Source organism: Chitinophaga japonensis, from assembly GCF_007830125.1.
Taxonomy (GTDB): domain Bacteria; phylum Bacteroidota; class Bacteroidia; order Chitinophagales; family Chitinophagaceae; genus Chitinophaga; species Chitinophaga japonensis.
Genome location: NZ_VLLG01000003.1, coordinates 1,562,786 through 1,793,471 on the forward strand (window position 1 = coordinate 1,562,786; position 230,686 = coordinate 1,793,471).

Here is a 230,686-nt window from a genome sequence, read left to right on the forward strand (position 1 = left end):
GCTGCTTTGCAGGAAGGAGCGGTCCAGCACTACGTGCACGCCCTGGCTGGGCTTCACCAGGCGGCGTGCGCCGGGGTTGTCCAGTTGCAGAATCTCGTCCACGAATACGCCGGTGGCGTTGATCACGGTTTTTGCAGGCAGGGTATAGGTAAGGCCGGTTTCCAGGTCCTTTGCCACCACGCCGCTTAGTTGGCCGTCCGGGTGTTTTTCCAGCCCGGTCACTTTGAAATAGTTCAGCAGCATGGCCCCGTTCTCTGCAGCGGTCTGCGCTATGTTCACCGCCAGCCGGGCATCGTCAAACTGCCCGTCGTGGTACACAATACCGCCTTTCAATCCCTGGCGGCGGATGGTGGGCAGCTTTTCCTGCACTTCGCGGCTGCCGATGTGCCGGGAACGCCCCAGGCTGAGGCGGCCGGAAAGCAGGTCGTACAGCTTCAGCCCGATGGTGTAAAACGGGCCCTGCCACCAGGTATATTGCGGGATGATAAAATCCTGGTTATGCGCCAGGTGCGGGGCATTGGCCAGCAAAAGCCCTCTTTCGTACAGGGCTTCCCGTACCAGGGCCACGTCGCCCTGCGCCAGGTAGCGCACACCGCCGTGCACCAGCTTGGTGCTGCGGCTGGAAGTGCCTTTGGCAAAGTCCGCCTGCTCCAGCAGCAGGGTTTTGTAACCCCTGGTAGCGGCGTCCATGGCAATACCCAGGCCGGTAGCGCCGCCCCCGATAATGATCATGTCCCATACCTGGTCAGGCGCGTTGGAAATAGTTGCGATGTATGCGCTTCTGTTCATTTGACGGTCTTGTGGCTTTTGAATGCTTTCAATTTGTTTATTTTCGCTACAAATATAAAAGTAAAGCCAATAAATAGAAACCAAAGTATAAAATAATATGAAAAAGTAAAAATATTTTGTTTCAGCGGGATGAAGCAACCCTGTATATTTTCAATAAATTGAAATTCAATTATTTGTATTTTTGCCGCGATGGAAATATTTACATTGCCGGTTTCAGATGTATTTCTTTTCCCGGGATACGGGGTGTCCTGCTGAAGGAAAATGAAAGCAAGTGCAGGGATATAATGGCAAGTGAAAATTTCTCTTGCCAACAGGTTGTAATACGTTAATTTTATGCAATATGTCTATGATCAATATCGCAGAACGCCATAAGTTCATCCTGGATAAACTGCAGGAAAAGGGCTACGTGAGCGTGGTGGACCTGTGCCGCGACCTGGATGTGTCCGGCGTGACCATCCGCAAGGACCTGAAACTGCTGGAGGACCGGGCGCTGTTGTTCCGCTCCCATGGCGGCGCCACGCTCAACAATCCTTATACCAACGACAAGCCCGTCAACGAGAAGGAGAAGATCCGTCGTGATGAGAAGAACAGCATCGGGCAGGCGGCTGCCGCGCTGATAGCGCCCAATGACGCCATCATCATTGCTTCCGGCACCACCGTGCTGGCGCTGGCGCGAAGCATTCATCCCAAAGGGCACCTGACCGTTATTACCGCTGCGCTGAACGTAGCGCTGGAACTGCTGCGCTACCCGGAAATAGAAGTGATACAACTGGGGGGCCTGCTCCGCAACAGTTCTTCTTCCGTAACCGGGCCTTACGCGGAAAAGATACTGGAAGACTTTTCCTGCAGCAAGCTGTTCCTGGGCGTGGACGGTATTGACCTGGAGTTTGGCCTGACCACCACCAATATCATGGAAGCCCACCTGAACCAGAAAATGATCGCCACTGTGCAAAAGACCATCGTGCTGGCAGACGCCAGCAAATTCGGCAAAAGAGGTTTCGGCCGCATTTGCGGGCTGGAAGAGGTGGACGAGGTGATCACGGACAAAGGCATTTCCGATCACACTGTAAAAGCGATGGAGGAGATGGGGATCAAGGTGACGATCGTATAAGCGCTACTCCGCGCGTTTCACTTTCATCTGCAGCGTATACACGGCTTTGGAGGCGGTAATGAACAGCGTATGGCCGTCCTTTCCGCCAAAGCATACATTGGCCGTCCAGTCCGGCGACACCGGGATATTTCCCAGCTTATTGCCGGCAGGGTCATAGATCGTGACGCCGCGGCCGGTAAGGTACAGGTTGCCTTCATTGTCCAGCGTCATCCCATCGGAGCCCTGGGATACGAACAATTGCCGCTCACCGAGGCGGCCATCCGCCTGTATGCGGTATTTATAGGTTTTGTCGCCCTGGATATCCGCCACATACAGGTACCGGCCGTCCGGCGTACCTACGATGCCGTTAGGCTTTTCCAGTTGGTCCTCCACAATGATCGCTTCCTTTGCTCCTTTTGGCAGGTAGTACACCCGCTGTTCCTTAATTTCCGGTTCGGTACGGTCCCAGTAGTCGCGCTGGTAGTAGGGATCGGTAAAGTAAATGCCGCCTTTGGCATCTATCCACAGGTCATTGGGGCCGTTGAGACGGCGGCCCTGGAAGTCGCGCAGCAGCACGGTCACTTTTTTGTCCGGGCTGATGGACCATAGCTCATCCTTCTCATCTGCGCAGCTCACCAGGTTGCCTTCAGGATCAAAATACATCCCGTTGGAGCGGCCTGAAGGCTCCATGTACAGGGAAAGCTGTCCCTGCGTATCAAACTTCCATATCCTGTTATTGGGCTGATCGGTAAAATAGATATTCCCGGCTTTATCGGCGGCCGGCCCTTCCGTGAAGGCAAACCGGCGGGATACTTCGTGCAGGGTGGCGCCCGGCGCCACTGCAGCAATGGCGCTAAGTTCCGTGGTATTATGTTCCTGGCTGAAAGCGTGCATGGATATTGTTAAAAAGGTGATCAACAGTAACCCGGCATAGCGGTATTTGTTCATGTAGCGGAATTTTAGGTCAGTGGTCTGTATGCGCAAATATAGTTCCAACCCGCAGATATTTGTGGAAAATAGGCATTCTATGTGAGTTATTAGCTACATTTGTAATTTGTTTGGCATTGTCACACTCAATCTTATTTAATCAACGCATGTACGATATTTGTTGTGTAGGGCATATCACGCTTGACAAGGTGGTGACCACCCGGTCTACTGTGCATATGGCGGGAGGCACCTCCTTTTATTTTTCCAACGCCATCCGTAAGATGGATGTAAGCTATGCGCTGGTGACCGCCCTCGGCGCCGGCGAAATGCACGTAGTGGACGAGCTGCGTGCCAATGGTATTGCCGTGAAAGCGCTGCCCAGCGCCCATACCGTTTATTTCGAGAACATTTATTCGGAGAACCAGGACCACCGTACGCAGCGGGTGCTGCAGGAGGCGGACCCTTTTACCGCAGCGCAACTGCAGGACGTAGCTGCTAAAATCTATCACCTGGGCCCCTTGCTGGCCGGCGATATACCGGTAGAGTTGATCCGTGCGCTGGCGGCCAAAGGCCGGGTATCCCTGGATGTGCAGGGCTACCTGCGCAAGGTGGAAAACAGGCAGGTGCGCGCCATTGACTGGCCTGCCAAGCAGGAGGCCCTGCAGTACGTGGACATCCTGAAGGCCAATGAGTCTGAAATGGAAGTGCTTACCGGCCACCGGGATGTGCGCAAGGGTGCGCAGGAGCTGTTTGACCGGGGCGTAAAGGAAGTGGTGATCACCCTGGGCAGCATGGGCTCCGTGATCTACAACGGCCGTACATTTTATAATATCCCTGCCTATGTGCCTGCGGCTGTGATAGATGCTACCGGCTGCGGCGATACTTATATGGCCGGCTACCTGTACCGGCGCATTAAAGGCGATTCGCTGCAGGCTGCGGCGGAGTTTGCGGCTGCCATGGCTACGCTCAAGATCGGCGCTTCCGGGCCGTTCACCGGCGCCCAGGCAGATGTAATGGCCCTGCTGGCCGACAGCGAAAAACAGATGGTGCTGCCGGAATAACCCGCCTCTTACTAATTTAGCAGTTGTAAAAGCGCCTTTATGCTGGACCAGACCAAACTGCTGGATAGTTTAAAACAACATCATCATTTATCCATACGGGTAACGGTAAACTGCAATGTCCAGGTGCCTGCCAACATCTACCGGCAGCTCCTGACGCCGCACCGCAGCCTGCACTATGTGTTCATACTGGTAATGCAGGGGAAGTCTGTGCATACCGTAGATATGGAGACTGTTACCGTACATGCAGGACAATTGCTTTTTGTGCTGCCGCACCAGGCCCACCTGGTAGCGCCCAGGGAAAGCAGCATCAGCTATTTTACACTCAATTTTGATGAGCGCTGCCTGTCATTGTTGCCCAAACCTTTCCAGTTCCTTTTAAATCCACTGCATAACCAACTCCTTACCTTTGATGAAAGCACCCTGCAAAGGGTGCGCGCGCATTTTGAAATGCTGTCGCAACTGCTGGCGGAGCCGGACATGGATACGGACCTGGTGCTGGCTAACCTGAATACCCTGCTTACAGAATTGAACCGCACCTACGTAGCCAACCACAAAAAAGGGAAGGATGCGGACGGCCACCTGTCCAAATTCATTGCATTCAAAATGCTGGTGGAAGCCGAGTTCATGGAGCAGCCGGCCATACAGGCCATCGCCATCCGGCTGTCGCTTACCACTAACAGCCTTTACAGTATTGTGAAACACTACTCGGGCCTGTCTCCCAAAGCGTTCATCATTCAGCGCCTGATGGTGGAAGCGCAGCGCCGCCTGTACTATTCAGAAACATCCGCCAAAACCCTGGCCTATGAGCTGGGCTTCAGCGATCCCGGCTACTTCTCCCGCCTGTTCAGGAAAAGCACCGGCAAAAGCATTACGCATTTTGTAAAGGAAGTGCAGGATTTGTCTGGCAATTAAAGTGATTTGTCCCACCCCTTCAGATGGCCGTTGATGAATTTTGTGGTCACCAACAAATTCATCATCATATGCAAAAAGTATTGATCACCGGCGCCAACAAAGGCATCGGTTTTGCAACGGCCAGGCATTTATTGGAAAAAGGTTATTTCGTGTACCTGGGCTGCAGGAACGCCGCCCTGGGCGCTGCGGCGTTCAGCCGGCTGCAGGAGCAGGGACTGGTGCATTGCGAAGTGCTGGAAATAGATGTAACGGACCAGTCGTCCGTAGACCGCGCAGTGGCTGCGCTTGCCGAAAAGGCGGGCGTGCTGGATGTGCTGATCAACAATGCCGGCATACTGGGCGCTTTCCCGGCTCCGGGAGGCGCCGCTGGCGTAGAGAATGCGCAGCAGGTGTTTAACACCAACTACTTTGGAGTGATCCGCGTTACCACCGCCATGCTGCCGCTGCTGCAAAGGGCGGAGCAGCCGCGGATCGTGAACGTGTCCAGCGAAACGGCCTCCCTGTCCCTGCACCAGGACCCTTCCTGGGCGTATTATCCCATGAAGGACACTGCATACGTGCCTTCTAAAACAGCGCTGAACTTTTACACCATGGCGCTGGCGTATCAATTAAAGGATACTTCTTTTAAAGTCACCAGCGTATGTCCCGGTTATACAGCTACGGATATGAACAATTTTGCCGGCAGCGGAAAAGCCGGAGACGCGGCCGCCACCATTGCAAAATATGTCATACCTGGCACCGATACGCCCAGCGGAAAATTTTATAATGCCGCCGGGGAATTACCCTGGTAGCTGCTGCAGTTGTACCAGCGGTGCGGGCCGGGTATTTTATCCGGCCCGTTTTCTTTGTACCCCAAAAAGTAGCATAATCCATCATTTTAAAAGGTTTATCTATTTCCTGTTAGTCCCGTTACGGATACTTTTATCACAGGTTAGCAACCGACCTGTGGAATGCAAACGTTATGAAGCAGGCTCCCGGTGATGCTCTCATACCGGGACCAGTCTTCCATGTTTTGAAAAATAAAACTTACAAAAATGTATGTATCATGCCAGCGTAGCTTACTGCATACGCATTGTTCCGACTTTTCCCGGTTATTGAAAAAAAGAGGCCGGCTTGCAGCGGCGCTCATCGTATGGCTGCTGCAATTTTCTACCGGTGCGCATGCACAGTCCATTACTGTAAAGGGCCAGGTAACAGGCGATGGCGCGCCCCTGCCCGGCGCTGTTGTAAGGGTAGTGGGCGGCAACACCGGCGCAAGTGCGGACGCCGACGGCTTTTTTTCGATCGCTGCGGCGGCCGGCGACTCACTGATCTTTACTTCTTACGGCTATAAACCGCAAACCGTAGCCGTAAACAACCGTACAGCCATTAACGTGGCGATGGAGGCAGACCCGAAATCGCTGGAAGAAGTGGTAGTGGTGGGTTATGGTACCCAGAAGAAAGTAAACCTTACCGGCGCAGTAGCTACTGTGAGCGGGGACGACATGCTGAAACGCCCCGTCACCAATCCTTCCGCCATGCTGCAAGGTACCATGCCCGGCGTGCAGATCACGCAGGGAACAGGTGAGCCGGGGAATGAAAACCTCTCCATCCGGATCAGGGGCACTGGTACTTTCAGCGGCGCGGGTTCCGATCCGCTGGTGCTGATAGACGGGGTGGAGGGCAAGCTGTCCGACCTGAACCCGAACAATATTGAAAGCGTGTCCGTACTGAAGGATGCGGCTTCCGCCGCTATTTATGGTGCGCGTGCGGCCAATGGCGTAATACTGGTCACCACCAGGCAGGGCGCCGAAGGCAAGCTGCAGGTGCAGTATGATTTCAACTATGGCATCTACAAGCCTACCAAGCTGTTTGACCTCATCACCAATTCTGCGGAGTACATGGAGCTGTTCAACGAAGCCCGCATCAATTCCGGGCTGAACTCCGGCCTGTACACACAGGAGCAGATAGACCAGTACCGCAATGCCACGGATCGCAGGCTGTATCCGAATACGGACTGGCTCAGCCTCATTTTCCAGACCGCGCCTGTGCAGAACCATAACCTGAACTTCAGCGGGGGACGCAATGGCACCACCTTCAATGCATCCATTGGCTATGTAAACCAGGAAGGCATTATGAAAGGCTTTAACTACAAAAAGTACAATGCCCGCCTCAATATTGCTTCCCGTATGAACAAGCGTATCCGCTTCGGGGCTAACATTGCGTTGAAGGCCGGCAGGCGGGAAGCGCCGGTGTTCGGCTCCGAAGATATGTTCCTGTCCGCCATGGCCCAGGCGCCCACCTATGCGCCCGTACTGGCGGATGGCAGTGGCCACTACACCTATAAAGCCTACGATTTCGAGTATAACAACAAGAATCCCATTGCGCTGCTGGACGGCAAGATCAACCGCAACACGGACGACTATTCCGTAATGGCGCAGGGATGGGTAGAAGTGGCGCTGCTTAAAAACCTGACCTGGTATACCAAGGGCGCCGTGAATGCTTTCTTTGACAAGTACAAGGATTTTCGTCCGCCCCTGGAGCTGTATAACTTCCGGACCAACCAGCTAATGACCATCCTGGACCTGGGCGGCGGGCTGGAAGTGCAGGACCAGCAGAACATATACACGAACATTTATTCCTACCTGAACTACGAACGCACCTTTGATGGTGGTCATGGATTGAAAGCGCAAGCCGGCTACAGCACCGAGAAAAGTACTTACCAGTATCTCAAGGCATCCCGCAAGCAGTTCTCCACAGACCTGCTGCGGGAGTTGGATGCCGGCAGTCCCGCCATACAATATGCCAATGGTACGCAGAACAGTTGGGCCCTGGTATCGTTCTTCGGCCGGCTGAATTATAATTACAAAGAACGGTACCTCCTGGAGGCCAACATGCGCTATGACGGCTCTTCCCGCCTCAACCCGGACGGGCGCTGGGGCGTGTTCCCTTCTTTTTCTGCCGGCTGGCGGCTCACGGAGGAGCCGTTCATCCAAAACCTGCACCTGTCCTGGCTGAACAACTTCAAGCTGCGGGGCTCCTGGGGACAACTGGGCAACCAGAACATCGGGAACTATCCTTACCAGGCCATCCTGGACTATACCGGCAATTATTCCTTTGATGATGCTTCCCTTACTTCCGGCGTGGCCCAGCAAAGCCTGTCCAACACCAATATAAAATGGGAAACCACTACCATTACAGATGTTGGCCTGGACCTGACCATCCTGCAGGGCCTGAACCTTACTGCAGACTGGTACAGGAAGCGCACCTCCGATATTTTAAGGATCTCGCAGATCACCGGTGCTGTAGGCCTGGCCGCTCCTTACATTAACGATGGTACGCTGGACAATACCGGCATTGAGCTGGGCCTCTCCTACAATCACCTGGTAAGGGAAGGCGCATTGAAAGGAATGAGCTACACGATAGGCGGCAACCTGGAGCATTACAGGAACAAGGTGGTGAAATTCGGGCAGCGGGAAATAGACGGCTACCGCATCCGCCAGGAAGGAGAGGAGTGGAACGCTTACTATATGCTGGAGATGACCGGCATCTTCCAGACGGAAGATGAAGTGCAGCGCGCTCCCAAACAGTTCGGCGATGCTACCGTACCCGGTGATATTAAGTATAAAGACCAGAACGGCGATGGCGTGATCAACAATGATGACCGCGTGATCATGCGCGGCAATTATCCCAATTTGAATTATTCCTTCAACGTTTCCGCGCAATGGAAAGGCTTTGACCTGTATGCCATGGCCCAGGGTGTGGACGGCGCCCGGTTCTTTGTAAGCGAATGGGGCACCATTCCTTTTGTGCAGGGCGCGCCCCCCACTACAGACTGGCGCAACCGCTGGACGCCGGAGCATCCTTCCGCCACCATGCCGCGCATTTACTGGGGCTGGGGCGCGCCGGAGCGGGTGAGGCGCCCGTCCTCCTACTACCTGCAGGACGCTTCCTACCTGCGCCTCAAGAACCTGACCATCGGGTATACCATACCGGTAAGCATTACACAGCGTATCGGCATTAACAGCGTACGGGTGTACTTCTCCGGCGACAACCTGGTTACGCTCACCGACTATCCCGGCCTGGACCCGGAGCGGGGCGGCAGCGGCAATTTTGTCCAGTACCCGCAGAACAAGATCTATTCCTTTGGTTTAAATGTTAAGTTCTAATTCCATGCAAATGAAAAAACATATTCTCTGCATATGCCTGCTGCTGGCGATGATCCTGGCAGCCTGCACCAAGTCCCTGGACCAGGATCCGCAGGACAAGATATCCTCTGCCAATTTCTGGAAGTCAAAGGGCGATTTTGACCAGGCGCTGGCTGCCTGCTACGCCTCCATGCAGGAGGCGGAATGGGCGGTGGAAATGCCCGTATGGGACTGCCTCACGGATAACGGTTACGCACAGCATAATTCCGGCGGCGCCAAGGAGATCGTATCCGGCAGCATCAGTCCTTCCTCCGGCGGGCTGATCACGGAGTTGTATGCGGACAGCTACCGGGGCATTGCCCGTATAAACCTGTTCCTGCAACACCTGCAACAATATACCGGCGCTGATCTGCCTGAAGCGGACAAGCAGCATTATGAAGGAGAGGTACGTTTCCTGCGCGCCTTCTTCTATTTCCAGCTATATTACCGCTATGGCGCGGTACCGCTGGTGCTGGAGCCGCTGAACCTGGAAACACAGCAGCAGCCCAAAACGGTGGCCGCAGACATCCTGCAGCAAGTGCTTACAGACCTGGATTACAGCATCGCCCACCTGAACGAGACGCCTTATTTTGAGAACGGCGGACATGCCAGCCGCTCGTCTGCCCGGGCGCTGAAGGCGCGTGTGCTGCTCTTTGCCGCCTATGGCGATAACGGCGTGCCGGACCCCGGTATGCTTGCAGAGGTAAGGGACCTTACGCAGCAGGTGCAGGCGCAATACAGCCTCAGCCCAAAGTTCGAGGATATATTCCGTGATGCCTCCCAGCGAGGCAACCCCGAGATCATCTTTTCGATCAACTTCCTGGCGCCGAACAACACGGCTCCCTGGGATATGTACTACGGCGACTGGCTGGTGGCCAGCCCCCTGCAGAACTTCGTAGATGCGTTTGAGTGTATTGACGGGCTGCCTTACGGCGAGTCACCGCTTACTGATCCCAATGCGCCTTTCGAGAACAGGGACCCGCGTTTGAAAAAGACCGTGTTCGTGGATCATCCTGATTTCGGGGATGGCAAGGTGCATACGCCCTCCAACAGCCGCCCCACCGGTTATGGTGTTATGAAATTCCTGGTGCCGGAAAATATTCCCTACGGGTTCTCTACCTTAAGCCAGCAGAATGCCGTAGTATTAAGACTGGGCGAGGTGCTGCTGATGTACGCAGAGGCGCAGAACGAGCTGGCCGGGCCGGATGCCTCTGTATATAAAGCCATGACGGACCTCCGCGCCCGCGTGGGCATGCCGCCTTATCCTGCCGGCCTGACCAAAGAACAGATGCGTGCGCGTATACGTCATGAAAGAAGGATAGAGCTGGCTTTTGAAGGGCTGCGCTTCTTTGACCTGATGCGCTGGCACAATGCGGGCGAGGTGCTGAACAGCGTACCAGACGGCCTGCAGCCCTACCATTTCGAGGACAGGTTCTACAAATGGCCGCTGCCGCAGCCGGAGATCGACAAAAGCGGCGGCGTGCTGGAGCAGAACCCGGATTATAAATAACAGTCAATCTTTTAACTACAGCATATTTAACGATGACCGTAAGCAAGCATTTAACCTTCATTGTAATAACTGGTATTATACTTTTCCTGTCCCTGCCGGCTTTTACCCAACAAGCGCCCTTGCGCCTCTGGTATGAGCAGCCGGCGGCCGTATGGGAAGAAACCCTGCCGCTGGGCAATGGCCGCCTGGGCATGATGCCGGACGGCGGCGTAAGCACGGAGCAGATCGTGCTGAATGACATTACCCTGTGGTCCGGTGCGCCGCAGGACGCCAACAATTACGGCGCTTACAAACAACTGCCGCAGATCCGCCGCTTGCTGGCCGAAGGCCGTAACGACGAAGCCCAGGCCATCATGAACCAATCCTTTGTATGTACCGGTAAAGGCTCTACGGATGTGCCTTTCGGCTGCTTCCAGGTGCTGGGTAGCCTGCAGTTGCAGTTTGACTACAAGGGTGTAGCGGGCAAGCCTGCGCCCTTTGAGGATTATGAAAGGGAACTGTCTTTGCGCACCGCCATTGCCCGCGCTACCTACAAAGTGAACGGGGTGGCCTATACGCGGGAATACTTTACCGGCTTTGGCGACGATGTGGGCCTGATCCGCCTGACCGCTGACAAGCCTGGACAACTGAACCTGCGCCTTACCATGAGCCGGCCGGAAAGGTTTACCACCCGTACCGAGGGAAAGGAGCTGCAAATGTACGGGCAGTTGGAAAGCGGCGCCGATACACCCGGCATGCGCTATATGGCCCGGGTGCAGGCCCGTCTGAACGGCGGCAGCCTAAGCACGGAAAACGATGCGCTGCTGATAAAGGACGCTACCGAAGTGATCCTGTATGTGTCCATGGGAACGGATTTCAGGAATCCCGGCTTTAGAGAAAGCACCGCGCAGTTGCTGGCCGCTGCCATGAAAAAGTCCTGGGCCGCTCACAAGCAGCAGCATACAGGCAATTATCAAAAACTGTTTAACCGCCTCAGCCTGCAGTTGGGCGCCACACATGCGGAACAGCTACCTACGGACAAGCGGCTTATCGCCTTTGCGGAGCGCCCGCAGTCGGATGATGCACTGGCGGCCCTGTTCTTCCAGTTTGGCCGCTACCTCAGCATCAGCAGCACGCGTGTAGGCCTGCTGCCACCCAACCTGCAGGGCCTGTGGGCCAACCAGGTGCAAACGCCCTGGAATGGCGACTACCACCTGGATGTGAACGTGCAGATGAACCACTGGCCGCTGGAGGTGAGCAACCTTTCCGAGCTGAACCTGCCGCTGGCGGAGCTGGTAAAAGGACTGGTAAAGCCCGGTGAAAGGACCGCCAGGGCCTACTATAACGCAGACGGCTGGGTGGCGCACGTGATCACTAATGTATGGGGCTTTACCGAGCCGGGGGAGAGCGCTTCCTGGGGCATTACCAAAGCAGGTTCCGGCTGGGTGTGCAATAACCTGTGGGAGCACTATGCTTTTACCAACGATAAAAAATACCTGGCGGATATTTATCCCGTTCTGAAAGGCGCCGCAGAATTTTACAGCAGCCAGTTGGTGGAGGACGCCAAAACCGGCTGGCTGGTCACTTCGCCGTCCTCCTCGCCGGAGAACTGGTTTTACCTGCCCAACGGTAAAACCGCCAGTGTATGCAATGGCCCTACCATCGATAACCAGATCGTGCGGGAGCTGTTCGGCAACATGATCACTGCTGCTAAAATACTAAACAGGGATGCGGATCTCCGCCGAAAACTGCAGGGGCAACTGCAAAAGGCGGCGCCTGTTGGCGTAGTGGCCAAAGACGACGGCCGCCTGCAGGAATGGCTGGAGGACTACAAGGAACCGGAGCCGCAGCACCGGCATATCTCGCATTTATACGGCCTGTTCCCCGCTGCGCTCATCACGCCAGCGGCCACGCCGGAACTGGCGGAGGCCTGCAGGAAAACGCTGGAGCGGAGAGGAGACGACGGTCCCAGTTGGTCCATTGCCTACAAGCTGCTATTCCGGGCGCGGCTCCACGATGGCAACCGCGCATACAAATTGTTTACCGACCTGCTGCGCCCTACCTTAAAGACCAACATTAACTACGGCGCCGGCGGCGGTACTTATCCCAACCTGTTCACCGCCGGACCGCCTTTCCAGATAGACGGCAACTTCGGCGGGCAGGCCGGTCTGGCGGAAATGCTGCTGCAAAGCCATGAAGGATACATTCACCTGCTGCCCGCCCTGCCGGACCAGTGGAAAACGTCCGGCAGCATCCGGGGCTTTAAAGCCCGCGGCAACTTTACCGTGGACATGAGCTGGAAGGACGGACGTGTAGTGAGCTACCGCATTGCATCGCCGCAGCCGCGCAAGGTAAAGGTGAAAGTGAACGGGGAACTGAAGGAGGTAATGGCGGAAAGGATATAGAAAATTGATCATCATGTTATAAATTAGGCAGCTTAAACTATTCGGAATGAAATATATCACCCTGTCCACGTTATTTTTCGGCGTCAGCTTCTGTTTGCATACCGTCAACGCACAAAACATTGTCATCCCGGTGCAGACCGCTCACCATGCGCAGGTATTGCAGGTAAGTGATAACAAGGACCTGAGCACGATCTGGTTTGGCGAAAAGCTGGCAAACGCCGGGGAATACGGCCAGGCGCCGGGCGTGTATAAAATGTCTGATTACACGGGGCAGCTCAACGCTGCCTACACCCCGGCAGGTTCCCGCAACCTGGCGGAGCCGGCCATTACGGTGACTCATGCGGACGGCAACAATTCCCTGGACCTGAAATATGTGCGCCACGAAGTGAAGCGGATAGACGATAACGTGTCCCTGCTCACCATCCGGCTCAAAGATCCCGTATATGATCTTGAAGTGACCTTATACTACAAAACCTATTTCAATGAAGATGTAGTGGAGCAGTGGAGCGAGATCCGGCATCATGAAAAAGGGAATGTGGTGCTGCATAAATTCGCCTCTGCCAACCTGTACCTGCAGGCCGGCGCTTTCTGGCTCAACCAGTACCACGGCGACTGGGCAAAGGAAATGCAGCCCGAAGAATCCCGGCTGACGCATGGCATTAAAACGCTGGACAGCAAGCTGGGTACCCGCGCCAACCTGTTCCAGCCATCCGTGTTCATGGTATCCCTGGACAGGCCCGCCACGGAAGATGAAGGCAGCGTTATGTACGGCGCACTGGAATATAGCGGCAATTTCCGTGTGGACCTGGAACTGGACCCGGAAGACAACCTGCGCATTATGGCGGGTATCAACAACTACGCCTCCGACTATACGCTGGCCCCGGGAGAAACATTTACCACGCCCGCTTTCCTGTACACCTTTTCCGGCGAGGGCAAAGGAGCCGCCAGCCGCAACCTGCACCGCTGGGCCAGGAACTACAAGCTGCTGGACGGCAAAGGCACGCGGCTAACCCTGTTGAACAACTGGGAATCCACCTACTTTGATTTTAATGAACAAAAGCTGTTTGCCTTGCTGAAAGAAACGAAATCCCTGGGTGTGGACCTTTTCCTGCTGGATGATGGCTGGTTTGCCAACAAGTATCCCCGCAATGACGATCATGCAGGGCTGGGCGACTGGCAGGAGAATAAAAGCAAGCTGCCGAACGGCATTGCCTCACTGGTGAAAGAAGCGCAAAAAGAGGGAGTAAAGTTCGGCATATGGGTAGAGCCGGAAATGGTGAACCCTAAAAGCGAACTGTATGAAAAGCATAAGGACTGGGTGATACGGCAGCCCAAACGGGATGAATACTATTTCCGCAACCAGTTGGTGCTGGACCTCGGCAATCCCGAAGTGCAGGATTTTGTGTACGGGGTGGTGGATGATCTCTTTACTGAAAATCCCGGTCTCGCCTATATCAAATGGGACTGCAACGCTGTCATCTATAACGCCTATTCCGCCCACCTGGAGAACCAGTCGCACTTTTACATTGAATACATGCGCGGGTTGTACAAGGTGCTGGAAAGATTGCGGAAAAAGTATCCCAAAGTGCCCATGATGCTTTGCTCCGGTGGAGGCGGCCGCGTGGACTATGCGGCCCTGCAGTATTTCACGGAGTTCTGGCCCAGTGACAATACCGATCCGCTGGAACGCATCTTCATGCAGTGGGAGTACTCCTATTTTTATCCCGCCATCAGCAGCGCCAACCATGTAACGGACTGGGGCAAGCAGCCGCTGAAGTTCCGCACGGACGTAGCGATGATGGGCAAGCTGGGATTTGATATTGTAGTAAGCCGGCTTAATGACCAGGACCTGCAGTTCTGCCGGCAGGCGGTAAAGACCTACGACAGCGTGAAGGCCATCATCTGGCAGGGCAACCAGTACCGGCTGGCGAACCCGCGGGAGGGTAGCGTAGCGTCTATGCTGTATTTGAATGAACAGCAGTCCTCCGGCGTCCTGTTCAATTACCTGGTGAACAACCGCTACGGTGCAGGCAGCATCCGGCCTATCCGCCTGAAAGGACTGAAGCCGGCAGCAAAATACAGGATACGCGAAGTGAACCTGTATCCCGGCGCCCGATCTACCATTGATGCCAACAAAACCTATTCCGGCGATTTCCTGATGAAAGCAGGCTTCAATCCTGACGTGAATGCAGGCAGGGCCAGCGTAGTATTGCGGATCGATGAAATTTAGTAGATATGAAGCGGATCATTTTCCTGGCCTGCTGTATGGCAGGCTGTATTCAACTGGATGCTCAAAAAGCGCATGCCGTAAAGGAGCCGCTGAAAAGCGAAAGTTACATCAGCCGCTATGGCAACCTGGATAATGCCCTGTACCATATTAAAGGGCAGCGCAAGGCTACCATCGCCTTTTTAGGCGGTTCCATCACCCACATGAAGGGCTGGCGCGACAGGGTAGGGAATTACCTGGTATCCGCTTATCCCGGCACTGCCTTTACATTCCTGAACGCAGGCATCCCTTCGTTGGGTAGCCTGCCGCATGCGTTCCGCCTGCAGCGGGACGTGCTGAACCGGGTACAGCCCGATCTGCTGTTCATAGAATCCGCGGTGAATGACCAGGTGAACGGCACCCCCGTTGAAATCCAGCGCCGCGCGCTGGAAGGCATTGTAAGGCATGTGCTGAAGAGCAGCCCCGGTACCAACATCGTGCTGATGGCGTTTGCAGATGAAAGCAAGGTGGCGGATTACCGTGCCGGCAAGATACCGGCGGAAGTGCAGGTGCATGAGGCAATAGCAAAATATTATCACCTGCCCTTTATTAATCTCGCCAGGGAAGTGACGGACCGCATAGCCGCCGGTGAATTTAGCTGGGAAGATGATTTTAAGGACCTGCATCCTGCGCCCTTCGGACAACGCCTGTATGCGCGTACCATCCGGCAATTGCTGGAAGGGGCCTGGAAAGGGAAACCTGTTCCGCAGCACGTGGCGAACGCCGTGCTGCCCCCACCGGCTGACAGCTTTAACTATGAAAAAGGCCGCTACCTGGATATTCATCATGCCATCAATAAAAAAGGTTTTCACATAGCTGCCTCCTGGCAGCCTGCGGACAGCATTAATACGCGACCCGGTTTTGTACGGGTGCCCATGCTGGTGTCCGGCGGTGGCGAAGCCTCGCTGGAGCTGCCCTTCACAGGCCGTGCTATCGGCATTGCGGTAGTGTCCGGGCCGGATGCTGGTGAGATCCGCTACAGCATTGACGGGCGGCCCATGCAGACGGCAGATCTGCACACGGAATGGAGCCACCTGCTGTACCTGCCCTGGTATTTGCTCCTGGGTGACGGATTACAGCCGGAAAAACATATTTTGCGCTTACAAACGGGGGCGCAGCACCGGGGATCAGCCAAAAATATATGCAGGATCGTGTATTTCCTGGTGAATGAGTGAACGGCCCGCCGCCACGTCACGAACATATGGGAACGAACAAGCGCAGGGACGGATTTGAAGGCCAAAAGCTGATCAGTTTGCCGGAAGCAGTATGCCAGAACCATGCACGGAAGCATGCTGCCACCAGCCAGGTGTATATTACCCATATCGGGTATTTTCCCAAAGCCTTTGCGCACTACCGGCTGCGGAAGAACGGCTGTAAAGACGATATCCTGTTCTACTGCCTGCGGGGCAGGGGCTGGTACCGCATCGGCAGCCGCTTCTTTACGGTAGGGCCTAACCAGTACGTGATCATACCGGCTACCACTAAATATCTTTGCTATGGCGCAGATGAGGAAGACCCCTGGACCATTTACTGGGTACATTTCAGCGGCGCGGATATGGAGGGGTTCAACAGGTCCCTGCACATCGGCGAATTTGACGGCCCCCGCGATATTCCTGTAAATGAAAAGGGGGTGCAGATCTGGGAGAACATGTATCGCAGCCTGGAAATGGGCTACAGCACCGAAAATCTTACCAATGCCAATTTTGGCCTGTACCATTTCATCACCACTTTCATATATCCTGACAAACACCAGCCACGAAAACACCCCGCAGAAGAGAACTATATTACTCAGACCATCCATTACATGCGCAGCCACCTGCACGAAAAGCTGACCGTAGAAGATATAGCGGCCACGCATCAACTGTCGGCCTCCTATTTTTCAACCCTGTTCCGTAAGGCCACCGGTATGCCACCTATCGATTATTTTATCCACCTGAAGATACAGAAGGCCTGCCAGTTGCTGTTCCGGGACAACCTGAAGGTAAAGGATGTGGCGGAGGCCATAGGGTACGACGATCCCTATCATTTTTCCCGCCTGTTCAAAAAGCATATGAACGTATCGCCGGAGCAATACAGGGCCAGCAGCCGCAAGGGCGGCTAATGGCTACCGGGACAACAATCGGATAATTCATCATAATGAAAGGATAAACCATTTTGCGGACCTCGTTAACAGGTTAATTTCACGCTGCTAATATAGATTCCATGATCAGTGACTTTGCCACATTTGACGCCCGTTTTCCACTGGGGGCGGGCGCCGGCAGCGACGCCATACACCGTAACCCGGTATATTCCTACGCAGTTACCCAATTAAAGGATGACGGCGGCCATACCGGCACCGGCCTGGCCTTTACCCTGGGCCAGGGCAATGAGCTGGTATGCCGGGCCGCGGCATTTTACGCGGAGCAGTTGAAAGGCCATGATATCGAGGAGCTGATGGCGGATTTTGGCAGCACTTTCCAACGCCTGTCCAACGAACAGCAGTTCCGCTGGCTGGGGCCTCATAAGGGCGTGGTGCATCTGGCGCTGGCCTCCGTAACCAACGCCTGCTATGACCTGTGGGCAAAGAAAAGGGGCGTGCCGCTCTGGAAACTGCTCACAGATCTTTCGCCTGAAGCGGTGCTCAATACGCTGGACCTTTCCTACCTGGAAGATGTGCTCAACAGGGAACAGGCCCTGCGTTTGCTGCAGGCCTGCCACGGCAGCGCACATACGCGCAGCGGCATACTGCAGCAGGGATATCCGGGATATGATACGTCCATCGGCTGGTTTAACTATACAGATGAGCAGGTACGGGAAAATACCCGCAGGGCTGTAGGGGAAGGGTTTACCGCCATGAAGCTGAAAGTAGGCGCTGCAGACCCGCTGCGGGACATCCGCCGGGCGCACCTGGTACGGGAAGCGGCCGGAGAAGGCGTGAAGGTAATGCTGGACGCCAACCAGCAGTGGACCTTGCCACAGGCCCTGGAAATATGTGAACAATTAAAGGGTATGCAGCCCTACTGGATCGAAGAGCCTACCCATCCCGATGATGTGCTGGCCCATCAAACGCTGGCAGCCGCCATTGCGCCGTTGCGGCTGGCGCTGGGGGAGCATGTGCCGAACCGCGTTGTCTTTAAGAACTACCTGCAGACCGGTTGTGCCGGTTTTATACAGGTGGATGCCGTGCGTGTGGGCGGCGTCAGCGAGTTTATCACTATCAGCCTGTTATGCCGCCAATACGGTGTACCGGTGGTGCCGCATGTAGGAGATATGGGGCAGCTACACCAGCACCTGGTGCTGTACAATCATATTGCGTTGGACCATCCGGCCTTGTTCCTGGAACATATTCCGCACCTGCAACCGCATTTCGTATACCCGGCGCAGGTAGCCGGCGGAATATACCGCACGCCCCTGGAGCCGGGCAGCAGTTGTGACCTTAAAATGTACGCACGTTCATGATACAGCCGCTGGATCTTGCTATTTGCGCTTTATATGTGACCGGTATTGTAACTATCGGGTTATGGTCCGGCATCCGGCACCGGAAAAAGCATGCTGGCGGCAATACGGCCGGGGAGTATTTCCTGGCAGGTAAAACGTTGAAATGGCCGATGATAGGGCTGGCGCTGTTTGCCACCAATATTTCCTGTGTGCACCTGGTAAGTCTGGCCCAAAGCGGGTTTGACACTGGCCTGCTGAACGGGAACTTTGAGTGGATGGCCGCTTTTACGCTGGTGCTGCTGGCGCTGTTCTTTGCGCCTTTCTATATCCGCTCCGGCGTGACCACCCTGCCCGATTTCCTGGAGCAACGTTATGACCGCGCCTGTCGCGACTGGCTGGCGATCGTATCCGTTGTATCCGCCATCATCATACACATCGCTTTTTCGCTGCTGGCAGGCGGCATTGTGCTGCATACCCTGTTTGGTGTGGATATGTATACCAGCGTAATCGTGATCTCCCTGCTGACAGCGGTATACACGATTGTAGGCGGGCTTACGGCCGTGGTGGTCACCGAGTCTGTGCAGACCATTGTATTGCTGGCCGGGGCTATCATTATCAGTATAGCCGCCTGGAACAGGATGGGCGGCTGGGCGCCCATGGTGCAGGTGCTGGAAGCGCAGCACGCGCTGGATAAGCTTTCCATGCTGCGCCCGGCGGGCGACGGCAGTGGCATGCCCTGGTACGCGGTGTTCCTGGGATACCCGGTGCTGGGCATCTGGTACTGGTGTGCCGACCAGACCATTGTACAGCGTGTGCTGGGCGCAAAGGATGAAGACCATGCCAGGGTAGGCGCCCTGTTCTGCGGGTTCATCAAGATACTGCCCGTGTTCATTTTCGTACTACCGGGCCTGTTTGCCTATACCCTGTCCAAAGCCGGTCTGCTGGATATCAGCGCGTTGCGTATGGTAGATGCTGCCGGCAGGGAGGTGGTGAACAGCAAGGGCATTTACACCGTGATGATCACCCAGTTGCTGCCCGGCGGGCTGACAGGTATTGTGGCGGCGGCCCTGCTATCAGGTCTTATGAGCCAGGTGTCCGGCGCGCTGAATGCCATTGCCACGCTTTGCAGCTACGATATTTATAAGCGCTACCGCCCCTATGCATCTGGCACAAAACTGGTAAAGGCGGGCAGGGTATCGGCAACTGCAGCCCTGTTGTTGTCCCTTGCGCTGATGCCACTGCTCAATAGCTATGAAAGCATCTTCAACGGGCTGAACGATGTGATCGCACACATAGCGCCGCCTATTACCTGCGTGTTCCTGCTGGGCATATTCTGGAAGAAGGCATCTGCCAGGTCGGCCCGGCTCACTTTGTGGATCGGCTCTGCGCTGGGAACGGTAGTATTCGCCGTGAACAAATTGTTCCCGCATACCCCTGCCGGGCATATTCCTTTTATGATGATGGCTTTTTACCTGTTCTGCACCTGCATAGCGCTGCAGGTGATCTTTACTATTTGTTACCCGGACCCACCGGCGGCCGGCAGAAAAGTACTGTACTGGGCTTCTCCCCGCGAACCGTTGCAATCGCCCGGCTGGAAAGGGATCGGTAATTATAAATTGCTGTCCCTGGTACTGCTGGCCGTAATGGCGCTGTTATTCTGGTGGTTCCATTAAAAAAGCTTTTTTATGTTGTTATCGGATAAGGTTATTTTTCTGACAGGCGGGTCTATGGGCATCGGCTTCGAATGTGCGCGCAAGTACGCAGAAGCCGGCGCCAGGGTAATAGTGGTGGCCAATGATGCCGCATCGCTGGACGCCACGGCACGGCAACTGGGGCCGGCGCATGAAGGCATACTATGCGACGTATCAACCCCGGCGGATGTGGAAGCAGCTATACAACAGGCGTTGGACCGCTACGGCCGGATAGACGCCATTCACAACAATGCAGGTATTGCCACGCCTTCCAAACCCTTGCACCTGACCACGGAGGATGAATGGCAGCGCCTGTTTGATGTAAACCTCAAAGGCATATACCTCACTACCCGGTACGGGCTGGCCGCGCTGCAGGCCTCCCGTGGCTGTATCCTGAACACCAGTAGCCTGGTAGGGGAGATAGGGCAGGAGAACCATGCCGCGTATACAGCTACCAAGGGCGCGGTGAACAGCCTTACCAAGTCCATGGCGCTGGATTATGCGCCTTTTCATATCCGGGTGAATGCCGTAGCGCCTGCGGCCGTATGGACGCCCATGCTCCGGCAATGGAACAGCGAGCAGGAGCACGCCGCCGCCATGGAAGCTTACCTGCAGCACATACACCCGCTGGGCTACTGCCCGGAAGGCGATGTAATTGCCGATGCCGGCGTTTTCCTGCTGTCGGAAAAGGCGCGCTTCATTACCGGTTGTATACTGCAGGTAAGCGGCGGTGCAGAGCTGGGATACCGGAGCGTACTGAAATACCAATGATGTCATTTGCAGATTGAGCTACAGGTTATGAACATTATTATCTTTGGGAGATCGTATAGGGAAAATAATTTGCAACAATGTTGCATTTATTGAAATAATCCTATCTTTGCGTGACCAGGTGCCAGGAAAACTTATGGCAGGAGGGAACTTATAAAAACAAGAACCAATGACAAACAGCAACCACTTTGACGTAATCATCATAGGCGGCAGCTATGCAGGACTTTCAGCCGGCATGTCGCTGGGCCGGGCCTTACGGAATGTACTGATCATTGACAGCGGCAAGCCCTGTAACCGGCAGACGCCGCATTCACATAATTTCCTGACCCAGGACGGGCAAACGCCGCAGGCTATTTCCACGTTGGCCAGGGAGCAGGTGGCAAAGTACAGCACGGTGCAATTCCTGGATGGCCTGGCCACCAGCGGGGTAAAGAAGGAAAAGGGCTTTGAGATAGGTACGCAGGCAGGCGACCTGTTTACAGCGAAGAAACTGGTCTTTGCCACCGGCGTGAGGGATGTGATGCCCGATATTAAAGGGTTTGCCGGGTGCTGGGGAATTTCTGTTATCCATTGCCCCTATTGTCACGGTTACGAAGTACGGCATGAAAAAACAGGGATATTGGCTAACGGCGATATCGGCTTCGAGTTCGCCAGGCTGATCAGCAACTGGACCAGGGAGCTGACCCTTTTCACCAACGGCCCGTCCACCCTCACAGAAGAGCAGCGGGACCAGCTCTTCGGGCACCAGATCGGCATTATTGAAACGGAGATTGATCACCTGGAGCATCAGCAGGGCTACCTGCAGCACGTGGCATTAAAGGATAACAGGAACATTGCGCTGAAAGCGATGTATGCCAGGCCCGTTATGCTGCAGCATTGCGACATTCCTGCCGCCCTGGGCTGCGAGCTGAACGAACAGGGGCTGATCAAGGTGGATATGTTCCAGAAAACAACCGTGCCCGGCGTGTATGCCTGCGGCGATAGTTGCCAGCCCGCAAGAGCGGTTGCCACGGCGGTATCAACCGGTACTTTTGCCGGTGCGTCTTTGAACAGGGAGTTGATAGAGGAGCGGTTTTGAGGAAGGGGGCCTGTTAATGAAAGGATATTAGGTTAGTAGTTTTTGTAAGGCGAACTCACATATTACTATTTCAGTTGTATTGCTTAAATAGGCTACTATATATTTTTACGGAAATTCGCACATCTGAAATTTAACCGTTGCCACGGCAAATATTTACAAGAACGATGAACTACCTGTTCATCTGCTAATTTCCCGAAAAATTCAAAGGCTTGATCAACAAACTTTTTGGCAGTTTCCGGTAATCCTTCACTTTCAATATAAAAAGCAATCTTTGAAACAGCTTCTACAGCAGGCTCAAGAATAGTTACTTTTCTTTGGCCCATTTATCTATTAATTTATATGCAAGCTTTTTGCCTTGGTTGAGAGACATTTTTTTTGCAGGAGTTGTTTTTTGGGCCGCTTTAGTCAGTAAGTTTTCATATTCCTTTTTAGGAACAACAACATATGATTTATTATCAATTTTAATGGTATTCATGATCCGTCTCGTTTGAGTCAAATTTACATTTTTTTGTATTCGACCCATTAAGTGGTGTAGGAAGCCCTGTTCCTCCTTCTATACTCCTTCGGTGATATCCCCATCAGCTTCGAGAACATCCTCGAAAAATAATACGGATCGTCCATGCCCAGCTTTTGCGCAATGGCTTTAATGGTCATATCCGGCAGCAGCAGGTACTGGCAGGCCTGCTGTATCTTCAGGTGGTTGAAGTACTCCACCGGGGCATACCCGGTCCTTTCCCGGAAGATGGTGGAGAAATAGGAAACGGACAGGTTGGCAAAGGCGGCAAATTCATTCAGCGTAATACGGGTGTGTACCTTTTCCTGCATCAGGTCCAGCGTAGTAGCGATCACATCGCGGTTGTCGCTTTGCTGCACGTAGTTGAACTTGTCCTCGTACAGCAGGGAGGACAGGAAGTGATAGAAGATCATGTTTACATACCGCAGGTTGTCTGCCGTATATCCTCTTTCCAGGTGGAAGTAAATATCCTCGAACAGCTTTATGCGGTTTTCATTATACGGCAGGTACGGTTTATAGTCTTTGGCATGCTGTAATATCAGCTCCACGATGTAGGCGGCCAGTTCCCCCTTGAAATGTATCCAGTAGATAGTCCATGGATCGTCTTCGTTGGCGGAGTAGGTATGGGGCGTGTTCATCGGGATGGTGATGAACTGGGAGGGCTGTATCTCCACCCGCTTCCGGTTGATCTCTATCCAGCCGCTGCCTTCCACGCAATAAATGATAATATGCTGCCCGATACCCGCCGTGCGCTTCATATAATGTCCCCTGGCTTTAGGGTAGTAGCCAATATCCGTGATGTACACCTGCCGGGTGACCGGGTCCTGGGTCAGGAAGTCATTGCTGATCTTTTTCGGCAGCACGATCAGGCGCTGCCCCTCAAACCCTTCCCGTCTTTTCGCTGCTTTCTCTTTCATGTTCATTCCTAAAGATATATTTTATCCGGTTTTCCGAAACCGAATAAAAATCCATCATTATAGAAAAAACCGCTATTCCTATTCTTGGCGCCAACTGCGAATTTTGAACCAGTTCATTTTCCACGGGGGAACAATTCTATACCTGTCATGCTTGCTCACAGGCTAAAAACACATGTTATGAAAAAACACTTTACACGCTTGTATTTATTGCTGTGGCTGTCCACAGGCATTTGCCTGCAGGCGGCCGCACAAACCAGAACACTGCAGGGGAGGGTGCTGGACGCCACCACCCAAAAGCGGCTGCCTTTTGTTACCATCACCAATATGGCCAACAAAAAAGCATCTGCGAAGACGGATGCCGACGGTCATTTTTCCATCCAGCTCAATGGCCATACCACGCTTGCTTTCAGCTATGTGGGCTACAAAACCGGGATGGTCAGCGTATCACCGGCTGATACCGGCATTACCGTATCACTGGAGCAGGATATTTCCGGGCTCAATGAAGTTGTGGTGATCGGCTACGGCTCGCAGCAGAAAAAGGACCTCACCAGCGCCGTCGCCAGCATTTCCGGCAAGGAGCTGAGCGAGCTGCCTGTTACCACCATCAACAGCGCTCTGCAGGCCAGGGTGCCCGGCGTGCAGATCACCAGCGGCGGCTACCAGCCCGGCGCGGGCACCAATATCAGGATCAGGGGCATCAATACCATCAACCCGGATGGCGCAGGTCCTACCTACGTGGTGGATGGGGTGATACTGACCGGCGATATCCGGGAGCTGAACCCTTATGATATTGAATCCATTGATGTGCTGAAAGATGCTTCGGCCGCCGCCATCTACGGCGCCAGGGCTGCACAGGGCGTGATCATCATCACTACCAAAAAAGCAAAGGCAGGCCGGTCCGGCATTGACTATAACGGCTATTACGGCGTACAGCAGATCTACCGGAGCTACGATTTTGTCGGCGCACAGGATTATGCCAATATCCGCCGCATTGCGCTCAGCGATGAGGATCCCGTGGCCTGGCCACTCAATGACCCGGAAACGGATAAGCAGGTGTTCAGCCCTACCGAGCTGAAAAGCCTGGCGGAAGGCCGGTCCTACAACTGGCCCGACGCCGTGACCCGGGCTGCGCCCATGCAAAGCCATACCCTCAGCATATCCAACGGTATCGGCCGCAACAAGATCTACCTGAGCGGCAACTACCTGGACCAGGACGGGATCATTGTCGGCTCCAATATGAAACGCTATTCCATCAAGGGCAACATGGAATCGTCCGTAACGGACAAGCTCACCATGGGGCTGAACAGCAACTATTCACATATTGACAACCACTTTGTGAGCAACAATGTGTACTACAATGCCGTGTCCATGAGCCCCCTGCGCCCTATTTACGATTCGGCGGGCAACCCGGTGGTGGAGGTGGACCCCAACACGGGCAATATTACGGTCAACAACCCGGTGGTGCAGGCCACCGACGCCATCAATCATAAAGTGGACGACCGCCTCATTGCCAACCTGTTCCTGGAATACCAGGTGCTGTCTGCGCTGCGCTTCCGTTCCAGCCTGGGCGCGGACATCTACAAGAACCAGACCTTTGAGTACTACCCGCGCACCACCAGCGACGGCTACCTGCAGAGAGGCGTGGCCAAAGTGCAGAACTTCGGCTACCGCGACTGGGTATGGGAGAATACCCTCACCTACGATTATAATCCCTCCGAACAGCATTCCTTCAATGTGCTGGGCGGCTTCACTTTCCAGAAAAGAAGGCAGGAGTGGAACTTTGAGCAGGCTTCCGGCTTTCCTACTGACGAGCTCTCGTACAAGAACATGAGCCTGGCCAACCGGCGCGATTATATTCTGAGCGATTACTACAACTGGGCGGTCAATTCTTACCTGGGCCGCGTGATCTACAAATTCAGGCAGCGGTACATCTTCAATGTCACGGCGCGCTATGATGGCTCTTCCCGCTTTGGCGCAGAGAACCGTTATGGCTTTTTCCCGTCCGTAAGCGCTGCCTGGCGTTTGATAGACGAGCCTTTCATCGGCTTTAAGCTGAAATCCCATGTGAATGACGCCAAGATCAGGATCAGCTACGGCGTGATCGGGAACCAGGATATTAATTACGACAAAATCTACGCCCGTATGAATGCCGCCAGCTATCCCTTTAACGGCAATACGCAGGCTACCGGTTACCAACTGGGCGGCAGTGAAGGCAATGCGGCGCTGAAATGGGAGAGCCAGCACCAGTTCAATGCCGGCTTTGACCTGGCCCTGTTTAATTCCAGGATACAGGCCACCTTCGATTTCTATAACAAGGACATCCGCAACCTGCTGCTGGACCAGACCCTGGCGCCCTCACAGGGCTTTGACGCCAAGACCATTAACGTAGCGGCCATGAATACCCGCGGTATGGACATTGGCCTGAAGCTCTGGCCGGTAAAGACCAACAATTTTGACTGGCAGGTGAACCTGAACTGGTCCCGGTACCGCTCAAAAGTCACCTCCCTGCTGCCGGGCCGCGACTCACTCAGCCCCTATCTCAAAGTAGGCGAAGCGCCCAACAGCCTGATCGTGGATTATGTGTTTGATGGTATCTACCAGGAAGGAGACGACTTCAAGCTGAACCCGACGGGCCGCCCGGGTGATATCCGCGTGAAGGACATTAACAACGATGGCGTGATCAACCAGTATGACCGCGCTATTGTGGGCCGCACTACGCCCAATGCCTGGGGCGGCGTCTGGAACTATTTCCGTTACAAGCGCATATCCATGACCATATTTGCCAGCTACATGTACGGGCACGATATTTATAACAAGGCCTACACCGACTACCTGTACGTGGGTGCAGGCCGTAATGTAATACTGAAAGAGGGACTGAATTACTGGTCGCCTACCAATACCGATACGGATATTCCGCGGCCCAACGCCTTTGGCAGCGCCCTGCGCATGTTGCCCTCCGGTTCATCCAGCTATGCGGTGGAGAAAGGCGATTTTATCCGCATCCGCGATATTTCGCTGGCCTATGATTTTTCGCCGGACCTGCTGAGCCGTATCAAAATTCGTTCACTGCGTGCATACGTACAGGTAATGGAGCCTTTCCTGTTCACCGGTTTCCGTGGCATCGACCCGGAGATCAACGGTCCCGGTTCGGGGGATATTTACCCGCGCTACCGCACCTTTTTATTCGGGGTAAACCTGGGCTTATAACCTAAAAAACTGCGATCATGTTATTGTCACTATATAAACATTCCAACCCGGGCAGGTTCACCGTGATCTGCTCAATGATAGCCCTGCTGCTATTCTCCGGCTGCGCCAAACAGTTGGATATAAAACCGGAGGTTTTCGTATCGCCGGAGGAGCTGTACAAGGACGAAGCCGGCGTAAGGTCCGGTATCGTGGGCATTTACCGGCAATTGCTGGTGTTAAAGCGCTCCGACTATGTCATTGTCGGCATGGTGGGAACGGATGAAGGTAAGACCACTTTGTTTGTGCCTACCTGGGGCACCTACTGGCAAAACTTTTCGGCGGTGAATAGTTATTCACCCCTGATGACCGGGCAGAATGATGTGATACAGAATTTCTGGGCGGTTTCCTACAAGGGCATTAACAATGCCAATGTAGCCATCAAATACATCGGGCTGGCGCCGGTAGATGATGCGGTGAAAGCCCGCGCCATTGGCGAAGCCAGGTTCCTGCGGGCCCTGTTCTATTTCTACCTGGTGCAGCTCTACGGCGGCGTGCCTTTGCCCACGGAGGCCGATAACCCGGAAGCGGATGCAAAGGGCGGCTATCCCCGGAGCAGCCCGGATGAAGTATACCAGTTGATCATAGCGGACCTGCAATACGCTATGGATAACCTGGGGGGCAAAGGAGAGGAGGGGCAGGACCCGGGCCGCGCCACTAAAGAGGCTGCCCGCGCTTTGCTGGGCAAGGTGTACCTGACCCGTAAGGATTACGATAACGCAATGACCACCCTGCAGCCGCTGCTCAGCGCTTCCAACGTGGCGTTGATGCCCGGCTATGCCGACCTGTATGTAGAGGCGAATGAAAATAATATTGAGTCGCTGTTCGAGATACAGTTCTCCAATGAGCAGGATAATACCAGCAACCTGGCGGCCAACCTGGGCTGCTGGCAGATCAACTCTCCTGATCTGCCCGGCGCCGGCGGGCACGTGATCATTCCCACGGATTATTATTATGAAAGCTTTGAGGATGGAGATCTGCGCAAGGAAGCATCCTTCCGCACGCTCTTTTATGACAAGGACGGCAACCCGGTGGACTACTCCTGGTGGTCCGATGTAGGCAAGCCGCACATGAAGAAGTTCGATATTACAAAAGGAGTTTCCGTCAGCGGCTCTCTCTCGTCCCGCAACCTGTACTACCTGCGCCTGGCGGACGTGATCCTGATGTGTGCGGAAGCGCAGAATGAAACCGGTGATGTAAGCGGCGCTTTACAGCAACTGAACAAAATACGCCGGCGTGCCGGGCTGGAAAATTATGAAACGGTGCATGGCATGCCCGCACAGGACCAGTTGCGCAGGGAACTGATGACGGAACGCATGCGGGAGCTGGGCTTCGAAGGCTGGCGCTGGTTTGACCTGAAGCGTACCGGCACCCTGCTGACCGAAGTGAAGGCCCACAACCCGGACGCTGCAGAGAACATCCAGGAAAAGCACCTGCTATACCCGATACCGGCAAAAGAGTTTGAGAACAATACGGCCCTGCAGCCTTCGGATCAGAACCCGGGGTATTAGGGCTTAGAATGTAAAATATAAAATGAGAAATGTAAAATGTAAAAGGAAATGCAACGGTATCGTATATACGCAAATATTGGTGGGCTGCGCTTTATTTGCCATCCCGCTGCATGCACAGGAGCATAACGATACCCTGCAGTTTGCCGGCCAACAGGCGCAAGTGACGATCAGCCGCAGTTCCGGTAAGGTGAGCTATTATTTTGAGAGTGGCGTGCAACTGCGCAATACCGTAGCTTATGTGGAGGATGTGCATGCCGGCTACCAGGTAAGCGCCGCTTTCAGCAGGCACCGGGTTACCGCCAGTCCGGTGCGCGATTCTTTCGGCGCCGGTACGCATGTACAGGTAACGCATGAAGGGGAGCGGGCGCCGCTCCGGTTGATCCAGCATATTACCCTGTACGAAAACCAGCCCTTTTTGCTGGTCAGCGTGGAAGCCGTCCGGGCAAACGCTTCCGGCGCTTTGCCGGAAACCAGCAACCTGTCGCCCCTGGCCGTGTTGCCGGCGCAGCAGGGCAGGGTGACCGTGCCGGGCAGCGAGCCCCGCATACTGGACGTGCCGTTTGATAACGACAACTGGGTAAAGGCGCTGGCCCGGCCATGGCCGGACACGCCGGCTCATACCGTTAGCGGTATCAGTTACGAGCTGGCTGCCCTGTATGACCGCAACAAGCTGGCCGGGCTGGTGACCGGCAGTATCACGCACGATTGCTGGAAAACCGGTATTGCCTACCGTACCGGCGCTGCCAGGGGAATGCTGGACTCTTTCCTGGTGTACGGCGGCGCCGCCACGGAAGATAATAAGGCGCTACCTGCGGCCTATGGAGGACTGGACGGCACGCATGATCATGCCCCGCATGGCGCCGTCAGCGGAATATCGGTACGGTCGCCGGTGATATACCTGGCGGGCAGCCACGATATGCGGCAGGACTTTACAGCTTACGGCCATGCCAATGCGACCCGGAACGGCCGCCTGCACTGGAAAGGTTATGCGCCTTTTTACTGGAACAGTTTTGGCGTGGAAGGTGTGCTGGGCTACACGAAAAAAATGATGCCACCCGGCGTGGCGAAGATATCCGACTTCCTGCATTCCCTGGATCATTTCAATCAATACGCAGCGCCGGTGCTGAGCATCGACTCCTATGACCAAAGCATCTATACCACTGACCTGCTGGCTTCCCTGGGCCGCTACGGCAGGAAGCGCGGGCAGCAACTGGGCTTCTACTTCATTCCTTTTGCCGTGTGGACCTGGAAGAATACGGTGGAGCAGACAAAGCTGGGCGATACCAATATCTCGCTTGGCGAGGTGGTGTTGAAGGATAAGCACCGGCAACCCATTGCTTACAAGGACGGCGATTGGGGTGCTTACGCCATCGACCCTACGCACCCGGCAGTGCGGGCGCATATTATCAGCCAATTGAAAAAAGCGAAGGCCATTCAGGCTACCTTCCTGAAAATAGATTTCCTGACAGCCGGCTCCCTGGAGTCCGTGGTGCGCTATGACAAGCGCGTGCGCACCGGCATGCAGGCATATGACCAGGGCATGAAAATGCTGAAGCACCTGGTGGACTCCATCCTGGGGCCGGATGTGTTCATTACCCAGGCCATATCGCCTATGTTCCCGCACCAGTATGCACATACGCGGTTTATATCCACGGATGTGTACTCTCACCTGCGGGACGATCAACCCGGCTTTCCCGCCTGGGGCAGCACGGAAGCATCACTGGCTACCGGCTCCTTTATGTGGTGGATGCAGGGCACCCTGTGGCCGTATACCAACCTGGACGTGGCCGTAATGCAGCATTTCCAGGAAAACCCGGAGCTTACGGAGCAGGAAGTGAAAGTGAGGCTCTACGCCATGATGGCGATGGGCAGTATACTGGGCGACGGCTCCGACTTCCGGGAGAATCTGGCTACGGATAGGGCCAAACGATTTTTGAACAACCCGGAACTATGCGCTTTCTTCAGCCAGCCGCGCGCCTTTACGCCGCTGCGCATGGCAGATGGCGACACGCCGGACCAGCAGTTGTCCTTTTACCTGGAGGGAGACACCACTATGCTGGCGCTGTTCAATTTTGCCGCAACAACAACATTCACGGAAACCATACCCGTTAAGGATATTGGCCTGGAGGACGGGCGGTATGCGATAACGGAACTGTTAACCGGCCGCTCATTGGGAACAGTTGCACCCGGGCAATCATCCATTTCACTGACCGTACCGGTGAAGGATGCCTTGCTGGTAAAGCTTATTCCGGCCAATGACCTGTCTTTAAAATAACCATCTTGAACACCCGGCAAGCATTATCTGTAGCCAGCCGGCCCTGTGGGCACCTGCACGGGGCGCCGCTGCACCTCGTGACGCTGCAGAACGAAACCATATCCGTGCACATCACCAACCTGGGATGCGCGGTGATGGCCATTTACACACCGGACCGCCATGGCCGGGTAAAGAACATTGTAGCGGGCCTGGCCCGGCCGCTGGACTATGCACATAATCCCTGGTACCTGGGCAGCGTGGTGGGCCGCTATGCCAACCGCATTGCCGCCGGCCGTTTTATGCTGGACGGGCAGGCGGTACAATTGACAGTAAACAACGATCACAACCATTTGCACGGCGGCTTTGCCGGTTTTCATACAAAGGTGTGGACGCTTGTTTCCCTGGTACGGGAAGAAGCGCATACGGGCGTTGAATTTACCTGCTTTAGCGAGGATGGGGAGGAAGGCTATCCCGGCAACCTGGAGGTAAAGGTGCGCTACCTGCTGAACCACCGGCACCAGTTAGTGATGGAGTACCGGGCAGTAACCGATAAAAGAACGCCCGTCAGCATCACTAACCACAGCTACTTTAACCTCTCCGGTTTTGAGCAGGCGGTAGTGCAGGACCACCTGCTGCATATTAACGCGCAGCACTATACGGAGAAGAATGAAAGGAACCTGCCCACCGGCCGTATACTGCCGTTAAAGGGCACGCCGGCGGATTTTACAGTTCCTGCCAGGCTGGGCGACCGCCTGCACCTGTTCCCGCAGGACTGTGGCCTGGATCATAATTACGTGCTCCGGCGGCATCAACCGGGAGCAATGGTACCCGCAGCTACGCTGACAGACATGGATACCGGCCGGCGGCTGCGGGTATTTACGGACCAGCATGGCATGCAGGTATATACCGCCAACTTCTGGGATGGCAGCATTACCGGGCAGCAGGGCAGGCCTTATGTACAACATGGCGCCATTGCGCTGGAAACGCAGGCGTTCCCGGACAGCCCCAACCATGCCCATTTCCCGGGCGCCATCCTGGAGCCGGGCGAGGAGTACCGGACCATTACGGTGTATGAATTCGGCCTGAATGTTTAACTTGGAAGGCAAACAATACTGCCGTTCATGCGACAACATATTGCCCACGTAGCCCTGGTTGTGGATGATTACGATGATGCCATTGCTTTTTATACGCAGCAGCTCAATTTTACCCTGGTAGAAGATACTGCGCTGAGCGATGCCAAACGCTGGGTGCTGGTAGCCCCGCCGGGAGCGCAGGAATGCTGCCTGCTGCTGGCAAAAGCCGCCGGTGGGGAACAACAAAGCCGGGTAGGGAACCAGACCGGCGGACGGGTTTTCCTGTTCCTGTACACCGATAACTTTGAAAGGGATTATCAAAACATGCGGGCAAAGGGGATCACCTTTGTGCGGGAGCCGGTAAAGGAAACATACGGAACAGTAGCCGTATTCCGGGACCTGTACGGCAATTTGTGGGACCTGCTGGAGCCGGCAGGTGAATAATATTACTTCACTTCACCGCCACCACCCGCCATATCCGGTTATTCACATCATCCGTCACCAGCATGCTGCCGTCCGGCAATACTGTGACCCCTACCGGGCGCCCGTATACTTCATTACCGCCTTGTTGTGCGGGCCGGAATCCCGTCAGGAAATCCTCCGGCGGCCCGGCGGGCTTCCCGTTCTTGAAGGGCACAAATACCACTTTATAGCCTGCCAGTTCCGAGCGGTTCCAGGAGCCGTGCTGGGCTATAAATGCGCCGCCCCGGTATTTGGAGGGGAAAGCGGTATGGGTGTAAAAGGCCAGTCCCAGTGAGGCCGAATGCGACTTCAGCGGCACATCCGGCACAATGGCTTTGGCCACCAGGTCGGGCCGGGGCGCTTCAATACGCGGGTCTTCATGCTGCCCGAAGTAGGAGTAGGGCCAGCCGTAGAAGCCACCTTCCTGTACGCCGGTCAGGTAATCCGGCACCAGGTTGTCGCCCAGCCCGTCGCGTTCGTTAACGGTAACCCATAGCGTTTGGGTGCCGGGCGCCCAGTCCATGCCTACGGGATTGCGCAGGCCGGAAGCGTATACCCGCTCCCCGCTGCCGTCCGGGTTGATCTCCAGGATACAGGCCCTGCGCGGGTTTACGTCTTTTCCTTTATTGCCCATATTGTCCGCAGAGCCTACTGCGATGTATATTTTAGAGCTGTCGGCATTGGTGATGATGTTCCTGGTCCAATGCTGATTGGGCGCTTCGGCCGGCAGGTCCAGTATCTTTTCGCCGGCGGCCTCCATTTTCATCAGGCCGGGCTGGTAGGGAAAGCGGAGCAGCCCGTCGGTGTTGGCTACATACAATTGCTTGTTGATGATGAGCATGCCAAAGGGCTGATTCAGGTCTTGCAGGAATACTTCCCTGATATCAGGATGCCCGTCCCCGCTGGTATCGCGCAGGATGCTGATGCGGTTCGCGCTTTTTTGCATGTTTTCCGCCTTGGCGGCGCCCAGCACTACAGCCCCTACCTGCATCAGTGTGTTCTTGATCGTGTTGGACTCCGCCACCAGTACGTCGCCATTGGGCGTAACGTAGGTCCAGCGCGGATTCTCCAGTCCGTCGGCATATAAAGTAACAATAAACCCCTCGGGAGCCGATGGCACTTGTCCTGCTTTCCAGCCGATGACCTTGCTGAAGTGCTTTACGGATTTGGTAGCGAACGGCGCAGGCAGCGTATCCGTGGCGCTGCCGCCGCTTTGCGCCTGGCTTTCCAGGGAGAGCAGCAGTGCCCATATGATCAGTTGTACCTTCATAAGAACGGTATTATAAACAGTGCCTGCACAAAAGACATGCCCATAAGAGAAATATTCATTACCTTTGGTTACTTTTATTCACTTCCTCACCTGCTTTTGTAGCGCCAATCTTCAAAAAATAGTGCAGGCTTTGAGTAAGGCAGGTAAAGTATCAGCCCTGTTTTGATAGCCTTACCGCACTTAATTTTATTAGATCATTTAAAATTGAACGTATTGTCATTTGAACAATTACAGCTTATTGCTCCTGTACTGGAGGCTTTAAGCAATGAAGGATATACGAATCCTACGCCCATCCAGCAACAGTCCATTCCCATTATCCTGCAGCAGCAGGACCTGCTGGGATGCGCCCAGACAGGCACCGGTAAAACTGCCGCATTTGCCATTCCCCTGTTACAGCTCCTGCACCAGCAAGGCCAGGGTATTCCGCCCAGGGGGCAGCGTAACATCCGGGCACTGGTACTAACGCCTACGCGTGAACTGGCTATCCAGATAGGAGAGAGCTTTGCCGCTTACGGGAAATACCTGCCGCTGAGGCACCTGGTTATTTTTGGCGGAGTATCGCAGCATGCGCAGGTGGAAGCGTTGAGAAAAGGCGTAGACATACTGGTGGCCACACCCGGCCGCCTGCTGGACCTGATCAACCAACGGTATATATCCCTGCAGCACCTGCAGTTCTTTGTGCTGGATGAAGCGGACCGTATGCTGGATATGGGGTTTGTGCATGATGTAAAACGCATTATCACCAAGCTGCCTGCAAAGCGGCAATCCCTTTTCTTTTCTGCCACCATGCCGCCCGAGATACAACAGCTCGCAAACGCTATCCTGAACAATCCCGCCAAAGTGGAAGTAACGCCGGTATCATCCACCGCCGAAACCATTACGCAGTCCATGTACTTTGTGAGCAAACCGGACAAGCGCCGCCTGCTGCTGCACCTGCTGGAAGACAAATCTATCCGCACGGTGCTGGTATTCACACGTACCAAGCATGGGGCGGACCGGGTGGCCAAAGATCTGAACAAAGCCGGCATTACAGCAGAGGCCATACACGGCAATAAATCCCAGAATGCCCGTCAGCGTGCTTTGAACAATTTCAAATCCCGTCAAACCAGGGTGCTGGTAGCAACGGACATCGCCGCCCGGGGGATCGATATTGACGACCTGACGCATGTGATCAATTTTGAGCTGCCTAATGTGCCCGAAACGTATGTGCACCGTATAGGCCGTACCGGCCGGGCCGGCGCTAACGGCATTGCCTTCTCCTTCTGTGATGGAGAAGAAAGGGCCTACCTCCGCGATATCCATAAGCTGATAGCGCGCCAGATACCGGTAGTGGAATCACATCCTTACCATGATAATGGCGCTACTGTTCCCGTGCAGCAGCCGCAACAGTCCGCGAAGAACCGCCCCGGCGGCAACGGCGGCGGCCATCACCAGCGCCAGCGTGCTGCCGGTAACGGTCATCATGGACGTAACGGCAACCACCGCTCCCGCAACCGGCAATCCGCCCGGTAAAGGCATTTTCCAATGATATGGACCAGGCCTCCCCCAATCGGGGGAGGCCTGTCGTTTATGGCTGCCTGTCAATTAACACCGGGAGCTAAAATGTGTAACTTATTGGAAGGTTAACAAATGATTAACTATTTATTCGATAACCATAAAACCAATAAGTCATGTCCAAAGAACTGCAACACCAAACCTCAGCCATTTTAGAAAAGGTGCAGCAAGCGTACAGCACCCTTACCGGGGCAGCGCCTGTTTTTTCCCTCCAGGAGCTATTCAACTTTGAAGGTTTCCGGCTGGATGAATATTGCAAGGTATTCAGCCCGCACCCACAGATCCATCAACTGCTGGCAGACGCCCGGGCCTTTGGTGAACGTTTCGGCATCTGGCTGCCGAATGCGGAGCATTATATCAGTTGCGCCATTTACCTGTTTCCGAATGCGGGGGTGGACAGGATGAAGGCGATTGTTCGGAACCTGGCCATTGACTATTTTCTGAATGATACGATGGGGCGTGATATTTTTCCCCGTCTCGCACCTGCAGAACAGGAAGCCGCTAGCCGTGTAAAGGAGCGGATGTTCAATATGGCAGCAGACCTTTTCATCGAGGAAGCAGATGCCACGCCCGTGGAGCTGGCCAATGTAAAAGTACTGGCTTTTATGAGGGACACATCGCCCTTCAGTTGGTTCCTCGAATTTTTGCGCTTGTATTCCTATCATATTTATGTCGCGCACAAGGACTGCAATATAAACGCAGCGGGCCGTATAGCCAGTATCGACGAATATATTGACAGCCGTTGCCACCTGTCCGGCATGCATCATGTCATCTCCCTGGTGGAGTACAGTGAAGGATTGTTCCTGGACTGGGAGTGGCTGAAGGAAACAGGTATTGACAAGCAATTGCAACGACTGCACTATACTACTGCCGCTATAGGCGGGCTGATGAACGACCTGTTCTCTTTTGAAAAGGAAGTGATTGATAACCAGGCAGACTCCAACCTGGTGATGATCATCCTGCATAACAAGCCCCGCTTATCACTCGAGGGGGCTATACGAAATGCTGCTGCTATAGTCCGCAGCCAGTTGATAGAATTTGTCGGATTACTGGATTATATCAAAGGCGAGGTGCAGCAGTATACCGCCGTATATCCCGAAAAGGCGGCGGTAATGGAGGCACACTTTAGGGGATTGGAGCGTTGCGTACAAGCCTCCTGGATATGGCAGGTATATACCAAACGGTACAAATCCGAATATTCTATATTCCGGGAGACGAGGTTAGACAGCATGCTGGTTGCCGGATAGTTGGTCCTGGGGTAAACCGTTGCTGATTGCACTGATCCGGGGTAAATGCTGACTGATCACTTTGAGCAGGGATTTTTGATCAACGGGTTTTACAATAATGGCGCTGGCGCCCGCTGCTACTAGCTTTTCCTGGGACTCAAAACTGCCGGTGCAGATAATGACCGGTATATGACGCAGGTGAAGAGTTTTCTTCAGGTGAGCGAGTGTGGCGGCGCCATCCATTTCCGGCATCTGGTGGTCCAGCAATATCACATCGGGCAAATGTTTCCCTTTTCCCAGCTTATCAAGCGCTTCCCTTCCATTGGAAGCTGTGGTGATCTCACAACCGCACATACTCAGGTATTTGGAGAAGAGCATGTTATTCATTTCATTATCATCGGCTAACAGTATGCGTACATTGCTAAGGTCAATATCTTCTTTATTTTCTTCCTCCTGTACGTCCTCTATTTTGCCGGCTTGTAGTTTCATCTTTACTGTAAAGGTAGTATCGTTTCCTGGCTGGCTTTCTGCACTGATATCCCCCCCTAGCGCTCTCACCATGTTTTTTACGATGTATAGACCCAGGCCGGTACCTTCCGTGTACCGGTTTTGTTTATTGGTCACAAACTGGTCAAATATCACCGTCAGTTTTTCTTTGGCTATCCCCAGTCCCTTATTGGTCACCTGTATATTCCAGGTATGCTCATCGCATTTATTTATGCTCAAAGAAATGGTGCTGTTCCTGTCTGCATATTTTACTGCATTGCTTAGCAGGTTTGCTGCTACCTGGCCCAATTTAAAGCTGTCACAAACAACGACGAGCGGTAGCCGTTCATCAACCAGCAATTTGAGCTGTATATTCCGGGCTTTGGCTGTTACGGTATGTACGGACATTAACCTTTCAAAAAATGGTTTGATCTCCAAGGCTTCTTCCTGGATGTCTTCCATTTTGCCGGCCTCTATTTTGGACATATCCAATACATTGTTGATGATGTTTCGTGTGTTGTCAACTGTTGTAAATAATAGGTCTATATAGGGCTCCATTTTTTTTAGATCCGTATCCAATTTGGTTTCCCGTTTCATTAATTGTGCGGTGTAGTAAACAGCATTCAATTGGGTTCTCAATTCATGGGTGATCTGGTAAATGAATATCCTTTTGAAGTGATTGGCTTTATACAATGCATCCTTACTGCGTACATAGGGTCTGCCTACTATAATGATCAGCAATAGTACGCCCCCTACGGATAATGCTTTAAATATGACGGTTAGATTATGGCTTAAGGGTATCTGTTTGACAAAATTGTAGTAATAATTGGCTTCAATGATCAAAAGAATAATAATTGCGGTAGTAAGACAAAGCATTCTTATATCGTCATTCTTAAAAAGCAGGAAAGTGATCAGGAACAGGAAAATGATCATAGCCTGTAACTCAATTACATTGCCTAACAGCAAGCCAAAGTAAACGGAAGCTGCGCATTGCACAAAATAAGTTACCAGCGCTGCCGCTTCATATTTCTTATGATAATTCAGGAATAACGCGGAACCCGCCAGCAGGCATTCAATACTGGCCGGAATAAAAATTGACAATTTGCCCGATAATGCATAATAAATGCTGCCGACTACCACTACCAGGCAGCTAAGCGTGAAGCTAAGTGAGTTAACCAGTCTGATCCTATGCGTCATTTCTTCATCAACCGTATCTGTTATACCGGTATCACGTATCGCATGCCAGGTCTCAAGCATCTTCATAAACAGTTAGTTTGTAGGCGTTTGTTCTTGGGTAATGATTATTTCAAGTTTTGCTGTAACAGGTACAGTTCGGTATTTACCGGTGCTAACCCTGGTAGTGACAGTTGCAGGTTGCTTCGTCTTATAGCCTTATTATCATCATCTTATACTGAAAGCCGGGGCGCTGGTAAATTGTATTGCTGCCCCAATTTACAGAAATTATAATTACAACGCGCAAGCCATCTCCCCGGAGGCTAAACAATACTTTTTGCTGTATAGTGACCTCATGTCAAAAAATAATTGCGTTTTCCGGAAATAACCTATATTTGTACTGTAATAAATTAAATTACAGTTTAAATATTCTAAAACCATCATCATGAAAGTAGCACTGATCGGCGCATCCGGCTTTGTCGGGTCACACATGCTCCGGGAATTACTGGACCGCGGTCACCAGGCAACCGCTATTGTAAGGAATCCTGACAAGATTGCCGTACAGCATCCCAACCTCGTTGTCGAAAAAGGGGATGTGTATAATGAAGCGGAAGTAACCGCATTGGTAAAAGGCCTGGATGCCGTGATCAGCGCCTTCAACCCCGGCTGGACCAATCCAAACATCTATAACGATTTCCTGGCAGGCTCCCGGTCTATTCAGCAGGGCGTAAAAAAGGCCGGCGTAAAAAGACTGATCGTAATAGGAGGGGCCGGCAGCCTGGAAGTAGCGCCCGGCGTACAACTCATTGATACCCCCCAGTTCCCGGCGGAGTACAGGGAAGGTGCTTCCGGCGCCCGCGATTACCTGGATGTGCTGAAACAGGAGCAGGAGCTGGACTGGACCTTCATCAGCCCCGCTATTGAAATGCACCAGGGTACAGCGGGCGTTCGCAAAGGCACCTACCGCACCGCACTCGATAATCCCGTATTTGACGAGAACGGCCGCAGCGTGCTTTCCGTAGAGGACCTGGCAGTGGCGACCGTAGACGAGCTGGAGCAGCCAAAGCACATCCGCCGGCGTTTCACCGCAGCATATTAACTATTATTGCTGTATGATCTTTCCCGTTTATCTGTTATATTAGCACGTATAACAGATAAACCTCCACTTATGTTCGTAAGGAAACTCGTGCTTTGCTGCTGTTTTGCTTTGGTCTTATTAAATAGCGACATGCCCGCGGTTGCCCAGGCGGGCCGGCCGCTGCTGAAGCAGCACCCCGGCGTAGTGTCTTATACTTACCGGAAATATTTTGAAAAAGATATGCCCGGCACCCTGGATATGGTGAAGCAGAACGGCTTTACCGATATTGAGTTTTCCAACCTTTTCGGGCAAACGGCACAGGATATCCGTAGAATGATAGACGAAAGAGGTATCCGCTGCTCTTCCTTTGGCGTGAGCTATGAAGCGCTTACAACCCAAACGGACGAGGTGGCCAAAAATGCCAGGATACTGGGCGCTAAATTTGTGCGCATAGCCGGCTTCCCGCACAGCAAGAGCGGCCTCACCCTCGAAGAAGCCCGGCACGCAGTACAGGAGTTTAACCGCGTCGGCAAAATACTGAAAGACACCTATGGCCTTACCCTGGTATACCATAACCACGGCTTTGAGTTCCAGCCCTATGGGAAAGGCACCTTGTTCGACTATATTGTGCAGCACACCAATCCACGTTATGTAAGCCTGGAAATGGACATCCTGTGGGTGCATTTCCCCGGCCAGGACCCGGTGGCCCTGCTTAAAAAATATGGGGACCGCTTCCGGCTGATGCATGTGAAGGACCTGAAGAAAGGCGTAAAAGGCAACCTTTCCGGCAGCACCGATCCCGAAAATGATGTAACGCTGGGCACCGGCCAGATCGATATTCCGGCCATCCTGAAAGCAGCCAGGAGATCAGCTATCCAGCATTATTATATTGAGGACGAAAGCAGCAATGTGGAAACCCAGGTACCGCAAAGCGTGCAATACTTGTTAAGCCTGACGGAATAATTATTAATTCAAAATTTAACCTCCTCCACTTTCACTTCCAGGCCCTTCCGGTCTGTTGCTACATGACAGGCGTAGTCCCGGAAGGCATTTATTTCCTGTACATGCCAGTGGCGGCCGTTCAGGGTCACCGTGTTCTTCTTTGCCACTTCCAGCGAGGTAAGGGGTGTATGCAGGCCGCTGCCGTCCGCTTTCAGCACGGCTTCCTTGCAGGTCCAGCAGGCATAGAAGGCTTTCAGTGGGTCTGCAGCGCTGTTGATGCTGTCCCATTCTTTTTCCGAAAACTGCCCTTTGAAATCCTCAAAGGGGATAGGCCGGATGGCTTCCACATCGATGCCCACCCGTGCCTGCGGGCTTACAATGCAAGCCACCATACGGCCGGCGTGTGAAATGTTGAAATCAATACCGCCTTCCAGGAAAGGCCGCCCGAACCCGCTGTAGCGCAACTGGTCCAGGGCGCCGGGATGGCCGCAGGCCTTCAGCGCGGCCAGGAGTAGGTGCTTGCCCAGCAGGCCGGCATGGGCGTCTTCCCATCTTCTGAACTGTCCGATCTTTTTTTGCATGTAAACAGGTAAGGGTGCCAGCAGCGCCTGGAATGTGGCGGTGGGTAATGGCATAGGATAGGTGGCATAATAGATGGTCAGCGCCATGCAGTACAATAATTGAGCTTTGAAATAGTGAATATTTGTCTTCGCCTGCAATTTTAGAAAAATCCCAGGGAAAATAGAAAAATTATAAGTGCTTATAATATTGCGTGGAAGTTAAATATACATCGCTGCAATATGTTATGTAACAGGTGCCGCAATATTTGTTGGTTGCCGGCTCCTGTAATGCTTTGCTGTAGCTTGTTTCAGTAGATTTTACAGTTAAACCCAACAGCTATAATTTAAAACTGTTGGGTTTTGTTTGGCAGCGTTATTTTTTGCAACTTTCAAACCACAAGCGGATGCCGAAAAGCTTTTTGAACAGAGTAGGCGCTAACATTAACCTATTAAAAAATTGAACTATGAGAACCATCCCGATGGAAAATCTGACTGAGCTTTCACATGAAGAATTAACGGAAGTACAAGGTGGCGGCATACTGACCAGTGCGCTGACCGCTGTAGCCAACCTGGTACAAGGCCTGCCTAACGTGGTAAGCGGTGTGGGCGGCACCCTCAAGAACCTGATAGACTTCCTGGTGTAGGCCCCGCAGCATTTTCTTTCTCCGGTAACGGACTGCATTGTTGCAAGCGGCCGCCGAAAAGCTTTGACAGAGTAGGCATTATTTGTTGTAATCGGAAAAATTTTAACCATGAAACATCTCTCCACGGAAGGTTTTACTCCCCTTTCTTCCGAACAATTGCTGGAAGTAGAGGGCGGTGGCCTCCTGACTAACCTGACGAGCAGGCTGTCAACGGGCCTGGCTGAAGTTGTAGACGTTGCAAAAGACGTAGCAACTGTCACAGGCTCTTTCCTGAAGACCTTAGTTGACATCCTTGTATAGTCACTGAACTTTGTGCTACGCACAGCTTAGCAGACAAAGGGTATAAAGCGTCCCGGTCCCCCAGCGCATGGAGCCGGGGCGCTTTGCTGTGTTTTGCAGAAAATGGCCGCCAGGGACGCTTCCCGGGGAAAATACCGGAAAAAATAGCGCGCCCTGCAATCCGGACAGCGCATTTACCCGTTAGTATCTTATGATACAACGAATACCCTATTAATACAATTATGCGTTGATATGGAAGGTAGAAAACTGAGATGCACCCAACAGGTCGTAATCATGATCCGGCATCTGCGCAGGAAAAAAGAGTATTCCCAGGAATACATGGCCGCCCACCTGGACATATCCCAGAATGCTTACAGCAAGCTGGAAACCGGCAAAATACCTATGACCATAGACCGTCTTTGTGAAGTAGCACGCATCCTGGACATTGCCCCCACAGAACTGCTGGCGGAAGTAAAGCTCCTGGAAAATAATGTATAAAAAGCTGCCATGCCACAATTGTTTCCCATAGAGGTCATGCAGCATTCTGCCTATACCTGGCTGCCCAGGGTAAAGGTAAGGACGCAGGTGATCTATATTACTGTACTGCTGGCCGTCATCCTGGCGCTGGCGGCATTACCCTTTATTAAAGTAGATGTTTCGGTAAAATCGGCCGGGCTGGTACGCCCTGTTACTGAAAAACATGAGCTGCGCAACCTGGTGGCCGGCACCATTGCCGAAGTGCTGGTGACAGACGGGGCCAAAGTGCAAAAAGGCCAGGAAATACTGCGCCTGCAGCAGGTGATCAGCAACAGCAAGCTGGAACAGAACTCCTGGGAGCTGGACCAGCGGGAAAAATATATGCACGACCTCACCATTCTGGCGGCCGGCGGCGGCGGGGGGCTGCAGTCGCCCCTGTACCAGCAGCAGTACCAGCGCTTCCAGGCCGCCATGAACGAACAACTGGCCACGGTAAACAAGCTGAAAGCCGATATGGTGATGTATGAAAAACTGTATACCGAAAAGGTCATCGCCAAAAAGGAATATAACGACCGCCAATATGAATATGTGAAAGCCCAGGCCGCGTACCAGAGCAGCGTACAGCAGCAGCGCAGCGCCTGGCAGGAGGAGCTGAGCCGCCTCCGCGAAGAAAGCACCCGCCTGCAGGCCGATACCCGGCAACTGCAGCAGGAAAAGCAGTGGAATGTGATCAAGGCGCCGGTAAGCGGCACCCTGCAGCAGTTTACCGGCAAGTACGCCGGCGGCTACCTGCAGGCAGGGGAGCTGCTGGGCATTATCTCCCCGGACTCCAACCTGGTGGCGGAATGCTATGTATCTCCCAAGGATATCGGCTACCTGGAAACCGGCATGCCGGTGCGCTTCCAGGTAGACGCATTTAACTATAATGAATGGGGTATGATAGACGGCGTAGTGCAGTCTGTTGACAACGACTTTATATTAATGAACGACCAGCCCGTGTTCAGGGTGAAGTGCCGTTTTGCCAGCACGGAGGTGCATACCCGTAAAGGCATCAAAGGCAGCCTGAAAAAGGGGATGACCCTGCAGGCCCGCTTTATACTGACCAAACGCACCCTTTTCCAGTTGCTGTATGACAAGGCGGATGACTGGATGAACCCTAACCGGAAAAGCATGGCGAAAACCTGAGGCATCGTAAGATATGACGAACCAATCTGCAAATTTAAAACGTAGCGCCAGGGTAAAGCAGCGCGATATCAGCGATTGCGGAGCTGCCTGCCTGGCGTCTGTGGCTGCCTACTATAATTTGCAGTTGCCGGTAGCCCGTATCCGGCAGTATGCCGGTACAGACCGGAAAGGCACCAATGTGCTGGGCATGATAGAAGCCGCGCAAAAGCTCGGCTTCCAGGCAAAGGGCGTAAAAGGCCCGCTGGAAGCCCTGGCCAACGTGCCCAAGCCCGTCATTGCGCATGTAGTGATCAAAGGTGTTCTGCAGCATTTCGTGGTGATCTACCAGGTCACCAGCAAGCACGTGGTGATCATGGATCCCATGGATGGAGAATTTCACCGCCAAACCCACGAAGAGTTTAAAAAAGTGTGGACCAACGTGCTGGTGCTGCTGCTGCCCGAAGAGAACTTTAAGCCCGGTAATGAGAAGGTAGGCCACATGCAGCGTTTCTGGTACCTGCTGCGCCCGCACCGCACGGTGCTTACGCAATCATTGTTCGGAGCCATTGTTTATACGGTACTGGGGCTTTCCACTTCCATTTATGTGCAGAAGATAGTGGACAATGTGCTGGTGGAGGGCAACCGCAACCTGCTGAACCTCCTCGGCGTGATCATGCTGCTGATACTGGTGCTGCAGCTTTTTGTAGGCAACCTCAAAAGCATATTCGCCATAAAGACCGGGCAGCAACTGGATGCGCAGTTGATACTCGGGTACTACAAGCACCTGCTTAAACTGCCGCAGCAGTTCTTCGATACCATGCGCGTGGGCGAGATCACGTCCCGTATCAACGATGCCGTGAAGATACGGGTGTTCATCAACGACGTGGCGCTCACCCTGGTGGTGAACGTCTTTATCGTGGTCTTCTCCTTTGCACTTATGTTCACCTATTACTGGAAGCTGGCCCTGATCATGCTGTGCATCATCCCGGTATACCTCGTCATTTACCAGCTCAGCAACCGGATCAATAAAAGATTACAGCGCAAGCTGATGGAAGATAATGCGGAGCTGGGCAGCCAGTTGGTGGAGTCCCTCAACTCCGTGTCCACCATCAAGCGGTTCGGGCTGGAGGATTATTCCAACATGAAAACGGAGAACCGCTTCATCCGCCTGCTGCAGACCATTTACCGTTCCACCATCAGTAACCTGTACATCGGCAGCGCCGCCAATGTAATGACCAGCGCTTTTGTGATCGTGATGCTGTGGATAGGCTCCATCTTTGTGATAGACCGGGAGCTGAGCCCCGGGGAGCTGCTGTCCTTTTACGCGCTGGTGGGATATTTTACCGGGCCGGCCATGAGCCTGATCGGCGCCAACAAAAGCATGCAGGACGCGCTGATAGCTGCGGACCGCCTCTTCGAGATCATGGACCTGGAGCAGGAAGAGTCCACCCAGAAAGTAGTGCTGCAGCCTAACATGATAGGGGATATTGTTTTCAGCAATGTATCCTTCAGCTATGGCACCCGTGTGGAAGTGTTCCGGCAATTCAACCTGCTGCTGATGAAGGGCCGCATTTCCGCCATCGTAGGGGAGAGCGGCTCCGGCAAGTCCACCCTGATGTCGCTGCTGCAGAATATCTACCCGCTGAAGGAAGGTACCATTGCCATCGGCAATACGGATATCCGCTATATACAGCATGAAAGCCTGCGCCGGCAGGTAAGCGTAGTGCCGCAGCAGATAGACCTGTTTGCCGGCACCGTGGCGGACAATATTGCAGTAGGGGAGTTTGAGCCCGATATGCAGAAAGTGCTGACCATCGCCCAGCAACTGGGTATCCTGGAATTTATTGAAAAACTGCCGGACGGCTTTAACACCCTGCTGGGCGAGCATGGCGTGAACCTTTCCGGCGGGCAGCGTCAGCGCATTGCCATTGCCCGTGCGCTGTACCGCGACCCGGAGATACTGATACTGGATGAAGCCACTTCCTCACTGGACCCGGTATCCGACCTGTATGTGCAAAACGTCATGCAGGAGCTGCGGGATGCCGGTAAAACCATTATTGTAATTGCCCACCGTTTAAGCACGGTGGTGAATGCAGATAAGATCGTAGTACTGCAGGACGGCGCGCTGGCCGAAGAGGGCACCCATGCCCAGTTGCTGGCCCGGAATACGGTATACGCAAAGCTATGGAGCCACCACCAGGGAATGCTCTCCGTCTGAACCGGAAACCTTGTTGAGAAACCTGTTGAAAAACCTTATTGAAAAACCTTTGTTACCCGCATGTGTAGCATCAAACCATGCTTTTTTAACCAAACACATATCTACTATGAAAACAAACCTTGATCAAATGCAGTTGTCAGACTATGGTCTGACGGAAATGAACAGCCAGGAAATGAAAGCGGCCAATGGCGGTGGCATCATTGACGGCGTTTGGTGGGCTCTGTGGGGCGCCGTACTGGACCTGGTGGAAGTGATTGCACCCGGTGTACCTTTCCTGCCCAACCTGATAAAGGCCATTGTAGGAACGCCTCCCGGCAGGTAAGCCGGACGAAAAAGGCAAAACGCTGAATGCTTAATGCCGAACGCTGAACGTAGATTGCGTTTAGCCTTAAGCGTTAAGCGTTCAGCGTATATTAAGATCAGTGTGGTAGTTTGTCGCGCAGCGCGCCGTAGATCCAGGTGCCTGCTATCGCACTGGCGATCATGACCACCGCTGTAAAAACACCGGTGCCGATCTCCGCGAACAGCGGCCCCGGGCAGGCCCCGGTAAGCGCCCATCCTAACCCGAAAATAAGCCCTCCTATGATCTGGCCCTTATTGAATTTCTTTTGATGGAAATCGATCTTTTCCCCGTAAACGGTGCGGATATTGAACCGCTTGATCAGCCATATGGAAAGCGCGCTCACCGCAATGGCCGAACCGATCACCCCGTACATATGAAAGCTTTGCAGCCGGAACATTTCCTGTATGCGGAACCAGGAGATGATCTCCGCTTTTACAAATACAATGCCCAGGACCATGCCTGCCGCCGTGTATTTAAGCAGGTACCACCACGGGTGCTGCAGCCCGGATTCATTGACACAGATGCTGTCCAGCGACCGCACTTCGAAGTCCGTATTTTTTATCGTTGTTGTTGTTTGTACATCTGGCATAGCTTTACAATTGAAGGATAAAGGGAAGTAATACATTCGCCATCAGGAAACCGCCCGCCATGAAACAGCAGGTAGCCACCAGCGAAGGCCATTGCAGGCTGGACAAGCCCATGATGGCGTGCCCGGAAGTGCAGCCGCCGGCATACCGGGAGCCGAAGCCCACCAGGAACCCGCCACCTGTCATGATCACCAGTCCGCGCAGGCTGAGCAGGGAGGAAAAGGTAAAGATGTCCTGCGGCACGATATGGCTGTAGTTGCGGATGCCATATTGCCCCAGTTCCTCCGCCAGGGCCGGATGCACCGCTATCGGAGCGGGATTGCCCAGCCACTGGGATGCCAGCAGGGCGCCGCCGATAATGCCGGCCGCAAAGAAGAAGTTCCAGCGTTCCTTTTTCCAGTCGTATTGAAAGAAGGGTATTTTAGCCGGCAGGCATGCCGCGCACGCATGCCGGAAATTGGCGGATAAACCGAAGTGTTTGTTGCCCAGCAACAGCAGCGCAGGCACTATCAGCCCGATCAGCGGGCCTGCTACGTACCAGGGCCAGGGTTGCTTTAGTATTTCAATCATGCTGTATGTCTTTTTTATGGTTATCGTATGTTGCAGCTTTCGCCCAGGCAGCCCCTTGGGCGGAAAAAGCCGGTAATGATCAGCGCCCCGCCAAAAACCAGCGCCGGCCATGCGCCTTCAAATCCGCCGCCCGCCCATATAATGGCAATGCCCATGCCCCAGCGCACCAGCCGTGTGATCCATATAAAGGTACGGGTGCCTTTTGTGTCTTTTTGTGTGATCATAAAATAAGAATAATATCAGGTCATTTATAATAACGTTGTAGGGCAAACGTAGTCGCTGATGGAGAACAGCCCGCTGTCTTTGATAGCCTTGAACCCGCCGCTGACGTCCACCAGGTGGCGGTAGCCCCTGGCCCGCAGGATGGAGTTAAAGATCATGGAGCGGTAGCCGCCGGCGCAGTGCACGTAGTAAGTGGTATCCTTGTCCAGTTGCGGCATGCTGTCATTAATATAGTCCAGGGGTACGTTCTCCGCGTCTATCACATGCTCGCTGCCGTACTCGCTCTGCTTGCGCACATCCAGCAGGTGCACTGTTTGCTTCGCCGTTAGGCGGGCCAGCTCAAAGGCGCTTACCACGGGGATGTGGTCCGTTTCCCGGCCTTCTTTTTTCCAGGCTGCAAAACCACCTGCCAGGTAACCCAGGGTGTGGTCGTAGCCTACCCGGGCCAGCCGGGTGATCACTTCTTCTTCCCGTCCTTCATCGGCAATAATGAGGATGGGCTGGCGGATGTCCGGTACCAGCGCACCGATCCAGGGTGCAAAGTTCCCGTCAATACCAATGTTGATGGCATTGGGAATAAATCCTGCCGCAAAGGTCTGCGGGTCGCGGGTATCCAGTATCAGCGCATTGGTCTCGTTGGCGGCTGCTTCAAAAGCAGCGGGACTGAGAGCCTGCCGGCCTCTTGCCAGCACCTTGTCAATGCTCTCATAACCTTCCCTGTTCAACATTACGTTTAACGGGAAATAAGCCGGGGGCGGCATCAGGCCGGTAGTTACCTCCTGTATGAATTCCGCCCTGCTCATATCGGCGCGGAGCGCGTAGTTGCTGGCCTTCTGGTGCCCCAGCGTATCGGAGGTGGCGGTGCTCATGTTCTTTCCGCAGGCGCTGCCGGCGCCATGAGCGGGGTATACGATGATGTCATCCGCCAGCGGCATGATCTTGCTGCGCAGTGAGTCGTACAGCAGGCCGGCCAGTTCTTCCTGCGTCATATGCGCAGCCTTTTGCGCCAGGTCCGGGCGGCCTACGTCCTCGATAAAGAGGGTATCGCCGGAGAACAGCGCGGTGGCCTTGCCGTTTTCATCCAGCAGCAGGTAGCAGGCGCTTTCCAGCGTATGCCCGGGTGTATGCAGCACCTGGATGCCGGCCTTGCCGATCCGGAACACTTCACCGTCCCTGGCAATATGTGCCGCAAAGGAAGGTTGCGCACCCGGACCGTATACGATCTCCGCGCCTGTTTTTTGCGCCAGGTCCAGGTGACCGGAAACAAAATCGGCATGGAAGTGCGTTTCAAAAACATATTTTATCTGCGCATTGTTCCTTTCAGCCCGCGTAACGTAGGGCTGCACCTCGCGGAGCGGATCAATGACCGCGGCTTCGCCTTCGCTCTCAATATAGTAGGCGCCCTGTGCCAGGCAACCGGTATATATCTGTTCTATTTTCATGGTGATGTGTTTTTGTAGTTTGTATGCTACAAAGTTAGCGCCGGCAAGCGGCTCAGAACGTGACTAAAGTCATGCGCCAAAGCATTTCCCGGACCGATAGGGAAACTGTAAAACCGATCAGGGATTTGACCGTGATGATCCGGAAGCCGCCGGTCCGGCTTCAGGCGTGATATGGGTTACGTCAGCAGCTTGTCCAGGTCAACGATCTCGATGTATTGCTTATGCAGCCGGACCAGTCCTTTATCGGACAGCTTTTTCATCAGCCGGGAGATCACTTCCCGGGAGGAGTTCAGCTCCTGGGCTATCTGGGTGAAGGAAATAGGGATCTTGTTGGTCTGCAGGGTTTGCTGGTGTTGTTTCAGGTAAAAAACAATGCGTTCGTCCATGTTGCGGAACGCGATCTGGTCGATGGTGAGCAGCATTTCTTCCAGCCGGTTCCGGTAAGACTCCAGCACAAAGTAATACCAGCTTTTATACCGGGTCATCCAGGCATCCATGTGTTCCAGCGGAATGCTGATAACGGTGGTGTCCGCCACGGTTTTGGCCATGATCTCACTGGCTTCATGCTTTACAGCGCATATCATGGACAGGGCGCATGCCTGGCCGGGTTGCAGGTGGTACATGAAGAATTCGTTGCCCTCCTCGTCTTCCCGGTACACTTTCACCAGCCCTTCTACGATGAGCATGGTAGAGCGGAAATACTGTCCCGTTTTCATCAGGATCTCTCCTGCGGGAAACTGCCGCAACTGCCCTGCGCTGGCCAGCTCTTCCACCAGGGCCGGCTCAAAGGAAGGAAAATGTTGTTGGATCAATGCTTTCATCTGCGTAAAGTATGCAAGGTAGTATAAAGGAGCGACGGCGTGCGTGATAAAAGTTACGGTTTTTAAATATTCTCCCCCCGCTAGGCCCCCTCCATCTCCCGCTTTTTCTTCTGGTAATACTTCTTCGACTTTTCAATGCTGCCGCAGGAAACGGGGTTGCACCAGCGCCGTTTGTTGTTTTTGGTCTGGTCCAGGAAGATCCAGCCGCAGGCCGGGCATTCCTTGATCCGCACGGAGTCTTCCTGCGCCAGTATATCATAGGCCGATTTCATGACGATCCATAAAGGCGCCAGCAGGTCGGTGGGCGCATGGCTCCAGCCCTGTTCCAGGGTGGTCCCTTTTGCCGCAAACCGGATGTGCGATAGTCCTTTAGTGATTGCCGCGTTGAATTGCTGCAGCAGCGTTTCGGAAAGCTGCTGCGGCCGGCCGGCTGCCACGGCGGCAAAACAATGATACAATACAGCCCGCACCTGTTTTATTTTTTCCAGCGCCTTGGCGGCTTCTCCCGGATGGCTGGCCGCATGCTGCTGCAATAGTTTTCTTTGTTTGGTGGAAAGGATGCCGACTTTGGCGCACCATTGTACCAGGCTGCCATAGTCGCCCAGGTATTCGTGCAGGTTAACGCCCCGCCAGGCATGAACGGTATTGATGAAATCAAAACAGAGGGCGCCGCCATCCAGCGGCAGGGTAGTGATATTTCTCTCTTTGCTCATAATTTACCGCTGTAAAGTTATGGAAATTTTCACCGGTAAAATCATTTTTGCTGGTAATAAAAAGTTTTGTAGGTTTACACCAGCAAAAGTTCTTTTGCCGGTAATATAACTTTCGTATATATGACATCCAATAATCCTCCACGGTGGCTGGTAGTGCTGGCTTTCCTGGCCATTTACATTGTATGGGGCACTACTTACCTGGCGATCGCCGTAGGGCTGCAGGGCTTCCCGCCGTTTGTGCTGACTGCCATGAGATGCGTAGTGGCCGGCTTGCTGCTGCTGGCCTGGTGCCTGGCCCGTGGGGAAAAGCTGCCGGGGCGCGGTACTATCGGCAACAGTGCGGTAAGCGGCATACTGATGCTGGTGGGCGGCACCGGCCTGGTTTCCTGGGCGGAGCAATATGTCAATTCGGGATACGCCGCCATTATCATGGCCACAGAGCCTTTCTTTTTTGTGCTGCTGGATAAGAAGCAATGGAGCAGCTATTTCTCCAATAAGTGGGTGTTGCTGGGGCTGCTCATTGGGTTTGCCGGTATCGTGCTGTTCTTTCATTACACCGGGGAGCAGCGCCCGGAGGTATCCATGGATACTACCATGGTGCTGACCGGCAACGGGGTGCTGCTGCTGGGGGCCATCCTGTGGGTGGTAGGCTCTTTATATGCCCGTAACAAGCTGGATCACAGCCATTCTAATACCCTGACAACCGGCCTGCAGCTATTGGCTGCGGGCCTTTTCAGCGCATTAACTGCCGCAGCCACCGGTGAGTGGGGACGCTTTTCCTTTGCACAGGTGCCGGCAGCCGCCTGGGGCGGTTTCCTGTACCTGGTGGTGATGGGATCGCTGGTAGCTTATATGGCATTCACCTGGCTGATCACCATCCGCCCGCCGGCCCTGGTCAGCACGCATACCTATGTAAACCCGGTGGTGGCAGTATTGATGGGATGGGCCTTTGCCGGTGAGCACATTTCTTTGCTGCAGGTACTGGCCCTGCTGGTCATACTGCTGGGCGTACTGTTTACCAATGTGCCCAACTATAAGTTGATGAAAGCCGTATAAAAAATAAAAGGCAGTGTCTATGCACTGCCTTTCCGGAGGAAAATACCTTTTACACTTTGGCTACAGGTACCGTCTATAGGTTACTTACTGTTGCTGAGTGGTGTCTTTCTTTGGTTTGTCGGCATCCTTCACCCCTTTGTTTTTGTGTTTAGCTTTCTTGGTGCCGGTAGTGTCTACCTGGCGGGTAACTGTAGTGTCGCGGATAACGGCTGTGTCGCGCATTACAGTAGTGTCTTTTGAAAAGGCGGTGTCCCTTACAAAGGAAGCGGTGTCCCTTACAAAAGCGGTGTCACGCATGGCTGCGGTGTCCATCCTGAAGGAAAATGCGGTGTCTTTTGCAAAGGCAGTATCCTTTTTGAAATTAAAGGCAGTATCCATTGCAAAGGAAGCGGTGTCCTTGAAGAATGCAGTGTCAGGAGCAGCAGCGGTGTCCAGTGCAAAAGCAGCCGTATCTTTTGCAAAGGCGGTGTCAACGGCAAATGCAGCCGTGTCTGCAGCGAAAGCGGCAGTATCAACTGCAAAGGCGGTGTCTACTGCAAAAGCCGCAGTATCTTTCAGAAAAGCGGTGTCTCCTTTCAGAAAGGCAGTGTCAGTAGCAACGGATGCAGTGTCGCCATAGTTGTTTGTTGCACCGTTCGCATTTACCTGTGTGAGCAGCAGTGCACCTACGCCTGCTAAAAGTCCGAATCTCAACATTTGTTTTCTCATAGTCTTTCAATTTTATGGTTAACTGATAAGTTTTAAAGTGTGAACCATATTTTTTTAATTCAGTTACCAGAAGTGCAAAAACCCTGCGGAAATTGAAAAAGAATTGTTAAAACGCTGCGATCCCCGCAAATACAGGGCATTTCAGGGGACGCCTGTTCCGGGCGCCATTTTTTTAACAAACCTATTTTGTAGACGCAGCACCCAACAGAAAGTGTGATCTGTTGACTAAGTCCACACGTTTTTATCAGTGTATGGCAGCACGTTGGATCAGCCGGGGCCCCTATATTTGCGGCATGGACCGGCACATTCAGCTTACGGCAGACGGGTCGCATACCATTGCCGTCCCGGGTATGGGAGTAACCTATCACAGTACGCGCGGCGCGCTGCAGGAAAGCCTGCACGTGTTCATAGCGGCGGGGCTGCGGCCTTTGCTGGGGCGCCATCCCGTGCTGCGCATCTTTGAAGCGGGACTGGGTACCGGGCTGAACGCCCTGCTTACCCTGCAGGAGGCCGGGCCGCAAGCGGTGTATTATGAGGCGGTGGAGCCATATCCCTTGTCCGCAGCAGAGGCGCAGGCCCTGAACTATAATGAAATGTTAAATAACAGCCCGTCCGCCGGCAGCCTGCAGGCGCTGCATGCCGCGCCCTGGGAGCAGCCGGTAGCGCTGTCTCCCGGCTTTACGCTCTGTAAAAGACAGTCCTCCCTGCAGCAGTACCTGGCTCAGTCACTGCCGCCGCCCTTCCACCTGGTTTATTTTGATGCCTTTGACCCGGTAGCGCAGCCGGAGCTTTGGTCACAGGAGGTATTTGAGCAATTATTCGCGCGCCTGGATACCGGTGGCGTGCTGGTTACTTATTGCAGTAAAGGAGCCGTGCGGAGGGCCATGCAGGCAGCCGGTTTTAAAGTAGAAAAACTGCCCGGCCCACCTGGTAAGCGGGAAATAATCCGGGCCGGGAAAGAGGTTTAATTACTGTAATCAGTATATTTATCCCATATCCCTTTACCAAAAAATTACCTATGCGATACACCCTTTTTCTCCCGTTTCTTTTGCTGCTGCAAAATGTGCAGGCGCAAACGTCTTCAAAAAACAGCGGAGCCATTGACCAGGTGGTTGTGTTCCTGCAGGGCGCGCAGGTGACCCGCAGCATGCCGTATACTTTAACGCCGGGCAACAACCGGGTCGTTTTTTCCGGCATATCGCCTGATATTGATGAGAAGAGCATACAGGTAAAGGTGCCTGCCGATGCCACCTTAATGTCCATCGCGCACCAGCCTGATTTTATCCGGGAACAATCGCAGCGGGAGGAGATCGTCCGGTTGGAAAAGCAGCGGGAAGCACTGCAGGCGCAACTGGACCGTGAAAAGAACCACCTGCAGGTATACACCCAGGAAGAAGCCCTGCTGACGAAGAACCAGGATATCGGGGGCGACAATAACGGCGTGACAGCCGCCGCGCTGAAAGAGGTGCTGGACCTGCATCGCCAGCGCCTGGCAGAAGTGCTGGAAAAGCAGCTCCTCATTAAACAGCAGGTACACACGCTGGAAATCGAACTGAAAAAAAATGCCAGCCAGTTGCTGGTGCTGCGCCAGCAAAAGGAAACACCTACCAGCGATATTATCCTGGACGTACTGTCCAAAAGCAGCGTTAGCGGCAAATTCACCGTCAGCTACCTGGTAAAGCATGCCGGCTGGCTGCCTGCCTATGATATCCGCGTAAAAGATATTACACACCCGCTGGACATTACATTTAAAGCGAAAGTATTCCAGCAGTGCGGTGAAGTATGGAAGCAGGTAAAGCTGCAACTGAGCACCGGCAACCCGGCCGATAATAATGTAAAACCCGTGCTGCATCCCTGGTACCTGCGCACCTACCGCAGCTACGAGGAGATGAACCGGGTACGGCAGTTGCAGCGCTCACTGGGCAATAACGAGATAAAGGGCCGGGTGCTGGACCATGATGGCAACCCGCTTCCCTACGCCACGGTGCAGGTAAAAGGCAAAACATTAGGTACTACTACCGATGATAAGGGCTATTTCAGCCTGCAGTCACCAGGAGGGGAACAGACGCTGCAATTTTCATCCGTCGGCTACCAGCGGCTGGAGCTGCCGGCGCGTAGCGGGTTTATGCAGGTGACCATGCAGGCGGACACAAGGGCGCTGGAAGAAGTGGTGGTAACAGGCTATGCATTGCAAGGCAAGGTAACGGGCGTATCTGTACAACAGGAAAAACGCGTGGTACGCAAGGAGTCCTCCAGTGTTATATCCGGCGTAACCGAAGCATATGTTGCCACTACCTTCTACTATGATATTCCCATCCCATATACCATTGAGCCGGACGGCAAGCCGTACACGGTAGGGGTGAAGGAGCTGGAAGTGCCTGCCAGCTATGAATATTATGCCGTGCCTAAACTGGATAAGGCAGCGTTCCTCGTAGCGGGTATTACGGGCTGGGAATCGCTGAACCTGCTGGAAGGAGAAGCCAGTATTTATTACGAAGATACCTACCTGGGCAAATCCCTGCTGGACCTGCAATCTTCCAGCGATACCCTGCTGGTGTCACTGGGGCGCGATAAAGGGGTAGTGGTATCCCGTACGCTGGAAAAAGATTACAGCCGCAAGCGCTTTATCGGCCGCAACATTACCATGTCACGCTCCTGGCAGCTAGGCATTAGGAATAACAAACCGGTGCCGGTGCAGGTGATCCTGCAGGACCAGTTGCCTATTCCCGGCAATACGGACATAACCTTATCAGGCGTTAGCTACAGCGATGCTGTGCTGGATGAGCCTTCCAACCTGCTTACCTGGAAGATGACCCTGGCGCCGGGAACAGAGCAGCAGCAGCAGTTGAAGTACAGCGTCTCTTTTCCCAAAACAGCTATCGTGAATATTGACTGATGCAGGATCAGTGCTCCACGCTCTGGAAGTAACTGTTCACATAGTCGCTGGGCGACTGGCCGGTAACGCTTTTGAATACCCGGTTAAAATTGGTGATGCTGTTGAAGCCGCAGGTGTACGCCACGGTGGCTATATTATCATAGGTGCCATCTGTCAGTTTTTTACAGGCCTCGTTAATGCGCACTTCGTTCAGGAAGGATACAAAAGTATGCAGCGTGTGTTTCTTGAAGAACCGGCAAAAGGCCTGGGGCGTCATGTGCGCCTGCCGGGCCGCGTCTTCCAGGGTGATGGGCTTGTCGTATTGCTGCATAATGTAATTGTAGATATTGCCGATGCGGATGCCTTCGTGCTCGCTGAACCTGGGCGTCTGATTGCCCGCGCTCAGCGGGATCAGGCCCTGGTAGCTGCTGAGCAGCTTTAGCAGGTGCACAAAATGCAGGAGTTGGTCTGCCCCGCTGCTTTGCGCAATGCGCATCATTTTGCCGGACACTTCCGTTACATATTGCGGCGGCAGCTTGAATCCGCACTGGTGCTGCTGTACAAAGTTCTTCAGCAGCTTCAGCTCCGGCAGGTTGAAGAATGCGGATAGCTGCCCGTCCGGGTTGAAGAAGAACATCCAGGCCACGATCTTCTTCTTGCTTTTGAGTGAAAAGTAAGACGGATCGCTTTTGAAAATATGCGGTTGGTTGGCCCCCAGCCAGTAGATCTCGTTGGAGCGGAAAGCGTGCATGTTATTATCTGCTACCAGGGTGCCGTCACCCTTCTGTATCCAGGTAAGCTGTATCTCCTGGTGCCGGTGCAGATGCTGGTAAAAGTAAGGAAGCACATCTTTCTGAACGATGATGGATTTATCCAATGGCACAGGAATCGTGAACTGTAGTACCTTCATAGTATGAAATAAGAAGTAAGATGTAAGAAATATGATGTAGGATACATCCTACTGCACCAATATTACAAATTTTACCCCATCCTTTGCAAAAACAGGTTAATATAAGGTAATAATTGATTACAATCAGGCATGTGCCCCTGTGCCGTTTAAGATATTTTTGAAAAAAATTTGTGTTATATGTCAATCGAATGGAAAGGGATATTTCCTGCAATCACCACCAAGTTCACCCCCAATGAAGAATTGGACCTTCCGCTGTTTGATAAGAATTTACAGGCGCAGTTGGATGCCGGTATAGACGGCATTATCCTGGGTGGTTCCCTGGGAGAGGCCAGCACGCTGACCAATGCTGAAAAAGAAGCACTGGTAAAACATACCGTGGAACAGGTGGCAGGCAAAATACCCGTAGTGCTGAATATTGCCGAGGGCGCCACACAGGAAGCCATCAAACAGGCGGCGCTGGCAAAAGCCTGGGGCGCCAAAGGATTGATGGTGCTGCCGCCCATGCGGTATAAAAGCGACGAGCGCGAAACAGCCGCCTATTTCAAAGCCGTGGCCGCTTCCACGGACCTGCCGGTGATGATCTACAATAACCCGGTAGACTACAAGGTAGAGGTGACCCTGGATATTTTCGAGGAGCTGGCTGCCTATGACAATGTGCAGGCGGTAAAGGAATCTACCCGCGACGTGTCCAATGTGACCCGGATGATCAACCGCTTTGGCGATCGCTTCAAAATACTGTGCGGCGTGGATACCCTGGCCCTGGAGGAAATGGTGCTGGGCGCCACCGGTTGGGTAGGGGGGCTGGTATGCGCTTTCCCGGCGGAAACAGTAGCTATTTACCGGCTGGTAAAAGCAGGCCGCATGAAAGAGGCCCTGGCCATTTACCGCTGGTTCCTGCCCCTGCTGGAGCTGGACCTGCATCCCAAGCTGGTGCAATATATCAAGCTGGCGGAAACACGCGCCGGGCTGGGCAGCGAATATGTAAGAGCGCCCCGGCTTACCCTGGAAGGAGCGGAGCGCGAGCGCATCCTGTCTGTTATTGACACGGCGCTGGCCAACCGGCCAGAGCTGCCGGACTACCTGGCTGCGGGTAAGCTGGAGAAAGCGGGAATGTAAAATGCTAAATACTAAATGTAAAATGTAAAAGTTATATCCCACCAACTTTTACATTTTACATTTAACATTTTATATTTTACATTCTTAAAAAATTAACCCATGATAAACGTTGATACCGTAATGCAGCAGTCGGCTGCCGCATTTGAACAGTATAAGAAAGTGCCGGCCGCCGGGCGCGCGGTTTTCCTGGAAACCATCGCTGATGAGCTGGAAACCCTGCGGGAATCCCTGGTAGTTATTGCCGGCCGGGAAACGAACCTGCCGCCTGCCCGCCTGAACGGGGAGCTGACCAGGACCACCAACCAACTGAAGCTGTTTGCCCGCCTGATCCGGGAAGGTAGCTGGGTGGAGGCCGTGATAGACAGCGCCAATCCCGCCAGTACGCCGCCCCGGCCGGATATCCGGAAAATGCTGATGCCGGTAGGCCCGGTAGTGGTGTTTGGCGCCAGCAATTTTCCTTTTGCTTTTTCCACCGCAGGCGGCGATACCGCCAGCGTGCTGGCTGCCGGTGCTACGGCAGTAATAAAGGGGCATCCCGCACATGCGGAAACATCCTTGCAGGTGTTTGGCGCGATAGAAGCCGCCATCCGAAAAACCAATATGCCGGCGCACACCGTACAGCACGTGGCGCAGCCCGGCAATACCATAGGAAAAGAGCTGGTCATGCATCCCCTAACCACGGGGGTGGGCTTTACCGGTTCATTCCAGGGCGGCAGGGCATTGCTCGGCTATGCCAATCAAAGAGAGAACCCGATCCCTGTTTTCGCTGAAATGAGCAGCGTAAACCCGGTGGTATTCCTGCCGGATACATTAGAGAAGAATGCGGCATCGCTGGCGCAGACCTTCGGCGGCTCAGTAACGCTGGGCATGGGCCAGTTCTGCACCAATCCCGGCCTGCTGCTGGGCATCCGCAGCGCGGCGCTGGACCATTTCGCACAGTTGCTGGGCGAAGCCATTGCACAGTGCGCGCCGCAGAAAATGCTGCATGCCGGCATTCACGAAGCGTATGAGAAAGGCCGCAGCCAGTTGCTGTCGCAGCAGGGCGTGGCCGTGGTAAACCAGGGGGCTGCCGCGCCTGCGGAGCTGGAAGCGCACCCGGTGCTGGCCCGCGTGGATGCAAAGGACTTCCTGGCTAATCACCTGCTGCAGGAGGAAGTGTTCGGCCCGTCTTCCCTGCTGATCGTTTGCGGGGACAAGGAGGAGCTGAAAACAGTGCTCAAAAGCCTGAAAGGCCAGTTGACCACTACCGTGGCGGGCACGGAAGCGGACATTGCAGCTTATATGGATGTGGTGGAGCTGCAAACCACCCTGGCCGGCCGCGTGATCCTGAATGCGCCGCCCACCGGCGTGGAAGTATGTGCTGCCATGGTGCATGGCGGTCCTTACCCGGCCACTACGGATGCGCGTTTTACCTCCGTAGGCACCAGCGCTATTAAACGCTGGGTGCGGCCGGTATGTTTCCAGGGCTTTGCAGACAATATGCTGCCGGACGCATTGAAACAGGATAATCCCCTGGGGATCTGGCGACTGGTAGATAACGAATATAGGAAGTAAGATGTAGGAAGTTTGAGATAAGAAGTAAGAGGTGGGTACCATACTTCCTGCTTCTTACTTCTCAACACTATTAAAAAGAACACATGTCAACACCTCAGACTTTCAAGCGCTCCTTCGGCCTGCTGGACGCCACCATGATCGTGGCCGGCTCCATGATCGGTTCCGGCATTTTTATCGTAAGCGCGGACATTGTGCGCAATGTAAGCTCCGCAGGCTGGCTGGTGCTGGTGTGGGTGTTGGCGGGTGTATTGACCCTTATTGCAGCGCTCAGCTATGGAGAGCTGAGCGCCATGTTCCCCAGGGCAGGAGGGCAGTACGTGTACCTGAAAGAAGCCTTTAACCCTTTGCTGGGTTTCCTGTATGGCTGGAGTTTTTTCACTGTAATACAAACGGGCACCATTGCGGCGGTGGGCGTGGCTTTTGCCAAGTTCACCGCCTACATATTTCCCGCATTGGGAGAGCAGAACATTATTGCGGACCTGGGATTTATGAAGGTAACGGCTGCGCAGCTCACTGCCATATGCGTGGTGGTGCTGCTCACCTATATCAATACGCTGGGCGTAAAAGAAGGTAAGTTGATACAGACCACCTTTACGCTCACCAAGATCGCTGCGCTGTTTGGCCTGATCATCTTCGGGCTGCTGCTGGCCGCCCGTAAGGACGTGTGGCAGGCCAACTGGCAGTCTGCCTTTACCTTGCAGCGGCTGGAGCCCGGCGGGCTGCTGCCTTATGCAGGGCTGGCGGCGCTGGGAGCCGTAGCCGGCAGTATGGTGGGCACCCTGTTCAGCAGCGACTCCTGGCATAATGTGACCTTCATTGCCGGCGAGATCAAACGGCCGGAAAGGAATATTGGCCTCAGCCTTTTCCTGGGCACTTTGCTGGTAACGGTCATTTATGTATCCACCAACCTGATGTTCCTGGGCGTAATGCCCCTGCAGGAAATTGCATTCGCGGAAAGCGACCGGGTAGGGGTGGCGGCCTCCGTGCATATCTTCGGCAGCATGGGCACCTATATTATCGCCGCCCTCATCATGGTATCCACTTTCGGCTGTAACAACGGCCTGATCCTGGCCGGCGCAAGGGTATACTATACCATGGCAAACGATGGCCTGTTCTTCAAACAACTGGCGGTGCTCAACAAGAACGCCGTGCCCGCCAAAGCCCTGTGGCTGCAATGTATCTGGGCCAGCCTGCTTTGCCTGAGTGGCAAATACGGGCAGTTGCTGGACTATGTGATCTTCGTGGTGCTTATCTTCTACATACTCACTATCACGGGTATATTCCGCCTGCGCAAAACGCGCCCCCAAATGCCGAGGCCTTATAAAGCCTTCGGCTATCCCGTATTGCCTTTGTGCTATATTATCGCCGCCACCACCATCTGCCTGGCATTGCTGGCCTACAAACCCATGTTCACCTGGCCCGGCCTGGGCCTTGTACTGCTGGGCATCCCCGTGTATTACCTGGTGTGGGGCCGGCAGCGCACTGCAGTTGCGCAGCAGCAAGCCCCTGCTGTTCCCGAGCCTGCAGAAGACGATATGAAGTAGCGGTTAAAATCCGGTAGCAAGCAGGTAAAATTGATGTGCCCCTATCTTTCCGTGTCTCTTAATTTTAAGTGTACTGTTAACAGTTAATTACTAATTGCCCCCGCTCATTCCCTCATTGAAAACCTTTAAACGCACATCTTATGAAAACAATGCTACTTACCCTGGCATCGCTCGTATTGTCGGGCTACCTCCTTGCACAAAAAAACGTGTTCATTCCCGCAGAGTTCAGTACCAGTCCCCTGAATACCTGGTCCTGGAGCAAGTCCTACCAGTCCGCCAATTTTGTGGTGTTCTGGGGCAACGTAGTGGGAACAGACCCTGCCAATTACGCTGATCCCAATCTCCGCTTCAATCCCCAGGCCATTTGCGACACCCTGGAGAAGATCTATACGAAATTCGTGACGGAACTGCACTTCTGCTCCGATGCGCCCGGCACCAACCTGGGCCAGTACAAGATCATCATCGTCATGAACGACACCTGGGGCAGCGGCGGCCCTTCCGGCTGGGCCTTTGGAGGCACCTATGGCAATACCATCGGCGCCATGTGGGTGCATCCCAATTCCACCCGCGACGGGGCCGTGCTGAGCCACGAGCTTACACATTCCCTGCAGGGCATGATCAGCATACAGGAAAATAATGTGGGCGGCGGCTACGTAGGCTGGGAGCCGGCCGGCTTTTTCTGGGAAGCCCATGCCAACTACATGCGCACCCAGATGTACCCCCGCTTTGCCGGTGACGACCTGCCCCGCTGGTGGGGCACGCAGATGTTCCACCTCAGCTCTACCCGTCACCACTACGGCACCTTCAAATGGCTGTACCGCATTGAGGACACGGACGGCTTTACTATGGTGAACCGTTTGTGGAAGGAATCGTTGGCCAATGAGCACCCGGTGATTACGTACCGCCGGCTCAAAGGCTGGAACCAAAGCCAGCTCAATAATTTCATGTATGACTACGCCAAACGGGAAGTGACCTATGACTATGCGGCCAACGGCTTTGGTGCCATCATGCGGGCGGAGCATAACCGCATCCGGGTGCAGGAACCGCATTACCTTTGGCGCCGGTTTACGGTGCTGAAACAGGTCAACGCCGCTACCGGACGCTATATAGTGCCCGATGCCTTTGCCCCGCAGGACTACGGGTATAACATCATTCCCCTGTATCCTACCTGCAGCAGCGGGCAGGTAGTGGTAAAGTTCAAGGGTCATACGGAAGTGAACGGCAGCGCGGGCTGGCGCTACGGCTTTGTAGCCGTCAGGGCCGATGGTACGGTGTCCCGCTACAGCGCTACTTATTCCGCGAACGACAGCCAGGTGAGCTTCCAGTTGAATGCAGATGAAGCCGCGTTGTATTTTGTAGTGACCGGCGCGCCCACCACGCACACTTCCTATGTATGGGAGCCCGGCTGGCCGAAGATCAAACGTTACCCTTATGAGCTGCGTATTGGCAATGCCGTACCGGAAGGCTACCAGCCCGGCTTCCGGTCCATGTACAAAACCAACGGGCATACGCATGCCAACGGCGGCGGCTGGGTGGCCAACAGTGCTACGGTGGCGGCTACCGCTTATGTGGGGCCTTCCGCTATTGTGCTGGGCAGCTCCAATGTTTCCGGCAATGCCCGTATTGAAGGACATGCCTGGGTGGAGAACGCTACCGTGCAGCAGAACGTGGTGATCGGCGGTAATGCATCCGTATGGGGCGGCACTTACTCCGGCAGCGCACAGGTAACGGAGAACGCGGTACTGAGCAATTGCAACGTGTCCGGTTCCGCTGTGATCAAAGGCGATGCGCTGGAATGGGGCGTTACTTTCGGCAGTACCGTTACAGTAGGCGGCGACGCGGAGATCAGCAGTTGCAGCACCCCGGGCGTGTACCTGCAGGTGCCGCACCCGAACAACGGCCGCTCCAACTGCGACGGCAAAGGCGCCGGCGATGCTTCCAATACGGATGTGAACGCCGCCTATACGCCATTCACCGATGCGCAGATGGCCTTCTCCGGCACGGTGAGCTGCCCGGCAGCATTCCCGTTGGTAAAGCTGGAAGCCGCCGGCAATCCTGCAAACAGCGGCATGCTGCTGTACCCGAACCCTGTTCGCTCCGTGTTCTACGTGTCCTTACCGGGTTTTTCCAGGGAGGAAGCAGTAGTGCTTACCATTTATGACAACCAGGGCCGCCAGGTGTACAGCCGGCACCTGCAGCAGGAGCGTACCATCAGCCTGGACGCGGCCGCCCTGCAACTGGAAGCAGGCCCCTGCTATATCAGGGCCGTGGGCAGGCAGCAGGTGTATACCAGGAAAATGATCGTCACGAAATAGGCGCTGGAGAATGTAAAAGGGGAAAAGGGAAAAGGGAGAAAGGAGAAAGCTGCGAAAGGAGAAACAGACCCGCACCCCTTCTCCCTTCTCCCTTTTCCCTTCTCCCTTTTCCCCTTTTACATTTGAAATTTTCCCTTTTACATTCTTTAATCCCATTTCCACCCAAAATCCCGGGATTTATGTTAATTTTTGCAAACCTTTGATCAATACCTGTAACGGTACGTTCAATGCTTCTGGATATTTTTGTTAAAAGCCGGCAACGGCGTTCATGCTAATTCTAACAAGCGACAGTGGGAAAGAAGACTTTTTTTTGTATCGACGCACATACCTGTGGTAATCCCGTAAGACTGGTAGCCGGCGGGGGACCGGTGCTGCAAGGCAGCAATATGAGCGAAAAGCGCAATCACTTCCTGCGCGAATTTGACTGGATCAGGAAAGGACTGATGTTCGAGCCGCGCGGCCACGACATGATGAGCGGCAGTATCCTGTACCCGCCGCATGATCCTGCCAACGATGTAGCGGTGCTGTTCATCGAAACCAGCGGTTGCCTGCCCATGTGCGGGCATGGCACCATCGGCACCATTACCATAGCCGTGGAGGAAGGGCTGATCACGCCCAAAACGCCGGGCGTGGTAAGAATGGAAACACCGGCCGGCCTGGTCATTGTTACCTATGTACAGGAAGGCAACAAGGTAAAAAGCGTAAAGCTCACCAATGTGCCGGCTTACCTGGCCGCTACGGCCCTGGAAGTAGAATGCCCGGAGTTGGGCCTGCTGAAAGTGGACGTATCCTACGGCGGCAACTTTTACGCCATTGTGGATGTGCAGGAAAATTTCAGGGGGCTGGAGCACTATTCCGCTTCCCAACTGATTGAATGGGCCAGGGAAATGCGCCGGCGCATTAATGAAAAGCACACCTTCGTACACCCGGACAACCCGCATATCAATGGCTGCTCCCACATCCTGTGGACCGGCGCGGTGCTGGACAGCAGCTCCACTGCCCGCAATGCCGTTTTCTACGGTGACAAGGCCATCGACCGCTCTCCCTGCGGTACCGGCACCTCCGCCCGCATGGCGCAGTGGTACACGAAAGGCCAATTGAAAAAAGGAGACGAGTTCATTCACGAAAGCATTATCGGTTCCAGGTTCACCGGCCGTATAGAAGAGGAGACCTCCGTAGGCGGCAGGCCCGCCATCCGGCCCAGTATTGAAGGTTGGGCCAGGATATATGGATACAATACCATTACCATTGATCCGGAAGATGATCCGTATGCATATGGGTTGCAGGTAATTTAGATGAAAACCCAAATTCCAAATCCCAAATTCCAAAATGGGCAGGAGTAACGGTAGTAACGGTTGTCATCTCTTTGGAATTTGGATACTGAAATTTGGATTTTGGATCTTGGAATTTGGATTTTGGAATTTTTTATATGGAAAAGGTTATAATAATCGGCGGCGGGATCATTGGGCTGAGCAGCGCATTTTACCTGCAGGAAGCAGGATATGCGGTAACGGTCATAGACAGCACGGATATGCAGCAGGGCTGCTCTTACGGTAATGCAGGCTATGTATGTCCCAGCCATTTTGTGCCGCTGGCTACACCCGGCATTGTAAAGCAGGGACTGAAGTGGATGCTGAACGCCAAAAGCCCCTTTTATGTGCAGCCGCGGCTGAACGGGGACCTGATCTCCTGGGGGCTGAAGTTTATGAAAAGCGCTACCCGGGAGCATGTGGAACGGTCTGCCGTGCCGCTGCGGGATATTGCCCTGCTGAGCAAGCAGCTTTATGAAACCTGGTCACGGCAGCACGGGATGGATTTCTCCTACGAGCCCAAGGGCATGCTGGAGCTTTTTAAAACAGACGGGAGCCTGCATCATGCGGAGGAAACGCTTACAGAAGCCCGTCGCCTGGGCCTGGACGCCCGCCTTTTGAACAGGGAGGAGCTGCAGGCCATGGAGCCCGGGGCGGGAATAGATGCGCTGGGCGCGCTGTTCTTTGCCTGTGATGCGCAATTGTATCCCAATAAGCTGATGAGCAGCCTGCTGACCTGGTTACAGCAGCATGGCGTGCAGTTGGAAGTGAACCAGGAGGTGACCGGTTTTGTGACAGAAGGCGGCAGGATCAGGGGCGTAAAGGCTGGTGTGCGGCATTACCCGGCAGATCATGTGGTGCTGGCGGCAGGCGTATGGAGCAGCGGGGTGGCGAAGCAATTGGGATTGCGTATTCCCATGGTGGGCGGCAGGGGCTACAGCGTTACGTTTGAGAACGCGCCCTACAAGCTGCATCATTCCATCATATTAAGCGAAGCCAGGGTAGCCATCTCACCGATGGACGGCAACAAGATCCGCTTTGGCGGCACCATGGAGATCACCGCGCTGAACGCGCCGCCCCGCATGCAGCGGGTGCAGGGCATACTGGAATCCGTGAAACGTTACTTCCCCGCATATGATATCCCGGTGCCGGCAGCAGATAAGGTATGGTATGGTTACCGCCCCTGCAGCGCAGACGGCCTGCCGTATATAGGTAACACTCAACAATACACGAACCTGACACTCGCTACCGGGCATTCTATGCTGGGCATCAGCCTGGGCGCCGGTACAGGCAAGCTGGTAAGCGAGCTGGTGCAGGGCGTGCCACCCTCCATGGATGTAACGCCATTCAGCGTAGGAAGGGGGTAGTAGGAGGTAGGAAGTAAGATGTAGGAAGTAGGAGGTAGGAAGGTTGAAGTATGGAATATGATATGAAGTATAAAATAGCCAATAAACAACAAATACTCATGAAGAATATCTTGCGTCTTACATCTTACATCTTACGTCCTACCTCCTACTTCCTACATCTTACTTCCTACCTCCTACTTCTTACATCATCCACTGCCTTTGCGCAACAACAGTCACCGCTACTGTACCTGCAAACCAGTGAAGTGAACGACCTGATGGTGCATTACCAGGCGGATAAGGGCAGCATAAGCCGTTTCTATTTCGTGAACAACTCGCCGGAGCGCCGGCAGCAGGTGGAAAAGCTGGACAAACAATACCTGCAGCAACTGGAGGAACTGGATTTTAACACCCTGCCTGTTGGCTCCCGGGTGGACTATCTCCTTTTCCGGGAAAAACTGCAGCAGGAGCTGCATGGGTTGCAGGAGGAAGCCACACAGTACCAGCAGCTAAACGGCTGGTTCCCCTTTGCAGAAAAATTATACGCCATAGAAAAGCTGCGCCGCCGCGGCACGGAACAAAATGCGCAGCAGTTGGCCGCCAGCTTTCATGATATGGCTTCGCAAATAAATAAGAAAGCCAAAGCGTTGGAGCAGCAGCAGGAGATAAACATTGATCTCGTGCTGCGGGCGGAAGGGATCGTAAAAGGATTACAGAACGCCCTGCAAAGCGTGCACAAATTTTACAATGGCTATGACCCGCAGTATACCTGGTGGGCGGCCGCTCCCTACAAGGAGCTGGACAGCGCACTGAACCTTTATGCGCGGGTATGGAAAGAGCATGAGAAAACGGCGCCGGGCAGCAGTCGTGACAGCAGCGGCATTATCGGTTACCCGGTAGGCAGAACGGAGCTGATACGGCAGTTGCAGGAGGAAATGATCCCTTACACGCCGGAAGACCTGATCGCCATTGCCAACAAGGAATTTGCCTGGTGCGATGCGGAAATGCTTAAAGCCTCCCGGGAAATGGGTTTTGGCGACGACTGGAAAAAAGCGCTGGAGAAAGTAAAGAACACTTACGTGCCGCCCGGAAAACAGCCGGAGGCCATTATGGACCTGTATAATCAATCGATAGATTTCCTGCAAAAGCATGACCTGGTCACCATCCCGCCGCTGGCAGCGGAAACCTGGCGCATGATCATGATGACGCCGGAACGGCAGCGCGTGAATCCTTTCTTTACCGGCGGGGAAGTGCTCAGCATTTCCTATCCTACGGACGACATGAGCGAGGAGGACAAGCTGATGAGCATGCGGGGCAATAACCCGCACTTTTCCCGGGCTACCGTGCATCACGAGCTGATAGCCGGCCATCACCTGCAGATGTACATGTGCAGGCGCTACAAGACCTACCGCGATTTCAGAACACCGTTCTGGATAGAAGGATGGGCCCTGTACTGGGAAATGCTGCTGTGGGACCAGCAGTTTCCCCGCTCCCCGGAAGACCGGGTAGGCATGCTCTTCTGGCGCATGCACCGTTGCGCCCGTATCATTTTCTCGCTCAATTTTCACCTGGGAAAATGGACGCCGCAACAATGCATCGACTTCCTGGTGGACCGGGTAGGGCATGAAAGGGCCAATGCAGAAGGGGAGGTGCGCCGTTCCTTCGTGAGCGGGCTGGGATACAGCCCCCTGTATCAACTGGCTTATATGATTGGCGGGCTGCAGTTCTATGCCCTGAAAAAGGAGCTGGTGGACAGCGGGAAAATGACGCTCAAACAGTACCACGATGCCGTGCTGCAACAGAATATGATGCCCGTGGAAATGGTAAGGGCCATCCTGACGAACCAACGGCTCCCGGAAGATTTTAAGACCAACTGGAAGTTTTACTCCCTGAAATAATTTATTCGCTTACGAACCAATAACCCGTAGTTTATGAAGAAGATATTTCTTTGCTCCCTGCTCTTACAGGTTTGTTATTGCGCAGTACAGGCGCAGTCCTACGTGCCGGAACGGCAGCAGAAGAAAATGAAGGTGACCGCGCAGGTGCCGGTGCAGGCCTACAGCTTTAACCTGGAAGACGTGCAGTTGCTGGACGGCCCCTTCAAAAAAGCGATGGAAGCAGACGTGGCCTACCTCCTGCTGCTGGAGCCGGACCGGCTGCTGGCCGATTTCCGTGAGCATGCCGGGTTAAAGGCAAAAGCCAAACGCTACGGCGGCTGGGAATCGTCCGGGCTGGCCGGGCATACGCTGGGCCACTACCTGTCTGCCTGCGCCATGCACTATGCCGCCAGTGGCGACCAGCGTTTCCTGGATAAGGTGAACTACGTAGTGAGCGAGCTGGTGGAATGCCAGCAGCACCGCAAAACCGGCTACCTGGGCGCTATTCCCAACGAGGACAGCATGTGGGCGGAAGTGGCTGCCGGCCATATCCGTTCCCGTGGCTTTGACCTGAACGGCGCCTGGTCGCCCTGGTACACCGTGCACAAGATCATGGCCGGTCTGCTGGACGCCTACCTGTATTGTAATAACCAGCAGGCCCTGGCCGTGGAAAAAGGCATGGCCGACTGGACCGGCGATATTCTCAAAGACCTGCCGGACTCCCTGGTGCAGAAAATGCTGCTCTGCGAATACGGCGGCATGAACGAAACACTGGTCAATACTTATGCGCTTACCGGCGAAAAAAAGTACCTGGATCTTTCCTACAAGTTCCATGACCGCCGCATACTGGATTCCCTGGCGCTGCAGCATGATATACTGCCTGGCAAGCATTCCAACACCCAGATACCGAAAGTGATCGGCTGCATACGCCGTTTCCAGCTTACGGGCGCGGATAAGGACAGCATTACCGCCCGCTTTTTCTGGAACACGGTCACGCAGCATCATTCTTATGCGCCCGGCGGCAACAGCAACTACGAATATCTCAGCACGCCGGATCAACTCAATGACAAGCTCACGGATAACACGATGGAGACCTGTAATACCTACAACATGCTGAAGCTGACCCGGCACCTGTTTGCATTACAGCCCAGCGCCAACCTGATGGATTTTTATGAGCGGGCCTTGTACAATCACATACTCGCTTCCCAGAACCACGAGGATGGCATGATGTGCTATTTCGTGCCGCTCCGCATGGGCACCCGCAAGGAGTTCAGCGACTCTTTCCACACCTTTACCTGCTGCGTGGGCTCCGGCATGGAGAACCACGTGAAGTACGGGGAAAGCATCTATTTTGAAGGCGCGGACGGCAGCCTGTATGTCAACCTGTTCATTCCTTCCCGCCTCAAATGGCAGCAGAAGGGCGTAACGGTGCAGCAAACCACCCAACTGCCCGCCGGCAATACCGTGGAACTGCAGGTACAGGCGCAAAAAAACGCCGCTTTCCCCCTGCGCATCCGCAAACCGCGCTGGGTACAGGAGGGCATGCAGGTAACGGTGAACGGGAAGGCGCAAACGAATATCACGCCGGATGCCGATGGCTATATTACCCTGGACCGCACCTGGCGTAACGGCGACAAGGTGGGGCTGGTACTGCCCATGGACCTGTATACGGAAGCCATGCCGGACAATCCCAACCGCATCGCGTTGTTCTACGGGCCGGTGGTGCTGGCCGGGCAGTTGGGCGATAAGGAGCCGGACCCCATCAAGGGCATACCCGTGCTGGTAACGGCCGAACAGGACCCCAACAAATGGATAAAAAGGGAAAGCCCGCAGTCCCTGGTGTTCCACACCAGCCATGTAGGCGCGCCCAGTGATATTACCCTGGCGCCGTTCAATACCATCCAGCGGGAGTACTACAGCGTATACTGGGATGCCTTTACTCCCGCGGAGTGGAAGGTGCAGCAGGCCAAATATGAAGCCGGGAAGAAAGTCCGGCAGGAAATGGAAGCCCGCACCGTGGATGCCATGCGCATAGGCGAAATGCAGCCGGAGCGCGATCACGAGCTGACCACCAGCGAAAAGACCCTTACCGGCGAAGAGCATGGCCAGAAATGGAGATCGGTAGCAGATGGCGGTTACCTGTCATTCACCATGAAAGTAAGCCCGGACCAGGCCAACAGCCTGCTGTGCACCTACTGGGGCATGGATAACCGCTACCGTATTTTCGACATCCTGGTGGATGGGGAGAAAATAGCTACGGAAGACCTGAATAAATACAAGGCCAGCAAGTTCTACGAGATCGTGTACCCCATTCCTGCCGCGCTCACCGAAGGCAAGGAAAAGGTAACGGTGAAACTGCAGGCCAAAGGCGGGAATAATAACGTGGGCCCGGTGTATGGCACCGTGAGGATGATGAAAGAGTAAGGGTGTCCATATTTGAACAGCGCTTTTACCAATACCGGACATATTATTTGCATGTATATGTATTAATAGCTGGCTGTATGCTTTCAAGAGGAAAGGCATTATCTTGGCGTAGCTCCTTCATCAATATGTTGCTATGCTCAAGAACTATCTCAAAATTGCCTGGCGTAACCTGTGGCGCAACAAGGCATTTTCCGCTATCAATATCATTGGTCTTGCTTTAGGCCTGGCCTGCAGCCTGCTGATCCTGCTGTGGATGCAGGACGAGCGCAGCATGGATAGTTTCCATCTCCATAAAGACCGCCTGTACGCTGTGTACGAGCGGGAATACGCAGAAGGAACAACAGGGGCTACCTACGCCACACCGGGTTTGCTGGGAGAAGAGCTGAAAAAAGTGATACCTGAAGTGCAGTATGGATTGAGCTATGCGTTTGATGCCGGCATTTTTCGTACGGGCGGGAAAGTATTACGGGAGGAGGGAATGTACGCGGGCAATGATCTGTTCCATATGTTCAGTTTCCCGCTGCTGCAGGGCAGTGCGGACAAGGCCTTATCTGCACCCGGTAATATCGCCATTTCCAATAAGATGGCAACGGCGCTTTTCGGCAGCCCTGCCGCTGCCATGGGTAAAACAGTATCGTATAACAACCGGCAGCATTTCCTGGTGACGGCCGTATTTGCCGACGTACCGAATCATTCCTCCCTGAAATTTGATTACCTCCTGAACTGGGACACATTCCTGGCCACGCGTCCGCATGCCAGGCTATGGAGCGGCCAGGGACCACGCACCGCCATCATGCTGAGAAAGGACGCCCATCCTGCACGGGTCAGCGCCAGGCTGCTGAAATTCCTCGACAACTACTACAGGAGCCAGGGGCCGGGGCTGCGCAAGGAGCTGGGCATGCAGCGTTTTGATGAACAGTACCTCCATGGCAATTTTGAGAACGGGCAGGTAAGCGGTGGCCGTATTGAATATGTAAGATTGTTCAGCATTATAGCGGTATTCATCCTGCTGATCGCCTGCATTAATTTCATGAACCTTACTACTGCGCGCGCCGCAAAACGGGCCAGGGAAATAGGGGTGCGGAAGGTAGCCGGGGCCATGCGCCTTTCACTGGTGCAGCAGTTCATCAGCGAAGCCATGCTGCTGGTCCTGGTGGCTACCGGCATTGCGCTGTTGCTGGTGCAGTCGTCATTGCCGCTGTTCAATGACATTACCGGCAAAAGGATGGAGCTGCCATTCTCCCAGCCGGGCTTCTGGCTGCAATTAACTTTATTGGGACTGTTGACGGGATGCATGGCGGGCAGCTACCCGGCCTTTTTCCTGTCTTCCTTTCAACCGGTAAAAGTGCTGAAGGGCGTGCTGCAATCCGGGAAGGAAACGGCAAGGTTCCGGAAAGGGCTGGTGGTGTTCCAGTTTGTGTTGTCCATTCTCCTGGTGATAAGTGTTATTACTGTTTCCAGGCAGGTGAATTATATACAGACCAAGCAGTTGGGATACGACCGGGAGAACCTGCTCTATGTTCCCCTGGAGGGCCATCTCTCACAGCAGTATGCCTTTTTTAAACAGGAAGCATTAAAGCAGCCTGGTATCAAAATGGTCACGCAAATGGGCGGCGCGCCAACCGGTGTGCATAGTTACCAGGACAGTGTTAGCTGGGAAGGGCGGTCGCCGGATTACCGGCCCACTTTTGCCATAGCCGCAGTGGGGCGCGACTTTATTGAAACAGTAGGCGCTCACCTGGTAAAGGGTCGTGATTTTTCCCCTGCATTTTCAACGGATACCCTGAACTTCCTGGTCAACGAAGCCGCCGCCGCAAAGCTCGGCTTTAAAGATCCCATAGGCCAGGCGCTTACCCTCGAAGACGGGCACCGGGGTATTATTATCGGCATTGTGCAGGGCTTTCATACCAGTTCCCTGCATGACCCCATAGAACCGGTCATTTTTAAGTTTGATGAAAGCAGCGGGGGGAATGCGCTGATCCGGACAAGCGCCGGTAAAACCACGCAGGCGCTCGCCGCCCTGCAGCAGCTATGCCGGCAACTGAACCCGGCATTCCCGTTCCGGTACCAGTTTGCAGACGACGCTTACCAGCGGATGTACAAAAGCGAGCAGGTGATCAGCCGCCTGGGATACTGGTTTGCCGCCCTGGCCATTGTTATTTCCTGTATGGGCCTGTTAGGGCTGGCCCTGTTTTCCGCAGAGCAGCGCACAAAGGAAGTCGGCATCCGGAAGGTATTGGGGGCCAGCGTAACGCAGTTGCTGGTGTTATTGTCGCGCGAATTCCTGTTGCTGTTGCTGTTGGCCTTTGCCATTGCCGTGCCGCTGGGTTGGTACGCCATGCACAAATGGCTGGAAGGCTATGCTTATCATACCGGGATTGCCTGGTGGATATTCCTGCTGGCCGGGGCGCTGTCGCTGTTGGTAGCGTTGGGCACCGTAAGCGTGCAGGCGGTAAGAGCAGCGCTGGTAAACCCGGTTAGAAGTTTGCGGGCGGAGTGAAATGCAGGTGAAGCAGCCCTTCAATTTTTCAGCTCGCTGGGCAGTATGCCGAATTTCTTTTTGAAAGCCACTGTAAAGTGATGCGGATGCTTATAGCCTATTTTTTCGGCTACTTCATTCACGTACATCTTTTCATCGAGCAGCAGTTGTTTGGCCTTCTGCATCCGCAGGTGGCTCAGGTAGCCAAAAACCGTGGTGCCAAATAATGCCTTGAAACCTCTTTTCAGCTTCATCTGGTTAATGCCGGCTTTGCGCGCCAGGTCAATGATGGAACAGGCCGTATCATAATGCAGCTCAATGTAGTTCTTGACTTCATACAGGCGCTCAATATCCTGTTGTTTCAGGCGGGCATGGCCGCTGCGCGCCTGCTGATCAAATTCCTTTACCTGCGCCAGGAACAGCTCCGTTACTTTGGCTTCCAGGTAAAGGGATTTGAAATGGCCGGTATAGGGGGCGAGCAGCATTTCCTGTATCAGCGCCGTCATTTCGGGTTTGATGCCGGCCAGGTAAGCGCCCCATGCCTCTTTGCCACCTGCTACCTGTTCCATAAAACCGGCCATGAAGGGACTTTCTTCTGTATAAAAATGATCGAAGAGGGTAGTGGATATCTCCATTTCAAAAATGGTACCCTCTTTGCCGGGGGTAGGCGCCAGGCGATGATGGTAATCCCTGGCCCGCTGGTAAAACAGGCCGTATTGTTTCTCTGCAATATCCCAGCCTTTTACGCCATTGGTCCTGGACAAGCCCGAAAAGCGGAAATGCGCCACGATGGAATCGCTTTCCGGCCGCACAATGAGCGCTTGCTCCTGTTGCGCCACGTAATTGGCCCATATCAGGCGGATATTGCTGAGCGTTACTTCATTCAGCTTCATACAGAACCCGTTGTCCTGTTGTATCTGCCGGCTTTTCTCCACGATGCCGGTCATGCCCGGCACCGGTGTGCTGGTCCTGTATACGGGCGTGTTGGTGGTAGATGGTATTCTCTCCTGCATATTAATAGCTGCTGGTCATTACAAAAATAACGGAGTTGCCGGGATGCGGCTACTCGAAAACGGAATTTAAGCCGCGGAAATAGTTCCTTTTGCATGGATCATAGTTCCTTTTGCGTTCCCGGCAACCCGCCAGATCTTGTCATTTTTGCAGTATGAACTACCAGCAACCGCATTTCGTGATACTGTTATTTGGCAAAGGTGAAAACTGGAAGGAGCAGGGGAATGACCTGGCTGCGCATGCGGCTTATTATCACCGGCTGCGGGAGGAAGGAAAAATGATCTTTTCCGGGAAACTGATGAGCCGCCCGGAAAAGATCATGATGGTACGGGTAGATTCGGATACAGAACTGGAGGCGATGATCACCAACGATCCCGGGGTGCGGGAACAGGTGCTGGAGGTAGTGGAGGCGATCCCGTTTAAGTTTTTGCCTAAGGGGCTGTATGAGGAGTAGGGAACTTATTTTCTGCCTGTAAATGTTCGCAGATGATTTTTTATTAATATTACCATGAATATTTAAGAGGCAGTGGGATGAGATGACAAGAAGGTGAGTGAGCCTGCATCCCTAAATGCTGACGGTAAACAAATTAATAATATTAGAATAGAAGCACCTATGCCTGCAAATAAAAGATGGCTATGTAAAAGGAAAGCGTTATTATTTATCGTCGTGCTGGGGATGTTGCAAAGTAGTTGTACCCGGTACAGAGATATTGATCAGATCATAAGCCAATATGATTCCACTGATTTCAGTAGTTTGAGGGACAGGACTGTGCTTTTCAGAAGCCGGGGACTTACACGAGCGTCATCAATTTATTTTGTTGGTACTTATGAAACTTCTTGTTCGCCTTATATTGTGGAGGTTAATGATAGTGAAGGTAACATAACTGAAATTAGAAATCATTTGGTCATTGAGAGTTGTGGAAAAGATTATCTCAGTAAGAAAGAGATTGAATTAGTGGTAAAACGATATCTGATGTTTAACCTATGTTCTATTCAGGTTGATGCAGAGGGAAATGTTTATATCAACCCTTATGAACAGGAATTACCAATTTTGTTACGCAGGTCTTCTGGTGCTGGTCCACGGGATTTAAGCAGGTTTAGTTGGTACAAAGGAAACTGGTATGTCCGTAAATAAGGGGGTGTGGAATTTTAAGCAAGCTTTGATTAAGAGTATTGAATAAGTAGAATGATAAAGGGAAGTAACGGTAAAAGCACCGCAGTTTGTTGTTTAGCTATGATATTTTCAGTTCAGCTAACTTTATCTTGTAGGGATAGCATTAGTGAAAGATATCAAGCGGAATGCATTGTAACGGACAACGGATTTACTAAGGTGGATTTGGTGAAGGGTATTCCTACTGCGTATAAGCGTTTCTCCGGTGACGACTTTTGGGGTGAAAAGGTAGAGTTTGATGACAGTGGCCTATCCCGCTACTATTTCCTGATTGATACCATTCAAGCTTCTTTTATTAAGGTGTATGCTTCTTATCCGAAAAGTGTCTGGTTCGAGCAAGGAACTCCACTAGCTTATAATACAGCTAAAACTGATTTGAATAAAGGAGTTGTTAATTTTGTTTCCGTTTTTGCAGGGACAACGTTTGATTCTTTGAATATTCTCATATCCAGTGACGGTCAAAAATATATTCCCTGTGTATTAGAGAGAGAAGATACAGCATTTAATGGATATCCTGTCGTACGATATAAGGCAGCTTATGTAAAGGGAAGTATAGTGCATTTCTATTTTAAAATAGAAGCAAGAGACAAATTTGACAAAAGAACAAGAACCTATTTTGACACGATTAATTATTCAATATTTAAATAGTGAGAGCTGGTTATACTTTCAGAGCCATGAAGATAGAGAAGGGCTAAAAAAATATGAAATAAAAAGATGTTTTAGGTGAAATAGTTTATCTGCCAGTAACTAACAGCGTACATATTAATGCACATTACACAATAGGAGTAACAAAAGCCGCCACAAGAATATAAGAAGCTCAAATCCGGTAGCTGTATGTTATTACCAAGTTAGGGGTGATCTTTTCCGAGGCGCTGATGAGCCGCCCGGAAAAGAGTATGGTTGTACAGGTTTACTTGAGTGTGGAGTTGGCCGTCATGCCATTTAAAATATTACTGCCTTAAAACGTCGGCGGCGGTGCATCCAGGTCGGCGTCCAGGAAATCAGTGATCATGGGGATCAGCCAATCCGCCCGCAGCATCATACCGATATGCGTAGTGCCGGGTATAATGGCCAGGCGCGATTTGGGCAGCCCGTGGATGTCTCCCATTTTTCCACCGCCTTTGGCACGGAACAGTTCCAGGGCATGCTCATACCGTATACCGTCCGCGTCGCCAATAGCCATGAATACCGGGGCCTGTATATTTTTTACCTCCCTGGTCCACTCATAGGGCTTTAAGTCTATACTCATCACCTTCTTCACATATTCCGGGAAACGGGCCGGATCGTTCCCGAGGCTGTCGTATTGCTTTTGTATCGCGGTGCCCCTGAACATGTCTGCGTTCATGGTAGCAAAGCTGGCCTCCACATCGGGCCACCACCCGTCATGCGCATAAGTGCCTGACAGCACTACCAGCCTGCGCACCTGCTCGGGATGGCGCACGGCTACCTGGAAGGCTACCCCGCCGCCCATGCTATATCCCAGTATGTCTGCACTGTCTATTTTAAGGTGTTTGAGCAGGCCGGATACATCGTCCGCCATGCCTTTATAGCTAAGCGCGCGGGGGATGTCCCGTGTGCGGCCATGGCCCTGCATTTCCGCTACGATCACTTTCCGGTCTTTGGCCAACCGGGGTAGGATGTGCGCCCAGTTCAGGGGAATATTCATAAAAGAGCCGTGCAGCAGTACGATGGGCTTACCTGCTCCATGCACCTCGTAGTACATTTTTAGCCCGTTTATGTCGGCATAGCCGCTGTCAGTTAGCTGTGCCTGCTGGTTGGCCAGCGAGTCTTCGTGTGCAGTGGAGGCATTTGGACCTTCTTTACCGGCCGGTTGGCAGGATGCTGCTATCATCACAACGATAGCAAGGGAAAGCCTGTTCAGGAGATGTTTGTTCATATAGATTGCCGTTTAATGATGATACAAATCTCGGCAACAATATGGTCTTGCCGGCAGTGCGTATGCGACAATTAGCGGGTGAAAAGTGACATTACGGGGAGGGGGAAATGTTCTTTTTGAAATTTTAATATTTTAACTTCGCGGATCATAAACCCTATACCATGAAGTTAAAATTTACCGCTCTTTTACTGCTATTAGCCTCCATGTATGTTATATCCTCCTGTAGCAAGGATGAAAGCCAGCCTCCCGGCGGGGAATCTACGAACCTTTTTGTCCGGATGCAGCAGGGATTGATACCGGGAGATGATACCGTTTATCTGATCAGCTACGATGCAGACAACCGGGTTAAAAGTATAATAGACAGCGCCTATGATAATACATGGAAACCTGTTTATGACAACGCAGGCAATCTTATCTCGATTACTGAAAGCGGTTGGAATATTAGTTTCAGTTATAATGCAGATAATCAACTGACACAAATCGACTACCAGGCTGGCGGCATTCCTGCAAGATATACATTTGAGTACGTCAATGGCGTTGTTTCAAAGAAAAGCTATTATACCTATACTGATCTCCAGGTGCCGGAGCTACGCCTGTGGAGATATTTCACCTATGAAGTAACGGATGGTAACATTACCGGTATGAAGCAGTACGATAGTGGAGATAACCTGGTGAATGAAAGAAAGTTTACGTATAACGGTGAGCCGAATGTCTTCAAACCGATCTCTTTGTTCAACTTCCTGAATAATCTTGGTACAAACGATATTGCCAACTTTGAAACATTCTTCAACAAGAACCTGATTACAAGCACCTCCATAATTAATAACGGGCAAGCGCCATATGTGGCTACTTATGCCTATACTTACAACGATAACAAGCAGCTTACAAAGATTGTGGTAAGCTGGCCCTCTGATACGTTTACATGGCAGTTATCCTACTAAATATATAAAGAAGGGACAGCCTGTTAGCGCTGTCTCTTTTCTTTATATCCCATTGCTTTGCTCCCGATACCGCGCCATATATCCGCTGTCACCTCCCTTTCACCCTCTGTCAGGTGGCGCTATCCATCTGTACGCTGTCACTATCCATCTGTCATGTGACGAAGTCCACCTCTGATCTGTCACGCTACATATGTCATGTTTCACGATCCATCTGTCAGGTGGCGGGTCCGTTTAACAAGTGGCGGCATCCATTAAAGGATTGACCGCCTCTTTTAAAGCATTGGCGAGGTCCGTTAAACAACTGTCGCAGCCGGATAAACCGGTTCCATTGTCTTTTAAAGGCCTGTTGCGTTCCCTTGCGGCCGGGAACGGCGGTTTTAAAGGGCCGGTCTGCCATTTTTAGTACCTGCTTTTACATTATGTATTTAACTATATGTGCTTTTTACTGCACTTTCATTGAAAAATCGCATAAATTTTCCCAAAAAATGCCTTTTAATTAGTTTTTATCTTGAAATTACTTACGTATTTTGTGCGAAAGACCAAAATCTAGTACTTAAGTATTTTATTAAAACTAATTTCGCTATGAAGATGTACTATTTACTCCTTACTTCCTTTTTACTGGCCGTAAACGGGACCTATGCCGGGGAAAAGGCGTCTGCAGGGCCATCCGGACCGGGAATGCCGCTGGCGGACACGGCCGGCATGACGCCCCCGGAAGATACGGCCGTTCATACCGCCGGGGACCACAACCTGCTGCTGGATATACCCGGTTTTCCGGAAGTACGTAAGTACTCGTGGCTGGGGATGAACCGGAAGCCTATAGTAAATAGGGAGGAAGTCCCTTTCAGGCCTTCGGTACAGGTAGGGGCTATTGTTCATATGTTCGCCTTTACGGAACAGGACGGCTATACGGCTCCCCATACCGCCACTGACCCATCTTCCTGGAAAAAAGGTTTTTCCCTGTACCGCGCCCGTGTGCTGGTAGGCGGCCAGCTCACCCGCAAGGGCAGCTTCTTTATAGAAACGGAACTGCCTTCCATTATCGGCGGTCCCAATGCGGACAGTACCAAGAATGTAAAAGTGGCGCCCGTCATCCTGGACGCCCAGTTCCAGTACAATTTCTCCAACGCCTTCCAGGTCATTGCCGGGCAGCAGCTCGTATCCAACAACCGGAACGGCCTGCAGGGCGCAGCCGCTTTGATGGCCAATGATTTTTCCTATTTCCAGTACCCTTACAATCTTTTTGAGAACAGCCCCCTGCAGGGCAATTTCGGGAGAGACCTCGGCGTGAACTTCCGTGGCTTCCTCCTGCACGATAAATTTGAATACCGCCTGGGCGTATTCACCGGCCGCAATGTGGACGGTAAAGGCCCGCTTCGCTTCACCAGCCGTTTTGCCTATAATTTCCTCGACACGGAGAAAGACTACTACTATGCCGGCACCAACCTGGGTAAAGGTCAGACCTTTACCTGGGGCGCGGGCTTCGACACCCAGGGCTCTTACTACAACCTGAGCACCGATGTGTTCTTTGATTATCCCGTGGCCGCCAATGGCTCCCTTACATTGAACGGGGCCTTCCAGTATATGACCGGCGGCACCAACCCGGATGACAAATACTCCTTCGCTTCCCTGATCCCGGCGCAAACCGTGCAGTTCCTGGAGCTGGGCTACTATTTCAAGAAGGCAAAGCTGCAGCCCTGGGTAAAGTTTGAGAACCAGCACATCACCGCCAGGGCCGAACAAACAAAAGGCAGCGATGTGGAAGCCTTCAACAAGCTGAACTCCGGCTCCGTGTACGGCGGCGGCCTCAATTACTTTTTCAATGAGCTGGGTACCAACCTGCGCCTGTCCTATATCTCCCGGGCCTACAATGTAGCGGCGGAAACGGACTACGACAAGAAAGCCTACGGGCAGGTATGGCTGCAATTACAGTTCTTCATTTTCTGATACCGTTTTATCAACTCATAAAAATTATTATCATGATTCCTGTACGCACTGTTTACCTTAAAAGAATACTGTTCCTGCCGCTGGCGATCCTGCTGTTGTTCACCGCCTGCCAGTCCGGCGGTAATGCCGGCGGAAGCAGCAATGACAGTACCGCCGAAGGCACCGTGAAGATCGGGGTGCTGCATTCGCTGAGCGGCACCATGGCTATTTCCGAAGTGTCACTAAGAGATGCCGTGCAGATGGCGGTAGACGAGATCAATGCCGCCGGCGGTGTGCTGGGCAAAAAGATAGAACCGGTGGTGGTAGACCCGGCTTCCGACTGGGACCTGTTTGCCGAAAAATCCAAGGAGCTGCTCATGGACAAAAAAGTAGCGGCGGTGTTCGGCTGCTGGACCTCCGTATCCCGTAAGTCCGTGCTGCCCGTTTTTGAAGAGCACAACGGACTGCTGTTCTACCCGGTACAGTATGAAGGAGAGGAAAGCTCCGAGAACGTGGTGTATTCCGGCGCTACGCCCAACCAGCAGCTTATTCCGGCTGCGGACTACCTGATGAGCGCAGAAGGCGGCGGCTACAAAAGGTTCTACCTGCTGGGCACCGATTACGTGTTTCCCAGAACGGCCAATAAGATACTGAAGGCCTACCTGCTTTCCAAAGGCATTGCGGAAGCGGATATCATTGAAGAATATACGCCCTTCCACCACCAGGATTACCAGACCATCGTTTCCAAGATCAAGAAGTTTGCCGTAGGCGGTAAAGCCTGCGTGCTGTCTACCATCAACGGCGATTCCAACATTCCTTTTTATAAAGAGTTTGCCAACCAGGGCCTTACCGCGGCCACCTGTCCCATTATGGCCTTTTCCGTAGCGGAAGACGAGCTGCGCGCCATGGATACCGAATTCCTGGTAGGCCACCTGGCAGCCTGGAACTATTACCAGTCCGTGGACCTGCCGGAGAACAAAAAATTCGTGGAGAACTTCAAAGCTTACTGTCAAAAGCATAACCTGCCCGGCGGTGCAGACCGTGTAACGGATGATCCTATCTGCTGGGCTTATACAGACGTATACCTCTGGGCCAAGGCGGCAGAAAAGGCCGGCTCCTTTGAAGTGGACAAGGTGCGCGCCGCGTTGCATGGCCTGAGCTTCGACGCGCCGGCCGGCACCGTGAAAATGGACGACAAGATCAACCACCTCGCCAAATCCGCCATGATCGGGGAGATCAAGCCCGACGGGCAGTTTAGCGTGATCTGGAAATCACAGGGACTGATCGATCCGCAGCCCTTCTTTACACTGGAGAACAACAAAAATTAAAAATGCAGAAAACAGAAAGCGTAAAGCCCAAGGCAGAAAGCGTAAAGCTGAAAGCAGAAAGCGTAAAGCAAAAAGCTATCAGAGCGGATATAAATACTCGCGTTAATAGCTTTCTGCTTTTAGCTTTCAGCGTTACGCTTTTAGCTTTTAGCGTAAAAACTGCCGCACAGGATAGCACGGCGCTGTACATACAGCAGGTGCTGCACCCGCAGGAAGCAGAGATGCGGACGCAGGCGCTGGCCCGGCTGGCGGCCCTACAACCGCCGGCAGCCTTCCCTTTCCTGGCAGCGGTGAGCAGCAGCAGTTTGTACCTGCTGGATGGCAGGGCGGTGACCACCGGCAGCAGGAGCGCCGGGCAGGACGACCGTTTTCCCATATACGAAGTATACCCCGGCCAGCGGCAGTTGAAGGACGAAAAGGGGCGGCCGCTGCTGCTCCCGCTCTCCGCGCTGCAGCCGGTAACGGCGAGCCGCCCGCAAAGGCTGCAACTGGCGCCGCTGGCCGCAGTGCTGGATATGTTCAGCGCCGATGCGCAAAAGCGCGCCATGGCCTACAGCCAGCAGGGCGCAAAGGGCGCCGCGCATGCGGATGCATTGCGGCTGGCGCTGCAAACGGAAACAGATCCCCTTGCGCTGCGCGCGGGCAGGGAAGCGATGTACGCCGTGCGCCTGCAGCGCGCCACGGATGCTGCCGCTGCCCGGTTGCTGATCGATTCCCTGTACCAGCACAACGGCGATAACGCTACCGGCATCCTGCGCAACTGGGCTAAAAAGCCCGGCGTGCCGCAGGAAGCAGCCGCTTATGCCCTGCAGCAGGCGCAGCGCCTGGACAGCCACTATGCCTGGATGCAGCGCATACAGAACCTGTTCAGCGGCGTGAGCCTGGGCAGCATTCTCATACTGGTGTCGCTGGGATTGGCCATTGTATACGGCCTGGCGGGCATTATCAACATGGCGCACGGCGAGTTCCTGATGATCGGGGCATATACGACCTATTGTATGGAGCTGCTGTTCACCAACGTGCTGCAGGTGCAGGATGCCAACTGGTTTTTCATCGCAGCGCTGCCGGCATCGTTTGTAACGGCCGGCCTGGCGGGCCTGCTGCTGGAGAGGCTGGTGATCCGCCACCTGTACGCCCGTCCGCTGGAAAGCCTGCTGGCTACCTGGGGCATCAGCCTGATCCTGATACAGGCGGCGCGCACGCTTTTCGGCGACCTGACGGCGGTGAAGCTGCCCGGTATGCTGGCGGGCGGCTGGCAGGTAACGCCGCACCTGGTACTGCCCTGGAACCGCCTGTTCATTATCCTGCTCACCATCGTGGTGGTCATTGCATTGTACGGCCTCTTGTTCCGCTCCCGGCTGGGCATGCAGATAAGGGCCGTTACGCAGAACCGCAACATGGCGGCCTGCCTGGGCATCAATACCAAAAGGGTGGATGCCGTTACCTTTTTCATCGGCTCTGGACTGGCAGGCCTGGCGGGTTGCGCCATGACGCTGATCGGCAACGTAGTGCCGGACATGGGCCAGACCTATATCGTAGATTCATTCCTGGTAGTGGTCACCGGCGGGGTAGGCAAGTTGATGGGCACCATTGCGGCGGGGCTCGGCATTGGTATCTTTTCCAAAGTACTGGAAGCCTTTTTCCAGGCGGTATACGGGAAGGTGCTCATCCTCCTGGGCATTATGATCTTTATGCAGTTCAGGCCCAGGGGCCTGTTCCCCGACAAGGGAAGGATCGCGGAAAATTAATCACTAAATGCAAACGCTAAAAGCCAAATGCTAAAAGCTAAAAGCTCATCCAAACTGGCCACCCTGCTTTTTGTGCTGTTCTTTGCGGTGGCGTTGCCGGCCGGCCACTGGCTGGGCATTGTTTCCGTCAACACCATTTCGCTGTGGGGCCGGTATTTCTGTTTTGCCATTGCCGCATTGGGCATAGACCTGGTGTGGGGATACACTGGCATCATGTCCATGTGCCAGGCTTTCTTCTTTTGCCTGGGCGGTTACTGCATGGGCATGCACCTGCTGCTGAAAGCCACGGCCCTGCAGGGGCAGGAGCTGCCGGCCTTTATGGTATGGAACAACATTACGGAGCTGCCCTTTTTCTGGCAGCCTTTTAACGGTTTTGTGCCGGCCCTGTTACTCAGCCTGCTGGTGCCCGCCGTCGTGGCTTTCGTGATCGGCTATTTCGTGTTTAAAAGCCGCATCAAGGGCGTGTACATGGCTATTATCACGCAGGCGCTGGCCCTGGCCATGTACCTGCTGTTCCTCCGTAATGAAACAAAGCTGGGCGGCACCAATGGCCTCACCAATTTCAAGACCCTGCTGGGCCTGGACCTGTATGCGCCGGGGGTAAAGGTGGGGCTGTACTTCGTGGCCTTTGGCATGCTTTGCCTCGCGTATGTAGCGTGCCGTAAAATAGTAGGCTCCAAGTTCGGGAAGATACTGCAGGCCATCCGGGACAGCGAGCCGCGCGTGGGCTATACGGCTTACCGCGTGCTGCATTACAAGCTGGCCGTGTTCGTGGCGGCGGCCGTGCTGGCAGGCGTTGCCGGTATGCTGTACGTGCCGCAGACCGGCATCATAACGCCCGGCCGCATGGATGTAAAAGCCTCCGTGGAAATGCTGATGTGGGTGGCGCTGGGCGGCCGCGGCAGGCTCAAGGGCGCCATTATCGGCGCATTGCTGGTCAACTGCCTGTACAGCTTCTGCACCAGCCTGTTCCCGGAAGGGTGGCTGTTCATACTCGGGCTGCTGTATGTGCTCACGGTATTGTATTTCGACAAGGGTTTCCTCGGGTTGCTGGAGCTGCTGTTTAAAGCAAAGCGCCTGAAAATAGCGGAAAGCATAAAGCAAAAAGCAAAAAGCCATCAGGGCGGATATAAATACTCGCGCCAATAGCTTCGTTGCTTTATGCTTTCCGCTTTATGCTAAAAATTAAAACTATGTTGCTTGAAGTAAATGATCTCGCAGTAGCCTTTGGCGGGGTACAGGCGCTGGACCTGGAATATTTTTCCCTGGAGGATAAAGAGCTGCGCGTGGTGATCGGTCCCAACGGCGCGGGCAAGTCCACCTTCATGGACATACTCTGCGGCAAGACCCAACCGGACAGGGGCACGGTGCGGTTCAGGGAGCACAGCATCACCGGCCTCACGGAAGTGCAGATCGCGGAGCTGGGCATCGGCCGCAAGTTCCAGCAGCCTTCCGTATTTCCCGGCCTTACCGTGTTTGACAACATGGTGCTGGCCGCCCGCATGAAAAAGGACGTTTTTTCCTCCCTGTTCTTTAAAATGACAGGCGAGTTCAAGGATAAGGTGCATGCCATGGCGGAAAGGGTAGGGCTGGAAAATGTGCTGCAGCAGCCCGCCGGCGCGCTCTCCCACGGCCAGAAGCAGTGGCTGGAGATCGCCATCGTGGTGCTGCAGGACCCGCAACTGCTGCTGATAGATGAACCGGCCGCCGGCATGTCGGACCGGGAAACGGAAAAGACCGGCGAGCTGCTCCTGGGCCTGGCGGAACAGCACGGCGTGATCGTGATAGAGCATGACATGCATTTTGTAAAGCAGATCGCCAACCGCCTGGTGAGCGTGCTGGTGAACGGTAAGCTATTAATGGAAGGCTCTTTTGAGGAGGTGCGCAACGATCAGCGCGTGATCGACTGTTACCTTGGCAGGGCCAATGCCCAACTTGAAAAAGTATAACGCTATGAATGAAGTTATTCTATCCGTCAGTGATGTAAAAGCAGCCTATGGTCAAAGCACCGTCCTCTGGGGCGCCAGTCTTATGGCCAGGAAAGGGGCCATTACGACCGTGATGGGCCGCAACGGCGTGGGAAAGACCACCCTGCTCAAAACCATCATGGGCCTGGTAAAGACCACGGCCGGGGAGGTGCGGCTCAATGGCCGCAATATCACCAATCTCCAGCCTTACCGGGTTACCCGGGCCGGTATCGGCTATGTGCCGCAGGGCCGCGAGATCTTCCCGAAGCTCAGCGTGCAGGAGAACCTGAAAATGGGCCTGGAAGCCGCGCCGGGCTACAAGGCACGCATCCCGGAAGAGGAGATCTATGCGTTGTTCCCGGTACTGAAAGAGTTCCGCCGCCGCCTGGGCGGTAACCTGAGCGGCGGGCAGCAGCAGCAACTGGCCATTGCCCGTGCGCTGATCAGCGGTCCCTCCCTGTTGCTGCTCGACGAGCCTACCGAAGGCATACAGCCGTCCATCGCTATCGAGATCGGCAACATTCTCCGGCGCCTGGCGGAAGAGAAAGGCATATCCGTATTGCTGGTAGAGCAGAAGATCGATTTTGCCAGGCACGTAACGGACTATTTCTACTTTATGGACCGGGGCCGCATGACGCGCGAAGGCGCTGCGGGCGTGCTGGATTTCCGGGAGCTGCAGGAGCATATAGCCGTGTAGGGGGCCTGCTTTCTTTTCGACCTTTAAATGATTATTTTTAGCGCATGAACCAAAATCTGGGGATCATATCGGAAGATCGCAGGCTTTTCAGGCACTTCACGATCCGGTATGGCATCGCGCTTACTTTTATTGCCGTATTGTCCATCGTCAGCCAGGTAAGGATACAGCAGCACCTGAACCGCTCCATGGATGATTCCCATGTCATTAACTTTGCCGCCCGCCTCCGCACTTACAGCCAGATACTGTGCAAATCCGCCCTGCAACTGGAAAACGGGCACGATGTGGAGATCAACGGCAAAGAGTTCGTAAACACCCTGCGCCAGTGGGAAAAGGCGCAGGAAGGGTTGCAGGCCGGCAGCAAGTTCCTCAACCTGCCCACGGAAAACATGGAGGAGATCAACGAGATGTTTGAGCTGATCAGCCATCCCCGCCAGGAGATGATGGCGGCAGCAGAGCATATCGTGACCATCCTGGATACCACGAAGCCTTTTCAGCCGCAACTCATACGCCCCTACGTAAAGACCATCCTGGACTATGAGCAGTCCTACCTCCTGGGCATGGACCTGATCGTATTTGACTATGACCGCTTTTCCAAGGAGCGTATCCGGCAGCTCAAGCAGATAGATTACCTCATGCTGGCCATGGTGCTGGCCACCCTCCTGCTGGAAGCCGCCTTTATCTTTTACCCGCTGGCCCTGCATATCAAGAAGACCGTTGTGGGGCTGGTATCCTCCGAAGAAAAAGCCCGCAAGCTCACGGAAGACCTGCGTGTGGCCAGCGACCGGATGGAACGCTCCTACAACGAGCTGAAAAAGAAAGAGCGGGAGAACCGCCAGCTCACGGAAGAAAAGATACGCCGCGAAGGCATAGAGCAGAAGATCCGCTCCTACGCCATCATCAACGGCCAGGAAAAAGAACGGAAAAGGATCGCCGCCGAAGTGCATGACGGCATCGGGCAGATGCTCACCAGCCTGCGCATGAAGCTGGAACAGATAGAGGATCGCGCAGAAGCGCCGGACCCCGAAGTAGCAACGGTCAACAATATGCTGGCCCGGCTGATCACCGAGACCCGCCGCATCTGCTCCGACCTGCTGCCCAGCGTGCTGGAAGACTTTGGCCTGCTGTCCGCCATCGAGGACCTGGTAAAGACCTGCAAGGACGCCGACCGCCGGCTGGAATTTTTCCTGGACGCCAATATCCGCAAAGAGCAACTGTCCCGGGAGCTGGAGATCAGCGTGTACCGTATCATACAGGAAGGGCTGAACAACGTGGTGAAGCATGCCGCCGCCACCAAAGTGGAAATATACCTGGATACCTCCGGCGGCTGCCTGGAGCTGATGATCCGCGACAATGGCAAGGGCTTCTACTTTGATCACCGGCAACTGCACCTGAAGAACATGGCGAAGAAGATGAACGGCATACGCGGCATGAAGGAACGGGCGGAGCTGCTGAACGGTACTTTCAACATCAGTACCGAACCGGGGAAAGGCACCATTATTCAACTAGAAATACCCTTGTGAACATGAACGCAAAGATGAAGGTCTTCCTGGTGGACGACCATGAAATATTCAGGAACGGGCTGAAGCAACTGATAGACAGCGAGCCGGACATGGAAGTGATAGGGGAGGCCGGCGATGGCGAGACCGCCCTGCACCTGCTGTCCACCCTTTCTTCCGACGTAGTGATCATGGACATCCGTATGCCCGGCATCAACGGCATTGAGACCAGTGAAGCCATTCTCAAACAGCAGCCGCAAAGCCGCATCCTGTTTTTCAGCCTCTATGATAACCCGGACTACGTGGCCCGGGCGCTGGAAATGGGCGCCAGTGGCTACATTCTCAAGGATACCAGCAACAAGATATTCCTGCATGCCATCCGCACCGTATACAGCGGCCGGTTCTATTTTATCGGCGATGTGACCGACGTGCTGGTCAAGAAATACCTGGACATCCAGAAAACTTCCGGCGGCAAATCCGCGGTGAACGCAGATATTTCCCTGTCCAGGCGCGAAGAGCAGATCCTGCGCCTGATCCGCAATAACCTGAGCAACAAGGAAATATCCAACTCGCTGAATGTCAGCATCCGCACCATAGAAGCGCACCGCCTGAACATTCTCCGCAAGTTCCAGTTGAACAGCATGGAAGAGGTGCTGGCGTATTGCCAGGAAGCGGGGCTGATCTGAGCGGTATAATTCCCCCGGATGTATTAAATTTATGATCTCATAAACGTCATGACAATGTTCTGGATCATCCTCTCTTTCCTGTTCGCCGCCGGTCTCGTTACCTGGATCATTACCAGCATCAACCGCCGTTCCCGCCAGTGGAGCGCCTGGGATGACTGATATACCTTATCTTTAGCGCATGGCAAAAACAATCAAGCAGGCGCTGGGCGAAGGCGCCTTCCGGGTCAACGGCAAGCTGTGGATCGAAAGCAATGGCAAGCGCTTCTTCGGTCCCGGTCCCGTAGAGCTGTTGGAGCTGATAGACCAGACCGGCTCCATTAACCAGGCCGCCAAAAAAATGAAGCTTTCCTATAAAAAGGCCTGGGAAATTGTTAACAACCTCAACACTATGGCCGCGCAACCGCTGGTGATCACCTCCACCGGCGGCGAAAAGGGCGGCGGTTCCACCATCTCAGAGGAAGCCCGTCAGTTGATCAGCTATCACCGTTCCCTCCGCGAAAGGTTCCAGGCTTTCCTGGACAAAGAATCCGCTAAGCTCGGGTAAGCTGGTAAGACCTGTCAGGTTTTAGGAAACCTAACAGGTCTGTAGAAAAATCCGCGGCAATCGTTATATATTTATGGGTATAACGAAAATCCAATAACCATGCAATACTACCGTACCTGTATACCGCTCGTCCTCCTGTTCCTGTTTGCCATGCGCGCCGCCGCGCAGGACAAGGCCGCCGCGCCTTCCGTCCGGGTGAGTGGGGAAGTAATGCGGCCGCTGACCCTTTATGCCGCCGACCTGGCTAAAATGCCCCGTACCACCGCTACCCTGCAGGACCGCGGCGGTAAAGCGCACACCTATATAGGCGTACCCATACAACGCATACTGGAGCGGGCCGGCGTAACGACGGGCACGCAGCTACGTGGAGAAAACCTGGTCAAATACCTCCTGGTGAAATGCGCGGACGGCTATGAAGTACTGTTTTCCCTTGCGGAGCTGGACAGCAGCTTTACCAGCCGCACCGTGATTCTGGCCGATGAGCTGGACGGGCAGCCCCTGCCCGCGGCCAAAGGCCCTTTCCGGCTGGTAGTGCCGGGAGAGCAAAAGCCGGCGCGCAGTTGTTTCCAGGTGACGGAACTGGAGATTGGCTACCCCCGCTTGCATCCCTCCGATTAATGTTGTATTTTCTGCCCTTCAGGAAATCGCACCACGTATGAAAGATCTGCTCGCCTGGATATTGCTGTGCTTTGTCTGCAGCGCCGCCAGCCCGCTTCCCGGTCCGCCGGTCAACTGGAAAAAGGTTCGTGTGCTCGTGTATACAAAGAACGGGAAAGGCTATGTGCACAAGAACATTCCCGCCGCGGTGGCCGGTATCCGCCACCTGGGGCAGCAGTACGGTTTCCGGGTGGATGTATCCGATACGCCGGCTGACTTTACCGATGCGAACCTCCGTCAATACAACGCCATCATTTTTGCCAATACCAATAACGACGTTTTTAATACCGACGCACAGAAAGTGGCGCTGATGCGCTTTGTGCAGGCCGGCGGCGGTATCGTGGGTATTCACTCCGCCGTAGGCACGGAGCGGCGCTGGCCCTGGTTCAAACGGATGATGGGCGCTACGTTTGTAAGGCACCCGCCTTTTCAGCCCCTGAAGGAGATCATTGTGGATGCCACCCATCCTTCCACCTCCTTTTTGCCCAAAGTATGGCGGTGCGAAGATGAGTGCTACTTTGTAACAGAAATGAATCCCGACCTGCATGTGCTGGTAGTGCATGACCTTTCCGGCATACAGGATAACAAGGAGACGCCGGATTTTTACGGCAAAGTGTTTCCCTCCGTATGGTGCCATGAATTTGACGGCGGCCGGCAATGGTACACCGCCCTGGGCCATGAGGGAAAGGTATATGCCGATCCCGTTTTTCAGAAACATATTCTCGGCGGCCTGCAATGGGTGCTGGAAAAGAAAGATAAACCTGATTACACGAAAGCAAGGGCGCTGCATCCTGGCGATCCCTTGCCCTATTGATACATTTAATTCACACTGTATGAAAAAACTGAATAACCCGGGTTCCTCCAGGAGGGACTTTCTTAAAAACTCCGTGAAAGGGGCTGCCGGCGCCCTGGTACTATCGGGGTTCCCCACCATTGTGCCGGCCCATGTTTTAGGCAAAGACGCTCCCAGCAACCGCATTAACGTAGGCGCTATCGGCAATGGCCGCATTTCCCGGGGCCATGATATGCCCGGCGTCTGGAAACATGATCATGCGCGCATCATCGCCGTATGCGATGTGGACCGTAAGCGCCTGCAGGCGGCCAGGCAACTGGTCAATGACCATTACAGCAAAGCCGCCGGCAAGCCGTATGACGGCGTGAAAGCATATGAAGACTACCAGGAATTGCTGGCCAACAAGGATATTGACGCCGTGATCATCAGCACGCCGGACCACTGGCATGTGCTGCCCGCCATTCATGCCGTGCGGGCCGGTAAGGATGTATACATGCAGAAACCGGCCTCGCTCACCATTGCAGAGGGACGGATGCTAAGTGATGAAGTGCACCGCAGCGGCCGTATCCTGCAGATAGGCAGCCAGCAGCGTTCCATGCCCCAGTTCAAAAAAGCCTGCGAGCTGGTGCGCAATGGCCGTATCGGCAAACTGCACACGATCTACGTGGGCCTGCCCATTGACGACCCGAAGGAAAGCACCGCGGAGCAGCCCATGTCAATACCCGCCAACCTGGATTATGAAAAATGGCTGGGCGAAACGCCTTACGTGCCTTACACGGAAAAGCGCGTGCACCCGCAGGCGGACTTTTCCCGTCCCGGCTGGCTGCGCTGCGGGCAGTTTGGCGCAGGCATGATCACCGGCTGGGGCGCGCATCATTTTGATATCGTGAACTGGGGCATGGACACGGAATACACCGGCCCGGTGGAAATAAGCGCTACGGCGGAATTCCCGCCGGCCGGCACCCTGTGGGACGTGCATGGCCCTTTTAAATCGGAAACGGTATTTGCCAATGGCGTAAAAGTGCTGGCCAGCAACGATTATCCCAACGGGGTAAAGTTTGTGGGCTCGGACGGATGGATATTTGTGACCCGGGGCAACTATGCCGCTACCGCCAGCGACCCGGTGGCGAAGGACAAGCAAAGCAAGGCGCTGGACGCCAGCGATCCGCGTATACTCGATTCCGTGATACCGGGCGACGGGGTGCACCTGGTGGAAAGCAAAGATCATCATGGCAACTGGCTGGAGAGCATCCTGTCCCGCCGCCCGCCTATTGCGCCCATAGAAGTGGGGCACCGCGCCTGTACCGTTTGCCTGCTTAACCATGCCGCCATGAAGCTGCAGCGCAAGCTGTACTGGGACCCGGTGAGGGAACGGTTTAAAAATGACGACGAAGCCAATGCCATGCTGTCGCGCCCGCAGCGCTGGCCCTATATGCTCTGATGCTGATAAAAACACAATTCATCATAATGAACACAAGCAAACTTTTTACATCTTTATTCCTGATCGGAACCATGAATTATGCATGCAATACCGGTGCAGAAAAGCAGGCCGCCGGCGATGAAATCAGGCTGATCACCCTGGACCCCGGCCACTTTCATGCGGCCCTGGTGCAGAAATCCATGTATCCCGGCATAGACTCCGTAGTGCATGTATATGCGCCGGATGGCCCGGAGCTGCAGGAGCAGCTACGTTTTATACAGCAATACAACACCCGCGCCGAAGCGCCCACGCACTGGCGGGAAGAAGTGTACAAAGGACCGGACTTCCTGGAAAAAATGGTGGAGGAAAAGCAGGGCAACGTGGTGGTGATGGCCGGCAATAACCAGCGCAAGACCGAATACATCCGAAAAGCCGTAGCTGCCGGGATGCATGTGCTGGCGGACAAGCCGATGGCAATCAGCACAGAGGACTTCAACCTCCTGCAGCAGACCTTCCGGGAGGCCGCGACAAAAAAGGTGCTGTTATATGATATCATGACGGAGCGCTCGGAGATCACTAATATCCTGCAGGGCGAGCTGTCGCGCATAAAAGAAGTGTTCGGGGAGCAGGAGAAAGGCACGGCGCAGCAGCCGGGCGTGGTGATGGAAAGCGTACACCACTTCTATAAATACGTATCCGGCAAAGCCCTCAAAAGGCCGGCCTGGTTCTTTGACCCGCAGCAGCAGGGAGACGCCATCGTGGATGTAGGCACCCACCTGGTAGACCTGGTGCAGTGGGAATGCTTTCCCGGCGTATCCCTGGATTACCAGGCGGATATACAATTGCAGTCATCCACGCGCTGGACCACGCCGGTTACCCTGTCACAGTTCACCACCATCACGGGACTGGACAGCTTCCCGGCATTCCTGCAGCCTTATGTAAAAGATACGGTGCTCAATGTGCATGCCAACGGCGAAGCCAGCTACACCCTGAAGGGCGTGCATGTAAAGGTAGGCGCGCTGTGGAACTATGCCGCACCGGAGGGCAGCGGCGATACGCATTACTCCCTGCTGCGCGGCACCAAAAGCCACCTGGTGATCCGCCAGGGAAAAGAAGATGGATATGAGCCTACCTTGTATGTGGAGCCGCTGGGTGATAATAATACGCCGGCCTTTGAGCAGGCATTGCAGGCCGCCCTGCAGCAACTGGCAGGGGAGTACCCCGGCCTGGCAACGGAAAAAAGCGCAAAAGGCTGGAAAATAGTTATCCCTGCTAAATACAAGGTGGGCCATGAAGCGCATTTTGCACAGGTAATGGAGCGCTATCTGCAATACCTGCAGCAGGGGTGCCTGCCGGAATGGGAAGTGCCGGGCATGCTGGCCAGGTATTATACCACTACCAAAGCCCTGGAAATGGCGGTAGAAAAATAATGATGTGGAGCATTCCGCGCGCTAACGGATCGCTATCCCGATCCCGAGCTGGATCTGGTTGGTATTCCACTTGTAACGGTCGTCTACATCATTTACATTGGAAAGGCCCATCACATAACGGCCGTAGAACCGTACCTGCGATACCTGCAGTGTAAGGCCCGCCGCCACGCCCAGGTCGCTGCCGGCGAAAGCATCGCGGTTGTTCTGCAGCAGGCTTTCGCTGCTATACAACAGCAGGCTGTATTGCGGCCCGGCATGTACGCTGAAAACATCATTGATCTTGTACTGCAGCAGCAATGGGATGCTCAGGTAGCCCAGGTTGATGTTCCCGTTGCTGCTGCTGTTACCGGAATTGACATAGTATTTCAGGAAATCTTCGCTTTTGTTGTTAAACAGCGTGAACAGCAGTTCGGGCTGCAGTCCCCATTTTTTACCCAGGCTGTATTCGGTAAATATGCCTGCATTTACGCCGGGCCGGAAACTGCCGCTCATTCCTTTGCCGTTAATGTTGGTAAAAAGCAGGTCCGCCTTCAGGCCGTAATGAAAGGATTGGCCGTGGCCGGCCGTGGCCAGCAGCAGCAAACCCGCAACGGTTGCCAGTAGTTTGTTAGTCATAGATACGTTGATATTGATGCGTCAATATATAGCGGTACAAATATGGCAATCGCCCTGCTACCATGTAGCGGCTAATAGATGATCCGGCTGATTATAGCGGTAATACGGGGATATTTATGGATGATCACGGGTCCAGCGGGTCCCTGGGGTCTTCGTGCAGGCTTTCCGGTACCGGCAGGTACTCCACCTGGTTATCGTTCAGCTTGCGGGGCTCCTTCAGCGGTATATAGCCCAGGTCACGGCGGCATACCTGCTCATAGAAGATGCTGGTGAGGTATACCAGGTGCGAGGGGCTGCTGGTGCAAAGTACTTTTTTATCCATGGGGAACCCGTTACGGTACAGGATGCGGTTGGCATTGCGCACATTGGTGGTGGTATGCCGGGCATGCGGCTCCACGATGATGGCGCCGGCCGGTATGCCGCAACTGTCGGCCAGGAACTTTTTCATTTCTATGGCTTCGCTGTAGGGGGTGCCAAAGGGATGCACATACCCGCCGGACACGATGATGAACGGGGCCTTGTTTTCGCGGAAAATGACCGCGCCGGTACGGCAGCGCGCCTTGCAGGCGGGGCTGATCGGCTGATCGTCCGCAGGGCCGGCGCCCAGCACCAGGATGGCGGAATACGGGAAGCGCTCCCACGGTATGCGGGGCGCCTGTTTATACGCTGCTGCATTGGTGGCGGCCAGCGGCTCATGCCTGCCGGCGTGGTCTTTTTTATTGAGCGCCAGCAGGTCCATGGCAAAGTGCAGGGTAGGCGCAAAGAACAGGCCGTCCGCCTCCGCCGCTTCCTGTCCTGTCAGCAGGGCTTTTACACGCGCCGCGTAAGCGGGGCTTTTCACATAGTAGGCAGCAGAGTCTATCCTGGGATAACGGAAACCGGTATTCTGCGTATAAGCGTTCAGTATATAGTTCAGTCCTTCCGCTTCTTCCTTCCAGCGCTGCGCCAGCATTTCCGCTTCCGGCAGGGAGGCGTGGCGCATAAAAGCCCCGCTGGGCTTCAGGTGCGGCTGCAGGGCGGCACGGAATGCGGGTTGACTGCTGTAGAGCTTTTCCAGTGTGCCGGCAACAGCGTCCACCATCTTTTCATCCAGCAGTAGCGCCGAGGCATAGCAGGCGGCGCTGGCGCAATGGGAGGGGATGGCAAGGACCTGTTGCCGGAACTGGCGATAATATTTTTTCAGCGTGCTGTTTTGCGCCAGCGCCTGTTGCAGCGCAGGCTCCTGCTCAAACAGCGTGAGCAGGTAAAAGTTCTTGTCCTGCACATAATTGCCGCTTTGCACAAACTGGTAAGCAGGGTCAAAGGACGGCTGGTTTTGCGCCCGCAGCAGTACGGGCAGCAGGCCTAACAGGCAGCATAAGTATAAACGGTGGATCATATGCGCCAAAATAATAAAAATAGCTATTTCATCAGCTTATAAACCACCGGTGTCACCACCCGCGAAAGCAGGGTGGAGCTGATCAGGCCACCGATCAGCACAATGGCCAGCGGCGCGATCAGCGGGTTGCTGGATATGGCGATCGGGATCAGGCCGCCAATGGCGGTCAGGGAGGTCAGCACGATCGGCAGGAAGCGCACTTCCCCGGCCTCCCGGATGGCGGCGTCCAGCGATTTTCCCTGTTGCCGTAGCTGGTTGGTAAAGTCCACCAGCAGGATGGTGTTCTTTACCTCGATGCCGGCCAGCGCTATCATGCCGATAATGGCCACAAAGGAAAGCGAGTTGCCCGTTATCCATAGCGCGATGGCGGCGCCCACTACGCCCAGCGGTATAACAGACAGTACGATCAGCGTGCTTTTGAAGGTGCCGAATTCCAGTATCAGCACTGCCACAAAAAGGAAAACCGTGACGATGATGATGCTCATAAACCCGCCGAAGGAGTTTTCCCGGGACTCCACTTCTCCGCCCATCTCGTAGCTGTAACCGGCCGGCAGCGCTACCTGGTCCATCTTCCCGGTCACATCGCTGATCACCCGGTCTACCAGGAATCCTTTCTGCACAAAAGCCTTCACGGATACCACGCGCCTTTTCTCCTGGTGGTTGATGTTCACCGGCGATGCCTCCAGCTTCAGCTCTGCCACCTGTCCCAGGGGATAGGCTTTGCCCTGCGTATTGTTCACATACAGGTTGCGGAACACGTCCAGGGTGGGGCGCTCATTCCTGGTACGGGTCAGCAGGATATCATAGTCATTGTCGTTATCGTCTGTATACTGCCCCAGGTTCAAACCGGCTACGGCCAGCCGCACGGTACGGTCTATGTTGATGGAGGGGATGCCCAGCAGTTGCGCTTTTTCCCGGTGTATGGCTACGCGGATATCGCTCTTCAGCAGGCTCACGGGATTGTCCACGTACATGGTGCCGGGCGTGCGTTGCAGCATGCCTTCCACATGGGCGGCCAGGGCGCGCAGGGTGTCCAGGTTATCGCCGAACAGGCGCACTTCCACCGGCGCCACTACGGGCGGTCCCTGCTCAAAGTTCTTTACTTCCACTTTGGCGCCGGGAAAAGGCGTCCAGCGTTGCCGCAGCTTTTCTATCAGCGCCAGCTTTTCTTCCGGGTTGGTATGCTCGTCCAGTTGCACGAATATCTCTGCAAAATCGGTATGCTCGTTTTCCTGCACCACGTTGTAGTAGATGCGCGGGTTGCCCTTGCCTACATTGGTAGCATAGTATTTCACGGCGGGCTCGTTTTGCAGCACCGCCTCTATGCTGCGGGCTACCTGGTTGGTATATTGCAGGTTGGACTGCGGGGGCGCGGTAATATTGACCAGGAACTGCGGCTTCTCTGAAGCGGGGAACAGGCTGAAGCCCACTACGCCAAACAGCATGAGCGACGCGCCGAATATGATCACAGTGGCGATGATGGTGAGCACGGGATGTTTCAGCGCTTTATCCAGCAGGGGCGCATAGCTCTTGTGGATACCGCGTTTCAGGCCCCGCATGAAGATGTTGCCCTCCGGGTGCCCGGTATGGCTGCGCAGCAGTTTGCTGGACAGGAAGGGGATGATGGTGAGCGATACCAGCATGGAGGCCAGCACGCAGAGGATCACGGCCAGCGGCAGGCTGCGGATGAAATCCCCGGAGCCTTCCGGGAGGAACACCAGCGGCATGAAAGCGATGATGAGCGTGATCGTACAGCCTATAACGGCCATGCCTATCTGTTGCGTGGCTTTTAAGGTGGCCTGCAGGGCGCTGTGCCCTTCCAGTATCCAGCGCTCAATGTTCTCTACCACCACGATGCTGTCGTCTACCAGCAGGCCCAGCGCCACTACCAGCCCCACAATGCTCAGTTGGTTAAGGTTGTAGCCGAACAGTTGCAGCAGGATAATACCAATGGCCAGCGACAGGGGAATGGAGATCATTACGATCATGGCCGGCCGGAAACCGAGCGGCAGCAGGGTCACCGCCACCAGCAGTATGGCGATGAGGAAATCCGTACCCAGGCTGCCCAGGCGCCGGTTCACATTGTCTGCCTGGTCAAAATGCTGCACCAGGTCAATGTTGGGCGGCAGCGTTTTTTTGAACTGTTCGATCACCGGTTTGTACAGTTGCTGCGTTTTGCTGATGTTCTCACCTTCTTTCTGTGCCGCCGCTACAAATATGCAACGGTAGCCGTTCAGCCGGGTGAGGTAGGTGGCGTCCTCGTAACCGTAGTATACTTTGGCGATGTCCTTCAGGAAAAGATTGCGCCCGTTGTTCGTGTATACGATGGTGTTCTTTACCTCTTCCAGTGAATGATAGTTGCCACTGGTCTTGATATTGAAAGTGCGGTTCCCGGCTTCAATGCTGCCGCCGGGAATGTTGGTGGTCTCATTCTGCAGGCTGCTGATCACGTTACCTGCCGGCAGTCCCAGTTGGGCCAGCTTTTCCAGCTCCAGCTCTATACGTACCTGTTGTTCGGGCAGGCCGTGTATCTCCACGTTCTTCAGCGGGGCCAGCTTCTCCAGCTCGTCCTGCAGCTTCTCCGCGTAGTATTTCAGCTTGTCCCGCGGCGCGTTCTCGGATATCAGCGCTATCTGCATGATGTTCACGTCGGAGGGCTGCACCTTCTGGATATCGATGCTCAGGTTGGTCTGCGGCAGATCCCGGCGTTTATTGTTCACCGTGCGTACAATTTCCTGGTACTTGTCGTCTACGTTGCTGCTGTACTTGTATTCCACGCGCAGCACGGCCAGCCCGTCGCTCATGGTGGTGCGGATACGCTTGATATCCTCCAGGCTGTATATCTCTTTTTCCAGCGGGTCTACTACCAGCTCCTCCATATCTTTAGGACTGGTGCCGGGGTATACCACCACCACGGTATAGGAGGGCGCATGCATCTCCGGGTCTTCGGATCGTGGCATGTTCAGCAGCGTAGTAATGCCCAGTACAATGATCATGATAAAGATCACCAGGGTGAACTGGTAGTTCTTTACTGCGTAATCTGATATTTTCATCCGTTAATGTTTGATTGTTTACGGGTCGGATGGAACCTCGCATGAATATGTTCCTGTGAAAAAGCAGGGGCTGTTATGCTCGGTTTCATCCGTTAATGTTTTGAAAGGGTGTCTGCCACTACGGTTATCTTACTGCTGTCCGTCAGGTAAGCGCTGCCGGAAATAATGAGCTGGCGCGCGCCTTCCAGTCCTTTGCTGATGATCACCTGGTCTTTTTCCATGCCGGCAATGCTCACCTTTATTTTATGCGCGGTGCGTTTGTCGTTGGTAACAAATACATAGCCGGTGCTGCCATCACCGTCCAGCAAAGCATCGTAGGGAATGGCCCAGGGGCCGGCTGTGTTGCCGGCGGCAGGGGCGCCGCTGGCGTGTATCACCGCCTTGCCAAACATGCCATAGGCAATAGCATCCGGCTTTTTACCGGTCAGACGGATGTCTATCATGAAAGAGCCGGTAACAGGGTCCACGCCTTCGGCCCGGCGGGAAACAATGCCCGCGAAGGTTTTGCCGGGCACGGACTCCACTTCCACGCGGGCGCTGTCCTGCAGGTGGATGGCGGCCCATTCCTTGTTGCTCACCGCCACGCGCAGCATCCAGTTGCCGGACAGGGCGCCGTTGGTCTCTATCACCGCGGCGCCGGATTTTACCTGCTGCCCCTCACTGGCCAGCTTACGCAGCACATAACCGTTGCGCGGCGCCGTGATCACGGAATGGCTGCGGTTGAACTGCGCGGTGCGCAATTGTTGCCGGGCTATGTCCAGTGCAGTTTGGGCATTCTGCAGTTGCTCCAGGGTGGCCACGCTGTCCTTATATAGGTTATTGGTGCGCTGGTGATCGCGCTGCGCCTTTTCATAGGACAGTTGCGCCTGTTTTACCTGGGCGTCTATTTCAGTGGGGTCCAGGATGGCTACGGTCTGTCCCCGGCGGATGGCGTCGCCTTCCTTCACCAGTATGCGCTGTATGATGCCGTCTGTTTTAAAGGACAGCAATACTTCATCATCTGTAGTGAATTGCCCGGATACGGGTATGGTGATGTCTCTTGCTTCCGCGTCCAGTGGCTGCAACTGCACCGGGATGGCCGTATGTTGCGGTATTTCGGAAGCAGCAGAGTGGCTGCCGCAGGCCTGCAGCGCCGCCGTACCGGCGGCCAGCAGCAATATTGCATAGATCGGTTTCATCTTTGAATTAATAATTAATAATTAATAATTAACAATCATTGCGGTACATCAGCACATTATAACGGGTAACCCGCTTCCGCTCTTTCTATCTCCGCCTGTGCTACCTGTACCTGCGCATAAGCCTGCAGCAGCTCCAGCCTTGCATTGGTGAGCTGTTGCTGGGCGTCCAGCAGCTCTATGTACAGGAGCTGTCCTTCCTTGTACACCTTCAATTGGTCGCGGTAGTATTTTTCCGCCAGTTGCAGTTGTGTTTGCGCGCTGTGATAGTTGCTGTGCGCGGTCTGGTAATTATTATCCGCCCTGTCGAGCTCCAGTTTCAGCGCCTGTTCCGTTTCATCGTAAGCTGCCTGGGCGGTGGCCGCATCGGTGGCTGCCTGCCGGGCGCGGCTGCGCCGCTGGCCGCCGGAAAAGATGTCCCACTGCAGGTTCAGGCCCCAGAGGTAGTAGCGTGATTTATCGTTGAAGTCCCAGTTGTAGGCTTGTGATCCCAGGTCGAGGAAAGTGCTCAGCTTGGGAATAAAGGCGGACCGTTGCAGCTTTTCCTGCAGCAGCGCCATTTGTTTGGTTTTTTCCAGTTGCACCAGCTCTTCGCGGCCGCTGATACCTGATAGCGTGTCTGCCGGGGCGGTTTGCACCACGGCCAGCGCTGCGCTGTCCGCCAGGATGCTGTCTGTGAGCGGGCGGTTCAGCAGGAAATTGAAGTAGGAGCGGGCGTTCTGCTGGTCGTTCCTGGCCGCGGTAATGGCGGCCAGCGTGCGTTGCTCCTCCGTTTGTGCGCGGGTCAGGGAGGTGCTGTTGCGTATCCCGTTGCGCAGCATGCTCTGGTTCACGCGGATGTTCTCCCGCACCAGCAGCAGCGCGTTATTGTAGATGTCCACTGCACGCACCGCCTGGAAGTACTGGTAGTAGGCGGTTTTAACGTCCTTCACCAACTGTCGTTTGTACACGTTTACGGCTGCCTGCTGCCGGCTGATGTCTTCCCGGCGTATTTTCTGCGCATACCATATTTCCGTATTGATGAGCGGGAGGGAGGTGCGCACTTTGGCGTCGTAGAAATTGTCCGGGTTCAGCAGGAAAGACTGGTTGCTGACGGGCGTGAACTTGTCACTGTTGGTCAATTGGTTCAGCGTGGCATACACAGGGTTCATCAGGTCGCCGATCGGTACATCAATGGTGCGTCCGCCGCTGGTGCGCGTGTAGGTGCCCATGAGGCTTACCTGTGGCAGGAAAAGGCCCCGTGCTTCCTGCAGGGCGTACATGGCTTTTTCCAACCGGAAGGTTCTTTGCTGCAATGCCTGGTTGCGGGCAAACGCTTCCCCGATGTATTGCTCCAGCGCGCCGGTCTGGGCAGTGGCCGGTGTGGCGGCGCTGATAATCAGCATTATTAATATGAATGTAAATAAGTTATTAACCTTCGTTGACATAATGAACACTGTTTAGTTTACGGGCAAAAAAAATCGCGTCTCCGCAATTCCTTTTTTTCAGTTCTTTATCATTTTCAGATAATCTTCTATCGCAGTATCAATGGCATGGCGCACGCCGTCCTCTTCCATTTTCATTACCTTGAAACGGCAGCGCACGTTCAGCGCCACCAGGCCATGCACCATGGACCATATGGATAAGGCGGCTACCATTTTATCCCGGAAGCGCAGCAATTTCTGTGCGGTACAGTCCTCCAGGCAGTCCAGCAGGAACTGGAAACAACCCTCGCCGTTCAGCCAGGCCTCCTCTTTTTCTACCTTGTTCATGGGAGCGCGGATAATGAACATCAGGTCGTACAGGTCCGGGTGCTCCAGCCCGAACTGCACATATGCCTTGCTGATCTGTTCGAGCTTTTTCAGCGGGCTTTTGCTGACGGCCTTTTCCCGGAAGGTGCGGAGCAACTGCTCAAACGCCTGCCCCTGTACATCATACAGCAGGTCGTCCTTGTCCTTGTAATACAGGTAGATGGTAGCCGGGCTGTACTCTATTTTGTCCGCAATATTGCGGATGGAGGTTTTTTCGTAACCTTCTTCCACGAACATGCGCATAGCCGCCTCCATAATGAGGCGCTTCATTTCCAGCTTTTCCCTTTCTTTTCTGTCAGCGATGCCCATGTTATTTTGTTTACGATGCAAACTTACTGAACAGTGTTTAGTAAACCAAATATTATTTTGAACAATATTTTCTATTTTGTTTCGTCTGTTAACTACTAAACACTCATTCTATGAGACATACTATCCTTGGCGCAGGCGGCATCATTGCCAAAGAGCTTACAAAAGTATTGCTGCAGCATCAGCAGCCGGTGAAGCTGGTCAGCCGTCAGCCCAAAGCAATGTCGGCGGATACAGATATTGCCGCTGCCGACCTGACCAATTATGAACAGACCAAAGCGGCGGTCAGCGGGTCAGACGTAGTGTATCTCTGCGCCGGCCTCACCTATGACCGGAAAATATGGGCCGCCTCCTGGCCCAGGATCATGGAGAACGCGATTGATGCCTGTAAAGCCGCCAATGCCCGGCTGATCTTTTTTGACAACGTGTATATGTACGGGTTAGTGAAGGGGCCTATGACGGAAGATACGCCCTATCACCCTATCAGCAGGAAAGGGGAGATCCGGGCGCGCATCGCCACCCGGTTGATGGAGGAGGCAAAGGCGGGTAATATCAGGGCCAGCATTGCCCGCTCGGCGGACTTTTATGGCCCCGGGGCAGACTCTACCAGCGTGCTGAACCTGTTAGTGATCAACAAGCTGGCCAAAGGCCGGAAAGCCATGTGGCTGGGCCGCGACGATGTAGTGCACAGCTATACCTATACGCCGGATGCCGGCAGGGCCATGTACCAGCTGGGCCAGGACCCCGCTACGGACAACCAGGTATGGCACATGCCTACTTTTAACCCCGCGCTTACCGGCAAAGAATACATAGCACTGATCGCGGAGCAACTGCAGGTAAAGCCCGCCTATTCCAAAATGGGAGGATTTATGGTCAAGCTGGCCGGCCTTTTCAGCACCACGATCGGCGAGCTGCATGAAATGCTGTACCAGAATACGGAGCCATACATCTTCGACTCTGCCAAATTTGACCGGTATTTTGATTTTCAACCCTGCACTTACGGGAAAGGCATCGCAGCTACCATCGCCGCTTTAAAACAATAAGTGGATTTTGGTTCTTTTTGTGGAGAACTAACTGTATCTTCGCAGGAGCGCTGACAGAAAGTTACCTGCGAATGAAAAAGCACGAGGACAAAGTAGAGCAGTACGGACTGCTACTGGAAAAGAACGGTATGTCCCCGGTGGCGGCCAGGCTCACCGTGTACCTGATGTTGCACCCGGAGGGGGCTGCTACCTTCGGGGAAATGGTGGCGTATTTCAAGGTCAGCAAAAGCGCCGTGTCCAACGCCCTCAGGATGCTGGGCGATATAGGAATGGTAGATTATGAAATGAAGACAGGCTCCCGCAAACGCTACTTCTACCTCAATATGGATAAATGGTTCTCCCTGGACAATGTGATGCAGAAGTATGCCATGATGCAGGACATGTTTGAGGACCTGGCGCGCTCCCGCAAAGGCCGGGACAAATTGTCCGGCCAGTTGAAGGAAGCAGCCGGCTTCTTTAAAATGCTGCAGTTGGAATATCCTTTGTTGCATAAAAAATGGCAGAAAATGAGGCAGCCGTAACCGGCCTTTTTTTTGCTCAGTTTGGTTCTTTCAGATCAGAACTAAAAGAACTAATAGTCAATCCCTTAAGCATTACACATGCTACAGAAACTTACAACGGTGCTTATACTGGCCCTGGCTCCCTTTGCAGCGGCCGCCCAATGGTCGCTGGATAGTTGCCTGCAGTACGCCTTGCGGCACAATCACCAATTGCTGGCCGCCCTGGAAAGTAACCAGGCGGCGGCGCGGGAAGAGCGCGCCGCCCGCGCGGCGCTCCTGCCCACGATCAACGCTACCGGGCAGATGGACTATAACTATAAGATACCCATCCAGGTATTTCCCGGCGAGCTAGTGGGGCAGCCTCCCGGCACTTACATACCGGTGCGCATCAGCACGCCCTGGCTGGCCAATTACGGGCTGGAAGCCGGGGTCAGCCTGGTGGACGCCGGCTCCTGGCAATCTGTGAAGCTGGGTGTGCTGCAAAGCCAGCAGCAGGCTGCGCAAACGGCTTCGTTTAAAGTGCTGCTGGAGCGCAATGTGCGGCAGTCGTTCTATGATATGCAGGTCAGGCGGCAAAAGTTGCATATCACGCAGGAGCAGGCGCGCAGCTATGCGCACATGCACCGGCTGATCGCCGCGCAGTTTGGCAAGGGGCTGATCGACAAGATTGCGCTTAACCAGTCGCAAACATTGCTCACCAACCGGCAGGAGGCCGCGCAACAGGCGCAAACGGCGCTGCAGGTGGCGCGCCTTACCCTGAAGGGCTGGATGGGATATCCCTTCCGCGACAGCCTGCAGATCGTAACAGATACATCGCTGGAAGCGCCGCAGGCACCGGTATTTGACCCGCAGTACCTGCCCGGCTTTGAAGCGGAGCAACTGAAAACACAGGTAGCGGAAAGGGAATGGAAAGTAGCGCGTTCCCGCTGGTGGCCGGTGCTCTCTGCCAGCGCCAGCTACAGCCGCCTGGCCTTTGGCAGCTCCTTCGATTTCTGGCAGCAGGGCGACTGGTATGATGTGGGCACGGTAGGGCTACGCCTGCGCATTCCCCTGCTCTCGGCCCGCGAGCTGTTCCATGAGCCGGCCCGGCGAAAACTGCTATGGCAGCGCTCCCTGCAGGAGTTTGCCCATTACCGGCAAACGCAGGAGCAAAGCTACCGGCAGGAAAAGCTGCAATTGCAGGATGCCTGGCAATCCGTACAGGCGGCCAGGGAAAAGATCATGCTGGCGGAGCAGAATGTGCAACTGTCCCTGCATAAGCTGGAGAAAGGACTGGTCAATATGATCGAGATCCGGCAGGTAACGGAAGACCTGTACCAGGCCCACCAGGATCACCTGCAGGCAAAGCTGGGCTACTGGCAGCATTACACCACATTACATTATCTACAAAATCGACCCTGATATGCAACTTCACACGGCCATATTCGCAGCGGCCCTGCTGCTGGCAGCCTGTAAACGGCAGGAACAGGCCTATACTGTACAAACAAAAATGCTCAACGAAGCCGTATATGCTTCCGGATCGCTGATGCCTGCGGAATATTATTTCCTGGGCGCCAATGATTACGACCGGGTGCTCCGGGTTAACGTGGAGGATGGCGACAGTGTGCAGGCAGGGGCCGTGCTGGCGGTGCTGGGCACGCCCGGCCAGCGCACCCTGCTGCAATTGTCCTCCCGGCAGGCAGCGCTGGCAAGGCAGCACGCGGGCAGCGCTTCTCCGGCCCTGAAAGAGCTGGAAACCCAAATAGCCCTGTCCCGCCAGGAGTATAAAAAGGACTCCGTAAATGCGCAGCGCTACCTGGACCTGCTGCCGGAGAGAGCGGTATCCGTGCGGGATGCGGAGGAGGCGCGCCTGCAGATGGAGGCCAGCCAGGCCAGGTACCTGGAGCTGCAGCAGCAGTATGACAGCCGGCGCAACAGCCTGCTGCGGGAGGCCCTGCAGGCAGACCAGGAGGCCGCCCGGCAGCGCCAGACCCAGGAAGGACGCACACTGGAAAGCCCTATGGACGGTAAGGTGTACAAATCGTATTATAAGCAAGGCGATGCGGTGCAACCCGGCCAGCCGCTTTTCCTGGTAGGCTCCCCCGCATCGTTCCGCCTGGAGCTGCTGGTGGATGAGCGTGATATGGCGAAAATTCAACTGGGCCAGGAGGTGGATTTCCAGACGGATATGTACGGGGAAACCGTTTTTGCGGCCCGCATCAACAAGATAGACCCGGTGCTGCAACCGGAAACCCGGAGCTTTAAAGTGGAAGCGGAAGTATTATCCAGCAAGCCTTTCCTGCCGCAATCCTCCGTGGAGGCCAACATCGTGATACGCCGCAAACAGCCGGTGCTGATGGTGCCGCAGGATTACCTGCTGCCGGGCGATACGGTGCTGCTGCAAAAGGACAAAGGCCCGCAAAGGATCAAAGTGCAGCGCGGTATATCATCCGGCAACGAAATAGAAATAAAGCAGGGATTGCGGGAAGGAGATATCGTCATTAAACCGGAACAGTCATGAACCGCCTGCAGTTTTATATTGCCTTTACGCATATGCGCAGCAAGCTGAAGCAGACCATTGTGGCTACGGCTGGTGTTGCCTTTGGTATTGCCGTTTTCATCTTCATGGTCAGCTTCATCGTGGGAGTAGGGGAGTACACCTGGGCAGTGTCCATGTCGCAAACACCCGATGTGCGCCTGTATAACGAAGTAAGCGCCAACGAGGTCAGCATCCTGCAGCAGCAATACCCGGCGGACGTGAACATCGTGCATCACGTAAAGCCCAAAGAAGAAATGCTGAACCTGAAGGACGGCCGCCAGGCGGTAAAGCAATTGTCGCAGGACCCGCGCGTACAGGCGGTGGCGGCCTCCCTCAGCACACAGGTATTTTATCACCTGGGCGCCGTGAACATCAACGGCCGCATACTGGGCATAGATGTGGAAGCGGAAGACCGCTTATTTAACCTGTCGGACAAGATCATTACAGGCAGCCTGGAACAGTTGTCCACCCGCCCCAACAGCCTGGTGATGGGCGCCGGGCTGGCCCGGAAGCTGAACGTAAGCACCGGCGACCATCTGACCGTTACCACCAACCGGGGCGGCAGCTTCCTGGTAACGGTAACGGGTATATTTAAGACCGGCCTTACCGCCATCGATGATGAACAGAGCTATGCGAGCCTGAATACCGTGCAGCGCCTGCTGGGCGTGCCGGCCTCCTATATTACCGACATCAAGGTGCGGCTGCATGATAATGAGCAGGCGCCGGAGCTGGCGGCTGCATGGGCCAGGCGCTTTGATTACAGCGCTTCTGACTGGCAGCAGGACAATGCCACCCTGCTGGCCTCGGAAAGGTTGCGCAGCCTCATTGTGTACGGGGTGGCGGTTACCATACTGATGGTTGCGGGTTTTGGCATCTTCAATATTCTCACGATGATGATCTATGAAAAGATGAAGGACATCGCCATCCTGAAAGCCATGGGCTTTTCCGACCGCGATGTGCGCTGGATATTCCTTGCGCAGGCGCTCACCATTGGCGTGGCGGGTGCCCTGGCAGGCCTGTGCTTTGGCTTTTTAATGGCCTGGGGCATCTCCAAAGTGCCGTATAAGAGTGATATCATGATATCGCTGGACCACCTGCCCGTGAGCTTTGACATCATTTACTACGTGACCGCGTTCTGTTTCGGGCTTATTACCACCACGCTGGCAGGCTTCCTGCCTTCGCGCAAGGCCGCAAAACTGGACCCTATCAACATTATAAGAGGATAATCATGGAAGACAAGGTACTGGAAATAGCAGGCGTCAATAAATACTTCTACAATCCGCAGCAGATGCAGGTGCTGAAGGATATCAGCTTCAGCATAACAGCCGGCACTTTTGCGGCGCTGACGGGCAAGTCCGGCAGCGGCAAATCCACCCTGCTGTACCTGCTCTCCACCATGGATACGGATTTTGAAGGCAGCATCCGCATACACGGGGAAGAGGTACGCGGGAAGCCCGGCCCCTGGCTGGCCCGTTTCCGCAATGAGCACATCGGTTTTGTGTTCCAGTTCCACTACCTGCTGCCGGAATTCACAGCGCTGGACAACGTTAAATTACCCGCCCTGAAGCGGGGCCGCTTGTCCGGTGAAGCAGCCACGCAAAAAGCCTGCGACCTGCTGGAGCTACTGGGTGTGAAAGACCAGGCCGGCAAGCGCACCGCTTTACTGTCCGGCGGGCAGCAGCAGCGGGTGGCCATAGCACGGGCGCTGATCAATGATCCTTTGATCATTATGGGCGATGAGCCTACCGGCAACCTGGACAGCTATAACGCCGGGCTGGTATTCGACCTGTTTAAAAAGATATCCTCGGAAAACGGGCAGACCATCCTGATGGTGACGCACGATGAGGATTTTGCCCGCAGAACGGACCGGATGATCCACCTGGTGGATGGGAAGATCGCATAAGAAAACCGCCCAGGAATGGGCGGTTCGACAACTTTGCCTAGAATTTACACTACAATTTGTCAGTAGCAACATTACGACTGTTGAAAGGAATAAGACATTAATCAGATGTTAACGCAAACACAAATACAATGTTAACACCCACTGCTCACTTCGCACTTACCCGGCCTGCAGCTTTAAAAAGCGGGGGGAAAAGGCTAACTTCGAAGGTCTGAATCCTAATACACTCGCTTATGAACCTACGCCGCTATTTACCGCTGCTCCTGCTTTGCTGCGTTTGCAGCGCTTATGCCCGGCAACAGCCTCCTGCAAAAAAATTACCCAGGTTCCTGGTGCTCAGGAACATTACGCTGATAGACGGCACCGGCGCCGCGCCTAAAAAGAAGGTGAGCCTGGCCATAGAAAAAGGCCTGATCACAAAGGTATTGCCTGCCGGCGCTCCCATGCCGGCCGATGCCCGCATCGTGGACGGCATGGGTAAAACTGTAATGCCTACACTGGTTGCTGCACATGCGCACCTGGGCTTGCTGAAAGGCAACGAGTCTTCCCCTGCCAATTATACTTTCAGCAATGTTGTGAGCCAGTTGAAAAAATATGAATCCTTTGGCGTTACCCAGGTGCTGAGCCTGGGCATGGACCAGCCGTCGGTGTTCCAGTTGCGCGATGCCTCACAGCAGGAACGCCTGCCCGGCGCTACCTTCTACACGGCCGGTTATGGCATAGGCGCCAAAGAAGGGCCGCCGCCCGCCAGCCTGGCCAGCAAAGTGCTGCGCCCCGAAACGCCGGAAGAAGCGGTAAAGGCCATTCGCCAACTGGCGGAGCTGAAAGTGGATTTCGTGAAGATCTGGGTGGATGGTACGGATGAGCGTACCAAACTGCCGCCCGCCGTTTATGAAGCGGCTATCGCGGAAGCTCATCGTAACAAGCTGCGAGTAGCCGCCCATGTATACTACCAGGAGGATGCCCGGCGCCTGGTGAATGCGGGTGTGGATGTGCTGGCCCACAGCATACGCGACCAGGAAGTGGACGATGCGCTGATTACCGCCATGAAGGAAAAAGGTACCGCGTATATTCCCACCCTTTCACTGGACGAATACAATTTCGTATATGCAGGGCAACCTGAATGGCTAAACGATCCTTTCTTTAAAGCATCCCTGGAGCCGGGCGTGTGGGAAATGCTGATCAGCGACACCTACAAGCAGCAGCAGCAAAAGGACCCTGCGCGGGAAAAGAAGATGCAGGCGTTCCTCATGGCCCAGCGCAACCTGCACAAGCTGGACAGCGCCGGCGTGAAGATCATCATGGGCACGGACTCCGGCGCCTTTCCCGTGCGCGCCCAGGGCTTTTCCGAGCACCTGGAGCTGCAGCTCATGACAGAAGCCGGCATGACGCCCCTGGAAGCGATCACCGCCGCCACCCGCAATGGTGCGGAAATGCTGCACATCGATCAATTGTATGGGACTTTGCAGCCGGGCAAAAAAGCGGACTTTATGGTGCTGGACGGTGATCCTACCCTGGATATACGGAACACCCGGAAGATACTGGAAGTGTGGAGAAGTGGAAAGAAAGTAAAGTGAGAAATTTCAAATTCCAAATACCAAATACCAAAACGGAAAATAGGCACCAGCCTGAATAGCCATCTGCAAATAGTACAGGCGGCTTGTACTCAATTTTGGAATTTGGTATTTGGTATTTGAGATTTGGGTTTTACCAGGCGGGCGACCATCATAGCCGATACATTATCCCCGGTAGCGTTCAGCAAGGTGGCCATCGGGTCTACCAGCGTGCCGATGATCATGGCGGCGGGCAATGCTTCCGGCGGAAAACCGTATACGGAGATCATGAGCAGTTCGCCGATGTAAGCCCCGTTGGGCACGCCACCTTCTACCATGCTTACAATAACGGTAATGCCCAGTGCCAGCAGCACCGTATCCACCCCTGTCAGCGACTTGCCGAACATGGTGAACACCACCGCTATTTTTACGATGGAAGAAATGCTGGACCCGTCTTTATGAAGGGTGGCCCCCAGCGGGATCACGATATTGCTGATATGCCCCGGCACCTGCATCCTGGCCGTGGCTTCCAGGTTGGCCGGGATGGTGGCAATGCTGCTGCAGGTGCCCACCGCCGTCAGCGAGGGTACGATGTTATTTTTCCAGAACAGCCGGATGCCCGGTATGCCGCCTGCAATGAAGGCGTATACCGTGAACAGCACTACGAAATAAAACAAGCCGAACCCGTAATACACAGCCATGGAGCGTGCGTAGATGCCGAACAACTGCGGTCCCAGTATGCCTACCTGGTAGGCGAAATAAGCGCCCAGCCCAACAGGCCCCAGCTTCATGATCACGATGATCAGGCTTTTCATTACTTCGTTGCCGGAATGAAGGAAACGGCGAAAAGGCTCCCCGGCAGCGCCGGTCTTCAACACCGCGAATCCTGTGAGCACGGAGAAGATGATCAGGGGCAGCATGGCCCGGCGTGATAGCAGCAGGTAGAATTCGTTGGCGGTAAGCAGCTCTGTGATCTGCTGCCCCGCGGTTATATTTTCCACATGCTCTGTGAATCCCGGCTGGGGCGTAAGCTGCTCATGGATCGGGAAGATCCAGATCGTTACAACGGTGAGGAAAGCGGATACCAGCACAGTGCCCAGGAATACCAGCACCATTATGGACATAATGCGCCCCAGCTTTTGCGTGGCATCTACATTGGCAATGGCCGAAGCAATGGCAAAGAACACCAGGGGGATCACCGCCGTAAACAACAGGTTCAGGAATATATCCCCCACCGGTTTCAGTACCGCAACGCGGTCGCCTAACACCAATCCCAGTACGCTGCCGGCAATAATACCGCATAGCAACCATATCATATTGCCGTAGTTCTTCAGGAAAGTACCGTTCATGGCTTTTGTTTTGATAAAAATAAGAACTATTGTATTTTGATGGGTGAATAAAAAAACACAGCATAATGATTCCACAAACTGATCGCAGAAAATTTTTGAAGAAAGCGGCCGCAGGCGGCATCATGGCCCTGGGCATGCCGCAGATCGTATCCGCAGCTTTAGCAAAAGAGCCGGCCGGGAAAGCGCCGAAAATAACGCTGAAGAAAGATGCGGTGGTGCTTTTCCAGGGCGATTCCATTACCGATGCAGGCCGCAAGCGCAGTGAAATGGAGCCCAATAACACCGGTGCACTGGGACATGGCTACGCTTTCCTGGCCGCCGCCTCCCTGCTGGAGCAGCATGCGGGCAAAAACCTGAAGATCTATAATAAAGGCATCAGCGGCAACAAGGTATACCAGCTGGCGGAGCGCTGGGACGCGGACTGCCTGGACCTGAAGCCCGATGTGCTGAGCATACTGATAGGCGTGAACGATTTCTGGCACAAGCTGAACGGCAATTACGACGGCACCATACAGAAGTACCGGGATGATTTCAAAGCCCTGCTTACCCGTACCAAAGAAAAACTGCCCAATGTACAGTTGATCATAGGCGAGCCCTTTGCCGTAACCGGCGTGAAGGCCGTGGATGACCGCTGGTATCCGGATTTCAACGAGTACCGGCAGGCAGCGCGTGAGATCGCCGCCAGCTTCAACGCGGTGTTCATCCCTTACCAAAGCGTATTTGACAAAGCGCAGAAAACTGCCCCCGGTGCATACTGGACCGGTGACGGCGTGCACCCCAGCATTGCCGGCGCCGCCTTAATGGCGGAGGCCTGGAAGCAGGGGGTGAAGTAAGAAATAAAAAATAAAAAGTAAAAAAGTAAAAAGCTACTTTTTCTTTTTTACTTTTTATTTTTGCATTGTGCGTCGTGCTATCGGCATATGGTTACTGGTGCTTCACCTTTGTAATGCAACGCAGTGTAACGAGTTGCTGAGGATTCCTATTTTCTTTGCGCACCTGCACGAGCACCGCCAGGAAAACCCCGGCATCTCCCTGGAACGCTTTGTGATATTACATTATTTCAGCGGCGACGTACGTGATAAGGATTATGAGCGCGATATGGAACTGCCTTTTAAGTCCCATGAGCCGGCCGCTTATTTCAGCCCGGTGCCCCTGCCGCCGCTGCAGCCGCAGCTTACCATTGTTACGCACCGGCAGGTAGCGGTTGTCTACCCTGACTATATCAACAAATTACACCCCTTCATTTATCACCCGGACATTTTTGAGCCGCCACGCCCTGTGGTGTGCTGATATGCTAATATGCTGATGTGCTGATGCAGGAATATGCGTTGCATGCTCCTTCATTTGTAATACATTCCATTCTATTAGTATATCCGCCCGCAAATGCTACAGATATCAGCACATCAGCATATCAGGTCATTAGCACATTATAAGGAATGCTTAATCATATCATACGTTTTTCGATCCGTAACAAACTGGTCGTGGCCCTTTGCATGCTGGGACTGATCGCTTACGGCACATATGAGATAACCCGCTTGCCGATAGATGCGGTGCCGGACATTACAGAGAACCAGGTGCAGATCATCACGGTGAGCCCTTCCCTGGGCGCGCCGGACGTGGAGCGGTTGATCTCTTTCCCGGTGGAGCTGGTTTGCAGTAATATACCCGGGCTGAAGAAGATACGCAGCTTTTCCAGGTTCGGGCTGTCTGTAGTAACCGTAGTATTTGAGGACGATGTGGATATTTACTGGGTGCGGCAGCAGGTAGCGGAGCGCCTGCAGGAAGTACAGTCACAGGTACCCGCCGGTGTAGGTATTCCCCGGCTGGCGCCGGTAACTACCGGCCTGGGCGAAATTTACCAGTATACGGTAAGGCCGGCCAAAGGTTATGAGGGCAAATATACGCCCATGGAGCTGCGCACTATACAGGACTGGATCATACGGCGGCAACTGCTGGGCGTAAAGGGCGTGGCGGACGTGAGCAGCTTCGGCGGTTATCTCAAACAGTACGAAATAGCCGTGGTGCCCGAGAAATTGAGCGCTTACGGTATTACCATCGGCGATGTATTCACCGCCCTGGAAAGCAATAACCAGAATACAGGCGGTGCTTATATTGAAAAGGGGCCGGTAGCCCTGTTTATCCGGAGCGAGGGCCTGGTAGGCAGCCCGGAAGATATCGGCAACATTGTTATAAAGAACACCGCCGCCGGTTCGCCGCTGCTGGTAAGGGATGTGGCCGATGTAGAGGAGGGCTATGCCACCCGTTACGGCGCCATGACCTACAACGGGGAAAGGGAAGTAGCCGGGGCGGTGGTCATGATGCTGAAGGGCGCCAACAGCAACGAGGTGATCCATAATATCAAGGACAGGATACAGCAGATACAGCAAACATTGCCTGAAGGCGTGATCATAGACCCCTTCCTGGACCGTACCAAAATGGTGAACAACGCCATCGGCACCGTGGAGCGCAACCTGCTGGAAGGCGCATTGATAGTGGTATTTGTGCTGGTGTTGTTCCTGGGCAACCTGCGCGCGGGGTTGCTGGTAGCTTCCGTGATCCCCCTGTCTATGCTGGTGGCCGTGATATTGATGAACATTTTTAATGTCAGCGGCAACCTGATGAGCCTGGGTGCGCTGGATTTCGGGCTGATCGTGGACGGCACCCTGATCATCGTGGAAGGCTGCATGTACCGCCTGCACCATTCTTCCCGGGCCCGCCTTTCGCAGGCAGAAATGGACGGACTGGTGAAGGAAACATCCGGCCGGATGCTGAACGCGGCCGTTTTCGGAGAACTGATCATCCTGGTGGTGTACCTGCCCATTTTCGCACTGTCCGGCATTGAGGGGAAAATGTTTAAACCAATGGCGCAAACAGTGGCATTTGCCCTGTTCGGCGCTTTCCTCCTGTCACTTACATACGTACCGATGATGAGCGCCCTCTTCCTGAGCAAAAAAATACCGCAGAAAGCCAACTGGTCTGACAGGATGATGGACCGGCTGGGCAGCCGCTACCAGCGGGTGCTGGACAAAGTGTTATATCATCCCAGGATCATGATCCTGTCGGCTTTTGCCCTGCTGCTGGTGGCCGTCTTTGTACTGAGCCGGCTGGGCGGCGAGTTCATACCGCAACTGGAAGAAGGGGATTTTGCCGTGGAAACGCGGGTGATGACGGGCAGCAGCCTCAAAGCTTCTGTCGCGGCGGTGTCCCGGGGGAGTAAGATATTATTGGAAAAATTCCCGGAAGTAATAAAAGTGGTAGGCAAGACCGGCAGCAGTGAAATACCTACCGACCCGATGCCGCTGGAGGCCAGTGATATGATGGTGATATTGAAAGATAAGGATGAATGGACCTCTGCCGCCACTTTCAACGAGCTGGCCGAAAAAATGGGCAAAGCCCTGGAAGATGTGCCGGGTGTGACTTTTGGCTTTCAGTACCCGGTACAGATGCGCTTTAATGAGCTGATGACCGGCGCCCGCCAGGATGTGGTTTGCAAGATCTATGGTGAGGACCTGGACACGCTGGCCGCATTGGCCGGCCGGCTGGGCGAGATCGTACGTACCATCCGCGGGGCCAGCGACCTCTATGTAGAGCATATCACGGGCATGCCGCAGATCGTGATCCGTTATAACCGTGCCGCCATTGCCCAGTATGGGTTGAATATCAGCAATATCAATAAAACGGTGAATGCCGCCTTCGCCGGCCAGAGCAGCGGGCTGGTATATGAAGGGGAGCGGCGTTTTGACCTGGTGGTGCGCGTAAGCGGCGCCCGGCGGCAGGACCTGTCCGACGTACAGCAGTTGCTCATACCAACACCGGCTGGCCCGCAGATACCTTTATACCAGGTGGCGGACGTCAATATTGAAGAGGGGCCCGCCCAGATACAACGGGAGGATGCGAAACGCAGGGTGATCGTTGGCTTTAATGTGCGCGGCCGCGATGTGCAAAGCATCGTACAGGAGCTCCGGCAAAAGCAGCAGCAGCGTATCAAGCTGCCACCCGGTTACCAGGTGGCTTATGGCGGCGCATTCGAGAACCTGGAGGCGGCCCGGCAGCGGCTGGGCATTGCCGTGCCGGTAGCCTTGCTGCTGATACTCCTGATGCTGTACTTTGCTTTTCATTCCGTGAAGCAGGGCCTGCTGATCTATTCCGCCATTCCCTTATCCGCTATCGGCGGCATCTTTGCCCTGGCTTTGCGGGGCATGCCGTTCAGTATTTCCGCCGGCGTAGGTTTTATCGCACTGTTTGGCGTGGCCGTATTGAACGGCATCGTGCTGATCGCGGAATTCAACCGCCTGAAGGCGGCCGGGCAGGCCGATGTCCGGCAGATCATACTGGAAGGTACTAAAGTGCGGCTGCGGCCGGTGCTGATGACGGCCTCCGTGGCGTCACTGGGCTTTTTGCCCATGGCACTCAGCCAGGGCGCCGGGGCGGAAGTGCAACGCCCCCTGGCCACGGTGGTGATCGGTGGCCTGCTGGTGGCTACCTTTCTCACTTTATTTATACTGCCCGCGCTGTACCTGATCTTTGAAAAAAGCGGGCATCGGCGGCCGCCTAAAGCAGCAGCCGTAACCGCGCTGCTGGTGATCCTGTTCCTGTTGCCGCTGTCTAACGTAAACGCGCAAACGCCTATATCTTTACAGGCAGCCATTGACACGGCGCTGCGGCACAATCTTTCGCTCCAAAACGACAAGCTGTACGCCGCTTACCTGCAAAAGCTGAAAGGCAGCGGATGGAATGTAGGGCAAACCATGATCACCGGCGATTACGGGCAGATCAACAGCGCTTATAACGATACAAAGTTCTCCTTTGCGCAAAGCATGCAGTTTCCCACTATTTATGCCCGGCAGCAGGCGCTGCTGGCGGAGGAATGGAAAGGCGGCCAGCTAAATGTGGCGGTCAATGAAACCGCCCTGCGCAAGCAGGTCACCACGGTATATTACCAGCTACTGTACCTGCGGTATAAGAAACACCTGCTGGAATATACGGACAGCCTGTATGCAACCTTCCTGGAAAAAGCAGCCCTGCGGTTTGAAAAGGGGGAAACCAATATCGTGGAGAAGGCTACGGCCGCCACGCAACGCGGGCAGGCGGGCCAGCAGCTTAAACAGTTGCTGCAGGACTATGACATCCTGCGATCCCGGCTGAAATGGCTGCTGCATACCGATGCAGACGTGGAGCCGGACAGCACTGCCTTGAAAATGGCCCTGCCCCCGGTGGCAGATACCGCTGCTTTATCGCAACATCCTTACCTGCGCCTCCTGTCACAGCAGCAGCAGATCAGCGCTCAGCAATACCGCGTGGAAAAAGCCCGGCTGCTGCCCGACCTGTTCGTGGCCTATAACAATACCAGCATCCGGGGCATGGGAGCGGACGACCGGTATTACTCCTCCTCGGACCGTTTCCAGTCCGTACAGGTAGGCGTGGGCATTCCCCTGTTCTTCCAGGCGCAGAAGGCCCGGATCAATGCCGGCAGGATCAACCAGGCCCTGGCGCAGCAAAAGTATGAAGCCGGCCTGGAGCAAATGCAGGCGGAGTACCGGCAGGCCCTTATACAATACGATAAAACATTACAAGCCGTGCACTATTATGAATCCTCTGCGCTGCAGCAGGCAGATACCATGATCCGGGGGGCTAACGAACAGTACCTGAACGGGGAGATCAATTACCTGGAATGGGTGTTGCTGACCAACCAGGCCGTTAATATCCGCAATGAATACATAGACGCAGTGCACAACCTGAACACTGCCATTATTAACATTCAAAACCTTACAGGTTTTTGAAACCTGTAAGGTTTTATAAACATAAACAGATCATGCATATGCAATTATATACAGCTATAGCTGCCTTATTGATACTGGCGGCTTGCGGTCAGCCGCAGCCGGCCGAAAAGGAAGCACCGGCGCAGGCAAACGAAAGCCTGGTGCAGCTCAGCGATGCCCAGATGAAGAATGCGGGCATCGTTACCGCCCGCCCGGAAAAGCGCCATATGGCCGCGGAACTGAAAGTGAGCGGGAGGATAGACGTGCCCCCGCAAAACATCGTGAGCATCAGCTTCCCGCTGGGGGGCTATTTAAAGTCCACCAACCTGCTGCCCGGCATGCATGTCAGCAAAGGCAGCGTGATCGGCGTAATGGAGGACCAGCAGTACATACAGTTGCAGCAGGACTATCTCACGGCCAAAACCCGCCTGGGTTTCCTGGAGAAGGAATACGAGCGGCAGCAGGCCCTGAACCAGAGTAAGGCCAGCAGTGACAAAATGTTGCAGCAAACGGCGGCTGATTTCAAAAGCCAGCAGATACTTGTAAGAGCACTGGCGGAAAAGCTGCAACTGATAGGAGTGAGCGCCACCCGGCTGGATGAGCGCTCCATTTCCCGCAGCGTAAACGTGTATGCGCCCATCAATGGTTTTGTGACAAAGGTGAACGTCAATATCGGCAAATATGTGAACCCGACGGATGTCCTGTTCGAGATCGTGAACCCGGACGATATACACCTGGGGCTCACCGTATTTGAAAAGGATGTGACCAGGCTGGCCATCGGGCAAAAGGTGCTGGCCTATACGAACGGGAACCCGTCTAAAAAATATGAATGTGAGATCATACTGATCGGGCAGGACCTGGAGCCGGACAGGAGCGTGCAGGTACATTGCCACTTCGAGGCTTATGACAGGACCCTGATACCCGGCACCTTTATGAATGCCCTGATCGAAACCGCAGCAGACACCGTATGGGCGTTACCGGAGGAGGCGATAGTACGCTACCAGGACCAGCAATATGCTTTTGTGCAGCGGGATAACAAAGTGTTCGAAATGATAGCGCTGAAAACAGGAGAACGCAGCAACGGCTATGTGGCGGTGATGGCGGATGAGGGAGACGCCATTGCGAACCATTTGTTCGTCATACAGGGCGCCTACTCCCTCCTGATGAAGCTGAAGAACACGGAGGAGTAAATTTTTTCTTTTTACTTTTATTGCATGAACGCATTTATTTTCGATCTCAACGGGACCATGATCAATGATATGGCCTATCATGTAGACGCCTGGTATCATATGCTGACCGGCGACCTGGGCGCTTCCCTGGACCGCGAAGCGGTAAAGAAGGAAATGTACGGCAAGAACGAGGAAGTGCTGGTACGGATCTTCGGGAACGGGCGCTTTTCACAGGCAGAGATGGCCGATATTTCCATTGAAAAGGAGAAGCGTTACCAGCAGGCCTACCTACCGCACCTGCAGTTGATAGCCGGCCTGCCGCAATTCCTGGAATCAGCGCATAGCCAGGGCATTCCCATGGCCATCGGCTCCGCCGCCATTACCTTCAACATTGACTTTGTGCTGGACAACCTGCACATCCGGCATTACTTCAAGGCCATTGTAAGCGCCGATAATGTAAAGCACAGCAAGCCCGACCCGGAAACCTACCTGAAAGCAGCGGCCCTGCTGAATATGGACCCGGAACAATGTATCGTGTTCGAGGATGCGCCCAAAGGCGTGGAAGCAGCCGCCAACGCGGGCATGCATTGCGTGGTGCTTACCACCATGCATACACGGGAGGAATTTGCCGCCTACAGCAATATCATTGACTTTGTGGACGACTATACGGCGCCGGTACTGGACCGGCTGATCCATTCCTGAAAAAAATAATTGTATAATCGACATTTATTTTTATATCTTGCATAAGAAATGAAAAGAAGTGTGCGGCAGGCAGTTATGCAGCAATGGAAAGCTGTCGCCGGCTGCAGACCACCGCCGGGCCATCCGGCAACTTTTTAGCAGGTTCTTTATATAAATGTCAATCAGGTGACATATATTAGCGTAAACTAAAACACCTGGGTGTATGACACGTTATTCCCGGCAAACAAGAATGCTGGTAGCTATTGATTGCATTATTTTTGGATTTGACGGGCAGGATCTTAAACTGTTAGTGATAAAGCGGGGATTTGAGCCGGAGAAAGGCAAATGGAGCCTGATGGGCGGGTTCGTACAGCCGGATGAGGGGTTTGAGCAGGCCGCTTCCCGTATCCTGAAAGTGCTGACAGGACTGGAAGGTGTATACATGGAACAGTTGTTCGCCTTTGGCAACCCCGGCCGCGACCCCATGGAACGTACCATTTCCGCAGCTTATTTTGCATTGATAGACATCAATGACTATAAGCAGCAACTGAGCGATGAGTACAGGGCGGAATGGATATCGCTCAAGAAACTGCCCCGGCTGATATTCGACCATGCGGAAATGGTGTCCATGGCACAGGCCAGGCTGCGGTACAAGGCCGCTATTCATCCGATATTGTTTGAGCTGTTGCCCCAGAAATTTACGATTCCACAGTTACAGATCTTATATGAGGCAGTGTATGATACCGTGTTCGATAAGCGTAACTTTAGCAGGAAGGTATTGTCTACCGGGTTGCTAATAAAGCAGAAGGACAAGGAAAGAGCCAGTTCAAAACGAGGTGCGTTCTATTACAAGCTGGATAAAAGAAAGTACAGCGCCAAATTCCACGCCTTCCTCAACTTTGTGGCCGATCCGGGCAATCTGAAATAACAATAACGTAAAGGGGAGTTGCACGTCACAGCGAAACCCTGACCGTATATTTTTTTACTTATTTGAATAAATGTCACTGCGACAATAAAAATCAGCAGCTTAGCAGCAGCGTTATGAAGACAGATGCTTTTGTAATAGGAGTGGACTTCGGTACAGACTCCGTCCGGGCGCTGGTGGTGAATGCCGCCACCGGGCAGGAAGCCGGCAGTGCCGTATATTATTACCCCCGCTGGAAACAGGGCCTGTATTGCGATGCCGCCCGGCAGCAGTACCGGCAGCACCCGCTGGATTACCTGGAAGGACTGGAGCAGAGCATCAAAGGCGCCCTGCAGCAGTGCCCCGCCGGCACCGCCGCCCTGGTAAGAGGCATATCCGTGGATACCACGGGTTCTACCCCGGTGGCTGTAGACGAGCAGGGAACGCCGCTGGCCCTGCTGCCCGGTTTTGAGGAGAATCCCAATGCCATGTTCGTGCTCTGGAAAGACCATACTTCCAACGAAGAGGCGGCAAGGATCAATGAAGTAGCCCACAGCAACGATACCGATTATACCAAGTACTGCGGCGGCATTTACAGCAGCGAATGGTTCTGGGCCAAAATATTGCACATTGTAAAAACAGATGCCGCTGTGCAGGAAAAGGCCGCTTCCTGGGTGGAGCATTGCGACTGGATACCGGCTGTACTGACCGGCAACAGGCAACTGTCCACGCTGATGCGGGGGCGCTGTTCCGCCGGGCATAAAGCCATGTGGCATGCCGGCTGGGGAGGATTGCCCCCGGCGGATTTCCTGGAGAAATTACATCCCAGCCTGCGCAAATACGATAAAATGTTTACAGATACGGTGGTGGCCACCGAACCGGCCGGCCCCATCAGCCCGGAATGGGCCGCCAAACTGGGCATCCCGGGAGATACCGTGATCGGTACCGGGGCCTTTGATGCGCACATGGGCGCCGTAGGAGCCGGTATACAGCCTTATGTGCTGTGCAGGGTGATCGGCACCAGTACCTGCGATATCACGATGGGCCCCCTGGAAGAGGTAGGCCACCTGTTTGTAAAGGGCATCTGCGGGCAGGTAGACGGTTCCGTAGTGCCCGGCATGCTGGGCCTGGAAGCGGGCCAGTCCGCCTACGGCGACGTATATGCCTGGCTGCGGCGCCTGATCATGCAGCCCTTATATGCCCTGATGAAGGACGATACGGAGAAGCTGGCGGAAGTGGAGCACAAACTGCTGGGTTATCTTGCAGAACAGGCGCAGCAGTTGCCGCTGAAAGAGCAGGACCCGCTGGTGCTGGACTGGTTCAATGGCCGCCGCACACCGGATGCCAATCACACCTTGAAAAGCGCCATACTGGGCCTGCACCTGGGCATAGACGCCGTGCAGTTGTTCCGCGCCCTGGTAGAAGCTACGGCCTTCGGAGCCCGGAGCATCGTAGAGCGCTTCGTGAGCGAGGGCGTGCCCATTCATGAAGTGCTGGCGCTGGGCGGTGTAGCCAGGAAATCCGGCTACGCCATGCAGGTGCTGGCCGATGTGCTGGACCGGCCCATCAAGATCGTGCGCAGCGAGCATGCCTGCGCGTTGGGCGCCGCCATGTTTGCCGCCGTATGCGCCGGTATTTACCCGGACATAGCGGCTGCGCAGCAGGCCATGTCATCCGGCTTTGACGCCACCTGGCATCCCCGGCCGGAGAACGTGCCTTATTATGCAAAGCGCTACCAGCAGTTCCTGGAGCTGGGCGCATTTACAGAAAAAACATTATCCGCATGAGCCGGTATCAATCTATAAAAGAACAGGCTTACGAAGCAAATATGCAGTTGCCCAAGCTGGGACTGGTGCTGTTCACCTTCGGCAATGTAAGCGTAGTGGACCGCAGCGCCGGCGTATTTGCCATCAAGCCCAGCGGCGTGCCTTATGAGCAGCTAAAGCCTGACCAGATAGTGGTGGTGGACTTCGACGCCAAAATAGTGGAAGGCAGCAACCGGCCTTCGTCCGACACTAAAACGCATGCGGTGCTGTACCGGCACTGGGAGCACATAGGCGGCATCGTGCATACGCACTCCACTTATGCCACGGCATGGGCGCAGGCCCAGCGGGATATTCCCATCTTTGGCACCACCCACGCGGATCACCTCACCACGGATGTGCCCTGCGCGCCGCCCATGAGCGACGAGATGATCCGGGGCGATTACGAGCACGAGACCGGTTTCCAGATCATCAACTGCTTCAGGGAAAGGAAGCTCTCCTGCGAGGAAGTGGAGATGGTGCTGGTAGGCAACCATGCGCCCTTTACCTGGGGCAGGGATGCCGCCAAAGCCGTGTACAATGCCGCCGTGCTGGAGGAAGTGGCCAGGATGGCCCTGCTCACGGAACAGATCAACCCGCAGGCCCCCCGCCTGAAGGAAACACTGATAAAAAAACATTTTGAACGCAAGCATGGTCCCGGCGCATACTACGGGCAGGGATGCTGAAATAAAAACACGTAACTGATGATACAATTGAAGACACTAGAAGCATGGTTCATTACCGGCAGCCAGCATCTCTACGGAGAGGAAACCCTGCAGCAGGTAGCTGCGCATGCGCAAACCATTGCCGCATCGCTGGACGCCGCATCCAATATCCCCGTGCGCATTGTATGGAAGCCGGTGGTGAAAACACCGGAAGAGATATACCGCGTTTGCCAGGAAGCCAATACAACACCCGGCTGTATCGGCATCATTGCCTGGATGCACACCTTCTCGCCCGCCAAAATGTGGATAGGCGGCTTAAAAGTATTGCAGCGCCCCCTGTTGCACCTGCACACACAGTTTAACCGCGACATTCCCTGGGGCGATATAGATATGGATTTCATGAACCTGAACCAGTCCGCCCATGGCGACCGTGAATTTGGTTTCATGCAATCCCGTATGCGGATGAACCGCAGGGTAGTGGTAGGCCACTGGCAGGAGCAGGACTTGCAGCAGGAGCTGGAAACCTGGCTGCGCGCGGCTGCCGGCTGGCATGACTGGCAGGGCGCCCGCTTTGCCCGCATCGGGGACAACATGCGGCAGGTGGCGGTAACCGAAGGCGATAAAGTGGAAGCAGAGCTGAAATTCGGCTACTCCGTAAACGGCTACGGCATTGGTGATGTGGTGGCCAAAGTGAATGCAGTGAGCGACGAGGCCATCGGCCGTCTGGTACAGGAATATGAACAGGCCTACCAGGTGGCCGCGCCTTTACGCAAGGGCGGCGACCGGCATGACTCCCTGAGAACCGCCGCCCGCATAGAGCTGGGCCTGCGGGCTTTCCTGGAAGAGGGCAATTTCAAAGGCTTTACAGATACTTTCGAGGACCTGCATGGCCTGGACCAGTTGCCCGGCATTGCCGTGCAGCGCCTGATGGCGGACGGTTACGGCTTTGGCGGTGAAGGCGACTGGAAAACGGCCGCGCTGGTACGCGCCATGAAAGTAATGGGCAGCGGCCTGCCGGGCGGCAGCTCCTTTATGGAAGATTATACCTATCATTTTGACCCGGAGAACCGCCTGGTGCTGGGGGCGCACATGCTGGAGATCTGCGCCTCCATTGCAGACGGCAAAGCTTCCTGCGAAGTGCATCCCCTGGGCATTGGCGGTAAGGCAGACCCGGTAAGGCTGGTGTTCAATGTGACGGACGGCCCGGCTATCAACGCTTCCGTGATCGATATGGGCAACCGTTTCCGCCTGCTGGTCAATAATGTGCAGGCCGTAAAACCGCAGCACGAGCTGCCAAAGCTGCCCGTAGCGCGCGTGCTGTGGAAGCCGCTGCCGGATATGCGCACCGCCTGCGCAGCCTGGATACAGGCCGGCGGCGCGCACCATACCTGCTACAGCCAGCACCTCACGGCCGCGCATATGCAGGACTTTGCGGACATGGCGGGCATTGAATGTGTGCATATAGACGAGGACACCAAACTGCAGCAGTTCCGTAATGAGCTGCGCTGGAATGAAGCTTATTATCTATTGAACAATAGGTAATTGATAAATAATTAAAAACTGTTGCTGATTAATCAGCCATTGATGACGTGGAATAACAAAAGGCCGGATTCTTCCGGCCTTTTTTACATAACACTAACACTAAACCTACTGGTGCATCGTCACTGTTTCCCTCTCGTTCTATCCAGTTCAATTCCTGCAGCCAGGTAATCGTATACGGCTTCCAGGTAGTTCAGTTGCGCAGTGGTAAGCGCCAGCTCGGCATCGGTCAGCTCCAGCCGCGAGGCTACCCCTTTCTGGTAGCGGTACTGTATAATATCGTAACTCAGTTTAGCCGTTTCCTTTACCTGCGTTTGCGTTTGCACTCTCTCAAAGGTTTCCTGCAGGTTGGCGATCACCTGCCGTACTTCCGTCCTCAGTTGCTCATAGGCATCCGTCAGCTCAATGCCGGCCTGCTCATGCGTGAGCCGGGCCTGTTGTATGCGGGCTTTGTTGCTGCTCCCGCTGAACAGCGGCAGCGTTACCTGCGCGCCGGCAAAGGAAGCGCCGGGCCAGGAGGCGTCAAAGAACCTGAAGCTGCGTGCCTGGCTTTGCAACTGGTACTGGCCTACCAGCGATACCACGGGCAGCCGCCGGGCTTTTGCCAGGGCAATGCCCTGCTCCCTGATCTCCTGCTGCAGGCGCAGTTGCTGCAGGTCCGGCCGGTTGGCGCGGGCTTCCGTGTACACGGTCGCTGCTGCGGGAATGCTGGCGGCCGCAGGGTGGGCAAGGGAATCGGTCAGCATAATATCCTGCAGGGAATCCAGCCCCATGAGGGTTGTCAGTTGCAGCTTGCCCACCTCGATGGCCTTGGTGAGCTTCAGGATATCCGGCTGCAGGTTCTTGACGGAGGTGTACGCGCGCAGCGTATCCACCCGCAGGGCCCTGCCCTGTGCCAGCAGGGATCGTGCGTCCTGCAGGGCTTTCTCATTTCTTTGCAGGCTCTCGTGCTGCAGTTGCAGCCGTTTGTTCAGTACCAGGATGCCCAGGTAGGTGCGTTTTACAGCGGCCGTGAGGTCCACCGTTTTATCCAGGTACAGGGTGCGGCTGGCCTTTTCCTGCAGGGCCGCTTCCCGCTGCGCCGGTTTGGCGGAGGGATTGTACAGCGGCTGTGCTACGGAGAGGGCGGCGCTGAACTGGTCCCTGCCGCCAAACCGGCTGTAGGCAACCTTGTCCGGGTCCCCGTTGGTTTCGCCGATCCCGAAGAATACGGGCAGCTCAAAATAATGGGCATATTGCGCGCCCAGGCTTGCGCTGGGTAAGGAAAGGCTGCGGGCCACGCGCCGCTGCTCCTGCGCCACGGCAATATCTATACCGGACGCTTTTAAAGTACGGTTATGTTTTGCTGCCAGCGATACCACTTCCTGCAGGGAAAGGCGGAGCGTTTGCCCCTGGGCGCCGGCCCCGTACAGGAACAGGGCGGCGGCCAGTAAGCTGCTGTATGCGATAGATCTTTCATGTATCATAGTGCTTCGTTTGATGCGACCGCTACAGGATGCGCCGGGGTGGCGCCTGTGGCAGTGCCGTTAATAGCCGGGTGCTGCCTGCGCGCGGCCCGGGAGAAATAAGAGTATACGGCAGGTATCACGTACAGGGTGAGGATACCGGCAAATATAAGACCGCCTACCACCACGATACCCAGCGAGGTACGGCTACCGGAAGAGTTGCCCAGCGAGAGGGCGATGGGCAGCGCACCGAAGATCATGGCCAGGGTGGTCATCAATATGGGACGGAACCTGGACACGGCGGCGGATACTACGGCATCGGCTACACTCAATCCTTCTTTTTTCCGGTGGTTGGCAAACTCCACGATCAGGATACCGTTCTTGGTGATCAACCCGATCAGCATGATGATGCCTATTTCACTGAAAATGTTGATGGACTGCCCGGTGAACCACAGGCTCAGCAATGCGCCGGTAACGGCCATGGGCACGGTAAGCAGGATGATGAAAGGATCGATCAGGCTTTCAAACTGTGCGGCCAGCACCAGGTAGATGAGTATGATGGCGAAGATGAAGGCAAACACCAGGCTGGAGCTGCTTTCCGCATAGTCGCGGCTCTGCCCGGCCAGCTCGGTGTTAAAGCCTTTAGGCAGCACTTTGGCCGTGATCTTGTCCAGCTCCTTGATGGCCTCGCCCAGGCTTACGCCGGGCGGCGGCGTAGCGGAGATGGTAACGCTGTATGCCTGGTTGTAACGGTAGATGGCTGGCGGGCTGATGCCTTCCTTCAGGGATACCAGGTTGTCCAGCGATACCATTTCATTGCTGGCCGTTTTTACGAACAGGGAGCGCAGGTTTTCCGGTGCAGATCTTTCCTCGCGGTCCAGTTGCCCGATCACTTCATACTGCCGGTCATTGTAGATGAAGTAGCCGTAACGGCGGCCGCTCAGCGCCAGTTGTAGCGTGCGGCCGATCTCGCGGGTGGAGATGCCCAGTTGCGCTGCGCGCTGCCGGTCAATGGAGATGCTGATCTCCGGGCGGTTCACCTTAAAATCCGGGTCCTGGAAGCTGAGCTTGTTGCTTTTATATACTTCGCCCATCAGCTTCGGCATCACATCGATCAACTGCTGCAGGTCCGGCGCCTGTATCACGTACTGCACCGGCTGCGTGGTGGCAAAGCCGCCAATGGTGGGTATCTGTATGGGAATGCAGATCACGTCGCGGAAACGCCCCACCGCGCCCATCAGCTTTTGATATACTTCCGCCTGCGACAGCCCGCTTTTGCGGTCCTCCGGGTTTTCCAGGAAGATCCACTGGAAGCCGCCGTTCACGGGCTGCACCAGCGTGCCCACGGTAGCGGCTATACCGGCGTAGGTGCGGTTGCCGTTCAGGTCCGGGATGGAGTCTGCCACGTAATTGGCAATCTCTTTCATGGTAGCCTCCATGCTTTCATAAGAGGTGCCTTCCGGCGCAATCACGGCCAGGCCTATCATGGAGCGGTCTTCCAGCGGGGCCAGCTCGGAGGGCAGTTTGGGGGCCAGTAGCCAGGCGATGCCGAAGGAGACCAGCAGCAGCACAAACCCCAGCCAGCGCACTTTAAAGAACGCTTTCAGCGAGCGTGCATAGGCGTTGTTCAGCGCCTCGAACCAGGGCTCCGTTTTGCGGTACAGCCAGCCATGCGTGGCGCCAGCTTTCAGCAGGTAGGCGCTCATCATAGGCGACAACGTGAGGGCCACAAAGGCGGATACCAGCACGGAACCGGCCACCACGATGGCAAACTCCTTGAAGAGCCTGCCCGTGATACCGCCCAGGAACAAAATGGGCAGGAACACCGCGGCCAGCGTAACGGTGGTGGAGATCACGGCAAAATAGATCTCGCTGGAGCCTTTACGCGCGGCTTCCAGCGGGTGCATGCCCTGCTCCACCTTGCTGTAGATATTTTCCAGCACCACGATGGCGTCGTCCACCACCAGCCCGATGGCCAGCACCAGCCCCAGCAGCGTCAATACATTGATGGAGAAATTCCCAATGTACATGATGAAGAAGGCCGAGATAATAGACACCGGGATGGCTACAATGGGGATCAGCGTACTGCGCCAGTCGCGGAGGAAGATGAAAATGATGAGCGTTACCAGCCCGAAGGCGATGATCAGCGTTTCCTCCACCTCGGACAGCGAGTTGCGCACCGGCACGGTAAAGTCCTTGCCCAGCGAGATGGTGTATTCCTTGGGCGCCGTGCGCACGATCTCCTCGAAGCGTTGCTTGAACTCATCCACGATAGCAAGGGAATTGGCGCCGCGCTGCGGTTGCACACCGGTGCCCACGCTGTACAGCGCCGTAGCGCCCTCCACTTCTATCATGGCCGTTCGCTCGTTCTGGGAGGACATCACAGCCGTTCCTACGTCTTTGAACCTTACGATGGCGCCATCCTGCTGGCTGACGATCATGTTATTGAAATCATCTTCCGTCACCAGCCGCCCCTGTGTGCGGAGGGTTACTTCGGTGCTTTGTCCTTCTATACGGCCGCTGGGCAGGTCCACGTTCTCCCGCTGCAGCGCATTTTGTATATCCGTAGGCGTTAGACCGTAGGCGGCCAGCTTTACCGGGTCCATACGCAGCCGCATGGCGCGTTTACGGCCGGCGTAGGAATCCACCAGGCGCACGCCGGGGATGGATTGCAGGCGTTCTTTGATGTTGATGTTCACAAAATCGGTGATGTCCTCCAGGCTTTTGGTGCTGCTTTTTACGGTAAGGAACACCAGGAATTCCGGCGGACCGGATTTTTCCACGATGGTAGGCTCAATATCGGTGGGCAGTTGCTGCCTGGACTTGGACACTTTGTCGCGCACATCATTGGCGGCGGCTTCCAGGTCGGCATCCAGGTTAAACTCTACGGTGATCAGGCTTACCTGTTCGCGTGAAACGGAGGACATGGCGCGGATGCCGTTGGCTTCCGCAATGGCTTCCTCCAGCGGCTTGGTGACCTGCGAGGCGATGATATCCGCGCTGGCCCCCGGGTACACCGTGGTAACAGTCACGATCGGCGAATCCGTTACCGGGTATTCCCGCGTGCCCAGGAAGGTATATCCTACGATGCCGAAAAGGATCAGCAGGACAGACATCACCCCGGCCAATACGGGCCTGGAGATGCTCATTTGAGAAATAGCACTCATAAAATGGGAGAATTGTGATGTGAATACGTTAGAGAGAATGTAAAATGTAAATTTTACATTTTAGATTTTGCATTCTCTCTCATTTAACTGTAACAAGTTCAACCGCCGCTCCCGGCGTAAGGCGCAGCAGGTTGCTGGTGATCACGGTATCGCCTGCCGCCAGCCCTTTCAGTATCTGCACGTCGTTGGTGCCGCGCTGGCCTATCTGCACGGGCGTAAGCGCTACGGTCCTGTTCTTTGCCAGGTATACGGCATACCCGCTGGAAGACGGCATGAGCGCCTGGCTGGGAATTTTCAGCGCATTGTCCGCCGTGCGCAGGGACAGGTTCAGGCGGGCGCTTTGCCCGGGTACCAGGGTGCGCTGTGCATTCGGCGTAATGGCGCGGATCAGCAGGGTGCGGGTCTGCTCATTCATCCGGGACTCTTTGGCGATCACGGTGGCGCGGTACAGCGTGGTGTCGGATGCTACGGTAAAGCGCTGTTCCTCGTTCCGGGTGATCAGGTGCGCGTACTTTTCCGGCACGGAGAACTCCACCTTGATGCGGCTGTCGTCCACGATATTGGTAAGCACCGTATTGGCGGACACCAGCGCGCCCGGGTAGGCGTGAATGATACCGATGCGGCCGTCAAAGGGAGCGCGGATGCGCGTTTTGCCGATGGTGACCTGCAACTGGCGGATCTCCGCCTGCAGCACTCTCAGGTTGGTGATGGCCTGGTCGTAATCCTGCTGTATGGCGGCGTCGTGCTCGATCAGGTCTTTCATGCGGGCCTCATTGAGCGCGGCCAGTTGCTCCTGCTGGCGCAGCCTTTCCAGTTGCGCCTGCAGGTCGGCATCGTCCAGTTGGAACAGGAGGGCGCCGGCTTTCACGATGTTGCCTTCCTGTACATGCACGCGCACCACTTTACGCGGCAGCTCGCTCACAATGTTCACCTCCTGGTTGGCTACCAGGGAGCCGGTGATCTCCAGCTCGTCGCTGAAGGCGCTGGTTTTCACAATATGGCCGTCTGCAGGAATGGCGGCCACGGCGGCCGTGCTTCCGGCGGGTTCCTTTTCACTGGCCCTGCTGGCGCATGCCTGTAGTATGATGATGAACAGGGAATACAGCAGCAACTGGTTTGTACCGGAACGGAGTAATGATGATGATCGTTGCATAAGGGTACTTTTTATTGAATTATAGAAATATTTCGATTAATGGAAACCCGATGAACCCGAATAGTTTAACCGGAGCACAAAGGTAAGGGAAAAACAATTGAATTATAGAAATGTTTCGATGTGTTAAATGTAAAAAAAGGGTCAGCTTTTCAACCCCTGTAAAAATTCCACATACTGGTCGATCATTTTCGCATTCAGCTTATACTTTACATAACGGCCTTCTTTTACGGGTATAACCAGCTCTGCGTCAGACAATTGCTTGAGGTGGTGCGATATGGAGGGCTGCGTAAGGTCCACAAATTCGTACACATCGGAGCAATACAGGCAATCCTGGTTCTTTCTCAGCTCTTTCAGGATCAGCAACCGGTTCGGGTCTGCCAGGGCCTTGGATATCCTTTCTGCTTTCTTTGCGTCCATCATGGTGTAGTTTAAAACTCGAATATGCAAAATTACGGGATTAAAACAAGTTATCAAGCATTACAGCGTATGCCAGTCCAGCAGCAGCTCTTTCAGCAGCTTTTGCCCTTCCGGCCATTCGCCTAGCCCGGAATCTGCATTGATATGCCCTTTGGGGCCGGCATTCACAAAGCGGCTGTCCCAGGCGTCGGCAAAGAAACGGGTGCGTTCCAGCGTAGTATAGCTATCATTGGTGCTGGCCACCACGATGCTTTTAAAGAGGAGGGGTTGCAGGGGAATGGGCGCAAAGCCTTTGGCTTCCGGTGGGAAAGCCGGCCGTTCCGCGTCCGCCGGCGCCACCAGCAGCGCCCCGCGTATCCGCAGTTTGGTTTGTGCGGCCCAGTGCACCAGCGCAATGCAGGCCAGGCTATGGGCCACTACTACTACCTGCGGCCCTGCTGCGGCTACGGCGGCCTCTATTTGCGCCACCCAGTCCGCGCACACCGGTGCATGCCAGTTTCGTTGTTCTATACGTATGATGCCAGGTTCCTGTTCCCAGATAGATTGCCAGTGCAGCGGGCCGGAACTGCCCAGTCCCGGGGCAGTCAATACTCTTGTCTCCATGAAATACCTCCCTTTTTGAAAACGGATATACAATGTACTAAAAAAACATGCGGAAAAAGAAAGGCCGAAGGAATTCGGCCTTTTTAATGCTAAAATTCCACGTTATGGCACTCAGGTCCATAAGATCTTTAGCAAAATATGTTCAGTTATGCATAATATAGTTAAGCAGGAAATTTGGAGTATTTGCCGGACTGCAGGTATAGTTTAGACAAATGTAACATATTAGCTGATAAACTTCAAATTGCGTTGGATGCCCCTGAATTTCGTTCTTTTCAGGGGGGAATGGCGGAATATTTCCCGGAAAGCGTCTTCCGTCAGCGTTTCCCATTCGCGGGTGCTGAAGTTCAGTATTTCGGGGATGGGCCTGAATTCCGGGGTGGAATGAGGTTTGGAAAAGCGGTTCCAGGGGCAAACGTCCTGGCAGGTGTCGCAGCCGAACATCCATTGCTCAAAGCGGCCCTGCATGGTATCGGGGATCAGCATTTCCTTCAGCTCAATGGTGTAATAGGATATGCAGCGGCTGCCGTCCACCACGCCGGGCTGCACCAGCGCACCGGTAGGGCAGGCGTCCAGGCAGCGGGTGCAGTTGCCGCAGTAGTCGCCGGCCGGGGAGTCGTATTCCAGCGGCAGATCCGTGATCAGGGTGGCAATGAAAAAGAAGGAGCCGGCCTGCTTGTGTATCAGGTTGCCGTTCTTGCCTATCCAGCCCAGGCCGCTGCGCTGCGCCCAACTGCGCTCCAGCACGGGGGCGGAGTCTACAAAGCCGCGGCCGTGCACCGCGCCGATGGTTTCCTGCATGCGCAGCAGCAGGGTGTTCAGTTTGGCCCGGATCACTTCATGATAATCCTGTCCGTAGGCGTATTTGGCAATGCGCGGCGCATCGGGGCGCTGCTCCTGCTCCGGGTAGTAGTTGAGCAGCAGGGTGATCACGGATTGGGCGTCGTCCACCAGCTTCCGCGGGTCGATACGCTTGTCAAAATAATTCTCCATATAGCGCATGGTGCCGTGCATACCCTTGTGCAGCCACTGTTCCAGCCGCCGTGCATCGTCGTCCAACTGCACAGCGCGGGCAATGCCGCAGTGGTCAAACCCCAGCGCAGCGGCCTGCTGCTTGATGAAAATGGTATTTTTTTCCGTAGGCGTCATGCAATGGGGCAAAGGTACGTATTTGGTCTTTTTGTGTCATGTGGGATTATGGGAAATGTCCTACTTTCGCGCTGTATTATTTATCCCTATATGCAAATCAAAACTGTAGTGGCCCCCATCCTGGCCGGTTGTTTGTTAACTGTTTTGTCAACCGCTGCACAGGAGAAACACAAGATCAAGTTCGGGAAGGTAAGTTCCGAGGATTTCAGCCAGACCCGCAATGACCTGGATACAGGCGCGCATGCCATTGTATTGTCGGACATCGGCTCCTCCGATTTTGAGGCGGAGCAGGACGGTCTGCGCCTGGTGTACAAAAGGCACCGCCGCGTGAAGATACTGGACAAGACCGGCTACGAGGCCGCCACAGAACAGGTGTACCTCTATAAAAGCGGCCACGAGGAAGAAAAGATGACCAACCTGAAAGCCGTTACCTACAACCTGGAGAACGGCAAGGTAGTGGAAACAAAGATGGACAGCAAAAGCGTGTTCTCCGAAGAGCTGGACAAGCACCATGAGCGGAAGAAATTTACCCTGCCTGCCGTGAAGGAAGGCTCCATTATTGAATATGCCTATACGGTATATTCCCCTTTTACATTCAACCTGCAGCCCTGGAGCTTCCAGGGAGAATACCCCTGCCTGTGGAGCGAATACTCGGTTGGCATACCGGAGTGGTATGACTACATTTTCATAGGCCAGGGCTACCATAAGTTTGAATCCAAGACCCGGGAAGACCAGCGGAAAAGCTTTCCCTTCCGGTTTGAGAAAGAAGGGGCTTATGGCACCAAGACCGGGCAAACGGAATTTGTGACGGTAAGCGGCAACGTGAGCTACTACCGCTGGGTGGCCACCAATGTACCGCAACTGAAGGAGGAGAACTTTACCACCAGCCTGGCCAACCACGTTACCCGCATAGAGTTCCAGTTGTCTGCCACCAAGTATCCCGGGCAGGCGGTAAAGCCTGTGATGGGCACCTGGGCCAAGCTGGTGGAAGACCTGATGAAACATGAGTCCTACGGGGTGGCGCTGGACAAGAACAACGGCTTCCTGGGTAAGGAAGTGGAAACCCTCACGGACGGCGCAACATCCGACCGGGAGAAGGCCAAAAGGATCTATTGCTATGTGCGCAATAATTTCACCTGTACAGACCATTCCCGGCTGTTTACAGAAAAGCCGCTGCGCAGCATATTTACGAGTAAGAGCGGGAATGTAACGGAGCTGAACCTGCTGCTGGTAGCCATGCTGCGCAAGGCCGGGCTGGAAGCGTACCCCGTGATACTCAGCACCCGCGATCACGGCTTTACCAACCCGCTTTACCCGATGGTGAGCCGTTTCAATTATACCATCGCGGAGGTGACCATGGGGAACAAGCCCTGCTTCCTGGATGCTTCCTATAACCTGGGCTTCGGCAAGCTGCATACCTCCTGCTATAACGGCCACGCACGTATGCTGAACCCCGAAGCTACCGCCATACGCTTTGACCCGGACTCCCTGCTGGAGCAAAAAATGACCTCCGTGTATATCCGGAACGAGAACGGTGTGCTGAAAGGCACTTGGCAGCAGCGGCCCACGTATTTTGAGTCCTACGAGCTGCGCGGGCTGGTGCACAGCAAAGGCCGGGAGGAATATTTCAAGCCGGTGGGCAAGTTGTTTGAGAAAGTGAGCAATACCGCCATCGAAGAGCTGGACAGCCTGGAGCGGCCCGTGATGGTGAAATATGACTTTGTATGGCAACCTGACGGCGGGGACATGGTGTACCTGAACCCCATGTTCAGTGAAGCGACCAAAACCAATCCCTTTAAGTCGCAGGAGCGGAAGTACCCGGTGGAAATGCCTTATGCCGTGGATGAAATATACTCGCTCAATATGGAAGTGCCGCCGGGATATGCGGTGGAGGAATTGCCGAAATCCACGATCGTAAAATTCAATGGAGATGAAGGCGTATTCCAGTATATGATCGCGCAAACGGGCAATGCGATCCAGTTCCGTTCCCGCATTAAGCTGAACAGGGCCTACTTTGATCCGGAGGAGTACAATGCGCTCCGGGACTTTTTTGATATGATCGTGAAGAAACAGGCGGAGCAGATTGTATTGAAGAAAATATAAAGCATGATGCCCAAACTACTGCATATCTTCTGTACGGCTGGCCTGCTGGCATGGGCCGTGCCGGTGCTGGCCGGCGATCCTGCCTACCCGGCCGCTGCCATTCCGGCAGAGCTGAAGGAGAAAGCCCATACCGTGAAACGCCGGGAGGAGATCCGTTTCAGGATGACCGGCCTGGGAGAGGCGCGCCTCACCAGGCATTACGTGATCACCGTGCTGGACCCCGCCGGCAGTGAGGATGCCGGTATGCTGGAAGTATATGACCGGCTGCGGGAGATACGCTCCATCAGGGGCGTGCTGTACGACGCGGGGGGCAAGACCATAAAAAGGCTGAAGCAATCCGATATAGAGGACCTGGGAGGACTGGATAATATGTCGCTGGCCTCTGATGACCGCCTGAAAAAACACATCTTTTACCATAACGTTTATCCCTATACGGTGGAATATGAAATAGAGATGCGGTTCAACTGCACCTTCATATTCCCCTCCTGGATGCCGCAAAGCCGCCGTAATATGGCAGTGGAACAGAGTCGCCTGGTAGTGAGCGTGCCGGAAAGCTACAAGCTCCGTTACCGCCAGTTCCATTACGGGGGCGCGCCGCAGGTGACCACCGGGAAAGGGGAAAGCACCTATACCTGGGAAGCCAAACAACTGAAGGTGCACACAGCCGAGACGCTGGCGCCTGCCTGGTGGCGCTGTGTGACCTCTGTATGGCTCTCGCCCAGCGAATTTGAAATGGAGCGGTACAAGGGCAGCATGAACACCTGGGAGGAGTTTGGCAAATTCATGTACACGCTGAACGAGGGAAGGGACCGGCTTCCGCCCGATGTGCAGCAGACCGTGCATGCGCTGACGGACGGCCTGGCCGACCCGGCGGAGAAAATCAAGCGCCTGTACCGCTACCTGCAGGAGCATACCCGTTATGTGAGCATACAACTGGGTATCGGCGGCTGGCAGACCTTTGACGCGGCTTATGTGGCCGGTAAGGGGTACGGCGACTGCAAGGCCCTGTCCAACTACATGCATGCCCTGCTGAAAGAGGCCGGCGTGCCTTCCTACTGCGCGCTGATAAGTGCGGGAAGAGGGGACACGGATTTTGAGCCGGATTTTCCTTCCAACCAGTTCAACCATATGATCCTGTGCGTGCCCGCAGGCAGGGATACTACCTGGCTGGAATGCACCAGCGCTTTCCTGCCGGCAGGGTATCTAAGCGGCTTTACCTCCAACCGGCCGGCCCTGCTGGTTATGGAGCAGGGCGGAAAGCTGGTGCGCACGCCGGTATATGGAGTGGAGCAAAGCCGCCAGGCGCGCCGCATGGACGCGCAGGTAACGCCGGAAGGGCATGTGCAGGCGCGGGTAAGCACGTATTATACCGGCGAACGGCAGGACGAGCTGGGGCAACGGCTGCATGTACAGTCCCGGGAAAAGATCATGGAGTGGATCCGCACTTCGCTGTCGCTGCCCAGCTATGACGTGGAGCAATATAATTGCGTGGAGCAGCCCGGCGCAGTGCCCGCCATCCGGGAGGAGCTGGCGCTCACCGCCCGTAATTATGCCAGCATCAGCGGGAAGCGCATGTTCCTGGCGCCCAATTTTCTGAACAAAAGCAGCCTGCGGGTAGATGCCGCCACACAGCGCCGCTTCGCCATCCATTTACCGGTGGCCTATACGGAAACAGACACCGTACGCATCGCCATTCCCGCCGGGTATACGCCGGAATCGCTGCCCGCCCCGGTAGCCCTGCAAAGCCCTTTCGGCAGCTATACCGCATCGGTGAAAGTGCAGGACGGCACCCTTACCTATATCCGCACCATGCAGCACCGGGAAGGCACCTTTCCGGCCAGCGCCTTCAGCGAGCTGGAAAAGTTCTCCGAGGCCGTGTACAAGGCAGACAGGAGCAGGATCGTGTTGCGGAAGGAATAGCCTATTTTTCCCTCACACTGATGGATATACGCCGGTCCTTTTTCCTTTCTTCATCCGGTGCGCCGGCCGGGGCTTTGGCAAATTGTGCGCCATAGCCTTCTGCGCCCAGTAGCTGGTCCGCATCCACCTGCATGCCCTGCAGGGAGCTTAGCACGGCATCGGCACGGGCCCGGGAGAGCTGCACATTGGCCAGGCTGTCGCCGGTACGGTCCGTGTACCCGCCAATCTTTATTTTGGCTTTAGGGAAAGCTTTCAGGATGGCGGCAATATGCTGTACCTGCTCGCGGCTGTCTTCCGTCAGTTCCGAGCCGCCGCTTTTGAAGTTCAGGTTATCAAAGTCAAACCATACATCTTTCCCGGCCGGCCGGCTGTCATCTTTCAGGAACTGCACCAACTGGTCCTCGATGCCGCCTTTATAGGCGTTCAGCGTAACGCCGTCCGGCAGGGTCACCTTAATGCTTTCGCGGGGGATGGCAACTTCGGCATTATCCACCGGGGCAATGAGCGGGTCCACCGCGTTGGGGCTGGCGGCGGCAATGCTGTCGGTAGCCACGTCGTCCGTGATGTTACCGCCTCCGCAGCCCCTGGCCAGGTACCAGAGCAGCACAATAGCCACCAGGATCAGCAGCAGGGACCATATCCAGCGGTTGCTGCCGGCTACCTGCCGGGTGGTTTCCACCGGGGAGCCCTGCACCCTGGCGCCGATGTTATCCGCCATGCCGGACAGCTTTTTGCCCAGCTCGCCCAGGCTGCCCAGTCCTAACAGGCCGGCCAGGTTAAAGCCGGGAGGCACGGCAGACAGGATGTTGTCCTGCTGGGTGTTCAAAAAAGTGAGGAAACCGGCCGCATTCAGGCCCTGGTCTGCTGCATGCTCGCCGGCTACGCCCAGGGCGGCAGGCGTGGCCGCGTTCAGCAGGGTGCCGGCAGAAGAGGCTTTAATACCCGCAAAGGAGGCCACGGCAGTGGTAACGGCAGCCACTTTGTTGCCAAACAGGCCCTGCAGCCATTCCGTGCCCTTGTTCAGCCAGCCGTTGGCATTCTGCTGCAGGGCACCGCTGATCACGGAAGGCGTATTGGCCCCCACGGCTTCCCGCGCCATGGCCAGCGCGCTGGTAGCATCGCCCTGCGGGCCGGCTTTGTGCAAAAGCCCGGTGAGAATGGTGGGAACAATGCTGCTGATGGCTTTTTGAATACCCGTTTCGCTTTCGCCCAGCCGGGCCGCCGCCTGGGACACCACATCCCCGGTAAAAAGTCCTTTCACTGCGGATAAGAGATCGAAAGACATTTGGTGCAAGTTTAGAAGTGAACAAATACATACAACATTCACTGATCCTATTTGTTTAAAACAAACACCGGTCCATATAGTAAGAGGTAGGAAGTAGGAGGTAGGAGGTAGGAAGTCCTACTTCCTACTTCTTATTTCCTACTTCCTTTATGTGAGCGTTATCCCGTTTGTCCCCCTGAAAAATTAACAGTCCATTCCGTAAAAAGCTGCAAAAAGAGCAGAAAACCAGGGTGATATATGCCAAAATTACTGATATTTTATGCTGGATCAGGTTTTGCTGGGTAGAGGGCACGGCGCCCCGGTTACCGCGAAAAAGTGAATGCGCCCCCTGATGTAAGACAAGCGGCCGGGAGGCGACCGAAACACACAAAAGGAGCAAAACAATGAACCTGAACAATTTTACCATCAAATCGCAGGAGACCCTGCAACAGGCCCAGCAACTGGCATTCAACGACCAGCACCAGGCCATAGAAACAGGGCACCTGCTGGAGGCGCTGCTGAAGGACGACGATAATGCCATAGAATACCTGCTCAAAAAGAATGACGTAAACACCGGCTTTATTACCGGCAAACTGGAAGAGCAGGTGAAGAAATACCCGAAAGTAAGCGGCACGGAGCCCGGGCAAACCCTGAGCCGCGAGGCCAACAATGCCCTGCTGCGCGCCGGCGCCAGTATCAAGGAGTTCAAGGATGAATTCGTGAGCGTGGAGCACCTGTTGCTGGGCATCCTGGGTGGCAGCGACGATACCGCCAAGCTGCTGAAAGATGCGGGCCTGACGGAAAAAGGCCTGAAAGCAGCCATTAAGGAGCTGCGCAAAGGCAGCACCGTTACTTCCCAGACGGCGGAGACCCAGTATAATTCCCTGCAGAAATACGCCAAGAACCTGAACGAGCTGGCCAGGGCCGGCAAGCTGGATCCCGTAATAGGCCGGGATGAAGAAATACGCAGAACCCTGCACATCCTGTCCCGCCGCTCCAAGAACAACCCCATCCTGGTGGGGGAGCCGGGCGTGGGTAAAACGGCGATCGTGGAAGGGCTGGCGCACCGCATCATCAACGGCGATGTGCCGGACAACCTGCGCACCAAGATCATTTATGCGCTGGACATGGGCGCACTGATGGCAGGGGCCAAGTACCGCGGTGAGTTTGAAGAAAGGCTGAAGGCCGTAGTGAAGGAAGTGTCCGAAAGCGACGGGCAGATCATCCTGTTCATAGACGAGATACATACCCTGATAGGGGCCGGCGCCATGGAAGGCGCCATGGATGCGGCCAATATACTGAAGCCCGCCCTGGCCCGCGGTGAACTGCGTGCCATAGGCGCCACCACCCTGAACGAGTACCAGAAATACTTTGAAAAAGATAAAGCCCTGGAGCGCCGTTTCCAGAAAGTGCTGGTAGACGAGCCTAGCGCAGAAGACGCCATCTCCATACTGCGTGGCCTGAAGGAGCGCTATGAGAGCCATCACCATGTACGTATTAAGGACGAGGCTATCATTGCCGCCGTGGAATTATCGCAACGCTATATATCCGACCGTTTCCTGCCGGACAAGGCCATAGACCTGATAGATGAAAGCGCGGCCAAGCTGCGCCTGGAAATGAACTCCATGCCGGAAGAGCTGGATGAGCTGGAGAGAAGGATACGGCAACTGGAAATAGAACGGGAAGCCATCAAGCGGGAAGACGATGAAGAGAAGCTGCGGGAGCTGAACGCGGAGATTGCCCGCCTGGGCGAAGAAAGGAACACTTTCAAAGCCAAATGGCAGGAAGAAAAGGAGATCGTAGACAGGATACAGAACGCGAAAGCCGCCATTGAGAACCTGAAGCAGGAAGCCGAGCAGGCGGAACGTAACGGCGATTATGGCAAGGTAGCGGAGATCCGCTACGGCAAGATCAAAGAACAGGAAGGGCTGGTAACGCAGTTTACCACCGAGCTGAACGCGCTCTCCGATAACCACAAACGCCTGCTGAAAGAAGAAGTAGATGCGGAAGATATTGCCGAAAATGTGGCGAAAGCTACCGGCATACCGGTCACCAGGCTGATGCAGAGTGAGCGCGACAAGCTGCTGCAACTGGAAGAAGAGCTGCACAAGCGCGTGGTAGGGCAGGAGGAAGCCATCATAGCCGTAGCGGACGCCATCCGGCGCAGCCGCGCCGGCCTGCAGGACCCGCGGCGCCCCATCGGATCATTCATTTTCCTGGGTACCACCGGTGTAGGTAAGACAGAGCTGGCCAAAGCATTGGCGGAATACCTGTTTGACGACGAGCGCATGATGACGCGCATAGACATGAGCGAGTACCAGGAGAAACATGCCGTGAGCCGGCTGGTAGGCGCGCCTCCGGGCTATGTAGGATATGAAGAAGGCGGTCAACTGACGGAAGCCGTGCGGCGCAAGCCCTACTCCGTGATACTGCTGGACGAGATAGAGAAAGCGCATCCCGATGTGTTCAACATCCTGCTGCAGGTGCTGGACGACGGCCGGCTGACCGATAACAAGGGCCGCGTGGTGAACTTCAAGAATACGATCATTATTATGACCAGCAACCTGGGCAGCCATATCATACAGGAGAACTTTGAGAAGATAGATGAGGGCAACCGGGAGGAAATAGTGGACAATACCCGCGAGGAAGTAATGGGCCTGCTGAAACAGACCATCCGTCCTGAATTCCTGAACAGGGTAGACGAGGTGATCATGTTCCAGCCGCTGATGCGCGAGGAGATCAAGGGTATCATCAACATCCAGTTGCAGCAGTTGAAAGATTTGCTGGGCAGGAATGGCATTAATCTTGAGTTCTCCGACTACGCGCTGGATTACCTGGCCATACAGGGCTATGACCCGCAGTTTGGCGCGCGCCCGCTCAAACGCCTGATACAGAAAGAGATCGTGAACCTGCTGAGCAAGAAGATATTGTCAGGCGACATAGATAAATCCAGGCCGGTGCTGATAGATGTGTTTGATGGAGTAGTGGTGGTAAGGAACAGTAACGGACAGCACTAAACTCCGAAGGAAATATAACAATATACAGTTACAGGAAATGCCCGGACGACTCTTCGCCCGGGTTTTTTTATTTAAATTTGGAATAAACAGCATCTTTATGATAGGCGAAAGAGAGCGCAGGTTTATGCAAATGGCAGTTGAATTATCGAGAAAGGGAATGGAGAACGGCGACGGCGGCCCCTTTGGCTCCGTGGTGGTAAAAGGAGAGGAGGTGGTAGGAAAAGGCTGGAACCAGGTATTGCTGCTGAACGATCCCACGGCGCATGCCGAAGTGGTGGCCATACGCGATGCCTGCCGGCACCTGGGCACTTTCCAGTTGCATGACTGCGAGATCTATACTTCCTGCGAGCCCTGCCCCATGTGCCTGGGCGCTATTTACTGGGCCCGTCCCCAGCGGGTTTATTTTGCCAACACCAAAGAAGACGCCGCTGCTATCGCATTCGACGATTCCTTCATTTACCAGGAAATAGACGTGCCCCACAGCAGCAAGAAGATACCGTTCATTTCATTTCCCGATGCGGGTGCGCTGCAGGTGTTCAGGGAATGGAAAGACAAGGGGGATAAAACGCTGTATTGACGGGCGGTGTTACTTCATGAAAAAATGTAAGGCCCAGTACCCTGCCGCCAGCAGAAAGAGTACAGCCAGTATGATCAGGATGAGTTGCATGTAATAGTCGGCGGAGCGTTCAGGACGCTTGCGGCGATTCTTCCTGCGGAGCTTATGCAACAGTTGCCATTTCATTTCCCTTACCCAAACGGGTATATTTTCTTTTTGCGCTATGGCGGCCAGCCCTTCCAGCGCATCGCTGCACAGCTCACAATCCGCTACGTGTTTCTCTATCTCATGCTGGGCGGCAGGGCTCAGCTTACCCTGCACATAGTCCAGCAGCTCCTGTTGGGTAGGGCATTGCGTAGTGGTTACAAATATGTCGTTCAGATCCGCTTTCATCATTAACGTTTATGGCTGGGTTGCTTTTCCAGCAACTGTTTTAAATTCCGCTTCCCGTTCTGGATATAGCTTTTTACCTGCAGCAGCGTATAACCGGTTTTATCGGCTATTTGCTGGTAGGATAGTTTGGACAGGTAGAACAGCCGGATGCAGGTGCGCTGCTCCTCGTTCAGGCGATCCAGCGCCTGTTCCATATTTTCCAGGAGCTGGTCCTTTTCCTTATGCCCGGAGAGGTCTTCCGGTTCCGGCGCAGCAGGCATATGCTTGTCGGATATCTCTTCCTGGTATTTCACATGCTTTTGCCGCAGTTGCATCAGGCAGTGGTTCCTGGCTACCTGGTATATCCATGCCCGGAAGTATTGTATCTCATGCCGGTTGATCTCCGACAATACTTTCAGGAATACCTGCTGTACGCTGTCCCTGGCATCCTCTTCATTTTTCAGGTATTTCATGCACATACCCAGCAGCAATACGGCATAGCGGTCAAACAGGATGCCGATCCAGTCCCCGTTATTATCCGCTTTGTAGCGTCGTAATAATTCTTCGTCGGTTAAAGGCGGGTTGTTATTCACAGGTCAAAGATAGAAATTAATGTGCGGATGTACGGGTATTTACAGGTTGTCTAACGCTTGCTGGGCGGCCTGTTTCATGCTGCCATCCATCCGTACCACTTCCTTGAACATGCGCCGGGCGCGGCCGTTCTGTTTCTTTTCACGGTAGCAGATGCCCAACTGGTAGCGCGCCAGTTCGCCCACGCGGCCGGTGTTGGAAGTCAGCCGTTTATAGCGGGAAATAGCTTCATTGAGATCGCCCTGCTGCTGGTATACCATGGCGGCCTTGTAGAGGAACTCATCCGTGTCCATGGCGGTGGAAGTAGCAGGTTTGGCGGGAGGGGGCGTAGCCGGCGGGGGAGCCTGGGTTTTGGCGACCGTGGTGGCCGGCGTATCCTTTTCCTTTTCCTCTTTCGGTGTGTTGGCCGCGGTGGCCGGTTTCTTCACAGAATCCTCTGTTTTGGGCGCCGGCGGCGTTGGTGCGGCCCTGGTTACCACGATGCTGTCTGCTGCCGGCTTTTGCGGCGCCGGCGGCGCTGCTTTGACCGTATCTTTCCGGGGAGCAGCGGCAACGGGTATTTCGCTCTTGTCTGCCAGGCTTGCTTCCTGGTGGCGGGCGCTATCCGGTGGCGGCGTGGTGGACATGGCGGCAGCCGGCACGATGGGTAAAGCCGCGGGACGGGCCATGACCGGCTTGTTGCGGTTATATTCCTGCATCAGGTACAGTCCTGCGCCACCGCCGGCAATAAAGGCCACTACCCAGAAGTAGATGAGCAGGCTTTCCCGCTTCTTGGACTTCCGGATATAGCGTTCCATTTTCTGCAACTGGGACACCGGCTTGATGCTGTCGCGGATATACTGCTGTATGCCGGCGGAAAGGGTTTGGTATTGCTCCATTTGCCCTTCTTTTTGCAGGGATTGCAAGGCTTCATAGCATAGGTCGCAGTCTACCAGGTGCTGCTCTACCAGGTGTTTTTCAATATCGGTGAGCCTGCCTTCCAGGTACCTGGGCAGCTGATCTTTATTAAGGCAGCGGATGCCGGCAAAGATCTTCAGCAATTTTTCGTTATGGGTAAAATTATCTGACATAGGTTTGATTCGTAAGTTGCATAGCCAGCCTGCTCTTTGCTTTCTTCAGGAGTTGTCTTACTTTTTCCGTTGTATATCCTTTTTGAGCGGCGAGGCCGGTAAAGGTTTGGTTTTCGAGGTAGAATTGTTCCACCAGGAAGCGGTCTTCTGTGCTCAGCCCGGACAGCGCTTTCTGCACCTGTGCGATCAGCGCCTGTTTCTCTATGGTATTGGTGGCGGCTTTCTCCACCCTGTTTTCCGTATGTAGCTGGTCCCTGGCATCCCGGGAAGGGTAGTAGGGCACCTGTTTTTCCGGGTTGGCAAAATAGCTTTTGATGGTTTGATGTATCCATTCATTCGCCTTCTGGATGGTTTGGGTCTTGAGACTGTTGCTCAGGCGTTGCAGCAGGGAAGGAAAAAGGGTTTGCGGGTTGGTGCCGGGATTGTTCCTGAATGACGGTAAACAAACAGCCACCAGCAAATGACTGTATCTTTCCAACAAAACGCCCTCCGCCTCCCGGTCCTTCAATTTACGGGCCCTGGAGATCAGTTCTTTATCTGAAAGATTCCTTAGTTGCTGGTACATCGTCTTATTATCTATATTTACGTATAAATGCGAAAATGGTTCACTTGCTTTTGCATTATTTCCTTAAAATAATAACATAGTAATTATACAATTAATATGCCATATGCCATTATTGTAGTACCGGTCATGCCTTTGCGGGCAACAGCTTCCCACAAAAGCGAAATGATCTCCCAGGGGCTATGGGGAGAATGCGTCACCCTGCTGGAAACAGGCGCCGACGGATGGGTAAGGGTAAAATGCCAGTTTGACGGTTACGAGGGCTGGGCTACCGCCAGTCACCTGGAAACGATTGACCAGCAGCTATTTGACGCACCCTACACCCACTACGCCCCGCACTGGGTAACGCCGGTCAGCATCAACGGCTGGCCCATGTACATACCCTATGGGTGCCTGGTAAAGGCGCCCGGTGTAAAACGTACGGTCTGGGGAAAAGCGGAGGTACAATTTGAGGAAATTCACCCGTTGGCCCCGCAGGAGGGGCAGCCTTCCGGGGACAGCCTCATGCGCATTGCCTCCCGTTTTCTGAACTGCGGCTATCTCTGGGGCGGCCGGTCCGTGTTTGGCATAGACTGTTCGGGGTTTACCCAGTCTGTCTACAAGCTGCTGAATGTGCCCCTGCTGCGGGATGCCTACCAGCAGGCCACCCAGGGCGTTACGGTAGATTTCCTGCAGGAAGCGCGTACCGGCGACCTGGCTTTCTTCGACAACGAGGAGGGGCATATTACCCATGTGGGCATCCTGCTGAATGATCACGAGATCATACATGCATCCGGTAAGGTGAGGATAGATGCCATTGACAACCAGGGTATCATCAATACCGATACCGGGCTGCGCACCCATAAGCTGAGGATCATCAGGAGGCTGGTGAAAGGTGAATAGCCGGGCCATTCACCTTTCGCGCTTTACCATTAGTTGGTGAACATGCTTTCGTATTGCCGGATGCTCTCTTCAATGATCTTTTCGGCTACCGCTTTGTTCTGGAACTCTTCCACCTTTACGGTCTTGTTTTCCAGCTTTTTGTATTCTTCGAAGAAGTGACGCATTTCAGCAATGAAGTGGGGCGGCAGCTCCGCAATATCGTTGATATGGTTCACGCTCATGTCGTTGGCTGCCACGGCTATGATCTTATCGTCCGCCTCGCCGCTGTCTATCATCTGCATCACGCCGATCACCTTTGCCTCCATGATACAGAGGGGCACTACATCCACCTGGGAAAGGATCAGGATGTCCAGGGGGTCATGATCGTCGCAGTAGGTGCGGGGTATAAAGCCATAATTGGCCGGGTAGTATACGGAGGAGTACAGCACCCTGTCCAGCTTTAACAGCCCGCTTTCCTTATCCAGCTCGTATTTGGCGCGGCAACCTTTAGGTATTTCAATAATTGCATTCACGATGTGCGGCGCCTCTGATCCGGGGCTAACACTATGCCATGGATTTGTTGTCATATTCTGCTTCTTTTGCTTTTATGGTTACTCCAATTGATTTTTAATGTTTCATGTTCACCAATGTGCTTTCATTGTTCGTCTGCCGGTAAATGGTTGACTTACAGGGGCTGGCCATTGCATTCCCGGCGGCACTGGCAAATGTGCCGGCAAAAATAAAGCGCAGGCAGAAGAATTAAAAATTAATCATTAACAATTAATAGTACTTATAACAGTAGTGCTTTATGAAAGAACCGGTGTTACGACTATTAATTATTCATTTTTAGCTATTAATTTATTTTACCTGGGCGGGCGGCATTAAGGTATCCGGTTGCATCATGGTGCTGGAATCGAAAGAAGCGGGCGGTATGTAGTTAGGGATAATGCTTTCGAAGGTAAGGGATATCTTCCATTGCCCGTGCTCCTTCACCAGCTGCAACATCTCCTTCTGTTTGGAGGAGGAGTTGAGCACGGTAACGGTAGCTTTGTCGCCGTTTTCCTGGCTGTCGATCACCTCTATTCTTGCGTTCCTGATCTTTTCGCGTTCGGCTTCATTCCGGCGGGCATCAAAGAAAGAATAGAGTTGTATCACCTGTTGCGACTCTTTGGTGGCGTACTCCCTGGCCTGTTCAAAGTTGGATTCCTGGATGGCATGCATGAATTCAAGCGCCACTTCCTGTGGTGTAGCTCTTTGCTTACAGCCGCTCAGCAAGACTCCTGTTAAAAGCACCAGGGTAAGAATCCGCAAATAATTGGTCATGCAGTTGCTGAATTAAAATAACATTAACAAAAATAGGGGGAAAGTCTAAATCTACAAAGAAAGCGGTAAAGCGATCATTCATCAACTGCAGGCTGCCACCGGTAACGTCCCCGTATTCAGGCGTTGAACATACTATAAACGCTGTTAAGGAAGTGTTAATTGTAGCAGTTAGCTGCGCGCAGCTAACTGCTTTTTATTCAGTGTTCTTCCTTGTCCTTGTCGTAAGCCCGGATAATCGCTTTTACCAGGCGGTGCCTTACCACGTCCTCTTCATCGAGCTGCAGGTAACCGATGCCGTCAATATGCCGCAGGATGCGGGTAGCCTTTTCCAGGCCGGATTTCTGGTTCTTCGGCAGGTCTATCTGCGTAAGGTCGCCGGTAATGATGGCCTTGGCAGAGGCGCCGATACGGGTCAGGAACATTTTAAGCTGCAGATCGGTGGCGTTCTGGGCCTCATCCAGGATAATGAAGGAATTGTCCAGTGTACGGCCACGCATATACGCCAGGGGAGCTATTTCTATTACGCGGTTGGTCATAAAATAGCTCAGCTTATCAGCCGGTATCATATCATCCAGCGCGTCGTACAGGGGGCGCAGGTAAGGGTCTATCTTTTCCTTCAGGTCGCCGGGAAGGAAGCCCAGGCTTTCGCCGGCTTCCACGGCAGGGCGGGTCAGGATGATCTTGCGTACGGCCTTGTTCTTGAGGGCGCGCACGGCCAGGGCTACTGCCGTATAAGTTTTACCGGTACCGGCGGGGCCAATGGCGAATACGATATCGTTCTTTTCCGCCAGTGCCACCATTTTCTGCTGGTTGGCGGTCCTGGCCCTTACGGTGCGCCCGTTGGGACCAAAAACCAGCACGTCGTTGGGGTTGCGCTCCGTGAAGTTGTCCACGCTTTCCTCATCGCCCAGCAGTTGTTCAAAATAACCTTCTGTCAGGTTGCCGTTCCGTTCCAGGTATTTTACGATCTGGCCTATCTTATCCTTTGCGGTAGCTACCTCTTCAGGCGCGCCTGACAGTTTGAGCTGGGTACCCCTGGAAAGTATTTTCAGCAGCGGATATTTCTTTTTGAGCAGGTCCAGTTTTCCGTTATTTACTCCAAAAAACTCGATAGGATTGATACTATCCAAGTTGATGATTGATTCTGTCAATTATAGTACGGTTTTAAACTAAATGTTTGTAATATAAGCGTTTTTAAAGCAAACCGGGCGGCATATTTGTTAAGCAATTACTAAATCCTGCAACCGCGCGGGTTATCTCGGGCCTGCATCTATGCCACCAGGCAGGCCTCCTTCCAAAGGTACGCCTAATACCGGTAAGGAAGAACAGGCAGGCGCTACACCGGGCTGCGCGACCGCCATACCAGCCGCAGCAATAATTGCGCCATAGCTGTTTTGTTGTCATTCATGCACCGCCTCTTACCTTGCCGGGGGTACGGAAAGTTATTTGCCGTCAAAGATATCTAACCTTTGATAATTGTGAAAATGGGGAAACGAATTTATTCTTACATTTAAGTTTTGTAATAATCCCCTACTATGAACCGGCTTAATTTGATTTTTATCGTGGACGATGATCCAATACATCAGCAAATAGCAAAGATCATGATAGAAAGGCAGGGGATCAGCCAGGACATGCGGACCTTCTCAGACGCCCAGGAAGTGCTGGACTACCTGCAGGGATATGCCGGGCATGGCGAACCGCTGCCCGATGTGATACTGCTGGACCTGAACATGCCTGTAATGGACGGATGGGATTTCCTGGAAGCATACGCGGGGTTCCAGGATAGCCTGCCCGGGAACATCCGGATCTATGTATTAACCTCCTCTATTGACGAGAATGACCGTGAAAGAGTGCGGGCCTATTCCTTTGTGAAAGGTTACCTTACCAAACCCCTGACCAGGGACGTTATTTTGCAACTGGCGGAGCAGTAGGATGCAGGTCAGCTTTGCTTCAGTTGTTTGATCACGGTTGCCGGGTCGGCGGCGGAAAATACCGTACTGCCTGCTACCAGCACGTCTGCGCCGGCTTCCACAATCGCAGCGGCGTTCTCTACCGTCACACCACCATCTACTTCCACCAGGGCATGCGCCTGCTGCCCGTTGATCAGGGCCCTGAGCTGCCGCAGCTTGGGCAGGGTTTGCGGGATAAAGGACTGCCCGCCAAAGCCGGGATTCACGCTCATAATCAGCACTACATCTATGTCCCGGATAATGTTTTCCAGTACCTGTACCGGCGTATGCGGGTTCAGTGCCACGCCGGCCTTCATGCCCAGGGCTTTGATCTGCTGGATATTGCGGTGCAGGTGCACGCAGGCTTCCGCGTGCACGGTCAGTATGTTGGCGCCGGCTTTCTGAAAGGCTTCGGCATATTGTTCGGGATGCTCGATCATCAGGTGCACGTCGCAGGTTTTGCGGGCCTGCCTGGTAACATGCGCTATAACGGGAATGCCAAAACTGATGTTGGGTACAAACTGCCCGTCCATTACGTCCAGGTGCAGCCAGTCGGCCTCGCTGCGGTTCACCATATCCACGGCTTTGCCCAGCTCCAGGAAGTTGGCCGCCAGTAAGGAAGGCGCCACCAATACGTTCTTTTTTTCCATGCTGTAAAGCTAAATAAATTCCGCTTTCCCGGATCAGCGGGATAATTTATCCCAGGCCGCCCTGGCTTCGGGATACTCCTTGCGGAAGGAAAGCGCTTTTGCATAATCGCTGAGGGCGGCATTCTTGTCGCCCAGTTGCTCATGGCAAAGCCCGCGGTAGTAATAGGCTTCCGCATCGGTGGGGCTGGCCCTGGCAGCCATGCTAAAATAGGCCAGCGCGGACTTCCACTGCCGGTGCCGTACGCCCAGCTTGCCCAGCGCGGTATAGGCGGCCGCGTAGTCCGGGTCTGCCACTATACAGCGTTTATACGTGGCAGTGGCTTCCTTTGTTTTCCCCAGCTCCTCGTAGTATTGCCCCATTTCATAGAGCGGCTCCGCATTCACGGAGTCCTGGCGGTAGGCCAGCTCATAGTAGCGGGCCGCGTTTGCCGCCCGGGTGGCCCGCAGCAGGCCGGCCAGCTCCATCACGGCCTCGTACTCGCTTTGTACACCGGCCGCTTCTACGGCGGTTTTCAGGTGGGCAATAGCGCCCAGGGTATCTTTACGGTCTTCCGCCATGCGGGCTTTCAGGTAAAAGGCCTGTGCATAGGCTTCCGGCTGTTTTTCCAGTACCGTGGCCAGGCTGTCTGCCCGCCCGTATTGCCCGCTTTCCACCCAGGCCATGGCCAGGCGGTATTGCAGGTAGGCATTACCGGGCATGGTATGCAGGGCTTTTTCAAAGAAAATGGCAGCCGTATCATAGCGTTCGTTCACCAGTGCGGCTTCGCCGGCCCCGGCCCAGTGGTCGGTAACGGCAGGCTGCATGGCGGCGGCTTTCTCAAAATCGGCCTGGGCCAGCAGCGGGTGGGTATTGAACAGCAGCAGGCCCCGCCGGAAATACAGGTCTGCATGGTCCGGGAACCGGAGGATGGAGTCTGTCAGCGGTTGCAGCAGGGGCGTATGCAATACGGAGTCCGCAGCATTGGCCGCCTGCCGGTTGGAGGACTTGTCCACGCAGGACAGGCAAAAGATCAATAGCAGTAAAGGGAGATATTTCATAATCCAAATTCCAAATTCCAAAATCCAAATCCCAAAATCCAAAATTCCCAAATCCAAAGTTAATACAAGTGCGCATTTACAATCAGAAACTATCATTTAATAGGACTTTGCGGCACGTGTTTGGGATTTGGATTTTGGATTTTGGAATTTCAGTTATGCTGCATCATCCATGCTTTCAGCGAGGCATAGTCATTGGGCAGGGGCACGGCGTTTTTAGGCAGCGCGTACAGGGCCTGCACCCTTTCCGGCACATGAATGGCTTCCCGCAGGCTTTCCGGCGCGGTGTCCGCAAACTTTACCGGGTGGGCGGTTTCCAGGAAAACGCCGGTAACGCTGCTGTGCTGCTGCATGTATTGCTTTAATCCCAGGTAGCCTACGGCGCCATGGGGGTCCAGCATATAGTCATGCGCCTGCCATACCTGCTCCATTACCGCCAGGGTCTGCTGGTCCGTAAAGCTGGAGGACGACATTTTTTGCTGCAGGCCGGGCAGGCTGTTGGAAACTAACTGTAATATGCGTACGAAGTTGCTCGGGTCTGCCACGTCCATGGCGTTGGAGAGGGTAGGCTGTGCCGGGTGCGGTTCGTACCGGCCGCTCTGCATAAAGCGGGGCACGGTGTCATTCACATTGGTGCTGGCAATAAAATGCTTTACGGGCAGCCCCATCGCCGCGGCCATCATACCGGCGCAGATATTGCCGAAGTTGCCGCTGGGCACGGAGAATACGAGATCCGGGTTGGCCCCGGCCATTTTCAGTTGTTTGGCGGCCAGCAGGTAGTAGAACATCTGCGGCAGCCAGCGTGCCACGTTGATGGAGTTGGCGGAGGTAAGCAGGCATTGCTGCTGCAGCTCCGCGTCCAGGAAGGCGGTTTTTACCATACGCTGGCAGTCGTCAAAGGTGCCGGCTATTTCCAGGGCGGTAATGTTGCCGTTCAGGGTGGTGAGCTGCTTTTCCTGCAGGGTGCTTACCTTGCCGGCAGGGTAGAGGATCACCACCTTTACGCCCGGCACATGGTGGAAGCCGTGGGCCACGGCGCCGCCGGTATCGCCGGAAGTGGCTACCAGCACGGTTACCGGCCGGACATCATTGCGGCGGAAATAACCCAGGCAGCCGGCCATAAAGCGGGCGCCTACATCCTTAAAGGCCAGGGTGGGGCCATGGAACAGCTCCAGCGCATACACATCCTTTTCCACCGGGTGCAGGGGGAAAGGAAAGCTGAGCGTATCCTGGATGATCTGCTGCAGCACGGCAGCGGGTATCTCGTCGCCTACAAAGGGCTGTATGGCCCGGTAGGCAATGTCAAAATCGTCGTAGTTCTCCAGGAAATCCACCAGGTCTTTTTCAAGTGCAGGGATATGGTCCGGAAAGTACAGTCCCTTGTCAGGCGCCAGGCCCTGTACCACGGCCTGTTCAAATGAAACACGGTGTTGCTTATCCTGTAAACTGAAGTATTGCATTGTTGTTTAAGTGTAAAATGTGAAAAGTGAATGGATAAAAGGGAAAGGGAGAAGGGAGAATGGGAAACAGCGTATTGTCTTCGTTTTCCTTTTTCCCTTCTCCCTTTCCCTTTTATCCATTATTCAAAACTTTCACCCCTTCCTTGTTGATGGGGGAAACATGTACTTTGTAGTCTACGCCCAGCGGGGCATAGATGCCGTCCATCGTGGCGGCCACTTTCCGGGCGGTTTCCTCGCCCTTGCTTAGCATGAACACGGAAGGGCCGGAGCCGGAGATACCGCCGCCCAGGGCGCCTGCCTCCCGGCATTTGAGCTTCAGCTCGTAAAAGGCGGGTATCAGGATGGCGCGCACCGGCTCCACGATCACGTCTTCCAGCGCGCGGCTGATGAGGCCATAGTTTTGCTGGTACAGGCCGGCCACCAGGGCGCCTACATTGCCCCACTGGCGGATGGCGTCCGTCATCAGCACTTTCTGCTTCAGTATTTCCCGGGCGTCGGAGGTCTTTACTTCTATCTGGGGATGTATCACGGTCACCCACAGGTCGTCCGGCGTATGCAGGCCGGTAATGTCCAGGGGCTTGTAGCTTCTTACCAGGGTAAAGCCGCCCATAATGGCCGGGGCCACATTGTCCGCATGGGCGGCGCCGCTGGCCAGGCGCTCGCCTTCCATGGCAAAGCGCACCAGTTGCTTGGGCGTAAAGGGCTGTCCCAGCAGGTGGTTGGCACCTACTACCGCACCGGCGGAGCTGGCGGCGCTGGAGCCGATGCCGCTGCCGGGCTGTATGTGCTTGAATATCTCCACTTCGAAGCCCACGGCCGGGTTGTCATACTTCTGCAGCAACGCCTGGAGGGCCACCCCTGCCACGTTCTGCGCAGCGTCGGTAGACAGGCGGGCGCCGTGCACGGCCTTGATCTGCACACCGGGCAGGTCGCTTTTGCGGATGATCATCTCATCGCCGGGCGCGTCCATCGCCAGCCCGATCACGTCAAACCCGCATGCCACGTTGGCTACGGTAGCCGGGGCAAATACTTTTATACAGTCCATAATTGATCTTGAGCATTAATAGTGAATGTAAAATGTAAAATTCTAAGTGTAAAATGTAGAAGTTAGTAGATATGTTTCAATGTAAACCGGATTGTCTCAATAATGCGCTGCTGCCAACTTTTACATTTAGCATTTTACATTTAAAATTTTACATTTTTACCGCCCTGTTCTGATAATATCCGCAAATATACCGGAAGCGGTCACATCGGCCCCGGCCCCGGCGCCTTTTACGATCAGCGGCTGCTGCGCATAGCGGTTGGTGGTATAGAGCACGATATTGTCCTTGCCTTCCAACTGGTAAAAGGGATGGTCCGGCGCTACGGCCTGCAGGCCCACGGCGGCCTTGCCATCCCTGTAGCTGGCTACGAACTTGAGGCGCTTGCCTTCCTTGTCCGCCTGCTGCCGCAGTTGCAGGAAATGGTCTGCATGTACGCCCAGTTGCTCATAGAAGGCGTCCACGGAGGGCGCTTCCAGGCAGGCGGCCGGCAGGAAGGAGTGGTTGGTGATATCCTCCAGCTCCATCACGGCGCCGCTTTCCCGCGCCAGGATCAGTATTTTGCGCATCACATCGGTGCCGCTCAGGTCTATGCGCGGGTCCGGTTCGGTATAGCCCTCGTCCTGGGCGGCCTTTACCACCTCGCGGAAGGAAGCGCCGTTCACGAAGTGATTGAACACGAAGTTGAGGCTGCCGGACAGCACGGCTTCTATGCTCCGCACCTTGTCGCCGCTGCGCACCAGGTCGTTCAGGGTATTGATCACCGGCAGGCCGGCGCCTACGTTGGTCTCAAACAGGAAGGAGGCATTGTAGCGGCGGGCCAGGTCCTTCAGTTGCTTGTAGGCGGCATAGTCTGCAGAGCAGGCTATCTTGTTGCAGGTGACCACGGAAATGCCGTGCTGCAGGAACTCCCCGTAGATGGCTGCCACATCGCTGCTGGCGGTATTGTCCACGAATACGCTGTTGCGCAGGTTCAGTGATTTTATTTTCTGTACAAAGGCCCAGAGGTCGGAAGGCTCGCCCTGTTCCTGCAACTGCTCCCGCCACTGGGGTATCTGGATGGCTTCGTGACCAAACAGCATTTTCTTGCTGTTGGCAATGCCGGCCACCCGTACCTGCAGGCCCAGCTCCTGCTGGAGGTATTCCCGCTGCTGTTCCAGTTGTTCCAGCAGCTTGCTGCCCACGTTGCCCACGCCGGCAATGAACACGTTCAATTGCTTGAGCGGCGTTTCAAAGAAGGCTTCATGTATCACGTTGAGGGCCTTCTTGATATCGGAGCGGTTGATAACGGCGGAGATGTTCTTTTCCGTGGAGCCCTGCGCAATGGCGCGCACATTCACCCCGTTGCGGCCCAGGGCGCCAAACAGCTTGCCGCTGGTGCCGTGGTGGTTCTTCATTTTGTCGCCTACCACGGCCACGATGCAGAGGTCGCGCTCCACCAGCAGCGGCTCTATCTGCTTTTCCTGTATTTCCTGGGCAAACTCGCTGTCCACGGTAGTTTTGGCCTTCAGCATATCGGATTCGTGTATGCCTACGGTTATGGAGTGCTCGGAGGAGCTTTGGGTGATCAGGATCACGTTGATGCGTTCCTGTAAGAGCGCATCAAAGAGACGGCGGGAAATACCGGGGATACCGATCATGCCGCTGCCTTCCAGCGTCAGCAGGGCGATGTGCTGGATGCCGGAGATGCCGGTTACGGGATAGGCGCGGTTATGGCCGTCCTGCATGTGGATGAGGGTGCCGTGGTCCTCCGGCGCAAAGGTGTTCTTGATCCATATCGGGATGCGCTTGGTCATTACCGGCTGGATGGTAGGGGGGTAGATCACTTTGGCCCCGAAATGCGACAGCTCCATCGCTTCTTCGTAACTGATGTGGGGGATCGGGATGGCCTGGGATACCAGGCGGGGATCGGCGGTCATCATGCCGCTCACGTCCGTCCAGATGTCCAGCACTTCGGCGTTGAGGGCGGCGGCCAGTATGGCGGCCGTATAGTCGGACCCGCCGCGGCCCAGGGTGGTGGTTTCTCCGTCGGGGGTGGCGGCTACAAAGCCGGGCACCACTACATAATCCGCTTTTTCCTCCTGGAAATATTCCCCTACCTGGTGGTTGGTGGCCAGGAAGTCCACATGGGCATTGCCAAAGGCGGCGTTTGTAACGATCAACTCCCGGCTGTCCTTCCACACGGCCGCGGCGCCCATTTGTTTCAGCTTTTCCGCCAGCATGTAGGTAGATACCAGCTCGCCGAAGGACATGATCTTGTCCAGGGAGCGGGCGCTTAGCTCGCCTACCTGGAATATGCCGTCGCAGAGGGTTTCCAGGGCGTTCAGCTTTTTCTTTACCTGGCTTATCAGGCTGCTCTGGGCGGTGATAGGGAACAGGGTGCGGATGGTATCGAGGTGCTTGGCCTCAATTTCCTGCAATACGCTTTTGTATTGTTCCTGTCCCTGGCCGGCCAGCCGGCCGCACTGGATCAGCTTATCGGTAACGCCGCCCATGGCGGAAGCCACAATGGCAAAGCGTCCCTGCGGTTTCTGGTGGAGTACGATGTTGCAAACTTGTTCTATGGCCCTGGTACTGCCCATGGAAGTACCGCCGAATTTTAATACCTGCATGATTTGAAATGATGTTAGTTGTGCGTAGAAAAGGTGTTGTTCCCTTACCGGAACCTACCACCTGCGTGGTCGTGGGATGATATGTGTACCTTAACCCCGCACAGGGGTAATGGTGGTAATAATAATAGTGCCAAAGCCTGCCCCGGAGGAGGAGCGAGAAGCGTTAGTGAAATATGTGGATTTTACCAGCACTATTATGAAATTTTTACTTTCCGGCAACAAAAGTGAATATTTTATGGCGAAAAAACAACAAGATTGTCAAACTTTTGAAATTATTCAAAGAAAATGACGTTGTTAAGAATAACCTCGAATTATGAGGCCGCTATACGTATCTTCTTTATTTCCTGTATAATAGCTGCTATCTTGCAGCACCGAGCACCAAATCCAAAGTATGCGGAAAACATTGTTACACTTACTGGTTTTTACCATTTTAGCTGGCTGCAGCAAGTCTGACAACGAACCGGCCAACGCCTTGCCGGTAGCTTACCACAACAAGGGCACCGGGGCCTCCGCCCATGACCTGCTCAGTGCAGATGCCTATACGTCCCTGAAAATAGAGATACAGTATATGCCCGGGTACCGCCCGCAGGATGCGGCCGTTACTCACCTGGTAAGCCTGCTGAACGCCCGCCTGAACAAACCCGGCGGCATGCAGGTGGTGTACAGGGAAGTGCCGGCCAGCGACAAGGAGGTACTGTCCGTGGACGAGATAGCCGCCCTGGAAAAACAATACCGTACCGTATATACCTCGGGCAAGGAGCTGGGCATCTATTTCCTCTTTACCAATGGCGGCTATACGCAAAGCAATGTGCTGGGCATTGCCTACCGCAATACTTCCATGTGCCTGTTCGGCAAAACCCTGCACGACAATTCCGGCGGGGTAGGGCAGGTAAGCCGCAGCAACCTGCAGGCTACCGTAGCGGAGCATGAACTGGGGCACTTACTGGGCCTGGTGGACATTGGCTCGCCCATGCAAACGCCGCACAAGGACCCGGACCATGGCAACCACTGCAGCACCCAGGACTGCCTGATGTACTACGCTTCCGAAACCACCGCCATACTGGGCTTTTTGCCGGGGAACGACATACCGGTTTTTGACAATGCCTGCCTGGCCGACCTGCAGGCCAACGGCGGCCGGTAGTTAGCGGCAAAAGGGTTATATTTGTCAGGCAACGTAAAGTACACGTTATGCCTTACTTCCGGAACTTCACTTATTATATCGATAAAAGGAAATGGAAATACTATTTCCTTTTAGCCACTTTGGCAATGGACTCGTAGGAAGTAGGATGTAAGAGGTATGAGATAGGAGGGAGGATGTGTTACGCATCATAATTCTTACATCCTACCTCATACATCATACGTCCTGCGTCTTACTTCATACCTCATTCTTCACCCTTTATACTAACAACCGTGCCTCATTATCATAAACTGGGAGAGATCCCGCATAAACGTCATACCCAATTCCGCAAGCCGGACGGCACCCTGTATTCGGAGCAGCTTTTTTCCACGGAAGGGTTTTCCTCCCATTATTCCCTGCTGTACCATTGCCACCCGCCTACGGAGATCACGAAAGTGGATGAGCCTTATTCCGTAGCACCGCGCATTGCGGAAGAGAAAATGCTGAAACACCGCAGCTTCCAGGGCTTTAACATAGCGCCGGCGCCTGATTTCCTGGACAGCCGCAAGGCCGTGCTGGTGAACAACGACTGCCAGGTAGTGCTGGCCGCCCCGCAGCAAAGTATGCAGGATTATTTTTACAAGAACGCTGATGCCGATGAAATGATCTTTGTGCATGAAGGCGCCGGTATCCTGCATACCCAGTACGGGCAGCTACCCTTCGGGTATGGTGATTACCTGGTGATACCACGGGGCACCATTTACCAGCTATCTTTTGACAATGCGCAGAACCGCCTCTTTATCCTGGAGTCGTATAGCCCTATCCGTTTTCCCAAACGCTACCTGAGCCAGTACGGGCAGTTGATGGAGCATGCGCCTTTCTGCGAGCGCGATATCCGCCAGCCGCAAAACCTGCAGACCATTGACCAGGCGGGCGATTTCCTGATCCGTATCAAAAAGAAAGGTATGATGTACCCGATCCATTATGCCCACCATCCTTTTGATGTGGTGGGCTGGGACGGCTGCGAATATCCCTTTGCTTTTTCCATTCATGATTTTGAGCCCATTACCGGGCGGGTACACCAGCCGCCACCGGTGCACCAGACCTTCGAGGGCAATAACTTCGTGGTATGCTCTTTCTGCCCGCGCCTGTTCGATTATCACCCCCTGTCCATACCGGCGCCGTATAACCACAGCAATATAGACAGCGATGAGCTGCTGTACTATGTGGACGGTGATTTTATGAGCCGCAAGCACGTGACCCGCGGCATGATCACCCTGCATCCCGGTGGCATTCCGCACGGGCCGCACCCGGGCGCGGTGGAGAAAAGCATCGGTGCCAGAGAGACCAAAGAGCTGGCCGTGATGGTGGATACTTTTCACCCGCTGCAGGTAACGGAAGCGGCGCTGGCCATTGAGGACCAGCAGTACGTGATGAGCTGGGCGGAATAAGGATGGCGCTATTTTTTCCAGAGCCGGTTGTTCACCACCCGGCTGAGCACCTGCTCATAGTAGTTGCGGCTTACGGGGATGCGGCAGGAGCGGATGATGATCTCGTTATTCTCAATGGCCTCTATCCGCGGGATGGAGACGATGTAGGATTTATGCACCCGGATAAAGGGATGCCGCTCCAGCTTTTCCTCCACGTTCTTCAGCGACAGCAGGGCCAGGTACTTGCCCTTCACGGTGTAGATGGTCACGTAGTTCTGCATGGCCTCAATGTAGAGGATATCGTCAAAGCAGATCCTTTCATATTTGTAGTCGCAGCGGATAAAGAAATAATCCTCCTCCTCCGCCCTGGAAGGGCCTGCCGCGGCAGACCGGGCCAGCAATTGCCGGTAATCCCGGGCTTTGCTTACGGCCTTGAAAAAACGGTCGAAGGTAATGGGCTTGAGCAGGTAGTCCAGCACATCCAGTTGGAAGCCTTCCAGTGCATAGGTGGGATAGGCCGTGCTGATAATGACCATGGGCAGGTGCGGGGCCATTTTAAGGAACTCGATACCGTTCATTACCGGCATCTGTATGTCCAGGAAAACCAGGTCTACCTGCTGCGTCCCCAGCAGGCGGGTCAGTTCCACGGGATTGCTGCCTTCGCCTACCAGTTGCAGGAAGTCCACCTCCTTTACATAGTTGGCAATGCATTCCCGGGCCAGGGGCTCGTCGTCGATGGTGACACAGTTCAACAGCATAATGTTATTGTTTTTATGCGGGCACGGTAACCGGCTCCGCTGCCGTATGCCCGTGCAGGTGCAGTTGCAGGGTGACCCTGAATTGATCTCCGTCTTGTTGGATATGCAGGTGGTGCTTGCCGGGATATACCAGGTCCAGCCTGCGCTGCACGTTCTTCAGGCCAATGCCGCTGTGCCGCAGGAAACCGCCGGATGCCTGCTGCTGTAGGGACATGCTGTTGGCAATGTCAAACAGCAGGCGCTGCCCCTCAAAGCGGAGGTGCAGCCTGATCCAGTTGGGCTGGTCCTTCCGCTGCGATACGTGCTTGAACGCATTTTCCACGAAAGGCATTAATACAAAAGGCGCAATGGTAAGGTCGCCGGTATGCGGCTCCCCCACCTCCAGTGTGAGCTCAAAATTATTGTGATCCTGTCGGAGCTTTTCCAGCTCAATAAAATTGCTGAGGTAGCCCAGTTCCTGTTCCAGCGGGATCTCCTGCTCATTGCACTCGTAGAGCTGGTACCGGAGCAGGTCGGAAAATTTGGCCAGCGATGCGGAGGCCATGGCCGGGTTTTTATGGATGAGCACAAATATGGAGTTGATGGTATTGAAAAGAAAATGCGGGTTGAACTGCGACTTCAGGAATTTCAGCTCGGTTTCCAGCTTTTCCTTTTCCAGGAGCTGCTGCCTGCGCTGGGCCTTTATCCAGCTTTTGGCCAGGCGTATGCTCATGGCCAGTGTCATGCCTGCCAGGGTGGAAGGCAGGGTAGAGCCCTTGAAAAGCTGGAGGTAATTGTCCGGCTTCAGGCCGTACAGCTCCTCGAAGGAGTGGTGCGTCCAGGCCGCGCCGGCATAGTAGCCGCTAACAATCAGGGCAGCGGTTGTAACAACGGTCAGCAGGAAAAGCAGGATGTAGGGCACATAACGTCCTTTTTCCAGGAAGCGGGGCATCAGGAAATACAGGTTGAAATAAGCGCCCAGGGCCTGGAATACCACGTAAAAGGAGAACTTGACGGAATAGGGCGAAAAGAGGATGTTGTTGATCACGATCCAGGGATCGCCGGTGGCCAGCGTCCACCACATGGAATGGTACAGGAACCAGAACGGCAGGTGGTACAGCCGGTACCGGAATAGCCAGTTGTAGTGTGCAGGACGGACAGGCAAGGTGCTTGAGTTTAATGCATGGATAGCGGCAGCAGGGGCGCCGGCGGCCGCTCTTAAAGGTAATCAAAATCCGCCGCTCCGCCTGGCCCTGCATATGACCTGCGGAGAAAAATTGACGAAAGGACGGAGAAAATGGATGACAGGCGGGGTTTAGTCCAGGCGGGCCAGGTTCTCATCCACCAGGGCCACCGCCTTTTGATACAGTTGCTGGTGGCCCCGGGTCATTTTTTTCAGCAGGGCCTTACATTCACGCAGGAAGACTTTGGCAAAATCGGGATCATGGTGCACGATCTCTTTGCAGTTGTCCACGATGTCGGCATATTTAACGGTCTGTGCCGCAGCGCTGATCTTTTCCAGGCGCGCTGTCTCCATGGCCTTGCGCTTGCGCCGGTTCCATCGGGGATAGGCCGCCCTGGTGTAGACGTCTGTCAGTTCTACTACCAACTGCAGGGTGCGCGTCGCCTGTGGCGCATTCATAACGTGATCCAGGAAATCTTTCATGGCCTGTTTGTTCACCGGCGTGTCCTCCAGCACATCGTGCAGCAGCGCTGCAGCCAGCATGGCCGTATCGGCCTGGTGGGCGCGGCAGATCTCCATTACCCGCACGGGATGCACGATATAAGGCTCCGGGGTATATTTGCGGGTTTGCTCCCCATGGGCCTGGCGGGCGAAGTCCTTTACCTGTTCCAGCAGTGCTTCCATGATAATGTCTATCTAATTAGATAGTATAGATAGTAAATACCTATCAAAAAAAATACCTTTTATCTTTACGCTCATTAAAAATCAACAATATGGAATACAGGCAATTAGGAGAGAGCAATCTGGAAGTATCGGCCATCACCTTTGGTGCATGGGCCATTGGCGGATGGATGTGGGGCGGCGCAGAGCGCAGGGATGCCCTGGCGGCCATACAGGCGTCCGTCGATCACGGGGTGACATCTATTGACACGGCACCCATTTACGGGCAGGGACTGAGCGAGGAAATTGTAGGGGAGGCCCTGAAAAGCATTCCGCGCGACAAGGTGCAGGTGCTCACCAAGTTCGGGATGCGCTGGGACCTGGCCCAAGGTGCGCTGGCGTTCAAAAGCCAGGACAACAGCGGCAAAGACATTGATATTTACAAATATGCCGGCAGGGAAAGCGTGATCAAAGAATGCGAGGACAGCCTGCGCCGCCTGGGAACGGACTATATAGACCTGTACCAGATCCACTGGCCGGACGTGACCACGCCGATCGCGGAGACCTTTGAAGCAGTGCTGCGCCTGCAGGAGCAGGGCAAGATACGGGCTGCCGGCGTATCCAATTATAATGTATCGCAGATGCAGGAGGCGGAGCAGGTGATCCGCCTGGCCTCCAACCAGGTGCCGTTCAGCATGGTGGAAAGGACCATCGAGGAAGAGCTGGTGCCGTACTGCATCCGGCATAAGAAAGGCATACTGGCGTACAGCCCGCTGCAAAGGGGCATCCTCACCGGTAAGATAAAGCCGGGCCATGTGTTCAATGCCGGCGACCACCGCCCCGGCACCAAATTCTACCAGCCGGAGAACCTTGCCCGCATCAATGCATTCCTGGACGAGTTGCTCCCCATGGCGGAAAGCAAAGGCGCTACCCTGGCGCAACTGGTGATCCGCTGGACCATAGAAAGGCCGGGCATTACCGTAGCGCTGGTAGGCGCCCGTGATGCCAGCCAGGCTATCCAGAATGCCAAAGCCATCGAGGTGAAGCTGAGCCCGGAGGAGATCAACTTTATTAATGAAAGGTTGTACAAAGTGGAGCTGGTATAAATCTTAGTGATTAGCAGTTAGCTGTGAAGCTAACTGCTAATCATTTTTTTCGTATTATTGCATTAGCATGCAATACCTGCATACATATCGCGGCGCTGACCAGCGCCATATTAAATACTGCTTCTTAATGGCCACCCTGGCCATGGATTCGTTTGCCGCTTAATGCCGGCGCCGGCTACCTCCGGGCAGTGATTCCCCGTTTTTACATATTTGTTTCCATTTTCCATTTCCCGGGACAGCAACGGTATCGCCTGCATGCATTTGTCATACACCGGACATCTGACCAGATCATAAACCAACCATTAATTTTTTCATACACCAAAATTTTCTTAAACGTCTACAGATATGGATACAGCCACTGCAAACGCCGTGCATACAGGCACCCCCGATTTCTTACCGCTGAATGGTACGGATTACATTGAATTTTACGTGGGCAATGCCAGGCAGGCCGCCCATTTTTACAAGACCGCCTTCGGTTTCCAGTCTGCCGCCTATGCCGGGCCGGAGACGGGCGTAAAGGACCGCGTTTCCTATGTGCTGGTGCAAAACAAGCTGCGTTTTGTGCTTACCACTCCTTTGAAGCCCGGCAACGAGATCGCGCAGCACATTGACAGGCACGGCGATGGCGTAAAAGTGCTGGCCCTGTGGGTAGATGATGCCCGTGCCGCCTTTGCCGCCACGGTGGAAAGAGGCGCCCGGCCTTTCCTGGAGCCGGTAGTGGAAAAGGACGGGTTTGGCGAGGTGGTGCGCAGCGGCATCCACACCTATGGCGATACTGTGCATATTTTCGTGGAGCGTAAAAATTACAAAGGCCCCTTCCTGCCCGGCTTCCGGGAGTGGAAAACCGCTTACAACCCTGCCCCCACCGGCTTGCAATACGTGGACCACTGCGTGGGCAACGTAGGCTGGAATGAAATGAACACCTGGGTGAACTTTTACGCCACTACCATGGGTTTCCACAACCTGGTCTCCTTTGATGACAAGGACATTTCCACGGAGTACTCCGCTTTAATGAGCAAGGTGATGAGCAACGGCAACGGGCGCATCAAATTCCCGATCAATGAGCCCGCCGAAGGCAAGAAGAAATCCCAGATCGAGGAATACCTGGATTTTTACGGCGGCCCGGGCGTACAGCACGTGGCTATTGCCACCAACGACATTATCCATACCGTAAGCGAGCTGCAGCGCAGGGGCGTGGAATTTCTTACCGTGCCCGGCACTTATTATGACGAGCTGCTGGACCGGGTGGGGAAGATAGACGAGGATATGGCCCCCCTGCGTGAGCTGGGCATCCTGGTAGACCGCGACGAGGAGGGCTACCTGCTGCAGATCTTCACCAAACCTGTACAGGACCGCCCTACCGTTTTCTTCGAGATCATACAGCGCAAAGGCGCCAAATCCTTTGGTAAAGGCAATTTCAAGGCCCTGTTTGAGAGCATTGAGCGGGAGCAGGCGCTGAGGGGCAACCTGTGATGGAGTGCTGATATGCTAAATATGCTGATGTGCAGATGAAGGTATTTTCGTCTGCACATTTGCTATATGCCAGTCTGCACATTAATTTCGTGCAATATTCCATTATTATAGCACGTTTGTTTTATGAGAACACAAACAATATTTGGTATTTTGTTCCTGTTGGGAGGGATATTCCAGGCCATCACCGCCTACCTGATCTACCAGGGTCATGAGCATTATATCCTGCGCCTGGCCAACCGCAAGATCGGTATGATTATATATATTATTTTTGCATTGTTGTTATTCTTTTTAGCTTATGTCAATTTATTCAGTCGTTGATAGCTATTAAAATTTTGTTAAAAAGCATATGAAGCGGATCATTGTAGCGGCAATTCTGATGTGGAGCGCTTCCACTGCCTGGGCCCAGCAGTCCTTCCTGGAGAACCAGAAGCTGTTCCCCAAAGTAGGCGTGGCTTTCCGGGAAAAAGAAGAAGCGCTGAAAAAGGAGTTTGAGAAAAAGGGGCTGGCTTATCCGGCCAAATATATCTTCATGCGCTCCTTTAAACTGGACAGCGAGCTGGAAATATGGGTGAAGAACAGCATAACGGACACTTTCCGCCTGTTCAAATCCTACCGCGTATGCACCCTGTCCGGCAAAATGGGGCCCAAGCGTAAAGAGGGTGACCGGCAGGTACCGGAAGGGTTCTACTACATCAATGACTTCAATCCCAACAGCAACTACCACCTGTCCCTGGGCATTAACTATCCCAACTATTCCGACAAGATACTGAGCGATCCCAAGAAGCCGGGCGGGGAAATATACATTCACGGCAGTTGCCTGACCGTAGGCTGTATCCCGCTGACAGATGAATACATTGAGGAGGTGTACATCCTGGCGGTGAACGCCAAGAATGCCGGTCAGGATTTTATACCCGTACATGTATACCCGGTGAAGTTCGGCAATACCCGCTCCATGGACTACCTGGGCGGCGTATCCCTTACGGACAACAGCTCCCAGCAGTTCTGGGTGGAGCTGAAAACCGCATACGACTACTTTGAAAAACATCACCGCCTGCCGGTTGTGCTGGTGGACAACAAGGGGAAATACGTGATGTAATTAAGAATTAATAATTAACAATTAATAATTAATGCCCGTAACGCCGGTGTTTCGCACAGCATCGGTACTACGGGTATTATTAATTATTCATTATTAATTATTAATTCATTATTTTGTTGGCTAAAGGTCAAATCAATTTACTGTTATGAATAGAAGAGATGCCATTAAGAACGTTGCCCTTCTCCTGGGCAGTGCCATTTCTGCTTCCACGTTGGCAGCCCTGGAAGGCTGTAAAAGCTCCGCGCCGAAAAACTACGCCCTGGAGGCGCCGGAAACAAAATCCATACTGGCTGAGATAGCGGAAACCATTATACCGGAAACGGATACGCCTGGCGCCAAAGCGGCCAAGGTAGACGAATTCATCGTACTGATGATGAACGACTGCTACGAGCAGAAAGACCAGCAGGTGCTCCTGGATGGCCTGAAGAAGATCGATGAGGCCAGCCAGCAACAATACAAAAAGCCATTTACGGAGCTGACGGCAGAAGAGAAAACAGCCGTGCTTACAGCGGTTGACAAGGAGCGGGTGGCTTACAATAAAAGAGAGAACAAGCAGCCGGAAGACGGGCCGCATTATTTCCAACTGATCAAGGAACTGACCCTGCTGGGCTACTTTACCTCCGAGCCTGGCGCTACCAAGGCGCTCCGCTATGTAGCGGTGCCTGGGAAATATGAAGGCTGCATTCCCTACAAGGAAGGGGAGAAGGCATGGGCCATGTAGGAAGCAGGAAGTAAGAAGCAAAGATCATTTTAACAAAAAAGGAAATTCCATGAATCTGAATATAAAGGCACAGGAGCAAAATACATATGACGCTATTGTGATCGGCTCCGGTGTAAGCGGCGGATGGGCCGCTAAAGAACTGACTGAAAAAGGACTGAAAGTACTGATGCTGGACCGGGGTAAAAAACTGGAGCATGTGAAAGATTATGATACTGCTACCAAAGACCCCTGGGAGTTTACCCACCGCGGGCGCATTACGATAGAACAGCGTGAAACACACCCCTACCTGAAACGTGACTATCCTTACAGCGAGCACAATGAAAAATTCTGGATAAAGGATATCGACAGCCCTTACAAGGAGGAAAAAAGGTTTGACTGGTACCGTCCTGACATTGTAGGTGGTAAATCCATCATGTGGGGCCGGCAGTCTTACCGCTTAAGCGACCTGGATTTTGAGGCGAATTTAAAGGACGGCATTGCCGTGGACTGGCCCATCCGCTACAAGGATATTGCGCCCTGGTATGACTACGTGGAGCGTTTTGCCGGCATCAGCGGACAGGCGGAAGGATTGCCCCAACTGCCCGACGGACAGTTTATGCCGCCCATGCCCATGAACTGTGTAGAAGAGGAGGTCAAGAAAAAGATCGAAGCTAATTTTAAAGGCCGTATTATGACCATCGGCCGCGTGGCCAACATCACCAAGCCGCTGCCCGGCCGTACCGCCTGCCAGTTCCGTAACCTGTGCAGCCGCGGTTGCCCGTTCGGCGCTTACTTCAGCACGCAATCCTCTACCTTGCCTGCAGCCGTGGCAACCGGCAACCTGACGCTGCGCCCGGATTCCATCGTAAATTCCATTATTTACGACGAGCAGAAAGGCAAAGCTACCGGCGTAAGGGTGATAGACAAGCACAGCAAGGAAATGACGGAGTACTATGCCAAAATCATTTTTGTGAACGGCTCCACCCTGGGCACCACCTTTGTGCTCATGAACTCCATCTCCAACCGCTTCCCGAACGGCCTGGGCAACGACAGCGGCGTATTGGGCAAGTACCTGATGGACCACCACTTCCGTACCGGCGCCTCCGGCAAGGTGGAGGGCTTTGACGACAAGTATTACTTTGGTCGCCGTGCCAACGGCATCTATATACCGCGCTACCGTAACGTTGGCAGCGACAAGCGCGATTACCTGCGCGGCTTCGGCTACCAGGGCGGCGCCAGCCGCAGCGGATGGCAACGCGGCATCGCGGAAATGGGCGTGGGTAAGGACTTCAAGCAGCAGATCACGGAACCCGGCACCTGGACCATGGGGCTGGGCGGCTTCGGTGAATGCCTGCCCTATGAGCAGAACATGGTGACCCTGGACAATTCCCTGAAGGATGCCTGGGGCCAGCCCGTGCTGAAATTCGATGCCGAGTTCAAGGAGAATGAAATGAAGATGCGCAAGGATATGATGAACGATGCAGCCGAAATGCTGGAAGCTGCCGGCGCGAAAGATGTATCCACCTATGACGGCGGCTCCTTCCCGGGCATGGCCATTCATGAAATGGGCACTGCGCGTATGGGCCGCGATCCGAAAACCTCCATCCTCAATGGCTGGAACCAGGTGCATGCGGTGAAGAACGTGTTTGTAACGGATGGCGCCTGCATGACTTCCGCCTCCTGCGTGAACCCGTCGCTCACCTACATGGCGCTGACCGCCAGAGCGGCAGATTACGCGGTAAAAGAGCTGAAGAAAGGAAACATATAGATATTCGCCCATTAAGACACCATGCATCTCAACATTAAGGCAGAGAAAGGAAATACCTATGACGCAATTGTAGTGGGTTCCGGCATCAGTGGCGGGTGGGCCGCCAAGGAGCTGTGCGAGAAAGGGCTGAAAACCCTGGTGCTGGAGAGAGGCCGCAACGTGGAGCACGTAAAGGACTACACTACGGCCATGATGAACCCCTGGGAGTTCAGGCACCGTCTGCAGTTCACCAACGAAATGAAGGAGAACTATCCTATCCAGAGCCGCTGCTATGCTTTTGACGAAGCCACACAGCAGTTCTGGGTAAACGACAAGGAAAATCCCTACAATGAGGTCAAACCTTTTAACTGGCTGCGCGGCTACCAGGTAGGCGGGCGCTCCCTGATGTGGGGCCGCCAGTGCTACCGCTGGAGCGACCTCGATTTTGAGGCCAATGCCAAAGACGGGCATGGCGTGGACTGGCCGATCCGTTACAAGGACATTGCACCCTGGTATGATTACGTGGAACGCTTTGCCGGCGTAAGCGGACAGGCAGAAGGCCTGCCCCAGTTGCCGGACGGGCAGTTTTTGCCGCCTATGGAAATGAACTGCCTGGAAAAGCATGTAGCCGCCCGCATCCGGGAAAAATATAACGACCGTATTATCACTATTGGCCGGATAGCCCACGCTACCAAACCCATGCAGAACGGGCGGCAATGCCAGTACCGCGACCTTTGTGCCCGGGGCTGTCCGTACACCGGTTACTTCAGCAGTAATGGCGTTACCCTGCCCGCTGCCGCGGCTACGGGCAATCTTACCCTGCGCCCGGACAGCATCGTGACGGAAGTGATCTATGACGAGCAGAAAGGCAGGGCCACCGGGGTACGGGTGCTGGATGCGCATACCCTGCAAACGGTGGAATATTACGCCAATATCATTTTCCTCAACGGCTCCACCCTGGGCACCGCTTTTATCCTGCTCAACTCCGTATCCAACCGTTTCCCGAACGGCCTGGGCAATGATAGTGAACAGGTAGGCCATAACCTGATGGACCACCATTATGGCGTAGGCGCCAGTGGTGAGTTTGACGGTTTTGAAGACCAGTACTATAATGCCGGCCGCCGGCCCAATGGCATTTACATACCGCGTTTCCGCAACGTGAATGCCGCCACCCGGCAAAAGGATTATGTACGGGGCTTCGGCTACCAGGGCGGCGCAGGCCGCGGCCGTGCCGGCAGCAGCGAAGGGGTGGGCGCCGCCTACAAGGAAGCGCAGTTGGTGCCCGGCAAGTGGGGCATGAGCGTAGGCGCCTGGGGCGAACACCTGCCGTACTACGAGAACAAAGTGACGCTGAACAAGGACAAAAAGGATAAATACGGCCTGCCTACGCTGGACATTGACTGCGCATTCAGGGACAATGAGCTGGCCATGCGCAAGGACATGCAGCAGAGCGCGATAGAGATGCTGGAAGCCACCGGTCTGAAGAATGTGCATGGCTATGACGACATGCCGCCTCCCGGCCACTGTATCCACGAAATGGGCACCGCGCGTATGGGCAAAGATCCCGGGACCTCCGTGCTCAATAAATGGAACCAGGTACACGCGGTGAAGAACGTATTTATTACGGACGGAGCCTGTATGACCTCTTCCGCCTGCCAGAATCCTTCCATTACCTACATGGCCCTCACCGCCCGCGCAGCGGATTACGCGGTGAAGGAGGGGAAGAAAGGGAATATCTGATGTGCGGATGAAGGATAGTAAATGAATTTGATTTTTTATAAGCAGCGCGCCACGGTATGAACAGTGGCGCGCTGTTGTTTTTATAATTATCCGGGAACAATGAAAAGATTTTTACTGGGCTGCTTATTGCTGGCCTGCGGAATGGGACAAGGCGCATATGCGCAAAGCAAACACACCTTTACGCTTTCAAAATCAGCTTTCCTGCTGGATGGCAAACCCTTCCAGCTTATCAGCGGGGAGATGCACCCTGCCCGTATTCCGCGCGAATACTGGAAACACCGCATACAAATGGCGAAGGCCATGGGCTGTAATACCATTGCCGCTTATGTGTTCTGGAACTACCATGAGCAGGAGCCGGGACATTTTGACTTTACTACGGGCAATCATAACATTACGGAATTTATCCGGCTGGCGCAGGAAGAAGGCATGTGGGTGCTGTTGCGCCCCGGGCCCTATGTATGCGCCGAGTGGGAGTTTGGCGGGCTGCCGCCTTACCTGCTGCGTACACCCGGTATAAAAGTGCGCTGCATGGACCCGCGCTATATGACCGCTGTGGAACGCTATGTGAAAACGCTGGCTGCAGTGGTAAAGCCCCTGCTGGTATCCAATGGCGGCCCCATTTTGATGGTGCAGATAGAGAATGAATATGGCAGCTATGGCAATGACAAACAGTACCTCTACCGCCTGCAGGAGCTGTGGGTAGAGAACGGTATTGACGTGCCTTTTTACACCGCCGATGGTCCTACCGCTTTTATGCTGGAGGCCGGTACCGTGCCCGGCGCCGCCATTGGCCTGGACTCCGGCGGATCTGACGGCGCTTTTGCCGCTGCTGCCAAACAAAACCCGGATGTCCCTGCATTCAGCAGTGAATCTTATCCCGGCTGGCTCACCCACTGGGGAGAAAAATGGGCGCGCCCCGATCCGGCCGGCATCCTGAAAGAGGTGAAATACCTAATGGACCACAAACGTTCCTTCAACCTGTACGTGATACATGGCGGCACCAATTTCGGGTTTACTGCCGGCGCCAATTCCGGCGGCAAAGGCTATGAGCCGGACCTCACCAGCTACGATTACGATGCACCGATCAACGAGCAGGGCAGGGCAACTGCCAAGTATCATGAGTTGCGCAAGCTCATTGCGTCCTACCGCAAAGGGCAGCCCCTGCCGGAGATACCGGCGCCTGTTCCCACGCTCGCCTTCCCGGATGTTGCCCTGCAGCCGTTTACCAGCGTATGGGCGCACCTGCCGGAGGCCGTACCTTCCGTACAGCCTGAACCCTTTGAAGCTTACGGGCAGGATTACGGCTTTATGCTGTACCGCACCACGCTGATCGGGCACAAGAGCGGCAAACTGCAGGTAACGGAGCTGCATGACTATGCCACGGTGTTCCTCAACGGGCAGTATGTAGGCAAGATGGACCGCCGGCTGGGAGAAAACACCATTGAGCTGCCGGCAACCGGCGTTAAGGACCCCGTGCTGGAAATACTGGTGGAGGGCATGGGCCGCATCAACTTTGCCCAGGAACTGATAGACCGCAAGGGCATCACCGACCGGGTAACGCTCAACGGCATGACCCTGATGAACTGGGAAGTGTTTGGCTTACCCATGAAGGATGCATATGTGCAGCAGCTCAGCGCCGGCCAGGTGGATACCAGCCGGCCGGGACAGTTCTTTAAAGGCACGTTCCGCTTGTCCCGCACCGGCGATACCTATATTGATGTTTCCGGGCTGAAAAAGGGCGTATTATGGGTAAACGGGCATAACCTGGGCCGTTACTGGGAGATAGGGCCGCAGCAGCGCCTGTATTGCCCGGCGTCCTGGCTGAAGAAGGGGGAGAATGAGATCGTGGTGTTTGATCTGCATTTGACAGGTGCGGCAAGGGTGCGCGGAGCGGAGGAGTTGGAGTAGGGGAGGGAATTGCAGCGTGGGGGGGCCTGTTGCCCGCGCTGCAGCCAGCCGGCAGCACGGCAGGAAGAGGATGAGTATGGTTAAGGGCTTTTTTTTATTGCTTGCTTTTTCCGCCCAAATCCCTTAACTTACAATAACTGGTTTTTCATTTATTTGATCTCTTTTCTTCATTTTAAAAGGCCTCGTTATGGGAACAGTACGCAATATCCTGCAGGCCAAGGGTCATGCAGTTTACTCCATTCATCCGGACGACACCGTGTTTGAAGCACTTAAAGTATTGGTAGATAAGAATGTAGGCGCGTTGGTAGTGGTAGATAACCAGGACAAATTCCTGGGTGTTTTTTCTGAACGCGACTACGCCAGGAGAGTGATCCTCAAGGGCAGGGCTTCCAAGGAAACACTGATCCGCGAGATCATGACGGAACGTCCCATTACGGTTACAGAAAATGATTCGATAGAAGATTGTATGGTGAAAATGACAGATAAACGCATCCGTCACCTGCCGGTAACAGACGACCAGCAAAGGCTGGTAGGTATGATCTCCATCGGCGACGTGGTAAAATTTATTATCGACGAACAGCGTTATATTATCAACAACCTGGAGTGTTATATAAACGGTACCCACACCTGAATAAAAAAACGGGTATTGATGTTTTGAATAATTTTTAGTAAATTCATAACACATATATCCGACACCGTAGGATATCTTTCGCCTGCCAACAGCGTTGATGAGGGTTTATGAATAGGCGACAGGAACTGATCAGGTGCTCAGCAGATATGCTTTTTGACAGATTAACGGACTGACTTTTAAAGATCGCTTGGAGGGCGATATATCTTGCAAGGTTCAGTTATTGAAACGGCTCCCTTGTGGCCTTTTATTGTATTCGGGGCCATTGTACTGGTACTGGTAGGTACCATACTGGGCCTTTCCTATGTACTGGGGCAGCGGCATAAAGACCGCGCTACCGGTGAAGCCTATGAATCCGGCATCCTCTCCACCGGCTCCGCACGCCTGCGTTTCCCCTCCCAATTCTACCTGATCGCCATGTTGTTTGTGATATTTGATATTGAAACCGTATTCATTATCTCCTGGGCCATTGCCTTTGAAGAGCTGGGATGGGCTGGTTACATCGGCGTCGGCATATTTATCTTCATACTCCTGGTCGTGTTAATATATGAATGGCGCAACGGCGCGCTGGACTTTGGCCCTGACGGTAAAAAGATATTGCGCGCCTACAGGAAGCTGCGCAAAGACAGGCAAACGGATACTGACCGGATCATGAAGCTGCCTGAACCGCAGCCGGCAAAATAAGCATACACTTGATACAATTATAGCAATACAGGACTATCAGCATTAGCGAACGGTATAATTCCTGATTCCACGGATCTACGCAAACAGACTGGCATTTACTTTCTCTTTACGCCAGAATGGATCTTGAAACAAACAACGGACTGGTAACATCTTCTACAGCCAGGCACAGTAACAAATTGCGGCATACAGCCCGTAATGGCACTGTTCATTTATCGTAACCTGTAATTATTATGGACTGGTGGTTAAGCAAAGCCCATGATCATACCGGCAAGGTAGCCGGTACTGCTTCCATGGAAGAGGCAATGCAGCAAAGCCTGATTTTAAGCTCCGTGGAGCGCCTGCTGGCCTGGGGCCGGAAAAACTCCATGTGGCCCTTTCACTTCGGCCTTTCCTGCTGTTTTGTGGAGATGGCTACGTCTATGACGCCCAAGTATGACGTCGCGCGTTTTGGCGCGGAAGTGATACGTGGCACACCCCGCGAAGCGGACGTAATGATCATAGCCGGGACCGTATTCATTAAAATGGCGCCCATCATCAAGCGGCTCTATGAGCAGATGATGGAGCCGCGCTGGGTCATATCCATGGGCTCCTGTGCCAACTCCGGCGGTATGTACGACATCTACAGCGTGGTGCAGGGCGTGGACAAATTCCTCCCCGTGGATGTGTATGTGCCCGGCTGCCCGCCCCGGCCGGACGCCTTCATGCAGGGCCTGGTCATGCTGCGCGACGCCGTGGGTAAGGAAATACGCCCCCTGAGCTGGACCATCGGCGACCAGGGCGTGATAAAGCCGGAGAAGATATCCATGAAGGACGTATTGCGCGACCAGCGCCAGCAAATGACACAGTTTAAAACACCCGACGAAATATAGGCCGTTACTATTGAAGTAAGAAGCAGGAAGAAAATGTTTCGCTTCCATCATCCTGGTTCATACTTCATACTTCAAACTTCATACATATGGAGGGATCTATCACAGCAGAACTTGGCTCCCGGTTTGGAGAGGGCGTCCTTAAAGAAGAGACGCCCCGGGATGGAATGCCCACGGTGTGGGCGCCGGCAGAAAGGATCGTAACGATACTGCAGTATTTGAAATCCGATATATCCATGCCCTACCGCATGCTCTATGACCTGACGGCCATTGATGAGCGTGCGTATAAAAGAGCCCAGAACGGCCATGCTCCCTTTGATTTTACCGTTGTATACCATCTTTTTTCCTTTGAGCGCAATGCGTTCCTGCGCCTGAAAGCCGGCCTGCGGGGCGAGTATCCTTCCATGCCCAGCATTACGCATATATGGCCCTGCGCCAACTGGTATGAGCGGGAGGTATATGATATGTTCGGCATCCGTTTCGAGGGGCATCCCTTCCTGCGGCGCATCCTGATGCCCACCACCTGGGAAGGCCATCCCCTGCGCAAGGAGCATCCCGCCCGCGCCACGGAAATGGGCCCTTTCAAGCTGTTTGACGAAAAAGTGGACCGGGAGCAAAGCGCCTTGCAATTCCGGCCGGAAGAGTGGGGACTGAAAAGGCACAGCGACGACGCCGATTTCATGTTCCTCAATATAGGACCGCAGCACCCCGGTACCCACGGGGTGTTGCGCATTATACTGCAACTGGACGGCGAGGATATCGTGGACGCTGTGCCGGACATCGGCTTCCATCACCGGGGGGCGGAGAAGATGGGCGAGCGCCAGTCCTGGCATACCTACATTCCCTATACGGACCGTATCGATTACCTGGGCGGGGTAATGAACAACCTGGCCTACCTGCTGTCCGTGGAAAAACTGGCCGGTATTGAAGTGCCGCTGCGGGCGCAGGTGATCCGCGTAATGCTTTGCGAGCTGTTCCGCATTGCCAGCCACCTGGTATGGTACGGCACCTTTGCGCAGGATGTGGGGCAGCTATCGCCGGTGTTCTATATGTTCACCGACCGCGAGCGGGTGTTCGAGATCATCGAAGCCATCTGCGGCGGCCGCATGCATCCCAACTGGTTCCGCATAGGCGGCGTGGCCCAGGACCTGCCCAATGGCTGGGACAAGCTGGTGCGCGACTTTATCAGCTACTTCCCCCGCAAGCTGCGGGAGTACGATAAAATGGTGATGCAGAACGCCCTGTTCAAGGCGCGTACCTTAGGCATCGGTATTTACACCCTGGAAGAAGCCATCGATTGGGGCGTGACCGGTCCGGGACTGCGCGCCTGTGGCCTGGAATGGGATATGCGGAAGATGCGCCCCTACAGCGGCTATGAGAACTTTGCTTTTGAAGTGCCTACCGCCGCCAATGGCGACTGCTATGACCGGGCCATGGTACGCGTGGCGGAAATGCGGCAGAGCCTGCGCATCATAGAGCAATGCCTGGAGTACATGCCCGCCGGCGATTTCAAATCGCACCACCCGCTGGCCACCCCGCCGGTAAAGCAGCATACCATGCATGATATTGAAACGCTGATCCACCATTTCCTGAACGTAAGCTGGGGACCGGTGATCCCCGCCGGCGAGGCTATGAGCTGCATAGAGGCTACCAAAGGCTGGAACGGTTATTACCTGGTGAGCGACGGCAACACTTCCCCTTACCGGGTAAGGGTGCGTACGCCCTCGTTTCCGCATATGCAGATGGTGCCCTACATCAGCCGCAGCTACACCGTAGCGGACCTGCTGTCCATACTGGGCGCCATGGATTTTGTGCTGGCGGATATAGACCGATGAATTAATTATTGAATGATCATATGTTGACGCAAACAGAAATAACAAAGATCGAGCACGAGGTGCAGCAGGTGCCGGTGCGGAAAGCCGCGGTCATAGAGGCGTTGAAGATCGTGCAGGAGCAGCGGCGCTGGGTGTCCGACGAGAACGTGGAAGATATTGCCGCCCTGCTGGGCATGAGCGCGGACGAGGTGGACAGTGTGGCCACGTTTTACAACCTCATTTTCCGGCAGCCCGTCGGCAGGCATGTGATCCTGCTTTGTGACAGCATCAGTTGCTGGGTGATGGGGTATGAGGACATTCGTCACACGCTGCTGGAACTGCTGGCCATAAAAAAGTACGGGCAAACTACGGCAGACGGCCGTTTTACGCTGCTGCCCAATCCCTGCCTGGGCACCTGCGATCATGCCCCGGCACTGATGATAGACAATGACCTGTACAGGGACCTGAAAGTGGAAATGCTGCAGGGTATTCTTAACAAGTATGAATGAACTTCAAACTTCATACATATGGAGGCTCCATTAACATCCGCCATTCAACCCGGTGTTTCCCTGGACATTAAGGGATACGAAGCCGCCGGTGGCTACCAGGCGCTGCGCAAGGTCTTGCAGCAAATGACCCCGCAGGAGGTAACGGCGCTGGTAAAAGAGTCGAACCTGCGCGGCAGGGGCGGTGCGGGTTTCAGCACCGGTATGAAATGGAGCTTTGTGCCCATGGATATGGAAGGCCCCAAATACCTGGTGGCCAATGCCGATGAAATGGAGCCCGGCACCTTTAAGGACCGCTGGCTGCTGGAAGGCAATCCCCACCAGTTGATAGAAGGCATGATCATCAGTGCCTACGCCATCCAGGCCGGCATCTCCTTTGTATTCCTGCGCTGGGCGTATAAAGAAGCGGCGCGGGAAATACGCCGGGCCATCAGCGAAGCCTATGCTGCCGGCTACCTGGGCCGTAATATACTGGGTAGCGGCTTTGACCTGGAAATGCACCTGCACACCGGTGTAGGCCGCTACATGTGCGGGGAGGAAACCGCGCTGCTCAACTCACTGGAAGGAAGGCGGGCGGTACCGCGCGCCAAGCCCCCATTTCCGCAGATCAGCGGTTTGTTTGGCCGGCCTACCATCGTCAATAATGTAGAGACCCTATCGTACATCCCGCATATTGTGAGCAAAGGCGTGGCCTGGTTCCAGGGACTGAGCCGTACCGGCGACGGGGGTACGAAAATATACGGCGTCAGCGGACGGGTGAACAAGCCCGGCGCCTGGGAATTGCCGATGGGCGTTACCATGCGGGAGCTGCTGGAGGAATATGCCGGCGGTATGCAGCACGGCTACCGGTTCAGGGGCGCCCTGCCGGGCGGCGCTTCCACGGATTTTCTTACGGATGCGCACCTGGATACGCCGATGGACTTTACCGCCGTGGCGGCTGCCGGCAGCCGCCTGGGCACCGGCACCATGGTAGTGCTGGACGACCATACCTGCCCGGTGGGCTTCGTGCATAACCTGGAGCATTTCTTTGCGCAGGAGTCCTGCGGGTTCTGTACGCCCTGCCGCGAAGGGCTGCCCTGGACCGAAAAGATATTATATGCCCTGGAGCAGGGGCAGGGAACAGCAGCGGACCTGGAGCAACTGGACCTGCACACCCGCCTCCTGGGACCGGGCAATACCTTCTGCGCGCTGGCGCCGGGGGCTATGGAGCCGCTGCAAAGCGCGCTTAAATATTTCAGGGAAGATTTTGAGCAACATGTTCACGAAAAAAGATGTCCTTATGGCAACCATACATATTGACGGCAAATCATACGAAGTAAAGGAAGGCAGGAACCTGCTGGAAACCTGCCTGTCGCTGGGCCTGGACCTGCCTTATTTTTGTTGGCACCCGGCCCTGGGATCCGTGGGCGCCTGCCGGCAATGCGCCGTAAAAAGCTTTAAAGACGGGCAGGATACCAAAGGGAAGCTGATCATGTCCTGCATGGAGCCGGTAAAGGACCAGTTGCGTATATCCATCAGCGATAAAGAGGCTGCGGCTTTCCGCGAGCAGGTGATCGGCTGGCTGATGACCAACCACCCCCACGATTGCGCGGTATGCGATGAAGGCGGTTCCTGCCACCTGCAGGATATGACAGTAATGACCGGCCACAGCTACCGGAACTATCATTTCACCAAACGTACCTACAAGAACCAGTACCTGGGCCCTTTCCTGAACCATGAAATGAACCGCTGCATCCAGTGCTACCGCTGCGTGCGCTTTTACAAGGACTTTGCCGGCGGTAAGGATATGGATGTATTTGCCGCGCATAACCACGTGTATTTTGGCCGGCACCAGGACGGCGTGCTGGAGAGCGAGTTTAGCGGCAACCTGGCTGAAGTGTGCCCCACCGGCGTGTTTACAGACAAGACCCTGCAGCACCACTATACCCGCAAATGGGATATGACCTATGCGCCTTCCGTATGCCAGGGCTGCGGCCTGGGCTGCAACATCATTGCCGGCGAGCGCTATGGCTCCCTGCGCCAGATCACCACCCGCTACAACGGGGCGGTGAACGGTTATTTCCTCTGCGACCGGGGCCGCTACGGCTACGAGTTTGTGAACAGTCCCCGCAGGATCAAAGAGGTGGCTATCCGCGGGCTGACAGATACGGCGATCGACACCAACACCGCCCTGCAATACCTGCAGGACAAATGCAAGCCCGGCCGCACGATCGGGATCGGGTCCCCGCGGGCTTCCCTGGAATCCAATTTCGTGCTGCAGCAACTGGTAGGGCCGGACCATTTCTACCTGGGCGTATCCGATACGGAGCATGACCTGGTATCGCTGGCCCTGAAAATATTGCGGCAGGGCCCTGTGCGCACGCCTTCCATGCAGGAGGCCGCCGCTGCAGATGCCGTGCTGATACTGGGCGAAGACCTGCTGAATACCGCGCCCATGCTGGCGCTGTCCGTCAGGCAGGCAGTGCGCCGGCAGCCGGCGCAGGAGGCCATGCATACGGCGCACGTGCTGAGCTGGCAGGATGCCGCCGTGCGGGAAGCGATGCAGGACAAACACGGTCCCTGTTTTATCCTGCATGTGCAGCCTACCAAACTGGATGAAATAGCTACCGGCGCGTATCATACTGCGCCCGACAATATTGCCCGTATAGGCTTTGCCGTTTGCCGGCTGCTGAAAGCCCCGGTACCGGAAGTGAAGGACCTCACGGAGCAGGAACAGCAACTGGCGCAGCAGATCGCGGATGCGCTGATGGCGGCGGAGCGCCCGCTGGTGATTGCCGGCTATGGCAGCGGCTGCGAAGGAGTGCTGCGCGCTGCCGCCAATATAGGCCGCGCTTTGCACGACAGCGGCAAGCCGGCCATGCTGGCCCTCACCACGCCGGAGTGCAACAGCATGGGCCTGGAAATGCTGGGCGGCCATCGCCTCGAATCCGCTATTGATGCAGTAGTGAACGGGGAGGCGGATACGGTGATCGTGCTGGAGAACGACCTGTACCGCAGGCTGGACAAGCCCGTAGCGGACCGTTTTCTGAAGCACTGCCGCGAACTGGTGCTGCTGGACCACCTGTATAATGCCACGGCGGAAATGGCTACCGTGCTGCTGCCAGGGGGCACCTTTGCAGAGTCGGACGGTACCCTGGTGAATAACGAGGGAAGGGCGCAGCGCTTCTTCCAGGTGTTTACGCCGCCGGGCGCCATACAGGAAAGCTGGCGCTGGCTGCTGATGCTGGCTGCGGCAACGGGCAACGAACGCCTGAAGCACATGGCGTACCTCGACGACATTACCCGGGCCATTGCCCAGCGCCTGCCCGCCTTTGCCGGTATTGAACGGCTGACGCCACCGGCGGATTTCCGCATCGCCGGGCAGAAGATACCCCGGGAGCCGCACCGTTACAGCGGCAGAACCGCCATGCTGGCCGATGTGAACGTCAGCGAGCCCAAGCCCCCGGAAGATGAGGACACCGCTTTGTCCTTTACCATGGAGGGCTACCGCGGGGAACCGCCTTCCTCTATGATCCCCTTTTTCTGGTGGCCGGGCTGGAACTCCGTGCAGTCTATCAACAAATTCCAGGTAGAAACCGGCGGGCCGCTGCATGACGGCGATCCGGGCAAACGGCTGATAGAGCCGGGCAGCAACGGGCAGCACGGCTACTTCATGGACGCGCCGGAACATTTTGTGCCACTGGCGGGGCACCTGCTCCTCATTCCCCTGTACCATATTTTCGGGTCGGATGAGCTGAGCGTGCATACGCCGGCGGTGGCGGAGCGGATGCCGGCGCCCTACATCATGCTGTGCCCGGAAGATGCGCAGCGGTACCAGGTGGCGGAAAACCACCAGTTGCAAATTGCCATTGACGGCCATCCCTATACGCTGACCGTGAAATTGAACCCGGCCATGCAGAAAGGCATCGCCGGTGTGCCGGCGGGAATGCCGGGGATAGGAATTTCAGAAACGCCTGTTATAGCGAAGATTTGAAGTAAGAAGTATGAAGTAAGATGATTGAAGCGTAACTCTTCCTTCCTACTTCCTACATCTTACTTCCTACATCAAAATTCAACACTATGAATACTGGACACTACTGGTTAGTAATAGGCGGCGTACTGTTCGTACTGCTGAATACCGCAGCCGGCCTGATATGGCTGGAGCGCCGCATGCTGGCGTTGTGGCAGGACCGTTATGGCCCTAACCGGGCCGGCCCTTTTGGCCTGCTGGTAGTGCTGGCGGACACCATCAAGCTGTTCTTCAAGGAGGACTGGATACCGCCGTTTGCAGACAAGGTGGTGTTTGTGTTTGCGCCGGCAGTGGTGGTGGCCAGCGTGCTGATGAGCTTTACGGTAATACCATTTGCGCCCAATGTAGTGGTGGCGGATTTTAATGTGGGGCTGCTGTTCTTCCTGGCCATGTCCTCCATGGGCGTGTACAGCATTGTGCTGGGCGGCTGGGCCTCCAATAACAAGTATGCCTTGCTGGGCGCCATGCGCGGCGCTTCGCAGATGATTAGTTATGAAGTGTTCATGGGCCTGTCGCTGATGGGCGTAGTGGTGCTGAGCGGCTCCTTTAACCTGCGGGAGATCGTGGAAGCGCAGCGGGGCGGCTGGTACATCCTGCCGCAATGCATCGGTTTCCTGATCTTCTTCATAGCGGGCATTGCGGAAACGCACCGCCTGCCCTTTGATATACCGGAAGCGGAAAGTGAGCTGGTGGCTGGTTTTCACGCCGAGTATTCCGGCATGAAGTTCGGCATGTTCTTCATCGGCGAGTACATGGGCATTACGCTGATCTCCGCTATGGTGGTCACCCTGTATTTTGGCGGCTGGCTGGGGCCTGCGTTTCTGCCGCCGGTGATCTGGTTTGTGCTGAAAACGTTCGTGTTCATCATGCTGTTCATCCTGCTGCGGGCTTCCATGCCGCGCCCGCGTTATGACCAGTTGATGGAATACGGCTGGAAGATATTGTTCCCGTTATCATTGGTGAATTTGATGGTAACGGCGGCGATAAAATTAATTAGCAATGAATAATTAATAATTAATAATACTCGTAACACGCTTGCTTCAATGGAACCTAGATGTGCCGATTATTAATTATTAATTCTTAATTATTAATTCTAAAACGTAGTTAAGATGTTTAGCCTCTTGCGTAGTATGTGGCTGGTGTTCCTGCATATGTTCCACAAGCGGGAAACATACCAGTACCCGGAACAAAAAGCGCCTTTGCCGGCGCGCTGGCGCGGGCGTATCGCGCTTACCCGCGACCCCGACGGAGGAGAGCGTTGTGTAGGCTGCTACCTCTGCGCTGCTGCCTGCCCGGTGGACTGTATTTCCCTGCAGGCCACGGAAGCGGAGGACGGGCGGCGTTACCCGCTGTTCTTCCGGATCAATTTTTCACGCTGCATCTTCTGCGGCTTCTGTGAAGAGGCTTGTCCTACCTACGCCATACAATTGCTGCCGGATTATGAAATGGCGGAGTACAACCGGCAAAACCTGGTGTATGAAAAGGAGGACCTGCTGATCAACAGCGAAGGAAAATATCCCGGCTACAATTATTACCGGGTGGCCGGCATGGCCATCCAGGGAAAGGACAAAGGACAGGCCGAGCAGGAAGAGCCGCCCGTAGATATTAAAAGCCTGTTGCCGTAATGAATTAAAAATTAATAATTAATAATGAATAATTAATAATAATGGACCTTACTTTTTATATCGCTGCCGCTATTGCCGTGTTCTCTACCGTTATGGTGGTCACCCGGTTCAATATCATGCATGCGCTGCTGTACCTGATCGTATCGCTGTTGTCCGTAGCGGTGATCTTTTACCTGTACGGCGCCCCGTTCATGGCGGCGCTGGAGATCATCATTTACGCCGGGGCCATTATGGTGCTGATCATCTTTTTTGTGATGATGCTTAACCTTGGACCGGAAACGGCGCGGCAGGAAAAGGAGTGGCTGCGCCCCGGCATGTGGCTGCTGCCGGCGCTGTTGTGCGCGGTATTGCTGGGAGAGCTGGTATACCTTATTGCGCAGAGCAAAACACCCGTCACCGGTATTACGCCAGTGCCGCCCAAGGAAGTGGGCCGCAGCCTGTTCGGGCCGTACATACTGGCCGTGGAGCTGAGCGCGCTGTTGCTGATGGCCGGCATCGTGGGCGCCTATCACCTGGGCCGGCAAAAGAAAAAGATCTTACACCGTTTCTTTGAAAGTAATGCATCATGATGAACATACATCCAACCACCGCGGGCATGACACTGGCCGGTATCCTCTTTGTGCTGGGCCTGATCAGCATACTGATACGCCGCAACCTGATCTTTATGCTGCTGTCCGTTGAGATTATGCTGAACGCGGCAGGACTGGCTTTTATCGTTGCTTCTTCGCACTGGGCGCAGCCGGACGGGCAGGTGATGTTCATGTTCATACTGGCCATGGCCGCCGCGGAGGTGTCCGTAGGGCTGGCGCTGATCCTGCAGCTTTTTCACCAACTGAAAACACTGGACAGTGATGAAGCGAGCAGGATGAGAGGATGAATGATGTAGGAAGTAGGAGGTAGGAAGTAAGAAGTAAGATGGAAGTGCTTCGCTCCAGGCATCTTACATCTTACTTCTGACCTCAAAATTTCAACATTAAATTACGTGACATGCTATACTTAATACCGGCGCTCCCATTCTTTTCAGCACTGCTGCTCATACTTGGCTGGCGTACGTTTAGTCGTACCACCGTTTCCGTTATCGGTTGCGGAAGTATTGGCATATCTGCGCTGATCACCCTGGCGCAGGGGTGGCAGTTCCTGCAATCGGGTCATGACAGCATGGTGCAGCACTTGTGGACCTGGGTACAGTCGGGCAGCTTTAACGCCGGTATGGACCTCCGGCTGGACGCCCTCTCGCTGGCATTCGTGTTCGTGATCACCTTCGTTGGATTCCTGATCCATGTATACTCTACCGGCTATATGGCGGACGATGCGGATTACGGCCGCTTCTTTGCCTGCATGAACCTGTTCGTGGGCGCCATGCTGATGCTGGTGCTGGCGGATAACCTGCTGCTGCTGTACCTGGGATGGGAAGGTGTGGGCCTTTGCAGCTACCTGCTGATCGGTTTCTGGTATAAGGACCCTGCCAACGGGTATGCGGCCCGCAAGGCGTTCATTGTAACCAGGGTAGGGGACACGGCGATGGCCATTGCCCTGTTCATGCTGTTCCAGTATACCGGCAGCCTGCAAATATCCTCCATACTGGAAAAGGCCCCGGGCATGTGGACCACCGGTCATGCTACCGTGGTGCTGATCGCTTTCCTGCTGCTGGGCGGCGCTGTCGGCAAATCGGCGCAGTTGCCGCTGCAAACCTGGCTGCCGGATGCCATGGCCGGCCCCACGCCGGTGAGCGCGCTGATACATGCCGCCACCATGGTCACGGCCGGGGTGTACCTGGTAGCCCGCACCAATGTGCTGTTTGACCTGGCGCCTGCCGCGCAGACCGCGGTAGCGGTGGTGGGGGCGGCCACCTTGTTGCTGGCCGGCTGCAGTGCGCTGGTGCAAAAGGATATCAAGCGGGTGCTGGCTTATTCCACCATCAGCCAGATAGGCTATATGTTCCTCGCTTTGGGCGTAGGTGCGTGGTCGGCGGCTATCTTTCATTTTGTAACGCATGCATTCTTCAAGGCGCTGCTGTTCATGGGGGCGGGCGCGGTGATCGTGGCGCTGCATCATGAGCAGGATATGTTCAAGATGGGCGGGTTGCGCAAGTCATTGCCCGGCGTGTTCCGGGTATTCTTAATTGGTTCTGCTTCCCTGGCGGCCCTTCCTTTCATTACTTCCGGCTTTTACAGCAAGGACCAGATCGTGTGGCTGGCCTGGTCGTCTGCAAAGGGACATACGGCGTATTGGGTGATCGCCCTGGCCGGGGCCTTCCTGACGGCTATGTATACTTTCCGCATGGTGTTCCTCACATTTTACGGTTCCTACCGGGGGCATGCCGCGCCGCATACGCCGGGCAGCAGCATGATGATACCGCTTTACATACTGGCCTTCCTTAGTACGGTAGCCGGTTTTGTGGAGCTGCCGCATACGCTGGGGCACGTGACCCTGTTCAGCGACTTCCTGCAGCCCATATTGCCGGCGGTGCAAATGCTGCAGGAATCTACGGCGCTGGAATGGACCTCGCAACTGCTGGCGGCGGGCCTTACTTTCCTGGGCATCTACATTGCCTGGGTATGGGTGATACAGCAGCCGGACGGCATGCGGCGTTTCGCGGAAATGCCTTTTATGCAGTGGCTGCGGGGCTTCTGGTACAAGGGCTGGGCATTTGACGAACTGTATAACGAGCTGCTGGTGCGGCCCTTTGTACGTACGGCCCGCCTGAACCGGCGCGACCTGGTAGACAAGGTGTACACCACCCTGGCCCGTGTAACGGAATGGTGCCATGATGCGCTGGCCCGCACGCAAAGCGGCCTCCTGCGCTGGTACATTATGGGCGTGCTGATAGGCGCCGTGCTGATACTGAGTGTGCTGATCTGGAGAATTTATATTTAAAATACACTGAAATGATCTTGTTATATATCATACTGATCCCGGTGCTGGGCGCTTTGCTGTCCTGGCTGACAGCAGCCAGGAACACTGCGCTTTGTCGCTGGATAGCCCTGTGCAGCCTGCTGCTGGACCTGGGGATCGTAACGGCGATATGGCTGGGCAACGGCGCTGCGGAAAACGGCTGGCTGTACCACCTGCAGGCGCCGTGGATCCCGCAGTTCGGCATCAGCCTGCACCTGGCCATGGACGGGCTGAGCCTGGTGATGCTGGCGCTTACCTTTTTCCTGGGCGCGCTGGCGGTGCTGATCTCCTGGCGGGAGATCACCACAAAAACAGGGTTCTTTCATTTCAACCTGCTGTTCGTGATCACGGGCATTGCCGGCGTTTTCCTGACCATGGACCTTTTCCTGTTCTATTTCTTCTGGGAGGTGATGCTGATACCCATGTACTTCCTGATCGGCATATGGGGGCATGAGCGCCGGGAATACGCCGCCTACAAATTCTTCATCTTTACGCAGGCGGGCGGGCTGCTGATGCTGCTGTCCATACTGGCGCTGTACTTTGTGCACGCCAGTAACACCGGCGTATACACGTTCAATTATTTCGAGCTGCTGAACACCCCCATGGAACGTACCCTGGCCATGTGGCTGATGCTGGGCTTCCTGGTGGCTTTCCTGGTAAAGCTGCCCGCGGTGCCTTTCCATACCTGGCTGCCGGATGCACATACAGAAGCGCCCACGGCCGGCAGCGTAGTACTGGCGGGGCTGTTGTTGAAAACGGGGGCTTATGGCATTTTACGTTTTGTATTACCCCTATTCCCCGCAGCATCCCAGGAGTTCGCGCCCTGGGCCATGCTGCTGGGGGTGGCGGGCATCCTCTACGGCGGACAACTGGCGTTTGCGCAGCCGGATTTTAAGCGCCTGATCGCCTATACGAGCGTAAGCCATATGGGCTTTGTGTTGCTGGGCGCCTTTGCCTTCAACGAGCTGGCCTACCAGGGCGTAGTGATGCAGATGATCACGCACGGCATCAGCACCGGCGCGCTGTTCATGCTGGCCGGCGTATTGTATGAGCGCATCCATACCCGCGAGCTGAGCCGCATGGGCGGCCTGTGGCCGGTGCTGCCGGGCATGGGCACCGTGACCATGATATTTGTGATGGCCTCCCTGGGGCTGCCGGGGCTGGGCAATTTCATCGCGGAGTTCCTGGTGCTGCTGGGCAGTTGGCAGGCCAACCGCTTACTAACGGTGCTGGCTGCACTGGGACTGGTAGTAGCCACGGTATATTCCCTGCGCATTATGCAGAAAGTTTTCTTCGGGCAAACGGAGCGGCAGTACACCCTGCCGGACCTGGGCCTGCGCGAGTGGCTGATTATGGCCCCGCTGGTGCTGGTGATCCTTTGGCTGGGTGTATACCCGCAACCGGTGCTGAAAACAGTAACGCCGAACACGGAAAATGAAAGCGTAAAGCAGAAAGCTGAAAGCAAAAAGCCGACCGCAGGGAATTTATTCGCGCCAAACAGCTTTCAGCATAAAAAACAACCGTTATGACATTCAACGATCTTTTAAGCCTGGGACCTTTGCTGAACATTGCCGGCGCATCCGTACTGGCCATGCTGCTGGTGGCCATCTGGCGCAATCACCGGCTGGTATATTATTTTACCGTGCTGGCCTACCTGCTGGCGCTGATGTCTGTAGTGCCCGTAGCCAGGCTGCTGCCGCATGAAATACCCCCGCTGGTGGTGATTGACCTGTTTGCGCTGTTCAACAGCGGCGCCATTGTGGGGTCGGGGCTGATCATTGTACTATTGTCCTACAACTATTTCGAGGAGCGGGAGGAGCGCAAGGAAGAATATTACCTGCTGCTGCTGCTGGCTACGGCGGGGGCGCTGGTGCTGGTGATCAGCCGGCACTTCATGTCGCTGTTCCTGGGGCTGGAAATGTTGAGCATCAGCCTGTACGGGCTGATTGCGTACCTGCGTGCACGGGAGCGCTCCGATGAAGCCGGCATCAAGTACCTGATACTCGCCGCCTTATCCTCCGCTTTCCTGCTGTTTGGCATGGCGCTGGTATACGGCTTTACCGGGCATATGGATTTTCCCGGCATCGGCGCTTACCTGCGGGAGACGGAAACCCTGCCGGTATCCGTGATCGCGGGTTTCGGGCTGATGCTGATCGGCATCGGGTTCAAGCTGGGCGTAGTGCCGTTCCATATGTGGGCGCCGGACATTTACGAGGGCGCGCCGCTGCCGGTAACAGCCTTTGTGGCCACCATCTCCAAGGGCGGCGTGCTGGTGCTGCTGATCCGGTTTTACCAGGACGTTAATGGGAAGGAATACACGATGCTGTGGTGGATCATGGCCATTATCGCGGTGATCTCCATGTTTGCCGGCAACTGGCTGGCCCTTACGCAGCAGAACATCAAGCGCCTGCTGGCCTATTCATCTATCGCACACCTGGGGTACCTGCTGGTGGGCTTCCTGTCGGGGGCGCAGTCGGGGCTGGAAGCCATCGCCTTTTACCTGGTGGCGTATTTTGTGACCAGCATCGGGGCTTTCGGCGTGCTGATCGTGATGAGCAGCAGCGTGCAGGATGCGGAAACCGTGGAGGACTACCGGGGCCTGTTCTGGCGCTATCCCTGGGTAGCGCTGGTATTTACCGTGATGCTGCTGTCCCTGGCCGGCATACCGCTTACGGCGGGGTTTATCGGCAAGTTCTATATCGTGATGGCCGGCGTGGACGGGGAACGCTGGTTCCTGCTGATCATGCTTGTCATTAACAGCGTAATAGGTCTGTACTATTATATCCGTATTATCGCTATGATGTTCCGCACTTCGGAAACGCCCCTGCGCACTTATATCAAGCCGGCCCTGCCCCTGGCGGGCAATATAACCCTGGGCCTGCTGGTAGTGGTGCTGATAGGGTTGGGCGTGTATCCCACCCGCATGATGCAATTGATCCAGGAGATGATGACGCTGATCAAATGAGGTGCTAACGGTAATGTTTATGCGCCAGTAATGCCACCGGCAACCCGATCATGACCATGAGGATGGCCATGCCGAGCAGGGAAGGCCCCAGGCGCAGCGGCGCCTGCGGAAACCCGGACAGGGGCAGCACCACCAGGTTCATGATCATCCATACCAGGATGCCGTACAGCAGCCCGTTCAGCACGGGGTATCTTTTCAGGAAAGGCAGGTGGGGGTAAACCAGGAAATAGCCGGCGGTAAAAGCGAATGCAATGATATAGTGGAAGAGCAGCCCGGTTAGCACCATAGCGGTTCCACCGGAAAAGGCCTGCCGCCCGAACACGCCGCTGGCAATGCCCTGCAGCAGGCGGGCGGCCGTTACTTTGTGCAGGATGACCGCGTATACGATAACAGCGGTCAGTATATCCAATGTGCCGGCTATTAGCCCGGTTCTTGCAATAGCGCCTGGAAGGGATAATGACATATGATCAGGTTTTAAAACAGCATGGTTCCCGTGCGGATCCAGATTTTGTTGTGAGTGCAGGTGGTTACCCGCTCCCATGTTCCCCCAACACCTGGCGGAAGGAGAGATGTTGAGGGCATTGACTGTTTTACCGTACAAAAGTAAGGAACCATCGCTGCTGCCGGCCGGCAATTCAACCGGGAACAGGGCAGGGTGTCCGTAAGGCAGGTTGAAGGGCCGGTAAGGCATTGGGCCGCTGCAAAGCGACGGTGGTTGGTTGGAAACGGTCAGCGGGATACCAGGTGCTGCCCGGTGCCGGCAAATATGATCCCGTCAATATCTTCTATAGTGCTGACGCTTAACAGTGATGCGAACTGCATAGGGATGGGAGAGCACATCCAGGTGCCTCCTTTCAGTACAACCCCGAAGGCGGTATTTCCTATTGCTATCCTGTAGTATTTGTTTGCTTCGAGAAAGGAAAAACCAAGTTCAATAAGCCTTTCGGGTGTGATCGGTTCCATGTATTATATTTTTCGTAAATATAATAAGTTCCCGGGGAAGTATGCAGGAATATATTTAAATTACTGCTATGCAGCATGCTCAACATTCTTCCCACGAAACCCGGCCCCAGGCCCGCGCCATTGCAACCACCCCGGGGAGCGCCGGTAAATCAATGCCCGCCGTACTGCCCGGACCAGCGGTAGCACAATTGAAGCCAGCCACCTGGAAGCTGCTGGTCGTGATCAAAAAAAAGGACAAGGTGCTGAATAAAAAAATGGCAGATATTATTTATGATGATGAAACCAGTATTGCAGTAAGCGATATACAGCGGCAACTGGAAAATTTTGAGGGAGGCTTCTATCATGTGATCATGCATTACACAAGGGCAACCGCTACCAACAGTGCGGTCAAAAACAGCAATACAAAGATTGGACCGGACCAGATAAAGGCGAACGGCCAGTTTTTCCTGGCGGAGTTACAAATCGCGGATGACCGTGAAGTGTTGGAGCAGCTAAGGAATGAGAAAAAGGCAAGGCCACCGGAAGTAATAAAGAAAGCTGCCCTGCAAGGGATCATAGAGGCCCATGGATTTACCAGTATTGTTACCGCCAACCATATTGATAATGCCAGAAAGGACACCGGTGAGGAGAACAACGGCGTAAAAGAACAGCAGGTGCAACAGGTAATAGGCAAGACCTTGTTCATCGATCCTCTTTTCAGCCCCCCCGGAGCGGAAAACCAGTATCATGACATCCTTGCCAGACAAGGTGCAGCAGTATCCGCCAGTAACGTAGCAGGTTTCCCATTCTACCTGGTTGCTGGAAGCGGCGTTACGCTGGGTGTTCTGGCTGCCTGCGTTTATACCGATGAGGTGAATAGCCTGGGCGTTGCAGTAAAACACTATATACACATTGACCGGCCTGACAATGTACTGGAAGAGTAGGGGAGCTACGACTGTTCCAACACGCTTATCACCAGCTCCTTATAGCTCCTGCCAATGGGTATCTCCTTGCCGTTGATCTCCACATCCGTGGCGGTAAAGGCGTCTATCTTGTCTTTTGCCACAATAAAGGAGCGATGCACGCGCAGGAAATTGTTCCGGGCCAGCAGCTCTTCTATCTGCCCCAACTGGAATTTGGTGAGGATGCTTTTATCACGGGTCACAATACGGATGTATTCTTTCATGCTTTCGATATAGAGGATCTCGTCCAGGCATACCTTTACTCTTTTCTTGCTGACGTTAAAGAACAGGTGCGGCCTTTCGCGGGCGGCGGAAGCGGTATCCGGGGCAGGGGCCGGTGCGGTGGGCTGCTTCAGTTTGTTCACCGCCATGAGGAAGCGGCTGAACTCTATGGGCTTCAGCAGGTAATCCACCACGTTCAGCTCGTAGCCTTGCAGGGCATACTCCTGGTAGGCGGAGGTGATAATGACCTGGGGCGGGTTTTTAAGGGCTTTTACAAAGTCGAAGCCTTTCAGCTTGGGCAGGTGTATATCCAGGAAAACGAGGTCTATCGTTTCTTTTTGCAGCATTTCCATGGCATAGATGGCATCGCTGCAAACGCCTTTCAGCAGCAGGAAAGGCACCTGCCGGATATAATCTTCCAGCACTTCGGCCGCCAGCGGCTCGTCCTCCACGATGATACAGCTATATTTTTGCATGACTGTCCAGGTTGATGATGAGATGCACGCAGAAACGGTTGTGCCGGTTCTGCACTTCCAGTTTGTATTCCTTGTACATCAGCTCCAGTTGCCTTCTTACGTTGCCCAGCCCGATGTTGTCCGTAATGGCCTGCCCGTTGCCATTCTCGTTGGTGTTCTCGATGTGGAAGGTGAGCACGCCTTCCTGTAATTTCAGGTCAATATAAATAAAAGCGTCCAAACGGGATTCGCTAACGCCGTGCTTGAATGCATTTTCCACGAAGGGCAGCAACAGCAGGGGCGCCACAGGATAGGCGCCATTGTCCACGTCTTTCCGGAAAGTAATGCGGAGCCGTTCATTGTACCGGATCTTTTCCAGCTCCAGGTAATCGTCCAGCATCCTGATCTCGTCGGCCACGGGTATGAAGCGCTTGCCGGTTTCGTAAAGTATGAAGCGGAGCAGCTTGGACAGCTTCATGACGATCTCCGCGGTGTCGTCGGATTTTTTGCGGGCCAGTACATAGATGTTGTTCAGCGTATTGAAGAGAAAGTGCGGGTTGGTCTGGTTGCGCAGGTACTTCAGCTCTGTTTCCAGCTTTTCCTTTACCAGGTTCTTTTCCCGTTCCTTGCCTTTCAGTTGTACGCGGAGCAGGTGCAGGGTAACGGCGGTGCCGCTTACAAAGCCGGTATCCATCATGGACAGCAGCAGGGAAGAGGGATACAGCAAAGGTTTGGCCTGTAAAAGACCGTGATATATCTGCGGGTAGATGAAGTAGTTGAAGACGACCCTGTACAGGAACAGCGTGATGGCCAGCGCCACGGCTATTTTGACGGCTTCCAGCCAGGGCCGGCCGTTCTCCTGCAGTAACCGGGGCAGGGATGAATACATGACGAAATACGTGAACAGTATTTTGGGAACGCCCACCGCCACGGCGGCCTCCAGCGCCATCCTGAAACGGGTGGGCTCCGGGATGCCTGGCAGGGCCGGACCTACCCACAGGAATTCCAGCAGGGAGTCCTGGAGCAGGTACACCACCCAGAATAAAATATGCAGTAATAACCGTTTGACGTTCATGCGATCCAAAAATCGTAAAAAACACGGTTATTACTGCATAAAGGGAATGAATGACGGGTTGCGGCTGACGAAAAGCAGGAAATAATGTGCGGATGTGCAGATATGCAAATGTGCAGATGTAATGCGGCGAAGGAATGAATGGTCCATCATTTGCACACCTGCACATTTGCATATTCGCACATCAGTCATTCAGCTCCGCTACTGCTTCCAGCAACATGGCGCCACTGAGCTGGGTAGTAAGGTCCGTGGTGGTGGCCATGCTGGTCCAGTTGGTGCTGAAGAGCACCTGCGGACGGGAGGTGCCTTTGAGCCAGAGCGTTTCCGCGTTCAGTTGCAGGAAGCTGGTAAACTTCGATCTATCCGTGCTGCTGAGGTTACCGTCCGTTATCAGCAGCATGAGGTAGCGCACCAGGATGCCTTTGAACAGGCCGCCGTCGCCGCCGCCTTCATCCTTCAGGATATTGTTGCTGGTGAAATCGCCGCCCAGGGCGTTGTTGGCGGTCTTCAGCGCATCATTGAGGTAGCCCTGCTCGCCGGTGAGCTTGTACAGTTCTACGCCCGCGCCTATGAAAACGCCCTGGTTGTAGGTGAACCGCCAGTTCTTGTCTATGGCGCCGTTGCCTTCCCGGTTAATACCGTCCCATACCAGGCCGGTAGCGGGATCTACCAGGGTGTTTTTCTGCCACTGGTAGATCTTGCGGGCCCACTCCAGGTCCGCGGGGTCCTGGGTTACCTGGTACATGCGGCAGGCAATGATACAGGCAGGCGCATTGGCCGGCGTGTTCTTGTAGTTCCTGCTTTTGTCTTTGTTCCAGTGAATGCCGCCGCCCCAAACGTCGTCCCAGCCGCCTTTGATATCATTCCACAGCAGTTGTGCGGTGGTCTTATACCGGTCGTCGGCGGTGGTTTCAAAGGCGCGGAGGCAGGCCAGCGCCATCCACTCCATGTCATCGTAGAAATGATTGATGTAGGTGTCTCCGTTCTTTGCTTTCATTCCTTCCAGCAGCTCGCCCATGCGGGTCTTCACGTTGTCGTCCCCGCTGCGCAGGTAGGCGTCCGTGAGCAGGTCCAGCGCATGGGCATTGGGCCAGTAGTTGAACGTGTTGTCGCCGGCGTTGTTCTTGTTAAAATATTTTTCACTGGCATTATAGAAGTTGCCCAGCAGGGATGTGAGCGAAGAGTCCGCGATCAGCGGCCAGTCAAACTGGTAGACCGCTTTGCCCGCGCCGGGGCCGGGACCGTCATCTATCGGCTCTTTGAGGCAGGAACTGCAGCAGGCACTTACCAGCAGCATACAGGATATCAGTAAACGATGCGAAAAAGTCATATTCGGTTGTTTAGCGTAAAGCAATATTTACAGCACGATCACTTCGTGCGTGTAATTCTTGTCTGCCTGGAAATACACTTTTACATCACAGGCTTTGGTATCCACTTCGGTCATGAACTTGTAGCAGTAGTTCCAGCGGTCGTTGTTGGCAATGGGGCGCAGTTCCCAGAACGAAAGCGGCGTAGCGCTGGTAGGGCGGGAGTTGTCTGCATTGGAGCTGCCCCACCATTCTTCGCCGTCGGTGCCGTCGGCCGCTTTTACATTCAGGCGGAACTTGTAGCGCTCGTCGCGGCCCCATGATTCCTGCCTGAAGGTGATGGTCTGGTTGCTGGCCACAAAGGTGCCGTTGCCGGCATAGGAAAGGTCAAACAGGAATTTGTCGTCCGGCGCAAACCAAAGGCCCATGCCGGTGATCTCTGTAACGGTGGCGGAGGTGTTGTTGAAGTCCAGGCGCAGGCGGTACACTTTGGTGCCGGTATGCGTGGACTCGCCGCCTTCTTTCAGGATGGCGCCGTCGACGGAATAAGTGGTGGGCGTGCCGGTGGTGCGGTCCACGAAACGATAGGCGCCGTCCTTCAGGGAAGTATAGATCTCGAACACGCCGTTGCCGATGCTTTTCAGGCGCAGCGCATTGGCCAGGTCGGCCCCGCCTTCCGTGGCTTCGCCGGTGAGGTATACATCCACGGGTATTTCTGCAAAGCCGTTGGGCCTTTCCACTTCCAGCAGGCGGGTTTCTGCGGCCGGCTGCACGTTATAGCCTTTGGCAGCCAGCACGGTCCATTTGAGCTTACCAACGCCCAGGGCGGGAATGCCGGCGGCGCCGGCAATGCTGTTCAGCTCCTTGTGCGAGAGGGTGAGCGTGTTCTGCACGCCGCCGCCATCGGAGGTGTATTTGGCGACCGGGTTGGAGAAATCGCCGTCCTCCTTGTCAAAGGCTACTTCATACAATACCAGGGAGCCGTCTTCGGCGCGGGCCTGGTCCCATTCAAAGCTCACGGTAGCGCTGGTGGTAGGCTGCAGCTTTACGAACTTGTTGTCTACAGGAGCCGTGAGCCGGCCCACCGGCTGCAGGTTGGTGTTCAGCTTGTAATCGTCCTTCTTGCAGCCGTTCAGCAATATGCCCAGCATGAGCGGCAGCGCGGTAACTATGATGGCTATATGTTTGTTCATTGCTTGTAGGTTTTATGTGTGTGACCTGGAAAGCCTGGTTGCTTACCAGCCCTGGTTTTGTGAAAGGTTTTTGTTCTGGTCGCGCTCAAAGGTGGGCACCGGCCACAGGTAGTGCCTGGGTGCGGTAAAGCCCCGGTTCTCTACGATGATGTAGCCGTTAGGGTCCCGGTTAAAGGCGCCGGAAGTTACTTTAATGCCGCGCACCGGCCTGTTCATCACTTCGTCTGCGATCTCCCAGCGGCGGATGTCGAATATGCGCAGGCCTTCAAAGGCCAGCTCGGCCCTTCTTTCGCGGCGCACGATGGTGCGTAGCTGGGCCTGGCTGAGACCTGCATTGAACTCCGTGGCGGCGGCGTCGGTAAAGCCGGCGCGTACCCGCAGCGCGCGGATGGTCTGGTTCCATACGGCGGCATCCAACTGGCCCAGCTCATTTTTCGCTTCGGCATACATGAGCAGCACATCGGCATAACGGATGAGGACCAGGTTCAGGCCGGACTGGTAGTTGGTGGCGGCGCGGTCGTAGTATTTATAGAAATAGTAGCCGGTAGGCGAGGCGCCCTGGTCGTCCACGCTGTTGGTGGGCGGGTTGGAGCCGGGCTGCGTGAGAATCGTTTGCTCGTTGCCGTTCAGGTCTGTTACCGTGGAGCCATGATGCAGGATCGTGGCTTCAAAGCGGGGGTCCCGGTTGGTGTAGGGATCGTTCTCGTTGTAGCCGGAGCCGGGTTCGCTGACAGCTTTGCCGTTCAACATCACGTAATCGTCTACCAGGTCCTGGGTGGGCACCAGCACGCTCCGGAGCTGGGTGACCGTTTGCGGCATAAAGGAGCGCTGGCGGTCATAGGTGCGGCCGCCGCCGTACTGCAGGTCCAGGATCACTTCGCGGTTGTACTCGTTGGCCACGGTAAAAATGCTGCGGTAGTCCGACAGCAGGCCGTAAGTACCGTTCTCCGTGCTGTTGATGAGCAGCTCGCAGTCGCTGGCCGCCTGCTGCCATTCCCCGTTGTACAGGTGCACCCTTGCGCTGAGCGCTATAGCGGCGCCCCGGGTTACGCGGCCCCTGTCTTTCTCCTCGTACCCGCCGCCACCGCTGTAGCTGTTGACAGGCAGGTGGGGCCGGATGGCGGTAAGCTCGGATTGTACGAACTGCAGCACTTCGCCTTTGGCCGTGCGGCCAATGGTGCGGGACTCATCGATGGATATCTCGTTGGTGAAAAAGGGCACATCGCCGTACCAGGTGAGCAGCTCGAAATAGGCAAAGGCGCGTATAAAGCGGGCCTCGGCCACAATGCGGCGCTTGAGCGTGCTGTCCAGCGCAGGCACCTTGTCAATGTTCTCCGTAACGATATTGCACCTGCGGATGGTGGTGTAATAAAAGCCCCAGGTATCGGTGACCCGTGCATTGGAGGGATCATAGCCGCCGTTGGCAATGGCGGTCACGTTCTGGTAGCCGTTGCCATTCACGTAGGCATTATCGCTGAGCCCTTCATTGCCAAAGAAATAATCATCCTTGTACAGGTGCTCGTAGCAGGCGGAGAGCGCATCCAGCGCATCCTGTGCGTCCCGCCAGTAGGCCGTTTCCGTAAAGTCCCGCGTAATAGGCTGGTCCAGCTTTCGGCAGGAGAGTAGTAAGATGGCGGCGTATATTGTTAGAAAGAGTAATCGTTTCATTCGGTCTGGTTTTTATTTAAATGTTTCTGAAGTAAGAAGTATGAGGTATGACCTCAAAACTTCAAATCCAGTCCTACCGCAAAGGTGGCAGCATTCGGATAGTTACGCCCGGCAATAGGATTATAAGCGCTGTTGGCCAGCTTATCATCGTACTGCGTAAATTCCGGGTCCACGCCCAGCTCACGGAAGCGCTCCGGCATGATGGTAACCAGGTTCTGGCTGGTAAAGTAGATACGGGCGCTTTCAATGTTCACGGCGCCGCTCACGGAGCGGGGCAGCGTATAGCCTACCTGCAGGTTCTTGAGGCGCAGGTATTTGGTATCAAACATCCAGTAATCCGAATAAGCGAAGTTGTTCGCATTGGCCGTACCAATGGTCAGGCGCGGGTAGGAGGCGCCCGGGTTGGTGGGCGTCCAGCGGTCCAGGTGCTGCACAAAGGCATGGTCCTCGTTGTTGTGGAACGCTTCTACGATATCGCCGCGCAGGAACTGCGAGCGCTTGCCCACGCCCTGCCAGAACATGGTAAGGTCAAAATTGCGCCAGGTTACATTGTAGTTGAAGCCGAACGTATAACGGGGAAAGGGATTGCCGAATATATACCGGTCGTCCGCATCTATCACGCCGTCGCCGTTACGGTCTATATACCGGATATCGCCGGGCATTACCTGCTGGTTGTAGGCAAAAGGTACTTTGGGCGCGTTCTTGATATCGTCCAGGTTCTGGTACAGGCCGTCGGATCTGTAACCGAAATAGGAGGCGATGGGGAAACCCTCCCGGATGATGTAGGCGTAGTCGCTGCCGCGTATGGACTCCTGCCCGAATTTGATCACCTTGTTCAGGTTGTCGGACAGGTTAAAGCCAAAGGCGTGGTTAAAGCTGCCGGTGCGGGTACGGTAGGTAATGGACAGTTCCCAGCCCTTGTTATTCACTTCGCCTACATTCTCCAGCGGCGACTTTTCCAGGTCCGTGGTAACGCCCGCGGTGCCGGGCACGGTCTGGAACAGGTAGATGCCGGTGGTGTTCTTGTTGAAATAATCGAAGGAGGCGGACAGTTTGCCATCAAAGAAATCGGCATCCACGCCGTAGTTGATCATGGAAGATATTTCCCATTCCAGCAGATCGTTGTAAGTGGAGAAGGTAGCGCCGGTAACCGGGGCATTGTTAAAGGAATAATAGCCCTGGTTTAGGGTCACCCTCGCCAGGTAGTTGAAGCCCCCGATGTTGGAGTTGCCCACCTGTCCCCAGGAGAAACGGAACTTGAGGTTGCCGATATTATTCTTTATATATTCCATGAAGGTTTCGTCGGTAATGCGCCATCCCAGCGAGAAAGCGGGGAAGAACTGCCAGCGGTGGCCGGGCGCCAGCTTGGAGGAGCCATCGTAGCGCCAGGTAAACTCCGCCAGGTATTTATCATCATACACATAGTTCACGCGGCCAAACAGGGAGTTGAGCGCATACAGGTTCGGGTTCCTGATCTCGTTGTAGTCGCCCAGGCTGCCGTAATTGTAAGTGCCGTCCGGGTTGGGGCGGTAGCCGCCGCCAATGGCCCAGTCGTCATCCAGGTTGGTGGTGCCGAAACGGTCTGCCCGCAGGCCGTAGTTCTCGTTAATAGCATCGCTGCGCGCGCCCACCTGGCCTTTTACGTAGTGCCTGCCAAAGGTGTTCTCGTATTCGGCGGTGGCGTATACGTTGGTGTTCAGGTCCTTGTACTCCTGGTTGTGCAGCTCGTTATACAGCGGCGGGTTGGCGGTGGTGTAGTACGGTGCGTAGGTGAATTTGTTGACCCGGCGGATCTCGTTATTGATGTTATATACGCCGGAAGCATTAAAGTTCAGTCTTACATGCTTCACGGGCAGGATGGTCACATCCAGTCCGCCCATGAGGTTGTCCACTTCATTGAGCTTGTAACCGCCTTCCGCCAGTTGCGCAAATACACTGTTGCTGGTCAGGGGCGGCACCACCCAGTTGCCCAGGGAGTCTTTGATGGGCGTGGTGCGGGGCACGCGCATGGCGTCGCGCATCATGAGGCCCATGTCAAAGGGATGGGTACGGAAGTAGGATTTGGTATAGGCTACGTTGGCGGCCACTTTTACTTTCGGGCTGATGTCGATGCCGATATTGGCGCGGGCGTTGTAGCGTTTATAGTAGAACTTTTGATCGTCCGGCAGCCAGGAGTTCTGCAGCATGTTGCCCTGGTTCACGTATCCCAGGGAGAGGAGGTAGCTGCTGCTTTTGCCGCCGCCGGTCACGCTGAGGCTGTGGTTTTGCTGGGGCGTGGTGTTGCGGATCATTTCCTCCAGCATGGCGGGTTCGGAGCCCCGGTTATGCCAGTACTGTATCTCTTCGGAGGAGAACTGCGGCGTTTTACCGGAGTTCACCAGCGCTTCGTTCTTCAGGGTCATGTATTCCCATGCCTCCACCTGCCGGGGCAGGGTGGTAGGCGTTTGCCAGCCGTACATGCCGTTGTACTGCACGCTGGGCTTCTCATCCTTGTTCCCTCTTTTGGTGGTGATGTAGATCACGCCGTTGGCTGCCTGGGAGCCGTAGATGGCGGAAGAAGCGGCATCCTTCAGTACGGAAATGCTTTCCACATCATAAGGGTTGAGGTTCTGCAAACCGGTAGGGCCGGCCTGCACGCCGTCAATGATCACCAGGGGCGCATTGCCCGTAAGGCTGCCCACTCCGCGTATGTTGAGCGTGAGCTGCGCGCCCGGCTCCGCGGTGTTTTGCTGGATGGTGAGGTTGGGCGCCAGCCCCTGCAGCGCCTGGAACATATTGGCGCTGGGGCGGCTGGTAATGTCTTTGGTAGCCACCGTGCTGATGGCGGCGGTTACCTGCGCTTTTTTCTGCGTGGTATAGGCCGTCACCACGATCTCGCCCAGCTCCTTTGAGTCGGCGTTGAGCATGATGGTGAGATTAGTTCTGCTGTTGATCCCCACTTCGGCCGTTACGAACCCAACGGAAGAGCAGACCAAGGTACCATTGGCTTGCCCACTGGGGATCTTTAACGTAAAAAAACCCTGGTCGTTTGTAGTAGTGCCGATGGCAGCGTCTTTCAGGCGGACGTTCACGCCGGGGATGCCTTCGCCTTTATTGTCTACTACGCGGCCGTTGACGGTGAGCTCCTGCTGCTGCTGAAAACCGGCGGCAGGATTGGTTGCCCGGCGCAGGATGATCTTGTTGTCGATCAGCTCAAAGCTTACGTTGAGCGGGGAAAAGATCATCGGCAGCACTTCGGCGAGCTGTTTGTCCTTTACGTTCAGGGAGATCCTTTGAGCGGTTTTGATCAGGTCGTTGGAATACACGAACACGTAGGGCGTCTGCTGTTCGATCTTTTCCAGCACCTGGTCCAGGAATTCGTTCTTTACCTGCAGGCTCACGCGGTTTTCCAGCGGCGTGGCGTGTTCCTGCTGCTGCCGGTCCCTTTCCGGTGGCGGCATGCCATAGGCATAGGCTACCTGTGCTTTCACTTCCAGCATGTTCAGTAAGGCCATGCAGGCGACCAGCGGAAAGCACCACGAACGGAAAGAGGCATGCAAGCGCGCTAGTATGGATTTTGAATTCATAGCGTGGACTTTGGTTTACGAGTTGATAAATTGGTTGAATGACTTATTCATTAATAACAAGCGTACTGTCTGTGATCTCATAACGGAAGGGCCTGGACCGGGCCAGGTAATACATGATCTCCTGCAGGGAGTTCTGGCGGAAGGAGCCGGTAAGGCGGTAATGCCGCGGCGCATCGGCTGCAAAGCGCACTTTTTTCCCGAAGGCCCTTTCCAGCTCCATGCCGATGGTTTCCAGGGTGGCATTGCGGAACACGAGTCGGCCCTCTGTCCATGCCTTATCATCTTCACTGGTGGTATTCTCTTTCACAATATTACCGGTGCTGTGACTGAAGGTCACTTTTACATCGGGCGTAATGAGGATGGTGTCCGGTTTTTTGCCGCTGCCGGCTTCATATTTTGGAATGAAGGCCACCTTGCCGGTGGTAACGGAGGTTTGCACCGGCTCGTTCTCATACGCGCGGATGTTGAAAGAGGTGCCCAGCACTTTGATGGTGCCCTTACGCAGGTGGATAATAAAAGGACGGGTGGGATTGTTGGCCACTTCAAAAAAGGCTTCGCCTTCGAGGTACACTTCGCGGGAACCGCCGGTGAATACCTCGGGATAGGTGAGACGGCTGTCTGCATTCAGCCAGATCTTACTGCCGTCCGTCAGCTCAAGGATGGCTTTGGTGGCTTTACCGTTCTGCCGGTTTTGCCAGTGGGCGGTGTCTGTGGCTGCCCGGGCGATCCTGCCGGCAGGTTGCGGACGGCGCAGTAGAAAGAACAGGCCCAGCAGCACCAGTACGGTGGCGGCCATTCCGCCTGCCAGCATCCAGCCGCGGTGCCGGAATGTACGTTCTTTTAGACGGGGCGTGGGCGTGTGGCCGGGCTGCTGCCTGATGCGGGACAGCGTGCGCTGCAGGGCCAGCTCGGCATTGTCGGGCATACGGTTGCCATGCTCCTCGAAATACTGGCGGAGGACGGCGTAACGCTCCCTGAGATGTTCGTGTGCCTGCAGCAGGGTGTCCAGCTCCTGCAGCTCCTGCGCGGAAGCTTCGCCCGCCAGCTTTTTGGCAACGAGGGTAATAAACAGGTTTTCGTTCATTATAGTTCGCAGTTAATTTCTACAGGAAGGACAGGGAAACGGGGGGAATTACTTACAAGGGAGGGAATGATTTTAGAAACTGTTTTTTCTTTTTTTTCATTTTGCCTGCAAGGCCCGGGGTTGCCGGAGCATGGGGAAGAATGGCGGAGCTGATCCAATTTGAATTGTTGCTAATAACTCGAATCCATAACGTTTATACAGTGGGATGTTACGCGTATTCCCCGTTTCCAGGTAGGCCAGCTTGTTCTCCTGGTCGCACCGGGTAAGCGCGTGCTGCATGAGCGCCGATCCATAGCCTTTGCCCTGGTGACCTGGATCAACGCCAATCATCGGCAGATACCAGTGTGGCTCTGTCGGATGATAGTTACCCATCTGCTCCAGCACCGCAAAGACATTCTCCTGGTGCTGTTCAGGGACCGTTTGTTTGAGCAGCGTTTCCATTTCTTTGTCGCGTGGATGCACGTTGGGCGGAAGCCACAGCGCCACCCCTGAAAAAGCGTCAGCGTAATAAGCCGTACCCTGTTCAAAAGCATTGCCCGCAAACAGCCTAACCACTTCGGGGAAATAGCTGAGGTACTGATGCGGATCGGGATAGATCCACCGCGAAATAGGGTCTATGGCGAATGCCAGCGAAATGACGGCAATCGCCTGTTCTTGATTAGCTTCGTTTGCGGATTTGATCAATGTTGATGTCATGCTCTTATTCCAAATTTAAATCTATTTCCCAAATGCTGCAAACCGTCTCCAGGGCCGAGACCGGAACAGTATCCCCCCCCTCCCCGAGTGGGGGGAGGGGGTACCAACCCAAACCAGTTTGGGTAAAACATAAACCGGTTTACCTTTTACCCAAACCGGGGGGCTCCCAACATAAACTGACCCGGTCAGTTACCCAAACCAGTTTACCCCGGATATAAACCGAGGGGGTTAAAACTCAAACCAGTTTGGGTAAAACATAAACCGGGGGGCTTCCAATATGCGCCGGTTTAGCTCTAACCCAAACCGGGTTGCCTTTTGCCCAAACTGGTTTGGGTTTCATGTCCGCCGGTTCGAACCAAATCTAAACCGGTTCAGGTTTTTGCCGCGCGGGTTAACTATCAATGCCCAATTATTAACTAATTTCAGTATCTTAGTTTTGTTTATAACCCCTTGATATGGACCGTAAAAGAATCCCCTGGCTCTACATTACCCTGCTGGGTTTCATGCTCCTGCTTTTATTTATATTGATATTTGCGAGGCAGCCTGCTATATCCAAGCTATCGCCTTCCGCTTACTTTTTTTTACTGGTGATCTGCGACCTGGCGGCTACCGCTTTCCTGACAGGCGCCATGAAGAGTGCTGCCAGCTATATAGGAAAAGTGATGCATGGCACCCTCAAACTGGCCGGGCCTCCGGTAGTGTTCTTTCTCATCCTGCTGATAGGCTACAGGTACCGGCCTGTTAAAGAAGGACATCCTTTTGACCTTACTATTTTCGTAAGCCATGCAACCGCCGATCCTGCCAGGATCGCAGGGGTTCTGCGTGTGCATGTGAAGAACGATATCAAGAGCGCAGTGCTGGACAAGGACGGCCGCGCTATTTTTACCAATATCAACCCGGAATACCTGGGCCGGCCCATTGCTGTAACGGCGGAGATAGAAGGGTACCGGATATCCCGCAGCAATGATACCACGGTTACCATACCGGATGAAAGCCTGCCTGTAGTGCGGCTTAAGCTATATCCCATGGCCGATTCCGTGCTGTATACCGGTTTCATTTTAAGGCATAACAGGGAACCGGTGGCGGATGCGGTTGTCAATTTTATAGAGCATGTGAGGAATGCCCGCACGGACGAAAACGGCATGTTTAAAGTGTATTTGCCTGCCAAACCCGGCGACCGGACAGATATCATGGTTTTTGAAGCGGGCATTTTACAGTACTCCGACAGGATCTACCTGGGAAAAAATATCAAAATCTCCCTGGATGACTAGGTGCATTACCATACTGCTGCTGTTGTCACTGCCTGGTGCTGCCCTTTCACAAGCAAGAGAATATTCCTTTAAAGTAGAGGAACTGCTGGATGGCGGCCGCACCAAAGCGGCGGCCAATATCACCTTACTTTTTAACGGGAGCAGGCAAACCGCCAACGGGCAGGGAATGATATTTGTGACGGTGGATAACCAGGACCATCCTCCTTTTACCATCAGCCCGGTAGATGGGCGGGAATATACCATCGTAGGGAATGAGGTGATCTACCTGCCGCCCGACCCCGCCGCCACCACTACCGTTACCATCGTCCGCCCTGGTCTGAAAGAAAAAGCCGCTTTACAGGAACTTTACCTGCTATATCGGAAGCTGGAGATTGACAGAAAACAGGTGGACAGTATCCGGGACGTCAACCAGTCGCTGTACGAGAAAAAACTGTTGCTGCAGGATTCCATACTGAAAGCGGTGACCAGGCACTACAAGATATCGGAAGCTGATCTGCGCACGGCCACTGAACTGCTGGAGGGCCGGGATAAATATTTTACCCTGGTTTCCCAGAGCATAGAAGGTTACCTGAATGAAGCAAAGGACATCAAGGATGCTTTTCATCACCTGGTAACGTTTTCGTTTAAGAACCCCAAATCCTTTAAGCTACTGGATTCCACGATGCAAGTGTATAATAAATATTACAATGAGCTGAATAACAATAATGCGGAATATGAACGGGCCATCGGTAATTACTGGAAAAGCCGTGAGCTGTCTATGGGATTTCATAACCTGGTTGATTTTGCGATCAATAATGTACACCGGGCCAGTATTTTGCCCCTCAATACCACTGTGATCCATAAATTGAACGAATACCTGAATGAAAGCTCCGGGCGGCGGAAAAAAACCTTGAGAAAAGAGCTCACTGCCACGCTGGAGCCGATCATCCCCATGCTCGATAATAACCTGGATATCCTGGATGTAAAGGTAAAGGCTTATATCGGCAGACTGCAATTGCTTAAAAAAGATATGTACGCTGAATAATCCAAAACTGTAACTTATGAAACGTAACCTTAACCCCTGCTTTTTATTGATGGCCTTTGTCATGATCATCGCTGTAGGCTGCAGTAAAGATGATGACGATCCGGGAGGATCAATCGAAAACCTGCTTTCTTTTTTCTCCAATTCCTATGAGGAACTGGTAAATGGAGTGCCCAACAACATAAGATTCCTGCTCAATGCAACGGATATTGACAGTACGAAAGGCTCCGGGAAAATAAGCGCCAGGGAAGTGGACACCGATTATGAACTGGCAGGCGGATTTAATCGGCTGGAAGTTGAGCTCAGCTATTTGACGGATGAACAGAGAGGAGAGGATAACGGTCCCCGTGCCGGCCGTACCTACAAAGGTAAGCTGGATACACTTGCCCAACCCAATGCGCTGATAAGGATGGTGAATACCGGCAATGCAGGAGATTCTCTTGTGCTCAGGAAAGAAGGCTGAACAGGACGCCCGGGCATCCTCAACGCTTCATCATCAATTCCTGCAGGTAAGGGCCGATGGCCTCATTCAGGCGGCGCATGGCGCGGAACAATTGTGTTTCCACGGTACGGGGAGATATATTGAGTATGGCGGCTACTTCCTTGTACTTGAAGCCTTCCTCTTTAATGAGCTTGAACACTTTGCGGCACTGGTCCGGCAGGCGGTCCACCTCCTGGTCCATTTTAAAGAGCACCTCTTTCCATTCCATGGTCCTTTCGGGATCAATGGGGTTGGTAAGCTGGGCAATGCCGTTATCGGTAAGGGGGGTAATGCGCAGGGCGGAATACTGCTCCAGGTAGTTCAGGGAACGGTTCCTGACAGCGATGAACAGGTATACCTCCAGGTTGTTGACGGCTTCCAGGGCTTCCCGCCGGTTCCATATCTTCACAAATACGTCGGATACGATCTCTTCCGCGGCTTCCCTGGACTGTACATATTGCAGGCTGAAACGGAGCAGCCGGTCATAAAAATGACGGAACAACTCCGAAAAGGCCTGTTCACTCCCATAACGTGCAATCTGCTGCTGCCACTCCTTGATATTAGCACTGTTCATACGCCGGCATTGGTGTATTTTCCTTATAGACAGGAAAAATAGGAAAACTACTTACAAGCCGGAGAAAAAAATGCGCAGCCACCCGTCAACCCGCCCGTTTCAGCTCTTCGGAACTGCCGGTCTGGCGTTCGCGGGCGCCTTTGATGTTGGTGTTGCCGAAGCGGTAGCTGATTGAAAGGGTGTAAGTGGTGGTATTCCAGGTGTTGCGGATCCGGGTGTCCACGTTATCATATTTGGCGTAGCCGATGAACTGGCTGCCGCGGCGGATGATGTTGCTCACATTGAACTTCACCGTGGCCTTCTTGTCCAGCAGGGCCTTTTGCAGGCCCAGGTTAATGTCATACTGCGCCTGGCCGGAAAAAATGCCTTCTATGAAGGGGGAGTAATAGTAGCCGCCCAGCTCCGCCTTCATATCGTGCGGCAGGGTAAAGGTGTTGGTGGTGTTGAAGTAGTACTCCACCTTGCTGTTTTCCACATTGGAGGCGCCGGTGTTCAGCGAGTAGCGGTTGTAATACATGTTCAGGGAATTGCTGGAGCTCCACCATTTGGTAACCTCAAAGGGCAGGGTAAGGCTGAGGCTGTAGTTCTGCCGGTTATTGTAATTCAGGTTGGTGCTGGTGGTGATCTTGGTGCTGTCGTCCTGGTACAGGTATTCGTTGATCACGTCGCGGGTATAGCTGTAGCCCGTGGTGAGGATGTATTTCTGCTTAAAGGTGTAGGACAGCTCCGTGTTGTCCGTATACTCCGGCCGCAGGTAGGGATTGCCGCGGAAATAGGTGTATTTGTCCAAAAAGAACAGGAAGGGGTTAAGGCCGTTGTAGCCCGGGCGCTCAATACGCCGGGAGTAGGACAGGCCCAGCTTGTGATCCTCGCTGAGCTTGTAGTCGGCGGAGAGGCTGGGGAAGAGGTTCAGGTAGGAGCGCTCGATCCGGCTCTGGAGGCTGAGGGAATTAGCGTCGGAAATGGTCTTTTCCAGGCGCAGACCGGCCTGCAGGTCTATTTTCTTCCATTCCAGCTTGTAGGTGCCGTAAGCGGCCAGGATGTTCTCCTGGTAGATAAAGCGGTCGCTCTGGGAAAGGGCCGGCACGTATTCCTTGTTGATCAGCGAATCATATGCCAGGCGGTTGTCCGTTTCCACGAAGGCGGCCTTTACGCCGGCTTCCACCTTGGAGTGCTTGCCCAGGGGCAGCACCAGGTCGGCCTTGATGCTTTTGATGGTCACGTTCGTCTGCCCGTGGTTGCGGATGGCGTTGGCATTGCGGGTGGCGCCCAGCTTGGTGTCAAAGAGGCTGTCGGACAGGTTCAGGCGGCGGTTGTTGTGGAAGCGGGCATAATCCGCATCCACGCTGATCTCCGTGCCGATGGTGTCCAGTTGCCCTTTATAGTTCAGGTTTACCGCCACATTGCGGAAACGGTTATTGTTGGTGGTCAGGGTATTGAGAATGGAGTCTATCCTGCCGGCGGGGTTGCCGATAGAGGTGCCGCTGTAGATGCTGTTGCGGAAGGCGTTGGCATAGCCGTTCACCAGCACGCCCACGGTATGCTGCTTGCTGATGAAGTAGTCCATACCGGCCTTGAAAGTATTGTTGGTAAAGCGGTTGCGCTGGAAGATCTGCTGGTGGAACAGCATGGGGTCTTCAATGGCAATGTGGCGCCAGAGCTGGCGGCGGGTAAAGAAGCGGCGGTCGCCATAGTTGTAGTTGCCGAACAGGTTGAACTTGGAGGTGCGCCAGTTGAAATTGCCGCCGGCATTGTAGATGGGATAGCGGCCCAGGCCCATGCTGGCGTTCACGGTGCCATTAATGCCGGTGAGCTGTCCCTTCCTGGTCTTGATGTTGATGATGCCGCTGTTGCCCGCCGCATCGTACTTGGCGCCGGGGGTGGTAATGATCTCTATCTGTGATACGGTTTCCGAAGGGGTGCTTTTCAGCAGGTTGCTGAGTTGCTCGCCGGACAGGTAGGTCAGCTTGCCATCTATCATCACCGTCACGCCCTGGTTGCCTTTTACCAAAATGTTATCGTCTTTGTCTATGGTTACACCGGGGGCCTTGCGCAGCAGGTCCAGTACGTTGCTGCCGGCAGCGGCAATGCTGCTTTCCACGTTGAGGGTGGTTTTGCCTGCGCCGCGCTCTATGAACGGCTTTTGCGCGGTAACATTGATGGCCTGCAGGTTTTTGGCCTGCGGCAGTAGCTGCAGGGTATTCAGCGCGATGGTCTTATGTGCCGCATCAATAGTAAAGGGAGCGCTGTAGGCCGGCGCATAGCCCAACAGGGTGGCTTGTACGAAGTAGCGGCCGCCGGGGATATTGTCAAAGGTAGCATTGCCCTGTTCATCGCTTAGCTCCCCCTTTACCAGGGAGGAGTCTTTTACCTGGCGCACCAGCACGTTGGCAAATGCCTGTGGTTTGTGCTCCTTGTCCGTGATCCTGATGGTGATCTTGCCCTGCGGTTTTGATTGTGCATGCAATAGCTGGCAGAGAAAGAGCAAAAAAAGCCCGCTTAGAATACTTCTGATCATATTCACCAATAAAATAAATAATAGAATGACGATGTTTGAATGCCTACAGCCCGATCTGCCGGAACCCGATGGCGCTTGCGCACCTTTTTTTCATGATCTCTCCGGGAATGCTGAAAGTGACCAGGTATAACGGCACCATTTCAGGGCGCAACTCTTCCGTTTCAGGGGGTGGTGACAGTAAAGAATGGTCTCTCCCGATACTGAATGCCAGTACCAGCAAGCATAATAACAGCAGGAGAATTACCTTTCGCATTTCGAATTCTTTGTTATAAAGACGAGCAAGATAAAAAAAGGTTGCACGGAGGGGAGGTAAAAGTGATATAAACCTGTCTTGATCTGGCAGGGGGTTAATAACCAGTTGTTTAAGTAATGGAATGGCTGGTTGCTTGTGACCAACACCAGGACCTTACCAGGACCCGGACGCAGGTTTACCCCGGTTTACAGGGGGAAATGCCGGGAAAACGCCGGGAGAAGACCGGCTTCCCGGCAGGGGCGGAAAAAATTTCCGGGCGGCTGTCCAATTGTTCCCTGTTCAGTCATTATTGAAGTGTAACATAAAACCTTCAATCATATGGAACAAAGACTGAATCCTTATGCAAAGGGCCTGAGCGCCATGAGAGCCGTATACGGGCTTGGATTGTACACAGAAAAATCTCGCATTGAACCGTCCCTGTCCGCCCTGGTGTTCTTCCGGGTGTCGCAGATCAATGGCTGCGCCTATTGCCTGGATGCGGATGCCGCCAGCCTGCTGGCCAAAGGGGAGACCCCGCAGCGGCTGTTTGTGCTGAACGCCTGGCGGGAAGCCACGCTCTATACGGAGCGGGAGCGTGCGGCGCTGGCCTGGGCGGAAGCCGTTACCCTGGTAACGGAGGGGCATGTACCGGATGAAGTATACGCGGAGGCGCGGGAACAGTTTTCGGAAGAGGAGCTGATAGACCTGACCATGGCGGTGCTCACCATTAACTGCTACAACCGGGTGAACATTGCTTTCCGGATGACATCAGGCGCGCATGCGCCGGCGGTGCTGGAGGGGAAATAGAGGGATAACTTAAAACCGGTTTACACATAAGCCGGTTTTTTTCAAAAATTATTTGATACCTGTAACGTTATACGTTATATTTGTATCATGATCGTCAGTATTCAGCATAAAGGGCTCAAGCGACTCTGGACAAAAAACGATGCTTCAAAGTTGCCTCCCGATCAGGTTGAAAAAATCAGAGATATACTGACTTTGCTCGACGGTGCTGAAAAAGTGAGTGATATGAACTTTCCAGGCTCCAGCCTGCATCCTCTAAAAGGCGATTTGGTGAATTACTGGTCTGTGACCATTAAAGCCAATTGGCGTATTATATTTCAGTTTGAAGATGGAAAGGCTTACCTGGTAGACTATCTGGATTACCATTAAAAGAATGTGCTATGCTAAAAAGAGGAATGCCGCCCAGTCACCCGGGCCGAATTTTAAAAAAGATGTACATGGAACCGCTGCATCTCACCAATGGAGTAGCAGCGGACAACCTTGGTATTACCCGTAAAACCTTGTCCATGCTTTTGAATGAGCATCAGGGGATTAGTGCGGAGATGGCTTTGCGCTTGTCAAAGGCTTTTGATACAACACCGGAACTATGGATGAATATGCAGCGCAATTATGATCTGTGGAACGCAGGGCAGAAAGTGACCCTTTCTAAGATCAAACATTTTCGTAAAGTCAAACCGCTGCCGCCTGAAACAGTTACCCGCGAAGGGAAGCGTTTCAGGTCATCTTCCGAACCGATATAATGTTAATATTCAATCCCTTACTTATTTCAATATCCTTTGCACCGTTACCGCCGATCTTTGCTCCAGCAGCACCGTTCTGCCATTGCATAGCTCTTCCAGCAGGCCGTCCTTTGCATAGCGGATGGTGAGCAGCTCCAGCCCTTCGTTGTAGGCCAGCTTGAAATCATGGTGCAGCGCTTTGATAAGCTGCTCTATCTTTTCCGGGTTGTTGTCAATACAGCAGGAGAAGCTGATGGCAGCGTTCTGCATCAGGTTGATCTTGATCTTCAGGCTGTGGAAGATGTCATAGATATCACTGATCTTGTCCTCCGTTATAAAAGCATAGTCGCGGGAGGTAACGGTAATGAGCACCTGGTTCTTCTTCAGCACGATAATGGGCGGGAGCTGTGCATGGTCTGCATCCTCCCTGATGAGGGTGCCGGGCAGGTCCTTATTGAGAAAACATTTTACATACAGCGGTATCTGCTTGTTCTGCAGGGGCTTGATGGTTTTGGGGTGAATGACCTGCGCGCCGTAGTACGCCATTTCAATCACTTCGCTGTAGCTGATCTCCGGGATGTTGACCGTATTGGGGAACAGCTTGGGATCGGCGTTCTTCAATCCTTCCACATCCTTCCAAATAGTTTGGCTTTCCGCGTCCAGCATGTTGGCAAATACGGCGGCGGAATAGTCGCTGCCCTCGCGGCCCAGGGTCACGCTTTCATTCTGGTCTGTGCTGCCGATAAAGCCCTGGGCGATCACCACGTTCACGTTATTGAACAGGGGCAGCACCTTTTCCGTTACCTGGCGCTGGGTAAAGGCCCAGTCAATATTGGCGTCGCGGAAATTATCGTCCGTACGGAAAACATCCCTTACATCCACCCAGGTATTGGGAATGCCGGCCTGGTTGAACCAGGCGCTGATAATAGCGGTGCTCAGCAGCTCGCCGAGGCTTACCAGTTGGTCATAGTAATAGTCGTAGCTGCGCATGGGCTTTTCTCCCAGGGTCCATTCCGCTTCGGTAAAGAACTGTTGCAGTTGCCGGAACAGGGGATGCTCCCGGGTGCCCAGCAGGGCGGCGGCCACTTCCAGGTGCTGCTGCTCTATGTTGTACAGCAGTTGGGCGGCTATTTCCCGCTTGCGCAGGAAAAAGTTCTGGGCCACCTTTTCCAGCTCGTTGGTGGTTTTGCCCATGGCGGATATAACGATCAGGAGCTTTTCATCGGGAAAAGACTGCACGATGGCGCCCACCTTGTGGATACGTTCAATACTTTCTAAACTTGCGCCGCCAAACTTGAAAACCTTCATGGGCTGAATATTCGTAGGTTATGAAAAATATTTGGCAAAATAAGGCAACTTTGAAATTGTTTAAAAATCTGTTTACAGGAAAATGACAGTTTGATTAAAATAGCCCTATTTCCTTTATATTCGTTCCAGCCAAATCATGATAACCATATGAACAGCAAGCAAAAGGTGATGACCTTAGATGAATTTACTATCCAGGAGCTCAGGAATTACCCCGGCGCCACCGGCCAGTTGTCCGGCCTGCTGCGGGACATAGGGCTGGCAGCCAAGCGTGTGAATGTGGAAGTAAACAAGGCCGGTATTGCCGATATACTGGGCGAGGCCGGCAAAACCAATGTACAGGGCGAATCCGTAAAGAAGCTGGACGAATTTGCCAATGAACAGTTTATCAGCTCCCTGCAAACCAGCATCTACTGCTGCGGGGTGGCCTCGGAAGAGAACGAAAATTTCATCGCCTTTCATGACGAGTATTCCAAACAGTCCAAATACGTAGTGCTGCTGGACCCCCTGGACGGCTCCAGCAATATCGATGTGAACGTATCCATCGGCACTATCTTTTCCGTATACCGGCGTCTGAGCCCCAACGGCAGCCCCTGCCAACTGGAGGATTTCCTGCAGCCGGGCACCCAGCAGATCGCCGCCGGGTATATTATCTACGGGTCGTCTACCATGCTGGTATACGCCACCCGCCGCAGTGTGCAGGGCTTTACCCTGGACCCCTCCATCGGGGAGTTTTGCCTGTCGCATCCCAACCTGAAATGCCCGCCGGAAAGCGACATCTTTTCCGTGAACATCGGGTACTACCACATGTACGAGCAGCCGGTGCGCAACGCTATCGACCACTTCCTGGCGCGCAATGAGCGCGACAAGATATACCGGCACCGTTTTGTAGGCTGCCTGGTAGCGGAAATACACCGCACGCTGATACAGGGCGGTATTTTTATGTACCCGGCCTTCGGGAAGTTCTCCTCCGGGCGCTTACGCCTGTGCTACGAATGCAATCCCATGTCCTTTATCATGGAAAAGGCCGGCGGCGTGGCTATGGCCAACGGGCGGCAACGCCTGCTGGAGCTGAAGCCGGTACAACTGCACCAGCGCGTGCCTATCTTCATCGGCTCCAAAAATATGATGGATGTGTGGCAGCAGATCGTGACCAATCACCGGGAATAGGGCAAACATTAAAATCAGGTACAATACTTGCTAAACTTCTGTCGTTTTAATTCGTCTAAACGATAAAGTTTTTTTTCACTATTAACAAGTATATGGTTATCAGTAAGCCAAGCAAGATTGTACTTTTATTGCTCTCCTTTTTCCTGAGCGTGCAGGCCTGGGCCTGCCACCATGCTGCGGTACCGGGCGACAGCGCCGATATTGGCGGCAGCATGGAAGAACAGATACTGTATTACACGAACAAATTCCGGAAATCCAAAGGGCTGCCGCCGCTGCAGCTCCATGAAACCATCAGCCGCGAAGCGCGGGACCACAGCCGCGACATGGCCAACGGCCGTACCGGCTTTGGGCATGAAGGCTTTGAGGAAAGGGTGGACCATGTGAGCAAAAAGCTGGGCAGGGTAGCCTCCGCGGCGGAAAATGTTGCCTATGGCAACCTGGACGCGGAAAGCGTGGTGAACGGCTGGATCAAGAGCCCCGGCCACCGCCGCAACATGCTGGGCAACTATAACCTGATAGGCATCGGGGCCGCCAGGGGGAAGGGAAAGATCATTTTCTTCACTCAAGTGTTCATTAAAAAGTAAAATTCCAAATCCCAAAATATGTGGATAGCTGCCAGCTTACATGCAGCCTGCTGATAGTGCAGGACTTTGCGTTACTGGCTTGGGATTTGGGATTTGGGATTTGGAATTTCTCAATTTGGGATTTGGATTTTGGAATTTTTTTACTTTTACCTAATGGAAAGGCACACGATCATTACCGTAAAGGACCTGGTGAAGCAGTATGGCGATTTTACCGCCGTGAAAGGCATTAGCTTCGAAGTGTATGAAAACGAGATATTCGGACTGCTGGGCCCCAACGGCGCCGGGAAATCCACTACACTGGAGATCATAGAGACGCTGCGGGAAAAGACCTCCGGGCATGTAACCGTAGACGGCTTTGACCTGGACAAGGCCCCGGACAATATTAAAAAGATCATCGGCGTGCAGTTACAAAGCGCCGGGTATTATCCCAACCTGAACCTGACGGAGCTGATCGCCCTGTTCAGCGGCCTCTATAACCGGCCTGTGGATGCAAAAGACCTGCTGGCCCGGTTTAACCTGGAAGATAAGGCCCGTGCCAAATTCAAGGAGCTGTCCGGCGGACAGAAACAACGCTTCTCCATCGCTACCACCCTGATCAACCGCCCCAAGATCATATTCCTGGACGAGCCTACTACCGGGCTGGACCCCCAGGCGCGCCGCAACCTGTGGGAGCTGATACAGCAGGTAAGGGCCCAGGGCACCACCGTTGTGATCACCACCCACTATATGGACGAGGCGGAATTTCTCTGCGACCGCTGCGCGATCGTGGATAAGGGCGAGATCATTGCGCTGGACTCCCCGGATGTTTTGATAGATAAGCTGGTGGCCGGTGGCTTTGAGCGGAAGAAGGAAGTGAAGAAGGCCAACCTGGAAGATGTGTTCCTGCACCTGACCGGGCGGGAGCTGCGGGATCAATGAATAATTAAATGAAATGTAATGGAAGAGCTGCAATATCCCATCGGCAGGTTCAGGGCGCCGGAACAGGTAACGCCCGCACAACTGAAAGGATATATCAATGACATACGCCACTTGCCTGCACTGGTAGAGATCGCCGTACAGCACCTGGATACCTGGCAGTTGGACACCCCGTACCGGCCGGGCGGATGGACGGTGGCGCAGGTAGTGCATCACCTGGCAGACAGCCATATGAATGCCATCACCCGTTTCAAGCTGGCCCTTACCGAGGCGCAGCCGGTCATCAAACCTTACGACGAAGCCGCCTGGGCCGGGCTGCCCGATGTGACCCTTACTCCCGTCAACGTTTCCATCACGCTGTTGCATGCCCTGCATACCCGCTGGGTGCACCTGCTGGAAAACCTCAGCCCTTCGGACTGGCAAAAGACCTTTGTGCACCCGGAACACAATGCCATCTTTGACCTGCAGACCACAGCCGCCAATTATGCCTGGCACGGCCGGCACCACCTGGCGCACATTGAAAATACGAAGTATGAAGTAGGAGGTAGGAAGTAGGAGATTGCTTAAAGTAGTAGGGCGCTATAACTTTAGGACAAAATTTACGAACTTCAAATCTCAAACGGAATCATCATACTTCATTCTTCATACATCATACTTCATACATGCTGGACTGGAAACTATTGCATTCGGAATACCTGTACAAAGACGACTGGCTGACCGCCCGGAAAGACCGCTGCCTCACACCTGCCGGTAAGATCGTGGACCCGTACTATGTGCTGGAATATCCCAACTGGGTAAATGGCGTGGCTATTGCGGAAGACGGGAAAGTGATCATGGTAAGGCAGTACCGCCACGGCTACGGGCAAACGATCCTGGAAATACCCGGCGGCGCCATGGACCCTACGGATGCTTCGCCGGAAACAGCCATGCGCCGCGAGCTGCTGGAGGAAACCGGCTATGCCTTTGAGCAGCTTACCCCGCTGGGCGACATCTGCCCGAACCCGGCATCCAGCAATAACCTCACTTATATGTTCCTCGCTACCGGCGGTAAAAAAGTGCAGGAGCAACAGTTGGACCAGAACGAAGAAATAGAGATCGTGCACATTACCCTGGAGGAGCTGGTACAGTTGATGCAAACCAACCAGATACGGCAAAGCCTGCACGTAACCTGCATTTATTATGCACTGGAGAAAATAAGAAGTAAGAAGTAAATCATATTACTTCCCCTACCACGAAAAAGCTGCCGCATACCAGTATCAGGTCATCTTTATGGGCATGCTGCCGCGCGGCGTGCAGTGCTTCCTGTACGGAGGGGTATGCATGTCCCTGCAGCCCGTAACGGGCGGCCAGGGCGGCCAGCGTATGCTCGTCCAGCGCGCGGGGTATCTGCGCCCGGCAAAAGTAGTAGGTAGCGGTAACAGGCAGCAGTGCCAGCACCGCTTCCACCGCCTTATCCTTTACAAAGCCGGTAACGATATGCAATTGCTGGTACACGGTATGGCGCAACTGCTGGATGATCTCCGTAATGCCAGCCTCGTTATGTCCCACATCCAGCACGGTGAGCGGATGCGTGTCTATCACTTCCCAGCGGCCCCGCAGGCCGGTAAGCTTCTTTACATGCGACAGCCCTTCGCGCACCGCCGGCTCCGGTATGTTCCAGCGCAACTGCTGCAATGCCTTGATTGTGCTCAGCACCGTCATAGCGTTCTTTTCCTGGTATTGTCCGCCCAGGTCCAGGTGAATATGTTTCAGCTCGTCCTGCCCGTGGTACACCAGCCCTAGCTGCAGGCCGGCGCCGGGTTGGGTGGGAGAGCGGCTGCTTTCCTGCAGCAGCCATTCCTGGTCCGCAAAATGGATGGGGGCTTCCATGGCCCTGGCTTTTTCCAGGAATACATGCCTTACTTCCGGCTGTGTTTCACCGATCACTACCGGTACGCCCTGCTTGATGATGCCTGCTTTCTCCGCGGCGATCACCGGCAGGGTATCGCCCAGTATGTGCATGTGGTCGTAGCTGATATTGGTGATCACGGATACTTCCGGCGCGATCACGTTGGTGCTGTCCAGCCGCCCGCCCAGGCCGGTTTCTATAATGGCGATGTCTACCTGCTCCAGGGCAAAATAATGAAAGGCCATGGCCACGGTCAGCTCAAAGAAGGAAGGCGCAAGGGTGGTGATGGCGCCCTGCATCTGCTCCACGAATTCCACCACAAAGCTTTCCGGCACCAGTTGCCCGTTCACTTTAATGCGCTCGCGAAAATCCTTCAGGTGGGGGGAGGTGTACAGGCCTGTTTTATACCCGGCCTGCTGCAGCACGGCGGCCAGCATGTGGCTCACAGAGCCTTTGCCGTTAGTGCCGGCCACATGCACCGACTTAAACTTATGCTGCGGATCGTCCAGGAGCTTGCATAGCTCCAGGGTATTGTGCAGGTCATGCTTCAACGCTGCAGCGCCTACCCGGGTAAACATGGGCAGGTGCTGATACAGGTAATCAACGGTTTGCTGGTAATTCATAAAAAATTCCAAATTCCAAAACTTAAAGCAAAGGTCAAATTCCAAAACCCAAATTCCAAATTCCAAACCAGTAACGCAAGGTTCCTGTACTATCAGCAGGCCGCGTGTTAGCGGACAGTTATCCGCATATTTTGGAATTTGGAATTTGGAATTTGCAATTTGGGTTTTGGAATTTCTCAATTTGGAATTTTTTAGTAAGGTGGACAATCCACCTGGTGCAACTGCTTGCGGTACCGGCCGCCGGATCGCCCGCCTTTTTTGAAGCGGATGGGTACTACCCGCAGCGCGATGAACGCATCGGCATGGTTCACGCGGGAGCGGAACAGGTTGGAGAGAATGCTGGCGGAACCAATGATCAGCGGGCCGGCACGGAAGCCCACGCCGGCGTCTACCTGGCCAAAGCGGTTGAGCACAAAGGGCATATAGGCGCCGAAGTGCCGGCTGTCAAAACGCGGCGTTACCTGCAACTGGGTAATCGCATAGTTCTTGCTTACATCGCTCCGGCCCGTGAAGAGGCCCACCACGGCATTGGCGCTGACAAAGAAGCGGCCGTCTATATTGTAATCGCCTGTCAGGTGCAGGGCGGTAGGAGATGCCATATAAAATGCGTCGTAGGTGGGGATAGGCGTAAAGTAGTTCTGTACGCGGCGGTAATAGCGCTGCCAGCCCTCGTTATTGCGGTACTTGAGCGAGTCCGGCGCGATGCCGGGCGTTTGCAGGTCGAGGTCCGCATTGATGGGCGCTTTCTTGTAGAAAACGCCGCCGATGTCAGTAACAGAAACGCCCACACGGAGCTTGTATTCTTCTGCTTCCGGGTTCCAGGCATCGGAATCGTAGCTGCCAAAGCCGTCGCCGCCGGGCCGCCATTCATAGATCACGCCCAGGTCCAGGCCTACGCCGGGGTTTTCGAACAGCTTGAAATTACGGATATCGGGATCTTCCCAGTTGTCCAGTTGCTCATTATAGGCCACTTTCATGGTGCCGCTGTAAATGGTGGCATCGGTACGGCTGTTCATCACAAAGGTGGCATTTTCCACCACGGCGTAGCCGGCGGCAATGCCGCTCAGGTACTTCAGCGTAGCGCCGGCTTTCCAGCGGTTCACGCCATCATCTTTTATAATGCGGGCGTAGCTGAGGCCGAATTCGTTCCAGCTATGGGCAAAAAAACTGGCATAGTCCACGGTGTAGTTGCGCCCGGTAAAGCGGGGGTTGGGATAGTCCAGCCCGAAGAAGTTGGCGATGCCGGTTTCCACGTTGCCGGCATTGGCCACGCCCCGGATGCGCCAGGTAAAGGCCACGGCCTGCCGTTCATCAATGGAGTAAAGCACGGAAGGCATCAGCACTTCCGCCATCCCCCAGCCATATTGGCGGCGGGAGGCGCTGGTGTCCAGGAAATAATCGCGGTTGCGGCGGAAAGTGTCCGGCGGGTTGAACAGGGCTGACTTTGGAAAGCTCACGTAGGTGTTGCCGCCTCTTACATCGGCGCCAATGATGTTAACATCCCATTTATAGCGGGAGCCTGCTGCTGCTGCCGGGTTGTTCAGTACGCCATAAATGCCCGCATAATTACTGGTGTGAAATCCGGCAAAAGACTGGGCGTTCGCACATTGCGCAAGCAACAGCAGCCCCAAAGCGGCAATGAAAAATGTTCGCATAGTATTGTTCCAGGCTATGACGCATCTTCACAGTTCACTCTCTTCCCCTGAGTTGTTTTTGTTCTTGAAAAATCCTGTATTGTCCTATTGCACTTTGAAATAAAAACGTATGGTGCCAAACTGCACTTCCGGCGCATCCGGGCTTGCGTTGTACTTTATCTCACGGGCGGCTCTCCTGGCAATATCAATGAGCCTGGAATTATTCAGCGTTGAGCCACGAAGGCTGTGGGTTGCTTCGATCACATTGCCCTGCCGGTCTACTTTTATATTAATGGCGATGTAGCCGGTCTCGTTCCCGTCGTAGGTAGGCTGCGGCCTGCTTACCAGTGATCTGCCGCGCAGGCGGAAGTCGCTGCGGCCGCCTCCCAGTCCACCACCCGTATAACCGCTGGCGTTAGGGTCGCCGTTGATCTGCCCGCGGTCGCCAGGCCGGCCGGTATTGCCTTCCCCGGTGGAGTTGTTGGAGCCGCTGGCGTTGTTGCCGCTATTGGCGTTATTGGCGGTGCCTCCGCTGTATACCGCTTTGGGCTTGGGTGCGGGCGGTACCGGCGCGGGCGGGTTCTCTGATTTTTTCTTGGTGGTTTTAGTGGGCCTGGCGTCCAGGTTCTTCGGCATTTCCTTTGGCCTTTCCACCGGTTTTTCCGGTTTGTTGATCTCGGGGGCCGCTTCATCGTCCTGGGTAGCAATATCCTGTGTTGCCGCATCGTCTTTTGAAGGCGCCGGCTCGTTTTGCGGGGTGGATGCATTTGGCGCTGCGCTGCTGGGCGGGTTAGGATTGAGCGGCTGTTCATCGCCCATTCCTTCATCGGAGGTGCCCAGGTTCACTTCCATGCCCAGGTCCTGGTCCGGCAGGGGCGGAGGGGCAGAAAAACCGGCAAACACCAGTGCTGCTAACAGCAACGCGTGCACGCCAATGGTCACCCCCAGCGCTTTCATGTTTTTCTGATTGTCCTTTTCCTGCATATCTCCCAAAAATAATGTTTTTTCTTAATTACTTCAGCAGCTCCCAGGCAAACCGTAAGATGGTGGCGCATACCACCAACAGGAAAAACCTGCGTACCAGCGTGTTACCTTTCAATATAGCCAAACGCGCGCCAAAAAAAGAGCCGGCCAGGTTGCTGGCAGCCATCAGCAAGGTCACTGTCCATAAAATATGCCCATGCGAGGCAAAATAAATGATGGCGGCCATATTGGTAGCCAGGTTCACCACTTTGGCATGAGCGCTGGCGTGCAGGAAATCAAAGCCCATGAGGCTGATAAATGCCAGGATCAGGAAACTGCCGGTGCCTGGCCCGAAAAAGCCGTCATAAAAGCCGATCACCCCTCCAATAACGATGCCCCATAGCCAGGTATTGCCCGCAGGGAGCACCATTGCCTGCGCCTGCTGCCCAAAGTCCTTTTTTAAGTAGGTATATATGGCCACCCCGATCAGTAATACCAGCATCACCGGCTTCAGGAAACGGTTGGGCAGGTAGCTGACCAGGGATGCGCCCAGCATGGCGGCAAAAAAGGCGGTGACTGCCGTAACGCCCAGGAGCCCGCGGTGAAAGCGCACTTTCTGTGAGTACTGCCAGGCAGCCATGCTGGTGCCGGAAAAGGAAGGTATTTTGGTGGTGCCGAGCAGGGTAGCTACGGGATATTGCGGAAAGGTGAACAGGATGGCCGGTGTCTGGATAAGGCCGCCGCCTCCCACAATGGCGTCTATAAAACCGGCGCAAAGCGAAAAGCAGCAAAGGAGTAAAAGTTCTGTAGCGATCACGGCCGCAAAATTATTCGTTTTTACCTGCTTTTTACAACTTTCCGGTACATCCAGCCGTAACCGGCGGCAGTGAGCACACAGCCGGCCGCTACAATGTACCACCAACTGGTAAAGCCCAGCTTTTGCACGGTAAAGGCGCCCAGGGAGGGGGAAATGATCTGCGCTACGGAGTAGGCAATGGTATACAGGGCCGCGTACTGGCCCCGGTTGTGGTCCGCGCTGCGGCTGATCCAGAAGGCGGTCATAAAAGGCATGCTCAGCATTTCGCTGAGGGTGAACAGCAGGATGAAGATAATGGCTACAATGCCGGCGGCCGGCAGCAGGTTAAAGCTCAGGTAAGCCAGGCCATTGAGCAGGATGCCGCGCCAGATGTAGGCCAGGGGATCTTTCCTGCCTTCCAGCTTGTATACCAGCACCATTTCCAGCAGGGCTACCAGCAGGCCGTTGAGCGCCAGCGCCAGCCCGATGTAGAACTCCTGCAGGTGCAGCACCGTTTTAAAATACACGGATACCAGGGAAGTGAGCTGGAAGAAGCACATGGCATAGCAGCACACCAGCACAATAAAGGCCAGGTACAGGGTGTCCCGGTACACGGAAGGGCCTTTTACCCGCGGGACGTCCTTGTCGGCAGCAGCGCCGGGTTTTACCCTGGCCGGGGGCAGGAATATGCGCATGAGCAGGGCGGCGGCAATGCAGGTAAGCCCGTCTGCCCAGAAAAGAAAACGGTAGCTGACGGCGGCCAGGATACCGCCCAGCGCCGGTCCGATGGAGAAGCCCAGGTTTACGGCCAGCCGGTTGAGCGCGTAGGAGCGCACCCGGTTCTCCGGCTTGCTGTACCATACCACCGCGGCGCTGCTGGCCGGCCGGAAAGCTTCGCCTACCAGGCTGAGCACAAAGGTGCAGCTACAGATCTGCAGCAGGGTGCGCATATAGCCCAGCACAATGAACAGCAGCCCGTTGAGCAGCAGGCTCCAGAACTGTACAGGGTAAAAGCCGATACGGTCCGCCAGCCGCCCGCCGGCCAGCGCGCCCAGGATGGCCCCGATACCGAACATGGCCAGCACCAGGCCGGCCTCGGACAGGCTGAAATGCAGGTGCTGCGTGAGGTAAATGGTCAGGAAGGGCATGACCATATTGCCGCTGCGATTGATGAGCAATATCAGCGCCAGCCACCAGTTGGAACGGCTCAGACCGGAAAAGGCTTTTTTGTAAAGCGAGAGCAAAGTATGGCGGTTGTAAGCCTGACGAATATCGGTTTAATGGGCGAAATCGCTGGCATAGTCTCCTTTGATCCGTTCCATCGGCGGGTTGAAGTAGCCAAATTTCAGGTCGGGAAACTCTTCCCGGATCAGCTCCAGGAGCTGCTGCATGCCCAGGCACTCGCCGGTATCGGTAATGCCCAGCTTGCCCAGGTACCAGTCAGGATCAATATTGAAATTGCGCCATTGTATCATGCGGAGGCCGGTATCCTGTATGAGTTTGCGCAGCGCTTCATATTCAGACACGCTGTCGGTCATACCGGGGAACACGAAGTAATTGATGGAGGTCCAGCCCCCGAAATCCCGCACTATTTTCAGGCTTTCCACGATATCGTCAAAAGTATAGTTATTGGGACGGTAATAGGGCGTGTACCATCTTTCCTGTACGGAATTGGTGCTGACCCGTATGCTGTTGAGCCCTGCTTCGCAGAGCGCGCGCACCGCATCTGGCTTGCTGCCGTTGGTGTTGATGTTGATGCTGCCTTTAGGCGTGTGCCTGCGGATCTCCAGGATGGATTCACGGATGGTTTCCCACATCAGCAACGGTTCGCCCTCGCAGCCCTGGCCAAAGCTGACGATGGGGAAGGGCGCGGTTTCCAGGTGCGGCACGGTATATTCCACGATCTCTTCCGCGCTGGGCTTAAAGCGCAGCCGGTCCTGGGTGGATACAATGCTTTCCTCCTCCGGCTGGAAGGAGATGCAGCCCACGCAGTTGGCATTGCAGGCGGGTGAGGAGGGGATGGGGCATTCCCAGCGTCCCATGAAATAGTTGCGGGCGGCCGGGCAGTGATAGGTCAGCGCGCAATTGTCCGCCAGGTGCTTTACCAGGCGATTGTGCGGGTAGGCCTGCAGCAATTGCTGTACGCCCTGCTTCACCTTTTTGTCGTCAAAGCCGGCGCATTCCTGGCGGATGTCCTGCTCTATACGGGTGGCCGGCACATAGAATTTGCCATCCAGCCAGCCTACGGCCGTGTAGCAGAACAGCGGCAGGGTGGGGGCATCCGGCAGCGTTTCATAGGCCGCCAGGTAAAAACCGGTATGCGCGGGCGGAATAAAGGCGGCTACCGCCCATCCCTTTTCACACAGCGCCATATCGCCGGTAGCGGCATCTATGCCGATGCCGCGGCGCCCGGGCAGCTCGTACAACTGACCTCCTTCGGGCAGCGCTATCCATTCCTCTACGGGAATGGGCAGGGCGTCCCAGCCGCTGCGGCCGGTGACGTGCAGGGAGGTGTCTTCAAAAATATTTCCCTTTCCGTCGGAGTAAAGTATGTAAGGTGCGCGTTCCGGTTGCATGTTTTGTTCGTTAAATGGCGAGGCGGCTCCTGCAAAAGCCGTTGATCTCATCTTCCTTGATGCCGGGAATATCGTCCAGCACTTCCAGTTGCAGGATCTTATTGTTTTTAAAGTCGATCGTCAGCAGGTCGTTCCGCAAAACTACGTTATTGAGCTGGTTCCAGGCTACTGTCCGGCTGGAAAAGGTGGCCGGCAGCGTAATACCGGTAATGTCCATCAGCACATATACGGGCTTGAGAATATTATATTCCACCCAGCCGATATAGGCCATGCCCAGCCCCACCAGCAGTTGCAGGATCCCGATCAGTGGCTTCATGTGCGCCAGGAAATAAAGGCAGGCGCTGAAACATACAAATACCTGCACGATCCGCATCAGGCTGTTGGCGCCGGAAAAATTGCTGAAACGTCGCATAATGAAAGGAAACAGCAGGCTGGCCAGCCCCACCGCCAAAAAGTACAGGATCATGCCCCAGCCAGGTTGCCGGCTGTTGTATATGCCGATAGCGTTGAACAGGAACAGGAGCCCTGCCATGCCATGCATTACGGGTTGCAGCCGCAGGCGGGCGGCGGCATTCGGGCGCAGTATACGGATTCTGTATGCAGACATCTCGATAGAATTAATTATTGCTCACCAGCAGGTTGCACAGCTTAAACAGCACCCGGGCGCCTACATTGGCGTCCCATTCGTCGTGGGAGGTGCTTACTTCATTCAGGTCAAAGCCAATGAGCTGGCGGCCGGAGGCCAGCAGCCTCTTGAAAAGGTAAAACACTTGCTCCGCTTCAAAACCGCCCGGTACCGGGGTGCCGGTGTGGGGGCAGAGCTTCGGGTCCAGCCCGTCTATATCGAAGCTGATGTGCACCTGTTGCGGCAACTGTTCTACAATGCTGTCGCAAATGCTGCGCCATTGCTCGCCTTCGTATTGTCTTTCCTTGATATCCTTATCAAAAAAGGTGACAACGCGGCCGTTGCTTTCCTTTATATAATCCAGCTCTTCCTCGCAGTAATCGCGTATGCCCACCTGCACCAGCTTGCTGAGCCGGGGCACTTCCTGCAGGGCATTGTACATGATGGAGGCGTGGGAGTACTGGAAACCTTCATAGCTGTTGCGCAGGTCGCAGTGGGCGTCTATCTGCAGGATGCCGAAGTCGCCTTTCTTTTCTCCCAGGGCCTTAAAGAAGCCCAGGGGCGTGCTGTGGTCGCCGCCTACCAGGCCCACCAGCTTGCCGGTGTTCAGCAGCGCCAGGGACTGGTTGTACACCCATTCGTTCATTACCCTGGTGCCGGTGTTCACATCCACCAGCGTTTTTTTCAGGAACTGGTTCTCGCTGACATCGCCGCCTTCGGTAAGGAACTTGATGTACAGCTCGGCTTCCTTGCGCAGGTAGTCGCTGCGGAGCAGCAGGTGCTTGTCCGGCTCGCGCATGAAGAAGCCTTTTTTCCATCCGTCCTGCACATCGGGATCATACAGGTCTACCTGGAAAGAAGCTTTAAAGATGTGCTCGGGACCGCGGGCGGTACCGTTGGCATAAGATACGGTCACTTCCCAGGGCACGGGCAGCAACACCAGCTTTGCTTCCTCTTCCGTGAAAGGCAGTCCAAAAATGTTGTTGGATAAGATCCCTACCGAATTAGGGTCAAATTGTGATAGATCGGCCATGATGTGAGTTGTTCATTTTCATATTCCGGCGCAAAGATAGGTATAAAGCTGAAAGCTTAAAGCAGAAAGCTTAAAGCCCGTTGGCCACGGATAAACCCGCTCCAGTCAGCTTTTGGCTTTCTGCTTTAAGCTTTCAGCTTTCCAAAATGCCTTTTATATAAAAATTAAGGAAAGGAAAGGCCTTTTTGCGTTAATTTTGCGCAGGCGCGAAGGAAGCATGCCGAAATTTTAACAGCTATGAAGAAAACAAATATCGTTTTACTGGTGGTGATCGCGGTGGCCATAGGCGTCATCGTAACGGTGGCAGGGGATTTCAGCACCTATGAAACATTTGCAACTGCAAAGGAAAAGGAAGGAAAGGAATACCACATCATCGGGGTGTTGGATAAGGCCAAAGAACTGACCTATGACCCGGTAAAGGATGCCAACTATTTCTCCTTTTACATGAAGGACAAGACCGGCGAAACCCGGAAAGTGATCTTTTACGGCACCAAGCCCACCGATTTTGAGAAGGCCGAGCAACTGGTGCTGACCGGTAAAATTGAAGGGAATGAATTTCATTGTAACAAAATACTGATGAAGTGCCCGTCTAAATACAAGGACGACCAGGTGGCCATGAGCACCAAACAAATGTAGGCCGCCGCTATTCGCTTCATCTAATACAGCACAACATCTTGGAAACAAAATACATAGGGGAACATCTGCTACCCGGCCAGCTAGGTCATTTTTTTGCCGTATTGTCATTTATCGCCTCCCTGGTAGCTACTATCGCATATTATAACGCTGTACGGGCAAAGGAAGCGCCGCTGGAAGCTTCCTGGAAACGCCTGGCCCGCTGGGCCTTCATCATAGAGGTCGTGTCCGTATTTACGGTGTTTGGTATCTTATACTACATACTGTATAATCATTATTTTGAATATAAATATATCTGGCGCAATTCCTCGCGCACACTGGAAACCAAGTACCTGCTGTCCAGCTTCTGGGCCGACCAGGAGGGCAGCTTCCTGCTCTGGAGCATGTGGCATTGCGTACTGGGTGTTATCCTGATATTTACCTCGAAAAAATGGGAGGCCCCGGTAATGACGGTGGTGTCCTTTGCCCAACTCTGCCTGGCCAGCATGCTGCTGGGCATTTACATACTGGGCTACCGGGTAGGCAGCAATCCCTTCCTGCTGCTGCGGCAGGCGGAAGAAAATATCGGCCTGCCCTGGACCACCTCGCCGGACTACCTGAGCATGATACGGGACGGCAACGGGCTGAACCCCCTGTTGCAGAACTACTGGATGGTGATACACCCGCCGGTAACATTCCTGGGTTTTGCTTCCATGGTGGTGCCATTCGCCTTTGCTTTTGCCGGCCTGTGGACCCGGCAGTACAAGGAGTGGATCAAACCCGGGCTGCCCTGGGCGCTGTTTGCCGCCATGATATTGGGCATCGGCGTAATGATGGGCGCCGCCTGGGCCTATGAGGCCCTCACATTTGGCGGGTACTGGGCCTGGGACCCCGTGGAGAACGGCTCCCTGGTGCCCTGGCTCACGCTGATAGCGGGCATACATACCCTGCTGGCTTTCAAGCATACCGGGCAGGCGCTGAAGTCCACCTTTTTCTTCTTCTTAATTTCTTTTGTGCTGATCCTGTACGCCACCTTCCTGACCCGCAGCGGCGTGCTGGGCGATACCTCCGTGCACTCCTTTACGGACCTGGGCATGAGCGGGCAGTTGCTGGTATATATGGCGGTATTTACCATCCCGGGCTTTACGCTGCTGATCTTACGGCGGAAGGAAATACCGGATGTGAAAAAGGAGGAAAGCACTTACTCCCGCGAGTTCTGGCTGTTTGTAGGCGCGCTGGTGCTGTTGATAGCCGCCATACAGATCACTTTTACCACTTCCATACCGGTATGGAACAAGCTGTTTGGCCTGAACATGGCGCCGCCGCTGGAACCGGAGTTCCATTATAACAAGATACAGATATGGGTAGCCATCGTAGTGGGTCTGCTCACGGCTATTGTGCAATTCCTGAAATATAAGGACACGCCGCGCAAGCAGGTTACGCAAAAGCTGCTGTGGCCTACCGTAGCGGCGCTGATCATTACCGTGCTGATAGGCTGGCTGGGCCGGATCAACTTTGACACTTACGGCGCCGGCTTCCTGGTAGCTATCTATATCATGCTGTTTGCCAGCGTGTACGCCGTCATTGGCAACACGGCGTATATCTTCAGCGGCCTGAAAGGCAATATGAAGTCCGCCGGCGCTTCCGTGGCGCATATCGGCTTTGGCCTGATACTGCTGGGCGCGCTGATCTCTTCTTCCAAGAAGCAGGTGATCTCCATGGACCGCATGAATATGCTGGGGACCGGGTTTTTCGGCAAGGAAAGCAAGGAAAATCCCCGGGAGAACCTGATGCTGCCCCGCAATTTCCCGGTGCAGATGGGCGACTACCACGTGACCTATGCGGGCGACTCCACGGCTGCCGGCGACCCGAAGACCTATTACGTGGTACGGTACGAGAAAAAAGACCCGGCCAGCGGTGCGGTGCTGGAAAAGTTCACCCTGTACCCGGATGCGTTTGTCAATACCAAAGGGGAGGAGGGACTCACGCCTAATCCATCCTCCAAGCATTACCTGACCCGGGATATTTTTACCTATGTGACCGCCGTGCCCATCAAGGATAATGGCAGCGATACAGCGAAGTACAGCCAGCATGAAGTGCAGGAAGGCGATTCCATCTTCTTTTCCAACGGCTATATGATCTTTACCGGGCTGCAGCCGCAGCCGGAAAACGGCAATTACAAACCCGCTCCCGGCGACCTGGCAGTGGGCGCGCAGTTGCAGGTATATACCAAGAACGACGAGCAATACAAGCTGCAGCCGGTGTACTATATAAGGGACAGCACCTACCAGTACAGCGTGCCGGATACCTTGTTCCCCCAGTCACTGTACGTGCGGTTCAGCAAGATCATGCCGAAGGAGAACAAGATCGCGCTGGAAGTGAAGGAAGCCGGCGCCTTTAGCGACTACATTGTGCTGAAAGCCCTGGTATTCCCCTACATCAATGTATTATGGGGCGGGGTGCTGGTGATGATCGTGGGATTTGTGATGAGCATTTACCGGCGACTGAAGAGGAATTAATAATGAATAGTTAATAATTAATAATCGTTACATCAGTGTTTCATTGAAATGCCTGTGTTGCGGGTATTATTCATTATTCATTATTCATTATTAATTATTAATTGATTATTATGAATCGCAAATGGCTGCGTATACCCTTAGTGGTGATCGTGCTGCTAACGGGGGCCTACCTGCTGGGCCCTGCCCCATCCGTACCGGCTTATGACACGGTGTTGCCCCCGGTGCCGGCCGACCCTGCTGCACTCGAAAAATATGTGCAGGCCCGTGAAAGCCGTCACCGCCTGAAACCGGACAACGAGGCTCAAATTACCTGGCAGGACTCCCTGCACCGCAAAACACCTTACAGCATTGTTTACCTGCACGGGTTTTCCGCCAGCCGGAAGGAGGGGGAGCCGGTAGCCCCGGATTTCGCCCGCCGTTACGGATGCAACCTGTATATGTCCCGCCTGGACGGCCACGGTATTGATACTTCGGAGCCTTTGCTGGGCATGACGGCCGCCGGGCTGTGGCGGGATGCGAAGGAAGCCCTTGGCATCGGGCAGACCCTGGGCCATAAGGTGATCGTGATGGGCACCTCCACCGGCGGCACCCTGGCGCTGAAGCTGGCCGCCGAATTCCCGGACCAGGTATATGCCGTTATCAATCTTTCTCCCAACATTGCTATCAACGATCCCCTGGCATTCCTGGCGGATAATCCCTGGGGCCTGCAGATGGCCCGCTGGGTGAAAAAAGGCCTGTACAACCATACTTCCGGGGAAGGAGATCCTGTAATATCCCGGTACTGGTACACCCGCTACCGGCTGGAGGCGGTAGCCGAGCTGGAGAACCTGGTGGAAAGCACCATGACAAAAAATACCTTTAAAAAGATACGGCAGCCGGTGCTGAACCTGTACTACTACAAGGATGAGGCCCACCAGGACCCGACCGTAAAAGTGGCCGCCATCCTGGATATGGAAAAAGAGCTGAGCACCCCGGCAGGGCGCAAGGCCGCCGTGGCCATACCGGGCGCCGGCGCGCATGTGCTGGGCAGCTCCCTTACCTCGAAGGACATTCCCGCGGTGGAGCAGGCCATGCAGCATTTTGCGGAAGAAGTGCTGAACCTGAAGCCGTTGGAACCACAGCCCTAAGAGAATTTCTACCGCATACAAGGTATCCGGTAAATGTGTAACTTTAGTAAATAAAGTTTCGTTAAAACTTATATGTGCCGTCTTACTACTGTTGTTTTTTGTGCTAGCCTGGTCTTATGCAGCATCATCCTATGCCGGCAGGACGCAGTGGCCCAGTCAGCCGCCGGCGATGGCGGCAGGACGGTAAGGGCCGTGATCATTGGCACAGATACGCTTCCCTCCATTACCCTGCAGATATTTGAGGTAACGGAACGCCTGCCACGGCGGCTGCGCAAGGAACGGCAGCGCTACAACCGCCTGCGCAACGCGGTATATGTTACTTACCCCTACGCCAAATCCGCCGCCCGCATACTGAAGGATGTGAACGGGCAGTTGACAACCCTGCAGCATAAAAAGGAACGCAAAGCCTACCTCAATACCAAAGAAAAACAGTTAAAAGCCGAGTTCGGCAACAAGCTGGAGAATCTTTCCATGTACCAGGGCAAGGTGCTCATGAAGCTGATAGACCGCGAAACCGGCGAAAACTGCTATGAGATCATCAAGGAGCTGAAAGGCGGCTTTAATGCCCGCGTATACCAGACCGTGGCCTTTTTCTTCGGGGGCAACCTGAAAAGCGAGTATGACCTGCAGGAGGACCAGGATATAGAGGCCATTGTGCAGGAAATAGAGATGTACCGCTATTACCGGGCCTTTAATTAAGCTGCTTCCCTTACCGCCTGCCCATTTTAACATTCCTGTTCATTAATCCTGCCCGATTATTGCCTAAGTTTGAGCCGGAAAGATTAATATGTACCTACGGATGAAACCAAAACAACTCACCGCCCTGCTGCTCTTGCTGTTGCCGGGCATAGCCGCTATCGCGCAGGATACCGATGCAGTGCAGGTGTATGTAATAGACAGCGTGGAGGCTACGCCTTACGAGATCAACGGGCTGGGCCCGGACCAGATTGCCATGATCACCATTGCACGGGGCAGGAAAACAATAGAAAAATACGGGGAAAGGGCCGCCAACGGGGTTTTTTACATAGAAACAAAAGCGTTTGCCCGCCAGCGTTATAACCGGATGTTCAGTAACCTGTCGCCGGCTTATGCCGCCGCCCTGCAAAAATACGGTAGCGATAGCAGCTTCCGGTACATCGTGGGCGGCAGCCCGGTTACCAGCAACCAGGAATCGCAACTGGCGGCGCTGGAGAAAAAGGATATAACGGGCATCCGTATACTGGACGCCGTCGCTTTGAAAAAAGAGTACGAGGTGGAGGGGAAGCAGGTGGGGGTAGTGATAGATATGAAGTAGGAGGTAAGAAGTAAGAAGATTGAAGCGAATTCCCGCCTCCATCCTCTTACTTCTTACTTCTTACCTCCTACTTCTTACTTCCCACATCCTACTGTGCATATCCCGGGTTCTGCGGGCGCAGGCTCGGGTTGTTGTTCATTTCCAGCGTGGGCAGGGGCAACAGCAGGTGCTTGTCCTCCAGGGTAGGCCCATAGCTGAAGCTATGCCCTACAAACTCATCAAACCCGTTGGTGTCCTCGTTGTATGCTTTACGCAGGCGCACCATGTCAAACCAGGTTTTGCCTTCGTAGCACAGCTCGTGCCAGCGCTCACGCCATACGGCCTCGCGGAAAGCAGCCTGGGTAAAGGTAGCCGGGGTGGTGAGGTTCGCGCGGTCGCGTATCTCTTTCAGCGCGGCAATAGCGGCTGCAGAGGGCGCGCCATCTGCTTCATTCTGCGCTTCTGCAAAGATCAGCAGTACTTCCGCATAACGGATCAGGGGCCAGTTCAGGCCGCTTTGCGCGGTGCCGGGGACGCCCTGGGTACCATTTGCCCTCCTGTCAAAATGCTTGAAAATATACGGTGCGTTCAGGTTCTTCAGCGCGCCGCTGCCGCCTTCGTAATATGCAGTATAAAAATACTCCTGCTCTTCCGTGCGTTTGTCGCCGGTTTCATAAGACTCATAGAAAGACACTGTAGGCACGGTGCTGCCCACCTGGGTGCCATATGCAGAGATACCGCCAAAGTTAGGCAGCAGGATGTTCTGGTAGCCGGCACGTGCATCGGAAACGTCCGCAGAGTACTGTACGGAGAAGATCCGCTCCTGCTGGTTATCCAGGTCCGGGTTGTGCAGTGACTCATATTCCGCGAAAAGGCTGAAAGGGCCTTGCGTGATCACCTCGTTGGCCTTATCGGCAGCCAGCCGGTAATATTCCGCGCCTTTGTTGAGCGGTTGTCCCGCCATGGTCAGGTATACGCTGGCCAGCAGGGATTTTACCGCGCCCAGGGAGGCCCGGCCGCTTTCTTCGCTCCAGGGCAGGCCGGCCGCTTCCGCATCTTTCAGGTCCTGCACGATCTGGTTGTATACCTCTTCCTGGGATGTACGGCCCGGGTACAGGTCCGGCGAGGTGTAGCTTTCCACCGGTTCGGTCAGCAGGGGCACATCTCCCCATAAACGTACCAGCCAGAAATAGTGCAAGGCGCGCAGGAACTTGGCTTCGCCAATGTATCTGGCTTTTGCCGCCTCGTCCATCGGGTTGATGCCCGGTATTTTGGCGATGCCGAGGTTGGCATTGGCAATACCGCGGTACAGTGCTGCCCACCACTGGCGGATGTGCACGTTATCGGCATCATAGGCCAGGTTCAGCAGGTTGTTCAGGTCGGAGTTCTGACCGGTCTGCGAGGTAGAGGTGCCGGTAATGGCTTCCAGCAACTGGAAGTTCTGTGAAAAGATGCCGGCCCCGTCGGAAATAAAGCGCAGGTTGGCGTAAACAGCATTCACGGACGCTTCTGCATGCTCCGGCAACGTGAAGTAGCTGTCCGGCGAAAGGTTGGAAGGATCTTCCTCTTCCAGGTACTTGTTACAGCCTGCGCCGAGCAGCAGCGTACCGGAAAGCAATAACAGGCTGATATATTTGATCGATAATATTCGCATGATAATGGTGCTTTTTGTGAACAATGTGAATTACAAACCAACGTTCAATCCCAATGTAAACCGGGTAGGCTTGGGATAGTCAAAGAAGGTTTGGCCCTGTGCAAAAGCCTGGCCGTAGGTGGTCACCTCCGGATCGTTGCCACTGAACTTGGTCCACAGGAAGAAGTTCTGCACAGACCCGTATATCCTTAACTTGTTCAGGTACCATCTCTTGATAGCGTCTGTAGGGAAGGAATAGGCCAGCAGCAGGTTCCTGCCACGGAGGAAAGAACCGTCTTCCACCCAGCGGGTGTCCACGTTGGTCACATAACCGGCCCTAGTGTCGCGCAGGGCGGCGATGGGCGTGTTCTGGTTATCGGGCGTCCAGGCATTCAGTACGGTCTTGTAGCTGTTGGCAATGGCCACGCGGTCTTCGCCGGAGTGCTTGGTCATGTTCAGCACGTCTGCGCCGTAGGAATACTGCAGGTCTACGGTCAGCTCCCATTGCTTGAAGCGGAAGGTGTTGATGAAGGCGCCATATACATCCGGGTTGTTATCCCCGATCACCATACGGTCGGCATCATTGATCTGGTAGTCGCCGTTCACGTCCAGGTACTTGATATCGCCGGGCAGGATGGTCTGGCTGCTGCGGTAGCTGGCAAATTTGGCCGCTTCATCCGCTTCATGCGTGCCCCAGGTGCCCAGGCGTACCAGGCCCCAGAAGGAACCTACGGACTCGCCTACTTTCAGGATACCGGTAGGGTTGGTAAACCCGGGGTTGCCGCTGAAGAGGGGAGCGGGCGTAGCAAGTGACAGCACCTTGTTCTGGTTATGGGAGACTGTCAGGCTGGTGCTCCAGGTAAAGTTCTTCGTTTGTACGTTCACGGAGTTCACACCTACTTCAATACCCTTGTTCTCCATGCTGCCGATGTTGCGGATGATGGATACATAACCGCTGGAGTAAGGCAGGGGCGCTTCCAGCAGCATGTCGGTGGTTTTACGGTAGTAACCGTCCACTTCCAGCGAGATCCTGTTCTGCAGGAACCCTATTTCCAGGCCGATATCTGTCTGCTTGGTCTTTTCCCATTTCAGGTCCGGGTTAGCCAGCCTGCTGATGCCTACGCCTGCCGCCCGCGCATCGTTGAACACCGCGGTGTAGTTGCCCAGCAGTGCCAGGGATGCATAGGTATTGATCTCGGAGTTACCGGTCAAACCGTAGCTGGCGCGCAGTTTCAGATGGGAGATGGTGGGGTTGCCTTTCATGAAAGGTTCTTCGGATACTCTCCAGGCTACGGCTGCAGAGGGGAAGAACGCATATTTATTAGACTCGCCGAACTTGGAGTTGCCATCCACACGGCCGGTGAGTGTCAGCAGGTATTTATCCCGGTAGCCGTAGTTCAGCCTGCTGTAGTAGGAGTTGAAGGCAAACCTTGCACGGCGGGAGCTAGGCGTGGGGAAGTTAGTGGCGGAGCCAATGTTATTGAATTGGAAGAAGTCGGTCTGGAAACCTTCACCAATGGTCTGGAAACCTTTGATATTGGTCTCGTACCAGGAGGCGCCTATCATACCGGTGAAAGAGTGGTCCAGGCCAAACTTGCGGTTATAGGTCAGGTAGGTCTCGGAGGAGAAGAAACTTTCCCGGTTATTGTCCAGTACGGCGCGGCCTTTCTGATCGGCAGAGATCTGGTTCAGGCTGCGGCCGTTGTACTCGCTGCGTTCGCGTGTTACTACGGATGTACCCAGCACGGAGCGCAGGTCCAGCCCGGGAGCAATGTGAATGTCCGCATACACGTTGCCCAGCACGGTTTGGGTCAGCATTTCATAGAACCGGTTGTTCATGATGTTCACCGGGTTCTCGCCCCCTTCCATACCCTGGTACTGGTAGTTACCAGCCCAGGTGCCATCCGGGTATTTCACCGGCAGAATGGGCAGGGCCTCCGTGATCATACGCACGGAGTTCAGGCCGCCGGTGCCGATGTCCACCAGGTTTTCCTTCTGGTTGTTATAGCTGAGGTTACCGCCTACGGTCAGCCAGTCCTTGATATCCGTATCAAAGGTAAAGCGGGCGGAGTAGCGTTTCAGGTAAGAGTTCAGCAGCAGGCCGTTATCGTCCAGCAGGCCGAGGAACACCCCGTAGCTGCCTTTTTCGTTACCATTGGTGAAAGACACCTGGTGGTTCTGCGACAGCTTGTTCTGCGTAGCCTCTTTCAGCCAGTCTGTATTATAGAGCGGCTCGGGCGTGCCGTCTGCGCCCAGCCTGAACAGCTCGGGATTGCCGGCGGTATTGCCTACCAGGTAGTTCATTCTTTTGGCTACGGGATCGGAGTACTTACCGGCCGCCCAGCCAGCAGGATCGTAGATCTGGGAGTTTTTATACGCCTGCTCCTCTACAAACAGGAACTCGTTGGCGTCCAGCATTTCCACGCGGTTGGGACCAATGGTAGGCACGCTGAGGCTTACGTCGTAAGTTATTTTGCCGCCGTCCCTGGAGCCTTTCTTGGTGGTGATCAGCACCACGCCGTTAGCGCCCCTGGAACCGTATATCGCAGTGGCGGATGCATCTTTCAGCACTTCCACGGAACCGATATCGGCCGGGTTAATGAAGTCAATGGCATTGGAGAACTGTGTTTGCGTACCCACCGGCAGCATTACCCCGTCTATAATATAGAGCGGGTTGTTGGAGGTGTTGATGGAGCTGAAACCGCGTATGGTGATACGGGTTTGTCCACCGGGGCGGCCGGAGTTCTCAGTTACGTTCACACCGGGAATACGGCCGGCCAGCGCCTGGTTCACAGAAGGGACCACGCGTTCCTGGAGCTGGGCGGATTTAACGGATGCCACCGCTCCGGTCACGTCGGACCGCTTCTGGGTACCGTACCCGATCACCACCACATCCTGCAGGGATTTGATATCCGGGGCCAGCGCCACGTTAACGGTGGAACCTTCAATCGCCTGTTCCTGCGGAACATAGCCTACAAAGGAAAAATTAAGCGCAGTAGCGCCCTGCGGTACTTCCAGGGTATAAGTACCGTCCGGCTTGGTTTGTGTGCCGGTCGCTGTACCTTTCACCTGTACGGTTACGCCCGGTAAAGGACTGTTGTCCTTGGCGTCCGTTACCCGCCCGGATACTTGCCGGGTCTGGGAAAAGGCCTGTAAACACATAAGGATCCATAACGTGCTTAAAAGCCCACTTCGCATAAGAAAGGTTGATGTTTTCTTCATACGCTTTGGTTTTTGGTTTATTTAAGGATGTAGAATAATGAATCGATCCTGCCTGATGACAGTGCGGCCGGAGAGGAAAGAAAAAAAGCATGATCACCGTACTTTATACGGCAACAATATGAAATAATGGTCTTACTTGATATAAAGCAGTACCATAACGTGGTCCCTCCCCAGTAGCTAGCAAAATCGATTTAGCATTTGGTTTTAAAAAAAAGATCCTTGTCCGGATCCTTCCAGTACATTACATGTTTACGTTGCTTTGGTTTAAAAGATCATTGATTTGTTTTAGTTCGTCACGTGTTTCCGAGATGATGTGGAATCCTTCCGGTCATTTCAATAAAAACTTCTCCTGTAAAAATAGTACTCTTTTTTACAATCCAAAACGGGTGGGCAAAAAAAATAATAACCGGTATATCTCCGGCAGGGGGTGAAAACCTGTTACAGGGAGTGTCTCCGGATAAATTTGCCTTCCAGCACCACCTGCTGTTTCCCGGGCTTGCCTTTCACAACTCCCATTTGTTTCATTAATAAGGAAATAGCCGTTTTGGCAATGCTGGCGATAGGTTGCTGGAACGCGCTGATGCCGGGCGGGTACAGGCGGAACACATCGTGGTCGTCAAAGCAAACCACCGCCAGGTCGTCCGGTATCCGCAGGCCCAGGCGGTTGATAGTTTCCACGCCGGCCACCCCCAGGTAATTAGTGGCAAACAGGAGGGCTTCCAGGTTGCGCCGGCCTTTAATAAAGGCGCCGATGCGGCGGATTATAGCGGACTGCGATGCATCGTAGGGCACCGTCAGTACCTGCTGCTGCGCTGCCGGTATGCCATGCTGCGTGCAGGCGTCCCGGTAAGCCTGTTCCCGCTGCTGCAACTGCACCAGGTCCAGCCCGGCAGTCACGAAGCCGATATCCCGGTATCCTTTTGCCAGCAGGTGCTCCATGCAGGTGCGGATGCCTTTGTAGTTGTCTACCAGCACATAAGGGGTATCTACTGCTTCAAAATAGCTATCCATCAGCACCACCGGCTGCCCCAACTGCACCAGTTGCCGGATATCCTTTTCCATCCCGGGCGCGGGCGTAACCAGGTAACCGTCCACCTGCTGCTTGAGCATCATCTGTATCAGCTCTTTTCCTTTCTGCGGATTATTTTCCGTGCTGCAGTACAATACCTTGTAGCCGTAACTGTCTGCTTCCGCTTCTATGGTGCGGGCCAGGGAGGCAAAGAAGCTGCCGGAAATGCTCTCCACGATCAGTCCCAGCGTTTTGGACTGACCGGTGCGGAGGTTTACCGCTACGGGGTGCGGCTGATACCCGACCTCTCTGGCCACGCTTTCTATCCTGGCGGCCAGGGCGTCGCTGATGCGCCTTTGCCTGGCTTTCCCGTTCAGCACCAGGGAAACCGTGGAAGGCGCAACACCAGCTTTTTTAGCTACGTCTTTCAGGGATGTTCTCTTCATATGTCACGATGGGGTGCGGGCGGCAAGATAGTGAAAAGTGAATTGTTATTCACAGGTCGCCATTCACTATTGCAGGCAGCCGGCAGCGGTCAGCACACTGTCTCCCTGGGTAGCCAGCGACATGCCGGAAAGGTAGCTGTGCACATCCGTACCGGGCAGATCATAATATAGTACGATCCCGTAATGCTCGTCCACCGTGCGTTGGGCCAGCGAAGTAGCCTGGGCCTTGGAAGTGTGGTTGATCCAGATAGCGCCGGGGCCTAGCTGGCTGCGGTCCATGCCGGCAAAGGAGGGCGGGGACCAGGTGCCGTAATAGGGATTCCAGGCGTAATTGATAAAATCGCCGGTCTTTTGGCCGTTCCAGGAGGAGCGGACGGCCGCCGGGCCGATATTGTACAGGGAGATGATCTTGTCCGGCATAAGCTTGCGCAACTCGTCCAGCAGCAGGATAAAGGAGCTGTCATTAGGCTGGGGCAGCCCGTTCTGGCCGTATTTGGCATACTCGTCATCAAAGTCAATACCGTCCAGGCCATAGGTGGTTACCGCATGGCTGAGCTGCTGCGCAAAATCCCTGGCGGCGGCCCGGCTGGTAAAGTTGGCAAACCCCGCGCCCTGGTGGTTGCCCAGGACAGACAGCAGCACCTTGATGCCCTTGTCCTGCAGGGGCTGAATAAACGCGGCCCGGTTGCCCAGCACCTGCGTCACATTGGGATTGTGGTACAGCACCGCTTTGCCGGCCTGCGCATCATAATTGATATTGGAGGCAAAAATGATGGCGATGTCAAAGAAAGGCTCGCCGCCTGTTTTCAGGGTATAGCAGCCGGCATTGGCAAGATGGTGGTTGTTCACCTCGATGTATACCACGTTCAGGGGGCCGGTTTTGGCGGGGGGGCCAGGATTGGCGCCGGTAGTGTCCGGTTCTTGTTCCGGCTGTGCGGGAGTGCCGGTTTGCTCTTTTTTACAGGCGCTGCCGGCAGTGCATAGCAGCAAGGCTAACAACGGGAGCAGCCAATGGTTATTTTTCATGAGAGGGAGTTTTGTGCGAATAAATATACGAACGAAAAAGGAATGTACGGATGTACGTACCAGTTGATGTGCGGATACATGATATGCTACTTTTTTCTTTCCTTTGCACCCATCTGACCGCTTAAAAAAATATATCAAGAGATGAAACTAGACATATTAGCAATAGCCGCCCACCCGGACGATGTAGAGCTGTCCTGCGCCGGCACCCTGATGGTGCACGCGGCGCAAGGCATGCAGGTAGGCGTGGCAGATCTTACCCGGGGAGAGCTGGGCACGCGCGGCACCCCGGAAACGCGGGCGCAGGAAGCACAGGACGCCGCCGCGGTAATGGGGCTGGCAGTGCGCGACAACCTGGGCCTGGCAGACGGCTTCTTCCGGAATGAAAGGGCGGAACAACTGGCCGTTATTACGGCTATACGAAAATACCAGCCGGACATTGTGCTGGCCAATGCCATTGATGACCGGCACCCGGATCATGGCCGCGCGGCCAAACTGATAGCAGACAGTTGCTTTATGGCCGGGCTGCGTAAAATTGAGACCACGCACAACGGACAGGCCCAGCAGGCCTGGCGTCCCAGGCAGGTGTACCACTTCCTGCAGGACCGCTACCACCGGCCGGACCTGGTGGTGGATATCAGCTCCGTGATGGAGCGCAAGCTGGACGCCATCCGCTGCTTCAAGACCCAGTTCCTGGCGCCGGAGGAAGAGCAGTTGCAGACCTACATCTCATCGCCCGCTTTTTTTGAGAGTGTGATCTACCGTTCCAAAATGCTGGGTAAAATGGTAGGGGTGGCTTACGCAGAAGGTTATACGAGCGCCAAAGCCATCGGGGTCAGGAATTTTGCTGACCTGATCAATGAAGTAACTTAAAGAGGTATAAATACCGAATTCCAAATTCCAAATACCAAATTCCAAAATGGACCACATCTGCCCTGAACTACCGGCAGACTGCAGTTGATGTCAGCCACATCTACCAATTTTGGAATTTGGT

195 protein-coding genes (1 of these 195 only partly in view) are annotated in these 230,686 nt (G+C 54.5%); 122 read left to right on the top strand and 73 right to left on the bottom strand.

Annotation, left to right across the window (positions count from 1 at the left end; all coding sequences use genetic code 11):
- Window positions 1-789 carry the beginning of a glycerol-3-phosphate dehydrogenase/oxidase gene (locus LX66_RS15350; protein WP_145715012.1) on the bottom strand. The gene continues 822 nt to the left of window position 1, outside the view, so the window shows 789 of its 1,611 coding nt (coding positions 1-789); its start codon is at window positions 787-789; its stop codon lies off the left edge, out of view.
- A 340-nt stretch (window positions 790-1,129) separates the two neighbouring features.
- Here LX66_RS15350 and LX66_RS15355 point away from each other — a divergent pair, with 340 nt between their 5' ends.
- Complete coding sequence (locus LX66_RS15355; RefSeq protein ID WP_317130573.1) at window positions 1,130-1,900, top strand: DeoR/GlpR family DNA-binding transcription regulator; 771 nt, start codon at window positions 1,130-1,132, stop codon at window positions 1,898-1,900.
- Between the two features lie 3 nt (window positions 1,901-1,903).
- On the opposite strand, the gene LX66_RS15360 is transcribed toward LX66_RS15355, so the two are convergent.
- Complete coding sequence (locus tag LX66_RS15360) at window positions 1,904-2,827, bottom strand: SMP-30/gluconolactonase/LRE family protein (RefSeq protein ID WP_145715014.1); 924 nt, start codon at window positions 2,825-2,827, stop codon at window positions 1,904-1,906.
- A 146-nt stretch (window positions 2,828-2,973) separates the two neighbouring features.
- Here LX66_RS15360 and LX66_RS15365 point away from each other — a divergent pair, with 146 nt between their 5' ends.
- The 13 genes from LX66_RS15365 to LX66_RS15425 all read left to right on the top strand — a co-directional run bounded on the left by LX66_RS15365 (window position 2,974) and on the right by LX66_RS15425 (window position 22,059).
- A complete protein-coding gene (locus LX66_RS15365) occupies window positions 2,974-3,867 on the top strand; it encodes a PfkB family carbohydrate kinase (RefSeq protein WP_145715016.1) in 894 nt (297 codons plus the stop codon).
- A 39-nt stretch (window positions 3,868-3,906) separates the two neighbouring features.
- The gene (locus LX66_RS15370; protein ID WP_145715018.1) at window positions 3,907-4,779 is read left to right on the top strand and encodes an AraC family transcriptional regulator; all 873 of its coding nucleotides are present in this window, start codon (window positions 3,907-3,909) and stop codon (window positions 4,777-4,779) included.
- A gap of 68 nt (window positions 4,780-4,847) precedes the next feature.
- Window positions 4,848-5,570 (top strand): SDR family NAD(P)-dependent oxidoreductase, encoded by a 723-nt coding sequence (locus tag LX66_RS15375; protein WP_145715019.1) that lies wholly within the window; start codon window positions 4,848-4,850, stop codon window positions 5,568-5,570.
- 243 nt (window positions 5,571-5,813) lie between these two features.
- Window positions 5,814-8,927: a SusC/RagA family TonB-linked outer membrane protein gene (locus LX66_RS15380; RefSeq protein WP_145715021.1), complete on the top strand. Its 3,114-nt coding sequence runs from the start codon at window positions 5,814-5,816 to the stop codon at window positions 8,925-8,927.
- Window positions 8,928-8,937: 10 nt separating this feature from the next.
- Window positions 8,938-10,455 (top strand): RagB/SusD family nutrient uptake outer membrane protein, encoded by a 1,518-nt coding sequence (locus tag LX66_RS15385; RefSeq protein WP_145715023.1) that lies wholly within the window; start codon window positions 8,938-8,940, stop codon window positions 10,453-10,455.
- A 32-nt stretch (window positions 10,456-10,487) separates the two neighbouring features.
- On the top strand, window positions 10,488-12,839 hold the full coding sequence (locus LX66_RS15390) for a glycosyl hydrolase family 95 catalytic domain-containing protein (protein WP_145715025.1): 2,352 nt from the start codon (window positions 10,488-10,490) through the stop codon (window positions 12,837-12,839).
- Between the two features lie 46 nt (window positions 12,840-12,885).
- Window positions 12,886-15,069, top strand: coding sequence for an alpha-galactosidase (locus LX66_RS15395; RefSeq protein WP_145715027.1), 2,184 nt, complete (start codon window positions 12,886-12,888; stop codon window positions 15,067-15,069).
- A 5-nt stretch (window positions 15,070-15,074) separates the two neighbouring features.
- Window positions 15,075-16,280, top strand: coding sequence for an SGNH/GDSL hydrolase family protein (locus LX66_RS15400; RefSeq protein WP_145715029.1), 1,206 nt, complete (start codon window positions 15,075-15,077; stop codon window positions 16,278-16,280).
- A gap of 26 nt (window positions 16,281-16,306) precedes the next feature.
- Complete coding sequence (locus tag LX66_RS15405) at window positions 16,307-17,206, top strand: AraC family transcriptional regulator (RefSeq protein ID WP_145715032.1); 900 nt, start codon at window positions 16,307-16,309, stop codon at window positions 17,204-17,206.
- 101 nt (window positions 17,207-17,307) lie between these two features.
- Window positions 17,308-18,543, top strand: coding sequence for an enolase C-terminal domain-like protein (locus tag LX66_RS15410; protein ID WP_145715034.1), 1,236 nt, complete (start codon window positions 17,308-17,310; stop codon window positions 18,541-18,543).
- On the top strand, window positions 18,540-20,195 hold the full coding sequence (locus LX66_RS15415) for a sodium:solute symporter (protein WP_145715036.1): 1,656 nt from the start codon (window positions 18,540-18,542) through the stop codon (window positions 20,193-20,195). Before LX66_RS15410 ends, LX66_RS15415 begins: the two co-directional genes overlap by 4 nt.
- 12 nt (window positions 20,196-20,207) lie before the next feature.
- Complete coding sequence (locus LX66_RS15420) at window positions 20,208-20,984, top strand: SDR family NAD(P)-dependent oxidoreductase (protein WP_145715038.1); 777 nt, start codon at window positions 20,208-20,210, stop codon at window positions 20,982-20,984.
- 166 nt (window positions 20,985-21,150) lie between these two features.
- Window positions 21,151-22,059, top strand: coding sequence for an NAD(P)/FAD-dependent oxidoreductase (locus LX66_RS15425; RefSeq protein WP_145715040.1), 909 nt, complete (start codon window positions 21,151-21,153; stop codon window positions 22,057-22,059).
- A 95-nt stretch (window positions 22,060-22,154) separates the two neighbouring features.
- On the opposite strand, the gene LX66_RS15430 is transcribed toward LX66_RS15425, so the two are convergent.
- The 3 genes from LX66_RS15430 to LX66_RS15435 are packed head-to-tail and all read right to left on the bottom strand — an operon-like array spanning window position 22,155 to window position 23,496.
- On the bottom strand, window positions 22,155-22,382 hold the full coding sequence (locus LX66_RS15430; RefSeq protein WP_145715042.1) for a hypothetical protein: 228 nt from the start codon (window positions 22,380-22,382) through the stop codon (window positions 22,155-22,157).
- Window positions 22,364-22,534 (bottom strand): hypothetical protein, encoded by a 171-nt coding sequence (locus LX66_RS28165; RefSeq protein ID WP_158642649.1) that lies wholly within the window; start codon window positions 22,532-22,534, stop codon window positions 22,364-22,366. Before LX66_RS28165 ends, LX66_RS15430 begins: the two co-directional genes overlap by 19 nt.
- Window positions 22,535-22,581: 47 nt before the next feature.
- Window positions 22,582-23,496: an AraC family transcriptional regulator gene (locus LX66_RS15435; RefSeq protein ID WP_244620413.1), complete on the bottom strand. Its 915-nt coding sequence runs from the start codon at window positions 23,494-23,496 to the stop codon at window positions 22,582-22,584.
- A 171-nt stretch (window positions 23,497-23,667) separates the two neighbouring features.
- On the opposite strand from LX66_RS15435, the gene LX66_RS15440 reads away from it, so the two are divergent.
- The 5 genes from LX66_RS15440 to LX66_RS15460 are packed head-to-tail and all read left to right on the top strand — an operon-like array spanning window position 23,668 to window position 32,015.
- Window positions 23,668-26,697: a SusC/RagA family TonB-linked outer membrane protein gene (locus tag LX66_RS15440; RefSeq protein ID WP_158642650.1), complete on the top strand. Its 3,030-nt coding sequence runs from the start codon at window positions 23,668-23,670 to the stop codon at window positions 26,695-26,697.
- 17 nt (window positions 26,698-26,714) lie between these two features.
- On the top strand, window positions 26,715-28,244 hold the full coding sequence (locus tag LX66_RS15445) for a RagB/SusD family nutrient uptake outer membrane protein (RefSeq protein ID WP_145715046.1): 1,530 nt from the start codon (window positions 26,715-26,717) through the stop codon (window positions 28,242-28,244).
- 22 nt (window positions 28,245-28,266) lie between these two features.
- Window positions 28,267-30,519, top strand: coding sequence for an alpha-amylase family protein (locus tag LX66_RS15450; RefSeq protein WP_145715048.1), 2,253 nt, complete (start codon window positions 28,267-28,269; stop codon window positions 30,517-30,519).
- Between the two features lie 5 nt (window positions 30,520-30,524).
- Entirely contained in the window at window positions 30,525-31,592 is a 1,068-nt protein-coding gene (locus LX66_RS15455) for an aldose epimerase family protein (protein ID WP_244620414.1), read from the top strand.
- 27 nt (window positions 31,593-31,619) lie between these two features.
- A complete protein-coding gene (locus LX66_RS15460; RefSeq protein WP_145715052.1) occupies window positions 31,620-32,015 on the top strand; it encodes a VOC family protein in 396 nt (131 codons plus the stop codon).
- A 7-nt stretch (window positions 32,016-32,022) separates the two neighbouring features.
- On the opposite strand, the gene LX66_RS15465 is transcribed toward LX66_RS15460, so the two are convergent.
- Window positions 32,023-33,303 (bottom strand): PQQ-dependent sugar dehydrogenase, encoded by a 1,281-nt coding sequence (locus tag LX66_RS15465; protein ID WP_145715054.1) that lies wholly within the window; start codon window positions 33,301-33,303, stop codon window positions 32,023-32,025.
- A 213-nt stretch (window positions 33,304-33,516) separates the two neighbouring features.
- Here LX66_RS15465 and LX66_RS15470 point away from each other — a divergent pair, with 213 nt between their 5' ends.
- Complete coding sequence (locus LX66_RS15470; protein WP_145715056.1) at window positions 33,517-34,815, top strand: DEAD/DEAH box helicase; 1,299 nt, start codon at window positions 33,517-33,519, stop codon at window positions 34,813-34,815.
- Between the two features lie 158 nt (window positions 34,816-34,973).
- The gene (locus LX66_RS15475; protein WP_145715058.1) at window positions 34,974-36,104 is read left to right on the top strand and encodes a terpene synthase family protein; all 1,131 of its coding nucleotides are present in this window, start codon (window positions 34,974-34,976) and stop codon (window positions 36,102-36,104) included.
- On the opposite strand, the gene LX66_RS15480 is transcribed toward LX66_RS15475, so the two are convergent.
- Entirely contained in the window at window positions 36,078-37,832 is a 1,755-nt protein-coding gene (locus LX66_RS15480; RefSeq protein WP_145715060.1) for a hybrid sensor histidine kinase/response regulator, read from the bottom strand. The genes LX66_RS15475 and LX66_RS15480 overlap by 27 nt on opposite strands.
- Before the next feature lie 355 nt (window positions 37,833-38,187).
- On the opposite strand from LX66_RS15480, the gene LX66_RS15485 reads away from it, so the two are divergent.
- Together LX66_RS15485 and LX66_RS15490 are read left to right on the top strand one after the other, a co-directional pair.
- Window positions 38,188-38,841, top strand: a complete 654-nt coding sequence (locus tag LX66_RS15485; RefSeq protein WP_145715062.1) for an NAD(P)-dependent oxidoreductase — start codon at window positions 38,188-38,190, stop codon at window positions 38,839-38,841.
- 129 nt (window positions 38,842-38,970) lie between these two features.
- On the top strand, window positions 38,971-39,783 hold the full coding sequence (locus LX66_RS15490; RefSeq protein WP_145715064.1) for a sugar phosphate isomerase/epimerase family protein: 813 nt from the start codon (window positions 38,971-38,973) through the stop codon (window positions 39,781-39,783).
- 8 nt (window positions 39,784-39,791) lie between these two features.
- Here the strand turns inward: LX66_RS15490 and LX66_RS15495 are convergent, their stop codons facing one another.
- A complete protein-coding gene (locus tag LX66_RS15495; RefSeq protein ID WP_145715065.1) occupies window positions 39,792-40,430 on the bottom strand; it encodes a 4'-phosphopantetheinyl transferase family protein in 639 nt (212 codons plus the stop codon).
- A 356-nt stretch (window positions 40,431-40,786) separates the two neighbouring features.
- Between LX66_RS15495 and LX66_RS15500 the strand changes: the two genes are divergently transcribed.
- The 6 genes from LX66_RS15500 to LX66_RS15525 all read left to right on the top strand — a co-directional run bounded on the left by LX66_RS15500 (window position 40,787) and on the right by LX66_RS15525 (window position 45,426).
- Window positions 40,787-40,966, top strand: coding sequence for a Blp family class II bacteriocin (locus LX66_RS15500; RefSeq protein WP_145715067.1), 180 nt, complete (start codon window positions 40,787-40,789; stop codon window positions 40,964-40,966).
- A 108-nt stretch (window positions 40,967-41,074) separates the two neighbouring features.
- Window positions 41,075-41,266 (top strand): hypothetical protein, encoded by a 192-nt coding sequence (locus tag LX66_RS15505; RefSeq protein WP_145715069.1) that lies wholly within the window; start codon window positions 41,075-41,077, stop codon window positions 41,264-41,266.
- A 273-nt stretch (window positions 41,267-41,539) separates the two neighbouring features.
- The gene (locus LX66_RS15510) at window positions 41,540-41,743 is read left to right on the top strand and encodes a helix-turn-helix domain-containing protein (protein WP_158642651.1); all 204 of its coding nucleotides are present in this window, start codon (window positions 41,540-41,542) and stop codon (window positions 41,741-41,743) included.
- Between the two features lie 9 nt (window positions 41,744-41,752).
- Window positions 41,753-42,907: an HlyD family secretion protein gene (locus tag LX66_RS15515; protein ID WP_145715073.1), complete on the top strand. Its 1,155-nt coding sequence runs from the start codon at window positions 41,753-41,755 to the stop codon at window positions 42,905-42,907.
- Between the two features lie 13 nt (window positions 42,908-42,920).
- Complete coding sequence (locus LX66_RS15520; RefSeq protein ID WP_145715075.1) at window positions 42,921-45,104, top strand: peptidase domain-containing ABC transporter; 2,184 nt, start codon at window positions 42,921-42,923, stop codon at window positions 45,102-45,104.
- A 106-nt stretch (window positions 45,105-45,210) separates the two neighbouring features.
- Window positions 45,211-45,426, top strand: a complete 216-nt coding sequence (locus tag LX66_RS15525; protein ID WP_145715077.1) for a hypothetical protein — start codon at window positions 45,211-45,213, stop codon at window positions 45,424-45,426.
- A gap of 97 nt (window positions 45,427-45,523) precedes the next feature.
- Here LX66_RS15525 and LX66_RS15530 read toward each other — a convergent pair whose 3' ends face one another.
- The 6 genes from LX66_RS15530 to LX66_RS15555 all read right to left on the bottom strand — a co-directional run bounded on the left by LX66_RS15530 (window position 45,524) and on the right by LX66_RS15555 (window position 49,802).
- Window positions 45,524-46,036, bottom strand: a complete 513-nt coding sequence (locus LX66_RS15530) for a DUF6691 family protein (RefSeq protein WP_145715079.1) — start codon at window positions 46,034-46,036, stop codon at window positions 45,524-45,526.
- 4 nt (window positions 46,037-46,040) lie between these two features.
- Window positions 46,041-46,715, bottom strand: a complete 675-nt coding sequence (locus LX66_RS15535) for a YeeE/YedE family protein (protein WP_407643591.1) — start codon at window positions 46,713-46,715, stop codon at window positions 46,041-46,043.
- Window positions 46,625-46,828 (bottom strand): hypothetical protein, encoded by a 204-nt coding sequence (locus tag LX66_RS15540; protein WP_145715083.1) that lies wholly within the window; start codon window positions 46,826-46,828, stop codon window positions 46,625-46,627. Before LX66_RS15540 ends, LX66_RS15535 begins: the two co-directional genes overlap by 91 nt.
- A gap of 24 nt (window positions 46,829-46,852) precedes the next feature.
- The gene (locus LX66_RS15545) at window positions 46,853-48,268 is read right to left on the bottom strand and encodes an MBL fold metallo-hydrolase (protein WP_145715085.1); all 1,416 of its coding nucleotides are present in this window, start codon (window positions 48,266-48,268) and stop codon (window positions 46,853-46,855) included.
- Between the two features lie 176 nt (window positions 48,269-48,444).
- Window positions 48,445-49,089, bottom strand: a complete 645-nt coding sequence (locus LX66_RS15550) for a Crp/Fnr family transcriptional regulator (protein ID WP_145715087.1) — start codon at window positions 49,087-49,089, stop codon at window positions 48,445-48,447.
- Window positions 49,090-49,169: 80 nt separating this feature from the next.
- Window positions 49,170-49,802: a CGNR zinc finger domain-containing protein gene (locus LX66_RS15555; RefSeq protein WP_145715089.1), complete on the bottom strand. Its 633-nt coding sequence runs from the start codon at window positions 49,800-49,802 to the stop codon at window positions 49,170-49,172.
- Window positions 49,803-49,922: 120 nt separating this feature from the next.
- Between LX66_RS15555 and LX66_RS15560 the strand changes: the two genes are divergently transcribed.
- Window positions 49,923-50,858, top strand: a complete 936-nt coding sequence (locus LX66_RS15560) for an EamA family transporter (RefSeq protein WP_145715091.1) — start codon at window positions 49,923-49,925, stop codon at window positions 50,856-50,858.
- Between the two features lie 84 nt (window positions 50,859-50,942).
- Here the strand turns inward: LX66_RS15560 and LX66_RS15565 are convergent, their stop codons facing one another.
- Window positions 50,943-51,566 (bottom strand): hypothetical protein, encoded by a 624-nt coding sequence (locus tag LX66_RS15565; protein ID WP_145715093.1) that lies wholly within the window; start codon window positions 51,564-51,566, stop codon window positions 50,943-50,945.
- Between the two features lie 251 nt (window positions 51,567-51,817).
- On the opposite strand from LX66_RS15565, the gene mnmD reads away from it, so the two are divergent.
- Together mnmD and LX66_RS15575 are read left to right on the top strand one after the other, a co-directional pair.
- Window positions 51,818-52,534, top strand: coding sequence for a tRNA (5-methylaminomethyl-2-thiouridine)(34)-methyltransferase MnmD (gene mnmD / locus LX66_RS15570; protein ID WP_244620415.1), 717 nt, complete (start codon window positions 51,818-51,820; stop codon window positions 52,532-52,534).
- Window positions 52,535-52,584: 50 nt separating this feature from the next.
- Window positions 52,585-54,462 (top strand): mucoidy inhibitor MuiA family protein, encoded by a 1,878-nt coding sequence (locus LX66_RS15575; protein WP_145715095.1) that lies wholly within the window; start codon window positions 52,585-52,587, stop codon window positions 54,460-54,462.
- A 7-nt stretch (window positions 54,463-54,469) separates the two neighbouring features.
- Here the strand turns inward: LX66_RS15575 and LX66_RS15580 are convergent, their stop codons facing one another.
- Window positions 54,470-55,351 (bottom strand): AraC family transcriptional regulator, encoded by an 882-nt coding sequence (locus LX66_RS15580; protein ID WP_145715097.1) that lies wholly within the window; start codon window positions 55,349-55,351, stop codon window positions 54,470-54,472.
- 177 nt (window positions 55,352-55,528) lie between these two features.
- Here LX66_RS15580 and LX66_RS15585 point away from each other — a divergent pair, with 177 nt between their 5' ends.
- From LX66_RS15585 to LX66_RS15625, 9 genes are all read left to right on the top strand, one after another.
- Window positions 55,529-56,467, top strand: coding sequence for a dihydrodipicolinate synthase family protein (locus tag LX66_RS15585; protein ID WP_145715099.1), 939 nt, complete (start codon window positions 55,529-55,531; stop codon window positions 56,465-56,467).
- 99 nt (window positions 56,468-56,566) lie between these two features.
- The gene (locus LX66_RS15590; protein ID WP_244620416.1) at window positions 56,567-58,021 is read left to right on the top strand and encodes an aldehyde dehydrogenase (NADP(+)); all 1,455 of its coding nucleotides are present in this window, start codon (window positions 56,567-56,569) and stop codon (window positions 58,019-58,021) included.
- A gap of 83 nt (window positions 58,022-58,104) precedes the next feature.
- Window positions 58,105-59,565, top strand: a complete 1,461-nt coding sequence (locus tag LX66_RS15595; protein ID WP_145715101.1) for an APC family permease — start codon at window positions 58,105-58,107, stop codon at window positions 59,563-59,565.
- Window positions 59,566-59,705: 140 nt separating this feature from the next.
- On the top strand, window positions 59,706-61,880 hold the full coding sequence (locus LX66_RS15600; RefSeq protein ID WP_145715103.1) for a DUF6055 domain-containing protein: 2,175 nt from the start codon (window positions 59,706-59,708) through the stop codon (window positions 61,878-61,880).
- Between the two features lie 290 nt (window positions 61,881-62,170).
- Window positions 62,171-63,175 (top strand): 4-hydroxyproline epimerase, encoded by a 1,005-nt coding sequence (locus tag LX66_RS15605; protein WP_145715105.1) that lies wholly within the window; start codon window positions 62,171-62,173, stop codon window positions 63,173-63,175.
- A gap of 134 nt (window positions 63,176-63,309) precedes the next feature.
- The gene (locus LX66_RS15610) at window positions 63,310-64,557 is read left to right on the top strand and encodes an NAD(P)/FAD-dependent oxidoreductase (RefSeq protein WP_145715107.1); all 1,248 of its coding nucleotides are present in this window, start codon (window positions 63,310-63,312) and stop codon (window positions 64,555-64,557) included.
- A gap of 98 nt (window positions 64,558-64,655) precedes the next feature.
- Window positions 64,656-66,431, top strand: a complete 1,776-nt coding sequence (locus tag LX66_RS15615; protein ID WP_170232381.1) for a DUF885 family protein — start codon at window positions 64,656-64,658, stop codon at window positions 66,429-66,431.
- Window positions 66,432-66,464: 33 nt separating this feature from the next.
- Complete coding sequence (locus tag LX66_RS15620; protein ID WP_145715109.1) at window positions 66,465-68,834, top strand: glycoside hydrolase family 127 protein; 2,370 nt, start codon at window positions 66,465-66,467, stop codon at window positions 68,832-68,834.
- A 133-nt stretch (window positions 68,835-68,967) separates the two neighbouring features.
- On the top strand, window positions 68,968-71,334 hold the full coding sequence (locus LX66_RS15625) for an ABC transporter permease (RefSeq protein ID WP_145715111.1): 2,367 nt from the start codon (window positions 68,968-68,970) through the stop codon (window positions 71,332-71,334).
- Between the two features lie 20 nt (window positions 71,335-71,354).
- Here the strand turns inward: LX66_RS15625 and LX66_RS15630 are convergent, their stop codons facing one another.
- Complete coding sequence (locus tag LX66_RS15630) at window positions 71,355-72,326, bottom strand: helix-turn-helix transcriptional regulator (protein ID WP_145715113.1); 972 nt, start codon at window positions 72,324-72,326, stop codon at window positions 71,355-71,357.
- A gap of 152 nt (window positions 72,327-72,478) precedes the next feature.
- Between LX66_RS15630 and LX66_RS15635 the strand changes: the two genes are divergently transcribed.
- The 3 genes from LX66_RS15635 to LX66_RS15645 all read left to right on the top strand — a co-directional run bounded on the left by LX66_RS15635 (window position 72,479) and on the right by LX66_RS15645 (window position 74,143).
- Window positions 72,479-72,778, top strand: a complete 300-nt coding sequence (locus LX66_RS15635; RefSeq protein WP_145715115.1) for a YciI family protein — start codon at window positions 72,479-72,481, stop codon at window positions 72,776-72,778.
- Window positions 72,779-72,871: 93 nt separating this feature from the next.
- On the top strand, window positions 72,872-73,459 hold the full coding sequence (locus tag LX66_RS15640; protein ID WP_145715117.1) for a hypothetical protein: 588 nt from the start codon (window positions 72,872-72,874) through the stop codon (window positions 73,457-73,459).
- Window positions 73,460-73,510: 51 nt separating this feature from the next.
- Window positions 73,511-74,143 (top strand): hypothetical protein, encoded by a 633-nt coding sequence (locus tag LX66_RS15645; RefSeq protein ID WP_145715119.1) that lies wholly within the window; start codon window positions 73,511-73,513, stop codon window positions 74,141-74,143.
- Between the two features lie 310 nt (window positions 74,144-74,453).
- On the opposite strand, the gene LX66_RS15650 is transcribed toward LX66_RS15645, so the two are convergent.
- Window positions 74,454-75,392: an alpha/beta fold hydrolase gene (locus LX66_RS15650; protein ID WP_145715121.1), complete on the bottom strand. Its 939-nt coding sequence runs from the start codon at window positions 75,390-75,392 to the stop codon at window positions 74,454-74,456.
- Between the two features lie 161 nt (window positions 75,393-75,553).
- Here LX66_RS15650 and LX66_RS15655 point away from each other — a divergent pair, with 161 nt between their 5' ends.
- From LX66_RS15655 to LX66_RS15720, 14 genes are all read left to right on the top strand, one after another.
- Entirely contained in the window at window positions 75,554-76,333 is a 780-nt protein-coding gene (locus LX66_RS15655; protein ID WP_145715123.1) for a hypothetical protein, read from the top strand.
- A 582-nt stretch (window positions 76,334-76,915) separates the two neighbouring features.
- Window positions 76,916-78,280, top strand: coding sequence for a hypothetical protein (locus LX66_RS15660; RefSeq protein WP_145715125.1), 1,365 nt, complete (start codon window positions 76,916-76,918; stop codon window positions 78,278-78,280).
- Between the two features lie 32 nt (window positions 78,281-78,312).
- Window positions 78,313-79,587 carry an urea ABC transporter substrate-binding protein gene (urtA, locus tag LX66_RS15665; RefSeq protein ID WP_145715127.1) on the top strand — a complete coding sequence of 425 codons (1,275 nt, stop codon included), beginning with the start codon at window positions 78,313-78,315 and terminating at the stop codon, window positions 79,585-79,587.
- 2 nt (window positions 79,588-79,589) lie between these two features.
- The gene (gene urtB / locus LX66_RS28375) at window positions 79,590-81,335 is read left to right on the top strand and encodes an urea ABC transporter permease subunit UrtB (RefSeq protein ID WP_211366235.1); all 1,746 of its coding nucleotides are present in this window, start codon (window positions 79,590-79,592) and stop codon (window positions 81,333-81,335) included.
- A gap of 27 nt (window positions 81,336-81,362) precedes the next feature.
- Window positions 81,363-82,484 (top strand): urea ABC transporter permease subunit UrtC, encoded by a 1,122-nt coding sequence (gene urtC / locus LX66_RS15675; RefSeq protein ID WP_145715129.1) that lies wholly within the window; start codon window positions 81,363-81,365, stop codon window positions 82,482-82,484.
- A gap of 44 nt (window positions 82,485-82,528) precedes the next feature.
- A complete protein-coding gene (gene urtD, locus LX66_RS15680; RefSeq protein ID WP_145715130.1) occupies window positions 82,529-83,284 on the top strand; it encodes an urea ABC transporter ATP-binding protein UrtD in 756 nt (251 codons plus the stop codon).
- Between the two features lie 4 nt (window positions 83,285-83,288).
- Window positions 83,289-83,999, top strand: a complete 711-nt coding sequence (gene urtE / locus LX66_RS15685) for an urea ABC transporter ATP-binding subunit UrtE (RefSeq protein ID WP_211366238.1) — start codon at window positions 83,289-83,291, stop codon at window positions 83,997-83,999.
- A gap of 44 nt (window positions 84,000-84,043) precedes the next feature.
- Window positions 84,044-85,519, top strand: coding sequence for a sensor histidine kinase (locus tag LX66_RS15690; protein WP_145715133.1), 1,476 nt, complete (start codon window positions 84,044-84,046; stop codon window positions 85,517-85,519).
- Between the two features lie 2 nt (window positions 85,520-85,521).
- The gene (locus LX66_RS15695) at window positions 85,522-86,181 is read left to right on the top strand and encodes a response regulator transcription factor (RefSeq protein ID WP_145715135.1); all 660 of its coding nucleotides are present in this window, start codon (window positions 85,522-85,524) and stop codon (window positions 86,179-86,181) included.
- A 178-nt stretch (window positions 86,182-86,359) separates the two neighbouring features.
- A complete protein-coding gene (locus LX66_RS15700; RefSeq protein ID WP_145715137.1) occupies window positions 86,360-86,725 on the top strand; it encodes a winged helix-turn-helix domain-containing protein in 366 nt (121 codons plus the stop codon).
- Between the two features lie 99 nt (window positions 86,726-86,824).
- Entirely contained in the window at window positions 86,825-87,343 is a 519-nt protein-coding gene (locus tag LX66_RS15705) for a molybdopterin-dependent oxidoreductase (protein WP_145715138.1), read from the top strand.
- 37 nt (window positions 87,344-87,380) lie between these two features.
- Window positions 87,381-88,196: a ThuA domain-containing protein gene (locus LX66_RS15710; protein WP_145715139.1), complete on the top strand. Its 816-nt coding sequence runs from the start codon at window positions 87,381-87,383 to the stop codon at window positions 88,194-88,196.
- A gap of 19 nt (window positions 88,197-88,215) precedes the next feature.
- Window positions 88,216-89,616 (top strand): Gfo/Idh/MocA family protein, encoded by a 1,401-nt coding sequence (locus tag LX66_RS15715; protein ID WP_145715140.1) that lies wholly within the window; start codon window positions 88,216-88,218, stop codon window positions 89,614-89,616.
- A gap of 26 nt (window positions 89,617-89,642) precedes the next feature.
- Entirely contained in the window at window positions 89,643-91,025 is a 1,383-nt protein-coding gene (locus tag LX66_RS15720; protein ID WP_145715141.1) for a putative oxidoreductase C-terminal domain-containing protein, read from the top strand.
- A gap of 21 nt (window positions 91,026-91,046) precedes the next feature.
- Here LX66_RS15720 and LX66_RS15725 read toward each other — a convergent pair whose 3' ends face one another.
- The 6 genes from LX66_RS15725 to LX66_RS15750 all read right to left on the bottom strand — a co-directional run bounded on the left by LX66_RS15725 (window position 91,047) and on the right by LX66_RS15750 (window position 99,345).
- On the bottom strand, window positions 91,047-91,640 hold the full coding sequence (locus tag LX66_RS15725; protein WP_145715142.1) for a porin family protein: 594 nt from the start codon (window positions 91,638-91,640) through the stop codon (window positions 91,047-91,049).
- A gap of 124 nt (window positions 91,641-91,764) precedes the next feature.
- A complete protein-coding gene (locus LX66_RS15730) occupies window positions 91,765-93,018 on the bottom strand; it encodes a YdcF family protein (protein ID WP_145715143.1) in 1,254 nt (417 codons plus the stop codon).
- A gap of 23 nt (window positions 93,019-93,041) precedes the next feature.
- Complete coding sequence (locus LX66_RS15735) at window positions 93,042-96,071, bottom strand: efflux RND transporter permease subunit (protein WP_145715144.1); 3,030 nt, start codon at window positions 96,069-96,071, stop codon at window positions 93,042-93,044.
- A gap of 92 nt (window positions 96,072-96,163) precedes the next feature.
- Window positions 96,164-97,249, bottom strand: coding sequence for an efflux RND transporter periplasmic adaptor subunit (locus LX66_RS15740; RefSeq protein WP_145715145.1), 1,086 nt, complete (start codon window positions 97,247-97,249; stop codon window positions 96,164-96,166).
- Between the two features lie 56 nt (window positions 97,250-97,305).
- Window positions 97,306-98,631 (bottom strand): TolC family protein, encoded by a 1,326-nt coding sequence (locus LX66_RS15745; RefSeq protein WP_158642652.1) that lies wholly within the window; start codon window positions 98,629-98,631, stop codon window positions 97,306-97,308.
- Between the two features lie 99 nt (window positions 98,632-98,730).
- The gene (locus tag LX66_RS15750) at window positions 98,731-99,345 is read right to left on the bottom strand and encodes a TetR/AcrR family transcriptional regulator (RefSeq protein WP_145715147.1); all 615 of its coding nucleotides are present in this window, start codon (window positions 99,343-99,345) and stop codon (window positions 98,731-98,733) included.
- 110 nt (window positions 99,346-99,455) lie between these two features.
- Between LX66_RS15750 and LX66_RS15755 the strand changes: the two genes are divergently transcribed.
- The 7 genes from LX66_RS15755 (at window position 99,456) to LX66_RS15785 (ending at window position 106,880) form a co-directional block, all read left to right on the top strand.
- Window positions 99,456-100,385: an NAD-dependent epimerase/dehydratase family protein gene (locus LX66_RS15755; protein WP_145715148.1), complete on the top strand. Its 930-nt coding sequence runs from the start codon at window positions 99,456-99,458 to the stop codon at window positions 100,383-100,385.
- A gap of 71 nt (window positions 100,386-100,456) precedes the next feature.
- Window positions 100,457-100,906 carry a GbsR/MarR family transcriptional regulator gene (locus tag LX66_RS15760; protein WP_145715149.1) on the top strand — a complete coding sequence of 150 codons (450 nt, stop codon included), beginning with the start codon at window positions 100,457-100,459 and terminating at the stop codon, window positions 100,904-100,906.
- A gap of 78 nt (window positions 100,907-100,984) precedes the next feature.
- Window positions 100,985-102,286 (top strand): TolC family protein, encoded by a 1,302-nt coding sequence (locus LX66_RS15765; RefSeq protein WP_145715150.1) that lies wholly within the window; start codon window positions 100,985-100,987, stop codon window positions 102,284-102,286.
- Window position 102,287: 1 nt separating this feature from the next.
- Window positions 102,288-103,385 carry an efflux RND transporter periplasmic adaptor subunit gene (locus LX66_RS15770; RefSeq protein ID WP_145715151.1) on the top strand — a complete coding sequence of 366 codons (1,098 nt, stop codon included), beginning with the start codon at window positions 102,288-102,290 and terminating at the stop codon, window positions 103,383-103,385.
- On the top strand, window positions 103,382-104,629 hold the full coding sequence (locus LX66_RS15775; RefSeq protein WP_211366241.1) for an ABC transporter permease: 1,248 nt from the start codon (window positions 103,382-103,384) through the stop codon (window positions 104,627-104,629). The genes LX66_RS15770 and LX66_RS15775 overlap by 4 nt, the downstream gene beginning before the upstream one ends.
- A gap of 2 nt (window positions 104,630-104,631) precedes the next feature.
- Window positions 104,632-105,306 carry an ABC transporter ATP-binding protein gene (locus tag LX66_RS15780; RefSeq protein ID WP_145715153.1) on the top strand — a complete coding sequence of 225 codons (675 nt, stop codon included), beginning with the start codon at window positions 104,632-104,634 and terminating at the stop codon, window positions 105,304-105,306.
- Between the two features lie 230 nt (window positions 105,307-105,536).
- A complete protein-coding gene (locus LX66_RS15785; RefSeq protein ID WP_145715155.1) occupies window positions 105,537-106,880 on the top strand; it encodes an amidohydrolase family protein in 1,344 nt (447 codons plus the stop codon).
- Window positions 106,881-106,969: 89 nt separating this feature from the next.
- Here the strand turns inward: LX66_RS15785 and LX66_RS15790 are convergent, their stop codons facing one another.
- The gene (locus LX66_RS15790; protein WP_211366244.1) at window positions 106,970-108,205 is read right to left on the bottom strand and encodes a dicarboxylate/amino acid:cation symporter; all 1,236 of its coding nucleotides are present in this window, start codon (window positions 108,203-108,205) and stop codon (window positions 106,970-106,972) included.
- 65 nt (window positions 108,206-108,270) lie between these two features.
- Here LX66_RS15790 and LX66_RS15795 point away from each other — a divergent pair, with 65 nt between their 5' ends.
- From LX66_RS15795 to araA, 9 genes are all read left to right on the top strand, one after another.
- Window positions 108,271-109,038 (top strand): SGNH/GDSL hydrolase family protein, encoded by a 768-nt coding sequence (locus LX66_RS15795; RefSeq protein ID WP_145715157.1) that lies wholly within the window; start codon window positions 108,271-108,273, stop codon window positions 109,036-109,038.
- A gap of 133 nt (window positions 109,039-109,171) precedes the next feature.
- Window positions 109,172-109,495, top strand: coding sequence for a hypothetical protein (locus LX66_RS15800; RefSeq protein WP_145715159.1), 324 nt, complete (start codon window positions 109,172-109,174; stop codon window positions 109,493-109,495).
- Between the two features lie 146 nt (window positions 109,496-109,641).
- Window positions 109,642-113,985 carry a CusA/CzcA family heavy metal efflux RND transporter gene (locus LX66_RS15805; RefSeq protein WP_145715161.1) on the top strand — a complete coding sequence of 1,448 codons (4,344 nt, stop codon included), beginning with the start codon at window positions 109,642-109,644 and terminating at the stop codon, window positions 113,983-113,985.
- Between the two features lie 38 nt (window positions 113,986-114,023).
- Window positions 114,024-115,154 carry an efflux RND transporter periplasmic adaptor subunit gene (locus LX66_RS15810; RefSeq protein ID WP_244620417.1) on the top strand — a complete coding sequence of 377 codons (1,131 nt, stop codon included), beginning with the start codon at window positions 114,024-114,026 and terminating at the stop codon, window positions 115,152-115,154.
- Between the two features lie 24 nt (window positions 115,155-115,178).
- The gene (locus LX66_RS15815) at window positions 115,179-115,835 is read left to right on the top strand and encodes an HAD family hydrolase (protein ID WP_145715164.1); all 657 of its coding nucleotides are present in this window, start codon (window positions 115,179-115,181) and stop codon (window positions 115,833-115,835) included.
- Between the two features lie 202 nt (window positions 115,836-116,037).
- Complete coding sequence (locus LX66_RS15820; protein ID WP_145715167.1) at window positions 116,038-116,742, top strand: NUDIX hydrolase; 705 nt, start codon at window positions 116,038-116,040, stop codon at window positions 116,740-116,742.
- A gap of 113 nt (window positions 116,743-116,855) precedes the next feature.
- Entirely contained in the window at window positions 116,856-118,505 is a 1,650-nt protein-coding gene (locus LX66_RS15825) for a ribulokinase (protein WP_145715169.1), read from the top strand.
- A complete protein-coding gene (locus LX66_RS15830; protein ID WP_145715171.1) occupies window positions 118,502-119,206 on the top strand; it encodes an L-ribulose-5-phosphate 4-epimerase in 705 nt (234 codons plus the stop codon). The genes LX66_RS15825 and LX66_RS15830 overlap by 4 nt, the downstream gene beginning before the upstream one ends.
- Window positions 119,207-119,224: 18 nt before the next feature.
- Window positions 119,225-120,727, top strand: coding sequence for an L-arabinose isomerase (gene araA, locus LX66_RS15835; RefSeq protein ID WP_145715173.1), 1,503 nt, complete (start codon window positions 119,225-119,227; stop codon window positions 120,725-120,727).
- Window positions 120,728-120,846: 119 nt separating this feature from the next.
- Here the strand turns inward: araA and LX66_RS15840 are convergent, their stop codons facing one another.
- The 6 genes from LX66_RS15840 to queG all read right to left on the bottom strand — a co-directional run bounded on the left by LX66_RS15840 (window position 120,847) and on the right by queG (window position 128,655).
- Window positions 120,847-122,190 (bottom strand): TolC family protein, encoded by a 1,344-nt coding sequence (locus LX66_RS15840; protein ID WP_145715175.1) that lies wholly within the window; start codon window positions 122,188-122,190, stop codon window positions 120,847-120,849.
- Window positions 122,187-125,336 carry an efflux RND transporter permease subunit gene (locus LX66_RS15845; RefSeq protein WP_145715177.1) on the bottom strand — a complete coding sequence of 1,050 codons (3,150 nt, stop codon included), beginning with the start codon at window positions 125,334-125,336 and terminating at the stop codon, window positions 122,187-122,189. Before LX66_RS15845 ends, LX66_RS15840 begins: the two co-directional genes overlap by 4 nt.
- Window positions 125,337-125,415: 79 nt before the next feature.
- Window positions 125,416-126,489: an efflux RND transporter periplasmic adaptor subunit gene (locus tag LX66_RS15850; RefSeq protein WP_145715179.1), complete on the bottom strand. Its 1,074-nt coding sequence runs from the start codon at window positions 126,487-126,489 to the stop codon at window positions 125,416-125,418.
- A 141-nt stretch (window positions 126,490-126,630) separates the two neighbouring features.
- Window positions 126,631-126,909, bottom strand: coding sequence for an ArsR/SmtB family transcription factor (locus LX66_RS15855; protein ID WP_211366247.1), 279 nt, complete (start codon window positions 126,907-126,909; stop codon window positions 126,631-126,633).
- A gap of 57 nt (window positions 126,910-126,966) precedes the next feature.
- A complete protein-coding gene (locus LX66_RS15860) occupies window positions 126,967-127,542 on the bottom strand; it encodes an RBBP9/YdeN family alpha/beta hydrolase (RefSeq protein WP_407643592.1) in 576 nt (191 codons plus the stop codon).
- A 189-nt stretch (window positions 127,543-127,731) separates the two neighbouring features.
- On the bottom strand, window positions 127,732-128,655 hold the full coding sequence (queG, locus tag LX66_RS15865) for a tRNA epoxyqueuosine(34) reductase QueG (protein WP_145715183.1): 924 nt from the start codon (window positions 128,653-128,655) through the stop codon (window positions 127,732-127,734).
- 90 nt (window positions 128,656-128,745) lie between these two features.
- Between queG and LX66_RS15870 the strand changes: the two genes are divergently transcribed.
- Together LX66_RS15870 and LX66_RS15875 are read left to right on the top strand one after the other, a co-directional pair.
- Complete coding sequence (locus LX66_RS15870; protein ID WP_158642653.1) at window positions 128,746-130,758, top strand: transglutaminase domain-containing protein; 2,013 nt, start codon at window positions 128,746-128,748, stop codon at window positions 130,756-130,758.
- A gap of 3 nt (window positions 130,759-130,761) precedes the next feature.
- Window positions 130,762-132,678, top strand: a complete 1,917-nt coding sequence (locus LX66_RS15875) for a DUF3857 domain-containing protein (RefSeq protein ID WP_145715187.1) — start codon at window positions 130,762-130,764, stop codon at window positions 132,676-132,678.
- 1 nt (window position 132,679) lies between these two features.
- Here the strand turns inward: LX66_RS15875 and LX66_RS15880 are convergent, their stop codons facing one another.
- Window positions 132,680-133,963, bottom strand: a complete 1,284-nt coding sequence (locus LX66_RS15880; protein WP_145715189.1) for an OmpA family protein — start codon at window positions 133,961-133,963, stop codon at window positions 132,680-132,682.
- Window positions 133,964-134,346: 383 nt separating this feature from the next.
- Here LX66_RS15880 and clpB point away from each other — a divergent pair, with 383 nt between their 5' ends.
- Window positions 134,347-136,959 carry an ATP-dependent chaperone ClpB gene (gene clpB, locus LX66_RS15885; RefSeq protein ID WP_145715191.1) on the top strand — a complete coding sequence of 871 codons (2,613 nt, stop codon included), beginning with the start codon at window positions 134,347-134,349 and terminating at the stop codon, window positions 136,957-136,959.
- A 97-nt stretch (window positions 136,960-137,056) separates the two neighbouring features.
- The gene (locus LX66_RS15890; RefSeq protein ID WP_145715192.1) at window positions 137,057-137,536 is read left to right on the top strand and encodes a nucleoside deaminase; all 480 of its coding nucleotides are present in this window, start codon (window positions 137,057-137,059) and stop codon (window positions 137,534-137,536) included.
- A 9-nt stretch (window positions 137,537-137,545) separates the two neighbouring features.
- On the opposite strand, the gene LX66_RS15895 is transcribed toward LX66_RS15890, so the two are convergent.
- The 4 genes from LX66_RS15895 to LX66_RS15910 are packed head-to-tail and all read right to left on the bottom strand — an operon-like array spanning window position 137,546 to window position 140,113.
- The gene (locus LX66_RS15895) at window positions 137,546-137,911 is read right to left on the bottom strand and encodes an anti-sigma factor (protein ID WP_145715194.1); all 366 of its coding nucleotides are present in this window, start codon (window positions 137,909-137,911) and stop codon (window positions 137,546-137,548) included.
- Window positions 137,911-138,480: an RNA polymerase sigma factor gene (locus tag LX66_RS15900; protein ID WP_145715197.1), complete on the bottom strand. Its 570-nt coding sequence runs from the start codon at window positions 138,478-138,480 to the stop codon at window positions 137,911-137,913. The genes LX66_RS15895 and LX66_RS15900 overlap by 1 nt, the downstream gene beginning before the upstream one ends.
- Window positions 138,481-138,519: 39 nt before the next feature.
- Window positions 138,520-139,548 carry a tetratricopeptide repeat protein gene (locus LX66_RS15905; protein WP_145715199.1) on the bottom strand — a complete coding sequence of 343 codons (1,029 nt, stop codon included), beginning with the start codon at window positions 139,546-139,548 and terminating at the stop codon, window positions 138,520-138,522.
- Entirely contained in the window at window positions 139,538-140,113 is a 576-nt protein-coding gene (locus LX66_RS15910; RefSeq protein ID WP_145715201.1) for a sigma-70 RNA polymerase sigma factor region 4 domain-containing protein, read from the bottom strand. Before LX66_RS15910 ends, LX66_RS15905 begins: the two co-directional genes overlap by 11 nt.
- A 96-nt stretch (window positions 140,114-140,209) precedes the next feature.
- Between LX66_RS15910 and LX66_RS15915 the strand changes: the two genes are divergently transcribed.
- Window positions 140,210-140,992: a C40 family peptidase gene (locus LX66_RS15915; protein ID WP_145715202.1), complete on the top strand. Its 783-nt coding sequence runs from the start codon at window positions 140,210-140,212 to the stop codon at window positions 140,990-140,992.
- 29 nt (window positions 140,993-141,021) lie between these two features.
- On the opposite strand, the gene LX66_RS15920 is transcribed toward LX66_RS15915, so the two are convergent.
- From LX66_RS15920 to LX66_RS15930, 3 genes are all read right to left on the bottom strand, one after another.
- Entirely contained in the window at window positions 141,022-141,558 is a 537-nt protein-coding gene (locus LX66_RS15920; protein ID WP_145715203.1) for an inorganic diphosphatase, read from the bottom strand.
- Between the two features lie 271 nt (window positions 141,559-141,829).
- Entirely contained in the window at window positions 141,830-142,294 is a 465-nt protein-coding gene (locus LX66_RS15925; RefSeq protein WP_145715204.1) for a DUF4878 domain-containing protein, read from the bottom strand.
- 197 nt (window positions 142,295-142,491) lie between these two features.
- Window positions 142,492-143,445, bottom strand: a complete 954-nt coding sequence (locus tag LX66_RS15930; protein WP_145715205.1) for a PhoH family protein — start codon at window positions 143,443-143,445, stop codon at window positions 142,492-142,494.
- A gap of 384 nt (window positions 143,446-143,829) precedes the next feature.
- Here LX66_RS15930 and LX66_RS15935 point away from each other — a divergent pair, with 384 nt between their 5' ends.
- The gene (locus LX66_RS15935) at window positions 143,830-144,225 is read left to right on the top strand and encodes a response regulator (RefSeq protein WP_145715207.1); all 396 of its coding nucleotides are present in this window, start codon (window positions 143,830-143,832) and stop codon (window positions 144,223-144,225) included.
- A gap of 8 nt (window positions 144,226-144,233) precedes the next feature.
- On the opposite strand, the gene rpe is transcribed toward LX66_RS15935, so the two are convergent.
- The 5 genes from rpe to thrA form a co-directional block, all read right to left on the bottom strand.
- Window positions 144,234-144,893 carry a ribulose-phosphate 3-epimerase gene (gene rpe / locus LX66_RS15940; RefSeq protein ID WP_145715208.1) on the bottom strand — a complete coding sequence of 220 codons (660 nt, stop codon included), beginning with the start codon at window positions 144,891-144,893 and terminating at the stop codon, window positions 144,234-144,236.
- Between the two features lie 33 nt (window positions 144,894-144,926).
- Window positions 144,927-145,931, bottom strand: a complete 1,005-nt coding sequence (locus LX66_RS15945; protein ID WP_211366250.1) for a tetratricopeptide repeat protein — start codon at window positions 145,929-145,931, stop codon at window positions 144,927-144,929.
- A 149-nt stretch (window positions 145,932-146,080) separates the two neighbouring features.
- Window positions 146,081-147,388, bottom strand: a complete 1,308-nt coding sequence (gene thrC, locus LX66_RS15950; protein WP_145715210.1) for a threonine synthase — start codon at window positions 147,386-147,388, stop codon at window positions 146,081-146,083.
- A gap of 112 nt (window positions 147,389-147,500) precedes the next feature.
- The gene (locus LX66_RS15955; RefSeq protein ID WP_145715211.1) at window positions 147,501-148,433 is read right to left on the bottom strand and encodes a homoserine kinase; all 933 of its coding nucleotides are present in this window, start codon (window positions 148,431-148,433) and stop codon (window positions 147,501-147,503) included.
- 156 nt (window positions 148,434-148,589) lie between these two features.
- On the bottom strand, window positions 148,590-151,040 hold the full coding sequence (gene thrA, locus LX66_RS15960) for a bifunctional aspartate kinase/homoserine dehydrogenase I (RefSeq protein ID WP_145715212.1): 2,451 nt from the start codon (window positions 151,038-151,040) through the stop codon (window positions 148,590-148,592).
- Between the two features lie 391 nt (window positions 151,041-151,431).
- On the opposite strand from thrA, the gene LX66_RS15965 reads away from it, so the two are divergent.
- Complete coding sequence (locus LX66_RS15965; RefSeq protein ID WP_211366253.1) at window positions 151,432-152,181, top strand: zinc metalloprotease; 750 nt, start codon at window positions 151,432-151,434, stop codon at window positions 152,179-152,181.
- A 269-nt stretch (window positions 152,182-152,450) separates the two neighbouring features.
- Entirely contained in the window at window positions 152,451-153,608 is a 1,158-nt protein-coding gene (locus tag LX66_RS15970) for a homogentisate 1,2-dioxygenase (RefSeq protein ID WP_145715214.1), read from the top strand.
- 8 nt (window positions 153,609-153,616) lie between these two features.
- Here LX66_RS15970 and LX66_RS15975 read toward each other — a convergent pair whose 3' ends face one another.
- The 3 genes from LX66_RS15975 to LX66_RS15985 all read right to left on the bottom strand — a co-directional run bounded on the left by LX66_RS15975 (window position 153,617) and on the right by LX66_RS15985 (window position 156,191).
- A complete protein-coding gene (locus LX66_RS15975; protein WP_145715215.1) occupies window positions 153,617-154,345 on the bottom strand; it encodes a LytR/AlgR family response regulator transcription factor in 729 nt (242 codons plus the stop codon).
- A gap of 13 nt (window positions 154,346-154,358) precedes the next feature.
- Window positions 154,359-155,489, bottom strand: coding sequence for a sensor histidine kinase (locus LX66_RS15980; RefSeq protein WP_244620418.1), 1,131 nt, complete (start codon window positions 155,487-155,489; stop codon window positions 154,359-154,361).
- 150 nt (window positions 155,490-155,639) lie between these two features.
- Window positions 155,640-156,191, bottom strand: a complete 552-nt coding sequence (locus LX66_RS15985; protein WP_145715216.1) for an HD domain-containing protein — start codon at window positions 156,189-156,191, stop codon at window positions 155,640-155,642.
- 89 nt (window positions 156,192-156,280) lie between these two features.
- On the opposite strand from LX66_RS15985, the gene LX66_RS15990 reads away from it, so the two are divergent.
- The 22 genes from LX66_RS15990 (at window position 156,281) to LX66_RS16095 (ending at window position 181,929) form a co-directional block, all read left to right on the top strand.
- Window positions 156,281-157,273: an aldo/keto reductase gene (locus LX66_RS15990; protein WP_145715217.1), complete on the top strand. Its 993-nt coding sequence runs from the start codon at window positions 156,281-156,283 to the stop codon at window positions 157,271-157,273.
- A gap of 345 nt (window positions 157,274-157,618) precedes the next feature.
- On the top strand, window positions 157,619-158,746 hold the full coding sequence (gene hppD / locus LX66_RS15995) for a 4-hydroxyphenylpyruvate dioxygenase (RefSeq protein ID WP_145715218.1): 1,128 nt from the start codon (window positions 157,619-157,621) through the stop codon (window positions 158,744-158,746).
- Window positions 158,747-158,869: 123 nt separating this feature from the next.
- A complete protein-coding gene (locus tag LX66_RS16000) occupies window positions 158,870-159,064 on the top strand; it encodes a hypothetical protein (RefSeq protein WP_145715220.1) in 195 nt (64 codons plus the stop codon).
- Between the two features lie 28 nt (window positions 159,065-159,092).
- Complete coding sequence (locus LX66_RS16005) at window positions 159,093-159,842, top strand: L,D-transpeptidase family protein (RefSeq protein ID WP_145715221.1); 750 nt, start codon at window positions 159,093-159,095, stop codon at window positions 159,840-159,842.
- A gap of 145 nt (window positions 159,843-159,987) precedes the next feature.
- Window positions 159,988-160,563 carry a gluconate 2-dehydrogenase subunit 3 family protein gene (locus tag LX66_RS16010; protein WP_145715223.1) on the top strand — a complete coding sequence of 192 codons (576 nt, stop codon included), beginning with the start codon at window positions 159,988-159,990 and terminating at the stop codon, window positions 160,561-160,563.
- Between the two features lie 49 nt (window positions 160,564-160,612).
- A complete protein-coding gene (locus LX66_RS16015) occupies window positions 160,613-162,310 on the top strand; it encodes a GMC oxidoreductase (RefSeq protein WP_145715225.1) in 1,698 nt (565 codons plus the stop codon).
- A gap of 21 nt (window positions 162,311-162,331) precedes the next feature.
- Window positions 162,332-164,029 (top strand): GMC oxidoreductase, encoded by a 1,698-nt coding sequence (locus LX66_RS16020; protein ID WP_145715227.1) that lies wholly within the window; start codon window positions 162,332-162,334, stop codon window positions 164,027-164,029.
- A 99-nt stretch (window positions 164,030-164,128) separates the two neighbouring features.
- Window positions 164,129-165,937, top strand: a complete 1,809-nt coding sequence (locus LX66_RS16025) for a glycoside hydrolase family 35 protein (RefSeq protein WP_145715229.1) — start codon at window positions 164,129-164,131, stop codon at window positions 165,935-165,937.
- 187 nt (window positions 165,938-166,124) lie between these two features.
- Window positions 166,125-166,568 carry a CBS domain-containing protein gene (locus LX66_RS16030; RefSeq protein WP_145715231.1) on the top strand — a complete coding sequence of 148 codons (444 nt, stop codon included), beginning with the start codon at window positions 166,125-166,127 and terminating at the stop codon, window positions 166,566-166,568.
- A 204-nt stretch (window positions 166,569-166,772) separates the two neighbouring features.
- Window positions 166,773-167,249, top strand: a complete 477-nt coding sequence (locus LX66_RS16035) for an NADH-quinone oxidoreductase subunit A (RefSeq protein ID WP_145715233.1) — start codon at window positions 166,773-166,775, stop codon at window positions 167,247-167,249.
- 230 nt (window positions 167,250-167,479) lie between these two features.
- Complete coding sequence (locus tag LX66_RS16040; protein ID WP_145715235.1) at window positions 167,480-168,118, top strand: NADH-quinone oxidoreductase subunit B; 639 nt, start codon at window positions 167,480-167,482, stop codon at window positions 168,116-168,118.
- Between the two features lie 86 nt (window positions 168,119-168,204).
- On the top strand, window positions 168,205-169,950 hold the full coding sequence (gene nuoC / locus LX66_RS16045; protein ID WP_145715236.1) for an NADH-quinone oxidoreductase subunit C/D: 1,746 nt from the start codon (window positions 168,205-168,207) through the stop codon (window positions 169,948-169,950).
- 20 nt (window positions 169,951-169,970) lie between these two features.
- On the top strand, window positions 169,971-170,438 hold the full coding sequence (gene nuoE, locus LX66_RS16050; RefSeq protein WP_145715238.1) for an NADH-quinone oxidoreductase subunit NuoE: 468 nt from the start codon (window positions 169,971-169,973) through the stop codon (window positions 170,436-170,438).
- Between the two features lie 18 nt (window positions 170,439-170,456).
- Complete coding sequence (nuoF, locus tag LX66_RS16055) at window positions 170,457-171,734, top strand: NADH-quinone oxidoreductase subunit NuoF (RefSeq protein WP_145715240.1); 1,278 nt, start codon at window positions 170,457-170,459, stop codon at window positions 171,732-171,734.
- Complete coding sequence (gene nuoG, locus LX66_RS16060) at window positions 171,715-174,408, top strand: NADH-quinone oxidoreductase subunit NuoG (RefSeq protein WP_145715242.1); 2,694 nt, start codon at window positions 171,715-171,717, stop codon at window positions 174,406-174,408. The genes nuoF and nuoG overlap by 20 nt, the downstream gene beginning before the upstream one ends.
- An 86-nt stretch (window positions 174,409-174,494) precedes the next feature.
- Complete coding sequence (nuoH, locus tag LX66_RS16065) at window positions 174,495-175,451, top strand: NADH-quinone oxidoreductase subunit NuoH (RefSeq protein WP_145715244.1); 957 nt, start codon at window positions 174,495-174,497, stop codon at window positions 175,449-175,451.
- Between the two features lie 102 nt (window positions 175,452-175,553).
- Window positions 175,554-176,069 carry an NADH-quinone oxidoreductase subunit NuoI gene (gene nuoI / locus LX66_RS16070; protein ID WP_145715246.1) on the top strand — a complete coding sequence of 172 codons (516 nt, stop codon included), beginning with the start codon at window positions 175,554-175,556 and terminating at the stop codon, window positions 176,067-176,069.
- Window positions 176,070-176,110: 41 nt separating this feature from the next.
- Entirely contained in the window at window positions 176,111-176,638 is a 528-nt protein-coding gene (nuoJ, locus tag LX66_RS16075; RefSeq protein ID WP_145715248.1) for an NADH-quinone oxidoreductase subunit J, read from the top strand.
- Window positions 176,635-176,946, top strand: coding sequence for an NADH-quinone oxidoreductase subunit NuoK (gene nuoK, locus LX66_RS16080; RefSeq protein ID WP_244620419.1), 312 nt, complete (start codon window positions 176,635-176,637; stop codon window positions 176,944-176,946). Before nuoJ ends, nuoK begins: the two co-directional genes overlap by 4 nt.
- A gap of 110 nt (window positions 176,947-177,056) precedes the next feature.
- The gene (gene nuoL / locus LX66_RS16085) at window positions 177,057-178,946 is read left to right on the top strand and encodes an NADH-quinone oxidoreductase subunit L (RefSeq protein ID WP_145715251.1); all 1,890 of its coding nucleotides are present in this window, start codon (window positions 177,057-177,059) and stop codon (window positions 178,944-178,946) included.
- 11 nt (window positions 178,947-178,957) lie between these two features.
- Window positions 178,958-180,493, top strand: a complete 1,536-nt coding sequence (gene nuoM, locus LX66_RS16090) for an NADH-quinone oxidoreductase subunit M (protein ID WP_145715253.1) — start codon at window positions 178,958-178,960, stop codon at window positions 180,491-180,493.
- A complete protein-coding gene (locus LX66_RS16095) occupies window positions 180,490-181,929 on the top strand; it encodes an NADH-quinone oxidoreductase subunit N (protein ID WP_145715254.1) in 1,440 nt (479 codons plus the stop codon). Before nuoM ends, LX66_RS16095 begins: the two co-directional genes overlap by 4 nt.
- 4 nt (window positions 181,930-181,933) lie before the next feature.
- On the opposite strand, the gene LX66_RS16100 is transcribed toward LX66_RS16095, so the two are convergent.
- Entirely contained in the window at window positions 181,934-182,392 is a 459-nt protein-coding gene (locus tag LX66_RS16100; RefSeq protein WP_145715256.1) for a DUF1440 domain-containing protein, read from the bottom strand.
- A gap of 266 nt (window positions 182,393-182,658) precedes the next feature.
- Window positions 182,659-182,892 (bottom strand): hypothetical protein, encoded by a 234-nt coding sequence (locus tag LX66_RS16105; protein WP_145715258.1) that lies wholly within the window; start codon window positions 182,890-182,892, stop codon window positions 182,659-182,661.
- A gap of 68 nt (window positions 182,893-182,960) precedes the next feature.
- On the opposite strand from LX66_RS16105, the gene LX66_RS16110 reads away from it, so the two are divergent.
- Window positions 182,961-183,815 (top strand): hypothetical protein, encoded by an 855-nt coding sequence (locus tag LX66_RS16110; RefSeq protein ID WP_145715260.1) that lies wholly within the window; start codon window positions 182,961-182,963, stop codon window positions 183,813-183,815.
- A gap of 5 nt (window positions 183,816-183,820) precedes the next feature.
- On the opposite strand, the gene LX66_RS16115 is transcribed toward LX66_RS16110, so the two are convergent.
- The 8 genes from LX66_RS16115 to LX66_RS16150 form a co-directional block, all read right to left on the bottom strand.
- Window positions 183,821-184,531 carry a LytR/AlgR family response regulator transcription factor gene (locus tag LX66_RS16115; protein WP_145715261.1) on the bottom strand — a complete coding sequence of 237 codons (711 nt, stop codon included), beginning with the start codon at window positions 184,529-184,531 and terminating at the stop codon, window positions 183,821-183,823.
- Window positions 184,518-185,585, bottom strand: coding sequence for a sensor histidine kinase (locus LX66_RS16120; RefSeq protein ID WP_145715263.1), 1,068 nt, complete (start codon window positions 185,583-185,585; stop codon window positions 184,518-184,520). Before LX66_RS16120 ends, LX66_RS16115 begins: the two co-directional genes overlap by 14 nt.
- Window positions 185,586-185,766: 181 nt before the next feature.
- Window positions 185,767-186,912 (bottom strand): glycoside hydrolase family 76 protein, encoded by a 1,146-nt coding sequence (locus LX66_RS16125; RefSeq protein ID WP_145715265.1) that lies wholly within the window; start codon window positions 186,910-186,912, stop codon window positions 185,767-185,769.
- A 27-nt stretch (window positions 186,913-186,939) separates the two neighbouring features.
- Complete coding sequence (locus LX66_RS16130) at window positions 186,940-188,082, bottom strand: SusE domain-containing protein (RefSeq protein ID WP_145715267.1); 1,143 nt, start codon at window positions 188,080-188,082, stop codon at window positions 186,940-186,942.
- Window positions 188,083-188,124: 42 nt separating this feature from the next.
- Window positions 188,125-189,750, bottom strand: a complete 1,626-nt coding sequence (locus LX66_RS16135) for a RagB/SusD family nutrient uptake outer membrane protein (RefSeq protein ID WP_145715269.1) — start codon at window positions 189,748-189,750, stop codon at window positions 188,125-188,127.
- A gap of 53 nt (window positions 189,751-189,803) precedes the next feature.
- Window positions 189,804-193,316, bottom strand: a complete 3,513-nt coding sequence (locus tag LX66_RS16140) for a TonB-dependent receptor (RefSeq protein ID WP_145715271.1) — start codon at window positions 193,314-193,316, stop codon at window positions 189,804-189,806.
- Window positions 193,317-193,359: 43 nt separating this feature from the next.
- Entirely contained in the window at window positions 193,360-194,400 is a 1,041-nt protein-coding gene (locus LX66_RS16145; RefSeq protein ID WP_145715273.1) for a FecR domain-containing protein, read from the bottom strand.
- A 96-nt stretch (window positions 194,401-194,496) separates the two neighbouring features.
- Window positions 194,497-195,096, bottom strand: coding sequence for a GNAT family N-acetyltransferase (locus tag LX66_RS16150; RefSeq protein WP_145715275.1), 600 nt, complete (start codon window positions 195,094-195,096; stop codon window positions 194,497-194,499).
- Window positions 195,097-195,551: 455 nt separating this feature from the next.
- Here LX66_RS16150 and LX66_RS16155 point away from each other — a divergent pair, with 455 nt between their 5' ends.
- From LX66_RS16155 to LX66_RS16165, 3 genes are read left to right on the top strand one after another with little or no spacing between them, the layout of a single operon-like run.
- Window positions 195,552-196,367 (top strand): hypothetical protein, encoded by an 816-nt coding sequence (locus LX66_RS16155; protein WP_145715277.1) that lies wholly within the window; start codon window positions 195,552-195,554, stop codon window positions 196,365-196,367.
- Window positions 196,360-197,391, top strand: a complete 1,032-nt coding sequence (locus LX66_RS16160) for a hypothetical protein (RefSeq protein ID WP_145715279.1) — start codon at window positions 196,360-196,362, stop codon at window positions 197,389-197,391. Before LX66_RS16155 ends, LX66_RS16160 begins: the two co-directional genes overlap by 8 nt.
- A gap of 16 nt (window positions 197,392-197,407) precedes the next feature.
- The gene (locus LX66_RS16165; protein WP_145715281.1) at window positions 197,408-197,851 is read left to right on the top strand and encodes a hypothetical protein; all 444 of its coding nucleotides are present in this window, start codon (window positions 197,408-197,410) and stop codon (window positions 197,849-197,851) included.
- 19 nt (window positions 197,852-197,870) lie between these two features.
- On the opposite strand, the gene LX66_RS16170 is transcribed toward LX66_RS16165, so the two are convergent.
- From LX66_RS16170 to LX66_RS16180, 3 genes are all read right to left on the bottom strand, one after another.
- On the bottom strand, window positions 197,871-198,443 hold the full coding sequence (locus tag LX66_RS16170; protein WP_145715283.1) for an RNA polymerase sigma-70 factor: 573 nt from the start codon (window positions 198,441-198,443) through the stop codon (window positions 197,871-197,873).
- 85 nt (window positions 198,444-198,528) lie between these two features.
- Window positions 198,529-200,961, bottom strand: coding sequence for a TonB-dependent receptor (locus tag LX66_RS16175; RefSeq protein WP_145715285.1), 2,433 nt, complete (start codon window positions 200,959-200,961; stop codon window positions 198,529-198,531).
- A 43-nt stretch (window positions 200,962-201,004) separates the two neighbouring features.
- Window positions 201,005-201,214, bottom strand: a complete 210-nt coding sequence (locus LX66_RS16180; protein ID WP_145715287.1) for a hypothetical protein — start codon at window positions 201,212-201,214, stop codon at window positions 201,005-201,007.
- Window positions 201,215-201,532: 318 nt separating this feature from the next.
- Here LX66_RS16180 and LX66_RS16185 point away from each other — a divergent pair, with 318 nt between their 5' ends.
- The 3 genes from LX66_RS16185 (at window position 201,533) to LX66_RS16195 (ending at window position 202,737) form a co-directional block, all read left to right on the top strand.
- On the top strand, window positions 201,533-202,000 hold the full coding sequence (locus tag LX66_RS16185) for a carboxymuconolactone decarboxylase family protein (protein ID WP_145715289.1): 468 nt from the start codon (window positions 201,533-201,535) through the stop codon (window positions 201,998-202,000).
- Between the two features lie 87 nt (window positions 202,001-202,087).
- Window positions 202,088-202,366, top strand: coding sequence for a type II toxin-antitoxin system RelE/ParE family toxin (locus LX66_RS16190; protein WP_145715290.1), 279 nt, complete (start codon window positions 202,088-202,090; stop codon window positions 202,364-202,366).
- Window positions 202,367-202,392: 26 nt separating this feature from the next.
- Window positions 202,393-202,737, top strand: a complete 345-nt coding sequence (locus LX66_RS16195) for a HigA family addiction module antitoxin (protein WP_262713213.1) — start codon at window positions 202,393-202,395, stop codon at window positions 202,735-202,737.
- Window positions 202,738-202,758: 21 nt separating this feature from the next.
- Here LX66_RS16195 and LX66_RS16200 read toward each other — a convergent pair whose 3' ends face one another.
- The gene (locus tag LX66_RS16200; RefSeq protein ID WP_145715294.1) at window positions 202,759-204,024 is read right to left on the bottom strand and encodes an aspartate kinase; all 1,266 of its coding nucleotides are present in this window, start codon (window positions 204,022-204,024) and stop codon (window positions 202,759-202,761) included.
- A 147-nt stretch (window positions 204,025-204,171) separates the two neighbouring features.
- Between LX66_RS16200 and fbp the strand changes: the two genes are divergently transcribed.
- The 5 genes from fbp (at window position 204,172) to LX66_RS16225 (ending at window position 207,901) form a co-directional block, all read left to right on the top strand.
- Window positions 204,172-205,191: a class 1 fructose-bisphosphatase gene (gene fbp / locus LX66_RS16205; RefSeq protein ID WP_145715295.1), complete on the top strand. Its 1,020-nt coding sequence runs from the start codon at window positions 204,172-204,174 to the stop codon at window positions 205,189-205,191.
- A 92-nt stretch (window positions 205,192-205,283) separates the two neighbouring features.
- Entirely contained in the window at window positions 205,284-205,775 is a 492-nt protein-coding gene (locus tag LX66_RS16210; protein ID WP_145715297.1) for a CAP domain-containing protein, read from the top strand.
- A 153-nt stretch (window positions 205,776-205,928) separates the two neighbouring features.
- The gene (locus LX66_RS16215; RefSeq protein ID WP_145715299.1) at window positions 205,929-206,693 is read left to right on the top strand and encodes an ABC transporter ATP-binding protein; all 765 of its coding nucleotides are present in this window, start codon (window positions 205,929-205,931) and stop codon (window positions 206,691-206,693) included.
- A gap of 18 nt (window positions 206,694-206,711) precedes the next feature.
- Window positions 206,712-207,245 (top strand): YfiT family bacillithiol transferase, encoded by a 534-nt coding sequence (locus tag LX66_RS16220; protein ID WP_145715301.1) that lies wholly within the window; start codon window positions 206,712-206,714, stop codon window positions 207,243-207,245.
- A 107-nt stretch (window positions 207,246-207,352) separates the two neighbouring features.
- Entirely contained in the window at window positions 207,353-207,901 is a 549-nt protein-coding gene (locus LX66_RS16225; RefSeq protein WP_145715303.1) for an NUDIX hydrolase, read from the top strand.
- A 1-nt stretch (window position 207,902) separates the two neighbouring features.
- On the opposite strand, the gene LX66_RS16230 is transcribed toward LX66_RS16225, so the two are convergent.
- The 8 genes from LX66_RS16230 to LX66_RS16265 all read right to left on the bottom strand — a co-directional run bounded on the left by LX66_RS16230 (window position 207,903) and on the right by LX66_RS16265 (window position 216,828).
- Complete coding sequence (locus LX66_RS16230) at window positions 207,903-209,201, bottom strand: bifunctional folylpolyglutamate synthase/dihydrofolate synthase (protein ID WP_145715305.1); 1,299 nt, start codon at window positions 209,199-209,201, stop codon at window positions 207,903-207,905.
- A 191-nt stretch (window positions 209,202-209,392) separates the two neighbouring features.
- Entirely contained in the window at window positions 209,393-210,856 is a 1,464-nt protein-coding gene (locus tag LX66_RS16235; protein WP_145715307.1) for a DUF5723 family protein, read from the bottom strand.
- A gap of 84 nt (window positions 210,857-210,940) precedes the next feature.
- Entirely contained in the window at window positions 210,941-211,828 is an 888-nt protein-coding gene (locus LX66_RS16240) for a hypothetical protein (RefSeq protein ID WP_145715309.1), read from the bottom strand.
- Between the two features lie 19 nt (window positions 211,829-211,847).
- Window positions 211,848-212,615 (bottom strand): sulfite exporter TauE/SafE family protein, encoded by a 768-nt coding sequence (locus tag LX66_RS16245; protein ID WP_244620421.1) that lies wholly within the window; start codon window positions 212,613-212,615, stop codon window positions 211,848-211,850.
- 20 nt (window positions 212,616-212,635) lie between these two features.
- Window positions 212,636-213,838, bottom strand: coding sequence for an MFS transporter (locus tag LX66_RS16250; protein ID WP_244620422.1), 1,203 nt, complete (start codon window positions 213,836-213,838; stop codon window positions 212,636-212,638).
- 33 nt (window positions 213,839-213,871) lie between these two features.
- Entirely contained in the window at window positions 213,872-215,170 is a 1,299-nt protein-coding gene (locus tag LX66_RS16255; RefSeq protein WP_145715311.1) for a radical SAM protein, read from the bottom strand.
- Between the two features lie 10 nt (window positions 215,171-215,180).
- On the bottom strand, window positions 215,181-215,777 hold the full coding sequence (locus LX66_RS16260; RefSeq protein ID WP_145715313.1) for a hypothetical protein: 597 nt from the start codon (window positions 215,775-215,777) through the stop codon (window positions 215,181-215,183).
- Between the two features lie 10 nt (window positions 215,778-215,787).
- Window positions 215,788-216,828, bottom strand: a complete 1,041-nt coding sequence (locus LX66_RS16265) for an agmatinase family protein (protein WP_145715315.1) — start codon at window positions 216,826-216,828, stop codon at window positions 215,788-215,790.
- A gap of 237 nt (window positions 216,829-217,065) precedes the next feature.
- Here LX66_RS16265 and LX66_RS16270 point away from each other — a divergent pair, with 237 nt between their 5' ends.
- The 5 genes from LX66_RS16270 (at window position 217,066) to LX66_RS16290 (ending at window position 222,380) form a co-directional block, all read left to right on the top strand.
- Window positions 217,066-217,464 carry a cytochrome c maturation protein CcmE domain-containing protein gene (locus LX66_RS16270; protein WP_145715318.1) on the top strand — a complete coding sequence of 133 codons (399 nt, stop codon included), beginning with the start codon at window positions 217,066-217,068 and terminating at the stop codon, window positions 217,462-217,464.
- 38 nt (window positions 217,465-217,502) lie between these two features.
- Window positions 217,503-219,959, top strand: a complete 2,457-nt coding sequence (gene ccsA, locus LX66_RS16275) for a cytochrome c biogenesis protein CcsA (protein WP_145715319.1) — start codon at window positions 217,503-217,505, stop codon at window positions 219,957-219,959.
- Between the two features lie 110 nt (window positions 219,960-220,069).
- Window positions 220,070-221,086 carry an alpha/beta hydrolase gene (locus tag LX66_RS16280; protein WP_145715321.1) on the top strand — a complete coding sequence of 339 codons (1,017 nt, stop codon included), beginning with the start codon at window positions 220,070-220,072 and terminating at the stop codon, window positions 221,084-221,086.
- Between the two features lie 72 nt (window positions 221,087-221,158).
- Window positions 221,159-221,785 (top strand): DUF4294 domain-containing protein, encoded by a 627-nt coding sequence (locus LX66_RS16285; RefSeq protein WP_145715323.1) that lies wholly within the window; start codon window positions 221,159-221,161, stop codon window positions 221,783-221,785.
- 100 nt (window positions 221,786-221,885) lie between these two features.
- Window positions 221,886-222,380, top strand: a complete 495-nt coding sequence (locus LX66_RS16290; RefSeq protein ID WP_145715324.1) for a hypothetical protein — start codon at window positions 221,886-221,888, stop codon at window positions 222,378-222,380.
- 88 nt (window positions 222,381-222,468) lie between these two features.
- Here the strand turns inward: LX66_RS16290 and LX66_RS16295 are convergent, their stop codons facing one another.
- The 4 genes from LX66_RS16295 to LX66_RS16310 all read right to left on the bottom strand — a co-directional run bounded on the left by LX66_RS16295 (window position 222,469) and on the right by LX66_RS16310 (window position 229,695).
- Window positions 222,469-224,013, bottom strand: coding sequence for a RagB/SusD family nutrient uptake outer membrane protein (locus LX66_RS16295; protein ID WP_145715326.1), 1,545 nt, complete (start codon window positions 224,011-224,013; stop codon window positions 222,469-222,471).
- 30 nt (window positions 224,014-224,043) lie between these two features.
- Window positions 224,044-227,154 (bottom strand): SusC/RagA family TonB-linked outer membrane protein, encoded by a 3,111-nt coding sequence (locus LX66_RS16300; RefSeq protein WP_244620423.1) that lies wholly within the window; start codon window positions 227,152-227,154, stop codon window positions 224,044-224,046.
- Window positions 227,155-227,652: 498 nt separating this feature from the next.
- Window positions 227,653-228,669: a substrate-binding domain-containing protein gene (locus LX66_RS16305; protein WP_145715331.1), complete on the bottom strand. Its 1,017-nt coding sequence runs from the start codon at window positions 228,667-228,669 to the stop codon at window positions 227,653-227,655.
- Window positions 228,670-228,735: 66 nt separating this feature from the next.
- The gene (locus LX66_RS16310) at window positions 228,736-229,695 is read right to left on the bottom strand and encodes an endo-beta-N-acetylglucosaminidase H (protein WP_145715334.1); all 960 of its coding nucleotides are present in this window, start codon (window positions 229,693-229,695) and stop codon (window positions 228,736-228,738) included.
- Between the two features lie 141 nt (window positions 229,696-229,836).
- Between LX66_RS16310 and bshB1 the strand changes: the two genes are divergently transcribed.
- The gene (gene bshB1, locus LX66_RS16315) at window positions 229,837-230,565 is read left to right on the top strand and encodes a bacillithiol biosynthesis deacetylase BshB1 (protein WP_145715336.1); all 729 of its coding nucleotides are present in this window, start codon (window positions 229,837-229,839) and stop codon (window positions 230,563-230,565) included.
- Window positions 230,566-230,686: the final 121 nt, after the last annotated feature.

What these genes read in the sequence shown, in the direction of transcription:
- queG (WP_145715183.1), bottom strand. Translation starts at nt 128,655, where the DNA reads ATGACGCCTACGGAAAAAAATACCATTTTCATCAAGCAGCAGGCCGCT.
- LX66_RS16210 (WP_145715297.1), top strand. Translation starts at nt 205,284, where the DNA reads ATGGTTATCAGTAAGCCAAGCAAGATTGTACTTTTATTGCTCTCCTTT.
- LX66_RS15660 (WP_145715125.1), top strand. Translation starts at nt 76,916, where the DNA reads ATGAAGATGTACTATTTACTCCTTACTTCCTTTTTACTGGCCGTAAAC.
- LX66_RS15785 (WP_145715155.1), top strand. Translation starts at nt 105,537, where the DNA reads ATGAACCTACGCCGCTATTTACCGCTGCTCCTGCTTTGCTGCGTTTGC.
- LX66_RS15520 (WP_145715075.1), top strand. Translation starts at nt 42,921, where the DNA reads ATGACGAACCAATCTGCAAATTTAAAACGTAGCGCCAGGGTAAAGCAG.
- LX66_RS15765 (WP_145715150.1), top strand. Translation starts at nt 100,985, where the DNA reads ATGCTACAGAAACTTACAACGGTGCTTATACTGGCCCTGGCTCCCTTT.
- LX66_RS15420 (WP_145715038.1), top strand. Translation starts at nt 20,208, where the DNA reads ATGTTGTTATCGGATAAGGTTATTTTTCTGACAGGCGGGTCTATGGGC.
- LX66_RS15755 (WP_145715148.1), top strand. Translation starts at nt 99,456, where the DNA reads ATGAGACATACTATCCTTGGCGCAGGCGGCATCATTGCCAAAGAGCTT.
- nuoC (WP_145715236.1), top strand. Translation starts at nt 168,205, where the DNA reads ATGGAGGGATCTATCACAGCAGAACTTGGCTCCCGGTTTGGAGAGGGC.
- LX66_RS16100 (WP_145715256.1), bottom strand. Translation starts at nt 182,392, where the DNA reads ATGTCATTATCCCTTCCAGGCGCTATTGCAAGAACCGGGCTAATAGCC.
- LX66_RS15405 (WP_145715032.1), top strand. Translation starts at nt 16,307, where the DNA reads ATGGGAACGAACAAGCGCAGGGACGGATTTGAAGGCCAAAAGCTGATC.
- LX66_RS15830 (WP_145715171.1), top strand. Translation starts at nt 118,502, where the DNA reads ATGAGCCGGTATCAATCTATAAAAGAACAGGCTTACGAAGCAAATATG.
- urtD (WP_145715130.1), top strand. Translation starts at nt 82,529, where the DNA reads ATGTTGCTTGAAGTAAATGATCTCGCAGTAGCCTTTGGCGGGGTACAG.
- LX66_RS15720 (WP_145715141.1), top strand. Translation starts at nt 89,643, where the DNA reads ATGAACACAAGCAAACTTTTTACATCTTTATTCCTGATCGGAACCATG.
- LX66_RS15450 (WP_145715048.1), top strand. Translation starts at nt 28,267, where the DNA reads ATGAGAAATGTAAAATGTAAAAGGAAATGCAACGGTATCGTATATACG.
- LX66_RS15480 (WP_145715060.1), bottom strand. Translation starts at nt 37,832, where the DNA reads ATGAAGATGCTTGAGACCTGGCATGCGATACGTGATACCGGTATAACA.
- LX66_RS16305 (WP_145715331.1), bottom strand. Translation starts at nt 228,669, where the DNA reads ATGAAGAGAACATCCCTGAAAGACGTAGCTAAAAAAGCTGGTGTTGCG.
- LX66_RS16030 (WP_145715231.1), top strand. Translation starts at nt 166,125, where the DNA reads ATGGGAACAGTACGCAATATCCTGCAGGCCAAGGGTCATGCAGTTTAC.
- mnmD (WP_244620415.1), top strand. Translation starts at nt 51,818, where the DNA reads ATGGCAGCACGTTGGATCAGCCGGGGCCCCTATATTTGCGGCATGGAC.
- LX66_RS15790 (WP_211366244.1), bottom strand. Translation starts at nt 108,205, where the DNA reads ATGAACGGTACTTTCCTGAAGAACTACGGCAATATGATATGGTTGCTA.
- LX66_RS16150 (WP_145715275.1), bottom strand. Translation starts at nt 195,096, where the DNA reads ATGACATCAACATTGATCAAATCCGCAAACGAAGCTAATCAAGAACAG.
- LX66_RS15610 (WP_145715107.1), top strand. Translation starts at nt 63,310, where the DNA reads ATGGAAAAGGTTATAATAATCGGCGGCGGGATCATTGGGCTGAGCAGC.
- LX66_RS16110 (WP_145715260.1), top strand. Translation starts at nt 182,961, where the DNA reads ATGCAGCATGCTCAACATTCTTCCCACGAAACCCGGCCCCAGGCCCGC.
- LX66_RS16020 (WP_145715227.1), top strand. Translation starts at nt 162,332, where the DNA reads ATGCATCTCAACATTAAGGCAGAGAAAGGAAATACCTATGACGCAATT.
- LX66_RS15540 (WP_145715083.1), bottom strand. Translation starts at nt 46,828, where the DNA reads ATGATCACACAAAAAGACACAAAAGGCACCCGTACCTTTATATGGATC.
- LX66_RS16095 (WP_145715254.1), top strand. Translation starts at nt 180,490, where the DNA reads ATGACATTCAACGATCTTTTAAGCCTGGGACCTTTGCTGAACATTGCC.
- LX66_RS16005 (WP_145715221.1), top strand. Translation starts at nt 159,093, where the DNA reads ATGAAGCGGATCATTGTAGCGGCAATTCTGATGTGGAGCGCTTCCACT.
- LX66_RS16255 (WP_145715311.1), bottom strand. Translation starts at nt 215,170, where the DNA reads ATGCAACCGGAACGCGCACCTTACATACTTTACTCCGACGGAAAGGGA.
- LX66_RS15690 (WP_145715133.1), top strand. Translation starts at nt 84,044, where the DNA reads ATGAACCAAAATCTGGGGATCATATCGGAAGATCGCAGGCTTTTCAGG.
- LX66_RS15440 (WP_158642650.1), top strand. Translation starts at nt 23,668, where the DNA reads ATGAAAAAACACTTTACACGCTTGTATTTATTGCTGTGGCTGTCCACA.
- LX66_RS15365 (WP_145715016.1), top strand. Translation starts at nt 2,974, where the DNA reads ATGTACGATATTTGTTGTGTAGGGCATATCACGCTTGACAAGGTGGTG.
- LX66_RS15620 (WP_145715109.1), top strand. Translation starts at nt 66,465, where the DNA reads ATGAAGAAGATATTTCTTTGCTCCCTGCTCTTACAGGTTTGTTATTGC.
- LX66_RS16155 (WP_145715277.1), top strand. Translation starts at nt 195,552, where the DNA reads ATGGACCGTAAAAGAATCCCCTGGCTCTACATTACCCTGCTGGGTTTC.
- LX66_RS15595 (WP_145715101.1), top strand. Translation starts at nt 58,105, where the DNA reads ATGTCAACACCTCAGACTTTCAAGCGCTCCTTCGGCCTGCTGGACGCC.
- LX66_RS15965 (WP_211366253.1), top strand. Translation starts at nt 151,432, where the DNA reads ATGCGGAAAACATTGTTACACTTACTGGTTTTTACCATTTTAGCTGGC.
- LX66_RS16225 (WP_145715303.1), top strand. Translation starts at nt 207,353, where the DNA reads ATGCTGGACTGGAAACTATTGCATTCGGAATACCTGTACAAAGACGAC.
- LX66_RS15695 (WP_145715135.1), top strand. Translation starts at nt 85,522, where the DNA reads ATGAACGCAAAGATGAAGGTCTTCCTGGTGGACGACCATGAAATATTC.
- LX66_RS15425 (WP_145715040.1), top strand. Translation starts at nt 21,151, where the DNA reads ATGACAAACAGCAACCACTTTGACGTAATCATCATAGGCGGCAGCTAT.
- LX66_RS15925 (WP_145715204.1), bottom strand. Translation starts at nt 142,294, where the DNA reads ATGACCAATTATTTGCGGATTCTTACCCTGGTGCTTTTAACAGGAGTC.
- LX66_RS15745 (WP_158642652.1), bottom strand. Translation starts at nt 98,631, where the DNA reads ATGCTGATTATCAGCGCCGCCACACCGGCCACTGCCCAGACCGGCGCG.
- LX66_RS15635 (WP_145715115.1), top strand. Translation starts at nt 72,479, where the DNA reads ATGAACTACCAGCAACCGCATTTCGTGATACTGTTATTTGGCAAAGGT.
- LX66_RS28165 (WP_158642649.1), bottom strand. Translation starts at nt 22,534, where the DNA reads ATGAATACCATTAAAATTGATAATAAATCATATGTTGTTGTTCCTAAA.
- LX66_RS15515 (WP_145715073.1), top strand. Translation starts at nt 41,753, where the DNA reads ATGCCACAATTGTTTCCCATAGAGGTCATGCAGCATTCTGCCTATACC.
- LX66_RS15780 (WP_145715153.1), top strand. Translation starts at nt 104,632, where the DNA reads ATGGAAGACAAGGTACTGGAAATAGCAGGCGTCAATAAATACTTCTAC.
- LX66_RS15460 (WP_145715052.1), top strand. Translation starts at nt 31,620, where the DNA reads ATGCGACAACATATTGCCCACGTAGCCCTGGTTGTGGATGATTACGAT.
- LX66_RS15585 (WP_145715099.1), top strand. Translation starts at nt 55,529, where the DNA reads ATGTCAATCGAATGGAAAGGGATATTTCCTGCAATCACCACCAAGTTC.
- LX66_RS15600 (WP_145715103.1), top strand. Translation starts at nt 59,706, where the DNA reads ATGAAAACAATGCTACTTACCCTGGCATCGCTCGTATTGTCGGGCTAC.
- LX66_RS15380 (WP_145715021.1), top strand. Translation starts at nt 5,814, where the DNA reads ATGTATGTATCATGCCAGCGTAGCTTACTGCATACGCATTGTTCCGAC.
- LX66_RS15410 (WP_145715034.1), top strand. Translation starts at nt 17,308, where the DNA reads ATGATCAGTGACTTTGCCACATTTGACGCCCGTTTTCCACTGGGGGCG.
- LX66_RS16185 (WP_145715289.1), top strand. Translation starts at nt 201,533, where the DNA reads ATGGAACAAAGACTGAATCCTTATGCAAAGGGCCTGAGCGCCATGAGA.
- nuoK (WP_244620419.1), top strand. Translation starts at nt 176,635, where the DNA reads ATGATGAACATACATCCAACCACCGCGGGCATGACACTGGCCGGTATC.
- bshB1 (WP_145715336.1), top strand. Translation starts at nt 229,837, where the DNA reads ATGAAACTAGACATATTAGCAATAGCCGCCCACCCGGACGATGTAGAG.
- fbp (WP_145715295.1), top strand. Translation starts at nt 204,172, where the DNA reads ATGAACAGCAAGCAAAAGGTGATGACCTTAGATGAATTTACTATCCAG.
- urtC (WP_145715129.1), top strand. Translation starts at nt 81,363, where the DNA reads ATGCTAAAAGCTAAAAGCTCATCCAAACTGGCCACCCTGCTTTTTGTG.
- LX66_RS15725 (WP_145715142.1), bottom strand. Translation starts at nt 91,640, where the DNA reads ATGACTAACAAACTACTGGCAACCGTTGCGGGTTTGCTGCTGCTGGCC.
- LX66_RS15510 (WP_158642651.1), top strand. Translation starts at nt 41,540, where the DNA reads ATGATCCGGCATCTGCGCAGGAAAAAAGAGTATTCCCAGGAATACATG.
- LX66_RS16220 (WP_145715301.1), top strand. Translation starts at nt 206,712, where the DNA reads ATGGAAGAGCTGCAATATCCCATCGGCAGGTTCAGGGCGCCGGAACAG.
- nuoG (WP_145715242.1), top strand. Translation starts at nt 171,715, where the DNA reads ATGGCAACCATACATATTGACGGCAAATCATACGAAGTAAAGGAAGGC.
- LX66_RS15535 (WP_407643591.1), bottom strand. Translation starts at nt 46,715, where the DNA reads ATGGCCGGCGCTGGTTTTTGGCGGGGCGCTGATCATTACCGGCTTTTT.
- LX66_RS16015 (WP_145715225.1), top strand. Translation starts at nt 160,613, where the DNA reads ATGAATCTGAATATAAAGGCACAGGAGCAAAATACATATGACGCTATT.
- LX66_RS15760 (WP_145715149.1), top strand. Translation starts at nt 100,457, where the DNA reads ATGAAAAAGCACGAGGACAAAGTAGAGCAGTACGGACTGCTACTGGAA.
- LX66_RS16135 (WP_145715269.1), bottom strand. Translation starts at nt 189,750, where the DNA reads ATGAAACGATTACTCTTTCTAACAATATACGCCGCCATCTTACTACTC.
- LX66_RS15985 (WP_145715216.1), bottom strand. Translation starts at nt 156,191, where the DNA reads ATGGAAGCACTGCTGGAACAGGTAAAGGACTTCGCCCGCCAGGCCCAT.
- LX66_RS15400 (WP_145715029.1), top strand. Translation starts at nt 15,075, where the DNA reads ATGAAGCGGATCATTTTCCTGGCCTGCTGTATGGCAGGCTGTATTCAA.
- LX66_RS15435 (WP_244620413.1), bottom strand. Translation starts at nt 23,496, where the DNA reads ATGAACATGAAAGAGAAAGCAGCGAAAAGACGGGAAGGGTTTGAGGGG.
- nuoM (WP_145715253.1), top strand. Translation starts at nt 178,958, where the DNA reads ATGATCTTGTTATATATCATACTGATCCCGGTGCTGGGCGCTTTGCTG.
- LX66_RS15580 (WP_145715097.1), bottom strand. Translation starts at nt 55,351, where the DNA reads ATGAAGGTACTACAGTTCACGATTCCTGTGCCATTGGATAAATCCATC.
- LX66_RS16040 (WP_145715235.1), top strand. Translation starts at nt 167,480, where the DNA reads ATGGACTGGTGGTTAAGCAAAGCCCATGATCATACCGGCAAGGTAGCC.
- LX66_RS15650 (WP_145715121.1), bottom strand. Translation starts at nt 75,392, where the DNA reads ATGAACAAACATCTCCTGAACAGGCTTTCCCTTGCTATCGTTGTGATG.
- thrA (WP_145715212.1), bottom strand. Translation starts at nt 151,040, where the DNA reads ATGCAGGTATTAAAATTCGGCGGTACTTCCATGGGCAGTACCAGGGCC.
- LX66_RS16025 (WP_145715229.1), top strand. Translation starts at nt 164,129, where the DNA reads ATGAAAAGATTTTTACTGGGCTGCTTATTGCTGGCCTGCGGAATGGGA.
- LX66_RS15700 (WP_145715137.1), top strand. Translation starts at nt 86,360, where the DNA reads ATGGCAAAAACAATCAAGCAGGCGCTGGGCGAAGGCGCCTTCCGGGTC.
- LX66_RS16165 (WP_145715281.1), top strand. Translation starts at nt 197,408, where the DNA reads ATGAAACGTAACCTTAACCCCTGCTTTTTATTGATGGCCTTTGTCATG.
- LX66_RS15975 (WP_145715215.1), bottom strand. Translation starts at nt 154,345, where the DNA reads ATGCTGTTGAACTGTGTCACCATCGACGACGAGCCCCTGGCCCGGGAA.
- hppD (WP_145715218.1), top strand. Translation starts at nt 157,619, where the DNA reads ATGGATACAGCCACTGCAAACGCCGTGCATACAGGCACCCCCGATTTC.
- nuoI (WP_145715246.1), top strand. Translation starts at nt 175,554, where the DNA reads ATGTTTAGCCTCTTGCGTAGTATGTGGCTGGTGTTCCTGCATATGTTC.
- LX66_RS15565 (WP_145715093.1), bottom strand. Translation starts at nt 51,566, where the DNA reads ATGAGAAAACAAATGTTGAGATTCGGACTTTTAGCAGGCGTAGGTGCA.
- LX66_RS15485 (WP_145715062.1), top strand. Translation starts at nt 38,188, where the DNA reads ATGAAAGTAGCACTGATCGGCGCATCCGGCTTTGTCGGGTCACACATG.
- LX66_RS15530 (WP_145715079.1), bottom strand. Translation starts at nt 46,036, where the DNA reads ATGCCAGATGTACAAACAACAACAACGATAAAAAATACGGACTTCGAA.
- LX66_RS15370 (WP_145715018.1), top strand. Translation starts at nt 3,907, where the DNA reads ATGCTGGACCAGACCAAACTGCTGGATAGTTTAAAACAACATCATCAT.
- LX66_RS15795 (WP_145715157.1), top strand. Translation starts at nt 108,271, where the DNA reads ATGATTCCACAAACTGATCGCAGAAAATTTTTGAAGAAAGCGGCCGCA.
- LX66_RS16230 (WP_145715305.1), bottom strand. Translation starts at nt 209,201, where the DNA reads ATGAATTACCAGCAAACCGTTGATTACCTGTATCAGCACCTGCCCATG.
- nuoJ (WP_145715248.1), top strand. Translation starts at nt 176,111, where the DNA reads ATGGACCTTACTTTTTATATCGCTGCCGCTATTGCCGTGTTCTCTACC.
- LX66_RS15375 (WP_145715019.1), top strand. Translation starts at nt 4,848, where the DNA reads ATGCAAAAAGTATTGATCACCGGCGCCAACAAAGGCATCGGTTTTGCA.
- LX66_RS15625 (WP_145715111.1), top strand. Translation starts at nt 68,968, where the DNA reads ATGCTCAAGAACTATCTCAAAATTGCCTGGCGTAACCTGTGGCGCAAC.
- LX66_RS15630 (WP_145715113.1), bottom strand. Translation starts at nt 72,326, where the DNA reads ATGCAGGAGAGAATACCATCTACCACCAACACGCCCGTATACAGGACC.
- LX66_RS15525 (WP_145715077.1), top strand. Translation starts at nt 45,211, where the DNA reads ATGAAAACAAACCTTGATCAAATGCAGTTGTCAGACTATGGTCTGACG.
- LX66_RS16270 (WP_145715318.1), top strand. Translation starts at nt 217,066, where the DNA reads ATGAAGAAAACAAATATCGTTTTACTGGTGGTGATCGCGGTGGCCATA.
- LX66_RS16215 (WP_145715299.1), top strand. Translation starts at nt 205,929, where the DNA reads ATGGAAAGGCACACGATCATTACCGTAAAGGACCTGGTGAAGCAGTAT.
- LX66_RS16300 (WP_244620423.1), bottom strand. Translation starts at nt 227,154, where the DNA reads ATGTGTTTACAGGCCTTTTCCCAGACCCGGCAAGTATCCGGGCGGGTA.
- LX66_RS16260 (WP_145715313.1), bottom strand. Translation starts at nt 215,777, where the DNA reads ATGTCTGCATACAGAATCCGTATACTGCGCCCGAATGCCGCCGCCCGC.
- LX66_RS15355 (WP_317130573.1), top strand. Translation starts at nt 1,130, where the DNA reads ATGTCTATGATCAATATCGCAGAACGCCATAAGTTCATCCTGGATAAA.
- LX66_RS15395 (WP_145715027.1), top strand. Translation starts at nt 12,886, where the DNA reads ATGAAATATATCACCCTGTCCACGTTATTTTTCGGCGTCAGCTTCTGT.
- LX66_RS15775 (WP_211366241.1), top strand. Translation starts at nt 103,382, where the DNA reads ATGAACCGCCTGCAGTTTTATATTGCCTTTACGCATATGCGCAGCAAG.
- LX66_RS16170 (WP_145715283.1), bottom strand. Translation starts at nt 198,443, where the DNA reads ATGAACAGTGCTAATATCAAGGAGTGGCAGCAGCAGATTGCACGTTAT.
- LX66_RS15820 (WP_145715167.1), top strand. Translation starts at nt 116,038, where the DNA reads ATGACACGTTATTCCCGGCAAACAAGAATGCTGGTAGCTATTGATTGC.
- LX66_RS15890 (WP_145715192.1), top strand. Translation starts at nt 137,057, where the DNA reads ATGATAGGCGAAAGAGAGCGCAGGTTTATGCAAATGGCAGTTGAATTA.
- LX66_RS16175 (WP_145715285.1), bottom strand. Translation starts at nt 200,961, where the DNA reads ATGATCAGAAGTATTCTAAGCGGGCTTTTTTTGCTCTTTCTCTGCCAG.
- LX66_RS15750 (WP_145715147.1), bottom strand. Translation starts at nt 99,345, where the DNA reads ATGGGCATCGCTGACAGAAAAGAAAGGGAAAAGCTGGAAATGAAGCGC.
- LX66_RS15825 (WP_145715169.1), top strand. Translation starts at nt 116,856, where the DNA reads ATGAAGACAGATGCTTTTGTAATAGGAGTGGACTTCGGTACAGACTCC.
- LX66_RS15500 (WP_145715067.1), top strand. Translation starts at nt 40,787, where the DNA reads ATGAGAACCATCCCGATGGAAAATCTGACTGAGCTTTCACATGAAGAA.
- nuoF (WP_145715240.1), top strand. Translation starts at nt 170,457, where the DNA reads ATGGAGGCTCCATTAACATCCGCCATTCAACCCGGTGTTTCCCTGGAC.
- urtA (WP_145715127.1), top strand. Translation starts at nt 78,313, where the DNA reads ATGATTCCTGTACGCACTGTTTACCTTAAAAGAATACTGTTCCTGCCG.
- LX66_RS16130 (WP_145715267.1), bottom strand. Translation starts at nt 188,082, where the DNA reads ATGAACAAACATATAGCCATCATAGTTACCGCGCTGCCGCTCATGCTG.
- LX66_RS15465 (WP_145715054.1), bottom strand. Translation starts at nt 33,303, where the DNA reads ATGAAGGTACAACTGATCATATGGGCACTGCTGCTCTCCCTGGAAAGC.
- rpe (WP_145715208.1), bottom strand. Translation starts at nt 144,893, where the DNA reads ATGGAAAAAAAGAACGTATTGGTGGCGCCTTCCTTACTGGCGGCCAAC.
- urtB (WP_211366235.1), top strand. Translation starts at nt 79,590, where the DNA reads ATGCAGAAAACAGAAAGCGTAAAGCCCAAGGCAGAAAGCGTAAAGCTG.
- LX66_RS15815 (WP_145715164.1), top strand. Translation starts at nt 115,179, where the DNA reads ATGAACGCATTTATTTTCGATCTCAACGGGACCATGATCAATGATATG.
- LX66_RS15360 (WP_145715014.1), bottom strand. Translation starts at nt 2,827, where the DNA reads ATGAACAAATACCGCTATGCCGGGTTACTGTTGATCACCTTTTTAACA.
- LX66_RS15740 (WP_145715145.1), bottom strand. Translation starts at nt 97,249, where the DNA reads ATGAAACCGATCTATGCAATATTGCTGCTGGCCGCCGGTACGGCGGCG.
- LX66_RS15770 (WP_145715151.1), top strand. Translation starts at nt 102,288, where the DNA reads ATGCAACTTCACACGGCCATATTCGCAGCGGCCCTGCTGCTGGCAGCC.
- LX66_RS15555 (WP_145715089.1), bottom strand. Translation starts at nt 49,802, where the DNA reads ATGAGCAAAGAGAGAAATATCACTACCCTGCCGCTGGATGGCGGCGCC.
- LX66_RS15910 (WP_145715201.1), bottom strand. Translation starts at nt 140,113, where the DNA reads ATGTACCAGCAACTAAGGAATCTTTCAGATAAAGAACTGATCTCCAGG.
- LX66_RS15550 (WP_145715087.1), bottom strand. Translation starts at nt 49,089, where the DNA reads ATGAAAGCATTGATCCAACAACATTTTCCTTCCTTTGAGCCGGCCCTG.
- LX66_RS16195 (WP_262713213.1), top strand. Translation starts at nt 202,393, where the DNA reads ATGCCGCCCAGTCACCCGGGCCGAATTTTAAAAAAGATGTACATGGAA.
- LX66_RS15735 (WP_145715144.1), bottom strand. Translation starts at nt 96,071, where the DNA reads ATGAAAATATCAGATTACGCAGTAAAGAACTACCAGTTCACCCTGGTG.
- LX66_RS15495 (WP_145715065.1), bottom strand. Translation starts at nt 40,430, where the DNA reads ATGGCGCTGACCATCTATTATGCCACCTATCCTATGCCATTACCCACC.
- LX66_RS15850 (WP_145715179.1), bottom strand. Translation starts at nt 126,489, where the DNA reads ATGCAACGATCATCATCATTACTCCGTTCCGGTACAAACCAGTTGCTG.
- LX66_RS15390 (WP_145715025.1), top strand. Translation starts at nt 10,488, where the DNA reads ATGACCGTAAGCAAGCATTTAACCTTCATTGTAATAACTGGTATTATA.
- LX66_RS16200 (WP_145715294.1), bottom strand. Translation starts at nt 204,024, where the DNA reads ATGAAGGTTTTCAAGTTTGGCGGCGCAAGTTTAGAAAGTATTGAACGT.
- LX66_RS16115 (WP_145715261.1), bottom strand. Translation starts at nt 184,531, where the DNA reads ATGCAAAAATATAGCTGTATCATCGTGGAGGACGAGCCGCTGGCGGCC.
- LX66_RS15475 (WP_145715058.1), top strand. Translation starts at nt 34,974, where the DNA reads ATGTCCAAAGAACTGCAACACCAAACCTCAGCCATTTTAGAAAAGGTG.
- LX66_RS16180 (WP_145715287.1), bottom strand. Translation starts at nt 201,214, where the DNA reads ATGCGAAAGGTAATTCTCCTGCTGTTATTATGCTTGCTGGTACTGGCA.
- LX66_RS15505 (WP_145715069.1), top strand. Translation starts at nt 41,075, where the DNA reads ATGAAACATCTCTCCACGGAAGGTTTTACTCCCCTTTCTTCCGAACAA.
- LX66_RS15855 (WP_211366247.1), bottom strand. Translation starts at nt 126,909, where the DNA reads ATGATGGACGCAAAGAAAGCAGAAAGGATATCCAAGGCCCTGGCAGAC.
- LX66_RS15840 (WP_145715175.1), bottom strand. Translation starts at nt 122,190, where the DNA reads ATGATACATGAAAGATCTATCGCATACAGCAGCTTACTGGCCGCCGCC.
- LX66_RS15945 (WP_211366250.1), bottom strand. Translation starts at nt 145,931, where the DNA reads ATGAAATATCTCCCTTTACTGCTATTGATCTTTTGCCTGTCCTGCGTG.
- LX66_RS16190 (WP_145715290.1), top strand. Translation starts at nt 202,088, where the DNA reads ATGATCGTCAGTATTCAGCATAAAGGGCTCAAGCGACTCTGGACAAAA.
- araA (WP_145715173.1), top strand. Translation starts at nt 119,225, where the DNA reads ATGATACAATTGAAGACACTAGAAGCATGGTTCATTACCGGCAGCCAG.
- LX66_RS16235 (WP_145715307.1), bottom strand. Translation starts at nt 210,856, where the DNA reads ATGCGAACATTTTTCATTGCCGCTTTGGGGCTGCTGTTGCTTGCGCAA.
- LX66_RS15895 (WP_145715194.1), bottom strand. Translation starts at nt 137,911, where the DNA reads ATGATGAAAGCGGATCTGAACGACATATTTGTAACCACTACGCAATGC.
- nuoE (WP_145715238.1), top strand. Translation starts at nt 169,971, where the DNA reads ATGTTGACGCAAACAGAAATAACAAAGATCGAGCACGAGGTGCAGCAG.
- LX66_RS15955 (WP_145715211.1), bottom strand. Translation starts at nt 148,433, where the DNA reads ATGGACTGTATAAAAGTATTTGCCCCGGCTACCGTAGCCAACGTGGCA.
- LX66_RS15870 (WP_158642653.1), top strand. Translation starts at nt 128,746, where the DNA reads ATGCAAATCAAAACTGTAGTGGCCCCCATCCTGGCCGGTTGTTTGTTA.
- clpB (WP_145715191.1), top strand. Translation starts at nt 134,347, where the DNA reads ATGAACCTGAACAATTTTACCATCAAATCGCAGGAGACCCTGCAACAG.
- LX66_RS15805 (WP_145715161.1), top strand. Translation starts at nt 109,642, where the DNA reads ATGCTTAATCATATCATACGTTTTTCGATCCGTAACAAACTGGTCGTG.
- LX66_RS15445 (WP_145715046.1), top strand. Translation starts at nt 26,715, where the DNA reads ATGTTATTGTCACTATATAAACATTCCAACCCGGGCAGGTTCACCGTG.
- LX66_RS15575 (WP_145715095.1), top strand. Translation starts at nt 52,585, where the DNA reads ATGCGATACACCCTTTTTCTCCCGTTTCTTTTGCTGCTGCAAAATGTG.
- LX66_RS15810 (WP_244620417.1), top strand. Translation starts at nt 114,024, where the DNA reads ATGCAATTATATACAGCTATAGCTGCCTTATTGATACTGGCGGCTTGC.
- LX66_RS15615 (WP_170232381.1), top strand. Translation starts at nt 64,656, where the DNA reads ATGAAGAATATCTTGCGTCTTACATCTTACATCTTACGTCCTACCTCC.
- LX66_RS15590 (WP_244620416.1), top strand. Translation starts at nt 56,567, where the DNA reads ATGATAAACGTTGATACCGTAATGCAGCAGTCGGCTGCCGCATTTGAA.
- LX66_RS16140 (WP_145715271.1), bottom strand. Translation starts at nt 193,316, where the DNA reads ATGAATTCAAAATCCATACTAGCGCGCTTGCATGCCTCTTTCCGTTCG.
- LX66_RS15490 (WP_145715064.1), top strand. Translation starts at nt 38,971, where the DNA reads ATGCCCGCGGTTGCCCAGGCGGGCCGGCCGCTGCTGAAGCAGCACCCC.
- LX66_RS15645 (WP_145715119.1), top strand. Translation starts at nt 73,511, where the DNA reads ATGATAAAGGGAAGTAACGGTAAAAGCACCGCAGTTTGTTGTTTAGCT.
- LX66_RS15905 (WP_145715199.1), bottom strand. Translation starts at nt 139,548, where the DNA reads ATGTCAGATAATTTTACCCATAACGAAAAATTGCTGAAGATCTTTGCC.
- LX66_RS15880 (WP_145715189.1), bottom strand. Translation starts at nt 133,963, where the DNA reads ATGTCTTTCGATCTCTTATCCGCAGTGAAAGGACTTTTTACCGGGGAT.
- LX66_RS15715 (WP_145715140.1), top strand. Translation starts at nt 88,216, where the DNA reads ATGAAAAAACTGAATAACCCGGGTTCCTCCAGGAGGGACTTTCTTAAA.
- LX66_RS15710 (WP_145715139.1), top strand. Translation starts at nt 87,381, where the DNA reads ATGAAAGATCTGCTCGCCTGGATATTGCTGTGCTTTGTCTGCAGCGCC.
- LX66_RS15935 (WP_145715207.1), top strand. Translation starts at nt 143,830, where the DNA reads ATGAACCGGCTTAATTTGATTTTTATCGTGGACGATGATCCAATACAT.
- LX66_RS15415 (WP_145715036.1), top strand. Translation starts at nt 18,540, where the DNA reads ATGATACAGCCGCTGGATCTTGCTATTTGCGCTTTATATGTGACCGGT.
- LX66_RS16125 (WP_145715265.1), bottom strand. Translation starts at nt 186,912, where the DNA reads ATGACTTTTTCGCATCGTTTACTGATATCCTGTATGCTGCTGGTAAGT.
- LX66_RS15430 (WP_145715042.1), bottom strand. Translation starts at nt 22,382, where the DNA reads ATGGGCCAAAGAAAAGTAACTATTCTTGAGCCTGCTGTAGAAGCTGTT.
- nuoL (WP_145715251.1), top strand. Translation starts at nt 177,057, where the DNA reads ATGCTATACTTAATACCGGCGCTCCCATTCTTTTCAGCACTGCTGCTC.
- LX66_RS16290 (WP_145715324.1), top strand. Translation starts at nt 221,886, where the DNA reads ATGAAACCAAAACAACTCACCGCCCTGCTGCTCTTGCTGTTGCCGGGC.
- LX66_RS16265 (WP_145715315.1), bottom strand. Translation starts at nt 216,828, where the DNA reads ATGGCCGATCTATCACAATTTGACCCTAATTCGGTAGGGATCTTATCC.
- LX66_RS15990 (WP_145715217.1), top strand. Translation starts at nt 156,281, where the DNA reads ATGGAATACAGGCAATTAGGAGAGAGCAATCTGGAAGTATCGGCCATC.
- LX66_RS16285 (WP_145715323.1), top strand. Translation starts at nt 221,159, where the DNA reads ATGTGCCGTCTTACTACTGTTGTTTTTTGTGCTAGCCTGGTCTTATGC.
- LX66_RS16295 (WP_145715326.1), bottom strand. Translation starts at nt 224,013, where the DNA reads ATGCGAATATTATCGATCAAATATATCAGCCTGTTATTGCTTTCCGGT.
- LX66_RS15385 (WP_145715023.1), top strand. Translation starts at nt 8,938, where the DNA reads ATGAAAAAACATATTCTCTGCATATGCCTGCTGCTGGCGATGATCCTG.
- LX66_RS16105 (WP_145715258.1), bottom strand. Translation starts at nt 182,892, where the DNA reads ATGGAACCGATCACACCCGAAAGGCTTATTGAACTTGGTTTTTCCTTT.
- LX66_RS15560 (WP_145715091.1), top strand. Translation starts at nt 49,923, where the DNA reads ATGACATCCAATAATCCTCCACGGTGGCTGGTAGTGCTGGCTTTCCTG.
- LX66_RS15730 (WP_145715143.1), bottom strand. Translation starts at nt 93,018, where the DNA reads ATGATCCACCGTTTATACTTATGCTGCCTGTTAGGCCTGCTGCCCGTA.
- LX66_RS15655 (WP_145715123.1), top strand. Translation starts at nt 75,554, where the DNA reads ATGAAGTTAAAATTTACCGCTCTTTTACTGCTATTAGCCTCCATGTAT.
- LX66_RS16310 (WP_145715334.1), bottom strand. Translation starts at nt 229,695, where the DNA reads ATGAAAAATAACCATTGGCTGCTCCCGTTGTTAGCCTTGCTGCTATGC.
- LX66_RS16160 (WP_145715279.1), top strand. Translation starts at nt 196,360, where the DNA reads ATGACTAGGTGCATTACCATACTGCTGCTGTTGTCACTGCCTGGTGCT.
- LX66_RS16120 (WP_145715263.1), bottom strand. Translation starts at nt 185,585, where the DNA reads ATGAACGTCAAACGGTTATTACTGCATATTTTATTCTGGGTGGTGTAC.
- LX66_RS15875 (WP_145715187.1), top strand. Translation starts at nt 130,762, where the DNA reads ATGATGCCCAAACTACTGCATATCTTCTGTACGGCTGGCCTGCTGGCA.
- LX66_RS16280 (WP_145715321.1), top strand. Translation starts at nt 220,070, where the DNA reads ATGAATCGCAAATGGCTGCGTATACCCTTAGTGGTGATCGTGCTGCTA.
- LX66_RS16010 (WP_145715223.1), top strand. Translation starts at nt 159,988, where the DNA reads ATGAATAGAAGAGATGCCATTAAGAACGTTGCCCTTCTCCTGGGCAGT.
- LX66_RS15845 (WP_145715177.1), bottom strand. Translation starts at nt 125,336, where the DNA reads ATGAGTGCTATTTCTCAAATGAGCATCTCCAGGCCCGTATTGGCCGGG.
- LX66_RS15705 (WP_145715138.1), top strand. Translation starts at nt 86,825, where the DNA reads ATGCAATACTACCGTACCTGTATACCGCTCGTCCTCCTGTTCCTGTTT.
- LX66_RS16145 (WP_145715273.1), bottom strand. Translation starts at nt 194,400, where the DNA reads ATGAACGAAAACCTGTTTATTACCCTCGTTGCCAAAAAGCTGGCGGGC.
- LX66_RS15915 (WP_145715202.1), top strand. Translation starts at nt 140,210, where the DNA reads ATGCCATATGCCATTATTGTAGTACCGGTCATGCCTTTGCGGGCAACA.
- LX66_RS16000 (WP_145715220.1), top strand. Translation starts at nt 158,870, where the DNA reads ATGAGAACACAAACAATATTTGGTATTTTGTTCCTGTTGGGAGGGATA.
- LX66_RS15545 (WP_145715085.1), bottom strand. Translation starts at nt 48,268, where the DNA reads ATGAAAATAGAACAGATATATACCGGTTGCCTGGCACAGGGCGCCTAC.
- LX66_RS15920 (WP_145715203.1), bottom strand. Translation starts at nt 141,558, where the DNA reads ATGACAACAAATCCATGGCATAGTGTTAGCCCCGGATCAGAGGCGCCG.
- nuoH (WP_145715244.1), top strand. Translation starts at nt 174,495, where the DNA reads ATGAATACTGGACACTACTGGTTAGTAATAGGCGGCGTACTGTTCGTA.
- urtE (WP_211366238.1), top strand. Translation starts at nt 83,289, where the DNA reads ATGAATGAAGTTATTCTATCCGTCAGTGATGTAAAAGCAGCCTATGGT.
- thrC (WP_145715210.1), bottom strand. Translation starts at nt 147,388, where the DNA reads ATGCAATACTTCAGTTTACAGGATAAGCAACACCGTGTTTCATTTGAA.